The organism is Aliishimia ponticola (genome assembly GCF_004803475.1).
GTDB lineage: Bacteria > Pseudomonadota > Alphaproteobacteria > Rhodobacterales > Rhodobacteraceae > Aliishimia > Aliishimia ponticola.
In genome coordinates this window covers 1-228,012 of record NZ_SRKY01000004.1, presented here as the reverse complement: position 1 = coordinate 228,012, position 228,012 = coordinate 1, and the positions used below count along the sequence as shown (strand labels likewise).

General features: G+C 61.5%; 213 protein-coding genes and 2 tRNA genes (1 of these 215 only partly in view). 117 read left to right on the top strand and 98 right to left on the bottom strand.

Annotation, left to right across the window (positions count from 1 at the left end; genetic code table 11):
* From E4Z66_RS15455 to E4Z66_RS15445, 3 genes are all read right to left on the bottom strand, one after another.
* Positions 1-633 carry the 5' portion of an inositol monophosphatase family protein gene (locus tag E4Z66_RS15455; RefSeq protein ID WP_136463954.1) on the bottom strand. Its footprint begins 240 nt before the window's first position, so 633 of the gene's 873 nt are visible here — the first part of the coding sequence; the start codon lies at positions 631-633; its stop codon lies off the left edge, out of view.
* A 62-nt stretch (positions 634-695) separates the two neighbouring features.
* Positions 696-3,212, bottom strand: a complete 2,517-nt coding sequence (locus E4Z66_RS15450) for an ABC transporter permease (RefSeq protein ID WP_136463953.1) — start codon at positions 3,210-3,212, stop codon at positions 696-698.
* On the bottom strand, positions 3,209-3,898 hold the full coding sequence (locus E4Z66_RS15445; protein ID WP_136464177.1) for an ABC transporter ATP-binding protein: 690 nt from the start codon (positions 3,896-3,898) through the stop codon (positions 3,209-3,211). The genes E4Z66_RS15450 and E4Z66_RS15445 overlap by 4 nt, the downstream gene beginning before the upstream one ends.
* A gap of 45 nt (positions 3,899-3,943) precedes the next feature.
* On the opposite strand from E4Z66_RS15445, the gene E4Z66_RS15440 reads away from it, so the two are divergent.
* The 3 genes from E4Z66_RS15440 (at position 3,944) to preA (ending at position 7,385) form a co-directional block, all read left to right on the top strand.
* A complete protein-coding gene (locus E4Z66_RS15440; protein ID WP_136463952.1) occupies positions 3,944-4,576 on the top strand; it encodes an arylesterase in 633 nt (210 codons plus the stop codon).
* Positions 4,577-4,720: 144 nt separating this feature from the next.
* Positions 4,721-6,052 carry an NAD(P)-dependent oxidoreductase gene (locus tag E4Z66_RS15435; protein ID WP_136463951.1) on the top strand — a complete coding sequence of 444 codons (1,332 nt, stop codon included), beginning with the start codon at positions 4,721-4,723 and terminating at the stop codon, positions 6,050-6,052.
* A gap of 28 nt (positions 6,053-6,080) precedes the next feature.
* On the top strand, positions 6,081-7,385 hold the full coding sequence (preA, locus tag E4Z66_RS15430; RefSeq protein ID WP_136463950.1) for an NAD-dependent dihydropyrimidine dehydrogenase subunit PreA: 1,305 nt from the start codon (positions 6,081-6,083) through the stop codon (positions 7,383-7,385).
* A 7-nt stretch (positions 7,386-7,392) separates the two neighbouring features.
* Here preA and E4Z66_RS15425 read toward each other — a convergent pair whose 3' ends face one another.
* Positions 7,393-7,809 (bottom strand): hypothetical protein, encoded by a 417-nt coding sequence (locus tag E4Z66_RS15425; protein WP_136463949.1) that lies wholly within the window; start codon positions 7,807-7,809, stop codon positions 7,393-7,395.
* Positions 7,810-7,917: 108 nt separating this feature from the next.
* Positions 7,918-8,529, bottom strand: a complete 612-nt coding sequence (locus E4Z66_RS15420; protein ID WP_136463948.1) for a TetR family transcriptional regulator C-terminal domain-containing protein — start codon at positions 8,527-8,529, stop codon at positions 7,918-7,920.
* 155 nt (positions 8,530-8,684) lie between these two features.
* On the opposite strand from E4Z66_RS15420, the gene E4Z66_RS15415 reads away from it, so the two are divergent.
* The 7 genes from E4Z66_RS15415 (at position 8,685) to E4Z66_RS15385 (ending at position 15,759) form a co-directional block, all read left to right on the top strand.
* On the top strand, positions 8,685-9,935 hold the full coding sequence (locus tag E4Z66_RS15415) for a Zn-dependent hydrolase (protein WP_136463947.1): 1,251 nt from the start codon (positions 8,685-8,687) through the stop codon (positions 9,933-9,935).
* 71 nt (positions 9,936-10,006) lie between these two features.
* Positions 10,007-10,327, top strand: a complete 321-nt coding sequence (locus E4Z66_RS15410) for a hypothetical protein (RefSeq protein WP_136463946.1) — start codon at positions 10,007-10,009, stop codon at positions 10,325-10,327.
* A 36-nt stretch (positions 10,328-10,363) separates the two neighbouring features.
* Positions 10,364-11,818 (top strand): dihydropyrimidinase, encoded by a 1,455-nt coding sequence (gene hydA / locus E4Z66_RS15405; RefSeq protein ID WP_136463945.1) that lies wholly within the window; start codon positions 10,364-10,366, stop codon positions 11,816-11,818.
* 140 nt (positions 11,819-11,958) lie between these two features.
* Complete coding sequence (locus tag E4Z66_RS15400) at positions 11,959-12,735, top strand: ABC transporter ATP-binding protein (protein WP_136463944.1); 777 nt, start codon at positions 11,959-11,961, stop codon at positions 12,733-12,735.
* A gap of 237 nt (positions 12,736-12,972) precedes the next feature.
* Positions 12,973-13,905, top strand: a complete 933-nt coding sequence (locus E4Z66_RS15395) for an ABC transporter permease (protein WP_136463943.1) — start codon at positions 12,973-12,975, stop codon at positions 13,903-13,905.
* Positions 13,902-14,747 carry an ABC transporter permease gene (locus E4Z66_RS15390; RefSeq protein ID WP_136463942.1) on the top strand — a complete coding sequence of 282 codons (846 nt, stop codon included), beginning with the start codon at positions 13,902-13,904 and terminating at the stop codon, positions 14,745-14,747. The genes E4Z66_RS15395 and E4Z66_RS15390 overlap by 4 nt, the downstream gene beginning before the upstream one ends.
* A 25-nt stretch (positions 14,748-14,772) precedes the next feature.
* The gene (locus E4Z66_RS15385; protein ID WP_136463941.1) at positions 14,773-15,759 is read left to right on the top strand and encodes an ABC transporter substrate-binding protein; all 987 of its coding nucleotides are present in this window, start codon (positions 14,773-14,775) and stop codon (positions 15,757-15,759) included.
* A 77-nt stretch (positions 15,760-15,836) separates the two neighbouring features.
* Here the strand turns inward: E4Z66_RS15385 and E4Z66_RS15380 are convergent, their stop codons facing one another.
* From E4Z66_RS15380 to ettA, 4 genes are all read right to left on the bottom strand, one after another.
* A complete protein-coding gene (locus E4Z66_RS15380) occupies positions 15,837-16,133 on the bottom strand; it encodes a hypothetical protein (RefSeq protein ID WP_136463940.1) in 297 nt (98 codons plus the stop codon).
* A gap of 107 nt (positions 16,134-16,240) precedes the next feature.
* Positions 16,241-16,447: a cold-shock protein gene (locus tag E4Z66_RS15375; RefSeq protein ID WP_136463939.1), complete on the bottom strand. Its 207-nt coding sequence runs from the start codon at positions 16,445-16,447 to the stop codon at positions 16,241-16,243.
* A 224-nt stretch (positions 16,448-16,671) separates the two neighbouring features.
* Positions 16,672-16,878, bottom strand: a complete 207-nt coding sequence (locus E4Z66_RS15370; RefSeq protein WP_136463938.1) for a cold-shock protein — start codon at positions 16,876-16,878, stop codon at positions 16,672-16,674.
* Between the two features lie 283 nt (positions 16,879-17,161).
* Positions 17,162-18,811, bottom strand: a complete 1,650-nt coding sequence (gene ettA / locus E4Z66_RS15365; RefSeq protein WP_136463937.1) for an energy-dependent translational throttle protein EttA — start codon at positions 18,809-18,811, stop codon at positions 17,162-17,164.
* Positions 18,812-19,223: 412 nt separating this feature from the next.
* Here ettA and E4Z66_RS15360 point away from each other — a divergent pair, with 412 nt between their 5' ends.
* Together E4Z66_RS15360 and dacB are read left to right on the top strand one after the other, a co-directional pair.
* Positions 19,224-19,826, top strand: a complete 603-nt coding sequence (locus E4Z66_RS15360) for a nicotinate-nucleotide adenylyltransferase (protein ID WP_136463936.1) — start codon at positions 19,224-19,226, stop codon at positions 19,824-19,826.
* Between the two features lie 147 nt (positions 19,827-19,973).
* Positions 19,974-21,449: a D-alanyl-D-alanine carboxypeptidase/D-alanyl-D-alanine endopeptidase gene (gene dacB / locus E4Z66_RS15355; protein ID WP_342773457.1), complete on the top strand. Its 1,476-nt coding sequence runs from the start codon at positions 19,974-19,976 to the stop codon at positions 21,447-21,449.
* Positions 21,450-21,493: 44 nt separating this feature from the next.
* Here dacB and E4Z66_RS15350 read toward each other — a convergent pair whose 3' ends face one another.
* Positions 21,494-21,916, bottom strand: coding sequence for a tellurite resistance TerB family protein (locus tag E4Z66_RS15350; RefSeq protein ID WP_136463934.1), 423 nt, complete (start codon positions 21,914-21,916; stop codon positions 21,494-21,496).
* A 115-nt stretch (positions 21,917-22,031) separates the two neighbouring features.
* Between E4Z66_RS15350 and E4Z66_RS15345 the strand changes: the two genes are divergently transcribed.
* Both E4Z66_RS15345 and E4Z66_RS15340 read left to right on the top strand, forming a co-directional pair.
* The gene (locus tag E4Z66_RS15345; RefSeq protein ID WP_136463933.1) at positions 22,032-23,609 is read left to right on the top strand and encodes a lysine--tRNA ligase; all 1,578 of its coding nucleotides are present in this window, start codon (positions 22,032-22,034) and stop codon (positions 23,607-23,609) included.
* A gap of 127 nt (positions 23,610-23,736) precedes the next feature.
* Positions 23,737-24,147 (top strand): DUF4864 domain-containing protein, encoded by a 411-nt coding sequence (locus tag E4Z66_RS15340; RefSeq protein ID WP_136463932.1) that lies wholly within the window; start codon positions 23,737-23,739, stop codon positions 24,145-24,147.
* 8 nt (positions 24,148-24,155) lie between these two features.
* On the opposite strand, the gene E4Z66_RS15335 is transcribed toward E4Z66_RS15340, so the two are convergent.
* On the bottom strand, positions 24,156-24,422 hold the full coding sequence (locus tag E4Z66_RS15335; protein ID WP_136463931.1) for a DUF5665 domain-containing protein: 267 nt from the start codon (positions 24,420-24,422) through the stop codon (positions 24,156-24,158).
* A gap of 30 nt (positions 24,423-24,452) precedes the next feature.
* On the bottom strand, positions 24,453-24,896 hold the full coding sequence (locus E4Z66_RS15330) for a MarR family winged helix-turn-helix transcriptional regulator (RefSeq protein WP_136463930.1): 444 nt from the start codon (positions 24,894-24,896) through the stop codon (positions 24,453-24,455).
* A gap of 73 nt (positions 24,897-24,969) precedes the next feature.
* Here E4Z66_RS15330 and hmgA point away from each other — a divergent pair, with 73 nt between their 5' ends.
* The 5 genes from hmgA to E4Z66_RS15305 all read left to right on the top strand — a co-directional run bounded on the left by hmgA (position 24,970) and on the right by E4Z66_RS15305 (position 30,498).
* Positions 24,970-26,325 (top strand): homogentisate 1,2-dioxygenase, encoded by a 1,356-nt coding sequence (gene hmgA / locus E4Z66_RS15325; RefSeq protein ID WP_136463929.1) that lies wholly within the window; start codon positions 24,970-24,972, stop codon positions 26,323-26,325.
* A gap of 81 nt (positions 26,326-26,406) precedes the next feature.
* A complete protein-coding gene (fahA, locus tag E4Z66_RS15320; protein WP_136463928.1) occupies positions 26,407-27,660 on the top strand; it encodes a fumarylacetoacetase in 1,254 nt (417 codons plus the stop codon).
* Between the two features lie 50 nt (positions 27,661-27,710).
* A complete protein-coding gene (locus E4Z66_RS15315) occupies positions 27,711-28,661 on the top strand; it encodes an MBL fold metallo-hydrolase (protein ID WP_136463927.1) in 951 nt (316 codons plus the stop codon).
* A 30-nt stretch (positions 28,662-28,691) separates the two neighbouring features.
* Positions 28,692-30,308, top strand: a complete 1,617-nt coding sequence (locus E4Z66_RS15310) for an FAD-dependent oxidoreductase (protein ID WP_136463926.1) — start codon at positions 28,692-28,694, stop codon at positions 30,306-30,308.
* Between the two features lies 1 nt (position 30,309).
* Entirely contained in the window at positions 30,310-30,498 is a 189-nt protein-coding gene (locus E4Z66_RS15305) for a DUF2783 domain-containing protein (protein WP_136463925.1), read from the top strand.
* Between the two features lie 73 nt (positions 30,499-30,571).
* Here the strand turns inward: E4Z66_RS15305 and E4Z66_RS15300 are convergent, their stop codons facing one another.
* The 5 genes from E4Z66_RS15300 to rbfA all read right to left on the bottom strand — a co-directional run bounded on the left by E4Z66_RS15300 (position 30,572) and on the right by rbfA (position 34,128).
* A complete protein-coding gene (locus E4Z66_RS15300) occupies positions 30,572-31,255 on the bottom strand; it encodes a PEP-CTERM sorting domain-containing protein (RefSeq protein WP_136463924.1) in 684 nt (227 codons plus the stop codon).
* A gap of 194 nt (positions 31,256-31,449) precedes the next feature.
* The gene (locus tag E4Z66_RS15295; protein WP_136463923.1) at positions 31,450-31,989 is read right to left on the bottom strand and encodes a DUF1643 domain-containing protein; all 540 of its coding nucleotides are present in this window, start codon (positions 31,987-31,989) and stop codon (positions 31,450-31,452) included.
* Positions 31,986-32,894, bottom strand: coding sequence for a tRNA pseudouridine(55) synthase TruB (truB, locus tag E4Z66_RS15290; RefSeq protein ID WP_136463922.1), 909 nt, complete (start codon positions 32,892-32,894; stop codon positions 31,986-31,988). The genes E4Z66_RS15295 and truB overlap by 4 nt, the downstream gene beginning before the upstream one ends.
* A 95-nt stretch (positions 32,895-32,989) precedes the next feature.
* Entirely contained in the window at positions 32,990-33,736 is a 747-nt protein-coding gene (locus E4Z66_RS15285) for a phosphodiester glycosidase family protein (RefSeq protein WP_136463921.1), read from the bottom strand.
* A complete protein-coding gene (gene rbfA / locus E4Z66_RS15280; RefSeq protein WP_136463920.1) occupies positions 33,733-34,128 on the bottom strand; it encodes a 30S ribosome-binding factor RbfA in 396 nt (131 codons plus the stop codon). Before rbfA ends, E4Z66_RS15285 begins: the two co-directional genes overlap by 4 nt.
* A gap of 76 nt (positions 34,129-34,204) precedes the next feature.
* Between rbfA and dapB the strand changes: the two genes are divergently transcribed.
* On the top strand, positions 34,205-35,023 hold the full coding sequence (dapB, locus tag E4Z66_RS15275; protein ID WP_136463919.1) for a 4-hydroxy-tetrahydrodipicolinate reductase: 819 nt from the start codon (positions 34,205-34,207) through the stop codon (positions 35,021-35,023).
* A 376-nt stretch (positions 35,024-35,399) separates the two neighbouring features.
* Here the strand turns inward: dapB and E4Z66_RS19765 are convergent, their stop codons facing one another.
* Both E4Z66_RS19765 and E4Z66_RS15265 read right to left on the bottom strand, forming a co-directional pair.
* Complete coding sequence (locus E4Z66_RS19765; RefSeq protein ID WP_136463918.1) at positions 35,400-35,999, bottom strand: hypothetical protein; 600 nt, start codon at positions 35,997-35,999, stop codon at positions 35,400-35,402.
* Between the two features lie 153 nt (positions 36,000-36,152).
* Entirely contained in the window at positions 36,153-36,392 is a 240-nt protein-coding gene (locus E4Z66_RS15265) for a hypothetical protein (protein ID WP_136463917.1), read from the bottom strand.
* A gap of 269 nt (positions 36,393-36,661) precedes the next feature.
* Here E4Z66_RS15265 and lepA point away from each other — a divergent pair, with 269 nt between their 5' ends.
* The 3 genes from lepA (at position 36,662) to E4Z66_RS15250 (ending at position 39,360) form a co-directional block, all read left to right on the top strand.
* On the top strand, positions 36,662-38,461 hold the full coding sequence (lepA, locus tag E4Z66_RS15260) for a translation elongation factor 4 (RefSeq protein ID WP_136463916.1): 1,800 nt from the start codon (positions 36,662-36,664) through the stop codon (positions 38,459-38,461).
* A 329-nt stretch (positions 38,462-38,790) separates the two neighbouring features.
* Positions 38,791-38,982, top strand: a complete 192-nt coding sequence (locus tag E4Z66_RS15255; protein ID WP_136463915.1) for a CTP synthetase — start codon at positions 38,791-38,793, stop codon at positions 38,980-38,982.
* A gap of 63 nt (positions 38,983-39,045) precedes the next feature.
* Complete coding sequence (locus E4Z66_RS15250) at positions 39,046-39,360, top strand: TraR/DksA family transcriptional regulator (protein WP_136463914.1); 315 nt, start codon at positions 39,046-39,048, stop codon at positions 39,358-39,360.
* Here E4Z66_RS15250 and E4Z66_RS15245 read toward each other — a convergent pair.
* From E4Z66_RS15245 to E4Z66_RS15230, 4 genes are all read right to left on the bottom strand, one after another.
* The gene (locus tag E4Z66_RS15245; RefSeq protein ID WP_136463913.1) at positions 39,357-40,160 is read right to left on the bottom strand and encodes an ABC transporter permease; all 804 of its coding nucleotides are present in this window, start codon (positions 40,158-40,160) and stop codon (positions 39,357-39,359) included. The genes E4Z66_RS15250 and E4Z66_RS15245 overlap by 4 nt on opposite strands.
* Entirely contained in the window at positions 40,153-40,920 is a 768-nt protein-coding gene (locus tag E4Z66_RS15240; protein WP_136463912.1) for an ABC transporter ATP-binding protein, read from the bottom strand. Before E4Z66_RS15240 ends, E4Z66_RS15245 begins: the two co-directional genes overlap by 8 nt.
* Positions 40,921-40,973: 53 nt before the next feature.
* Positions 40,974-41,993 (bottom strand): ABC transporter substrate-binding protein, encoded by a 1,020-nt coding sequence (locus E4Z66_RS15235; RefSeq protein ID WP_136463911.1) that lies wholly within the window; start codon positions 41,991-41,993, stop codon positions 40,974-40,976.
* Between the two features lie 95 nt (positions 41,994-42,088).
* Positions 42,089-43,036 carry a GlxA family transcriptional regulator gene (locus tag E4Z66_RS15230; protein ID WP_136463910.1) on the bottom strand — a complete coding sequence of 316 codons (948 nt, stop codon included), beginning with the start codon at positions 43,034-43,036 and terminating at the stop codon, positions 42,089-42,091.
* Positions 43,037-43,197: 161 nt separating this feature from the next.
* Between E4Z66_RS15230 and E4Z66_RS15225 the strand changes: the two genes are divergently transcribed.
* Genes E4Z66_RS15225 through E4Z66_RS15210 form a run of 4 tightly spaced genes read left to right on the top strand, consistent with a single transcriptional unit; the run spans position 43,198 to position 47,675 of the window.
* Positions 43,198-43,914 (top strand): GntR family transcriptional regulator, encoded by a 717-nt coding sequence (locus E4Z66_RS15225; RefSeq protein WP_136463909.1) that lies wholly within the window; start codon positions 43,198-43,200, stop codon positions 43,912-43,914.
* A gap of 7 nt (positions 43,915-43,921) precedes the next feature.
* On the top strand, positions 43,922-44,845 hold the full coding sequence (locus E4Z66_RS15220) for a dihydrodipicolinate synthase family protein (protein WP_136463908.1): 924 nt from the start codon (positions 43,922-43,924) through the stop codon (positions 44,843-44,845).
* Positions 44,842-46,338 carry an aldehyde dehydrogenase gene (locus E4Z66_RS15215; RefSeq protein ID WP_136463907.1) on the top strand — a complete coding sequence of 499 codons (1,497 nt, stop codon included), beginning with the start codon at positions 44,842-44,844 and terminating at the stop codon, positions 46,336-46,338. The genes E4Z66_RS15220 and E4Z66_RS15215 overlap by 4 nt, the downstream gene beginning before the upstream one ends.
* Positions 46,335-47,675 carry an NAD(P)/FAD-dependent oxidoreductase gene (locus E4Z66_RS15210; RefSeq protein WP_136463906.1) on the top strand — a complete coding sequence of 447 codons (1,341 nt, stop codon included), beginning with the start codon at positions 46,335-46,337 and terminating at the stop codon, positions 47,673-47,675. Before E4Z66_RS15215 ends, E4Z66_RS15210 begins: the two co-directional genes overlap by 4 nt.
* 3 nt (positions 47,676-47,678) lie before the next feature.
* Here the strand turns inward: E4Z66_RS15210 and E4Z66_RS15205 are convergent, their stop codons facing one another.
* The 3 genes from E4Z66_RS15205 to E4Z66_RS15195 form a co-directional block, all read right to left on the bottom strand.
* Positions 47,679-49,235, bottom strand: coding sequence for a trimethylamine methyltransferase family protein (locus E4Z66_RS15205; protein WP_136463905.1), 1,557 nt, complete (start codon positions 49,233-49,235; stop codon positions 47,679-47,681).
* 335 nt (positions 49,236-49,570) lie between these two features.
* Complete coding sequence (locus tag E4Z66_RS15200) at positions 49,571-54,151, bottom strand: Calx-beta domain-containing protein (protein ID WP_168797817.1); 4,581 nt, start codon at positions 54,149-54,151, stop codon at positions 49,571-49,573.
* Between the two features lie 170 nt (positions 54,152-54,321).
* Positions 54,322-55,782, bottom strand: coding sequence for a M81 family metallopeptidase (locus E4Z66_RS15195; protein WP_136463903.1), 1,461 nt, complete (start codon positions 55,780-55,782; stop codon positions 54,322-54,324).
* A 303-nt stretch (positions 55,783-56,085) separates the two neighbouring features.
* Here E4Z66_RS15195 and E4Z66_RS15190 point away from each other — a divergent pair, with 303 nt between their 5' ends.
* Complete coding sequence (locus tag E4Z66_RS15190; RefSeq protein WP_211097168.1) at positions 56,086-68,238, top strand: DUF7507 domain-containing protein; 12,153 nt, start codon at positions 56,086-56,088, stop codon at positions 68,236-68,238.
* An 11-nt stretch (positions 68,239-68,249) separates the two neighbouring features.
* Positions 68,250-71,642, top strand: coding sequence for an LPS-assembly protein LptD (locus E4Z66_RS15185; protein ID WP_136463901.1), 3,393 nt, complete (start codon positions 68,250-68,252; stop codon positions 71,640-71,642).
* Positions 71,643-71,648: 6 nt separating this feature from the next.
* Here E4Z66_RS15185 and E4Z66_RS15180 read toward each other — a convergent pair whose 3' ends face one another.
* The 3 genes from E4Z66_RS15180 to E4Z66_RS15170 form a co-directional block, all read right to left on the bottom strand.
* A complete protein-coding gene (locus tag E4Z66_RS15180; RefSeq protein ID WP_136463900.1) occupies positions 71,649-77,369 on the bottom strand; it encodes a calcium-binding protein in 5,721 nt (1,906 codons plus the stop codon).
* A gap of 178 nt (positions 77,370-77,547) precedes the next feature.
* Positions 77,548-78,969, bottom strand: coding sequence for a UdgX family uracil-DNA binding protein (locus E4Z66_RS15175; RefSeq protein ID WP_136463899.1), 1,422 nt, complete (start codon positions 78,967-78,969; stop codon positions 77,548-77,550).
* Complete coding sequence (locus tag E4Z66_RS15170; protein ID WP_136463898.1) at positions 78,969-80,198, bottom strand: putative DNA modification/repair radical SAM protein; 1,230 nt, start codon at positions 80,196-80,198, stop codon at positions 78,969-78,971. Before E4Z66_RS15170 ends, E4Z66_RS15175 begins: the two co-directional genes overlap by 1 nt.
* A 161-nt stretch (positions 80,199-80,359) precedes the next feature.
* Here E4Z66_RS15170 and E4Z66_RS15165 point away from each other — a divergent pair, with 161 nt between their 5' ends.
* The 5 genes from E4Z66_RS15165 (at position 80,360) to E4Z66_RS15145 (ending at position 88,242) form a co-directional block, all read left to right on the top strand.
* Entirely contained in the window at positions 80,360-81,739 is a 1,380-nt protein-coding gene (locus E4Z66_RS15165) for an NAD-dependent succinate-semialdehyde dehydrogenase (RefSeq protein ID WP_136463897.1), read from the top strand.
* Between the two features lie 192 nt (positions 81,740-81,931).
* Positions 81,932-83,116 (top strand): FIST signal transduction protein, encoded by a 1,185-nt coding sequence (locus E4Z66_RS15160; protein ID WP_168797815.1) that lies wholly within the window; start codon positions 81,932-81,934, stop codon positions 83,114-83,116.
* A 3-nt stretch (positions 83,117-83,119) separates the two neighbouring features.
* Positions 83,120-83,671: a heme NO-binding domain-containing protein gene (locus E4Z66_RS15155; RefSeq protein WP_136463895.1), complete on the top strand. Its 552-nt coding sequence runs from the start codon at positions 83,120-83,122 to the stop codon at positions 83,669-83,671.
* Positions 83,668-87,624 (top strand): PAS domain S-box protein, encoded by a 3,957-nt coding sequence (locus E4Z66_RS15150; protein WP_136463894.1) that lies wholly within the window; start codon positions 83,668-83,670, stop codon positions 87,622-87,624. Before E4Z66_RS15155 ends, E4Z66_RS15150 begins: the two co-directional genes overlap by 4 nt.
* 3 nt (positions 87,625-87,627) lie before the next feature.
* Entirely contained in the window at positions 87,628-88,242 is a 615-nt protein-coding gene (locus E4Z66_RS15145) for a response regulator transcription factor (RefSeq protein ID WP_136463893.1), read from the top strand.
* Positions 88,243-88,266: 24 nt separating this feature from the next.
* On the opposite strand, the gene E4Z66_RS15140 is transcribed toward E4Z66_RS15145, so the two are convergent.
* Both E4Z66_RS15140 and E4Z66_RS15135 read right to left on the bottom strand, forming a co-directional pair.
* Complete coding sequence (locus E4Z66_RS15140) at positions 88,267-88,938, bottom strand: hypothetical protein (RefSeq protein ID WP_136463892.1); 672 nt, start codon at positions 88,936-88,938, stop codon at positions 88,267-88,269.
* A 295-nt stretch (positions 88,939-89,233) separates the two neighbouring features.
* Complete coding sequence (locus E4Z66_RS15135) at positions 89,234-90,151, bottom strand: VPLPA-CTERM sorting domain-containing protein (protein WP_136463891.1); 918 nt, start codon at positions 90,149-90,151, stop codon at positions 89,234-89,236.
* Positions 90,152-90,401: 250 nt separating this feature from the next.
* Here E4Z66_RS15135 and E4Z66_RS15130 point away from each other — a divergent pair, with 250 nt between their 5' ends.
* The 3 genes from E4Z66_RS15130 to E4Z66_RS15120 all read left to right on the top strand — a co-directional run bounded on the left by E4Z66_RS15130 (position 90,402) and on the right by E4Z66_RS15120 (position 95,597).
* A complete protein-coding gene (locus E4Z66_RS15130) occupies positions 90,402-90,956 on the top strand; it encodes a hypothetical protein (RefSeq protein WP_136463890.1) in 555 nt (184 codons plus the stop codon).
* Positions 90,957-91,144: 188 nt separating this feature from the next.
* Positions 91,145-92,485: an efflux RND transporter periplasmic adaptor subunit gene (locus E4Z66_RS15125; RefSeq protein ID WP_168797814.1), complete on the top strand. Its 1,341-nt coding sequence runs from the start codon at positions 91,145-91,147 to the stop codon at positions 92,483-92,485.
* Position 92,486: 1 nt separating this feature from the next.
* Positions 92,487-95,597, top strand: coding sequence for an efflux RND transporter permease subunit (locus E4Z66_RS15120; RefSeq protein WP_136463888.1), 3,111 nt, complete (start codon positions 92,487-92,489; stop codon positions 95,595-95,597).
* A 21-nt stretch (positions 95,598-95,618) separates the two neighbouring features.
* Here the strand turns inward: E4Z66_RS15120 and E4Z66_RS15115 are convergent, their stop codons facing one another.
* From E4Z66_RS15115 to E4Z66_RS15075, 9 genes are all read right to left on the bottom strand, one after another.
* Positions 95,619-96,800, bottom strand: coding sequence for a GAK system CofD-like protein (locus tag E4Z66_RS15115; protein ID WP_136463887.1), 1,182 nt, complete (start codon positions 96,798-96,800; stop codon positions 95,619-95,621).
* Between the two features lie 106 nt (positions 96,801-96,906).
* A complete protein-coding gene (gene tolA / locus E4Z66_RS15110) occupies positions 96,907-97,866 on the bottom strand; it encodes a cell envelope integrity protein TolA (protein ID WP_136463886.1) in 960 nt (319 codons plus the stop codon).
* On the bottom strand, positions 97,863-98,252 hold the full coding sequence (locus E4Z66_RS15105) for an ExbD/TolR family protein (RefSeq protein WP_136463885.1): 390 nt from the start codon (positions 98,250-98,252) through the stop codon (positions 97,863-97,865). Before E4Z66_RS15105 ends, tolA begins: the two co-directional genes overlap by 4 nt.
* 4 nt (positions 98,253-98,256) lie before the next feature.
* Positions 98,257-98,598 carry a biopolymer transporter ExbD gene (locus E4Z66_RS15100; protein ID WP_136463884.1) on the bottom strand — a complete coding sequence of 114 codons (342 nt, stop codon included), beginning with the start codon at positions 98,596-98,598 and terminating at the stop codon, positions 98,257-98,259.
* Between the two features lie 28 nt (positions 98,599-98,626).
* Positions 98,627-99,286, bottom strand: a complete 660-nt coding sequence (locus E4Z66_RS15095; protein ID WP_136463883.1) for a MotA/TolQ/ExbB proton channel family protein — start codon at positions 99,284-99,286, stop codon at positions 98,627-98,629.
* Positions 99,283-99,711 (bottom strand): hypothetical protein, encoded by a 429-nt coding sequence (locus E4Z66_RS15090; protein WP_136463882.1) that lies wholly within the window; start codon positions 99,709-99,711, stop codon positions 99,283-99,285. The genes E4Z66_RS15095 and E4Z66_RS15090 overlap by 4 nt, the downstream gene beginning before the upstream one ends.
* A 134-nt stretch (positions 99,712-99,845) precedes the next feature.
* The gene (locus E4Z66_RS15085) at positions 99,846-100,550 is read right to left on the bottom strand and encodes a L,D-transpeptidase (protein ID WP_136463881.1); all 705 of its coding nucleotides are present in this window, start codon (positions 100,548-100,550) and stop codon (positions 99,846-99,848) included.
* A 51-nt stretch (positions 100,551-100,601) separates the two neighbouring features.
* Positions 100,602-100,967 (bottom strand): hypothetical protein, encoded by a 366-nt coding sequence (locus E4Z66_RS15080; RefSeq protein ID WP_136463880.1) that lies wholly within the window; start codon positions 100,965-100,967, stop codon positions 100,602-100,604.
* Positions 100,968-101,045: 78 nt separating this feature from the next.
* Positions 101,046-101,732 (bottom strand): TetR/AcrR family transcriptional regulator, encoded by a 687-nt coding sequence (locus E4Z66_RS15075; RefSeq protein ID WP_136463879.1) that lies wholly within the window; start codon positions 101,730-101,732, stop codon positions 101,046-101,048.
* 61 nt (positions 101,733-101,793) lie between these two features.
* Here E4Z66_RS15075 and E4Z66_RS15070 point away from each other — a divergent pair, with 61 nt between their 5' ends.
* Genes E4Z66_RS15070 through E4Z66_RS15055 form a run of 4 tightly spaced genes read left to right on the top strand, consistent with a single transcriptional unit; the run spans position 101,794 to position 105,714 of the window.
* On the top strand, positions 101,794-103,113 hold the full coding sequence (locus tag E4Z66_RS15070) for a flavin-containing monooxygenase (RefSeq protein WP_136463878.1): 1,320 nt from the start codon (positions 101,794-101,796) through the stop codon (positions 103,111-103,113).
* A complete protein-coding gene (locus E4Z66_RS15065; protein ID WP_136463877.1) occupies positions 103,110-104,012 on the top strand; it encodes a bile acid:sodium symporter family protein in 903 nt (300 codons plus the stop codon). The genes E4Z66_RS15070 and E4Z66_RS15065 overlap by 4 nt, the downstream gene beginning before the upstream one ends.
* Positions 104,009-104,947 carry an SDR family oxidoreductase gene (locus E4Z66_RS15060; protein WP_136463876.1) on the top strand — a complete coding sequence of 313 codons (939 nt, stop codon included), beginning with the start codon at positions 104,009-104,011 and terminating at the stop codon, positions 104,945-104,947. The genes E4Z66_RS15065 and E4Z66_RS15060 overlap by 4 nt, the downstream gene beginning before the upstream one ends.
* Positions 104,944-105,714 (top strand): SDR family NAD(P)-dependent oxidoreductase, encoded by a 771-nt coding sequence (locus E4Z66_RS15055; RefSeq protein WP_136463875.1) that lies wholly within the window; start codon positions 104,944-104,946, stop codon positions 105,712-105,714. The genes E4Z66_RS15060 and E4Z66_RS15055 overlap by 4 nt, the downstream gene beginning before the upstream one ends.
* Before the next feature lie 88 nt (positions 105,715-105,802).
* Here E4Z66_RS15055 and E4Z66_RS15050 read toward each other — a convergent pair whose 3' ends face one another.
* Positions 105,803-106,600 (bottom strand): N-acyl homoserine lactonase family protein, encoded by a 798-nt coding sequence (locus E4Z66_RS15050; RefSeq protein WP_136463874.1) that lies wholly within the window; start codon positions 106,598-106,600, stop codon positions 105,803-105,805.
* A complete protein-coding gene (locus tag E4Z66_RS15045; RefSeq protein ID WP_136463873.1) occupies positions 106,600-106,887 on the bottom strand; it encodes a putative quinol monooxygenase in 288 nt (95 codons plus the stop codon). Before E4Z66_RS15045 ends, E4Z66_RS15050 begins: the two co-directional genes overlap by 1 nt.
* Before the next feature lie 179 nt (positions 106,888-107,066).
* Between E4Z66_RS15045 and E4Z66_RS15040 the strand changes: the two genes are divergently transcribed.
* The 14 genes from E4Z66_RS15040 to E4Z66_RS14975 all read left to right on the top strand — a co-directional run bounded on the left by E4Z66_RS15040 (position 107,067) and on the right by E4Z66_RS14975 (position 122,577).
* On the top strand, positions 107,067-108,158 hold the full coding sequence (locus tag E4Z66_RS15040) for an isocitrate/isopropylmalate dehydrogenase family protein (RefSeq protein WP_136463872.1): 1,092 nt from the start codon (positions 107,067-107,069) through the stop codon (positions 108,156-108,158).
* Positions 108,155-109,171 (top strand): Gfo/Idh/MocA family protein, encoded by a 1,017-nt coding sequence (locus tag E4Z66_RS15035; RefSeq protein ID WP_136463871.1) that lies wholly within the window; start codon positions 108,155-108,157, stop codon positions 109,169-109,171. Before E4Z66_RS15040 ends, E4Z66_RS15035 begins: the two co-directional genes overlap by 4 nt.
* 8 nt (positions 109,172-109,179) lie before the next feature.
* Entirely contained in the window at positions 109,180-109,848 is a 669-nt protein-coding gene (locus tag E4Z66_RS15030) for a GntR family transcriptional regulator (RefSeq protein WP_136463870.1), read from the top strand.
* A 262-nt stretch (positions 109,849-110,110) separates the two neighbouring features.
* Positions 110,111-111,415 carry an amidohydrolase family protein gene (locus tag E4Z66_RS15025; RefSeq protein WP_136463869.1) on the top strand — a complete coding sequence of 435 codons (1,305 nt, stop codon included), beginning with the start codon at positions 110,111-110,113 and terminating at the stop codon, positions 111,413-111,415.
* Between the two features lie 36 nt (positions 111,416-111,451).
* Positions 111,452-112,435 (top strand): BMP family protein, encoded by a 984-nt coding sequence (locus E4Z66_RS15020; protein WP_136463868.1) that lies wholly within the window; start codon positions 111,452-111,454, stop codon positions 112,433-112,435.
* A gap of 19 nt (positions 112,436-112,454) precedes the next feature.
* Positions 112,455-113,810 (top strand): amidase, encoded by a 1,356-nt coding sequence (locus tag E4Z66_RS15015; protein WP_246036055.1) that lies wholly within the window; start codon positions 112,455-112,457, stop codon positions 113,808-113,810.
* Positions 113,807-115,327: an ABC transporter ATP-binding protein gene (locus E4Z66_RS15010; RefSeq protein WP_136463866.1), complete on the top strand. Its 1,521-nt coding sequence runs from the start codon at positions 113,807-113,809 to the stop codon at positions 115,325-115,327. Before E4Z66_RS15015 ends, E4Z66_RS15010 begins: the two co-directional genes overlap by 4 nt.
* A complete protein-coding gene (locus tag E4Z66_RS15005; protein ID WP_136463865.1) occupies positions 115,317-116,360 on the top strand; it encodes an ABC transporter permease in 1,044 nt (347 codons plus the stop codon). Before E4Z66_RS15010 ends, E4Z66_RS15005 begins: the two co-directional genes overlap by 11 nt.
* Positions 116,357-117,298: an ABC transporter permease gene (locus E4Z66_RS15000; RefSeq protein ID WP_136463864.1), complete on the top strand. Its 942-nt coding sequence runs from the start codon at positions 116,357-116,359 to the stop codon at positions 117,296-117,298. Before E4Z66_RS15005 ends, E4Z66_RS15000 begins: the two co-directional genes overlap by 4 nt.
* Before the next feature lie 135 nt (positions 117,299-117,433).
* Positions 117,434-118,351, top strand: coding sequence for a LysR family transcriptional regulator (locus E4Z66_RS14995; protein WP_168797812.1), 918 nt, complete (start codon positions 117,434-117,436; stop codon positions 118,349-118,351).
* A gap of 198 nt (positions 118,352-118,549) precedes the next feature.
* Positions 118,550-119,395: an NAD(P)-dependent oxidoreductase gene (locus E4Z66_RS14990; RefSeq protein WP_136463862.1), complete on the top strand. Its 846-nt coding sequence runs from the start codon at positions 118,550-118,552 to the stop codon at positions 119,393-119,395.
* A gap of 1 nt (position 119,396) precedes the next feature.
* Positions 119,397-120,905, top strand: a complete 1,509-nt coding sequence (locus E4Z66_RS14985) for an aldehyde dehydrogenase family protein (protein ID WP_136463861.1) — start codon at positions 119,397-119,399, stop codon at positions 120,903-120,905.
* Between the two features lie 63 nt (positions 120,906-120,968).
* Entirely contained in the window at positions 120,969-121,691 is a 723-nt protein-coding gene (epsC, locus tag E4Z66_RS14980; protein ID WP_136463860.1) for a serine O-acetyltransferase EpsC, read from the top strand.
* Positions 121,692-121,695: 4 nt separating this feature from the next.
* Positions 121,696-122,577, top strand: coding sequence for a VOC family protein (locus E4Z66_RS14975; protein WP_136463859.1), 882 nt, complete (start codon positions 121,696-121,698; stop codon positions 122,575-122,577).
* A 213-nt stretch (positions 122,578-122,790) separates the two neighbouring features.
* Here E4Z66_RS14975 and E4Z66_RS14970 read toward each other — a convergent pair whose 3' ends face one another.
* The 6 genes from E4Z66_RS14970 to ychF all read right to left on the bottom strand — a co-directional run bounded on the left by E4Z66_RS14970 (position 122,791) and on the right by ychF (position 127,514).
* Positions 122,791-123,153, bottom strand: a complete 363-nt coding sequence (locus tag E4Z66_RS14970) for a dihydrodipicolinate reductase (protein WP_136463858.1) — start codon at positions 123,151-123,153, stop codon at positions 122,791-122,793.
* A 185-nt stretch (positions 123,154-123,338) separates the two neighbouring features.
* Positions 123,339-124,574 carry an MFS transporter gene (locus E4Z66_RS14965; protein WP_136463857.1) on the bottom strand — a complete coding sequence of 412 codons (1,236 nt, stop codon included), beginning with the start codon at positions 124,572-124,574 and terminating at the stop codon, positions 123,339-123,341.
* 142 nt (positions 124,575-124,716) lie between these two features.
* The gene (locus tag E4Z66_RS14960; RefSeq protein WP_136463856.1) at positions 124,717-125,292 is read right to left on the bottom strand and encodes a transposase; all 576 of its coding nucleotides are present in this window, start codon (positions 125,290-125,292) and stop codon (positions 124,717-124,719) included.
* A gap of 119 nt (positions 125,293-125,411) precedes the next feature.
* Positions 125,412-125,501, bottom strand: a tRNA-Ser gene (locus E4Z66_RS14955).
* Between the two features lie 76 nt (positions 125,502-125,577).
* The gene (locus tag E4Z66_RS14950; protein WP_136463855.1) at positions 125,578-126,276 is read right to left on the bottom strand and encodes a cyclic nucleotide-binding domain-containing protein; all 699 of its coding nucleotides are present in this window, start codon (positions 126,274-126,276) and stop codon (positions 125,578-125,580) included.
* A 140-nt stretch (positions 126,277-126,416) separates the two neighbouring features.
* Positions 126,417-127,514: a redox-regulated ATPase YchF gene (ychF, locus tag E4Z66_RS14945; protein ID WP_136463854.1), complete on the bottom strand. Its 1,098-nt coding sequence runs from the start codon at positions 127,512-127,514 to the stop codon at positions 126,417-126,419.
* 162 nt (positions 127,515-127,676) lie between these two features.
* Here ychF and trpA point away from each other — a divergent pair, with 162 nt between their 5' ends.
* A complete protein-coding gene (gene trpA / locus E4Z66_RS14940; RefSeq protein WP_136463853.1) occupies positions 127,677-128,468 on the top strand; it encodes a tryptophan synthase subunit alpha in 792 nt (263 codons plus the stop codon).
* Here the strand turns inward: trpA and E4Z66_RS14935 are convergent.
* Entirely contained in the window at positions 128,465-128,902 is a 438-nt protein-coding gene (locus tag E4Z66_RS14935) for a MaoC family dehydratase (protein ID WP_136463852.1), read from the bottom strand. The two genes, trpA and E4Z66_RS14935, sit on opposite strands and share 4 nt — an antisense overlap.
* 191 nt (positions 128,903-129,093) lie before the next feature.
* On the opposite strand from E4Z66_RS14935, the gene E4Z66_RS14930 reads away from it, so the two are divergent.
* From E4Z66_RS14930 to E4Z66_RS14920, 3 genes are all read left to right on the top strand, one after another.
* Positions 129,094-130,260, top strand: coding sequence for an alpha-hydroxy acid oxidase (locus E4Z66_RS14930; RefSeq protein ID WP_136463851.1), 1,167 nt, complete (start codon positions 129,094-129,096; stop codon positions 130,258-130,260).
* A gap of 49 nt (positions 130,261-130,309) precedes the next feature.
* Positions 130,310-130,978, top strand: a complete 669-nt coding sequence (locus E4Z66_RS14925) for a hypothetical protein (protein ID WP_211097167.1) — start codon at positions 130,310-130,312, stop codon at positions 130,976-130,978.
* A gap of 99 nt (positions 130,979-131,077) precedes the next feature.
* Entirely contained in the window at positions 131,078-131,713 is a 636-nt protein-coding gene (locus E4Z66_RS14920; protein WP_136463850.1) for a 50S ribosomal protein L25/general stress protein Ctc, read from the top strand.
* A 67-nt stretch (positions 131,714-131,780) separates the two neighbouring features.
* Here E4Z66_RS14920 and E4Z66_RS14915 read toward each other — a convergent pair whose 3' ends face one another.
* From E4Z66_RS14915 to E4Z66_RS14885, 7 genes are read right to left on the bottom strand one after another with little or no spacing between them, the layout of a single operon-like run.
* Complete coding sequence (locus E4Z66_RS14915) at positions 131,781-132,164, bottom strand: DUF2237 family protein (RefSeq protein WP_136463849.1); 384 nt, start codon at positions 132,162-132,164, stop codon at positions 131,781-131,783.
* A 58-nt stretch (positions 132,165-132,222) separates the two neighbouring features.
* A complete protein-coding gene (locus E4Z66_RS14910; protein ID WP_136463848.1) occupies positions 132,223-132,981 on the bottom strand; it encodes a polysaccharide deacetylase family protein in 759 nt (252 codons plus the stop codon).
* On the bottom strand, positions 132,978-134,108 hold the full coding sequence (locus tag E4Z66_RS14905) for a glycosyltransferase family protein (RefSeq protein ID WP_136463847.1): 1,131 nt from the start codon (positions 134,106-134,108) through the stop codon (positions 132,978-132,980). The genes E4Z66_RS14910 and E4Z66_RS14905 overlap by 4 nt, the downstream gene beginning before the upstream one ends.
* The gene (locus tag E4Z66_RS14900) at positions 134,105-134,692 is read right to left on the bottom strand and encodes a histidine phosphatase family protein (protein ID WP_136463846.1); all 588 of its coding nucleotides are present in this window, start codon (positions 134,690-134,692) and stop codon (positions 134,105-134,107) included. Before E4Z66_RS14900 ends, E4Z66_RS14905 begins: the two co-directional genes overlap by 4 nt.
* Positions 134,689-135,738: a glycosyltransferase family 4 protein gene (locus E4Z66_RS14895; RefSeq protein ID WP_136463845.1), complete on the bottom strand. Its 1,050-nt coding sequence runs from the start codon at positions 135,736-135,738 to the stop codon at positions 134,689-134,691. Before E4Z66_RS14895 ends, E4Z66_RS14900 begins: the two co-directional genes overlap by 4 nt.
* Entirely contained in the window at positions 135,735-136,967 is a 1,233-nt protein-coding gene (locus tag E4Z66_RS14890) for a glycosyltransferase family 4 protein (protein ID WP_136463844.1), read from the bottom strand. The genes E4Z66_RS14895 and E4Z66_RS14890 overlap by 4 nt, the downstream gene beginning before the upstream one ends.
* Positions 136,964-138,184 (bottom strand): glycosyltransferase family protein, encoded by a 1,221-nt coding sequence (locus E4Z66_RS14885; RefSeq protein ID WP_136463843.1) that lies wholly within the window; start codon positions 138,182-138,184, stop codon positions 136,964-136,966. The genes E4Z66_RS14890 and E4Z66_RS14885 overlap by 4 nt, the downstream gene beginning before the upstream one ends.
* A 297-nt stretch (positions 138,185-138,481) precedes the next feature.
* Here E4Z66_RS14885 and E4Z66_RS14880 point away from each other — a divergent pair, with 297 nt between their 5' ends.
* Positions 138,482-140,845: a mechanosensitive ion channel family protein gene (locus E4Z66_RS14880; RefSeq protein ID WP_136463842.1), complete on the top strand. Its 2,364-nt coding sequence runs from the start codon at positions 138,482-138,484 to the stop codon at positions 140,843-140,845.
* Positions 140,846-140,851: 6 nt separating this feature from the next.
* Here the strand turns inward: E4Z66_RS14880 and E4Z66_RS14875 are convergent, their stop codons facing one another.
* The 3 genes from E4Z66_RS14875 to hemC form a co-directional block, all read right to left on the bottom strand.
* Positions 140,852-142,213 carry a calcium-binding protein gene (locus tag E4Z66_RS14875; protein WP_168797811.1) on the bottom strand — a complete coding sequence of 454 codons (1,362 nt, stop codon included), beginning with the start codon at positions 142,211-142,213 and terminating at the stop codon, positions 140,852-140,854.
* A 145-nt stretch (positions 142,214-142,358) separates the two neighbouring features.
* The gene (locus E4Z66_RS14870) at positions 142,359-143,297 is read right to left on the bottom strand and encodes a fatty acid desaturase family protein (protein WP_136463840.1); all 939 of its coding nucleotides are present in this window, start codon (positions 143,295-143,297) and stop codon (positions 142,359-142,361) included.
* Positions 143,298-143,357: 60 nt separating this feature from the next.
* Entirely contained in the window at positions 143,358-144,329 is a 972-nt protein-coding gene (hemC, locus tag E4Z66_RS14865; RefSeq protein WP_136463839.1) for a hydroxymethylbilane synthase, read from the bottom strand.
* Between the two features lie 102 nt (positions 144,330-144,431).
* Here hemC and hemE point away from each other — a divergent pair, with 102 nt between their 5' ends.
* Entirely contained in the window at positions 144,432-145,466 is a 1,035-nt protein-coding gene (hemE, locus tag E4Z66_RS14860) for a uroporphyrinogen decarboxylase (protein WP_136463838.1), read from the top strand.
* An 89-nt stretch (positions 145,467-145,555) separates the two neighbouring features.
* Here the strand turns inward: hemE and E4Z66_RS14855 are convergent.
* Positions 145,556-145,632: transfer RNA gene (locus tag E4Z66_RS14855), tRNA-Met, on the bottom strand.
* 192 nt (positions 145,633-145,824) lie between these two features.
* On the opposite strand from E4Z66_RS14855, the gene E4Z66_RS14850 reads away from it, so the two are divergent.
* From E4Z66_RS14850 to E4Z66_RS14820, 7 genes are all read left to right on the top strand, one after another.
* On the top strand, positions 145,825-147,969 hold the full coding sequence (locus E4Z66_RS14850; protein WP_136463837.1) for a YjbH domain-containing protein: 2,145 nt from the start codon (positions 145,825-145,827) through the stop codon (positions 147,967-147,969).
* Positions 147,966-148,589: a YjbF family lipoprotein gene (locus E4Z66_RS14845; RefSeq protein ID WP_136463836.1), complete on the top strand. Its 624-nt coding sequence runs from the start codon at positions 147,966-147,968 to the stop codon at positions 148,587-148,589. Before E4Z66_RS14850 ends, E4Z66_RS14845 begins: the two co-directional genes overlap by 4 nt.
* A 234-nt stretch (positions 148,590-148,823) precedes the next feature.
* On the top strand, positions 148,824-149,867 hold the full coding sequence (locus E4Z66_RS14840; protein ID WP_136463835.1) for a TRAP transporter substrate-binding protein: 1,044 nt from the start codon (positions 148,824-148,826) through the stop codon (positions 149,865-149,867).
* 65 nt (positions 149,868-149,932) lie between these two features.
* Positions 149,933-150,436: a TRAP transporter small permease gene (locus E4Z66_RS14835; protein WP_136463834.1), complete on the top strand. Its 504-nt coding sequence runs from the start codon at positions 149,933-149,935 to the stop codon at positions 150,434-150,436.
* Between the two features lie 108 nt (positions 150,437-150,544).
* Positions 150,545-151,906: a TRAP transporter large permease gene (locus E4Z66_RS14830; protein ID WP_136464176.1), complete on the top strand. Its 1,362-nt coding sequence runs from the start codon at positions 150,545-150,547 to the stop codon at positions 151,904-151,906.
* A gap of 3 nt (positions 151,907-151,909) precedes the next feature.
* A complete protein-coding gene (locus tag E4Z66_RS14825; RefSeq protein WP_136463833.1) occupies positions 151,910-152,386 on the top strand; it encodes a MarR family winged helix-turn-helix transcriptional regulator in 477 nt (158 codons plus the stop codon).
* A 188-nt stretch (positions 152,387-152,574) separates the two neighbouring features.
* On the top strand, positions 152,575-153,981 hold the full coding sequence (locus tag E4Z66_RS14820) for an amidase (protein WP_136463832.1): 1,407 nt from the start codon (positions 152,575-152,577) through the stop codon (positions 153,979-153,981).
* Positions 153,982-154,081: 100 nt separating this feature from the next.
* Here the strand turns inward: E4Z66_RS14820 and E4Z66_RS14815 are convergent, their stop codons facing one another.
* Positions 154,082-155,752: an ABC transporter substrate-binding protein gene (locus tag E4Z66_RS14815; protein WP_136463831.1), complete on the bottom strand. Its 1,671-nt coding sequence runs from the start codon at positions 155,750-155,752 to the stop codon at positions 154,082-154,084.
* 478 nt (positions 155,753-156,230) lie between these two features.
* Between E4Z66_RS14815 and E4Z66_RS14810 the strand changes: the two genes are divergently transcribed.
* The gene (locus E4Z66_RS14810; protein WP_136463830.1) at positions 156,231-156,620 is read left to right on the top strand and encodes a RidA family protein; all 390 of its coding nucleotides are present in this window, start codon (positions 156,231-156,233) and stop codon (positions 156,618-156,620) included.
* A gap of 39 nt (positions 156,621-156,659) precedes the next feature.
* On the opposite strand, the gene E4Z66_RS14805 is transcribed toward E4Z66_RS14810, so the two are convergent.
* Complete coding sequence (locus E4Z66_RS14805) at positions 156,660-157,469, bottom strand: division plane positioning ATPase MipZ (RefSeq protein WP_136463829.1); 810 nt, start codon at positions 157,467-157,469, stop codon at positions 156,660-156,662.
* A 121-nt stretch (positions 157,470-157,590) separates the two neighbouring features.
* A complete protein-coding gene (locus E4Z66_RS14800; protein ID WP_136463828.1) occupies positions 157,591-159,384 on the bottom strand; it encodes a tetratricopeptide repeat-containing sulfotransferase family protein in 1,794 nt (597 codons plus the stop codon).
* A 242-nt stretch (positions 159,385-159,626) separates the two neighbouring features.
* Here E4Z66_RS14800 and E4Z66_RS14795 point away from each other — a divergent pair, with 242 nt between their 5' ends.
* Together E4Z66_RS14795 and E4Z66_RS14790 are read left to right on the top strand one after the other, a co-directional pair.
* A complete protein-coding gene (locus tag E4Z66_RS14795) occupies positions 159,627-161,081 on the top strand; it encodes a calcium-binding protein (RefSeq protein ID WP_136463827.1) in 1,455 nt (484 codons plus the stop codon).
* Between the two features lie 166 nt (positions 161,082-161,247).
* Positions 161,248-162,690: a calcium-binding protein gene (locus E4Z66_RS14790; RefSeq protein ID WP_136463826.1), complete on the top strand. Its 1,443-nt coding sequence runs from the start codon at positions 161,248-161,250 to the stop codon at positions 162,688-162,690.
* Positions 162,691-162,798: 108 nt separating this feature from the next.
* Here the strand turns inward: E4Z66_RS14790 and rpmE are convergent, their stop codons facing one another.
* The 11 genes from rpmE to ffh all read right to left on the bottom strand — a co-directional run bounded on the left by rpmE (position 162,799) and on the right by ffh (position 169,392).
* Positions 162,799-163,020, bottom strand: coding sequence for a 50S ribosomal protein L31 (rpmE, locus tag E4Z66_RS14785; protein ID WP_136463825.1), 222 nt, complete (start codon positions 163,018-163,020; stop codon positions 162,799-162,801).
* 5 nt (positions 163,021-163,025) lie between these two features.
* Entirely contained in the window at positions 163,026-163,412 is a 387-nt protein-coding gene (gene rplS / locus E4Z66_RS14780; RefSeq protein ID WP_136463824.1) for a 50S ribosomal protein L19, read from the bottom strand.
* Positions 163,413-163,670: 258 nt separating this feature from the next.
* Complete coding sequence (trmD, locus tag E4Z66_RS14775) at positions 163,671-164,459, bottom strand: tRNA (guanosine(37)-N1)-methyltransferase TrmD (RefSeq protein ID WP_246036045.1); 789 nt, start codon at positions 164,457-164,459, stop codon at positions 163,671-163,673.
* Positions 164,456-164,959: a ribosome maturation factor RimM gene (rimM, locus tag E4Z66_RS14770; RefSeq protein ID WP_136464174.1), complete on the bottom strand. Its 504-nt coding sequence runs from the start codon at positions 164,957-164,959 to the stop codon at positions 164,456-164,458. Before rimM ends, trmD begins: the two co-directional genes overlap by 4 nt.
* Positions 164,959-165,099, bottom strand: a complete 141-nt coding sequence (locus tag E4Z66_RS19680; RefSeq protein WP_168797810.1) for a hypothetical protein — start codon at positions 165,097-165,099, stop codon at positions 164,959-164,961. The genes rimM and E4Z66_RS19680 overlap by 1 nt, the downstream gene beginning before the upstream one ends.
* A gap of 109 nt (positions 165,100-165,208) precedes the next feature.
* Complete coding sequence (bluB, locus tag E4Z66_RS14765; protein ID WP_425456149.1) at positions 165,209-165,862, bottom strand: 5,6-dimethylbenzimidazole synthase; 654 nt, start codon at positions 165,860-165,862, stop codon at positions 165,209-165,211.
* A gap of 4 nt (positions 165,863-165,866) precedes the next feature.
* A complete protein-coding gene (gene rpsP / locus E4Z66_RS14760; protein ID WP_136463823.1) occupies positions 165,867-166,277 on the bottom strand; it encodes a 30S ribosomal protein S16 in 411 nt (136 codons plus the stop codon).
* A 49-nt stretch (positions 166,278-166,326) separates the two neighbouring features.
* A complete protein-coding gene (locus tag E4Z66_RS14755) occupies positions 166,327-166,647 on the bottom strand; it encodes a chorismate mutase (RefSeq protein WP_246036044.1) in 321 nt (106 codons plus the stop codon).
* Positions 166,640-167,245, bottom strand: a complete 606-nt coding sequence (locus tag E4Z66_RS14750) for a GNAT family N-acetyltransferase (RefSeq protein WP_136463821.1) — start codon at positions 167,243-167,245, stop codon at positions 166,640-166,642. Before E4Z66_RS14750 ends, E4Z66_RS14755 begins: the two co-directional genes overlap by 8 nt.
* Complete coding sequence (locus E4Z66_RS14745) at positions 167,245-167,799, bottom strand: GNAT family N-acetyltransferase (RefSeq protein WP_136463820.1); 555 nt, start codon at positions 167,797-167,799, stop codon at positions 167,245-167,247. The genes E4Z66_RS14750 and E4Z66_RS14745 overlap by 1 nt, the downstream gene beginning before the upstream one ends.
* A gap of 96 nt (positions 167,800-167,895) precedes the next feature.
* Positions 167,896-169,392 (bottom strand): signal recognition particle protein, encoded by a 1,497-nt coding sequence (gene ffh, locus E4Z66_RS14740; RefSeq protein WP_136463819.1) that lies wholly within the window; start codon positions 169,390-169,392, stop codon positions 167,896-167,898.
* Between the two features lie 348 nt (positions 169,393-169,740).
* Between ffh and E4Z66_RS14735 the strand changes: the two genes are divergently transcribed.
* Positions 169,741-169,962 carry a hypothetical protein gene (locus E4Z66_RS14735; RefSeq protein ID WP_136463818.1) on the top strand — a complete coding sequence of 74 codons (222 nt, stop codon included), beginning with the start codon at positions 169,741-169,743 and terminating at the stop codon, positions 169,960-169,962.
* A gap of 73 nt (positions 169,963-170,035) precedes the next feature.
* Here E4Z66_RS14735 and E4Z66_RS14730 read toward each other — a convergent pair whose 3' ends face one another.
* Positions 170,036-170,608 (bottom strand): FMN-dependent NADH-azoreductase, encoded by a 573-nt coding sequence (locus E4Z66_RS14730; protein ID WP_136463817.1) that lies wholly within the window; start codon positions 170,606-170,608, stop codon positions 170,036-170,038.
* A 101-nt stretch (positions 170,609-170,709) separates the two neighbouring features.
* On the opposite strand from E4Z66_RS14730, the gene E4Z66_RS14725 reads away from it, so the two are divergent.
* Positions 170,710-171,588, top strand: coding sequence for a LysR family transcriptional regulator (locus E4Z66_RS14725; RefSeq protein ID WP_136463816.1), 879 nt, complete (start codon positions 170,710-170,712; stop codon positions 171,586-171,588).
* A 26-nt stretch (positions 171,589-171,614) separates the two neighbouring features.
* Positions 171,615-172,463, top strand: a complete 849-nt coding sequence (locus tag E4Z66_RS14720; RefSeq protein ID WP_136463815.1) for a DMT family transporter — start codon at positions 171,615-171,617, stop codon at positions 172,461-172,463.
* 148 nt (positions 172,464-172,611) lie between these two features.
* Here E4Z66_RS14720 and E4Z66_RS14715 read toward each other — a convergent pair whose 3' ends face one another.
* Entirely contained in the window at positions 172,612-172,953 is a 342-nt protein-coding gene (locus E4Z66_RS14715; protein WP_136463814.1) for an ArsR/SmtB family transcription factor, read from the bottom strand.
* 250 nt (positions 172,954-173,203) lie between these two features.
* On the opposite strand from E4Z66_RS14715, the gene E4Z66_RS14710 reads away from it, so the two are divergent.
* The 5 genes from E4Z66_RS14710 (at position 173,204) to E4Z66_RS14690 (ending at position 175,784) form a co-directional block, all read left to right on the top strand.
* Positions 173,204-173,524, top strand: coding sequence for an AtpZ/AtpI family protein (locus E4Z66_RS14710; protein WP_211097176.1), 321 nt, complete (start codon positions 173,204-173,206; stop codon positions 173,522-173,524).
* Entirely contained in the window at positions 173,514-174,284 is a 771-nt protein-coding gene (locus tag E4Z66_RS14705) for a F0F1 ATP synthase subunit A (RefSeq protein ID WP_136463812.1), read from the top strand. Before E4Z66_RS14710 ends, E4Z66_RS14705 begins: the two co-directional genes overlap by 11 nt.
* A 61-nt stretch (positions 174,285-174,345) precedes the next feature.
* Positions 174,346-174,582 carry a F0F1 ATP synthase subunit C gene (locus E4Z66_RS14700; RefSeq protein ID WP_136463811.1) on the top strand — a complete coding sequence of 79 codons (237 nt, stop codon included), beginning with the start codon at positions 174,346-174,348 and terminating at the stop codon, positions 174,580-174,582.
* Between the two features lie 108 nt (positions 174,583-174,690).
* On the top strand, positions 174,691-175,215 hold the full coding sequence (locus E4Z66_RS14695) for a F0F1 ATP synthase subunit B' (protein WP_136464172.1): 525 nt from the start codon (positions 174,691-174,693) through the stop codon (positions 175,213-175,215).
* A gap of 8 nt (positions 175,216-175,223) precedes the next feature.
* Positions 175,224-175,784 carry a F0F1 ATP synthase subunit B gene (locus E4Z66_RS14690; RefSeq protein WP_136464171.1) on the top strand — a complete coding sequence of 187 codons (561 nt, stop codon included), beginning with the start codon at positions 175,224-175,226 and terminating at the stop codon, positions 175,782-175,784.
* Between the two features lie 205 nt (positions 175,785-175,989).
* Here E4Z66_RS14690 and E4Z66_RS14685 read toward each other — a convergent pair whose 3' ends face one another.
* On the bottom strand, positions 175,990-176,751 hold the full coding sequence (locus E4Z66_RS14685; RefSeq protein WP_136463810.1) for a FadR/GntR family transcriptional regulator: 762 nt from the start codon (positions 176,749-176,751) through the stop codon (positions 175,990-175,992).
* 227 nt (positions 176,752-176,978) lie between these two features.
* On the opposite strand from E4Z66_RS14685, the gene smc reads away from it, so the two are divergent.
* Complete coding sequence (smc, locus tag E4Z66_RS14680; RefSeq protein ID WP_136463809.1) at positions 176,979-180,434, top strand: chromosome segregation protein SMC; 3,456 nt, start codon at positions 176,979-176,981, stop codon at positions 180,432-180,434.
* A gap of 15 nt (positions 180,435-180,449) precedes the next feature.
* On the opposite strand, the gene E4Z66_RS14675 is transcribed toward smc, so the two are convergent.
* Positions 180,450-181,610, bottom strand: coding sequence for a lytic murein transglycosylase (locus E4Z66_RS14675; RefSeq protein ID WP_136463808.1), 1,161 nt, complete (start codon positions 181,608-181,610; stop codon positions 180,450-180,452).
* Positions 181,611-181,948: 338 nt separating this feature from the next.
* Between E4Z66_RS14675 and E4Z66_RS14670 the strand changes: the two genes are divergently transcribed.
* Positions 181,949-182,311, top strand: a complete 363-nt coding sequence (locus E4Z66_RS14670; RefSeq protein WP_136463807.1) for a response regulator — start codon at positions 181,949-181,951, stop codon at positions 182,309-182,311.
* Here the strand turns inward: E4Z66_RS14670 and E4Z66_RS14665 are convergent.
* Entirely contained in the window at positions 182,293-183,282 is a 990-nt protein-coding gene (locus E4Z66_RS14665) for a glutathione S-transferase family protein (protein WP_136463806.1), read from the bottom strand. The genes E4Z66_RS14670 and E4Z66_RS14665 overlap by 19 nt on opposite strands.
* 214 nt (positions 183,283-183,496) lie before the next feature.
* Here E4Z66_RS14665 and E4Z66_RS14660 point away from each other — a divergent pair, with 214 nt between their 5' ends.
* Complete coding sequence (locus tag E4Z66_RS14660; RefSeq protein ID WP_136463805.1) at positions 183,497-183,859, top strand: hypothetical protein; 363 nt, start codon at positions 183,497-183,499, stop codon at positions 183,857-183,859.
* Between the two features lie 3 nt (positions 183,860-183,862).
* Positions 183,863-184,516, top strand: a complete 654-nt coding sequence (locus E4Z66_RS14655; RefSeq protein ID WP_136463804.1) for a DUF1045 domain-containing protein — start codon at positions 183,863-183,865, stop codon at positions 184,514-184,516.
* Between the two features lie 3 nt (positions 184,517-184,519).
* Here E4Z66_RS14655 and E4Z66_RS14650 read toward each other — a convergent pair whose 3' ends face one another.
* On the bottom strand, positions 184,520-185,701 hold the full coding sequence (locus tag E4Z66_RS14650) for a MalY/PatB family protein (protein WP_136463803.1): 1,182 nt from the start codon (positions 185,699-185,701) through the stop codon (positions 184,520-184,522).
* Between the two features lie 96 nt (positions 185,702-185,797).
* Between E4Z66_RS14650 and def (E4Z66_RS14645) the strand changes: the two genes are divergently transcribed.
* The 6 genes from def (E4Z66_RS14645) to E4Z66_RS14620 are packed head-to-tail and all read left to right on the top strand — an operon-like array spanning position 185,798 to position 188,703.
* Positions 185,798-186,316 carry a peptide deformylase gene (gene def, locus E4Z66_RS14645; RefSeq protein WP_136463802.1) on the top strand — a complete coding sequence of 173 codons (519 nt, stop codon included), beginning with the start codon at positions 185,798-185,800 and terminating at the stop codon, positions 186,314-186,316.
* Entirely contained in the window at positions 186,313-186,813 is a 501-nt protein-coding gene (gene def, locus E4Z66_RS14640; RefSeq protein WP_136463801.1) for a peptide deformylase, read from the top strand. The genes def (E4Z66_RS14645) and def (E4Z66_RS14640) overlap by 4 nt, the downstream gene beginning before the upstream one ends.
* Complete coding sequence (gene def / locus E4Z66_RS14635; RefSeq protein ID WP_136463800.1) at positions 186,810-187,307, top strand: peptide deformylase; 498 nt, start codon at positions 186,810-186,812, stop codon at positions 187,305-187,307. Before def (E4Z66_RS14640) ends, def (E4Z66_RS14635) begins: the two co-directional genes overlap by 4 nt.
* Positions 187,308-187,321: 14 nt before the next feature.
* Positions 187,322-188,227, top strand: a complete 906-nt coding sequence (gene fmt, locus E4Z66_RS14630; RefSeq protein WP_136463799.1) for a methionyl-tRNA formyltransferase — start codon at positions 187,322-187,324, stop codon at positions 188,225-188,227.
* A 1-nt stretch (position 188,228) separates the two neighbouring features.
* Positions 188,229-188,465, top strand: a complete 237-nt coding sequence (locus E4Z66_RS14625) for a hypothetical protein (RefSeq protein ID WP_136463798.1) — start codon at positions 188,229-188,231, stop codon at positions 188,463-188,465.
* A gap of 1 nt (position 188,466) precedes the next feature.
* Positions 188,467-188,703 carry a GlsB/YeaQ/YmgE family stress response membrane protein gene (locus E4Z66_RS14620; protein ID WP_136463797.1) on the top strand — a complete coding sequence of 79 codons (237 nt, stop codon included), beginning with the start codon at positions 188,467-188,469 and terminating at the stop codon, positions 188,701-188,703.
* Positions 188,704-188,706: 3 nt separating this feature from the next.
* Here the strand turns inward: E4Z66_RS14620 and rnhA are convergent, their stop codons facing one another.
* The 5 genes from rnhA to E4Z66_RS14595 all read right to left on the bottom strand — a co-directional run bounded on the left by rnhA (position 188,707) and on the right by E4Z66_RS14595 (position 192,052).
* Positions 188,707-189,162, bottom strand: coding sequence for a ribonuclease HI (gene rnhA, locus E4Z66_RS14615; protein ID WP_136463796.1), 456 nt, complete (start codon positions 189,160-189,162; stop codon positions 188,707-188,709).
* Positions 189,155-189,751: a class I SAM-dependent DNA methyltransferase gene (locus E4Z66_RS14610; RefSeq protein ID WP_136463795.1), complete on the bottom strand. Its 597-nt coding sequence runs from the start codon at positions 189,749-189,751 to the stop codon at positions 189,155-189,157. Before E4Z66_RS14610 ends, rnhA begins: the two co-directional genes overlap by 8 nt.
* The gene (locus E4Z66_RS14605) at positions 189,748-190,200 is read right to left on the bottom strand and encodes a DUF3429 domain-containing protein (RefSeq protein ID WP_136463794.1); all 453 of its coding nucleotides are present in this window, start codon (positions 190,198-190,200) and stop codon (positions 189,748-189,750) included. Before E4Z66_RS14605 ends, E4Z66_RS14610 begins: the two co-directional genes overlap by 4 nt.
* A gap of 137 nt (positions 190,201-190,337) precedes the next feature.
* Positions 190,338-191,288, bottom strand: coding sequence for a 4-hydroxy-3-methylbut-2-enyl diphosphate reductase (gene ispH / locus E4Z66_RS14600; RefSeq protein WP_136463793.1), 951 nt, complete (start codon positions 191,286-191,288; stop codon positions 190,338-190,340).
* Positions 191,289-191,476: 188 nt separating this feature from the next.
* Positions 191,477-192,052, bottom strand: coding sequence for a LabA-like NYN domain-containing protein (locus E4Z66_RS14595; protein ID WP_136463792.1), 576 nt, complete (start codon positions 192,050-192,052; stop codon positions 191,477-191,479).
* Positions 192,053-192,149: 97 nt separating this feature from the next.
* Here E4Z66_RS14595 and folK point away from each other — a divergent pair, with 97 nt between their 5' ends.
* The 13 genes from folK (at position 192,150) to recO (ending at position 202,241) form a co-directional block, all read left to right on the top strand.
* The gene (folK, locus tag E4Z66_RS14590; RefSeq protein ID WP_136463791.1) at positions 192,150-192,779 is read left to right on the top strand and encodes a 2-amino-4-hydroxy-6-hydroxymethyldihydropteridine diphosphokinase; all 630 of its coding nucleotides are present in this window, start codon (positions 192,150-192,152) and stop codon (positions 192,777-192,779) included.
* Positions 192,780-192,821: 42 nt separating this feature from the next.
* Positions 192,822-193,175, top strand: a complete 354-nt coding sequence (gene rpoZ / locus E4Z66_RS14585) for a DNA-directed RNA polymerase subunit omega (RefSeq protein WP_136463790.1) — start codon at positions 192,822-192,824, stop codon at positions 193,173-193,175.
* A 37-nt stretch (positions 193,176-193,212) separates the two neighbouring features.
* Positions 193,213-195,357 carry a RelA/SpoT family protein gene (locus tag E4Z66_RS14580; RefSeq protein ID WP_136463789.1) on the top strand — a complete coding sequence of 715 codons (2,145 nt, stop codon included), beginning with the start codon at positions 193,213-193,215 and terminating at the stop codon, positions 195,355-195,357.
* 12 nt (positions 195,358-195,369) lie between these two features.
* Positions 195,370-196,029: a DUF2062 domain-containing protein gene (locus E4Z66_RS14575; RefSeq protein WP_136463788.1), complete on the top strand. Its 660-nt coding sequence runs from the start codon at positions 195,370-195,372 to the stop codon at positions 196,027-196,029.
* 1 nt (position 196,030) lies between these two features.
* Complete coding sequence (locus tag E4Z66_RS14570) at positions 196,031-196,771, top strand: pyridoxine 5'-phosphate synthase (protein WP_136463787.1); 741 nt, start codon at positions 196,031-196,033, stop codon at positions 196,769-196,771.
* Between the two features lie 97 nt (positions 196,772-196,868).
* A complete protein-coding gene (locus tag E4Z66_RS14565) occupies positions 196,869-197,288 on the top strand; it encodes an ABZJ_00895 family protein (RefSeq protein ID WP_136463786.1) in 420 nt (139 codons plus the stop codon).
* Positions 197,289-197,294: 6 nt separating this feature from the next.
* Positions 197,295-197,699: a holo-ACP synthase gene (gene acpS / locus E4Z66_RS14560; protein WP_136463785.1), complete on the top strand. Its 405-nt coding sequence runs from the start codon at positions 197,295-197,297 to the stop codon at positions 197,697-197,699.
* A gap of 54 nt (positions 197,700-197,753) precedes the next feature.
* Complete coding sequence (gene lepB, locus E4Z66_RS14555; protein WP_136463784.1) at positions 197,754-198,587, top strand: signal peptidase I; 834 nt, start codon at positions 197,754-197,756, stop codon at positions 198,585-198,587.
* Positions 198,587-199,264: a ribonuclease III gene (gene rnc, locus E4Z66_RS14550; RefSeq protein ID WP_136463783.1), complete on the top strand. Its 678-nt coding sequence runs from the start codon at positions 198,587-198,589 to the stop codon at positions 199,262-199,264. Before lepB ends, rnc begins: the two co-directional genes overlap by 1 nt.
* Positions 199,265-199,279: 15 nt before the next feature.
* Positions 199,280-200,167 (top strand): DMT family transporter, encoded by an 888-nt coding sequence (locus E4Z66_RS14545; RefSeq protein WP_136463782.1) that lies wholly within the window; start codon positions 199,280-199,282, stop codon positions 200,165-200,167.
* A 31-nt stretch (positions 200,168-200,198) separates the two neighbouring features.
* Positions 200,199-201,107 carry a GTPase Era gene (gene era, locus E4Z66_RS14540; protein WP_136463781.1) on the top strand — a complete coding sequence of 303 codons (909 nt, stop codon included), beginning with the start codon at positions 200,199-200,201 and terminating at the stop codon, positions 201,105-201,107.
* On the top strand, positions 201,104-201,433 hold the full coding sequence (locus tag E4Z66_RS14535) for a DUF1491 family protein (protein WP_136463780.1): 330 nt from the start codon (positions 201,104-201,106) through the stop codon (positions 201,431-201,433). Before era ends, E4Z66_RS14535 begins: the two co-directional genes overlap by 4 nt.
* Positions 201,434-201,515: 82 nt before the next feature.
* A complete protein-coding gene (gene recO / locus E4Z66_RS14530) occupies positions 201,516-202,241 on the top strand; it encodes a DNA repair protein RecO (protein WP_136463779.1) in 726 nt (241 codons plus the stop codon).
* Between the two features lie 7 nt (positions 202,242-202,248).
* On the opposite strand, the gene E4Z66_RS14525 is transcribed toward recO, so the two are convergent.
* The 3 genes from E4Z66_RS14525 to E4Z66_RS14515 form a co-directional block, all read right to left on the bottom strand.
* Complete coding sequence (locus E4Z66_RS14525; RefSeq protein WP_136463778.1) at positions 202,249-202,749, bottom strand: TetR/AcrR family transcriptional regulator; 501 nt, start codon at positions 202,747-202,749, stop codon at positions 202,249-202,251.
* A gap of 105 nt (positions 202,750-202,854) precedes the next feature.
* Positions 202,855-203,442 carry a LysE family translocator gene (locus E4Z66_RS14520; RefSeq protein WP_136463777.1) on the bottom strand — a complete coding sequence of 196 codons (588 nt, stop codon included), beginning with the start codon at positions 203,440-203,442 and terminating at the stop codon, positions 202,855-202,857.
* Between the two features lie 90 nt (positions 203,443-203,532).
* Complete coding sequence (locus tag E4Z66_RS14515; RefSeq protein WP_136463776.1) at positions 203,533-205,221, bottom strand: acyl-CoA dehydrogenase family protein; 1,689 nt, start codon at positions 205,219-205,221, stop codon at positions 203,533-203,535.
* 146 nt (positions 205,222-205,367) lie between these two features.
* On the opposite strand from E4Z66_RS14515, the gene E4Z66_RS14510 reads away from it, so the two are divergent.
* Entirely contained in the window at positions 205,368-206,135 is a 768-nt protein-coding gene (locus E4Z66_RS14510; RefSeq protein ID WP_136463775.1) for a sulfite exporter TauE/SafE family protein, read from the top strand.
* 3 nt (positions 206,136-206,138) lie between these two features.
* On the opposite strand, the gene E4Z66_RS14505 is transcribed toward E4Z66_RS14510, so the two are convergent.
* The gene (locus E4Z66_RS14505) at positions 206,139-206,501 is read right to left on the bottom strand and encodes a helix-turn-helix domain-containing protein (protein WP_136463774.1); all 363 of its coding nucleotides are present in this window, start codon (positions 206,499-206,501) and stop codon (positions 206,139-206,141) included.
* 145 nt (positions 206,502-206,646) lie between these two features.
* Between E4Z66_RS14505 and E4Z66_RS14500 the strand changes: the two genes are divergently transcribed.
* Both E4Z66_RS14500 and E4Z66_RS14495 read left to right on the top strand, forming a co-directional pair.
* Complete coding sequence (locus E4Z66_RS14500) at positions 206,647-207,570, top strand: LysR family transcriptional regulator (protein WP_136463773.1); 924 nt, start codon at positions 206,647-206,649, stop codon at positions 207,568-207,570.
* A gap of 89 nt (positions 207,571-207,659) precedes the next feature.
* A complete protein-coding gene (locus tag E4Z66_RS14495) occupies positions 207,660-208,376 on the top strand; it encodes a hypothetical protein (protein WP_136463772.1) in 717 nt (238 codons plus the stop codon).
* 77 nt (positions 208,377-208,453) lie between these two features.
* Here the strand turns inward: E4Z66_RS14495 and E4Z66_RS14490 are convergent, their stop codons facing one another.
* Complete coding sequence (locus E4Z66_RS14490) at positions 208,454-210,052, bottom strand: phosphoenolpyruvate carboxykinase (protein WP_136463771.1); 1,599 nt, start codon at positions 210,050-210,052, stop codon at positions 208,454-208,456.
* A gap of 331 nt (positions 210,053-210,383) precedes the next feature.
* On the opposite strand from E4Z66_RS14490, the gene E4Z66_RS14485 reads away from it, so the two are divergent.
* The 7 genes from E4Z66_RS14485 (at position 210,384) to E4Z66_RS14455 (ending at position 215,802) form a co-directional block, all read left to right on the top strand.
* Complete coding sequence (locus tag E4Z66_RS14485; RefSeq protein WP_136463770.1) at positions 210,384-211,085, top strand: response regulator transcription factor; 702 nt, start codon at positions 210,384-210,386, stop codon at positions 211,083-211,085.
* A gap of 56 nt (positions 211,086-211,141) precedes the next feature.
* Complete coding sequence (locus E4Z66_RS14480; RefSeq protein WP_136464170.1) at positions 211,142-212,818, top strand: sensor histidine kinase; 1,677 nt, start codon at positions 211,142-211,144, stop codon at positions 212,816-212,818.
* Between the two features lie 15 nt (positions 212,819-212,833).
* On the top strand, positions 212,834-213,286 hold the full coding sequence (locus tag E4Z66_RS14475; RefSeq protein WP_136463769.1) for an HPr kinase/phosphorylase: 453 nt from the start codon (positions 212,834-212,836) through the stop codon (positions 213,284-213,286).
* 4 nt (positions 213,287-213,290) lie between these two features.
* Entirely contained in the window at positions 213,291-214,175 is an 885-nt protein-coding gene (gene rapZ, locus E4Z66_RS14470) for an RNase adapter RapZ (RefSeq protein ID WP_136463768.1), read from the top strand.
* Positions 214,172-214,567, top strand: coding sequence for a PTS sugar transporter subunit IIA (locus tag E4Z66_RS14465; RefSeq protein WP_136463767.1), 396 nt, complete (start codon positions 214,172-214,174; stop codon positions 214,565-214,567). The genes rapZ and E4Z66_RS14465 overlap by 4 nt, the downstream gene beginning before the upstream one ends.
* 25 nt (positions 214,568-214,592) lie before the next feature.
* The gene (locus E4Z66_RS14460; protein WP_136463766.1) at positions 214,593-214,862 is read left to right on the top strand and encodes an HPr family phosphocarrier protein; all 270 of its coding nucleotides are present in this window, start codon (positions 214,593-214,595) and stop codon (positions 214,860-214,862) included.
* A gap of 109 nt (positions 214,863-214,971) precedes the next feature.
* Positions 214,972-215,802, top strand: a complete 831-nt coding sequence (locus E4Z66_RS14455) for a lysophospholipid acyltransferase family protein (RefSeq protein ID WP_246036054.1) — start codon at positions 214,972-214,974, stop codon at positions 215,800-215,802.
* 6 nt (positions 215,803-215,808) lie between these two features.
* Here the strand turns inward: E4Z66_RS14455 and E4Z66_RS14450 are convergent, their stop codons facing one another.
* Positions 215,809-216,684: a 3-hydroxybutyryl-CoA dehydrogenase gene (locus tag E4Z66_RS14450; RefSeq protein ID WP_136463764.1), complete on the bottom strand. Its 876-nt coding sequence runs from the start codon at positions 216,682-216,684 to the stop codon at positions 215,809-215,811.
* A gap of 124 nt (positions 216,685-216,808) precedes the next feature.
* On the opposite strand from E4Z66_RS14450, the gene E4Z66_RS14445 reads away from it, so the two are divergent.
* A complete protein-coding gene (locus E4Z66_RS14445; protein ID WP_342773455.1) occupies positions 216,809-217,642 on the top strand; it encodes a DUF6473 family protein in 834 nt (277 codons plus the stop codon).
* A 50-nt stretch (positions 217,643-217,692) separates the two neighbouring features.
* Here the strand turns inward: E4Z66_RS14445 and E4Z66_RS14440 are convergent, their stop codons facing one another.
* The 6 genes from E4Z66_RS14440 to E4Z66_RS14415 all read right to left on the bottom strand — a co-directional run bounded on the left by E4Z66_RS14440 (position 217,693) and on the right by E4Z66_RS14415 (position 221,858).
* Positions 217,693-218,619 carry an electron transfer flavoprotein subunit alpha/FixB family protein gene (locus tag E4Z66_RS14440; RefSeq protein WP_136463762.1) on the bottom strand — a complete coding sequence of 309 codons (927 nt, stop codon included), beginning with the start codon at positions 218,617-218,619 and terminating at the stop codon, positions 217,693-217,695.
* A complete protein-coding gene (locus E4Z66_RS14435) occupies positions 218,619-219,377 on the bottom strand; it encodes an electron transfer flavoprotein subunit beta/FixA family protein (RefSeq protein WP_136463761.1) in 759 nt (252 codons plus the stop codon). Before E4Z66_RS14435 ends, E4Z66_RS14440 begins: the two co-directional genes overlap by 1 nt.
* Before the next feature lie 167 nt (positions 219,378-219,544).
* Positions 219,545-220,117: a cob(I)yrinic acid a,c-diamide adenosyltransferase gene (locus E4Z66_RS14430; protein WP_136463760.1), complete on the bottom strand. Its 573-nt coding sequence runs from the start codon at positions 220,115-220,117 to the stop codon at positions 219,545-219,547.
* A complete protein-coding gene (locus E4Z66_RS14425) occupies positions 220,117-220,323 on the bottom strand; it encodes a twin transmembrane helix small protein (protein WP_136463759.1) in 207 nt (68 codons plus the stop codon). Before E4Z66_RS14425 ends, E4Z66_RS14430 begins: the two co-directional genes overlap by 1 nt.
* 81 nt (positions 220,324-220,404) lie before the next feature.
* On the bottom strand, positions 220,405-221,235 hold the full coding sequence (locus E4Z66_RS14420; protein WP_136463758.1) for an SDR family NAD(P)-dependent oxidoreductase: 831 nt from the start codon (positions 221,233-221,235) through the stop codon (positions 220,405-220,407).
* Between the two features lie 50 nt (positions 221,236-221,285).
* On the bottom strand, positions 221,286-221,858 hold the full coding sequence (locus E4Z66_RS14415; RefSeq protein WP_136463757.1) for an SH3 domain-containing protein: 573 nt from the start codon (positions 221,856-221,858) through the stop codon (positions 221,286-221,288).
* A 190-nt stretch (positions 221,859-222,048) separates the two neighbouring features.
* On the opposite strand from E4Z66_RS14415, the gene E4Z66_RS14410 reads away from it, so the two are divergent.
* Both E4Z66_RS14410 and E4Z66_RS14405 read left to right on the top strand, forming a co-directional pair.
* Positions 222,049-224,352 carry a DNA topoisomerase IV subunit A gene (locus E4Z66_RS14410; RefSeq protein ID WP_136463756.1) on the top strand — a complete coding sequence of 768 codons (2,304 nt, stop codon included), beginning with the start codon at positions 222,049-222,051 and terminating at the stop codon, positions 224,350-224,352.
* A 96-nt stretch (positions 224,353-224,448) separates the two neighbouring features.
* Positions 224,449-225,489: an aromatic ring-hydroxylating dioxygenase subunit alpha gene (locus E4Z66_RS14405; RefSeq protein WP_136463755.1), complete on the top strand. Its 1,041-nt coding sequence runs from the start codon at positions 224,449-224,451 to the stop codon at positions 225,487-225,489.
* Between the two features lie 71 nt (positions 225,490-225,560).
* On the opposite strand, the gene E4Z66_RS14400 is transcribed toward E4Z66_RS14405, so the two are convergent.
* Complete coding sequence (locus tag E4Z66_RS14400; RefSeq protein WP_136463754.1) at positions 225,561-226,916, bottom strand: cytochrome P450; 1,356 nt, start codon at positions 226,914-226,916, stop codon at positions 225,561-225,563.
* A gap of 115 nt (positions 226,917-227,031) precedes the next feature.
* Here E4Z66_RS14400 and E4Z66_RS14395 point away from each other — a divergent pair, with 115 nt between their 5' ends.
* Together E4Z66_RS14395 and E4Z66_RS14390 are read left to right on the top strand one after the other, a co-directional pair.
* Positions 227,032-227,610 (top strand): hypothetical protein, encoded by a 579-nt coding sequence (locus tag E4Z66_RS14395; RefSeq protein ID WP_136463753.1) that lies wholly within the window; start codon positions 227,032-227,034, stop codon positions 227,608-227,610.
* A 104-nt stretch (positions 227,611-227,714) separates the two neighbouring features.
* On the top strand, positions 227,715-228,012 hold a 298-nt coding region (locus E4Z66_RS14390), incomplete at its 3' end, for a GTP-binding protein (RefSeq protein ID WP_211097166.1).

The following is a 228,012-nucleotide window of genomic DNA, read 5'->3' as shown; positions in this document are numbered from 1 at the left end:
CGCTGAACAGCGCAGCGTCCACGCATGGGCGAGATCGAAACATGCCTCCATCGCTGCGCGGCGATGCGGCAGCGGCATGAAGTTCGGCTCGATGATGCCGGTCATCTGCGCAAGATTTGCGCGCGCACGGGTCGTGACGCGGCGGCTGCGCCCGGACACACCCGTCCATGTGCTGGGCGTATCGATATCCGCCCAGATCGCGTCATTGCCGATGGGATCGAAGATCAAACCAAATACCGGCCGGCCAAAGCGGCACACGGCAATCATCGTGCCAAACAGCGGCAGACCATGGGCGAAGTTCCACGTGCCATCGATTGGGTCGATCAAAAAGCCAAGCTCTGCCTGCTCCAGTTTTTCGCGGTAGTCGGTGTGGGTCTCCGACATCTCTTCGCCCACGATCACCGCGCTGGGGAACGCAATCTGCAACCCGCGTGCGATCAATGCCTCGGCAGAGGTGTCGGCCTCTGTCACAAGGTCGGTCACGCTGGATTTCTGGCTGATCTGGCCTGCGTCAAGCGCGCGAAACCTCGGCATGATTTCCGTGCGGGCGGCGCGGCGCACAAGGTTCAGAACGGTCGCGCGTTGTGCTTTCGTGAAGGGGGCGGTGACGGGCAGGGGCAGTTGGTCGGTCATCAAGATCCTCGGAATCGCGGGGTTGCCGGGGGTTTAACGCGGCGGCGCGGCGGTTCAAAGTCTCATTCGCGTGCGCGCAGCACCCGCGCCGGGCGTGCGGCCAGTGGACGCCACGCGAAAAGCAACCCCGCCAGCAGTGTCGCCAGCACGCCGCCTGCGATGATCGCAAGGGCGTTGCCCCAGATCACCGTGAAACCCGTGTCGAGAACATAGTGACTGACGGCCCAGCCACCAGCAAGACCGGCCCCCAGTGCGACCAGCCCGGCGCAGGCCCCAAGCAGCGCAGAGCGGAGCGCGAAGCTGGCGAGAATACGCGCACGTGTCGCCCCGAGGGTCTTGAGAATGGCGGCCTCATAGGTTCGCGCGCCCGTGCTTGCCGCCGCCGCGCCGATCAGAACAAGGAAGCCGGTCAGCAACGTCGCCGCCGCACCGTAGGACGTCGCCGCCGCCAGTCCGGACAGAACTTCTGCCACACGGTCAATGGCGTCTCTTACGCGGATCGCGGTGATATTCGGAAACGCGCCTGCCAAATCGCGCAGGATCTGCGCCTCTGCCTCCGGCTTTGCATAAACGGTGGAGATATAGCTATGCGGCGCACCTGCGAGGGCACTCGGGTTCATCGTCAGGATGAAGCCGATTCCGGCGGTCGAAAAATCGACCTCGCGGAAGCTGGCGATGGTGCCTGTGATATCGCGGCCCAACACGTTGATGGTCAGCGTGTCGCCCAAAGACAGGCCCATTTCCACCGCTTCTTCAGCCGCGAAAGAAATCAGCGGCGGCCCGGAGTAATCTTCGGGCCACCATGTCCCAGCGACAAGGCGGGTATCGTCCGGCGTTTTGGCCGCATAGGTCACACCGCGGTCGCCTTCCAGCACCCAATGCCCGGGGGCGAATTCTTGCGCCGGGATGTCGTTGATCCGTGTGATGATGCCACGCAGCATGGGCGCGCTGTCGGTCCGGCTCACCGCTGGATCATCCTGAAGCCGCGCAAGATAGCCGGGCATCTGGTCTTTCTGTATATCTACGAAGAAATACGACGGCGCGACGTCGGGCAGATTGCCGGAGATCGCCTGCCGCAAGTTGCCGTCGATCTGGCCGACTGCCGCCAGAACCGACAGGCCCAGCCCCAGCGACAAAACGACGGAGGCGGCCCCTTCGCGCGGCCCGGCAATGGCGGAGAGCGCCCATCGCCAGATCGGGCGTCCGCGCATGCGGGGCGCGATTCTCCGCGACAGCGCGCGGATACCAAGCGCCGCCAGCACCAGCAGGATCAATGCCCCGGCGATCCCGCCAGCCGTCCAGAGGGTCAGTCGCCAGGTGCCGGAAAACCACGCCGCCAGCCCGATCAGCAGGGCGAGCGCCACCCCTGATGCCGCGACATAGCGCGGCGCGGGGAACCAGCGTGTCCGGCTCAGCGCATCGCGGAACAGGGTCGCGGCGCGCACGTCTTCGGTGCGGGCCAACGGCCATAGCGTGAACAGAAAGGCGGTGAGAATCCCGTATATCGCGGCCTCCAACAAAGGCGCCGGATAGATGGAAAAGGCCGCCGGGATCGGCAAACGGTCTTCGATCAGCGGGGCCAGCGCCAGCGGTGCGATTGCCCCCAAGGTCAGACCAATGCTGATGCCAACAATCGATAATGCGCCGATCTGAAGGAAATACGTCTGAAACACCGTGCGCCGTTCCGCGCCCAATGTGCGCAGCGTCGCGATGACCGACGTCTTGCTGGTGATGTAGGCACGCACCGCAGCCGAAACGCCAACACCGCCCACCGCCAGCCCGGACAGCCCGACAAGGATCAGAAACGCGCCCAGCCGGTCGACGAATTCCGCCACCCCCGGCGCGCCGTTGCGGGCATCGGTCCATCGCATCCCACTATCGGAGAATCGGTTCTTCGCATCATCGGCCACACTGGCCAATTCGGTGTCCCGCCCCAGATCCAGACGGTACTTGGTGTTGAACATCGTGCCCGTGCCGATCAGGCCCGATCTATCCAGCGCGTCGATCCGGACGATGATCCGGGGTCCCAGCCCGAAACCGCCCGCCGCACCATCGGGTTCATCGGTCAGAACCGCGCGCAGGGTGAAGTCGTTGTCACCAAGGCGAAAACTGTCCCCGATGGCGAGGCCCAGACGATCCATCAACACCCGCTCCATCACCGCGCCGTTGCCGGCAATGGCCTCGTCCAATGCAATAGCGGGATCTAGCCCGACAGTGCCGATCAGCGGATAGGCGTCATCCACCGCCTTTACCTGGGTCAGACCCCGTTCGGCACCGTTATCCTGCGGCACCACTGCCATGGACCGGAAGTCGATGATCTGCGACACGCGGTCTGCATTCGCTTCCATCCAGTCCCGTTCCAGCGCGTCGGCAAAGCGATAGGTAAACTCCATCTCGGCATCGCCGCCCAGCAGGGCCGCGCCCTCTCGGGCCAACCCGGCCTCGATCGAGGCCCGCACGGACCCGACCGCCGCGATGGCGGCCACCCCAAGGGCAAGACAGGCAAGAAAGATGCGGAAGCCGCGCAAACCACCGCGCAATTCGCGGGCGGCAAGCCGTGCAGACAGGGCGAGGCTCATTCCGCAGCCTCGGCCAAGCTATCGATACGCCCGTCGCGCAGGCGAATGACCCGGTCACATCGGCTGGCCAGTTCGGACGCATGGGTTACCAGAACCAGCGTCGCACCATGCCTGTCGCGCAGACCGAACAGCATATCCATGATTGCCTGACCATTCGCCCCGTCCAAATTCCCCGTAGGTTCATCTGCAAGCAAAATCTTCGGGCGCGGCGCGGCGGCGCGGGCAAGGGCGACCCGCTGTTGTTCGCCGCCCGACATCTGCGAGGGGTAATGCCCGCTGCGATGGGCCAGACCGACGGCGGCCAATTCCGCCTCTGCCCGATCGAACGCATCCTGCACGCCCGCCAATTCCAGCGGTGTCGCCACGTTTTCAAGCGCGGTCATCGTGGGGATCAGGTGGAAGGACTGGAACACGATGCCCATGTTCTCCCGCCGGAACCGCGCCAATTGATCCTCGCTCATGGTGGTCAGGTCTTGGCCCAAGGCGTGAACGCTGCCGCCCGTGGCCCGTTCCAAGCCGCCCATCAGCATCAGCAGCGAAGACTTCCCCGACCCAGAGGGGCCGATCAGCGCCAGACTTTCGCGCGCAGCCACATCCAGCCGAATGTCGTGCAAAATATCGACGCGCCCGGCATTGCCATCCAGCGAAAGCTGCACATCTTCTAAACGGATCACGGGGTCGGACATCATGGCGGCCTTTTCGGTTATACGCTCCGATATGGAGGCGGGATTATGATGAACAAGTTAATTTGCGCGATGTCACTGGTGATTGCTGGCGCAGCAGGGGCAGAGCAGGTCACGATTGCGGCACTTGGTGACAGCCTGACCCAAGGCTATGGCCTCCCGCAAGAGCAGGGTTTCGTGCCGCAGCTGCAACGCTGGCTCGATGCGCAAGGCGCGGATGTGACGCTGATCAATGCCGGGGTTTCGGGTGATACGACAGCGGGCGGTTTGTCGCGCGTGGCCTGGACCCTCACACCAGAGGTCGACGGCATGATCGTCGCGCTGGGCGGAAACGATCTGCTGCGCGGGATCGCACCGGAAGTTGCGCGGCAGAACATTGACGGCATCCTGTCTGCTGCTGCGCAGGCGGATGTGGACGTTCTTTTGGTTGGGATGCAGGCACCAGGCAATTACGGGCCGGACTACAAGCAGGCGTTCGACACGCTCTATCCCGAACTGGCCGACAGCTATGGGACACTCTACCTCGACAGCTTTTTCGCAGGCTTGCCCAGCCGCGATCCTGCGGCGCTTGCAGACTATGTCCAGCCAGATGGGCTCCACCCCAATGCACAAGGCGTTGCGGCCATTGTCGAGGGATTCGGCCCGCTGGTGTTGGAGCTTGCAGAGCGGGTGCGCGACTAACCACGCCGCCACCCAAAAGCGGAAATGCCTAGAAAACAGGCACATGATCTGCCCGGATCAGTGGCCCGGTTTTTTACCAGTTGATAAAAAAATCGACCTGTGAGACGGTTTTTGAAAGAAAACAAGACCAACAGGGATACCGAAATGGGACACTCGCCTTTCACGCCGGGCGTGGTTGCTGGCCGTCAAACGGCCGAAGCACTCAGCGACGGATTTGCCGATCTGCATCCGCCACTGGACGATCACGAGGCACTGGTAGCCGCCGACCGCTGCTATTTCTGCCATGACGCCCCGTGCATGACGGCGTGCCCCACGGATATCGATATTCCACTGTTCATTCGCCAGATTTCCACAGGCACACCGGAAGCCGCAGCGCGGACCATTCTTGGTCAGAACATTCTGGGCGGCATGTGCGCCCGGGTCTGCCCCACGGAAACACTGTGCGAAGAGGTTTGCGTGCGCGAAGTCGCCGAAGGCAAGCCGGTCGAGATCGGGCAATTGCAACGCTATGCGACAGACACGCTGCAACGGCAGGGTGTCCACCCGTTCGAACGGGCCGCCAGCACAGGAAAAACCGTCGCCGTGGTGGGCGCCGGGCCTGCCGGGCTTGCCTGCGCGCATCGCCTCGCCATGCACGGACATGACGTGGTTGTCTTTGACGCGCGCAGCAAACCCGGCGGCCTGAATGAATATGGCATCGCAGCGTATAAAAGCGTCGATGGGTTCGCGCAGGCAGAGGTCGAATGGCTTCTCAAGATCGGCGGCATCGAGATGCAGTACGGCAAGCGCTTTGGCGCAGACCTGTCGCTGGAGGCATTGAAGTCGGAATTCGACGCGGTCTTTCTTGGCATCGGTCTGGGCGGTGTGAACGCACTTGGGATCGACGGGGATGACAAAAGCGGCGTGCGCGACGCGGTCGATTTCATCGCGGATCTGCGCCAGGCAGGCGATCTGACCGAACTGCCGGTCGGGCGCGATGTTGTGGTGATCGGTGGCGGCATGACGGCGGTGGACGCTGCCGTTCAGGCCAAGCTGCTGGGCGCGCTCAACGTCACAATCGCTTATCGGCGCGGCAAGGACCGGATGCCCGCCTCTGAATTCGAACAAGATTTGGCAGCATCGAAAGGCGTGCGGATCGTCTTCAACGCAGTTCCCAAAGCCGTGCATGGCAACGGTGCTGTGCGCGAGATCGAGTTCGACTATGTCTCCGCCGACATGACGCCCACGGGCGAAACGCTCCGCCTGCCGGCCGATCAGGTTTTCCGCGCGATTGGGCAGACACTGGATGCCGACGGCCTGCCAGAGCTTGACGGGCGCAAGATCAAGGTGACGGACGCCGGACGGACCTCTGTCGACGGGGTTTGGGCCGGGGGCGATTGTGCCAGCGGCGGCGATGACCTGACCGTGACAGCGGTGGCCGAAGGGCGCGACGCCGCAGAAGACATTCACCAGACTTTGACAGGGGCGGTGCGCTAAGGCGCACTCTTTCAAGAGGACCGGCACCATGGCTGACCTGACATCCGATTTCGTGGGCATCAAAAGCCCGAACCCCTTCTGGCTGGCCTCTGCGCCGCCGACTGACAAGGAATACAACGTTCGCCGCGCCTTTGAAGCGGGGTGGGGTGGCGTCGTCTGGAAGACGCTGGGCGCCGAAGGGCCGCCTGTGGTCAATGTGAACGGGCCGCGCTATGGCGCGATCTGGGGCGCAGACCGGCGGCTGCTGGGCCTGAACAATATCGAACTGATCACCGACCGTCCGCTGGAAACCAATCTGGAGGAAATGGCGCGGGTCAAGGCCGACTACCCTGACCGCGCTTTGATCGCGTCGATCATGGTGCCGTGCGAAGAGGCCGCCTGGAAGGCGATCCTGCCGCGCGTGGCGGAGACCGGTGCAGACGGGATCGAACTGAACTTCGGCTGTCCCCACGGCATGAGCGAGCGCGGCATGGGCGCTGCGGTGGGTCAGGTGCCCGAATATATCGAAATGGTCACGCGCTGGTGTAAGCAGTATTACGACAAGCCCGTGATCGTGAAGCTGACGCCGAACATCACCGACATTCGCAAACCCGCCGAAGCCGCGCGCAATGGCGGCGCGGATGCGGTCAGCCTGATTAACACGATCAATTCGATTACCTCGGTCAATCTGGACACGATGTCACCGGAGCCGTCCATCGACGGCAAAGGCTCGCATGGCGGCTATTGCGGCCCGGCGGTGAAGCCGATCGCCATGTCCATGGTGTCGGAAATCGCACGTAACCCTGCGACGCACGGTCTGCCGATCTCGGGCATTGGCGGCATCACCACATGGCGCGACGCGGCGGAGTTCATCACCCTGGGGTGCGGCAACGTGCAGGTCTGCACAGCTGCGATGACCTATGGTTTCAAGATCGTGGAAGAGATGATCTCGGGCCTGAGCCAGTGGATGGATGAAAAGGGTCACGAAAGCATCGCAGATTTCTGCGGCGCCGCAGTTCCGAATGTGACTGACTGGCAGTATCTGAACCTCAATTACATCGCCAAGGCCGAAATCAATCAAGACGACTGCATCAAGTGCGGTCGCTGTTATGCGGCTTGCGAGGACACGTCCCACCAAGCGATCTCCATGTCCGAAGACCGCACGTTCGAGGTGATCGACGAGGAATGCGTCGCCTGTAACCTGTGCGTCAATGTCTGCCCGGTCGAAGGCTGCATCACGATGGTGCCGATGGAACCGGGCACGACCGATCCCCGGACGAACCGGCCAGTTGAACCGAATTACGCCAACTGGACGTCGCATCCGAACAATCCCGCAGCCAAGGCTGCGGAATAAAAGCTCCTTATGCTGCCGGGTTCATCGGCAGCATCCGATCTTCCGGATCGCGGATCACGCTAAGCAGGTCATTCAGGCCGTGACGGGCCTGAAATGCCGCTGTGATCTGCTTATCCGTATCGGACGCTTCTTGCGCTTCGATGATGCTGCGTGCTTCGGCGTTATGCTCCGGCACGGCAGTGGGTTCCATCGCGGGTTTCTGGGCCTCTTGCGTGGGCTCGGTATCCGCCTTTTCCTTCGCTTTCGCTGTACGAGCTTGCGCGGAACTGTCGGAAAATTCTCGTGCAGAGGCATCGCCGCTTTCGGCACCCGCCCGGCCAGAAATAACGCGTTGCAGCGCGACGACGGACGCGATCACTTGCGCCTGTGACGTGTTCTGCGCCGACGCTGGCCCGTTGGACGCGACTTCATTTATTGCAAACATGGGCTCGTCTCCAAGGTCATGCCAAAGGTCGAATGCCCGCCACCCGTTGTGGAAATTAATCTACCGGCAACAGGGATTTACACCAGATGAATCTGAGTTACTGGTGAATCAATCCTTAGCGGGCGGAGACAGCAAGCTGCGGAACATCGTTTCCAGATAGGCCGCGGCCCCATCGAAATCGTCCTGCGTGCGCAAGACGCGAATCTGCGCCTCGAAATCGGCATAGTGCTGCGTGGTCGCCCAGATCGAGAAAATCAGGTGCTGCGGATCGACCTGCGCCAGCAGGCCGGCCTCCATCCACGCACGAATTTGCGCGCATTTCTCGTCAAACAGCGGTTTTAGATCTGCTTCCAGATGCGGTCCCATACGCGGCGCACCCTGCACGATTTCATTCGCAAAGAGCCGACTTTCGCGCGGATATTCCCGCGCCATATCGACCTTGCGACGGACATAAGCCAGCAGTTCTTCCAGCGGATCGCCTTGCGGATCCAGCGCCCGCAGCGGGTCCAGCCAGGTTTCCATCAACTGGCTGAGAAGCGTGACGTGGATATCCTCTTTCCCATTGAAATAATACAGAATATTCGGCTTCGACAATCCCGCCGCATCGGCGATCATGTCCAAGGTCGCACCGCGATACCCATGGGCAGAGAACACGTCCAAACCCGCGTCGAGAATCTTTTTCCGGTTCCGCTGCTGGATGCGGCTCGGCTTTTTCGGCATGTCTTCCAAGGGGCGCAAACCTTTGCTTAAATTCGGTGCAATTGCCTTTTTTATCACAGGCGCCGGTCAAAGCTTTTCTTGACACAATCCCGACGGCCCATAGGGTTGCTTTACCAAATGGTAAAAAACAAGCCGATTCAAGTGGCGGGGGACAAATGGCGGCACCGGGAGAAAACCTGCGTATCAATGGCGACAGGCTGTGGGACAGTCTGATGGAGATGGCCAAGATTGGGCCGGGGATCGCGGGCGGTAACAACCGCCAGACCCTGACGGACGAAGATGCCGAAGGCCGCGCGCTGTTCCAGAAATGGTGCGAGGATGCAGGCTGCACCATGGGCGTGGACGAGATGGGCAACATGTTTGCCCGGCGCGAAGGCACCGATCCGGACGCGCTGCCGGTCTATGTCGGCAGTCACCTCGACACGCAGCCGACAGGCGGCAAATATGATGGCGTCCTGGGCGTTCTGGGCGGGCTGGAAGTGCTCCGCTCTCTCAACGATCTGGGCATTCAGACCAAGCATCCCGTTGTCGTGGTCAACTGGACCAACGAAGAGGGTACGCGTTTTGCACCGGCGATGCTGGCCTCTGGCGTCTTTGCCGGGCGGCACGATCTGCAATGGGCCTATGACCGCGAAGACGCGCAGGGCAAGAAATTCGGCGATGAGTTGGACCGCATCGGCTGGAAAGGCGATGAGAAAGTCGGCGACCGCAAGATGCACGCCTTCTTCGAGCTCCATATCGAACAGGGGCCGATCCTCGAAGCGGAAGGCAAGGATATCGGCGTCGTGACACACGGCCAGGGCCTGCGCTGGATCGAATGCACGGTGACGGGCAAGGAAAGCCACACAGGCTCTACCCCCATGCATATGCGCAAGAACGCGGGCCGGGGCCTTGCCCTGATCACAGAGCTGGTGCACGAGATCGCCATGTCCCGCCAACCCAACGCGGTCGGCGCGATCGGTCATGTCGACGTCTATCCCAATTCGCGCAACATCATTCCGGGCAAGGTCGTCTTTACGATCGACTTCCGGACGCCGAATCTCGACAAGCTCAATGGTATGGTGGACGAACTGTACCAACGCGCGCCGCAGCTTTGCGAAGAGATCGGGGTCACGTTCGAGGCGAAGCTGGTCGGCCAATTTGACCCGCCCGCCTTCGACGAGAAATGCGTCGGTGCGATCCGTGACGCGGCAGAGCGCCTTGGCTACAGCCATATGGATATCGTCAGCGGCGCAGGTCACGATGCCTGCTGGATCAACGATGTGGCGCCGACGGCGATGGTCATGTGCCCCTGTGTTGACGGGCTCAGCCATAACGAGGCCGAAGAGATCAGCAAGGACTGGGCCACCGCCGGCGCGGATGTGCTGTTCCACGCGGTTGTCGAAACAGCGGAAATCGTATCGTGAAACGCCCCGTGTTGCCAAAACCGGTCCAGCCGGATCTGGCACATGGGCGCAGCCGGAGAGGACTCCTGCGCATGTTCGATCCGAATCTGTCGATCGAAGACCGGATCAAGGATATCATCCGGCGCGAGATCGACGAATATGAGACGGATACCGAACAAACGCTGGCGACGCTGGACGCATTCCGCGCCGCGTTCCAGCAACCGCAGCGGGTGACCGTCCATTTCGCCGGCGGGACCACGCGGGACTGCTGGTCGGTCACCCGGTCAGACGGCACCTACCGCGTCGTCTACCTGCCGGTGGCCGGGTATTTCGCGCTGTGCGTGGAAAGCAATTTCGGCCCGAAGGACATCGGCGTGCATGGAAGCGCCATCGGGTGCTTCAGTTCAGTTTGAACGAAACGACATCATTATTAAGATACGGGGCAAGGAATGACCAAAGTCATCAAGAACGGAACCATCGTCACTGCGGATCTGACCTATGAGGCGGATGTTCTGATCGATGGCGGTCAGATCATTGAAATCGGCAAGGGCCTGAAGGGCGACGAGGAACTCGACGCGACCGGCTGCTATGTCATGCCCGGCGGCATCGACCCGCATGTGCACTTGGAAATGCCGTTCATGGGCACCTATTCCAGCGACGATTTCGAATCCGGCACCCGCGCCGGACTGGCGGGCGGCACCACGATGGTGGTCGATTTCTGCCTGCCCAATCAGGGCGAAAGCCTGATGGACGCGGCCAAGCGGTGGGATAACAAATCCACCCGCGCCAATTGCGATTACTCCTTCCACATGGCCGTGACATGGTGGGGGGAGCAGGTCTTTAACGACATGCAGACCATCGTGCAGGAAAAGGGCATCAACACGTTCAAGCACTTCCTCGCCTATAAGGGCGCGCTGATGGTGAATGACGACGAACTCTTTGCCTCGTTCAATCGCTTGTCTGAGCTCGGCGCGATTGCCATGGTCCACGCGGAAAACGGTGATGTGGTGGCAGAGCTGACCGCGAAACTGCTCGCCGAAGGCAATAGCGGGCCCGAAGGCCATGCCTATTCCCGCCCCTCCCAAGTGGAGGGCGAGGCCACCAACCGCGCCATCATGATCGCGGATATGGCAGGTGTGCCTCTGTATGTGGTGCATACCTCTTGCGAGGAAGCCCACGAAGCGATCCGTCGCGCCAAGATGCAAGGCAAGCGCGTCTGGGGCGAGCCGCTGATCCAGCACCTGACGCTGGACGAAAGCGAGTATTTCAACGCGGATTGGGACCACGCCGCACGCCGAGTGATGTCGCCGCCGTTCCGCAACAAGAAACATCAAGATTCGCTTTGGGCCGGGCTGCAATCGGGCACGCTCAGCGTTGTGGCCACCGACCACTGCGCCTTTACAACCGAACAGAAACGCTATGGCGTTGGTGATTTCTCAAAGATCCCCAACGGTACGGGCGGGCTCGAAGACCGTTTGCCGATGCTTTGGACCCACGGTGTGGAAACCGGGCGCCTGACCCCGAACGAATTCGTCGCTGTGACCTCCACCAATATCGCGAAAATCCTCAACTGCTACCCGAAGAAGGGCGCAATCCTCGTCGGCGCGGATGCGGATATCGTGGTGTGGGATCCGAAGAAGGAAAAGACGATCACGGCCGCGTCGCAGCAATCGTCAATTGATTACAACGTCTTTGAGGGCAAGCACGTCAAAGGCCTGCCGCGCTTCACCCTGACCCGTGGTCACGTGGCGGTGCATGACGGTGAAATCCGGACGCAAGAGGGCCACGGCAAGTTTGTCGCCCGCGAACCCAACGGCACAGTGAACAAGGCGCTTTCCACGTGGAAAGACCTGACCGCCCCGCGCCCGGTGGAACGGACCGGCATCCCGGCCACCGGTGTGTGACGAGAGCCTGATGCACGGAAAACAGACAACAGCCGCGGCCTCGACAACGCCTTTCCCGGGGCCGCGACTCGCATGACCGACTGGTGGATCAAGCCGCAGTTTCCAGACATGCGGCACCCTGCAAGATCAAGAAATACAAAATGAATACGATCATATCTGCCAACAATCTCGACCTGACATTCCAGACGAATGACGGTCCGGTCCATGCACTGAAAGGTGTGAACCTCGACATCGATCAAGGCGATTTTGTTTCCTTCATCGGCCCGTCCGGCTGCGGCAAGACCACCTTCCTCCGGGTCATGGCGGACCTTGAGCAGCCCACCGGTGGCACAATCACCGTCAACGGAGTCTCGCCCCGCGAAGCACGGCTGAACCGCGCCTATGGTTACGTCTTCCAGGCGGCGGGGCTGTACCCGTGGCGGACCATCGGCGGCAATATTCGTCTGCCATTGGAAATCATGGGTTACGATAAGGCCGCACAGGCGGAGCGTGTCGAAAAGACACTGGAACTGGTGGACCTCGCCGGGTTTGAAAAGAAATTCCCTTGGCAACTCTCCGGCGGCATGCAGCAACGCGCCTCCATCGCCCGCGCGCTCGCCTTCGACGCCGATATCCTGCTTATGGACGAACCTTTCGGTGCGCTGGATGAAATCGTCCGCGATCACCTGAACGAACAACTCCTGAACCTGTGGGATCGGACCGGCAAAACCATTGGCTTTGTGACGCACTCCATCCCCGAAGCGGTCTACCTTTCTACCAAGATCGTCGTCATGTCGCCGCGGCCTGGCCGGATCACTGACGTGATCGAAAGCCCGCTCCCGAAGGAACGTCCACTGGATATCCGCGACACCCCTGAATTTCTTGAAGTCGCGCACCGGGTGCGCGAAGGCCTGCGCGCGGGGCATTCCTATGACTGACCGCCATTCACCGGCGCAGAGGACGCTCTTCGCTCGCCCCCTGCCACCGAACCGCATTGCGTTTAAGGGCGCGGCGACCCCCTTCATCGTTCACGGTCATCGGCTCTCCAGCCTGTACCGCAGGACGAACAGACCGCATAATCCTTTCATTGTTCCTAAAATACTCAAGAAACTTCGCCAGCGATTGGCGCAGCGGAATGAGTATTTGCAGAACAATGAAGGGGGATGGGCCGCGTCATGAGGTCTGTGGCGCCGGTCCTGACTGTTCTCGCAGTTATTGTTGGCCTTTGGTATCTGGCCGTCGCGCCCATGAACATTCGTGTGGCGTTGAATCAAGCGGAGCGTGCGGGGGCCGAGATTGTTCCGGAAGGAGCAGTGCAGCGTCGCCAGACATCCGTGTGGCGCCTTATGGCACAGAACACTGCGTTTGTTTCCGAAGGTTACGCGCTTGAACGGCCGCGATTGCCGACGCCGGTGCAAGTTGGGGAGGAACTTTGGAAGACCACCGGCAAGATGGTGATGCGCGGGCGCGCTTGGTCCAAGCGGTCCTTGATCTATCACGGGTGGATCACGTTACAATCGACGCTGTGGGGGTTCTTTCTGGGGACGGCCGTTGGGATCATCGGAGCCGTTGCGATTGTTTATAGCCGCGTTGCGGATATGAGTTTGATGCCTTGGGCCATTATCAGTCAAACGGTGCCCATCGTTGCCCTTGCGCCGATGATCATCGTGCTCACGTCGCAGATCGGGGTTGAGGGGCGCGGTTTGCCGAAGGCGATTATCTCCGCCTATTTGTGCTTTTTCCCTGTGCTTGTTGGCATGGTGAAGGGCTTGAGGTCGCCGGGCCCGTCGCAATTGGATTTGCTCAAGACCTATAACGCGACAGGGCTGCAGACTTTCCTCAAGCTACGGCTTCCCGCCTCGGTTCCTTACCTGTTCACTTCGCTGAAGGTGGGCATCGCGGCGGCGTTGGTTGGCACCATCGTCGGTGAATTGCCGACGGGTGCGATCTCTGGGCTGGGGGCACGTATTCTGATCGGGGATCAGTTCGGCGCACCGCTGGCGATCTGGTCGGCGCTGTTTGCCGCTGCAATCCTGGCTGGCGTGCTTGTTACCTTGCTGGATGTGGCCCAACGGGTAACCCTTCGACGTATGGGGATGGCGACATGATGTGGCTGGCCGGCGCGCTTGTTTTCTGGGCCTGTGCCTGGGCCGGCAATGTCGCCTTGGCCAATTCGCCTTGGTCAGAACGGCTTGGAGTCCGGCTGGCGGTTCCGCTGCTGTTCGGGGTCACCCTTCTGGTTCTGTGGGAGGGGCTGGTGCGCGCCTTTGGTGTGTCGCCGGTGATCCTGCCGCCGCCCTCTGCTGTCGCGCAAACATTCGCCAATTCGACGGATATCCTATGGCAAGATTTTCAGCAGACCGTCTTGAAGGGCGCTTTGCGCGGATACGTTATCGGGGCGTTGGCGGCCTTCTGTACGGCGATTCTGATTGACCGGTCCGTGTTCCTGACCCGTGGGTTGCTGCCCATCGGCAACTTCGTCGCGGCGTTGCCCATTGTCGGGATCGCGCCGATCTTGGTGAACTGGTTCGGCTTTGACTGGCAGTCCAAAGCCGCGGTGGTCGTGGTCATGGTCTTCTTCCCGATCCTCGTGAACACGGTGCAGGGCCTTGGCCAGTCCGATGCGATGAGCCGGGATCTGATGCGCACTTATGCGGCGAGCTACCCTCAGACACTGCTCAAGCTGCGATTGCCCGCGGCCCTGCCGTTCATCTTCAACGGATTGAAAATCGCGACAACGCTCGCCCTGATCGGCGCGATCGTTGCTGAATATTTTGGCTCACCGACGCGGGGGATGGGGTTCCGCATCTCGACCGGCGTCGGAAGCTTGTCAATCGACTTGGTCTGGGCCGAAATTGCCGTCGCCGCGATTGTGGGTACGGCATTTTATGGGGTGGTGTCCTGGCTGGAGGCCCGGTTCACCTTCTGGCACCCCTCACAACGACAATGACAAAAACGTCAACATGGAGAGTAACATGACACTGAAGACAACCTACCTAGCGGGCGCGATGTCCCTGTTGGCCGGCGCTGCGCTTGCAGCCGACGACGTGACACTGCAACTCAAATGGGTCACGCAGGCGCAATTCGCGGGATATTACGTGGCGCTCGACCAAGGCTTCTACGAAGCAGAAGACCTGAACGTCACCATCAAGCCGGGCGGCCCTGATATTGCGCCGACACAGGTTCTGGCCGGGGGCGGCGCGGATGTGACTGTCGAATGGATGCCCGCTGCGCTTGCCGCGCGCGAGAAAGGCCTGCCGATGGTGAATATCGCGCAGCCGTTCAAATCGTCGGGCATGATGCTGACCTGCCGGAAAGACGCGGGCGTGTCCTCTGTCGAAGATTTCAAGGGCAAGACGCTGGGTGTCTGGTTCTTTGGCAACGAATTCCCCTTCCTGTCCTGGATGAGCCAGCTGGAAATCCCGACGGACGGCTCCGCCGAGGGTGTCGAAGTGCTCAAGCAGGGCTTCAACGTCGATCCGCTGGTGAACGGGCAGGCGGCCTGTATCTCCACCATGACCTACAACGAGTATTGGCAGGTGATCGACGCGGGTCTGACGCCGGAAGAGCTTGTGACCTTCAAGTATGAAGATCAGGGCGTGGCGACGCTGGAAGACGGGCTGTACGTGCTGGAAGAGAACCTTGCCGACCCGGCTTTCGAAGACAAGATGGTGCGCTTCGTGCGCGCGTCGATGAAGGGCTGGAAATGGGCCGAAGAGAACCCCGAAGACGCGGCAATGATCGTTCTCGACTATGACGAGACCGGCGCCCAGACCGAAGGCCATCAGACCCGCATGATGGGCGAGATTGCCAAGCTGACCTCCGGCTCCAACGGCGCGCTGGACACGGGCGACTATGAGCGCACGGTCTCTTCGCTGCTGGCGGGCGGTTCCGACCCGGTGATCACGAAAGAGCCGGAAGGTGCGTGGACACATGCAATCACGGACAAAGCGCTGAACTAAGCGCTGTTTGAGCAGGCGACAGGGGAAGGGGGCGTGCTATGCGCCCCTTTCTCGTTTTTGCGGGATGCCAGGGCGTCTTAGGCGGTTTTGCGGACGGGGGCGGGTGCCTCTTGCAAATTGCCGCGCTCCGCGCGGGCTTCTTCTTCCATCTGCCAGTCGTGCCATTGTTCCAGATCCGCGGCGGGATCGGCGCTGGGACGGCGCATGATGAACGCCTCGCTGACGACGGCAGAGAGGATCACGAATGTCGGAAGGATGGTGGAAAACCCGGCATAGATCATAAGGCCCTGCCACCACGTCCCGCCAAAGGCCACATGGGTGCCCCCTGCCACCGCCCCAAGGGCGCATGCTAAAACGATGGTGATCAACGCCATGACTATTCTCCTGAAATACGTGGAGTAGTCTGACGGAAAAGTCTTAATGGTGTGTAAAGCTGGCCCCGGGCCGTCTTAACAAAGGCCCGAAGCCAAAAAACTGGGAATCAGACGATTTCGAGCTGATCGGCGCTTTCGCGTCCGTCGCGGCCCGCCTGAAGCTCGTACTTGACCTTCTGGTTGTCTTGAAGGCCGGTCAGCCCCGCGCGTTCAACGGCGGAAATGTGCACGAACACGTCCTTGCCGCCTTCGTCGGGTGCAATAAAGCCGTAGCCTTTGGTGGTGTTAAACCATTTCACTGTGCCAGTCGGCATGTGATGATCTCCTTGAGTTTTCCGCCCGCACTATGCGACGGACCGGCGTCGTTTGGTCTGAATTCGAAGACTGAACGCCGTGGAGGAGACAGGTCGAAGTAGCAAAACGTAGCGCGTAAATGATGGCAGACTGACCGAGTCGGCGCAAGGAATTCCCGCGTTAGTTAAGAAGCCTGAGAGACTTGAGTGGCGGGCGCACAAAGCTTGCGCACCCGCCGGATCACTTACGCGAGTGCGAGGTTCGTCGCGCTTTCGCGGCCGTCACGGCCTGCTTCAACGTCGAACGTCACTTTTTGGTTGTCCGAAAGACCGGTCAGACCTGCGCGCTCAACCGCGCTGATGTGAACGAAAACGTCTTTGCCGCCCGTTTCCGGTGCGATGAAGCCGAAGCCTTTAGTGGTGTTGAACCATTTCACGGTGCCATTGGCCATATCCGTGGTCTCCTGTTTTGAACGATGCCCGCGTCGTTGCGGCATCCCGGCGTGGTCGGTCTGGATCGATAGACTGAAGCCGGTTTGAAGGGAGACAGTGGGTCGAAAAAGAATAACGTAGCAAGGCGGATATGGGGGCGGACGCAGCGGAAAGCAAGGACAATCGGCGAAAGAGCCAGTTTGGGCGGTGATTGGCTGAGCGTCAGGATGTATCGACCGGATAGGATAATGCCCGGCGTATAGGCCGCGCACGCGATGTGTCTCGCGTGCGCGGAAGGCTGTGTTACCGGGTGAACTTCTTGTGCTTCATCCGGGTCGGTTCCACGTCGCCAAGGCGGCGTTTCTTGTCTTCTTCGTAATCCTCGAAGTTGCCTTCGAACCATTCCACGTGGGCTTCGCCCTCGAACGCCAGAATATGGGTACAGATCCGGTCAAGGAAGAAACGGTCGTGCGAAATGACCACCGCGCAGCCTGCGAAATCTACCAGCGCGTCTTCCAAGGCCCGCAGGGTTTCCACATCCAGATCGTTGGTCGGTTCGTCCAGCAACAGCACGTTGCCGCCGTCCTTCAACAGGCGCGCCATGTGAACGCGGTTGCGTTCACCGCCGGACAGCAGGTTGACCGGCTTTTGCTGGTCGCCGCCTTTGAAGTTGAAGGCAGAGCAATACGCGCGGGAGTTCATCTGCGCGTCGCCCAGCTGGATCACTTCAGCGCCGCCGGTGATGGCTTGCCATACGGTATCGCCATCGTTCAGATCGTCGCGCGACTGGTCCACATAGGACAGCTTGACCGTGTCGCCATATTCGATCGTGCCCGCGTCGGGTTGTTCCTGCCCGGTGAGCATCTTGAACAGGGTCGATTTACCCGCGCCGTTGGGACCGATCACGCCAACGATGCCGCCGGGGGGCAGGGCGAAAGTCAGGTCTTCGATCAATAGCTTGTCGCCCATGGCTTTGCGCAGGCCGTTCACCTCAATCACCTTGCCGCCAAGACGCGGGCCGTTGGGAATGACGATTTGCGCACGGGCCAGCTTTTCCCGTTCGGATTGCTGGGCCAGATCGTTATAGGCGTTGATCCGCGCCTTGGATTTGGCCTGACGCGCCTTGGCCCCTTGCCGCATCCATTCCAGTTCGCGTTCCAGCGTCTTCTGGCGGGATTTGTCCTCGCGCGCTTCCTGCTCCAGTCGCTTGGCCTTCTGTTCCAGCCAGGCGGAGTAATTGCCCTCGTAGGGAATACCGCGCCCCCGGTCGAGTTCGAGAATCCAGCCGGTGATGTCATCCAGGAAATAGCGGTCGTGGGTAACGATCAGGATCGTACCTTTGTAGTCGATCAGGTGTTGTTGCAGCCACGCGATGGTTTCCGCATCAAGGTGGTTGGTCGGCTCGTCCAGCAGCAGCATGTCCGGCGCTTCGAGCAGCAGTTTGCACAGCGCAACCCGGCGGCGTTCCCCTCCCGACAGGTTTTCTGGCATCGCGTCATCAGGCGGGCACCGCAGCGCTTCCATGGCCACGTCGATCTGGCTATCGAGATCCCAAAGGTTCTGGCTGTCGATTTCGTCCTGAAGCGCGGCCATCTCATCGGCGGTTTCGTCGGAATAGTTCATCGCCAGTTCGTTGAACCGATCCAGCTTGGCCTTCTTTTCAGCCACGCCAAGCATCACGTTGTCGCGCACGTTCAGCGACTCGTCGAGCTTCGGCTCCTGCGGGAGATAGCCGACCTTCGCACCTTCGGCGGCCCAGGCTTCGCCTGTGAAATCCTTGTCGAGTCCGGCCATGATCTTCATCAGGGTCGATTTGCCCGCGCCGTTGACGCCGACAACGCCGATCTTCACGCCGGGCAGGAAGGACAGGCGGATGTCCTCGAAGGTCTTTTTGCCGCCGGGATAGGTCTTGGAGACACCGTCCATGTGATAGACGTATTGATAGGCTGCCATATGAGGGCTCCGATACTGGAATGTCGAAATTGTTGCCGCTTGATAACGGGCAGCGCGGGAACGGGCAATGTCAGAACGGACACCGCGTCAGACAGGCAGATTTGCGGGGCTTGGGGGCAGCCGGGTTCGCACGGCGGCAAAGCGGTTGCCGGGGCGGGGCGCCAATAGTCCAGCACTGTCATGAACGCGGCGCGATGGCCTGCCGAACGACGACAGCGCTGGACGAAATGGAAAAAGTGGTTCGTTGAAATGAATCCGTACTCACGCGGACCGTGGATCGAGAGTGATTGCACGCAACAGGTGAGGCAATGGCGGAATTCCGTACCTTCGCGCAAGGCGGGAAATGCAGCGGGCCGGGGCCGCGCCGCGCGATGTTTGACAAGTGCCTGAAATTGCGCCTTCTCTTGCGCGCATGAGGTATCAGCTTCCATTCGCCCGCCCGGGCCAGATTATTGGCCTTTTGGGCGGATCGTTCGACCCGGCCCATGCTGGGCATGCACATATCACGCGGGAGGCGATGAAGCGCTTCGGACTGGATCGCGTCTGGTGGCTGGTCAGCCCCGGCAATCCGCTGAAAGAAGAAGGCCCCGCGCCGATGGATCGCAGGCTTGCCCATGCGCGCGAGGTGATGAAGCACCCGGATGTGGAGGTCACCGATATCGAGGCGCAGCTTGGCACGCGCTATACGGCTGAAACGCTGGCGGGGCTGAAGGCGGCCTATCCCGGTGTGCGATTCGTCTGGCTGATGGGGGCAGACAACCTTGCGCAGCTGCATCTTTGGCAGGATTGGCACTGGATCATGGAAAACGTTCCCGTCGGGGTGCTGGCACGCCCGGGCTTGCGCTTGGGGGCACGGCGAAGCCGCGCGGCGCAGCTGTACCGGCCCTACCGGATTACCGGGCGGGCCTCGCAGCTGTTGGGGCAGGCGACAGCTCCCGCGTGGTGCTTTGTCAATGTGCCGATGGTCGATCTGAGTTCGACCGAGATTCGCGAAAAGGGCAACTGGACACGCTAGGCCGCCTTTCCCGCGCTTCTGGCAGGTTCAGTTTGCGCACGCCTTGGGGTACGCCCCCAAACCCCTGCAACACTTCAACAACTTGCGACAATTGAACAGTTGTTCGCGCGCAAGAGCCGTGCATATTCTCGGCCCATGACGAAGGGGATGTCTCGGCGGTTGTTTCTGGCCGCTGCCAGTTCTGGACTTGCCAGCGGGGCGCTTGCGAAAGCGCCCGCCGTATCGCTGCGCCCATTTCCGCGCCCCAGCGGGTTCCACAAGCGTGCCACCCCGGCGGCAGAGGCGATCATCGCCAAGGCGCGCCTGGGGGGGACGGTCAGCTTTGCGGTCGTCGATCTGGACAGCGGGGCCGGGCTGGAAAGCCTCAATCCGCAGAAGGGCACGCCGCCTGCCAGTGTGACCAAAGCAGTCACGGCGCTCTATGCGCTGGACATTTTGGGGGCGGATCACCGGTTTTCCACGAAGGTCATCGCGACGGGTCCGGTGACGGATGGCATTCTGGATGGCGATCTGGTCTTGGCCGGTGGCGGGGATCCGACGCTGGACAGTACCGATCTGGCTAATCTGGCGGCAGAGGTCAAAGCCATGGGCATCCACGAGCTTCGCGGCAAGTTCCTTGTCTGGGACGCCGCCCTGCCGCGGGTAGAGCGGATCGACCCGGATCAACCCGATCACGTCGGCTATAACCCTGCGGTGTCCGGGATTGCGTTGAATTTCAACCGCGTCCACTTCGAATGGCGGCGCGGGCAGAACGGGTATTCGGTGACAATGGATGCCCGGACCGCCGAATACCGCCCGGATGTGGCGACGGCGCGGATGCAGATCGTGTCGCGATCCTTGCCGATCTATACCTATGCCAGCACGCCCGAACGCGACGAATGGACCGTGGCGCGCAAGGCGCTGGGCAAAGGTGGTGCGCGGTGGTTGCCCGTTCGGTTGCCGGGGCTCTATGCGGGGGACGTGTTTCGCACGATGGCCCGCAGCCACGGGATCAAGCTGCCCGCCGCACGCATCATCGATACGCTGCCTGCCGGTCGTCTGATCGCCGCCAAGCGCAGCGCGCCCTTGCAGGACATCCTGCGCGACATGCTGAAATACTCCAACAACCTGACGGCAGAGATGGTCGGCCTTGCCGCAACGATCCGCCGGTCAGGGCACCCCGCAGACCTGCAGGCGTCTGCGCAGGTGATGAACCGCTGGGCGGCAGAGCAGTTGGGCATGTCGGATGTCCGGCTGGTGGATCATTCGGGGCTGGGCGACGAGTCCGCCATGACGGCACAGGACATGTGCGCCGCGCTGGTGCGGATGCGCGGGAACGGCTTTCGTGCGTTGTTGAAACAGATCCCGATGCGCGACGGTAATGGACGGCCTCAAGCGACTCATCCGGTCCGGGTCGATGCCAAGACCGGAACGCTCAACTTCGTTTCGACGCTGGCGGGCTATATGACTGCGCCGGATGGCCGCGAACTGGCCTTTGCCATTTTCACCGCCGACGAGCAGGCGCGCGCCCGTATTCCCCGCGCCAACCGCGAAGCGCCGGAAGGCGCGCGGTCCTGGAACGCGCGGTCGAAAGCCTTGCAACAGGCACTGATTGAGCGTTGGGCGGTACTTTACGGGTCCTGAAGCCGAGCGGCGGCAGCCTCTCCGGTGACAGGCCCCGCTGAGTATTACAGGGTCGTGTGACGGGCCCGTGCGCCGCGTTCGATGGCCGCCGCATGCAGCCGGTCGATATTCAGCTCGTAGCGGATTTCTTCCAGAAGGCGCAGTTCGGCCTCTTGCAGCTGCCCATCGGCGGCGGCGACATCGCAGGCCAGCGCATAGGCGGTTTCATTCAGCCGCTCGGGCAAATGTTCGCGGATCAGGCCGAACAGCGCATCAAGGCCGTCTTCCTGCTCGAACAGATCGAACACGATCTGCATGACCACTTTCAGCCGATCCTCGTCATAGCCACCGAAGATCGGCAGCAGGTTCACGGCGGACTCGATCTTGACCAATTCCGCAGTGCGAATATCCGCGTCGGAGGCAGAGACAGCAATCATCAGGGCCAGAAGGCAGTCCTGCGGGCTGAGGGCGTGAACTTCGTTTTGCATGATCGCTCCTTGTCCTTGCGGTCGTGCCCCTAGTTATTGACCCGGCGCAGGTGGCACAATAGGGAGTGTCGGCGTTTTGGGCGCGAAGCCGGGCCCGAGTCTTTAGGAGAATGAGATGAGCACGATGCGCGATGCGGCAATGACAAGCAAGGCGTGGCCTTTCGAAGCGGCGCGTGCGGTTCTCAAACGGTACGAGAAAGCGCCGCCCGAAAAGGGCTATGTTCTGTTCGAAACCGGCTATGGCCCCTCCGGCCTGCCCCATATCGGCACCTTCGGCGAGGTGGCGCGAACCAGCATGGTGCGCAAGGCGTTCGAGACGATCTCGGACATCCCGACCAAGCTGATCTGTTTTTCGGACGATCTGGACGGGATGCGCAAGGTGCCGGGCAATGTTCCGAACCCGGAGATGCTGCAAGAGCACCTGCAAAAGCCGCTGACATCGGTGCCCGACCCGTTCGAGCAGTTCGAAAGCTTTGGCCACCACAACAACGCGATGCTGCGCCGGTTCCTTGATACCTTCGGGTTCGAGTACGAATTCTATTCGGCGACGGAGTTCTACCAATCGGGCCAATTCGATGAGGTGCTGCTGCGCGCGGCGGAAAAATACGACGACATCATGAAAGTGATGCTGAAATCGCTCCGTGAGGAACGTCAGCAGACCTATTCGATCTTCCTGCCGATCCACCCGGACACCGGGCGCGTGCTGTATGTGCCGATGAAAGAGGTGAATGCCAAAGAGGGCACGATCACCTTTGATGACGAAACCGGACAGGAAATGACCCTGCCGATCACCGGCGGCAACGTAAAACTGCAATGGAAGCCGGATTTCGGCGCGCGCTGGGCAGCGCTGGGCGTCGACTTTGAGATGTATGGCAAGGACCATTCGACCAACACGCCGATCTACGACCGCATCTGTGAAATCCTCGGCTGGAAAAAGCCGGAGCATTTCACCTATGAGTTGTTCCTCGACGAGAACGGGCAGAAAATCTCCAAGTCGTCGGGCAATGGCGTCAGCATCGATGAATGGCTGACCTATGCCTCGTCGGAAAGCCTGTCCTATTTCATGTACCAGAAGCCGAAGACCGCCAAACGCATGTTCTTCGACGTGATCCCGAAGGCGGTGGATGAATATCACCAGCAATTGCGGGCCTTCCCGGGACAGGACGACACACAAAAGCTGAACAACCCGGTCTGGCATATCCATGGCGGGGACGTTCCGGAAAGCACGCTGCTGGTGCCGTTCGGTATGCTCTTGAACCTCGCCAGCGTGTCGGGGGCAGAGGACAAGGAAACGCTGTGGGGCTTCATCCGCCGCTACGCGCCCGATGCCACTGCGCAATCGCATCCCGATCTGGATCAGGCCGCCGGGTTTGCCGTGCGGTATTACAATGACTTCGTGAAACCCGCGAAAACCTACCGCCTGCCAAGCGATGCCGAGCGCGAGGCGCTGACCGCGCTGCGCGATGCGCTGGCCGCACATGACGGCGCGACGGATGACGAAACGCTGCAATCCATCGTCTATGCGGTGGGCCGCGATCGGTTCGACCCGCTGCGGGATTGGTTCAAGGCGCTGTATCAGGTGCTGCTGGGAGCCGATCAGGGCCCGCGCTTTGGGGGCTTCATCGCGCTGTATGGCGTAGAGGAATCCATCGCACTGATCGACAAGGGGCTGGCGGGCGAATTGGCCGGCTGACGGCGCTCTTGCCCTTTGGGGCAATTCGCCCCGCCCACCGTCCCGCAGCCAGCCAAAATCCACCCGGATTTGCCGGCATCGCAACTTGCGCTACCTCCTGAACACCAACGTTCCGGAGGTAGGCCTAATGCGTATCCTGATCCTGTCAGCCCTGATGGTCCTGTCCGTCCTTTTGGCGCCCTCACAATCAGGCGCGCAGGACGCGGAGATTCAGGGTACGATTTCGGCCCAGATCGACGCCTTTCGGGCAGATGATTTCGGGACCGCGTTCGGGTTCGCCCACACCAACATTCAACGCATCTTCCGCACGCCGGAGAACTTTGGCCGCATGGTCACGCAAGGCTATCCGATGGTCTGGCGTCCGGCCGATATTACCTATCTCGACCTGCGCGAAGAGAACGGCCAGACCTTTCAGGATGTACAGATCGTCGATCGGAATGGCCGGGTGTTCGTGCTGGAATATCTGATGCAGCCCACGCCGGACGGGTGGCGTATCGCCGGGGTGCAAATCCTGCGCGCGGATGCGTTCAGCGCCTGACGCTGCGATCAACGGCCCGTGTTCATTTCCTGTACGATCTGGTTCAGCCAATCGCCCAGCACCGGCACGAAAGAGAACTGGCTGGCCCACCATGCCAGCAGCGACACCAGAACCGTTGCGCCCATGACCGTGCCCAGACCGATTGCCAGTCCGCGCAGGAAGGAATAGCCGATCAGCCGCCAGATCGAGTTATGGATGCGGATGAATGTATGCTCATTCAGGCGCTGCACCTCACGGGTCAACGCCTCCATCGCTTCGCGGTCGCGGTCTTGCATTTGGGTCCCCTTGCCGTCGCGCCTGTAAAATCAGTCTTGCGCTAGCCCCGCAAGCCGCATCAGTCCACGTTCCAGCAATTGGGCCTCGCCATCCGGCAAGCTGGCGCGGATCTGCGCATCAAAGGCCTGCGCATCGCGGCACAGGTCTTCGAATGCGGCGCGCCCGGATTTCGTCAGGGCCAAGGCTGAATGCCGCCGATCCCCGGCCATCTCAGAGCGGATCAGAAAGCGCTTCTTTTCCAGCGCGGTGACAGCGCGGCTGACCTTGGTCTTGTGCAGCCCGGCGCGGTCGCAAATCTGCTTCGCCGTCATCTCTCCATAGCGGCCAAGATGGAACAGCACGCGCCACTCGGTGCGCAGCATCCCATACTTCACCTTGTAGGTCTGCTGGAACTCAAGGCTCAGCCTCTCAGCCGCTTGATTCAGCAGGTAAGGCAGGAAGGTCGTCAGGTCGAAATCAGCGTCGCCAGTCATGGAAAACTTGTCGAAAAGGGTTGTTAGTTACATTTTCAACTAATACGCCAGTGACGACAGAGGAGACAAGCCCATGAAAGACCTGACGCATACTCCGCCGTTGACCATGGCAGAGACGCCGGTTGGCACGGTGCCCGGCTACATGCCCGGCTGGGCCAATGATTTCGAGACAGAGGCGCTGCCCGGTGCGCTGCCGCAGGGAATGAACTCCCCTCAGCGCTGCGAATACGGGCTTTACGCCGAACAACTCTCCGGGTCGGCCTTCACGCAACCAAAGCCGGAACGCACCTGGTGCTATCGCATCCGGCCTTCGGTCAAGCACACGCATCGCTTTGAAAAGATCGACATGCCGTACTGGAAAAGCGCGCCGCATGTGATCGAGGACGTCATCAGTCTTGGCCAATACCGCTGGGATCCGGTGCCACATTCCGACGAGGGGCTGAATTGGCTGACCGGGATGCGCACCATGACCACGGCGGGCGATGTGAACACGCAGGTCGGCATGGCGACCCATGTCTATCTGGTCACGCAATCCATGGTGGACGAGTATTTCTATAGCGCCGATAGCGAGCTGCTTGTCGTGCCGCAGGATGGTCGGATGCGGTTCGTGACCGAACTCGGCATTATCGAACTCGAACCGCAGGAAATCGCGATCCTGCCACGCGGGCTGGTCTACCGGGTCGAAGTGATCGACGGGCCATGCCGTGGCTTCGTCTGCGAGAATTACGGCCAGAAATTCCAATTGCCGGACCGAGGCCCGATCGGAGCGAACTGCCTTGCCAACCCGCGCGACTTCAAGACACCCGTCGCCGCGTTTGAAGACCGCGACGCGCGGTCCAAGGTCACGGTCAAATGGTGCGGCCAGTTCCACGAAACATGGATCGGGCACTCCCCGCTCGACATCGTGGCATGGCATGGCAATTACGCGCCGTGCAAATACGATCTGAAGGCCTATTGCCCCGTGGGCGCAATCCTGTTCGACCACCCCGACCCGTCGATCTTTACGGTGCTGACAGCGCCCTCGGGCGCACCGGGAACCGCGAATATCGACTTTGTGCTGTTCCGTGACCGCTGGCTGGTGGCCGAAGATTCCTTCCGCCCGCCATGGTATCACAAGAACATAATGTCCGAGCTGATGGGCAACATCTATGGCCAGTATGACGCCAAACCGCAGGGCTTCGTGCCCGGCGGCGTCAGCCTGCACAACATGATGATCCCCCACGGACCGGACCGCGAAGCCTTCGAAAAGGCGTCCTATTCCAATCTGGGGCCGCAGAAGCTGGAGAACACCATGTCCTTCATGTTCGAAACCCGTTTCCCGCAGCACCTGACGGAATTCGCCGCGAAGGAAGCGCCCCTTCAGGACAACTATGTCGACTGCTGGGCGGATCTGGAGAAGAAATTCGACGGCACGCCGGGACGGAAATAACGACGGGGGTAGGCTGAAGCCTACCCTACGCTCAACGCGCGGGGGCGGTGGTGGATCGCCAGCCCCAGACAGGGAGACATCATGCCACTAGAGAAAAGCTGGGTCGCATCGGCCAACAGCAGCGCAACGCCATTCCCTCTCAATAACCTGCCCTACGGGGTGTTTTCCGTCGGCGAGGCAGAGCCGCGCTGCGGGGTGGCGATCGGGGACATGATCCTCGACGTGACAGAGGCGGAAGAGCAGGGCCTGATCACGCTGGATGACGAGCCGCTGTTCGACGTGCCCTACTGGAACGATCTGATGCAAATGGGCCCGCCAGTCTGGGCGGCCCTGCGCGCCCGGCTCAAGGCACTGCTGTCCGATGGCGCGCCCGAGCAGGACAGCGTCGCGCCTCTGCTGGTGCCGCAAGCGCAAGCGGTGATGCATATGCCATTCGTGGTCAGCGAATACACCGATTTCTATGCCGGCAAACACCACGCCACCAATGTCGGCATCATGTTTCGCGGCCCGGAAAACGCCTTGCCTCCGAACTGGCTGCACATCCCCATCGGCTATAACGGCCGTGCGTCCTCGGTCGTTGTCTCCGGCACCGATATCCGCCGCCCATGGGGCCAACTCAAAGGGCCAAACGACACCGTTCCGCGCTGGGGCCCGTCCGAACGCTTCGACATCGAACTGGAAATGGGCGCAATCGTCGGCGTCGACTCCGATGGCCCGATCACCGTCGATCAGGCCGACGCAAACATCTTCGGCTATGTCTTGCTGAACGACTGGTCCGCGCGTGACATCCAGGCGTGGGAATACCAACCGCTCGGCCCGTTCCAGGCCAAGGCCACGGCCACCTCCATCTCCCCCTGGATCGTCACCAAAGCCGCGCTGGACCCGTTCCGCTGCCCCACGCCCGAACGTGAAGTAGAGCTGCTGCCCCACCTACGCGATACAGGGCCGATGCTCTACGACATCGATCTCAGCGTCTCGCTCGCCCCCGAAGGGGCAGACCCGGTCACAATCGCCACGACGAACTACAAGGAAATGTACTACTCCTCGGCGCAGCAACTTGCCCACCACAGCACCTCGGGATGCCCGATGCGCGTGGGCGACCTGCTAGGCTCCGGCACCATCTCGGGCCCGAACCGCGAAAACCGCGGCGCGCTGCTGGAACTCAGCTGGGGCGGCAAGGAACCCTTCGACGTTGCAGGCCAAAGCCGCAGCTTCATCGAAGACGGCGACACGCTCAGCCTGCATGGCCACGCCACCGGCGATGGCTACCGTATCGGTTTCGGCGACTGTACCGGTAAACTCCTGCCCGCAGGCCCGGACCCCTACGCAACCTGACCCTTCATTGTTCCCCAAATACTCAAATTCCAACGACAGGACCCGGACCCATGGCTAAAGCTTTCGCTTCTCAGGGCGACATGACCGAAAAGAACATCACCTTCGAAGAAGTCGGCCCCGGCCTCTGGGCCTTCACCGCCGAAGGCGACCCCAATTCCGGCGTCATCATTGGCGACGACAGCGTGATGATCGTCGAGGCGCAGGCCACCCCGCGTCTGGCGGGCAAGGTCATCGAAAAGGTGCGCGAAGTCACCGACAAGCCGATCACCCATGTGGTGCTGACCCACTACCACGCTGTCCGCGTGCTGGGCGCATCCGCGTTCGGTGCACCGCAAGTCATCATGTCGGAAAAAGCCCGGGCGATGGTCGCCGAACGCGGGCAAGAGGACTGGGACAGCGAATTCCAGCGCTTCCCCCGCCTGTTCGAAGGACATGAAAGCATCCCCGGCCTCACATGGCCCACCACCACCTTCAATGGCCGCATGTCAGTCTACCTCGGCAAGCGGCGTGTCGATATCATGCAGCTGGGCCGTGCCCATACGGCGGGGGACGCGGTGATCTATGTGCCCGACGCCAATGTGATGTTCACCGGCGATATCGTCGAATACCACTCTGCCTGCTATTGCGGCGACGGTCATTTCCACGATTGGCCCGGCACGCTGGAAAACATCCGTAAATTCGATCTTGATGCCATCGCCCCCGGGCGCGGCGATGCGCTGATCGGTTCCAAGATGGTGAACGCCGCCATCGATTCCACTGCCGATTTCGTGCGCTCCACCTACCGGCCCGCGGCCCGCGTCGCGCTACGTGGTGGCTCGCTGAAAGAGGCATGGGACGCGGTGCGCGCGGAATGCGATCCGAAATTCTCGGACTACGCCATCTACGAACACTGCCTGCCCTTCAATGTCGCCCGCGCCTATGACGAAGCGCTCGACATCGACACGCCGCGCATCTGGACCGCAGAGCGGGACATGAAGATGTGGGAGGCCCTGCAAGGCTGATCGACTGACAGGGAAGGGAGGCCCGCACACATGAATGCACCGATCCGCGACCGCTATCCGCTCGCATATACGCTCTATCCGTACCGCAAATCCGCCGATCAGGACGGCGCGGCCATCGCAAGGCACCCGGTTGTTATCGCCGGGGGTGGGGCGATCGGGTTGGCGACGGCGCTGGACCTTGGGCTGCGGGGTCATCCGGTTGTGGTGCTGGACGATCACGAAGGTGTCGGCACTGGCTCCCGCGCGATCTGCTTTTCCAAGCGGACGCTGGAAATTTGCCATAGGCTTGGGGCCGGCCAGGCGATGCTCGACAAGGGGGTGGTCTGGCAAAAGGGACGCGTGTTCCATGACCGCGACGAAATCTTCGAGTTCGACCTGCTGCCCGAGGACGGTCACCGCTATCCGGCCTTTATCAACCTCAGCCAGATCCATTTCGAGAAATTCCTGCACGAAGCGATCGAGCGCGCCAATGCGGAGGGCGCGCAGATCGAGGTGCGGGGCAAGAACCGCGTGGATGCAGTCACGGCGCATGACGACCATGTCACGCTGGAGGTGATGACCCCCGATGGCCCCTACACGATCGAAGCCGACTGGCTGATCGCCTGTGACGGGGCGCGCTCGCCCATTCGGGACATGATGGGGCTGGGCTTTGAGGGGCGCGTGTTCGAGGATAACTTCCTGATCGCTGACGTCAAAATGACCGCCGATTTCCCGACCGAACGCTGGTTCTGGTTTGAACCGTGGTTCAAATCCGGCGCGTCTGCGCTGCTGCACAAACAGCCCGACGATATCTGGCGCATCGACTTCCAGCTTGGCTGGGACATCGACCGCGACAAGGAATTGAAAGAAGAAAGCATCCGCGCGCGCGTCGATGCGATGCTAGGGCCGGATGTGGGCTACGAGCTGGATTGGTGTTCGATCTACACGTTCCAGTGCCGACGCATGGAAAAGTTCACCCATGGCCGGGTCCTTTTTGCCGGAGACAGCGCGCATCAGGTCTCCCCTTTCGGGGCGCGCGGCGCCAATTCCGGTATTCAGGACGCAGAGAACCTTGCCTGGCGGCTTGATCTGGTGCTGCGCGGGCGCGCGGCCGATACGATCATGGACGGCTATGACCACGAACGGGTGATGGCGGCAGATGAGAACATCCTCAACTCCACCCGGTCCACCGATTTCCTGACGCCGAAATCGGCGATCAGCCATACGTTCCGCAATGCCGTGCTTGATCTGGCCAGCAGGTTTCCGTTCGCGCGTCCGATGGTGAATTCCGGGCGGTTGAGCGTGCCTTGCATCTATGACGACCTGCCTGGGTTTGGCCCCGATGTGCTGGGCGGGCCGGCCCGGTCGCGCGCCGGTGCGCCCTGTCCGGATGCGCCGCTGGGCGATGGCTTCCTGCTCGACGATCTGGGGCGTGGATTTACGTTGCTGGGTCTGAACACTGCCGTGCCTGCGCAGATCGATTGCGAAGGACTGACAGTCGAAGGTCGCGAAATCGCGGCCAAGGGCATCCTGGCAGAGCGGTATCTGGGCGACGCGCCCACCGCAGTATACCTTATCCGGCCCGATCATCACGTGGTGGCGCGTTGGCCCGCCTATGACGCGCAGGCCGTCGCCGCTGCGCTGCGCATGGCTTTGGGAGAAAGCTGAGATGCTGAACGTGACACCGAATCTAAGTAATCCCGATGCGTTCTATGAGGCACTGATCCGCAGTCATGAGGGCCTCAGCGATGCGCAAAGCGCCGCTTTCAATGCGCGGCTGATCCTGATCCTTGCCAACCAGATCGGCGATCTGCCGACGCTGCTGGAGGCGCTGGAGGCCGCGCGGACCTCTGGCTGATGGGCGGGCCAAGCCACAAAAAAGCCCCGGACAACATAGGCTGTCCGAGGCATGAAGGCTGAAGTCGCCTAACTCAGGATGCTTGACGCTTGCGGCGTGCCACGAAGCCGAAGGCACCGAAGCCGACCAGCGCCAGCGGCAGTGCTGCGGGCACCGGAACCGCTGCGGGCGCATCAAACGAGATCGAGTCGATCGCACCGGAGGACCGGCCAAAGTCGAACACGATGGAGCTGACGCCTTCCCAATCCAGCCCTGTGAAGGACGCGAACTGGTTGTCATAGTCCAGATTGATCGGGCCGGTTGTCGCACCGGTATCTGCGGTCACGACGAAGTTCGTGACATCGTCCAGCACGTCAAAGCCGGTGAACGTCACAAGGCTGTCGAAGCTGAACGTGATGGTGCCACCGCGGCCGTTATCATCCGGGTCGGACTGATCGCCATCCTCGGAAATGATAAGGATGTTGCCGGGGTTCAACGTCTCGGTCCCCGCGACAGGCGTCCCGTTGGCCGGGCGCGTGCCCGTCAGCTCTGCGTAGAACGGCGCAGCCAGGTCCCGGTCACCACCAGTGAAATTATTGGAGTCGAAGATCATCGCATCGCCGGACCCGCCTGTGGCGGAAATCGTACCGGTGATGGAGTCCACGTCGAAGCCTGTCAGGATCGTGCCTGCGTCATAGCCTTCGAAATCCAGCGTCGCAGCATGCGCGCCAGAAGCAAGCGCAGCGACAATCGCTGTCTGTGCCATCAATTTTAACATCGTCGTATTACCCTTCACTAAGTTCATCATCAGCCTCCGTGGAACTGATATGGGCAGAGGCCTAACAAGCTTTCAGGTGCATTATGAGCCGGTTTTCCCCCTTCTCACGCACACGTCACGGCCTGTGAGCGCGGGTTACAGGGTTAATGGGACGTGAACATGGCAGGAACCCACGCGGATTCCCGTCCTGCGTGTCAATCGAAGGGAATAAGCGCCGCATCCTTGCGAAGATAAAGCGGATGCTTGGCCGCGCCGGACTGATTCTTGCCAAGGCACATCAGCGGTTTTCCCGTCTGCCGCAGGGCTTCCAGCGTTTCTGCTTCGATGGTGGCGTAGCGTTTATGGACATTGCCGGATGCCAGCACCAGCGTTTCCGCCTCTGCGGCCATCTCGCGCAGGACATCCATGTTCCATGCGCTGCGTGCCAATGCCGGGTCGGGCGGAATATCACGGGGGGAGGTCGCGCGCCAATCCAGCAGATTGCCCTTGAGATAGCGGGTAAAGCCCCAGTCACGGGCAAAGGTCAACTCTCGGTGGCAGGTCGGGTCCGAGGCGTCGGCATCCGCCACGGACGGGTTCAGACCCACGAACAGGATCGCGCGCGGGGCTTGCCCGGCCGGTGTCCAGTCCCGGCTGAGGGCGTGGCGATAGCGCATGCAATCCGAAAACCGCGCCGCGCCGGTCACATCCTCGGGCAGACGCAACCGTGTCTTGCCGCCCGGATCGTGGCTCATGTCAGATTGAACACGCGCGTGGGGTGAAGCTCTCCGGCCTTGTAGACGCCGACCGCAACCGGCACCCCATCCAGCGAGGCCCACGCGGTGTCGCCGTATTCCACATCCGATGCCATCACCATGCCGGGATTGCCGTTGCGCAGGCGGGCAGCCCCTTCGGGCGTCGCGCGCAGTTCGGGCAGATCGTCCAGCCCGGCATCCAGTGGCAGCAGATGCGCGTCCAGCTCCGGCGACTTGGCCATGGCGTCGATTTGTTCGACGCTCAGCCCATCCTTCGCTTCGAACGGTCCGGACCAGATCCGCCGCAACTCTCGCACATGCCCGTAACATCCCAGCGCCGCACCCAGATCGCGTGCGATGGATCGCACATAGCCGCCTTTGCCGCATGTCATCTCAAGCACCGCATGATCCGCATCCGGGCGATCGACCAGAACGAGTTCCTCGACCCAAAGCGGGCGCGCGGCCAAATCCATTTCTTCGCCGTCTCGGGCCTTCTTGTAAGCGCGCTCCCCGTCGATCTTCACGGCGGAAAACTGCGGCGGCACCTGCATGATGTCGCCAACGAAGGCCCCAAGCGCCTCTTTGATCTGGTCGTCCGTCGGGCGCGCATCGGAAGAGGCGATCACCTCGCCCTCCGCGTCGTCGGTATTGGTGGCCTGTCCGAAGCGCACCGTGAAGGTATAGGCCTTCAGCGCGTCAGTGATGTAGGGCACGGTCTTGGTCGCTTCTCCCAGCGCCACGGCCAACACGCCGGTCGCCTCCGGGTCCAGCGTTCCGGCATGGCCCGCCTTCTTGGCGTCGAAAGCCCAGCGGACCTTGCCCACGACAGAGGTAGAGGTCATGCCCGCCGGTTTATCGACGATCACCCATCCCGAAATATCGCGGCCCTTGCGCTTGCGTCCCATGGTCTTGCCTCATCTGCGGATCAGGCGCGCGCCTTAACGGAGCGCGGGTGTGATTTCAACCTGCCAGCCGGTTCGGGGCGGTAATTCCGCCGCTCTTACTGCGATGTGACAGCGCCGATGATGGGGCCCATCGGAAATCCGGCGTCCGACCGGTTTAGTTCCGGCGCATGCAGGCGCGAGATATTCCCATCGAAATACAGCGCATTGGGAACGCCAAGCGCGTCGCGGAAGAGACGGCCAAATTGGTGAAACGTGACCGGGGTGTTGGAAATCGCGAAGATGGCCTCGCGCCCATCGGCGCTGGTGCCGACCCCGTTGCGCACATAACGCGAGGTGCTGTCCGGCAGGAACCGCGGATGCAGGTCGCCATCGATGACCAGCATCGGCCCCGATTGCGTGGCAAAGCGGCACGTCGGCGCTTCGCGTTCGAACCGCAGGGATTCGATGACATCGGCGCGCCCATCGCCCAAACACAGCACGCCATTGGGCAGCAGGCCGAAATTTCCCGGCCCGGGGGATGTGATCAACCGTTGCTCTACCGTGTCGCCATCCAGATAGAGGCCCACAGGGGATCGATCCCGGTGATACATTCCGGCATTCATTGCAAAGCTCAGCTTCTCGCCCTGCTGCGCAAGCATCTCGTCCACATTGAAGAACGTGCCGAAGGGCAACCCGTTGTCGCGGTAAAGGAAAAGCCGCAGCGGGGTGTCTTGCGGATTGATCCGGCACACCGTGAAGCTGCTTCCGTCGAATTCCAGATCGCTGCAGCCCGGCGCGGCAACGGCCCCTGCCGCAAGCATCGACAGCCACGCCACCAGCCACGCGGCGGAGGCGCGGATCATGAATCGAGGTCCCGCCGCACGTCCTCCTGCGAGAAGATCGCGCGGGTTTCGTCCATCCGGTCGAAAGTTTCATCAAGGCGGAAACGCAGATCCGGCGTGTATTTCAGCCCGACCTTCTTGCCAATGATACGGCGCAGTTCGGACTTGTTGCGCGCCAGAAGGTCAATCGCTTCGCCCTTCTTGTCGCCGCCCAGCGGCATCACGAATACGGTGGCGATCTTGAGATCCGGCGATGTGCGCACCTCGCCGACCGTCACCGACATCCGGTTCAGTTCCGGGTCGTGGATGTCCCCTTGTGCGAGAACCTGTGCCAATGTCCGGCGTATCAACTCGCCGACACGCAATTGTCGCTGGGACGGGCCGGGGCCGTCGTGATGTCTGTTTTTGCCCATGTCCCCCACTTAAGCTTGCAGAGAGGCTTTGCCAAGCGGTATGGGCGAGGGACCGTGATGCAAAGAGGACAGGACCATGGCAGAGCTTCCGGGAATCGTGGTGACAGGTGCGTCGGGCCGGATGGGCCAGATGCTGATCGAGACGATCCGCGCCTCGGAAAAGGCGCGTCTGGTCGGTGTTGTGGAACGTGCGGGCCATGACTGGATCGGGCAGGATATCGGTGCCGCAATGGGCGGGGCAGAGCTTGGCGTGCGCGTAACGGACGACCCGCTGGAAGCCTTCGCAAACGCGCAGGCCGTCATCGACTTCACCGCCCCCGAAGCCACGTTGGAATTCGCAGCCCTCGCAGCGCAGGCGCGGGCGGTGCATGTGATCGGCACCACCGGCATGACCGATGCGCAGATTGCGGATCTTGGTCCCGCCGCCCGCCATTGTCCGCAAATCCGCGCTGGGAACATGTCACTGGGCGTCAACCTTCTGGTGCAGTTGACGCGGCAGGTCGCGGCCGCACTGGATGCCGATTTCGATATCGAAGTGATCGAAGTGCACCACAACAAGAAGGTCGATGCACCGTCCGGGACGGCGCTGATGCTGGGCGAAGCTGCCGCCGAGGGGCGCGGACAGAACCTGGCGGATATCTCGGACCGGGGGCGCGACGGAATTACCGGAGCCCGCAAAAGGGGGGATATCGGCTTCACTGCAATTCGCGGGGGCGATATCGTGGGTGAACATGATGTGCTATTTGCGGGCGAGGGCGAACGTATCGTACTGCGCCACATGGCGACGGACAGGGCGATCTTTGCGCGCGGCGCGCTGAAAGCCGCAATTTGGGGGCAGGATCAAGGGCCGGGCCAATACGACATGGTCGATGTGCTGGGGCTGTCAGCGCGCTAAAGCAACCGCCTTAATTGGCGCGACATCAAGATACCGAAGGCCAACAATAACTGCGAGAACAGTCAGGACCGGCGCCACAGACCTCATGACGCGGCCCACCCCCCTTCATTGTTCTGCAAATACTCATTCCGCTGCGCCAATCGCAGGCGAAGTTTCTTGAGTATTTTAGGAACAATGAAAGGATTATGCTGTCTGTTCGTCCTGCGGTACAGGCTGGAGAGCCGATGACCGTGAACGATGAAGGGGGTCGCCGCGCCCTTAAACGCAATGCGGTTCGGTGGCAGAGGGCGAGCGAAGAGCGTCCTCTGCGCCGGTGAACGGCGGTCAGGCTAGGAATGCCCCGCGCGCAGGCCTTAAGCCGCCACGGGCCTTGGGGTCAGCGGCACTGACGCCCGGCTTCGGTGCCGAAGTCTTTCCACGCGCTCCAAAACGCCTCGTCCGAGGCGCGGTTCGATTGCCGGACTTCCTGAAGCTTGTGGTTGTCCTTGAAATACTTCGCGCCGCGCGTCTGCTGCGCCTTGGTAAGCTTCTGGTCCGCGACCCATTGCACACAGCCGCACAGTTCCGGCCCGGCGGATTGCCGACCGGAGGTTTGGCAGGCATCGTAAAGCGGACCCTTGGCGAACTTCTTCACGGGCGCTGCGGGCAGCGGGGCCACTGGGGCGGCGGCCGTTGTCACCGGTGCAGGCGCTGGCGCAACAGCGGCCGGTAGCGGCGTCGCGGCGACCTGCGCCGGAATGCCGGGGGCTTCGACCACGGGGGGCTGAGCGGCCAATGGATCAACCGGAACGGCGCCGGGTGTCACCGCGATCGGACCGGTCAAGACCGCAGGGGCGGGTGCCATCGTAACGGCGCCCGCGCTGGCATCCGTTACGGGAACCGCGCCGGGCGTGACGGGCACATAGCTCGTCGGAGCCTGCCCCGCGCGCGAGCTGGAATACTGCGTCCCCAGCCCATCGCCGCAAGCGCTTAACATACCAAAGGAAAGAACGACCAAATGTGCCCGGATCATCCGCTATCGCCTCCAAATCAGCCGCGGGTTTATCCCACGTGCCTATCTGCCTTGGTACGAATATGCCGGAATGCCGGACAAAGGGCAATTGCCGCGTCGCGGGGAAAAATCGCGCAATCAGATCGGCAAACGCGCCTTACGGTGGCGGCATTCTGCGATCACATGCTTCATCACTTGCGCATATGGCTGTTCGGACGGGGCTTCGGACATCTCGCGCTCTAGCTGACGCTGGGCGCTCAGGGTCATTTCCAAACCCGCGTTCCAGTCCGATTTCACCGGAACCACCGTTTCGCTGAGGCGCAGAAGATGCCGCGCCAGTCGTGCACCGATCAGGGGGCTGTCGTCTTGGTCATTCATGGTGAGTCTCCGAAGCTGGCTAGAGAGCGTTGCCCCAATTCCTAATCCGATTTAACCACTTGGCGTTAGTCTGGAATACCCGCCTTTTCTGGGGAGTTGACGGATCGGCGACCGGATGGCAGAAAGAATCGTACGTTAACAGATGGTTAACGCGTTTCCTGCGCGTTGAGGCCCGCGATGCTGCCCGCTGACAGGGTACAACTGCCCTTGTGCCGACGGGGCAAAGATCCTCTCGACAAAACCCGAAAAGCGCACCATATCCCTGCACCATGACGCAGCTTTCGCATATACGTAATTTTTCCATCGTGGCCCATATCGACCACGGGAAATCCACGCTCGCCGACCGCCTGATCCAGGAGACGCAGACCGTCGCCGATCGGGACATGAAGGCGCAGCTTCTCGACGCGATGGATATCGAGCGGGAACGCGGTATCACGATCAAGGCCAACACCGTGCGGCTCGATTACACTGCCGATAACGGGGAGAAATACGTTCTCAACCTGATCGACACGCCCGGCCACGTCGATTTCGCCTATGAGGTCTCGCGCTCCATGCGTGCGGTCGAAGGCTCGCTTCTGGTGGTGGACAGCACCCAAGGGGTCGAGGCGCAGACTCTCGCCAATGTCTATCAGGCCATTGACGCCGACCACGAGATCGTCCCTGTATTCAACAAGATCGACCTACCTGCTTCCGATGTGGACCGCGTTGCCGAGCAAGTAGAAGACGTGATCGGTATCGACGCCTCTGGCGCCATCGCGGTGTCGGCCAAGACCGGGCAGGGCATCCATGAGGTGCTTGAAGCGATCGTCAACGTGCTGCCCGCGCCGGAAGGCGACCCAGACGGGCCGTTCAAGGCCATGTTGGTCGATAGCTGGTACGATGCCTATCTTGGCGTTGTCGTCCTGATCCGCGTGATCGACGGCCACCTGAAAAAGGGCGAGCGGATCAAGTTCATGTCCAACGGCGCTGTCTATCCGGTGGACCGCGTCGGGGTGTTCCGCCCGGCAATGCAAAATGCCGATATCCTCGGCCCCGGCGAAATCGGCTTTCTGACCGCGTCCATCAAGCAGGTGCGCGACACCCGCGTCGGCGACACGATCACCCACGAGAAGAAGGGCGCGACCGTCCCGCTGCCGGGCTTCAACCCGTCAGTCCCCGTGGTGTTCTGTGGTCTGTTCCCGGTCGATAGCGCCGAATTCGAAGACCTGCGCGACGCGATTGAAAAGCTGGCGCTGAACGACGCGTCCTTCTCGTATGAGATGGAAACATCCGCCGCGCTGGGCTTTGGCTTCCGCTGCGGCTTCCTTGGGTTGCTGCACCTGGAGGTGATCCGCGACCGGATCGAACGCGAGTACAATATCGAACTCATCACGACCGCGCCCTCCGTGGTCTATCACGTCTTTATGAAAGACGGGTCGATGACCGAATTGCACAACCCCGCCGACATGCCTGATCCGTCCACCATCGACCATATCGAAGAGCCGCGCATCAAGGCGACGATTCTTGTGCCCGATGACTTCCTTGGTGATGTGCTGAAGCTGTGTCAGGACCGTCGCGGCATCCAACTTGATCTGTCCTATGCAGGTAGCCGCGCGATGGTGGTCTATGATCTGCCGCTGAACGAGGTCGTGTTCGACTTTTACGACCGGCTGAAATCGGTGACCAAGGGCTATGCCTCCTTCGACTACCAGTTGGAAGGCTACCGCGAAGACAACCTGGTCAAGATGTCCGTGCTGGTGAATGACGAACCGGTGGATGCGCTTTCCATGATGGTGCACCGCGACCGCGCCGAAATGCGGGGCCGTGCCATGTGTGAAAAGCTCAAGGATCTGATCCCGCGCCACATGTTCAAAATCCCGATCCAAGCGGCCATCGGCGGCAAGGTCATCGCGCGCGAGACCCTGTCAGCCCTGCGCAAGGACGTGACCGCGAAATGCTATGGCGGCGATGCGACACGTAAGCGCAAACTGCTGGACAAGCAGAAAGCCGGCAAGAAGAAGATGCGCCAGTTCGGCAAGGTGGATATCCCGCAAGAGGCGTTCATCTCTGCGCTGAAGATGGACAACTAAGCGCGGCGTCTTCCCGGCCCTTTTGGGCAAATCCGTCGCGCATGGCCTCACCCTTGGCCCTGCCGATGGCCCCATCGTACAAAACCGGTCACGCCCGGCACGGATCGCCGATGTCAGGGCCGAAGACCTGCCCCTTGTCGCTGCTCCGAATCCGCGCCGGACGCTCCCAGTTTTGTACGGGGCCAACTTCTACGCGCGGCGGGTTCAACAAATCCTGACCCCACCGTACGCTGCCCCGCCCCGGCGCGTCCGTCGCTGTTTGATGCACGTCAAATCCAATGCCGCGCAGGTCAGATATCAGGATGGCGATTTCGATTCAGGAGGCACAAATGCCGCGTCTGTCCTTGATGCTTGTTCTGCATATTTTCATTGGTTCTACCCTCGCCGGAAGCGGGGTCATCATCGCGCTTGTCAGCGGCTATGCCACGCTGATGCCGATCCTCGTTGCGGCGGTTCTGGGGTTCATTCTGGCCTTTCCCGCAAGCTGGTTCGTGGCGAAACAAATCGACAACCTGCGTTGACATACATCAAGTCGCGCAGGTTCGATCGTCGTGTAGACTGGGTTCCAAGCAAAGGAGCCTATTATGACCACACCGCGTGATACGTTGCTGAAACTGCGTCAGGAAATCCTCGCTGAACTGGATCATATCGAACAGGATCTGGACGCACCGAAACCCAAGGATTGGGACGATGCCGCGTCCGAACGTCAAGGCGACGAGGTTCTGCAAGCGCTGGGCGAACATGATCTGGAAGAGCTGCGCGGGATCGATGCGGCGCTCAAACGTGTCGACGAGGGCGAGTATGGGTTCTGCGTGAAATGCGGCAGCGAAATCTCACCCGAGCGGTTGGAGCTGCTGCCCGCCACCCCGTTCTGCAAAACCTGCGCGGCGCAGATCTAGTCGCGCCAGCGCAGCAGGCGCTTTTCCACCAGCCCGATCACGCCAGAGGTCAGCAGACCCATAAGCGACAGGATCACGACGCCGGCAAACAGCCGTTCAAGGTCATAAAGCGACCCGGCCTCTAGAATATACGCGCCAATCCCGTATTGCGCGCCCAGCATCTCTGCCGCGACCAGCAGGATGATCGCAATGGCAAGGCTGATACGCAGGCCGGACAGGATACCCGGCATGGCGCCGGGCAGAACGATCTTGCGCACGATAGACAGCCAGGACAGACCAAAGCTTTGGCCCATGCGGATCAGCGTCCGGTCCACATTGTCGACCGCGCCATAAGTGGCGACGACCGTGGGGGTGAATGTGCCGAAGGCGATCAGCGCGTATTTCGACCCCTCGTCGATACCGAACCAGATCACGAAAAGCGGCAAAAGCGCGATCTTGGGGATCGGGAAAATCGCGGCGACCAGCGGCACCAGCCCGGCCCGGATATAGGAAAACAGGCCGATCAGGATACCGACCCCGATCCCGACACTGGCCCCAAGGGCCGCGCCGACGATCAGCCGCGTCAGCGAGGGGACCATGTGTTTGACCAGCAGGCCGGAGGACCAAAGCTCGCCAAACGTTGCGAGCACGTCTGACGGTTTGGGCAGCGTCAGCGCGGATATCCAACCGCTGCGCGTGCCCCATTCCACCAGCAGTACAAGGGTGACAAACACCGCCAGTCCGACGCCGCGCCGTGTGGTTGGGGCAAAGCCACCGCCGCGAAACCGGACGGTGCGAGCTGTGGTGGGGGCGTCAGACATGGATCAACTCCGCATCGGCGGCGCGGGCTTCGTCGCGCATCAAGTCCCAAAGGTGTTTTTGCACCGCTTCAAGGTCCGGATCGGCATAGCCGCGCGCTTCCAGCGGTTTGTCGATCTCGACCACCTCGCGGATCTGGCCGGGACGGCGTGACAGCACCACGATCTGGTGGCCCAGCCGCACGGCCTCGGCAAGGTTGTGGGTGACATAGACGGCGGTAAAGGGCTGGCGGGTCCAAAGCGCGACAAGGTCATCCATCAAAAGCTCGCGCGTCTGGCTATCCAGCGCCGAGAGCGGCTCATCCATCAGCATGACCGCAGGGTTCACGGCCAGGGCGCGCGCAATTGCCACCCGTTGCTTCATGCCGCCCGACAACTGTTTGGGCAGCGCATCGGCGAAATCGCTCAGACGGGTGCGGGCCAGCACGTCCGCGATGATCGTCTCTGCCCGTGCGCCGCGAATCCCGTGATCCTCCAGCACGAGAGAGATATTCCCCCGCACCGACCGCCAGGGCAGCAATGCGAAATGCTGGAATACATAGGTCAGCGGGTTCAGGCAGTCTGCGGGCGGGTTGCCGACTTGCAGCACCTGGCCCGCTGAAGGGCGCTCCAACCCGCCGATAAAGCGCAGCAGGGTGGACTTGCCGCAGCCCGATGGGCCAACCATGCAGGCAATGCGCCCAGACGGCACCGACAGGTTGATGTCACGCAAAACCTCTGTATCGCCATAGCTATGGCTGATCCCGTCCAGACGAATGTCCATGAATTGGCCTCTTGTCTGCGCGGCAAGGACCGGCCCTGCCGCGCGTAGTTGGCTTATGTGCCGATGGTGTCCACGTAAGAGGTGTCAAGGAACGTGTCGAGCGTGATTTCGGAATCGACCAGACCTTCGGCCTGCATCCACGCCATCTGATCGCGCACCGAATCCACATTGATCGCCGCACCTTCGTTGATCCGCATCGACCCGTTGATGATCGACGGCGCGGCCTTTTCACGGGGCCGGTCGGTGTAGACATATTTGTGGATCAGATCTACCATCTGCTGCTTGGCATCCTCGCCCGCCGTGGCATCCACCATCGCCGCGTTGTAATCGGCCGCGCCCATGGAAAAGCCCTTGAGGAAACTTTCGGTCAATGCGCGGTCGCCATCGGCATTCTTGGCCGAGGTAAAGACCGTGGTCACCTGGTAATTCGGCAGGTAATCGGCCACGTTGCCAATGATATGGACTGCGCCCGATCCGGCAAGCGGCTTGGCGATATGCGGCACGATGGACCACGCATCGATCTGGCCCGATTTCAGTGCGCCGATGATCGCGCCGACCTTTTGCAGCGGAATGAATTCTGGCGCTGCATTTTCGGCCGCGGCGATCTTGGACCCCATGTAATGGAAGGACGATCCCGCCGTTGTCATCCCAAACCGTTTGCCGCCCAGCCCGGCGGCAGAAGTCAGCCCCGCCTGATAGGCGGTGTCCGAGGCGAGGATCTTCTGCCCGTCGATGGCCGGGTCTTCGGACAGCGCGCCGCCGATAACCTTGACCGCGCCCTTTTGCGCAAGGCTCAGCAGCCCGCCCGAAATCGCGGTCACACCGAAATCCACATCGCCCGAAGCAATCGCCACGGCCATGGGTTGCGCGGCCTGAAAGAACTTCAATTCCACATCAAGGCCAGCCTCGGCGAAATAGCCGCGTTCCAGCGCGACGAAACTGCCCGAATGGCTGGTGAAAGGCAGCGCGCCCACGACGGCTTTCTTGCCCGAAGCAATGGCAGGTGCGGCCAACCCGCTAAGCGTTGCAGCGCCCATCAGGGCAAGGCTTTGGCGTCTGTTCAAAGTGGTCATGGATTCCCTCCCAAGAATATCTTCGGCGCAAGTCGCCGATATGTCCGCCTAAATCATGGCGGTGAACCGGTCAGGCTGCAAGCGCGGAAGGCGGTTTAGACCATGCGCCCGCGCTGCGCGCTGGGGCTGGTATCAAAGGCCTTGCGGTAAAGCCGCGAGAAATGCCCGACGCTTTGAAAGCCGCTGGCGATGGCCACCTCCGAGATCGACATCTCGGTTTGCAGCAGCAAATGCCGGGCGCGATCCAGCCGCAATTCCGTGTAATAGCGTTTGGGCGAGGTGTTGAAATACCGGCCAAACAGCCGTTCCAGCTGGCGCACCGATATCCCGATCTGGTCCGCGATCTGCGTTGGGGTGATCGGGTCTTCCAGCGCGTCCTGCATGATACGGATCGCCTTCGCCATATGCGGATTGCGCATCCCGCTGCGCGCCTGAAGCGAAATGCGCTGCGCCGCGCTGCCTTCACGCGCGCCGACATAGACCATCATGTCCGATACCGCGATGGACAGATCATAGCCGTGATCCTGTTCGATCAGATGCAGCATCAAATCCGCCGTCGCCGTCCCGCCAGAGGCTGTCATGTGCTTTTCATCGGCCACGAACACGCTTGGCACCAATTCCACATCGGGGAACCGTTCCAGGAATGCGTCATGATATTCCCAATGAATCGCGGCGCGCATCCCGCTGAGAAACCCGGCCTCCGCCAAAATCCATGCGCCCGAACACAGCGCCGCCACGCGCACGCCGTCCCGCTTGGCCCGGCGCAGGCAGGCCAGCAAGCCCGGCGTGATGTGCTTGTCCATATCGAGGCCGGGGATCACGAATAGCCGGTCACAGCGCGGCACGGTGTCGAACCCATGCTGCACGAGGCTGATCGTGTCGTTCGAGGCGCGGGCCGTCTCGCCGTTCTGCGAGGCATAGGACCACGAATACAATGTCTCGCCGCTGATCATGTTGGCGATCCGCAGCGGTTCGGTGGCGCAGGACAGCGTCAGATGCGTGTGGTTCTCGATCAGCGTAAAAACGAAGTGCTGTTTGGTCATATCGGTCGACCCGTCCCAGTGAAAAGGCCCGCGATGCCCGGTTTCGACCCATCCTGCGATCCCGCAAGTGATCGGGTGTCGTTTTTCTGGGCATGCGTGTCGTACAAGTTTATACACAGCGTATACAATTCTTGCAAAGCTCCTTCACGAAGGCCGGAGAGATGAATTTGCCGAAAGATCAAAAAAACACCAAGACGCGGTTGCTGGAGTTCCTGAGAATGGAAATCCTGTCGACGCGGCTGGCGCCCGGCGCGGATCTGGATGAGGCGCAGCTTTCGGCCGCGTTCAGCCTGTCCCGCACGCCGCTGCGCGAGGTGCTGCGGCAACTGGCGGGCGAAGGCTACGTCATCCTGCGCGAGAACCGGTCAGCCCGCGTGGCGGATATGTCCTTTGCCACGATGCGCGATTTCTTTGTCGCGGCCCCGATGATCTATGGCGCGGTTTTGCGCCTGGCGGCCCGAAATCGGGGGGATGGACAGTTGGCGGCGTTGCAGACGGCGCAGGACAGGTTCCGCGCGACATTGCGAAACGGATCCTCTGTGGACCGGGCGCTGGCCAATAACCGGTTTCACGAGATCACCGGCGAGATGGCGGGCAACACCTATCTGATGCCCTCATTCCACCGGCTTCTGATCGATCATGCGCGTATGGGCGCGACCTTCTTCCGCCCGCAATCGAATGAAATGGCCGAGAACCTCGACCTTGCCAGCCGTCAACATGACGAGATCATCGAGGCGATTGCCGCGCAGGACGAACCGCGCGCCGGGCAATTGGCCGAAGACCATTGGAACCTATCGCGCGGACAGATCGAACTGTTCGTCATGCCGGGCGGGCTTGATGTGCCGCTGGGTGACGCGGCGCGCAGCACAACCGGATGAGGTGCAGATGACCCCACGTTTTCGCTTTGACGGCATTTATACGCCCGTCGTTACACCGTTCCTGGCCGATCTTTCGGTGGATTGGGACAGGCTTGCTGCGGTCATCGAATGGTTGATCGGTGCGGGGGTGCATGGGCTGATCTCCGGTGGGTCGACCGGGGAAAACTATGCGCAGACCGTGGCAGAGCGGATCGAGATCGCGCAATTCACCGTGGACAAGGCCCAAGGCCGGGTGCCGGTCGTGGTCGGAACGGGGGCCATGCTGACGACGGATTCCGTGGCATTGGCCCGCGCCGCGCGGGACATGGGGGCCGAGGCCATCCTGCTGGCCAGCCCGCCCTATGCGGTGCCGACCGACCGGGAAAATGCGCTGAACGCTCTGGCGATCGACAAGGCGGCGGACCTGCCGATCATGCTGTATAACTATCCGGGCCGTACCGGCACGATGATGGGCGAAGAGTTTCTGGACCGCGTCGGGCGCAGCCGCAATTTCTGCGGCATCAAGGAAAGCTCTGGTGATATCAACCGCGTACACCTGCTGGCGCGCGATTACCCGCATATCCAGCTTGGCTGCGGCATGGACGATCAGGCGCTGGAATTCTTTGCATGGGGCGCGCCGTTCTGGGTCTGCGGCGGCTCCAACTTTCTGCCGCATGAGCATGTCGCGCTGTATGACGCCTGCGTCATCGAAGGCGATTTCGCCAAGGGGCGGCGGATCATGTCCGCGATGATGCCGCTGATGCGGGTGCTGGAACAGGGCGGCAAGTTCATCCAGACGATCAAGCATGGCGTGACCATGACCGGCATCGATTGCGCCGTGGTGCGCCCGCCGCTCAAGGCGCTGAACAAGGACGACAAGCGCGCGCTCGATCAGGTGGTGCGGGTGCTGAAACGAACGATTGCCGACATCAAGGCGGAGGGCGAGGTATGAGCTTGCTGACCAAGGACGAATATATGGCGCTGGCCGCCGATCTGGACATGCCGTCGGGCGCGTTCATCGATGGCAGCTTCCGCGCGGCCCAGTCGGGTGCAACCTTTGCAACGGCGAACCCGGCAACCGGCGGGGAACTGGCGCAGGTGGCTGCATGCGGGGCGGCGGATGTGGATTTCGCCGTGCAAAAGGCCCGCGATGCGTTCGATGATGGGCGCTGGTCCCGCCTGCATCCGTCAGAGCGCAAGGACATTCTGATCCGTCTGACCAAACTGCTGACGCGCAATGCGCGCGAACTGGCCGTGATGGAAAGCCTCGACAGCGGCAAGACGATCTATGATTGCGAAACCGTCGACCTGCCCGAGACGATCCACTGCATCAAGTGGCACGCGGAACTGATCGACAAGATCTACGATCAGGTGGCGCCGGCTTCGGACGATCATATCGCGATGGTGGTGCGCGAACCGATCGGCGTGGTCGGCCTTGTGCTGCCTTGGAACTTCCCGCTGCTGATGCTGGCGTGGAAAGTCGCGCCCGCGCTGGCCGCTGGCTGCTGCGTTGTCGTCAAACCGGCAGAGGAAACGTCGCTCACCGCGCTGCGCTTCGCCGAATTGGCGATGGAGGCGGGCGTGCCGCGCGGCGTTCTCAACGTGGTGACAGGCAGCGGCCCCGATGTGGGTGAACCGATCGGGCGGCATATGGATATCGACATGGTGTCCTTCACCGGCTCTACCGTGACGGGCAAACGCTTTCTTGGCTATGCCGGGGAAAGCAACGCCAAGGAGGTGGTGTTGGAGATGGGCGGCAAGAACCCGGCCATCGTCATGGAGGACGCCGAGAACCTCGACCGGGTGGCGCAGCACGTGGTCAATGGCGCGTTCTGGAACATGGGCGAGAACTGCTCTGCCACCTCGCGGCTGATCGTCCACGCCGCGATCAAGGATGAGCTGATGGAGCGGATAGCCCAGCACACGCGCACATGGGGTGTTGGCGATCCGCTTGATCCCGAAACGCGGGTGGGCGCGCTGGTCAGCCCGGCGCATTTCGACAAGGTCTGCGGTTATCTGGACAAGGCTGGAACTACGCTTCTGGGTGGCACGGCCAAGGACGGTTTCGTGGAACCCACGGTGATCGCATTGGCCAGCAATGATGACCCCCTCGCCCGTGACGAGATTTTCGGGCCGGTTCTGAGCGTGATCGAAGTATCCAGCTTCGACGAGGCTATCGCGGTGGCCAATGACACGGATTACGGGCTGTGCGCGTCGCTCTTTACGGCCAATGCCAAACGCGCCATTCGTGGGGCGCGGATGCTGCGTGCAGGTACGGTCACGGTGAACAGCTTTGGCGAAGGGGACATTGCCACCCCGTTCGGCGGCTTCAAGCAATCGGGCTTCGGCGGGCGGGACAATTCCATTCACGCCCATGACCAGTACACGCAGCTCAAAACGATCTGGATCGACCTGTCCGACGATGAAGACGAGGCCGTCGATTGACGCGCCATGTCGTCCGCCGCTTGCCTGTCCAGACCGGCCCGGCGGCGTGGAACGCGATCCTGGGGCCAGTGGCACAGCGCGGCACCCTGACCGGCGCTCAAACCGCTGATGTGGTGATCGTCGGGGCCGGGTTCGCAGGGCTGTCCGCCGCGCGCCGCTTGCGTCAGTTGCAGCCGACGGCCCGGATCGTTGTGCTGGAGGCAGGCCGCATCGCCGAAGGCAGCGCAGGGCGCAATTCGGGGTTCATGATCGATCTGCCGCATGACCTGACCTCGGACGATTATGCCGGGGCAGGGGATGACCGCGGGATGATCGCGCTGAACCGGACGGCGATCTCCTTTGCGTCGGACGCGGTCGAAGACTACCAGATCTCGCGCGATTATTTCGACCGCGCGGGCAAGGTAAACGGGGCCGTGGGCGAGGCGGCGCAGGCCCATAACCGCAGCTATGCGCGCCATCTGGAAACGCTGGGCGAGCCGTGCGAGGTGCTGGATGCCCAAGCCATGCACGCGCTGACTGGTTCGCACTACTACCGGTCCGGTCTGTACTCCCCGGGCACGGTGATGCTGCAACCGGCGGGCTATATCCGTGGGCTGGCGCGCGGGCTGGAACGGGACGGGATCACGATCTGCGAAGGCTCTGCCGTGACCACGCTGGAAAGGGCCGGGCCGGATTGGCGGGTCGCCACGGATCAAGGACAGGTCACAGCTGCGCATGTGATCCTGACGGTGAATGGCCATCTTGAAAGCTTCGGTTTCGCACGCGGGCGGCTGATGCAGCTTTTCCTTTATGCGGTGATGACCCCCGAACTCGGTCCAGATGCCTTGGCGCAGCTGGGCGGCGCCGCGCGTTGGGGCGTCACCCCCTCAGACCCAATGGGCACAACCATGCGCCGGATCGACAGCGGGCAGGGGGGCAACCGCATCGTCACCCGCACCTGCGCCACGCTGCTTCCGGGGATGCGCGCCACAAGCGGTCACGTTGTCCGGGCCAGCCGGATCATGCAGCGCAAATTCGACGCGCGCTTCCCAAGCCTTGCGGGGATGCGCATGGAATACGCGTGGGCCGGGCATCTATGTCTGAGCCTGAATGGCGTGTCGGTCACGGGCAAGCTGGACGACGGCCTGTATTCGGCCTGTGTTCAGAACGGGCTAGGCACCGCGCGCGGCACCCTGACCGGCATGGCCGCGGCGGAGCTTGTCTCTGGCGCGTCCAGCCCGATAACGCGCTTTGTACAGAATGAGCCCGCGCCGAAACGCCTGCCGCCTCGTCCGTTCCGGGAAATCGGCGCGAACACCGTGCTGCGCTGGCGTGAATGGCGCGCGCGGCAGGAATAACGCTCAATAGCTTTGATTCAACTCGTCGGCGGCGGGGATTTCCCGCTCGCGCCGGGCGATATAGTCCAGCAAGGCTTCGTTACGCCCCTCGTCCAGCTTCGGCTCTTCGTAATCGGCCAGCAGGGCGCGGGCATGGGTCAGCGCGCGCTCGGTGATCTCCTTGCTGCCTTCCGCCACCCATTGTTCAATGGAATTGTTGTCGAACATCTCCGGCATGAAGAAAGCCTGCTGGAAGTTCTCCTGCGTGTGCGGATGGCCCAGATAATGCCCGCCCGGACCGACATCCGGCACCGCCGCCAGCGCTGTATCGAAATCATCCCAACGCAAGCCCTGCGCCATCCGGTAGGCCATCGCGCATTGTTCGGCATCCACGATGAACTTCGCAACAGAGCAGTGCATCCCCGCCTCGTTCCAGCCTGCCGAGTGCCAGATATAATTGGCCCCGGCATGCATCACCGCGGACAGCGTCGTGGCGCTTTCATAGCCGGCCTGAGCGTCAAAGGTCTTGGCCCCGCCCAGCGTGCTCGATGTGCGCCACGGGACGCCGTAATACCGGGCCATCTGGCCGATCATGAAGTTCATTTGGCTGATTTCGGGTGTGCCGGCCATCGGGGCCCCGGATTTCATCGACACCGTGGACAGGTAATGCCCATAGATCGCGGGCGCGCCCTTGCGGATGACCTGTGTATAGGCCAGCGCCGACAGCGCCTCGGCATTGAGCTGCGCGACTGTCGCAGGGACCGAGGCAGGCGTATTTGCGCCGCCCAACACAAAGGGAGAGCATAGAACCGGCTGGTTTCGGCGGCAGAAGGCGCGCATTGCGCCCAGCATTGTCTCATCCCAGACCAGTGGCGAGTTGCCGTTGCAATTGCCCGTGGTCACGGGATGCGTTTCCATGAAATCTTCGCCGAACAGGATTGCGCACATCTCCATCACGTCTTCGGCGTTTTTCGGGCTGGTGGTCATGCCCATGAACGTCTTGTCCGAGTATTTCATCGAAGAATAGGTGATGTGCAGGTGGCGCTGGCTGATCGGGTGGTCATAGGGTTCAACGATGTGATGCGCCGAGGAATGCAGCGCGGGCATCATGTGGCTGAGCTTGTGGAACATCGCCAGATCGTCCAGCACCGGATTGCGCCGCACATCGTCCAGATCGCGCAGGAACGGCGCCCCGGTCATCGGCACGAAGATGGCATTGCGTCCACCAAGACGCACATTGTTGGCCGGATTGCGCGCATGGTACGTGAAGTCGGACGGGATCGTGGAGATCAACGCGCGCACAAGGCCGCGATCCAGATAGACCCGCTCCCCCTCGACCTTGGCCCCGGCTTTGCGCCAGTCTTCCAGCGCGATGTCGTCCCGGAAATGCACGCCGACATTCTCAAGGATATCCATCGACGCCGCATCGATCCGTTCGACCTGCGCGCCGTCCATCAACTCGCAATGTGGCAGCGTGTTGGTCAGCCCCGGGAGCATGGTGAAATCGCGTGCAGTGCGCATTTGGCGGCGGGCCGCGCGGCCTCCAGCGCGGGTACGAGGCTTGGCAATCGTTTTGGTCATGGCGGTATCCTTCCTTGTCGCAGACTAGGCGGGGCAAGGGGCGCCGTTTTGTGGGATTGCGAAGAATACGTGCAGGAAACGACATCAGCCGTGCCGCATCGTGCGCGGCAAAAAGGCGACGGCCCAGCTTACGCAATGGCCGCCGCCTGCGTCATACAATGACTGGCAACAAAATAGTTCGTTAACTCTGACGAATGTGGCAGGGCCGGGTGGCGTGAAGGGGGCGGGCTTTGGCCTGAAACAAGACAAACGCGCCCGAAATGGAAACACTGCGTTTCAAGGCCCGCATGAAATCCGCGCCGCCCGCATTCTGGCTGGCGGCGCGGTGGACCGGCTTACAGGATCACATCGCTTGCGTTGAAGTCTGCGACCTGGAAGTTGTCGATATAGATCACATCGCCGCCACCGAAGTTGATCCGCATGGCTGTACCGGCATTGGAGGCCAGCGACAGCACATCGGCAGCGAAGTTGTCGAAGTCGAATGCCGACAGATCAAGCCGGTCAATTCCATCCTCCCAGTCACGGATACGGTCGAAACCGCCCGCGCCATCGGCGGAAGAGGCGAAGATGAACGTGTCGCGCTGGCCGTCGAAGACACCGCCGCCGAAGCCGCCGAACAAGGTGTCGTCGCCCGCACCGCCCGAGATGTAGTCGCCGCCGCCTTCGCCAAGGATGTAATCATCCCCGTAGCCGCCATTCAGCACATCGCCATTGCCGCCGCCACGGATATCGTCATCGCCGCCGCCGCCGTCAATCGTGTCGCCGCCACGGTTGCCGCGCAGGAAGTCGTCATTCGCGCCGCCATCCAGATAGTCGGAGTCAAACCCGCCATACAGGTAGTCCGTCCCATTGCCGCCATAGAGGAAGTCATCCCCTTCGAGCCCCAGCAGGGTATCGTTGTCGCGGTGGCCATACATGATGTCGACCCCTTCGGCCCCGCGCAGCGTGTCATCGCCCGCATTGCCATAAAAGGTATCGTCGCCGCCTTTGCCCTTCACAACATCGTCACCGGTTCCGGCGGTAAAGATGTTGTCGCCACTATCGCCAATCAAACGGTCATTGAACGCAGAGCCGATCAGGTTTTCGATACTGGTGAAGGTGTCGCGCCCCTGTCCGCCCCCGACATTCTTGCCGGAGAATTGAAGATAGACGTTCACACCGCCCAGCGCGTCACTGTAGTCAATCGTGTCACTGCCAAAGCCGCCGTCGATATTGTCGTCACCCGCGCCGGGGGCGATCACATCGTCACCTGCCAGCGCGTCGAACGTATCGTCGCCGCCCAGCAAGCTGACCACATCGTCGCCGGGCGTGCCTTGCAGAATGTCCGGCGTGTTGCCCAGAACAACCGGGGCCGGACCATCGCCAATGGTGATCGTGGTGTTGAGGATCGTCCCGTTGAAGGCCTGACCGGGTGCCGGGGTCAGGACCAGTTCGACCGTCTCCGCGCCTTCTGTTTCATTGTTGTCGCCAAAGACCTGAACGGCCACAGCGGCCTTGGTGGCCCCGGGGACAAAGATGACCTCGTTGTCGATCAGCGCGATATCCGTGTCCGCGGTCCCGGTTCCAGACAGCAGCTCAGCCTCGAAGGTCAGCGTTTCGCTGCTTGGACGGGACAGGCTGACATCCACGAAGAACACCGTGCTGGCCGCGCCGGTCTCATGCACTTGCGTCGGCGTCCCGGCGACGGCTTGGTTCGTTCCCAGCCCGTCATCGTCAAGCACGAAGCCCGTGGCGAGGATTTCGCCCTCATCCTGCGGAAAGACCGCGTTGACGGGGTTGGTCAGGCGCAAATGAATGCTTTCATCCCGCTCGTCGAGCGTATCTGCTTCGGCTTCGACAAAGACCGATTTGGTCGTCTCACCGGGCGCAAAGCTCAGCGTGCCCGATTGCAGCCCGTTATCAAGGTCCGTCGCATCGGCAGAGCCGGGCACCACGTCATAATCGATCGTAACCGTCTCGGTGCTGGGTTCGGACAGGGTCACGACGAAGCGCAGGTAGTTGTTGTAGAACTCATACACCACGTCGCCTTCAATGCTGACTTCCGGCAGCAGCGTCGTGTCCGTGTCGAGGATCAATGCCACACCGACGGCCCCATCGGTTCCGATAGAGGGGCTGGGAGGCGGCGTCACGACCAGCGCGAATTGCTCTGCCGGCTCGCCCGCATTGTCGTTAAGGATATCGACCGCCACGCTCGCGGTGTCTTGCCCTGGCGCGAAGGTGATCGTGCCGATCTGGGCGATGTAGTCGCTGCCTGCTTCGGTGGTGATATCCTGCGTTTCATAGTCGAAGGTGATCTCGGTCTGCGCAGGCTCGGACAAGGTGATTTCAAACACCGCCTGAGAGATACCATCCCCGCCTTCAACCACCACGGGATCAGAAACGAACACAGCCATGTTGGGCCCGGCCCCATCATTGTCATGGATCACCCCGGTGCTGCGCAGGACAGGAACACCGCCCGCAAAGACGGCGTTTTCAGACGGCTCGAAGAGTTCCAGGGTGATATTCTCGTCCCGCTCGTCAATCGTGTCGTTTTCCGCCTCGATGAAGACCGACAGGGAGGTTTGCCCCGGCGCGAATGTGACCGTTCCGTTGTTCACCGTGCTGGAGAAAGCGGAGTCGAGATCGTAGTCGATCGCGGTGTCGCGCAGAGTGCGGTAGGACACGGTCACCGGTTCCGCGGCCGGTTCCGACAAGGTCAGAACGAACCGCATGTAGTTGTTATAGAACTCGGTCGTGAAGTCGCCGGTGACGCTGATCTCTGTCAGGGGGCTGGTATCCGTATCAAGGATCATCGCCTCGCCCACGGCCCCGTCGGTGTTGATCGACGGGCTGGCCGGTGGCGTCACGACCAGCGCAAAGCTTTCCACCGCCTCTGCATCCAGATCGCCCAGCACCGGGACGGACACCGATGCCAGGGTCTGGCCCGGCTGAAAGCTGACCTGGCCTGACATGGGGATGTAATCCTCGCCCGCGATGGCCGACAGATCCTTCGTCGCATAGGTCATCGTGAAGGCGCTGCTGGCCGGTTGCGACAGGCGGATTTCAAACACCGCTTCGGTCTGGCCTTCGTCGCCTTCGGTCAGGACCGGATCGGACACGAATACCGCCAGATTGGAGCCGACGCCGTCGTCATCCCAAATGATCCCGGTGCTGCGCAGCACGGGTGTGCCCCCGGCAAAAACCGCATTGGCCGATGGATCGAAAAGCTCGACCACGATGTTCTCATCGGCTTCGTCGATGCTATCGCTTTCGGCTTCGATCAGGATAGACAGCGTCGTCTGCCCCGGTGCGAATGTCAGTGTGCCATTGTTGGTCGTGTAACTGAACGCAGCGTCCAGATCATAATCCGTCGCGGTGTCGCGCAGCGTGCGGTAGGACACAGTCACCACGTCCAGCGCAGGTTCGGACAGGGTCACGGTGAACCGCATGTAGTTGTTGTAGGCTTCCAGCGTGCTGTCACCCTCGATGCTGATCTCGGGGAAGGGGCTGGTATCGGTATCCAGCAGGGTCGCCTCGCCAACCGCACCATCGGTATTGACCGCGACACCGCCCGGCGGGGTCACGACAAGCGCGAATTTCTCGGCCGCTTCGGCATCGAGATCGCCCAGAACCGGCACCCGCACCGCGGCCACATCCTGACCGGGCACGAAGCTGACGCTGCCGGAGGTCAGTTGATAGTCTTCGCCCGCCGTCGCGGTGATGTCTGCGGTCGTGTATGTGAACGTCATGGCAGACGTGGCGGGTTGTGACAGGCGGATTTCGAACACCGCGTCGGTCTGGCCACTATCGGCTTCGACGATCACCGGGTTGGACACGAAAACCGCAAGGTTCGATCCCGCGCCGTCATCGTCGTGAATGATCCCGGTGCTGCGCAAAACCGGGGTGCCGCCCGCGAAGACGACATTCGCAGTCGGATTGAACAATTCCAGCGTGAAATGTTCATCGGCCTCGTCGATACTGTCGCTTTCCGCTTCGATCAGGATCGACAGGCTGGTTTGCCCCGGTGCGAATGTCAGGGTTCCGTTATTCGCGGTGCTGGTGAATGCGCTGTCGAGGTCGTAATCCACCGCCGTGCCGCGCAAAGTCCGGTAATCAACGGAAACGGAATCCAGCGACGGTTCCGACAGGGTCACGATAAAGCGGACGTAGTTATTGTAGAACTCGGTCGCGAAATCGCCTTCGATGCTGATTTCGGGGAGCACGCTCGTATCAGTGTCGAGGATCGTCGCAGTCCCGACCGCGCCCGCCGTCCCGATAACGGGGTTGGCTGGCGGCGTGACGGCCAGACCAAAGAGCTCCGCCGCCTCGCCATCAATGTCGCCCAGAACCGGGACGGAAACATAGGCAACCTCTTGTCCAGACGCAAAGCTGAGCGTCCCCGAGGCCGGGGTATAGTCGCTGCCCGCTTCGGCGGTGATATCGAATGTCGTATAGGTGAAGGAAAAGCCGCTGCTGGCGGGCTGCGACAGGCGCACCTCGAAGACCGCGTTCTTGGTGCCGCTATCGCCTTCGACGATTATCGGATCGGATACGAACACGGCAAGGTTCGATCCGGTGCCGTCATCGTCCAGAATGACGCCGGCGCTGCGCAACACCGGCGCGCCATCCTCGAACGCGGCATTGAGCGAGGGGTTGTACAGCTCCAGCACGACATTTTCGTCAAACTCGTCGATCGAATCCGACTCCGCTTCGATCAGAACAGTCTTGGAGGTTTCACCCGGCGCGAATGTCAGTGTTCCGTTATTGGCGGAGTTGTTGAACGTGTTATCCAGATCGTAGTCGGTCGCCGTATCCCGCAACGTGCGGTAGGACACCGTGACAACATCCGTGGACTCTTCGGAAAGCGAAACCGTGTACTCGATGTAGTTGTTGTAGAACTCAATGACGTTGCCGCCAGATACAGAAATATCGACCATTGGGTATTCCCCTGAAAATTTGGAATTAGCTGCAAAATTGTGTTCAATTGTGAGCATGAGCCTGTATTGTTTACAAGCTGCATCTGCGCGAAATTAACGAAATATTAAGTAATACAATTGGGACTGCCTGCGCATTGGCGCCGGTGGCTTTCTATTGGCTCAAGCCGCCGTCATTGCCGGGCGTGAAACGGCTCTTCGACCATCGGCCAGACCTGCGCGTGAAAGCGTCGGAACGGCACTTGTGCCACGTCTGCGGGCATGGTGCCGGGCGTTGCCATATGGATGATTTCCTGCGCGACCGGCGCGAATCCCGCGTAAAAATGGTTGGAGCTTTTCACGACCACCGCCTTCATATCCGCCAGCGGCACGCCCAGATCGGTGAAAGCGTTCGGGCTGAAGGTTTGCGTGCGTTTGGTTGACAGGACGATGTGAACGCCATCGGCCTCAAGCCAGACGCCGGTGCCCATCTCCATCTCGGTCTTGCCAAGGAACTGGGTCATGCCGTGCCGGATGCCGCGCACGGTGACGTCCAGATCGACCGGCGTGCCGGACGCTTCGCAGATCTTGCCGCCGATCCGCACGCGCAGATTGGCACCAACCCCGGCCTCTTCGCAGGTGCGCACAAGTTGGGGATCCCAGTACAGACCAAGCGCCACATCCGTCATGCCGCGCGCCAGAACCTCTTGCAGCACGAAGGTTGAATCCGATGGCGCACCGCCGCCCGCGTTATCGGCGTAATCGGCCAGAACGAAACCGCCGGTATTGGCCGCCTGCACTTTGGTCAGCGTGTCCTCCATGCTGGCAAAACGGATCAGCAGCCCTTCGCGCACGTCCCAAAGTTTGCGCCCGAACTCTTCGGCCACTGCCGCCGCCTTGTCCGCATCGCCATCGCAGATCGCCAGCATCCGCATCCCGGCGCGCGGGTGGTCACCATAGGGGAAGGAATGGGTCAGCGACAGCGACAACACCCCGTCCTGGCCTTCGCGTTCCTTCATCGCCGTGACGAAATCCTTGGCCGGGCCGTCATTCAGCGTCGGCATCATCAGCATCATGCCGCACTCATATTCGCGCATCACCGGAGAAATCTTCCCCTCTGCCGTGTCGGCGGCAAGGGTGAACAATTCGCGCGCACGGTCCGGGCTGTCGATATGGGAATATTCCTTGTACATCACGATAAGGTCCGCCGCCGCCAGCATCGCTTCGGTGAGATGGTTATGCGGGTCGATCTCCAGCCCGATCACCGCATCCGGCCCCAGAATGTCGCGGGCGCGCGTCAGGGTATCGCCCTCGCAATCGTCATAGCCGTCGGCGATCATGGCGCCATGCATGGAAAGCAGCAGAATATCGGGCTTTTCGCGTCGAATATCCTCAAGGATTTCATCGCGGTACTCTTCGTACACACTGCGAATGGTGATCCCCGCGGGCTGGGCAAAAGCGCACAGGCTTTCATAGACGTTCCAGCTACGGTCCTCGGCCATGCGGCGCCATTCGATAAGCGGGGCGGAAAACAGGTTGGGGGGCTGCTGCGTGGCGTCGCGTGTCGCCATCGCCTCCTCGAAAGAGGTCCGCCCGGTCGGTATGGGGGAGAACGTGTTCGTCTCTGTGGCGAGCCCGCCGATAAGAACCTTCATGTCGCATTCTCCCAACGCATTGGGACACCTGCGGCCCCTCGTGCGACCATGGCAGCATAGAAGCCCCGGCAATGCACGGATTTTCCGCCCGCGGCGGCTTTGGCCTTTGCAAAAAGACAACAATAAGGCGCGATCCTGTGACCAATGGGAAAAACCGGGCCAACTGCTCATTGAAAAACAACTTTTAAAATGGAACAAATACTTCAACACGCACAAGTTGCAGAGACTTGGCGCAGGAACTTTCGTGAGTAACTCCGCCCGCATAAGAACAACATGGGCGCCTTGGACAGTGGATTACAGGGAATGAAGCGACGTGCCGTCTTGAGGTCCGTCGGAGCAGGGGTTGCTGCGGCAGCTTTCTCTCTGGCAAGCAGCGCAGAAGCAACTTCATTTACGACAACAGTGCCCGGTGCCGGGATTTCGCTGCCCTCCGCCTATCCCGAGGCAGGCGGCGTTGTCATCGTCATGGTCGGTGTCAACGGGCAGGTCTACTACCAGTTCAGCGACCCCGATGGGGCGTTCCGTGGATTCAACTCAAACGGGCAGCCGGCCAGTTTTCGGGGCAATCCGTTCACGATCAACGATCCGATTCCGCTCGATTGCGGTATCCGTACCTGCACCGACTATTTCGGCGGCGAGATCGCACAGGTCTATATCCGGTTTTCGGCCTATGATGGCGATACGCAACCCGGCGGGTTTGACGAAAACGACATCAGCCTGATCATGAATGGTGTCAATGTCGGGTCGTGGTCCGGCCTGACGACGGAAAAGACCGATAACAGCGGCACGGTCAGCCAGGGATTTCAGACGGGCTTCGGCAATAACAGCTTCAACACCGGGTGGTTCAGTTCCTCCGATCCGGCGCTGACAAACAGTCTGCTGTCGACCGGCGTCACGACCACGCAGGTGCTCGACGACGATCCGAACGACAACTACTGGGATTTCCGCCGCGGCAACAACCTGTCGGACGAGGCGCTGCGGACCATTGCGCCCGGCTATGAGTTCGAAAAGACGACGACCGCCACCGATTACACCACGGTCGGTGAAGAGATTACCTATACCTACACGATCACCAATATCGGGTCGGTCAACATCAACAACCTATCGGTGTCCGATGACAAGGTCGATGCCCAGGGCGGCACCGTCACCTGTGACAAGACGACGATCAACGAAACCACTGGAGGTGGCCAGCCCGAGGTCGCGACATGTACCGCGATTTATACGGTCACACAGGAAGATATCGATAACGGTACGCTGACCAACGTGGCCAGCGCTATCGGCAATCCTGAATTCGGTGTGCTGGGGGCGGTGACGGATGAGGTGACGCTGAACGGCCCCACATTCAACCCGGACATGACCATCACCAAAGTGGCACGTCAGCAGACATTCTCTGCGGTGGGCGATGCCATCATCTATGATTACGAGGTCGAAAACACCGGCAACACGACACTGACAGATGTGTCGGTGATGGATAACCTGATCCCGTCGCTGTCGTGTTCCGTGGCCAGCCTGTTGCCGGGCGATACGTTGACCTGCCAGGCGACCTATGAGGTCACGCAGGAAGATGTGGATTCCTTTGCCCTGAACGGGACATTGCTGACGAATACCGCCACCGCCGAGGCCGAAGATCGCGGCCAGACAGGGCTGACCCGCAGCGTGGATGAAACCGTCAGCGGCGCTGCTGCCGCGCCTGCGATCGTGGTGGATAAATCCGCGCTTCAGCCGAACTTCTCGGATGTCGGGGATGTGCTGCAATTCCGGATTGAAGTCACGAATACCGGAAATGTCACATGGCCCGCAGCGCCGACCATCACCGATGCGCTGATCACCGGGGCAAGCGGCACCGTCGATTGCCCTGTGGGTCCGATTGCGCCCAATGGTGCGGTCATCTGTACGGCGGAATACGAGATCACTCAGGCGGATCTGGACGCGGGCGAAGTCGTGAACACGGCGCAGGCCGATATCACCGTGGGCGGCGTCGCGGTGTCCGATACCGGCGAGGTGACAGTGCCCGCGCTGCTGGAAACGGGCCTGACCATCGTCAAGGCGCTGAACGCGGCCAGCCCGACCAGCTTTGATGCGACCGGGGTGGCGCTGACCTATGACTACACGTTGACCAATACGGGCAATGTCACCCTCACCGCGCCGGAAGTCACCGATGATCTGATCACCGTGACCTGCCCTGCCGGGCCGATCGCGCCTGGGGCAAGCATTACCTGTACCTCCGACGATTACATGACCACGCAGGAAGACCTCGATGCAGGGGAAGTCACCAACACCGCAAGCGCGGCAGGCCGTGACCCCGATGGCGACGAGGTGACATCTGACCCGGTGGAACTGACGGTTCAAGCCGATCAGATGCCGGATCTGACGCTGGACAAGCAAGCGCCGGTGGTGGACCCGGTCGACTTCTTCGCGACGCAAACGGTGACCTATACCTATGAGGTCACCAATAGCGGCAACACGACGATCACCGAACCGATCACCGTGACCGATGACCGTTTCCCCGATCCGATTGAGTGCGGCACCGCCGCGCTGGACCCCGGCCAGTCGCGCACATGTCAGGCCACCTATGAGATCACCGTGGCCGATGAAAATGCCGGGTTCGTCACGAATACGGCGACAGCCACCGATGGCACCACGACGTCCAACGCCGATACCGCCACGGTCCCGCAGGCGGGCACCGATGCGATCACGCTGGACAAGGTGGCCGACCTTGCCAGTGTCTCCAGCACCAGCGACGTCATCACCTATACGTTCACCGTGACCAATGTGGGCGATCTGTCCATCGACACGGCGCAAACCATCTCGATCAACGACCCCAAGCTAAGCAGCGTCACCTGCGATCAGACCCAACGGATTTTCCCGGTCGGCGACGGGACGCCGAATTCGGTGATCTGTACCGGCACCTATTCCCCGACGCAGGCCGAAATCGACGCGGGCGAGGTCGAGAACAGCGCGACCGCCGAATTCACCCGGCCGAATAACGGGTCGCCCTTCACCGTCACATCGCCCTCTGCGACGGCGACGGTTCCCGTTGCGATCACGCCGTCCTTTACGCTGGACAAAACCGGCCCCAGCGATTTCAGCGCCGTGGGTGAAACCATCACCTACACGTTCCGTGTGACCAACCAGACAGAGCAGACCATCGCCTCTGCCACGGTGACCGATCCGCTCATTCCGGGTCTGTCTTGCGATTTGACCAACATCGGACCGCTCGATTTCGCGGAATGCACCGGCGACTATGTCGTGACGCAGGACGACATGGATGCCGGCCAGATCGACAACACGGCCTCTGCCACCGGTAGTTCCAGCACGGGCGCGCTGATCGATCCGGTCACGGCATCCGAGACGACCCCGATCAATCCGGCCGCCGCGATCAAATCGCTGGACCTGTCGAAAACGGCTGACACGGCGGCATTCGAGAATGTCGGTGACCAGATCCGCTATACTTTCGCGGTGGCCAATACCGGCACACAGACGCTGACCGATATCACTGTGACCGACCCGCTTCTGGGTCTGACCTGTACGATCCCGTCGCTTGCGGTGTCGACGGTCGATGATTTCTCCTGTCAGGCGATCTATACCGTCACGCAGGCCGATCTGGACGCGGGCGAGATCGTGAACAGCGCCTCGGCCACCGCGCCGGGTGCGACGGGGGACAACAGCACACTGACCACGCCTGCCGCCAATCAGACCGCTGCATTCACCATCGAAAAAACAGCGGACGATTCCACCAATGTCGTGGCGGGCCAGCTCATCACCTATAGCTACGAGGTCGAGAATACCGGCAATGTAAGCCTGTCCGACGTGGCGCTGACCGATACGCATACCAGCGCTTCCGGGGCGCAGACGCTGACGATTTCCGGGGGCGGGCAGACGGGTCCGCTTGCGCCGGGCGACAGTGTGACCCTGACCGCGACCTATACGGTGACGCAGGACGATATCGACGCGGGTACGGCGCTGACGAACACGGTAACTGGCACGGGCACGCCGCCCGCCGGTGTCACGGCCCCGACCGCAAGCGACGATGAAACGGTGACGGTCGATGCCGCCGATCCTGATCTGCGCGTGGTCAAGACGGAAGTCGACGGCGACAGCACGTTCGGTGCAGTGGACAGCAGCGAAGACTACAGCTTCGAGGTGTTCAACGACGGCAATGTGACCTTGTCTTCGCTGGTGCTGACCGATGATCTGACGGGTTTCTCCTGTACCCTGCCGGACCTCGCGCCGGGCGGCTCGACAACGGTCTGTGCCGATAGCACGCCGCTTTCGACAAGCTATACGGTCCTGCAATCGGATGTGGACGCCAAGGTTCTGGGCAATACCGTCGATGTGGCCGGGCAAGCCCCGGATGGCAGCGCGGTCACGGCCAGCGATACGGTGTCCTTGGCCGGCCCGACGCAGGCCCCGTCCATCTCCATGACCAAGACCGCCACAAGCGGTGCCGGGTTCACCGCCGTCGGTGACGAGATCACCTATGACTACGTGGTGCTGAACGATGGCAACGTCACGTTGACTGCGCCGATCTCGGTGGCGGACGACAAGACAAGTGTGACTTGCCCGCCGCTGCCGGGGGGTGGTCTGACACCGGGCGCCACCCTGACCTGCACCGCGACCTATGCGGTCACGCAGGCCGATCTGAATACGGGCGAAGTCACCAATGTCGCCACTGCGACGGTCAACCAGCCGGTTGTTCCGGACACAGTAGGCGGCCCGAACACGATTACCGCCACCTCTGCTCCGCAGAGCGAAACGGTCGCCGCCGCGCAGGCCGCGGAATTGAGCATTGCCAAGGCGATCGCAGCCGGGTCGGAATCTTCGTTCGATGCGCCGGGCGATACGATCACTTTCGCATACACCGTCACCAATACCGGCAACGTGACGATCCCCGGCCCGATTCAGGTCACGGATGACAAGATCGCGGGCGGCGCGGCGCAAGCCTGTTCAACAGCAGCACTGGCGCCGGGCGATGACGTGACCTGCGAATTGATCTGGACCGCCACGCAAGAGGATATCGATGCGGGGTCCGTGACCAACACCGCCTCTCCGGTCGCGAGCTTCGGCAGCAATCCCGTGCCGACCGATAGCGACAGCGTGACCGTCCCGGCGGTACAAACCCCGGAGATGACCATTCTCAAGGAAGTGGTCAGCATCGAGGATGACACCTTTGCCCAAGGCAAGGATGTCACCTATCGCTATACGGTGACCAATACCGGCAACACGACCTTCGGGACCGAGCCTGTCATCAACGACAACCTGATCGACCCGGCGGATATCACGATCGACGCGACCTTCCCTGCCGCGGGCCTCGCGCCGGGTGGCAGCATCACCTACACCGGCGTTTATGAGCTGACCCTGACCGATATTCAGATCGGCAGCGTCACGAACAATGCGACGGCGACGGCCGATGGCACGACATCGCTTCCGGCGGCAGCGACGGTTCCGACCAATGCGAACCCCGCATTGACGGTCGAGAAGAGCGCGCAGGAGACGGAATTCACGCAGGTCGGCGATACGATCAACTATAGCTATATTGTGACGAATACCTCGCCCGGCACGCCGTCCCCGGCCTTCGCCAATGCGATTACCGTGACCGATGACAAGGTGGCGGTCACCTGCCCGACACCGGCGGGGGGGCAGCTTCTGGTCGGCGAAAGCATCACATGTACCGCGCAATATACCGTAACGCAGGAAGATCTTGATGCGGTCTCTGCGGGCCAGTCCGGCGGTTTCGTGACCAATGTGGCGACCGCCAACACCGTCTTTGGCGGCATGGATGTGCAATCGCCTGCCGACACGGTAACTGTGCCAGCGGTTAACGATCCTGCACTGACGGTTGCCAAATCCGTGGCGGGCGGCCCTGATCCGGCCAGCGCGGAGGACGTCCTAACCTTCGGCATCCTGACCACCAACTCCGGCGATACAACGCTGAACGGGGTCGAAGTCTCTGACCCGCTGATCCCGGCACTCGACTGCTATCTTGGCACATCGAACGCAGGCACCCCGGTCAGCGGAACCGCGACGCTGGCGCCGGGCGACACGCTCTATTGCGAGGGTGATTACACCGTCACGCAGGCCGATATCGACGCGCAAGAGCTTGAGAACACCGCAACCGCGTCGGGCACGACCCCGGCGGGCGACGCCGTTACCGGCAGCGGCAGCACCGAAGCGAACCTTGACCCGGCCGACCCGGAGGTTGAGGTCACCAAGGCGCTCAGCTCCAGCGAGCCGGACGCCGATTACTCCATCGTCGGGCAGGAACTGGAATTCGAAGTCACCGTGACCAACACGGGCAACGTGACGCTCACCTCGGTTGAGGTCACGGATGCGCTGGTGCCGGGTGAAACCTGCACCGTGACGGAACTTGCTCCGGGCGACATCGACACAAGCTGTACCTTCTTCTACATCGTCACGCAGGACGATATCGATCAGGGCAGCCTGACCAATACCGTCAATGCAACGGCGATCCCGGCCAGCGATCCGACCTCACCGGTTGAGGATGAGGGCGAGATCACCATCGATGGCCCCCCGGCGGAACCTGCCTTCAGCCTCGCGAAAAGCGCTGATCTGGCGCAGTTCAGCACGCCGGGCGAGATCATCACCTATAGTTATGTGGTGGCGAACACGGGCAACGTGACCCTGCAAAGCCAGCCCACCGTGACCGATGACAAGATCGATACCGTGTCCTGCCCGGCCTTCCCGGCAGGTGGCCTGACGCCGCTGGACTTCATCACCTGCACCGCGACCTATGCCGTGACGCAGGACGATATCGATGCGGGCGAGGTGACGAATATCGCAACGGTGGAAAGCGCCGAAGTACCCTTCGATCCGACCGACCCGGAACGCGCGGAAGCGACGGAAACCGTTCCGGCACAGCGCGGCCCTGCCTTCACCATCGCAAAGCAGGCCGAAGATGCCACGGACGTAATCGCAGGTCAGACCATCCTTTACACCTACACGGTGACCAATATCGGGAACGTGACGCTTGACGACGTGACGCTCAGCGACATGCACACAAGCGCCGCCGGAACCGTGCCGTTCACGATTTCCAATGGTGGCGTTATTTCTACCCTGCCGCCGGGCGAGGATGCGACACTGACCGCCAGCTATACGGTGACGCAGGCGGATATCGACGCCGGGGCGGATATCACTAATGCCGTGACCGGAACTGCGACGCCGCCCACCGGCCTGACGCCGCCCACGGCAAGCGACGATGAGACCGTCACGGTCGCCGCGCCGGACCCGGAACTGGACGTGATCAAGACCGTCGCCTTCAACACTGGCACCGCGCCGGGCGATATCGTTACCTTCTTCATCAATGTGGAAAACACCGGCAACGTGACCTTGGACAACATCGCGCTGACCGATGTGCTGCGCGATGGCAATGGCGATCTGATCCTGCCCGCGCCGACACCGGTTCTGTCCTTTGGCGATGGTGTCTCCCTCGATGTGGGGGAGGTCTGGGTTTACGAGGTGAACCACGTCCTCACACAAGACGATATCGACAGCGGCGGGCTGAGCAACTCCGTCCAGGTCACCGCGCTGGATCCGTCCGGCACGCAGGTCAGCGATGTGTCGGACACTGGCGCGCCCGGCTCGACCGGGTCCACGCCGACCGGGTTTGAACTTCCGGCCGATCCCGAACTCACCAGCACCAAGCAGATCACCTCTTCGGGCACCGAAGTGGGCGATACCGTCACCTTCCTGATCGAGGTCGAGAATACCGGCAACGTCACCATGACGGGCGTTGCGATTGTGTCCGACACGCTGGAAACGCTGGAAGGCGACCCGCTGCTTCTGGCCACCGGGCCAAGCTTTGGGGGCAGCGATGCCGGCTCGCCCGATGGCACGCTGACCGTGGGCGAGACCGCGCGCTACATCGCGACCTATGTGCTGACGCAGGCGGATATCGACGCGGGCGGTATTCAGAACTCCGCCGTTGTGTCGGGCAATCCGCCGACCGGCCCCCCGGTCACCGACACCAGCGATAATGGCGACCCGGCCGATGGCGATGACAACCCGACCCAGCTTGTGATCGCGGCGGAACCGGAAATCTCCTTTGCCAAGGAGTATGTGGGCACAGACGCCACCTTCGATGCCGTTGGCGATGTGCTCGATTACCTGTTCACTTTGGAAAATATCGGCAACGTCACCCTGACGGACCCGATTGTCGTGGATGATCCGCTGATCCCCGGAGGCGTCACCTGCGATGTGGTCTCGCCAACGCTGCCTTGGGCTCCGGGCGAAATCCGCGAATGTACCGCAAGCTACACCATCACGCAGGAAGACCTGGATCGCGGCGAGTTCGAGAACACCGCGACAGCGACCGTTGGAACCGCCGCTCCGGTGACGGACACGGCCACTGTCCCGGCCAACCAGGCCCCGGAGCTGGAGATCGAAAAGGTCGCGGATTCCGTTGATCCTGCGACCGAGTTCTTCGTGGGGGCCGTGGTCGGGTATACCTATACGGTGACCAACACCGGCAACGTCACGATCACCGATGAAATCACCGTCAATGACAACCTGATCCCGGCCAGCGACATAACCTGTCCGCCATTCCCGGCCGCAGGGGTCGCGCCGGGCGGCACCTATATCTGCACGGGCGTTTACACCGTGACATCGGGTGATGTGGACCTGACCTCTGTCACCAACAGCGCGACGGCCACCGACGGGAATGTCACCAGCCCGCTGGTGACGGAAACCATCCCGAACGATGCCGAGCCTGCGCTTGAAGTGCTCAAGGAGCTGGTCAGTGTCACCGATGCCAGTGGCAACCCGCGCGCGGGCGGCTTCGAAGAAGTGGGCGACCGGATCAACTATCGCTTCACCGTGGAAAATACCGGTGCGCTCGCCTTCGTGAATGACGTGGTGATCAACGACACCAAACTGCCCGATCCGCTGGTCTGCTACACCGCAACGGCGGCGGACCCTGATTTCCGACCCGGCGAAACCGCAGTTTGCGAAACCGATGCGACCACCGCCTATACGGTCACGCAAGAGGATCTGGACGCGGGCGAAGTCTTTAACGAGGCGCTTGCCGAAACCAGCCTTGCGGGCCTGCCCGCGCCGGTAATCTCGGCCCCGTCGACCGTGACGACCGAAGCCGCGACTGAACCTGCCTTCGAGCTGGTGAAATCGACCACAGCGACCGAATTCACCGATCTGGGCGAGATCATCACCTTTGACTTCACGCTGACCAATACCGGCAACCAGACCCTGACGTCGGTTGCGGTCAGTGATCCGCAGATCCCCTCGCTGGTCTGCGAAGTGGACAGCCTTGCCCCCGGCGATGAGCTGATCTGTAGCGGCGATTATGAGGTGACGCAGGCCGATATCGATGCGGGCACCTTCACCAACTCTGCCACCGCCGAGGGCATCACGCCGAAGGGCGTGGCAGTGCCGGACGTATCCGATAGCGTGACGGTTCCCGGCCCGGCGGCGGAACCGCTTAGCCTTGCGCTGACCAAGACCGCGACGCCGACGCCGTTCGGCGCGGTGGGCAGCCTGATCACCTATGGGTTCGAGGTGGAGAACACCTCCAAGTTCACCGTAGTCGATGTGACCGTCACCGATCCGCTGATTCCGGGCTTTAGCTGCACCATCGCAACGCTTGATCCTTTCACATCTGACGCGACGACCTGCACGGCGACCTATACCGTCACGCAGGAAGACGTGGATGCCGGAGAGATCGAGAATACGGCCAGCGTCAGTGCCGATGACCTCAATGGCACCCGTTCTGTCACGGTGGAAGATACGCTCACCACCGCCGGTCCGGTGCAGACCCCCGGACTGGAAGCGACCAAGACCGCCAGCTTTACCGCGCTGGTGCCGGGCGAAAGCATCACCTACATGCTGACGGTCGCCAATACCGGGAACGTGTCGCTGGATGTGACGAACATCGCCGACACGATGAACCGGATTTCGACCAACGCGCCGACCTTCCTGACCACGCCTTTTGCGCTGAGCAGCGGGGATGATGATCTGGACGGCCTTCTCGATGTTGATGAGGTCTGGACCTACACCGCACAGTACCAGATCACCCAATCCGATCTGAACTCAGGCGGGGTGCGCAACACTGTTACCGTGACGGCGGATGGCCCGAACGGGTCCGGAACCGTCAGCGACGTGTCCGACGACGGCAATGATGGCGACGGCAATTCTGTCGATGATCCGACCATCGTGGAGATCACACGCGACCCGCGCCTTGACGTGATCAAGACCGTTGTGGCCACCGGCGCAGTGGCAGGCGACACGGTTGTGTTCGAGATCGTCGCAAGCAATGTCGGCAATGTCGATGTGACCGGTCTGACCGTGTCCGATACGCTCAGCCGTGCAGATGGCACCGTGATCGGCGCGCAAACCGCATCGCCGGTCGGGACCATTCCCGCAACCTTGGCGCCGGGCGAAAGCGCTACATGGCAGGTGAGCTATGAACTTTCGGTCGAGGATATCGACGCGGGTGGGCTGTCCAACGTCGCCACGGTCAGCGGCATCGGGCCGGGCAATGTGCCGGTTTCGGACGTGGCCGATGACAATGACGATAGCGATGGCAACACCGAAGGCGATCCCACGCTTTTGACCATCGCGCCTGCACCGCTGCTGGAGGTGACGAAAACCTCGGACAACCAGACGGTTCAGCCAGAAGAGCCGGGCGATGTCGTCACCTTCGACATTACCGTGGCAAATACCGGCAATGTTACCCTGACCGATGTGACGTTCACAGACACGCTTGAGCGTCTGGATGGCACGGCCCTGACACCTGACAGCATCACGCCCGCCAGCCTTGCGACGCTGGGCGCGGATGAAATCGCCGATGTCACCGTGACCTATACTCTGACGCAGGATGATTTCGACGCGGGCGGCATTCAGAACACGTTCGAAGCTGCAGGCAGCAGCCCTCTGGGCCTGCGCGTGTCGGATGTGTCGGACGATGGCGACGATACCGATGGCAACACGCTGAACGATCCGACTGAAATTCTGATCGAAGCGGACACGACCGTCGCGGTTGAAAAGACCGCATCTGTGCCAACGCGCGTCGCCCCGTCCGTGTTCGAGGTCATCTTTACACTCTCGGTCGAGAACCAGGGCAACGTGACCCACGAGGATATCGTTCTGAACGACGATCTGTCGGCCTTCGTCGCGCCGGCGGTGCTGGATACGGTCGGCACGCCTGTCGCCACGGGCTTTGCCACGGGCGGCGCGAATACCGGCTATGACGGGGTCAGCGATATCAATACCGTCAGTGCCGGAACATCGCTGCTGCCGGGGGAAACCGGCGTCGTGACCCTTGCTGTGCGCTATGACGTGACGAACGGCTCGCCCGCCGGGCTGAACACGGTCGAATTCTCGTCGAACCGGCTGTCGGTTCCGGTGACGGCGTCGGTCGGCGTGGCCGCAGTGGAGGAAGATCCCGACATCGTGGCCAGCAAACGTGTGATCAGCGGCCTGCTGGTGCAGCGCGGCTCGACCGTGACCTATGAACTGACCTTCGAGAATCGGAACACAACGGCGGAGGCTGGCCTGACCTTTGTCGACCGCCTGCCTGCCGGGATGCTTTATGTGCCGGACTCGGCGCTTTTCAACGGCGCGGACACGCCCGCACCGACGGTGGCTGGCAGAACCCTGACTTGGACGGGCCAGACGCTTGATCCGGGCGAGACAGTGACAATCCAGATCAGCGCGCGTCTGCTCGACGGGCCGGGGGAGTATACCAACACCGCCTATGTGCTGGGGCCGAGCGGCGCGCGCGTGTCGAACACCGCGACAGCGACTGTGCGGGTGACGCCAGAGGCCGTGTTCGATTGCTCTGACGTGATCGGCAAGGTCTTTGACGACCGCGATGGCGATGGCTATCAGGACCCGCCAGAACAACTGCGCGGCATCACCAATCAGGATTTGTTCAAGCAAAAGCTCGGCAAGCTGTCCACGGCCCAGATCGAAGAGGATGGCGGTGAGCCCGGCCTTCCCGGGGTCAAGCTGGTCACGGCGCGCGGCGACATCATCACCACCGATGAATATGGCCGCTTCAACGTGCCTTGCGCGGAACTGCCGGAACGGATCGGCAGCAACTTCCTGCTGAAGCTGGACGAACGCAGCTTGCCAACCGGCTACCTGATGACGACGGAAAACCCGCGCGTGATGCGCCTGACCGCCGGTAAAATGGTGGAAATGAACTTCGGCGCACGGCTTGGCAACGTGGTCGAAATCGACCTGACCGGTGCTGCGTTCGCGGGCGATGAGCCAAGCGCAGGCCTGCGCCAGGGGCTGTCAGGTCTGGTCGATCACATTCGCCGCACCCCGGCTGTGGTGCACCTGCGCTACAACCGGTCGGACGAAGGCGTGGCCACTGCGCGGGCGCGACTTGCGGCCACGGAAAAGGCCCTGCGCGCGGCATGGCGTGGGCGCGGAACGTACAGCTTGGATGTCCAGCGTTCGGTGAGGCGGTTGCAATGAGGGTTGGTACGATGAACAGATACGCAGCGATCACGGCCGTCCTCCTGTCCACAACGGCACTTCCCGTTCTGGCGCAATCGGGCAGCGGGTTCTCCATCTCGCTCAATGGCGATCAGGTCTCCGGCGATCCGGTCCTGCGCCGCAAGGTCGAAAAAGCGGATGAGCAGCTGCAAAAGGCGGATGTGCGCGTTCAATATGACGGGCTGGTCACAACGCCGCGCCTGGATTTGCAGATCACAGGCAGCGATGCGGGATACGCGCCGGGTCAGACCGTGACGCTGCAATCGGAAATGAACTATCCGGGATTCGTGACGCGGGGCGAAGTCCTGCTGATCGAACGCCGGGTGCGTGGCGGTCCGCGCGTGCTGAGCCGCCACGACGTTCCGCCAAATGGCGCGGTTTCGATCACCGTCCCCGAAGGCGAAAACATCGTTGCCGTGCACCGCGTCTATGACGCGCGCGGCCGCTATGACGAGACCGCCCCCCTGACCATCTCCACCGGCGATGAACGCGGCCTTGAGGACGGGGTCGAGGATGGCAGCAGCGCACTGGTGCGGCGGGGAATCCCTGTCTTTGGCGGGGCCGTTACCGTGTCCGGCAGCTCTGTCGCGCCGGGCGCGTCGGTTCAGACACTGGGCGAAACGGTGCGGCCTGACCCGTCGGGACGCTTTGTGATTCAGCGTATCCTGCCTCCGGGGGACCATGCGGTATCGGTGCGTACTGTTGGCGCGGGGCCGACTGTGGACATTGTGCGCGACATCGAAGTGCCGCGATCGGAACTGTTCTATACGGCGCATATCGATCTGACCCATGGCTATCGCGACAGCGATCTTGACGGCAGCGGCACCTATACGCGCGGGCGCATCGCCGGGTATTTCAAAGGGCGCTATGCCAATGGCGTTGAAGTCACCGGCCAGATCGATACCGGCGAAGGGGATCTCGACGAGATTTTCGAAGGCTTGGATGAGCGCGATCCGCGGACGACTTTCCTGCGCATCGACCCCGATGACCTTTATCCCACCTATGGCGATGACAGTACGCTGTTCGATGACACGCCGACGTCGGGCAAGTTCTATCTGCGGGTTCAGAAGGACAACAACTACGTGGTCTGGGGCGATTGGCGCGCCGATCTGCAAGGCACCAACCTGCTGCGCAATGACCGCACGCTTTATGGCGGGCGGCTGCATCTGGAATCCAAGGACACGACGGCGCATGGCGACCCCAACTGGCGGGTCGAGGCCTATGGCGCGCAGCCCGATGCCTTGCCGCAGCGCGACGTGTTCCGCGGCACTGGCGGGTCTGTCTATTTCCTCAGCCGTCAGGACATCAGCATCGGCACCGAAACCATGTTGGTGCAAGTGCGCGACGGCACCACGGGCCGTGTGATCGAGACCCGGACGCTGGTCGAGGGCCGAGACTACACCATCAACTATATTCAGGGCATCGTGACCTTGCGCGCGCCGCTGCAATCCAGCACCGGATCCAATGGCATCGTCATCACCGATCCCGGCGGCGCGGCCGATGTGAACCTTGTCGCGCAGTACGAATACACGCCCGATAGCGGTGATGTGGACGCCTTTGCCTATGGTGGGCGCGGTGAGGTCTGGGCAACGGAGCAGTTGCGCTTTGGCGCGACGATCCAAAGCGAGGAAACCGGGTCGGGGCGGCAGGACGCTTATGGCGCCGACCTGCTTTACCGTATGAACGAAGAGACCTTCGTTCATCTGGAATATGCCCGCTCTGACGGGCCGGGATTTGGCTATCAGGTCTCTACCGATGGCGGTCTGGTCTTTGACCCGATCGCGGCGGCAGGGGGCGATGGTGAGGCGGTTCGCATAGAAGGTCGCGCCGCGCTCACCGATCTTGGTCTTGGGGTCGATGGGACGATCAGCGGCTATTGGGAAACCCGCGATGCGGGCTTCTCGTCGCTGGATTACACCACGACGGCAGATGAAACGCTGTGGGGGCTGGCGCTGGATGCGCAGGTAACGCAGCGGCTGACCTTGGGCGCATATTACGACAGCTACGAGCAGGATGGCGGGCGCCTTGACCGCGAAGGCGGGGTCGAAGCGGATTATATCGTGAATGACCGCGTGTCGCTGGCCTTCGGGATCGAAAACCTCGAACGGCGGGGCATTTCCGGGTCGGGCGATGGCACGCGGACGGATGCGGCGGTGCGCCTGACCTATTCCCCGCGCGAGAACCTGTCTTGGCACGTCTTTGCGCAGAACACGCTGGAACGGTCCGGCACGCTGGAAAGCAACGACCGGTACGGCGCCGGTGTCAGCGTCGCGTGGGATAACGGCTGGAGCGTCGAGGGCGAACTGTCCGATGGCGATCTGGGCGAGGGAGGGCGCATCCTCGTGCGCAATGACAAGGGCGAGGATGGCAATTCCTATATCGGCTATGACCTTGATCCGACCCATGAAGTCATCGGCATGACCATGTCGGAAACCGGCCGGTCGCGCGGGCGCTATATCTTTGGCGGGGAACGTCCTGTCAGCGATACGGTCACGGTATTCGGCGAAAACAGCTATGACCGGTTCGGACGGTATCAGACGCTGACCTCGGCCTACGGCGTTACCTATGAGCCGACAGATCGCCTGTCCTATCTGACCGCCTTCGAGGTCGGGCAAATCCGCGACCGGGTGAATGGCGATTTCGACCGTTACGCGCTGTCGCTTGGGGTGCAGTACCATTCCGAAGGCTGGAACGGCAAAGCCCGGCTGGAATACCGGGACGAAGACGGGTCGCGCTCTGGCTCGACACGGGACAGCCAGACATGGCTGTTGGCCGGATCGGGCAGCTACAAGATCGACGAAAATCAACGTCTGGTCTTTAGCGCGCAAGTCTCACGGACCGAAGGCAATAGCGGGATCGCGCCGGACAGCGATTATACCGATATTTCCATCGGGTACGCTTATCGGCCCGTGAATAACGAACGTTTGAACCTGCTGTTCCGCTACCGCTATCTGGACGACCAATATGGCCAGCAGCTTGACAATTCGGACACGCTTGGCCCGGTGCAGCGCAGCCATGTGTTCAGCGTCGATGCCGAATATGACCTGAATGAACAATGGTCGCTGGGGGCCAAAGTGGGCGCCCGTCTGGCGGAAAGCGCCGTGGACAGCGATTCCGACTATACCCGCAACGATGCGGTTCTGGGGGTGCTCAACGCGCGGTGGCACGTGGTCAAGAACTGGGACGCGCTGTTCGAGGTCCGCGCGCTGGAGCTTTACGACGCAGGCACCACAGAGATCGGCGGGCTGGCCGCGATCTATCGGCATGTGGGCGACCACCTGAAAATCGGTGTGGGCTATAACTTGACCAATTTCAGCGATGATCTGACCGACCTGACCTATGATGATCGCGGGGCCTTCATCAACATCGTTGCGAAGTTCTAAGCTGCCTTAGCTCAGCAGCACATCCCCGGCGTCGAAATCGGCCGTTTTCAGAATGTCGATGTAAACCACGTCGCCGGGGCCCAGATCGATCCGCATACCGGTCGTGGTATCCACGGCCAAGGGCGCGACGTCGGCGGCGAAACTCGCGAAGCCATAGGCGCTCAGGTCGATCACGTCGCGGCCATCTTCGAAGTCGCGGATCACGTCCAGCCCATCGCCGGGCGCGAAGACAAACGTATCGGCGCTGCCATCGCCCGCACTGCCGGAGCTGCCGCCGCGCATCACGTCATTGCCGGCGCCGCCGATGATGGTATCCGCGCCATTGTCGCCCGACAGGTAATCGTCACCGCTGCCGCCATCGAGCCAGTCATTATTGCCGCCGCCGCGCAGGTCGTCATTGTTGTTGCCGCCCAGCATCTCGTCATCGCCGCGATTGCCACGCAGCACGTCATTGCCGGTCCCGCCTAGCATCAGGTCCGCATCGCGCCCGCCATACAGGCTGTCCGATCCTGCTTGCCCTTGCAGCGTGTCATTGCCGGCCAGCGCAAAAAGAACATCGTTCCCGTTGCCGCCCTTTAGCAATTCGTCACCATCGCCGCCGATCAGCCGGTCATCGCCATCGCCGCCCAGCAGCGTATCGTCGCCGCCGAAGCTTTTGAGCAGGTCGTCGCCATCACCGCCATCAAGCGTATTGGTCGCCGTATCCCCGCTGAGCCGGTCGTCAAACGCCGTGCCAAGCAGGTTCTCGATGCTGATAAACGCGTCGCGGCCCTGTCCGCCGCCAACATCGCGGCCTGACCAGCGCAGATCGGCAAAAACGCCCGCCGCGGCCTCGGCATAAGACGCGGTGTCGAAGCCAAGATTTCCGTCCAGCGTATCGTCGCCGCTGCCGCCTTCCAGCATGTCATCGCCGCGATTACCGGTCATGTAGTCATTGCCCGCTTCGCCATAAAGCGCGTCATTGCCCTGACCGCCGCGAACGGAATCGTTGCCATTGCCGCCAAAGAGCGCGTCATCGCCTTCCTGCCCCCACAGCACGTCGCGCATATCGCCGCCCCAAAGGGTATTGGCGGCATGGTCGCCGTTCAGCGTGTCCTCGAACGCGGAACCTTCGAGGTTCTCGATAGAGATGAACAGGTCCATACCCTCGCCGCCGCCCACATCCGTCTGTGTGGTCTTGCGCAGATCCGCCGACACGCCCGCGCTGGCATAGCGGTAAGAGGCCGTATCCACCCCATCGCCGCCATCGATCACATCGTCGCCCGTACCGCCATGCAGAGCATCGTCGCCATCATCGCCATACAGCGCATCGTTGCCCGCATCTCCATAGACGCGGTCGCCGCCCTCGCCGCCCCGAACCGTATCATCGTCAAAGCCGCCAGAGAGGAAGTCATCCCCCGCGTCACCCGTCATGTCATCGGCCCCGCCAGAGCCGCGCAGCACGTCATCGCCCGCACCGCCCGCCAGCAGGTTCGCGGCATTGTCGCCCGTGATCTGGTCGCCCATCACGCCGCCATAGATGCCTTCGATGCCGGTAATCGCATCGCCCGACAGCAGCGCCACGTTATTGACGCCCGTCTGGAAGTTATAGGAAATCGCCGCGGCGCTGGCGGACAGGTCGATAATGTCGCGCAGCGAATTGCGCCCATCGAACCGGTCGACACCTGCAGTCAGCTTCAGCACAGCGCCGGAACTGCCTCCGACGATGTTTTCGAACCCGGAAAAAGTGCCCGCCGCGCCAACTTCAACATCCGCAAAGCGGAGGGAAAACAGCGGGAATTCCGGATCATCTTCATCCGGCAGCGCGCGCGTGGCATCATCGGCGGAATTGGCGTGGAAGGGATTGGCCTCCAGCACGTCCTCCGGGGTCATGAACACCCCACCGAACAAGCGCGCTTCGCTGCCATCGCTATCCGCGATCCCGTCACCATCGGTATCAAGCAGCAACCAGACGGGAACCTGATCGATAAAGGTGGCGTCATAGGTCTGCGTGGTGAAATCGATATTGACCGTGCCGGAGACTGTGCCGAAATCCAGAGTATCCGTGCCGGACCCGCCGCTTAAGGTCTTGGTGCCCAGCCCCACGACCACCGTGTCATTGCCCGCCCCGCCAGAGGCCAGATCGACCCCGTCTCCGGTTATCAGGATGTCATCGCCACCATTGCCGAACAGCTGATCGTTGCCGTCCTCTCCCGACAGGGTGTTGTCGCCGCCATCGCCGTTAAGCGTGTCGTCGCCGCCCGAACCGAAGATGTTCTCGATAGAGATCAGCGTGTCAGATCCGAATGTCCCGCTCGCCGATCCGGGGGTTGTTCCGTTCAGCGATACCGTGACGCCGCCGAAACCGCTGGCCAGCAACGTGCCATCAAGCGCGCCGGGCCGCGCCCAGGCATAAGAGGCTGTGTCATTGCCCGCGCCGCCGTTCAACGTGTCGTTGCCCGCCCCGCCATGAAGAAGATCGTCGTCATCGCCGCCATTCAAGCTGTCATTGCCGTCGCCGCCATAGATCTTGTCGCGGCCCCCGGCACTGTTCACGGTATCATTGCCGCCACGGGCGACGAACTGTTCGTCCGCGCCGGTGCCGTCCAGACTGTCGTTGAAATCCGTGGCGATCACGTTTTCAAAGCCGGACAGGGTCATGTCCAAGCGGTCCGTTGCAAAGGATGGCGCGCCTGCGCCAAGGAAGGACCGCGCCGTGCCTGCTTCTAGGTCGACCACGATCCGCGAGTCATAGCCGATATCGAAGGCGATGGTGTCAAAGCCGTCACCGCCGGTCGCCATCCCGTTAAAACGGTCCAGCAGCAGATAGTCCTGCCCCGCCCCCATATAGGCCGCATTTTCTGCGGAGGTGTCGTTGAAGCGCGCCCAGTCATTGCCGCCTTCGCCGTGGAACACGCCGCCGCCGCCCTGATAGAAATTGCCGGTATCGTCGCCATCGCCTGCGAAGACTTCGGCATGGCCATTCTCTCCATCGAAACGGTCATCGCCGTCCTTGAGGTAGAAAAACGCAGTGGAGCTGCCGCCGGGCGCATAGATCGCGTGGTCGTCGAAATTCCCAAGCGAGATTTGCTCGAACTCATAGGGCTTGATGGAAAAGAACGCATTGCCGGTGTTGCGCAGATCGACGCCTTCGACCGTGGTCTCGAAGGCCCGCAGGGTCAGCGCGATGGCGCTTTCGACCTTGTAGTACCAGCGCGCATCGCCCACCTGATCAAGGTTCAGCACGTCAAAGCCACTGCCCCCGTAAAGTTGCAGGGCCGACGATCCGCCTTCGACGAATTGTGCGTTGATCGTGTCGTCGCCATTCCCGCCATTCGAATACTCGGTGCCGCCGGTAAAGATCGTGTCGTCGCCATCCGCGCCATGCAGCCATTCGGCCACCGCGCCGCCATAGATCACATCGGCCTTGTCAGAGCCCATGAACGCCTCGACCCCGGTGGTGTAGTCTGTCGCGATATGGGTGCCCCCGGAATCGAGCCGCCGGATTTCCCCGGTATCGCCGCGGATTTCGACGGCCTCGCTGTCGGGAAGATCTGCCATGAACCCCGTCTTAAACTCGGCATTCGATGTCGGGTCGTCGAAATCGTTGAAATCGAACAGGATGGTGTTGGCGGTGCTGGTATAGGTTACCAGATCGAAACCGTCCCCGCCGGAATAGGTATCGCTGACGCCGGCAATGGCGACGCTGCCCGACACCATCGTGTCACGCCCGTCACCGGCCAGAACCGTATCGGCACCCTGACCGGCAATCAGGAAGTCATCCTCGCCCCCTGCGTCGATCAGATCGTCGCCGCCAAGCGCGCTTACCATGTCGATCTCGTCACCGGTAAAGATCGCGTTGTAGTTGTTGTTTCCGGTCACCTGATGTTCGCGGTCAATGGAAAGAACGATATTCTCGATCGAGGTGAGCGTGTCTTGCCCCTGACCGAAGGCGAGCCCATCCAGCAAGTTGATGCGGAATTCGCGATTGACCCCTTCTAGGGCAAGAAACGTGTCATACCCGCCGCCGCCGTTGAATATGTCGTTCCCGTCACCAGAGATCAGCGTGTCATTGCCGCTGCCGCCATTCAGCGTGTCGTCGCCCGGATCGGAATACAGCGTATCGTCGCCCGTCCCCCCATAAAGCAGGTCATCGCCAAGGCCGCCGACCAATGTGTCATTGCCGCTGCCGCCATCCAGCCGGTCATTCTGGGTCGATCCGAAAATCTGGTCGTCTCCGCCCAGCCCATTGGCAATGTGATAGCCGCCAACCGGGGTGCCGGTGGAATCGAGGAACATCAGGTTGTCCTCGCCATCTCCATTCAGCGTCGATCCTCCCGTCAGCGCGGTGTTCAACTGCTCTCCGCTGAAGGAGAAATCGGTGAACACGACGTAATCGGCGCTGTCCAGCGGTGCCAGAACATCCACGCCGGTATTGGTGTCAGGGTCCGAGGGCAGGATATGGCTGATCGTGAACCGTCCGGTATCGTCATCGCGGCTCAGCTCATATTCAAAGAAGCTGGCATCGAAATAGAACAGGTCGTCGCCCGCGCCCCCATCGATATAGTCGGAGCCACCGCCAGCGATGATCACGTCATTCCCGGCACCCGCAAGGATCACATCCCGTCCGCCCAGCCCGTCCAGAATATCGTCACCGGCATCGCCTTCCAGCAGGTTGGGCACATCGTTGCCCCAGCCGGTCGGCCCCATATCCGCTTCGCCCACCACCCCGCCAAACAAGGCGCCTTCGACCTGATCCATGAACGGGATCGCGCCAAGCGCATTGACGGTATATTCGAAGATGAGGTCCTGAAGTTCCTGCGCCTTCGTCACCAGCTTGTCGAGGAAATCAACCGCCGGCAGCAGGGCGGTGATCTGATCGGACACCTTGTCCATAAGCGCGTCGATGCCCAAAGTCTCGGTCACGAAGTCAATGATCGGGTCGATGATCAGGCTGACAAAGAAATCCACCGCATTCAGCAGGGGCTGGATCGGTTCGATCAGCGCCGCCGCGATATCCAACGGCTTTTCAAGAAATGCCATGATCTTGTCGATGGCGGTCATGTCGACGATGCCATCATAGATCTTGTCGAAGTCGATCGCGGTCATGACGGCGTTCAAATCCTTCATGTCCGCTTCGATGCCGGCGTAGAAGGACTGCAACCCGGCAGACAGCGCATTGCGGGTGGCAAGCTGCGCGTCGATCTCGTTGCTCAGATTGTCGTAATTCCCGCTCCATCCCTCGCCGCTTCGCAGGGCGACGGCAAGCGCGGTCTGATAGTTGCCCGACGCCTCAGAGGCGATCTCAAGCTGGCGAACCCGCAGATTCAGCGTATCGCGCAACCCGCCCAGAACAAGCTGCGCGTTGCCGATATTGGTTTCCAGCTTTTCCAGAAAGGCGTTGTCGTCGTCTTGGCCGGGGGTGGAGGTATCGTCCTTGCTGGAGAGTTCGTCAAACTTCTCGTCGATCTTCTCGACCGGCTTCTCCACATCCTTGAACACCTTTTTCAGCACGTTCACCGGCGTCTTCAGCGGCGACACGAAGCCCAGAACCGTCAGCACCGCCTGCGTCGTGTTGATCCCCTCATCGACCTTGTCCGCCGTCTCATCCGCGTCTTTGAGCTTGCCAACCACCAGCTTTGCGACGGTCAGAAAGCGGTCCAGCGATTTGGTGGCGGTTTGCAGGGTTTCGAGATTCCCAAGGGTGTCATCCACGTGGGTTTTGTACGGAGAAAGTTGCGTAGACATAATAAATCCATGACCTGACGAGCCGGAAAAAAAGGCAAAGACCCGGAAGAAAAAAGAAACGGAAAAAAGCGAAATACCAAACGTATTGCGGTCAAGCCTACGCGGCGAAAGCCCAATGGCGCAAGCCCGTCGTCCAAACTGGGGGGTATGGAGCGAACGCTTTTGCCGCCCGGGCCGCTTAGGTTTGCGCCTGCATCGCACGCAGCTTGGTGAGGTCTTCCACCAGTTCTGCCCGCGCCTGCACCGCAGCTTGTCCCGATTGGCGCAGGGTGAAGCTGGGATGCCACGTCACCAGAACCGGTCCGCCATCCCGCGCGGTTTCGACCATGCCGCGCCGGGCCCGCAGAGGGGACGCATCCCCCGTCAGCGCGTAAGCTGCCGTCGCCCCAAGAGCGAGCGTCAGGCGCGGCTTGATGAACCGGCGTTCCAGATCAAGCCACCAGCGGCAATGGTCGATCTCGCCGCGATTTGGCGCTTGGTGAATGCGGCGTTTGCCAGTGGTGCGAAACTTGAAATGCTTGACCGCGTTGGTCAGCCACACCGGACCAAGTTCGGCCTGCGCCATCGCCTCTTTCAGCACTTGGCCCGCCGGACCGACAAAGGGGCGCCCGGCCAGGTCTTCTTGATCGCCGGGCTGTTCGCCGACGATCATGATCCCCGCGTCCGGGTCGCCATCGCCCCAGACGGTTTGTGTCGCGGCCTCGCACAATCCGCAGCGCCGGCAGTGCGCCGCAGCCACCTGCGCCTCGCCGAGCGAGGCTGGCAAATCGGCAACCGGGCCGGGTTGCAACCGTTCCAGAATGCGTTCGGCCCGCGCCGGGGCCGTTGTTGGCAGCGCCGCGCGCATGGCGGCAACGCGCGCTTCGGCGTTCTCCAGCATCTCTGGGATCAACCGCGTTTCCGGCAGGTTCTTCCAGTATTTCAGTGGCATTTCTGACCGCATCGCTTGCAAGTGAATGCGTGCCGGGTTGAAGATATTGGCGAAATACGTGCTCCACAGGGCCTCTGACGCATCTTCGGGCAGGTCCGGGCGCGGGGCTGGCGGATGAAACGTCAGCGCGCCGTCCTCAAACCGGGCCACAGCTTGCGGCGTTGCGATGGTCCAATCCATGTCGCCAAAGCGCTTTGCGAAAAACGGCGTCGCCTTTTCCAGTATCAGGTGATCGGGTTCAAACCACGCCCCGAAGGCACGGCGATTGCCAGATGACGGCACTTCGCGGAAACGGACGAAGGCGTGCATTTTATGCACGTCGCGCGACACCGCCTTTTGCAGCCGCGCCAACTTGCGGGTCAGCGGGTCGGCAGGATTGCCAAGCGCGCCGGGGTCGTCCTGATGCCGATAAAGCGCGTGATAAAGCAGACCCGGCGCTTCCGACGCCGAATGACACAGCACGGATTTGGCGAGCGACAGGAAGTCCTTGGTGGCGGTGACCTGCGCCGCGCCTGGCCCGGATGGCGGCGGGGCCGCGTCGAACAGATCGGCACTTTCACCGCGCTGCCACAGGACATCCTCGGGCCGGACGCCATGGCTGGCGAGCGTGCGCGCGCTGTCCCGCCATACGTCGAAGGCCCCCAGATCGGGCAGGGTCACGCGGTACATCAGAACAGGCTGAGTTGCTGCGGGGCAGGGGTGAACCGCGCGCGCAGATCATCCGTGTCCGTCAATGCGCCGGGCGACCAATCGGGCAGGGTGACAAAGGGTTTGGCCGTGTTCATCCGCGCCCCGATCCGGATCAAATCGCCATAGCGCAGCGCGCCGGACCGCCGCGCGGTGAGAATACGCTTGACCGTTCGCGTCCCGAAACCCGGCACCCGCAACAGCATGTCCCGGCCTGCGCGGTTCACATCCACCGGGAAATGCGCGCGGTTGGCAAGGGCCCATGCCAGCTTCGGGTCGATCTCAAGATCCAGATCGCCGGTTGGACGGGGGCTGGTGATCTCGTCCACGTCAAAGCCGTAGAAGCGCAGCAGCCAGTCCGCCTGATAAAGCCGATGCTCGCGGATCAGGGGCGGCTTGATCAGCGGCAGCGCCGCAGAGGAATCCGGGATCGGCGAGAAGGCCGAATAATAGACCCGCTTGAGCTTGTAACCGGAATAAAGCCGCGACGCCGTCGACAGGATGTCACGGTCATTGGCCGCATCCGCCCCCACGATCATCTGGGTCGATTGTCCCGCCGGGGCAAACCGCGCGGGGCGCTTGCCGGTATGGCTCCGCTCCCGGCTTTCCTGACGCTTCAAACGGACAGAGGCCATCGCCGCGCGGATGGTTTCCGGCTTTTTCTGCGGGGCAAGCTGACGGGTGCTGTCGTCGCGCGGCAATTCGATATTCACCGACAGCCTGTCTGCATATAGCCCGGCCTCGCCGATCAGCTCTTGGCTCGCCTCGGGAATGGTCTTGAGGTGAATATAGCCTTTGAAGCCGTGATCCTGCCGCAGCATCCGCGCGATCCGCACCATATCGGCCATTGTGTCGTCCGGGCTGCGGATGATGCCGGAACTCAGGAACAACCCTTCGATGTAATTGCGCCGATAGAATTCGAGGGTCAGCGACACAACCTCTTCGGGTGAAAACCGTGCGCGCTCCACGCCGCTGCTGACGCGGTTGATGCAATAGGCGCAGTCGAAAATGCAGAAATTCGTCATCAGGATTTTCAACAGGCTGATGCAGCGCCCATCGGGGGTATAGGCATGGCAAATGCCGCTGCCGCCTGCGCTTCCGATCCCGTCCTTGGTCGAATCCCGTCGGCTTGTCCCGGAGGAGGCGCAGGAAGCATCATACTTGGCCGCATCGGCGAGAATCGCGAGTTTTTCCGTCAGTGTTTTTGGCATGGAACAAAAATAGAACAAATTGTATGAAACGCAACCTGTGAGGCGTCTGCGTGTTCCGGGCAATGCCCCAGGCACACGGTTTCGTGACCGCCTTTCCAGCATCGGGGCGGAACCAGCTTCCTTTCGCGGCGTTGTGTGGGAAAGGATGAGAGGAACCCCCAATGTCCAAGATCGAAACGTTCAACCCCGCGACGTCCGAAAAGCTGGCATCGTATGAGAAGATGAGCGAAGCCGAAGCATTCGAGAAAATCGAAGCCAGCCATGCAGCCTTCCTTGATTGGCGCGAAAAGACCCATGACGAACGCGCGCCTTACCTGAAAGCGATTGCCAAGACTCTGCGCGACAACGCCGATGATTTGGCGGCGCTGATGACCCGCGAGATGGGCAAGCTGCTGTCTGCCGCGAAGGATGAGGTCGAAATCTGTGCCGCGATCTTCGAGTATTCGGCGCAGACCGGGCCAACGATCCTCGCCGATGAAGACCGCGATCTGGGCGACGGCAACTCGGGCATCGTGACCTACCAGCCAATTGGCGTGATCTATTCGATCCAGCCGTGGAATTTTCCTTTTTACCAACCCGTGCGCGTTCTGGCCGCGGCCCTGATGGCGGGCAATGGCTGCGTTCTGAAGCACGCGTCGATCTGCACCGGCAGCGCCCTGCGTCTGCGCGAAATCTGCATCGAGGCAGGCCTGCCCGAAGATCTCTTTCAGGTTCTTGTCGTCGGCCATGACGTGTCCGACAAGATCATCGACCACGACCTTGTGCGCGGCGTGACCATGACCGGGTCCGATGCGGCGGGGCGTCATATCGGCGCGAAGGCAAGCGAGGCGCTGAAGAAGACCGTTCTCGAACTGGGGTCCAACGATGCGTATCTTGTACTGGAAGATGCGGATATCGAAACCGCTGTGAAATACTCCGTCCAGGGGAGGCTTTATAACAATGGTCAGACCTGCGTGAACGCCAAACGCTTTATTGTGACGGAAAAGAACTACGATGCGTTCGTGTCTGCCTATGTCGACGCGATGAAGGCGATCAAGATGGGTGACCCGACGGACGAAGCGACGCAGCTTGGCCCCCTGAGCAGTCAGGACCAGTTGGAAACCGTCGACGGCCAGGTGAAGGAAAGCGTCAAGAAGGGTGCTGAAATCCTGTGTGGCGGCGAGCCGCTGGACCGCGAGGGCGCTTACTATCCCGCAACCGTTCTGGGCAACGTGACACCGGGGATGCCCGCCTATGACGATGAAATCTTCGGGCCCGTCGCAGCGGTGATCCGCGCCAAGGATGATGAGGACGCAATGCGCATCGCCAATGACAGTCGGTACGGGCTGGGTGGCGGCATCTTCTCGCAGGATGTGGAAAAAGCGACCGAGCTTGCGCGCAAGCATTTTGACACCGGCATGGTGCGCATCAACAGCTTCGGTGCGGCCCATCCCAACATGCCGTTCGGTGGGGTGAAAAACTCCGGTTACGGGCGCGAACATGGTGGCTTCGGCATGCATGAATTCGTCAATGCCAAGGCGATCTTCCTGCCGGGTGCATAACGGTTAACCACCGGAGTTCCGGTGGAAATTTGGCCGCGCTGGCCCCGATCTTCGGGTTTGGCGCGGCCTTTTCGCGTCATGCGTGTAGATGGGCGTCACGGACCTATCCTTTCGGGTAGGTGCCCCCTCCGCCTGCGCGCTGGTTATCGACCGGTCATGCGTTACGCTGGTCGCGGGGTCTCGGAGTGGAATATGAAGATTGATACAGCGCAGTCGCGCGCAACAAATTGCGCGGCGGCGAGCCGTGAGCTTGCCGCCAGCCTGTCCATTCCCGAACTGGGTGCGCCGGATTTCGTCGTCGTGGTGTACGGAACCAGCTTTGGGGCAGAGGATTTGCGCCGCGCAGTAACAACGGATTTCGGGCCTGCGCAGGTCCATGGCGGGACGTCCTGCCTGGGTCTTATGACGAATGCCGGCGTCGATATCGCGGACGGGACCGGCATGGGTGCGATGGCGATCTGGGACGCTGAGGGCGACTATGGTTCCGCATCGGCAGAGATCGTGGATGACGCCACCGAAGCCGCGCGCGAAGCCGCCCGTGCAGCCTTGGCCGTGGCCGGTCGCCCCGGTGAAATCCCTGAACTTGTCTGGTTGACCGTCGCTCCGGGGCAGGAAGAAAAGGTTCTGGCAGGCGTGCGCGACATCGTCGGGGCGCATACCCCGATCGTCGGTGGCAGCTCTGCCGATAACGATAGCAGTGGTCAGTGGTCTCAATTCGGCCCGGCGCAAAGCCACGCGAATGGTGTCGTGGTCTCCGTGCTGTTCCCCTCCAGCCCGGTCGCCTCGGTCTATCAAAGCGGCTACACGCCCACGGCGCAAAGTGGCGTCGTCACCCGTGTGGAAGGTCGCCGCGTTTACGAGATTGATGGCCAGCCCGCTGCCGAAACCTACCGCCGCTGGTGCGGTCGGCGTGTGCCCTTGGCGGATGACGAGGCGATTTCGATCCTGTCCGCTTCGACGCTGTGGCCTTTGGGCCGCGAAACACGCAAGGTCGCGGGGGTGCCGTTTCACCTGCTGGCCCATCCTTCGACCGTCAATCCAGATGGGTCGATGGACATGTTCGCGGATGTGCATCTGGGCGACACGCTTTGGCAGATGCAGGGCACCGGCTCCAGTCTGGTCGCCCGCGCGGGCCGGATCGCTGCGCAGGCCCGTCAGGATGTCGGCGGCGCGGCTTCCGGCGCTCTGGTGATTTACTGCGGGGGGTGTATGCTGGCGGTGCGCGACCGGATGGATGAGGTCTGCGCCGGAGTGAGCGAAGCCCTTCAGGGCGCTCCGTGGATCGGAGCCTTCACCTTCGGCGAACAGGGTGTCCCGCCCGGTGGCGAGTCGGAACATGGGAACCTGATGATTTCCTGTACAGTGTTTGCGGAGTGAGTAATGAAGGGCGTCATTTTTACCGAGTTAATGGCAATGGCCGAGGAAAATTTCGGCGAGGAAGCTGTCGATGCTGTGATCGAAGCGGCGGACTTGCCGTCGGGCGGCGCCTATACTTCCGTCGGCAATTATCCATGCGAGGAACTGTTGACGCTGGTTGGCGGCTTCTCTGCGCATAGCGGGCTGCCAGCCGAAGAATTGCAGCGCCTGTTCGGGCATTGGATCATGGACGGCTTCGAGCGTCACTATCCGCAGTTCTTTGTCACGCGCAATACCAGCATCGACATGCTTGAGGCGATCGAAGACGACATCCATGTCGAAGTGCGCAAACTGTATCCCGATGCCGAACTTCCCAGCTTCGAAACCGAACGCGAGGGGCCATCGACGCTGAACATGACCTATCGTTCGCCCCGTCCGTTGGCGGCCTTTTGTCAGGGGCTGATCGAAGCCTGCGCCGTGAAGTTCAACGAAACCGCGCAGATCGAACGCAAGGATTCGGTCACGCCCGAGGACACAGTGGCGCGCTTCAGGATATCGACCGAGCCTGCCGAATGACCCAAAGCGCGCCGCCTGATCGTGTTTCTCGCGCCAGGTACGAACGCGAACGGCGCGCCCGGAACGAGGCCGAGAGTATCCTCGAAGACAAGGCGCGCGAACTCTACGACATCAACCAAAAGCTGCTGCGCGAAAGCGAGGCGTTGCGCGTGGCGCTGGCCGAGACCGAGGCCGCCCGTTCCCGCGAGGCCGGGGCGCTGCGCGAGCAATCCATTCTGTCTCAGGCGCTGACTGCGCTATCGGGCAAGTCCGGAGCCGCCGAAGCTGTGCAGGATCTTCTGTTGACCCTGCGCGCGGCGTTTTCCGGCTATGACGCCTGCTTTTTGCAAACGGACGATGGTGTGGTCAGTGTCGCCACATCGGTGGTCGAAGGACATTCCGGCCTCCAATTGCCGGTCGCGCCCGATATACTGTCCCGCCCACGCCGTTTGGGAAATCTGCGCGCCGTGGCCAATGACGATCTGCCCGGCCATTTCGGGCAATACGCGTCCATCATCCTGGTTCCCTTGCAAACCACAGAGGCCGGGCAAGACGGGCTTCTGCTGGCCAGTCGCAAGGCCGGGCACTTTTCTGCGGCCGATCTGCGGGTGCTGGACCGGGTCGCGCGCGTGGCGGCGCAATCGCTGAAAGCCCTGCGTGAAGCGCGGCGCAACGCCTTGCTCGTGTCCCTGATCGAAGGGCGCGCGGTGGACGAAAAGACCAGCGGGCTAGATGCGCCGCTGGAGGCTGTGCATCGCGCTTTCGCCCGGCTGACCGACATGCAGGGGGCCGTGGTCAGCATCCTTGACGGGCTGTTGAGCGCGCCGCTGCAAACCCTTGATGTCGCGATCATGAAGGCGCTGGCGCTGATGGGGGAACTCACCAGCACGGACCGTGTGTGCGTCTCGCGGCTCAGCTTTGATGGCACGACGCTGGGGATGAGCCATGAATGGTGCGCACCCGGCGTCGAAAGCGTGGCGGATGCGACGCGCAAGATCCCCGTCGATGCAGTGCCGCAATGGCGGGAACAGCTCAGCGCGGGGCAGGATGTCATCGTGACCGATATCGATGACCTGCCGAATGACGCGCCCGAACGGGACATTCTTGGCGTGTTGGGAACGGTGTCGTTGCTGGCGGTGCCGATGCTGCGCGATGGTGATTTCAGCGGGCTGATCACCTATGAAAACCTGTCCGCGCAGCGCAGTTTTCTGCCGGGCGAAGTGCATCTTCTGCGCTCTGTCGCGAAGGTCATTGCCTCGCTTCTGGCGCGTCGCGATGCGGAAACCCGGCTGTTGGCGGCACATGCGGAAACCGCTTCTGAACGGCAGCGTCTGGAATCCGTTCTGGCCGCAATGCCCGACCTTGTTGTCGAACTGGATCACGAGGGCCGGTTCGTGATGTGGCATTCCGGCGCGATTGTCGTGCCCGAAGAAATCAGCGGCGCGTTCGAGGGACAACTTCTTGAATCCGTTCTGCCGCCGGATCTTGCCGCCGAGGCGCGCGAGGTGCTGAACGAGATCGACGCAGGAGAAGTGCCCAAGCCGCGCAACTTCCCTTTTGCGCTGGTCGGGGATTGGGAACGGGTCTGGCAGCTGTCAGCCTCGGCCTTGGGCGAGCGTGGCTATCTGTTCGTGCTGCGTGACATCACTGAAATCCGCGAGCAGACCGCGCTGATCGAACGGCTGTCCGATATCGCGCGCCGTACCTCGAACCTTGTGGTGATGACCGATGCCGATTGCCGGATCACATGGGTGAACGAGGCATTTACCAAGACCTCCGGCTGGCCACTGGACGAAGTTCTGGGCCGCAATCCCGGCCACTTCCTGCAATGCGATGAAACCGACCCGGCCACTGTCGCCCTGCTGCGCGAAGGGATTGCGCAGGGCAAGCCGGTCCAGGCCGACATCCTGAACCAGTCCCGCGACGGTGAGAAATACTGGGTCGCGCTCGACATTCAGCCGGTCCGCGACGAGGACGGCGTGATCAGCGGTTTCATGGCGGTCGAGGTCGATGTGACCGAACAGCGCGAGCAAGCCGACGCTCTGCGCGTGGCCGCCGATGACGCGGCGCGCACCCGTGCCACGCTGGTTGCCGCGGTGGAGGCGCTTCAGGATGGCTTTGTGCTGTACGATTCAGAGGACCGTCTGGTTCTGTGCAACCAGCGCTACCGAGAGCTGTACAAACAGTCGGCCGAGGTCATCCGTCCCGGTGAGCGGTTCGAGGACATCCTGCGCTACGGCCTTGAACGGGGGCAGTATCAGGACGCGCTGGGCCGCGAAGAAGAGTGGCTTGCCGAGAGGCTGAAACGGCACCGCGAATCCGATAGCGAGATCGAACAGGAACTGGCGGATGGCCGCTGGCTGCGCATCTTCGAAAAGGCCACGCCCAATGGCGGGCGCGTGGGGCTGCGGGTGGATATTACCGCGCTCAAGATGGCGGAAAAACGGGCCGAGGCGGATCGCGCCGCCGCGATGGAGGCCAGTCAGGACGGCATTGCGATCACCGATGATGAGGGCCGGTTCCTGTATATGAACAAGGCGCATCTGGAACTCTTCGGATATGAGTCCGAGGCGCAGGTCATCGGCAAACCCTGGACGATGCTTTACGCGCCGGAAGAAGCGGCCTGGATGCAAAGCAATGCACTGCCAAAGCTGCAACGCGACGGGAACTGGACGGGCGAAATCGCCGGTCTGGCGCGTGATGGCAGCCCGGTGGACCAGGATGTGTCGCTGACCGTCAAGGACGATGGTGGATTGCTGTGCATCGCCCGCGATATGCGCGATCGTCGGCGCGAAACCGAAGAACGCGAACGCCTGCGCGAAGAATTGCAACTGGCGCAACGGCGCGAAGTCGTGGGCCAGATGGCCGCCGGGCTTGCGCATGATTTCAACAACCTTCTGGCGACGATTTCCGGGGGCGCTTTGCTGATCAAGGATGCCGCCGACCCGCGCAGCCTGACCGCGACCGGGGCGCAGCGTATTCAGGCGGCGACCGATCAAGCCGCGGGCCTTGTCAAACGTCTGCTCTCCCTTGGTCGGCACGAGGCCAGTCCGGTGGCGCTGGATTTGCGCACCCCGCTGCGAGAGGCATGCGATCTTGTGCGCGCGGGCCTGCGCGCGCCCACGCGGCTGACGCTGAACTTGCCCGATACGCCGGTGAATATTACCGCCGACCCCACGGATATCCTGCAACTGGTGCTGAATCTTGCGATCAACGCCCGCGACGCACTGGCAGGCGCGCCGGGCCAAATCGCGGTCTCGCTGGATGCGGTCACAGATGCCACGCCAGAAGGGCCGTTTTCCATCGGCACGCCAGAACCGGGGCAGCGCTTTGCCCGGATCGTCGTGGCCGATACCGGGCCTGGCATGTCGCCGGAACTGGCGGCGCGCGCGTTCAAACCCTACGAGACGACGAAAGGCGCGGGCGGCTCCGGTCTTGGTCTGGCAATCGTCTCGTCGGTCGTGTCGGCCGCAGGTGGCGCCTTGCGGCTCGATACCGCGCCGGGCAAGGGCACGACCTTCACGATCTATTGGCCAGAGCACCCCAAAGGGGCGGAGGAACCCGCGCGCGTAGAGGGCGTGACCGGGCGGCTTGACGGGCGCTCCATCCTGCTGCTGGACGATCACGAAGACCTGCTGCAGATCATCACCGCTTTCCTTGAGGCCGCCGGGGCAGAGGTCGCGCCAACCTCGGAACCCTCCGACGTGCTTGAAGCGCTGGAGGACAATCCGCAGGGCTGGGATTTGCTGATCACCGATTTCGACATGCCGAAAATGACCGGAACCGAACTGGCGCAAAAGGCGCGTGCCATCGCGCCCGAACTGCCCGTGATCCTTGTCACCGCACTTGCTGGAATCGCGGGTCGCCGCGATGCGGGGATATTCGATGCCGTGTTGGGCAAGCCGGTGGACAAGGACAGGCTTGTTTACAAGGCGGAAGAGGCCATACTACGGGCGCAGACAAAGGAAGACTAGCCGATGCGCGTTTTGATTGCGGATGATCACGAGTTGCTACGCGACACGCTTGATTTGTGGTTCCAACAGGAAAACATCGAGGTGACGCCAGCCAATGACCTTCCAAGCGCGATGGACCTTGTCGCCCAATCCGATCCGTTCGACCTGATCCTGCTGGATTACGGGATGCCCGGTATGGACGGGCTGGAGGGCGTGAAGCGTGCTTTGGCGGATGGCAAGGGCGCGCGGGTGGCGGTGATGTCCGGCATCGCGCCGCGTACCGTCGCACAAGAGGTTCTGGATATGGGGGCCGCCGGGTTTCTGCCGAAGACACTTCCGGCGAAATCGCTGGTCAATGCGGTGCGCTTCATGGCGATGGGTGAACAATTCGCCCCGGTCGATTTCATGACCGCCGCAGCCGAAGAAGAAACGACGCACCCCTTGGCCGAAAAGCTAACGCGGCGGGAATTGCAGGTGCTCGAAAAACTGTGTGAGGGCATGTCCAACAAGGAAATCGCCCGTGCTTTGGATATTCAGGAACCGACGGTCAAGCTGCATATGAAAACGCTCTACCGCAAGATCGATGCCAGCAACCGCACGCAGGCCGCGTTGATCGCAAAAGAGGCAGGCCTGTTCTGACCACGTCCCCAAGGGCAGCCGGCCCTACGTCACCAACAGCGAGACGAGCGAGGACACGCCAGCCGGTGACACTGGCGGCGTTACGAATGCGGCGTTGAGGTCGTCATTCTGGAGCGCCACGAAAAGTTCCAGCATGACCCGCGGCATCAACACGATCACGGGGATCGAGCTGCCGCCATCTGCGCCGGAAAGTTCGGAGATCGTGGTCAGCAGCCGGGGGGCTTCGTGATCGAGGCTGCTTACATCCACGAACACGATGCTTGCCCCGTTTTCCCGAATGAAGAACATCGCCTCTGCGCTATTGTCGAAACACACGATGGGCATGTTCAGCCCCTCAAGCGCGTCCGTGATGGTGGTCATCTTTTCAGGGTCGGCAGTGACTATGACGGCAGCTTTGCGGGAAGGCTGACCTTTGCCCGCGAAATCAGCCCTTTCAGGTGTATTTTCCGCAAAGCCGGAAGACGTGTCGTCATGTGCGAACCGCGACAGGATCTTCTTTTTCCCAAAGCGATTTGAACGCAATCTGGAAACATGCGCGGCGACCAAAGGGTCGGCTTCGTTGATACCACGTGGTCGATCATGGATGCAGTCGATTGTGGCCACGTCATCCTGGGGGTCTGCGCGCCCTACGACCAGCGCGGTTTCCGCCGTTTCAAGTAAGTTCAAGATGAGCTGGTCCTTGATTGGTTCAAACATACTGACATTCCCTGATTAACTCACGGGTTACCAATTAGACTTTTTCGAGGCGCAATCTTAGCGCGCAGAGGTATCATCCCAGCCGATAATGCGTAGGAACATATCCAAACTGGGTGGATGACTTATCCGTTCGGATAGGATCGTTGAAAGCGGGCGGATTGGCGTATTTCGCGGTTCACACCGGCGAAATAGAAAGAGGCAGGGAAATCGCCCAGATTTCCCTGCCAGTCTTACGCTGCTTGTTTTCTTATCTTTTCCCGACCCGGCATATTGGCCGCGAGGTCGGTTCGCAGCGTTATCCCCGTCGACGGCGCGGTAACGTCCTCAGTGAGAAAAGCGCTCCGAGAGCAGAGGCTAGAGTCCAAGCCGCAGCCGGGAGGGGAACCGGCGTAACGTCGATAGGGGCGCCGAAATCATCGGCGTCGAACAGGCTGACATCGCCATCGATTGCAGAGAAAACAGCGTTCTGATCCGGCCCGCTGTTCTGCACCGATCCGAAATCGAGTGTGAAGGAATCCGTGTTCTCGAATGTCAGCAGCGCCGCGCCTGTCGCATCGAGTTCGGAATAATTTGTGCCCGGTCCGGTGAACAGGACGTCATCGCCCAGATCGGACGCCACCAGGGCCTGTGGCGATGTGCCGACCGCGTAGGACGACAGGCCGTCCGATTTGCTCGCCGAGAAGAATTCCGATTGATAGCCTTCGCCATCCACGTCGTAGATCGCGATCTCGGCGCTGGACAGGGTAAAGGCCTCTGTGAACGAGCCCGACATGGTGCCTGTGCCGTCAAAGAACTCGAACAGGATGGAGATGCCGTCCACGTCGCTGTCGATCCCGTTTCCGTAATACAGAAATCCAAGATCGGCTTCCGGCCCGCCAACGGCGTTGTGGTAATCGGCGAGGAAACCTGCGTCACCAAAACCGTTTGCGCTGGAAGAATTGAAGGTCGATCCGAATTCCGTGTCGCCCTTGATGCTGGTTGTCACCCGCGCGTCGATCGTGCGGCCGTTTTCAGTCGCGACATCTGTAAAGAGAAGCGTATCGGCGACAGCGACCGGGCCCAGAACGCTCGACCCGTTGGCAGTGCCGACCATTGTATCGAAGGTCAACGGGGCGGCGAGTGTGGTCGAGGCCGTGGCAAGAAGCGCGACGATCGACAAGGGGGCTACTCCGGCGCATTCGGCGAGAGTGTTTCGTGTAACTCGTAAAAACATGGCGTTATTCCTTAGCAACAGTGATGCAGTTTGATTAACCAAGGATTTTCCGTCCTGCACGGGAGCAACTCGGTAGGATCAGGACGCTTTCGCGCTGTTTGCGCGCAATGGACCTACCCACCCTATCCAGAGGGGTAGGTGCGCGCTCCAACGCGTGCGGATTCTATTCTTCGTGAAGCGTGATTGGCCGGACGATCCCGGCTATCCCGATGTCGTCAATTCAGTGCAAACGGTTACGAAGGTTTTAGTTATGAGCAACCAAAGACACACAACGGTCTTCACGATCATGGGCTCTTTCTTTGGGGTCACCTGTTATGTCGCATCGCTTGTCTTGGCGGTGTTCAGCTTTACGGTTCTGAGCGATCGGACCTCGACGCCGCCGGCCAGTATCGTCGCAGAGCAGACCAACCGCCTGGATCAGATGGAACGCCAATACCTGTCCCGGCTGAAGCGCTACGCCACAGAGCTTGAGATGCAGGAACGCCGCGTATCGGATCTGCGCACGCAGGTCGAAACCGGCTGGGTCGCCAGCAAGACCGTTGAAGTCACGTCCACGACTAAGGGCTTTTGGCTGGTCGAGCCGAACCTGATGCTGGCGGTCCACCAACTGACAGGCGGGTCAATCCGCGTGCATTTCGCAGACCGGGATGAGAAGTTCCTTCTGGCCGAGCGCAAGACCTTCCTTGTCGATGGTCGCCCCTGCTATCTCATCCTGACGGAAAGCGTGCGCGGTAAGGCGGTTTTCCAGTTCGGGTGCGAAAAAGATGACAATTCGGTTGAGGTGGCATTGGGCCGCCAATCGTAAGGCGCGCCCGCCCCAATGCGCCGCTGCCGATGACATTTTTCCGGTGCGGCACCCCTTGAAGGGTAAGATAGCACGGCGCGGTCACGCGCTTGTGTCGTGGGATTTCAGGGGGCGATAGACTTTGTGCGACGGAACATGCGATGCCGTCCGTACAAGATTGCCATTGCCCGCCGCGACAAGGAAGCCCCATGAATTTGAAACCTCTGTTGATCGTCCCCCCGCTGGTGCTTGGGATCGGAGGCTTTATCCTGATGAACCGGGCCGATCCGCCCGAATTGGCAAGCCGGGAAGACAGCGCGCTTGCAGTGCGGGTGATGACGGTGACGGCGGGGCCGCTGGATGTGACCGCGACCGGGTATGGCCGTGTCGAGGCGGTGCGAAACTGGACCTCTGTGGCGCAGGTTTCCGGGCGAATTACAGACAGTATCGATGATTTGTCCGAAGGCACCTTAGTCGAAGCCGGAACCGAAATCATGACCATCGACGCCACCGATTACGAATTGGCGATCCAGAAATCCCAGGCGAATATCGCCGCCGCCGAAGCGGACTTGGCCGAACTGCGCGGCAAGGAAGACAACTCCCGGCGGTTGCTGGAGCTGGAACAAAGCATCCTGACCGTCGCAAAGGCGGAATATGAACGGGTTCAGGGGCTGGTGGAGCGCGGCAGCAGCTCTGCGTCCTCTCTCGATGCGGCGCAAAAGACCCTGCTGGCGCAGGAAAATGCGCTGACAACGGTATCGAACTCGCTCGCGCTTTATCCCGCGCAACTGGCCTCTGCCCAAGCGACGTTGGAAGTGCGGCAGGCGGAACTGGCCGAGGCGCAACGCGGGCTGGAAAACACTCGGATCGTGGCACCGTTCCGGGGGCGCATATCGAACGCGCCGGTCGAGGTCGGTCAATATGTGTCGGTCGGGGAAACCCTTGTCGCCGTCAACGGGGTCGACACGGCAGAGATCGTCGCCAGCTTTCAGCCGTCCGACTTCGGATCGGTCGCTCAGGTCGCGGTGGGGCAGACCTTGCGCGATATGACCACCGTCGATTCCACGGGGATTGTCGGCTATTTGTCCGATGCCGGGGTGACCGCGACCGTCAATCTTGAACTTGCCGATTTCGACGCAGTCTGGGATGCCGAACTGGTCCGCTTTCGTGGCACCATCGATACGGAAACAGGAACCGTCGGCCTGGCCGTGCGCGTGAGCGATCCCTTGTCTGCGAACAACAAGGAACGTCGCCCGCCGCTGAATATCGGCTCTTTCGTCAGCGTGAGCCTGCATGTCCAAGCGCCCGGCGACACCATCGCCATCCCGCGATCTGCCTTGCACTACGGCGATGACGGGCAGGTGTTCGTCTTTACCGCCGATGCAGAAGACAAGCTGGCCATCGTGCCGATCAAGACCGGGCCGGTCACGGGGGCGAATGTGCTGGTGCGCGAAGGTCTGAGCGATGGCGACCGTCTTGTTCTGTCCGACCCACGCCCGCCGGTGCCCGGAATGCCCCTGACCCTCGTGACAGAAAACGAGGAACGCTGAGATGATCAGCTATTTCGTCCGGCACCCGGTGGCCGCGAACCTGATGATGGCCGTGATCTGTATTCTGGGCATCGCGGTCATCTCGAATATCGAACGTGAGACGTTCCCGCCTTTCACAGCCGATAGTGTCGGCATCTCGGTCTCCTATCCCGGGGCGTCCGCACTGGATGTGGACGAAGAGATTTGCGCGCCGATCGAAGACGCGCTGACCGGGACCACATCGCTTGACGATCTGGAATGTATTTCCATCGACGGGCGTGCGGCCGCGACGGCGGAAATGGCAGAGGGCGGCGACCTCATCCAGTTTTTCAACGACATCTTCTCGGCCGTGTCCGGTGTCGATTTCCCCGATGACGCGGAAACGCCCACGGTCGAAGTCAATTCTCGCGCCGATCTGGTGGCGATGGTGGCGATTTCCGGCATTGCGGGCAAAGAGGGGCTGATCACCTATGCCGACGAGTTGGCGGACAAGCTGGGCGCGGTGCCCGGTGTATCCGATGCGACCGTGTCCGGCATCACCGAACGTGAGTTGCAAGTGCGCTTCGACCAGCAGGCCTTAAGGCGTTACGGCCTGTCGAGCCGCGATGTGATCGACGCGATCGAAGCCCGGTCGTTGCGTCAGCCCTTGGGCAGCGCCGATCTGACCGAAGGCAGCACCGTCCTGCGCTATGTCGGTGCCAGCCGCACCGTGGCCGATCTCGAAGACCTCGTGATCATCGAAAACGAGAACGGGGCGCAAGTGATGCTGTCCGATCTGGCGCGCATCACGCTGGAGGACGCCGACGATACCGAACAAAGCTATATCGACGGGGTGCAGACGGCGATCATTTCGATCTCCAAGGCGGCGGATGAGGACAGTATCCGCGTGTTCGAAAGCGTCAGTGAGGTGCTGGAGGCCGAAGACGCCATCTATCCCGCGCCGTTCAAGCTGACGATCATCAACAACATGACGGAACTGATCGAAGAGCGCCTGAACCTGATCCTGCAGAATATCGCAATGGGTCTGGCGTTGGTCTTCGTCACCATGTGGCTGTTCTTTTCGCTGCGCGAGGCGCTTTGGATTTCGGCGGCGCTGCCGGTTTCCTTCCTTGGTGGGCTGTTCCTGATGAGCCTTCTTGGCATCACCATCAATATGATCACGCTGATCGCCCTGTTGATGGCCGTGGGGCTGATCATGGATGACAGCATCGTCATCGCCGAGAATATCGACAAATGGCGGCGCAAGGCCCCGCCTTTGGAAGCTGCGGCGCGCGGCACGATGGAAGTGCTGCCGGGGGTGATTTCATCCTTTTTGACCACGGCCTGCGTCTTTGGCCCGCTGATGTTCATCTCTGGCCAGATGGGACAGGTGCTGAAATTCATTCCGATGGTGCTGCTGATCACGCTGTCCCTGTCACTTGTGGAAGGGTTCCTGATCCTGCCCAACCACCTGAGCCAGGGCGGCGGCACCCCCGCCGATCCGCAAAAGCCCCGGCCTGCCGAACGTGCGCTGGGCTGGGTGCGGGACCGCTGGCTGCTGCCGGTGGCGTCCGTTCTTGTGCGGTTCCGCTACCTGACATTCGGCGCCGTGCTTGCCGCATTCTTGCTGTCGATCGGGCTGATCACGTCGGGACAGGTCAAGGTCATCGGCTTCCCGCAAACCGAAAGCGATACGATCATGGCCCGCGTCGCGCTGACCTCTGGGATTTCCCGGGATCGGACCGTCGCGACCGTGGATCAATTGCTGGACGGGCTGGCGCAGGTCGATGCAGAGCTGACCCCAAGCACCAAAGGCGGTGTGCCACTGGTTGAACGTGTCCTTGTCCAATACTCGGTGAATACCAACGTGACGGATAACGGCTCGCATACTGCGACGATCACCGTCGATCTGCTGGAAAGCAGCGCGCGTAACGTCAAGGCCGATACCGTGCTGAACAAGTGGCGCGTCGCTGCCGGCCCGCTGCCCGATGTGGTGCAGATCAGCCTCGCTCAGGCAGAGGCGGGTCCGGGCGGCATGGATCTTGATGTGGAATTGCAAAGCCGCGATCTGGCGGAACTGGAAGCCGCGGCAAGCGATCTTCTGGCGGCGCTGGCCGTACGCGGCGACGTGACCGAGGTTTATCAGGATTTCTATGGCGGGCGGAACGAGCTTCAGATCCGCCTGAATGCCAATGGCTATGCGATGGGACTGACGCCGCAGGTGCTGGCCACCCAGCTTCGCGACGCCTTCGAAGGGTCCGAGACGGATAGCTTCAGCCTTGGCGCAAGTGAGCGTGCCGTGCGCGTGCAGCTGGCCGACACGGTCGCCAACATGACGGAGCTGGAGCAGTTCCCGATCTTCCTGACCAATGGTGGGCAGACCAGCCTTGATGCGGTGGCCGATCTGGTTCCGGCGGCAAGCTATCCCAATGTGACGCGCAAGAACGGCATGGCGATTGCCCGTGTGCAGGGCCGGATCGACCGGACTGCGACCACGTCGACCGCGATCTCTGCCTTGGTGCTTGAGGAACTCGCGCCGCCGCTGCAAGACGCCTATCCCGGTGTCGAAATCGGTATCGGCGGCGCCACCGAAGAGCAGAACGAATCCCAGGCCTCTATGATGACGGCGCTGGGCCTTGGCCTTGTCGGCGTTTACGTGGTTCTGGCGTTCCAGTTCCGGTCCTACAGCCTGCCGGTCGTGGTCATGATGTCGATCCCATTCGCTTTGATCGGGACGATCCTCGGGCATTGGGCGCTGGGGCTGAGTATGTCGATGCCCAGCCTGATCGGGTTCGCCTCGCTTGCCGGGATCGTGGTGAACAACGCGATTCTGTTCCTGACGTTCTTCCAGTCGCATCTGGAGGGCGACGATTACGAATCTGCCTCGCTCAACGCCGTGAAGGACCGGTTCCGACCGATTTTCCTGTCATCTTCCACGACGTTCATCGGGCTGGTGCCGATCATCTCTGCCACCAGTCCGCAGGTGCAAACCCTTGTGCCGCTGGTCGTGTCCGTCGCCTTTGGTCTGCTGGCCGCGATGGTGCTTGTGGTGCTGGTGCTGCCGGCAATTATGACCATCTATTTCGACGTGGTGAGCGTGCGCAAATGGATCGCCCGGTTTGAGCAGAGCGATACCGCGGATGCCTCTGCCTGAGGGGTGCCCCTTTCGGCAGGATTACCCGAGGGAGACGAGCAGTTCCGCAATGATCGCCGGGTCGTATTTCGGCCTGTCGGGCAAAGCCAACGGCAGGCGAAGACATGGCACGCCGTGGCGTTCGGTCACGGCGGCGCATTCGGCCTCGCTGCGCGAGGTATCGCACAGCACATGGGTCAGGAAGTCACGGGCAGGCCGGGTCTTGCCCGCATCCGCGCGCATCGGTGTCAGCAGCGCCTCGACCTGATCGGCCAGGCTGTGCCCCAGGGCCTCGGGGTCAGTTCCAAGACCGGGCAGATAGACCTTCGGTACACAACGCCCTGCAACCGCCTTGCCGACCCCGGCAGGCAGCAGGTTCACCGCGACACTGCTGTACAGGCTGCCCGGCGGATAGCAGATCACATCCGCCGACTGGATCAATTTGCGGTTCCGTTTGAGCAGGGGGTAATCCGCAGCCGAAAGCTCCTGTCGCCCATCGGACAGGAACAGGCGCGTGATCGGGCTGTCGATCGGCGGCGCTTCCTTGCCGCTTAACAGGCGCTGGGTATGGATCTGGCGACCGTCCTGCAATTGCGCGCCCAGTTGCAGGTTTTCATCCACGATCGTGCGCACTGTGCCGCGCACATCCACCATCTTGGACATCAGAAACAGCACCGGTTCCAAGGCGCGCCCCTGGGACAGATAGCCGCCCGCAAGGATCAGGTTGCCGATACTGGCATTGCGATAGTCGAAATCCGCCGGGACATGGTCAAGCGCGTGGTTCAGATGGTTCTGGATCAACGCACGCATGGGCCGGGCCACGGCAGAAAGAAGCGGGTGCTTGCCATCGCGCAATTGCGCGACCTCGGCCCGCAGCGCGCCGGGTTTGGCGTCGCGCGGCAGGCGGTGTGTGAAGAGGGCATAGACCTCTGGCTGGCCCAGAACGGTTTCATCCGCCAGTGCCATCAGGCGGCTGCGCAGATCGCCAACGGCGGGCATATCGAACGCCACCCGCAGCGTTTGTGAACTTCCGCCACTGTCAAACGGCGTGATCAGATGGATCGAATTGAAGGTGTACTGCTTGAGCTGGCGCGAAATGGCGTTGAGCGCGCTGCCGCCGGAAAAGAACAGGATGCGCGGCCCCAGATGCGGAACGCTACGCGCGCGGGCCACGCGCAAGGGGTCGGGCAGCGACAGTTCTCTTTCGAAGTGCAGCCGGACCATCGGCAGCCGTCCCTTGTGGTTCCAGATTGGCGCGCTCGGTGACCGCCCGGCCATAGCCATAGGGCCAGCGCCGCGCCCTGTCACGCCCCAACGGGGGGCAGTCTGCCTAACGGCCTTTGATCGTGACGGAAAAGGATCGCTGCGCGCCAGCGGGGGGCTGCGGGAACGGCGCGGCTTTGCGCACGACGCTCAGGGCGGCCGTGTCCAGCGCCGCCGACCCGGAGCTGCGCGCGACAGAGGCCGCGGCAAGCCCGCCATTGGCGGCGATGCGGAACGAAACCACGGCAGACCCCTTGGCCCGGACGCTTGGCCGGCGCACGCGCTGGATTTTGCGCATGACCTTGCCCGGATAGTTGCTTTTGGCCGCATTGCCGCTGTCGCGCGCCGCCGTTTTGCGCGGCCCTGCTGTCGTGGCCTTGGCTTCGGCACGTGTCCCGCTGACAGAGCCTTTGGCATTGTCTTTCGCTGCATTCCCGCGTTTGGGCGCAGGGGGGGGCGCAGGCGTTTTTCGCACCTTGGCCAGTTTCGGGCGCGCCGCCACGACGGCCGCCGCCTTGTCCGCATCGCGTTTCTGCGGCCGCAGAGAGCTTCGCGGGGCGGTTTCGTCAGGCGTGCTGTCGGCAATGACGTCTGCAGGGGTAATTTGCTGCGCTGTTTCCGCCGCGCGGGGTGGAAGGGCCGCCGCAACCGATGGCGCGGGCAGCGCAGCCGCGGGGTGAACCGGCGCAGGCGTCGCTGCCTGAGGTGCCTGCGCCGCTGGGGCAGCAGGCTGGGGGGAGAGCGGCTCTGCCACCGGGCGCGGGGCGGGCTCTGCCTGTTGCACCGGCATCGTAGGGGCGGTTTGCGCGGCGGGCGTTGCGGGTGTCAGGACGTCTTGCGGCGCTTCGGGCGTCAGAATGCCTGCCGCCATATCCTCGAACGCGGTGCCGCTGCGCAATTCGGCGGGACTGCCGCCGCCTGCCAGCTCGGTCGCTTCAGGGGCCCACGCCAAATGCGTCGCCCCGACGATCAAACTGGCAGCAAGGCCAAGCGAGAGCGTTTTCCCAGTGGCAGAGCTTTTGATCATTGCATCGCTCTTTCTGACACCAGCAGAACCTTCTGCGCGCCGGCCTCGCGCAATGCGCGGGTCAGGGACACCAGATCACGGGCGGGCAGGTCGCGATCCGGCAGCAACCGCACGACCTCGCGGTCCTCCTCCGGCAGCGCCGCGATGAAGCTGGCAGCATCCAGCTGGATATCACCGCGATAGACCAGTCGCCCATCGGGGTGAACGATCAGCGCATCCGGTGGGGCCGCGCCGTCCAACTCGCGTGTTTCGACCAGCTTTAAAGAGCGATCAAGCGGCGGCGCGAGCGTTCCGGCGACCATGAAGAAGACCAGCATCAAAAAGACGATGTTGATCAGCGCAATGGTCGGTTCGCGGTCACGTTTACGTTTCGCCAAAGGTCGCATCGGATCAGCCCCCCAGAACCGTGACGCGCAAGGCGGGCATCGCGCGCAGGGCAACCAGCAGATCGGTCAGTCGCTGCGAGGTGACCTCGGTGCCAAGGCTGACCAGCAGAACCGTGCCATCCTCCACTTCGGCGAGCGGTGTACCCGCCAGCGCGTCCAACGCGACCGCCTCGCCATTCAGGCGCAAATCCTCTGCACCCAGCTGCAAAAATAGCGGCGGCGCGTCAGAGGGCTGCGCAGCGCCCGAACCGGCGGCGGCAAGCTCCACCTCTGCGAAGTTGGAAAAGGTCGAGGTCAGCATGAAGAAAAGCAGCAGCAGGAAGATGACATCGATCAGCGACGTCATCGACAACCTGCGCCGCCGGGTGCGCGCCTTAGCCATGGATCGCCTGCATCTGAGCGGGGTTGCCCTGTTGCTGGCCGGACGGATGCAGGATCGTCATGATCGCTTGCTCTGCGATTACCCGCTCTGCCTCCATCCGCCCTTCAAGCCAGCTCAGCACAAGGGCGGTGGGCATTGCCACGACAAGCCCGACAGCGGTGGTCAGCAGCGCCACCCAGATGCCGCCTGCCAGCACGGACGGATCAACCTGCGCCCCGGCATCCTGTAGCGCCTGAAAGGCTTCGATCATCCCAAGAACGGTGCCGAACAGACCCAAAAGCGGGGCAAGTTGCGCCACGGAATCCAGCAGCCGGAAGCCGCGCTCCAGCTTGGCAAAGCGCGTTTCAGCCTCTGCCTGAAGGCGGTCGCTGGCGCCTGTGCGCGCGCCCGCGTCAAAGGCCATGCCGATGACCGGCGCAAGATAACTTTCCGAACGCCCAAGCGCCATCTGCGCGCTGCTTTCGTCCCCGCGATCCCATGCGCGCACCGCATCGCCAAGCGCGCGGTGGCGACCGACACCGGCTGCCCAGAATTGCCAGACCTTATAGATGGCAACCGCAAGGGTCAGCACAGCCACAGCCATCAGGATCGCAACCACGGGGCCGCCGGTTTCGGCGATCTGCCGCAGCGGAGAGAGCCATTCACCGATCATCCCAGCACCTCGATATCTGTGCGCGTCGACAGCACCAGCCCACGGTCACAAGCGCCTTCGGCCACGCCCGCACCGTCGCAGATATGCGCGCCGTTCAGCAGAACGCGGCCCAGCCCTTCGCAAGTGGTGCCGGGCAGCGCAAATTGCCGGACGCGCGGCCGCGCCGGGGGCAATGTGCCGAAGTCGAACAGCGTCAGTCGTGCCACCTGACCGGAGGTGTCGAACAGCACGGCCTCATAAACGGCCTTGTCCAAGGGTGCTTCCAGCCCGTTGGTGATCAGAAAGGTCAGCGTGCAAGAGGTCTCGACCGTCTGCACCGCGTTGAGTTCGATGGAAATCCGGCCCGCAAGATCTGTCTCTTGCGCCTGTGCCAAACCCGAAAACATGAAGCTGAACGCGATAGCGCCAGTCACAAGCCGTTTCATAGCTGCGTCCCTGATAGATGAATGGATCTCACCTGGCGGGGCAGCGCTGCGGGCAGGCTGTCTGGCGGGGTTGTCTGAAGCCGGGTTTGCCGCAAATCGCGCCCGGCTTCAAGTCTGTTGCGCTTTGGGCGCCGTTAATACATGGCCTCCAGCCCGGCGGGCTTCAGCGATGGCAGCACGGTCACATCCGCGCCATGGACGGCCCGGTCGTGCAAGTGGATCACGTCCTGGTTCAACATGCGGATGCAGCCAGAGGACACCGACCGCCCCAATTCGCGCGGGGCGGCGTCCCCATGCACACGGTAGAGCGTATCGACGCCGTCCTGAAACAGGTAAAGCGCGCGCGCGCCCATCGGATTGCCGGGGCCGGGCGGCATACCGCCATGGGCCACGGAATACGGGGCCAGTTCCGGTTTGCGTTCGATCATCGCGTCCGGCACCTTCCAGCGCGGCCAGGAACGGCGGAATTGCAACCGCGCAGTCCCCTGCCATTCATAGCCCGCAGCACCGACGCTGACCCCATAACGGGTCGCGGTCGTGGGGCTTTCGATGAAGTACAGCATCGCGGCATCGGGATCGACGATGATGGTGCCGCGCGGCCTGTCCGGCCACATGTTCGTGACCTCCTGCCGCCACAGCTCGGGCGCGATCTGCCCCGGCTCGATGGCGGGGATCGGAAAGGGTTCATTCGTGATCGCATCATAAAAGGATGGCACGGGCGGATAGTCAGGCAGGGCAGCCTCGGTGGCCGCGCGCGTGACGGGTTCCGGGGCGGGGCGGGCACAGGCGGAAACCGCGGCAACTGCGCCAGCCGCCACGAAATTGCGACGGGTAAGCATGGAATGTCTCCGTTTGATCAAAAGGACTGGCGCCGAGCGCCGGAAAGTCGATCAAACGCGGCGCGGCGGCCCGGTATCGGGAGAGGTCGGCACATCGCGGACCCAGATTCCCTGTTCGGGACGCAGCGCGGAGGCATCGCCAAAGGGCGGTTCGGTCTGCGGGTCTTGCGACAGATCGGCAAAGATCGCGCAGGCCGCGCCGGGCAGTATCCCGGTCCGGCACCGCTTGCGATCGCCCGCATTGCTTATACGGGTGCGCGGCGCTGAAAACGCAACCGCGTCGCCCTGATCCTGCGTGATCGCCTGCGTAGGAAGCTCAGCCGCACGCATCACCGCCCCCTGCGCCTTGAGATACGCCCCCCATGGCAACATGAGGGTGATCATCAACGCAACGAAGATGGGGCGAAGCAGGGTCATTCCGGACATATTGCCCGTTTGCGCAGGCCTGTCCATCACGATCGGAGAGCGCGGCTTCACATCCGATTGATCTGCACTTCAGGCAGTGGTTGGCGCATTGGCCTCTGCCTGCGCGATCACCGCCGACATGCCCGCCGCCGCAAATGCCGCCAAAGCCTCAACCGACGCGGCCGCATCCGTATCCGATGACAGCGCGGCGATCCGCCAACTCGATGTCAGAAACGCCAACAACGCAGCGACAGAGTACAAGAACCCCTCGGCCACGACGGCGCGGGAGGCGTTCGGGTGTAGCGCGCAGATTTCATCCAGAAAAAGCTGCGCCGTCGGATCGAAAAGATCGGCGGACACGTCCCGCCAGGAAGGGTCTGCGGACACTATCGCGACCAGCCGCGCATAGGCCAGCCATTGCGGATCGCTGCCAGCGGCTTTCTCAAGGTAGGGCCGGAAAAAGCAGTCCAGAACCTGCGGCAGTTCAAGCGGGCCATGGGCCTTTGCCTGCGCCAATGCCTGTCGTCGCAATCGCGCCAATTCATCCGCTCGTCGGGCCACCACTTCGCGGAACAGCGCCTCTTTCGAGCCGGTGTGATGGTTGACCAGCCCCAAAGGAACTCCCGCCGTCGCCGCGATCTCGCGCACCTTGGCGGCCTCGAATCCCGCCCGTGCGAAAACCAGCTCTGCCGCGTCAAGAATGCGCGCACGGTTGGCAAGCGCCCGCTTGGATGGTGCCCTAAGCCTTTGCTTTGTGGGCGTGTTGCCTGCTGTCATCAAAGAACTTGCTTATATTGAACATTTGTTCAATCTAAGGTGACTAGGGAGGAATTGCAACGTGACGAATGCAAGGGAGAAGTTCGCGCTGATCGGCGCGGGCCCGATGGGGCTCGCAGCAGCCAAGGTGCTGGGTGAGCAGGGCATCGCGTATCAGGGGTTCGAATTGCACAGCGACGTCGGCGGGCTGTGGGATATCGATGGCGCACGTTCGACCATGTACGAGACCGCGCATCTGATCTCGTCCAAGACGATGACGGAATTCACCGATTTCCCCATGCGACCCGAGGTGGCCGAATATCCCAGCCACCGCGAAATGGCGCGTTATTTCCGCGAGTTCGCAGATCATTTCGATATTCGCCGTCATTATAAATTCGGGGCCGAGGTGACGCAGGTCGTTCCTTTGGGCGAAGACGGGGCTGGCTGGCGGGTGGTCTGGCGCGATGCCTCGGGCACCCATGAGGACGTATTCGCCGGGGTCCTGATCGCAAATGGCACGCTGAGCGAGCCGAACATGCCCAGTTTCAACGGGCAGTTCGATGGCGAGTTGATCCACGCCTCTGCCTACCGCGATCCCGCGCAATTCACCGGCAAGCGTGTGCTGGTCGTCGGTGCGGGCAATTCCGGCTGCGATATCGCGGTGGATGCGATCCATCACGGCAAAAGCTGCGATCTCTCGATGCGCCGGGGATACTACTTCGTGCCGAAATATGTGTTCGGCAAGCCTGCGGATACGATGGGCGGCGCGATCAAGCTGCCGATGTGGCTCAAACGTCGGGTGGACGGGCTTATCCTGCGCTGGTTCGTGGGCGACCCGCAGAAATACGGGTTCCCCAAGCCGGATTACGCGCTTTACGAAAGCCACCCGATCGTGAACTCGCTTGTGCTGTTTCACGCGGGCCATGGCGATTTGAAGGTCCGCGCGGATATCGACCGGCTGGAGGGACACAGGGTCCACTTCAAGGACGGCACGCAGGGCGATTACGACATGATCCTCGCGGCGACGGGGTACAAGCTGCACTACCCGTTCATCGACCGCGACCTGCTGAACTGGCAAGGCGATGCGCCGCATCTTTACCTGAACGCGATGCATCCGGATCGGGACGACCTGTTCGTTCTGGGCATGTTGGAGGCCAGCGGACTTGGCTGGCAGGGCCGCCACGAACAGGCGGAGATGGTCGCGCGGTATATTCGCGGGTTGCGTGACCGCGCGGATGGGACGATCCGGCTGAAAGCACAGAAATCCGGTGGGTTCGCACGTGCAACGGGCGGCATGGCCTATCTCAACCTGCCGCGCATGGCCTATTACGTGGACAAGACCACCTACCGCAAAGAGGTCATGGGCTGGATCAGGGCGCTGGGCGGAAGGGGCGCGGCATGACCGGTATCGACGCAGCCCAGCTGAATTTCAGCCCCGCCTCTTTGCATGTGCTCAATGCGATCCTTGGCATTGTCATGTTCTCGGTCGCGATTGACCTCAGGCTCAGCGATTTTCGCGCGCTCCTGCGCCGTCCCAAACCGATTTTCGTCGGCGCGGCAGCACAGTTTCTGGTTCTGCCCGCACTGACGTTCCTGCTTGTGATGGCGCTACGGCCCAGCCCGTCCATCGCGCTGGGGCTGATCCTTGTGGCGTCCTGTCCGGGCGGCAATGTGTCGAACTTCTTCACCCACCGGGCCGGGGGAAACACGGCACTTTCCGTGTCGCTGACCGCTTTGGCCACGGTCGCGGCGCTTTTGATGACGCCGATCAACATCGCGCTTTGGGGGAGCCTGTACGCGCCGACCCGCGCGCTGTTGACCCAGACGCGCATCGATCCGGTCAGCGTGGCGATTACCGTCGGGGTCATGCTGCTGGTGCCGCTGGCCGCCGGGATTGCTCTTAACCACTATAGGCCCGCCGTGACCGCGTGTTTGCGCAGGCCGCTGAAATGGCTGTCCATGGGGATTTTCGCTGCGTTTATCCTGATGTCGTTGCGCGCGAACTGGGCCTATTTCCTTGAATTCGTCGGCGTGATCGCTGGCCTCGTTGTGCTGCACAATGCGCTCGCCTTCGCGGGGGGCTTTGCGACCGCGACGCTGGCCCGGTTGCCGGCGTTCGACCGGCGCGCCGTCACCATCGAAACCGGTATCCAGAATTCCGGGCTGGGGCTTGTGCTGATCTTCGCCTTCTTCGGCGGGATGGGCGGCATGGCCATCGTTGCGGCCTTTTGGGGCATTTGGCACATCATTGCCGGGTTCGCGATTTCAACCGTCTTCAGCCGACGAGAGGCCGCGCGATGACCCGCATTCTGATCACTGGGGCCAGCGGCATGGTGGGCCGCGAATTGATCGGCCAGTTGGCGCAGGCGGAGCATGAGATCATCGCCACCGATCTGGCACCGCCGCCAAGCGTGCCGGACGGCGTGCGTTTCGTCGCAGTGGATGTCACCACCGATGCGCCGGGGCAGGTCATCGCGCAGGAACAGCCCGAGGTCATCGTGCATCTGGCCTCTGTCGTGACGCCGGGGCCGGGCATGGGGCGGGAACTGGCCTATCAGGTCGATGTCGAAGGGACGCGCAAAGTGCTGGACGCCGCCCTGCAAGCGGGTGTCCGGCGGCTTGTCGTCACGTCCTCCGGTGCGGCCTATGGGTATCACGCGGACAACCCCGTGCCGTTGCGGGAAACCGATCCGGTCCGCGGCAATCCGGAATTCGCCTATTCCGACCACAAGCGGCAGGTCGAAGAGCTTTTGGCAAACGCGCGCATGGACAATCCGGAATTGGAGCAAACCGTGCTGCGCGTCGGCACAGTGTTGGGCAAGGGCACCGACAATCAAATCACGGCGCTGTTCCGCAAGCCGCGTCTTTTGGCGATCCGGGGATGCGAAAGCCCCTTCGTCTTTATCTGGACCCGTGATCTGGCGCGTATCCTCGAACGCGCGGCCACAGACGGCCCGCCCGGAATTTTCAACGTCGCGGGCGATGGGGCGATGGGGGTCAGCGATCTTGCGCGGCGCCTTGGCAAACCGGTGCAGCGCGTTCCGGCGCTGGGCATCAAGGCGGTGTTGGCCGTCGCGCATCCGCTGGGATTGAGCCGATATGGCCCGGAACAGGTGCGTTTTCTGCAATACCGCCCGGTGCTGGCCAATGACGCGCTGAAGAACCGTTTCGGCTATACGCCAGAGCTGACCAGCGCCGAGGTCTTCGACCTGTGGGCGCGCGAGGCCGGGCTATGACCGGGCGTGTCGCGGTGATCTCTGGCGGGGCCGGGGGCTTGGGCCGGGCGCTGTCTTTGGCCCTGCGGGCAGACGGCTGGCGGACCGTTCTACTGGACCAGGACATTGCGGCGCTGACCCCGGCGGAAGGGGAGGACGCTTTGGCCTGCGATCTGACCGATCCGGCGCAGCTTGAGGCCGCGTGCGGCGACATCCTCGCCCGGTATCCGCGGATTGATCTGGTGGTTTACAATGCTGGCGTGACACAGATTGGTCCCTTTGCCGACCTGACGGAAACGCTGCATCGCCGTGTGTTCGATATCAATTATTTCGCAGCCACAGCTATGGCGCATCACTTCTTGCACCCTCTCAGACACAGCCGAGGGACGCATCTGGCGATTTCATCCGTCGCGGGGTTTTCGCCGCTTTATCATCGTACGGCCTATGCAGCATCGAAACACGCGCTGGAAGGCTTCTTCAAATCCCTGCGCTCCGAAGAGGCGCCGCATGGGGTGCGCGTGCAAATCGCCGCGCCGTCTTTCGTGGCGACCAATCTGGGGCGCGGCGCGGCGCTGACCGATGGCACTCGTCGTCCCGGTGCTGCGGCGGACGGGGTGGATTACATGACGCCAGAGGCGGCAGCGCAGGTCATTTTGAAGGGGCTGCGATCGGGGCAAGCCATGATCCCCGTGGGCCGGGTCGCGCGGCTGGCATGGTGGATCAACCGCGCCGCGCCCCGGCTGTATCAAAGGTTGATGGAGCGGAACATCGCACAAGGCAAAGGCTGAACCGGGCCTGACAATCGGCGTGGAACTGGCGCATCAAGGCAGGGATATGCGCGCCCGCGCCGCTGACATCATCCGCAAAACGCCGATCTTACGCGCGCACATCCTTGGTCGGGCCGCCATCCAGACGAAAGATGTGGTCGGCCAGAACCTGTGGGAAATACTCCCGCACCAAGGGATCGTGGCCGGGAATGATCAGCCCCGGCGCGCTTGCCAGCCGTTCCAGCGTGTCAAAGCCCGCCAGCATGTTTTCCATATCGACGACGATGGGGAAGGGCTTGCGCGCAAATACGTTCTCATAGAAATGCGCCGCGTCGGACGCCAGCACCATCCACCCCGATGACGTGCGCACGCGAACAGATTGCAGCCCGCGACTATGGCCGCCGATGCAATGCACCGTGACTCCGTCGGCGACCTGCGCGTCGCCATCATAGAAAACGAGTTTCCCGGAATAGAGCCGCGTGATCGCCTCGCAGACATGGATCGCGGTGAACGGCAGGCGTAGCGCGTCGTGGCACATGCACGGACCGGTGGCAAAGGCCATTTCGGCCGCTTGCAGATGCAGGGTGGCATTCGGAAACAGGTGTAGCCCCCCGGCGTGATCGTAATGCAGGTGGGTGACGATGACCTGTGTCACGTCTTCGGGCTTCAGCCCAAGCGGGGCGAGCGCCTCTGCCGGATCAAGGCGGATGGGCCGTCCGCGCGCTGTGGCCTCCTGCAGATCGTAACCGGTATCGACTAGGATCACCTCCTGCCCGCGCCGCAACAACCACATGTAATAGTCCATCGGGTGCGGCGTGTCGTGGTTGTCGTCAAGGATGAAACTATCCGCGCGGGTGCGTGCATTCCGGTCCGCATATTTGATGGCGTAGACCTCCCAATCGGCCATCAGCTTACCTCGTCATAGGTGCGCACATCCTTATCCGCGATCAATGCGGCGGTCTCGCGGTCGAAACTATTGAAATGCGGCGTGCCGAGGTGCAGGTCAAAGGCCGCGCGGTCGGTGTAAAGCTCATATAGCAGCACCTCATTCGGGCGCGCGGGATCTGTGCACACATCGAACCTGTGACAGCACGGCTCGTCTTTCAGCGAAAGCTGCGCGTTTTCCTTCATGGCGGGCAGAAACTGATCCATCACGCCCTCCTTCAATTGGAATTTCACAACGACAGCGAACATTCCGCAAGCCTCCCTTGCCGATTTCGGAACAAGCGGCAAAGCGCCGCCCAAGACCGGCCTAGAGCGTCCGGGCATCCTTATTGCATTTATTAATGCATGCATTAAGGTGGGCCTGTCAACTTTTGCATCGGGCCGCGGGCACCGCCCCACCCATGCATATGCAAGGCGGAGGGCATGGAGTGACACAGACATTCGACATCGCGGTGTTCCACGGCGACGGCATCGGGCCGGAAATCATGGCACCCACTCTGGATATCCTCGGTCGTATGGCAGAGGCATCGGACGGGTACGGTTTGCGGTTCCACGATGCGCCCGCAGGGGCCGCGCATTACGCGGCCACCGGCGACTCGCTGCCGGAGACATCCATGCAGATCGCCCGCAACGCCGACGCGATCCTTCTGTCGGCGATGGGCTTGCCCGATATCCGTTATGAGGATGGGACAGAGATTTCGCCGCAGATCGACCTGCGCAAGGCGCTGACGCTCTTCGCCGGGGTGCGTCCTGTGCGGGTCCGGCAGGGGCAACCCACACCGCTGAACCTGCCAAAGGGCAAGGAGATCGACTTCGTTCTGATCCGCGAAAGCACCGAGGGGCTATTTTACACCCAAGGCTGCGGGGATGTGCGCCCGGACGAAGCGCGCGAGACTTTGCGCATCACGCGCGACATATCCGAAAAGCTGTTCCGCTTTGCCTTCGACATGGCGCAGACACGCCGGGCGGCGGGGCGCGGGCAGGGTCGTGTGACCTGTGTCGACAAGGCCAACGTGTTCCGCGCCTTCGCCTTTTTCCGCGAGATTTTCGATGCAGAGGCCGCGCGCCACCCCGATCTGACTGCGGATCACGCCTATGTCGATGCGATGGCGCTGTGGATGGTGCAGAAACCGTGGGACTTCGACGTGCTCGTGACCGAGAACATGTTCGGCGATATCCTGTCGGATCTTGGGGCGGGGCTGATGGGCGGTCTGGGGCTGGCGCCCTCTGCTGATATCGGGCTGGACCATGCTGTGTTTCAACCTTGCCACGGCTCTGCCCCGGACATCGCTGGGCAAGGTCTGGCCAATCCGTTGGCGATGATCCTATCAGCGGCGATGATGCTCGACTGGTTGGGGATCAAGCACGACAACCCGGCGCTGGCGCAGGATGGCCGACGGCTGCGCGAGGCGGTCGAGGACGTGATCGCACGCGGCGCAGCACTGACGCGCGACATTGGCGGGACCGCAGGCACCGCAGCGGCAGCGCAAGCCGTCACCGACGCCCTGTTCGTCGCATGACCCTGAGGATCGCGTGCGTCGGCGCGGGGTATTTCAGCCAGTTCCACTATGGAAGCTGGGCGCGGATGGAGCGTGCCACACTGGTTGGCGCATGTGATCAAGATATTGAAAAGGCCAAGGCCACCGGCCTGCCCGCCTATGACGATCTTCAGCAGATGCTAAAGGCGCAAACGCCTGACATGCTCGATGTCATTCTGCCGCCACCCGCGCAGGCACAGGCGATCCGCCTTGCTCTGGCGGCGGGGCTGAAATGGATCATCTGCCAAAAGCCCTTCTGCCGCGATCTTGGCGAGGCAGAGCGCATCACCGCCGAGGCCGAAGCCGCCGGAGCCACCATTATCGTGCACGAGAATTTCCGTTTTCAGCCGTGGTATCGCGCGATCAAGGCCGCGCTGGATCGCGGCGATGTGGGGCGGCTTCAGCAGGTGACATTCCGGCTGCGTCCGGGCGATGGGCAGGGGCCAGAGGCCTATCTGTCGCGCCAACCCTATTTCCAGACCATGCCACGCTTTTTGGTCCATGAAACCGCCGTTCATTGGATCGACACCTTCCGCTATCTTCTTGGCGATCCGCTGGGCGTGTACGCCGATTTGCGCCGCATCAACACGGCGATCGCGGGGGAGGATGCGGGCTATATCCTGTTTGACCATCCGAACGGGGTACGGGCGCTGTTCGACGGCAACCGGCATCTGGACCACGATGCCGAAAATCTGCGTTGCACGATGGGCGAGGCCCTGTTCGAGGGAACAGAAGGCACGCTCGACCTGCGCGGCGACGGATCGGTGCATCTGCGCGCCTTCGGAAAAGGCGAACGAACCTGCGTGCTGCCGCCGGACACATGGACCGGCTTCGGCGGCGATTGTGTTCATGCGCTGCAACGCCATGTGGTCGCCGGGATCATCGACGGCACCCCTTTTGAGAACTGTGCGCAGGACTATCTGGCAGTGGAACGGATCGAGGCCGCGATTTACGATTCCAATCGACAAGGGCGTAAGCAGTTCTTTCAGGAGTAGACATTTCCATGCCCGACAAATCCCCATCCAATTCGCAACGCGCCATTCACGAGCTGCGCGCGCGGATATTCTCTGGCGAGTTGGCAGCAGGTTCGGATCATCTGGAATCGGAGCTTGCCGATATGCTTCAGATGTCGCGCACGCCGGTCCGCGAGGCTGTGCTGACGTTGGAAGGGCAGGGGCTGCTGGAATTGCGACCGCGCAAGGGGGTGCGTATCCTGCCGCTGTCGCCAGAAGACATGTCCGAAATCTATGACGTGCTGACAGAGCTGGAAAGTCACGCCGCCGAACGCGCGGCTACCGCGCGCTATGCCGAAAGTGATCTCCAGGCGCTGGCCCAAGCGATCGCGGACATGGAGGCGGCGCTTGATGCGTCCGATTTGGAAGCATGGGCCGATGCCGATACCCGGTTTCATACCGAATTGGTCCGGCTGGGCGGCAACACACGTATCCAAAGCATCGTCGGAATGATGAGCGATCAGGTCCGGCGCGCGCGGATGACGACGCTGTTCATGCGGCCCGTTCCAACCAAGTCGAACGAGGACCACCGCCGGGTCTATCAGGCGATCCGCGATGGCGACGCGGTCACCGCGCGCGAATGTCACCGCAAGCACCGGCAGGATGCGAAGAAAATCCTCGTCGATCTTCTGGCCAAACTGCGGCTGCGCTACCTTTAGCCTTGGACAGCCGGCCCTGCCTTGATGCCGCGGGCGATCGGCCGTCCCATTTCTCACATTTGACGACCCGAAAAGCACGAGATTCAACCTCCTCGTGCATTGGCCTGGGCCGATCCGTTGCGGTGCTGATTTTCTAGGCAAGCGCACGCCGAAAATCCGGGTTTCGCGAATTAGTTAAGGACTGACCCCCGCCGATCCGCCAAAAAAAGTAGCAATCGCCCGGATTGCTTTTTACCATCCGATCAAATTCTGGGGGCGGCGAATGTTCGACATCATCATCAAGAAGGCCTGCCTGCCCGATGGCAGTGGGCCGCTGGATATTGCAATTCGCGGCGACCGCATCGCGCAGATCGCGCCGGAGATCACGGCAGAAGCGCAAGAGGAAATCGACGCGGCAGGGGGCTTGGCCTCGCCCCCCTTCACCGACCCGCATTTCCATATGGATGCAACGCTCAGCCTTGGTCATCCGCGCATGAATGTTTCGGGCACGCTGCTTGAGGGGATTGCCCTTTGGGGTGAGCTTAAACCCCTGTTGACGCCTGAACAGGTGATCGAACGCGCCCTGCGCTATTGCGATCTCGCTGTGTCGCAGGGCCTGTTGGCGATCCGGTCGCATGTCGATGTTTCCACCGCGCCGCTTGTCGGCGTCGAGGCGCTGCTGGACGTGCGCAAACAGGTCGCGCCCTATATCGACCTGCAACTGGTGGCCTTCCCGCAGGACGGTCTGTACCGGGCCGAAAACGCGGAAAAGAACCTGCTACGGGCGCTCGATATGGGGGTCGACGTGGTGGGCGGCATTCCGCATTTCGAACGTACCATGTCGGATGGTGCGCGCTCTGTCACGCGGCTGGCCGAAATCGCGGCAGAGCGTGGTCTGATGCTGGACCTGCATTGCGACGAAAGCGACGATCCCATGTCGCGGCATGTGGAAACGCTGGCCTATGAAACCACGCGCCTTGGCCTTGGCGGGCGCGTGACCGCCAGCCATGTCACGGCGATGCATTCCTACGACAATTACTATGCGTCCAAGCTGATTCCGCTTATCGCTGAAAGCGGTATGAACGTGGTGCCCAATCCGCTGATCAATATCACGCTGCAGGGGCGTTCGGACACATATCCGCGCCGCCGCGGCCTGACCCGCGTGCCCGAACTGCGCGCTGCCGGGGTCAATGTGTCCTTCGGTCAGGATTGTACGATGGACCCGTGGTACTCGCTTGGCTCTGCCGACATGCTGGAAGTGGCCCATATGGGCGTGCATGCGGTGCCGATGACCTCGCGCGAGGCGATGGAGTGGGCCTTTTCGTCCGTGACGCTGAACGGAGCCAAGACGATGGGCCTGCCGGACCCCACCCTGCGTGAGGGCGGACCGGCCAGCATGGTCGTGCTGCAAGCGCGTGATCCGATTGAAGCGGTGCGCATGAAAGCCACCCGCCTTGCTGTCATCAAGCATGGCAAGGTGCTGTCGCGAACAGCGCCGCGCATTGCGCAGCTTGACCTGCCGGGGCGGCCAGCAACGCTTGACCCGTCCGACTACGCGCCCAAGGCCGCAAGCCCGGTCACCGAATAACAATAGAACCTGCCACCAACAGAAGAGGACTCACCGATGAAACTCAACACAACCCGTCGTCAGCTTATGGTCGGCGCCGCCGCGACGCTGGCCCTGCCTGCCTATATCCGCCGCGCAGGCGCTCAATCCACGATCCGCATTGCGGGCGTGCATATGTCCCCGGTCGAGAACGCCTGGAACAGCCGGATTCACGTCGCGATGCAAGAAGCCGCGGCGTCTGGCCTGATCGAATACGACTTCTCCGAAGGGGTCGCGCCGACCGATTACCCCCGCGCGATGCGTGAATATGCCGAAGGCGGCGCGCAGATCATCTGGGGCGAATCCTATGCCGTCGAACGCGAAGCGCGCGAAGTCGCCGGGGATTACCCTGAAACAGCTTTCCTCATGGGCTCCTCCGGTGGGCCGCAGGGCGACAATTTCGGCGTCTTCGGAACGCGCAACCACGAGGCCGCCTATCTGGCCGGTATGCTGGCCGGGACGATGTCTGAAACCAACGTCTTTGGGTCGGTCGGCGGGTATCCGATCCCCGAGGTGAACCTACTGATCAATGCCTTCCGCATGGGCGTGAGAGAAGTGAACCCCGATGCCAGCTTCCTGAACGGCTTCATCGGTGCATGGTTCGATCCGGCCCGCGCGCAAGAGGCCGCGATTGCCCAGATCGATGCGGGCGCGGATATCCTCTTTGGCGAGCGGATCGGCACAGCGGATGCTGCTCAGGCACGCGGTATCAAGGCGATCGGGTCGCTCATCGACTACACGCCGCGCTATCCGGGCACTGTGTTCGCCAATGCGATCTGGAACTACGGCCCGACAATCGAAGCAATCGTTGCGGATGTTCAGGCGGGCAAATCCACCGGCCGGAACTACACCGAATATTCGTTCATGGCGCATGGCGGCAACGAACTGATCTATGTCGCCGATGAAGTCCCAGCCGATGCCATCGCCGCGATGGAGGCCAAACAGGCCGCGATCCAGTCTGGCGAATGGGACGTGCCGATCGACGAAAGCGAACCGGCCTGATCGCGGGCGATTTCGCGTGATGGATGCCACGGCTCTGGCCGCTGCAATCGCAACCGGGCAGACCACTGCCTGCGCTGTGATGGATGCAAGCCTTGCTGCCTGCCGCGCGCAGGCGGGGCTTGGGGCCGTGGTGCATCTGGATGAAGACATGGCCCGCGCCGGGGCAGAGGCAGCAGATGCTGCACCTGCCGAACGACGTGGGCCATTTCATGGGCTGCCTTTTCTGGTGAAGGATCTGGGCGGCGTGGCGCAGGGGTTGCCCGCTGCCGCAGGCTCTGCCGCGTTGCGGGCCCGGCGGCACGTTCCTGCAGAGGACAGTCACCTGCTCCGCGATTTGCGGGGCCTTGGGCTGATCCCCTTCGGCCTGACGGCGACGCCTGCCTTCGGTCTTTCCCTGACATGCGAACCCGATGGGCTGCCACCCGCCCGTAACCCGTGGAACCCTGCGCTGACGCCCGGAGGGTCCTCTGGCGGGGCGGCGACGGCGGTTGCTGCCGGGATGGTTGCGATTGCTCATGCGACGGATGCCGCCGGGTCCATTCGTGTGCCGGCGGCCTGTTGCGGCTTGACCGGGTTGAAGCCCTCGCGCGGGGGCGTGCCGGGCGGGCCTGACTTTACCAACCATCTGATGGGCATCGCCTCTGAACTGGTGTTGGCGCGGTCGGTCCGTGATGTGGATACCGCGTACCAAGCCGTGGCGCAGCCGGGACCGGTGGTGCATCTGCCCGGCCTGCCGCGCGTGGCGCTGGCCTTGCCGGACCGATGCGCCCCAGACATCTGCAAGGCGGCGCAAGACGCGGCCGATGCGCTGCGCGATGCGGGCTGCGCCGTCCATGAGATCGCCGCGCCCGATCAGATCGGGGCCGAAGCGCAAGACATTTCACGAACGATCCTTTCAGTCTCACTGGCGGAATGGATGGCGGCCTTGGATGTGCCGGACAACGAAATACCGCCGCTTGCCGCTGCAATGGTCCGCGAAGGCCGCGCGGTCGATGGCGCCACCCTGTTCGCAGCCTCGCGGCAACTGGCCTCGCTGTCGGACCGCGCGCGCACCTTGTTCCAAAGCGCCGACGCGATCCTGATGCCCGTGCTGGCCGCCCCGCCTTTGCCTGTCGGCACGCTCGACCTGATGGGCACAGATCCCGGCGCGCATTTCGCGGCGTTGGAAGGTTTTGCCCCCAATGCCGCGCTTGCCAATGTCGCGGGCTTGCCTGCGTTGGCGCTGCCCTACGGCATGTCTGCGGGGATGCCGGTCGGCCTGCAACTGATCGGCCCACCCGGCGCGGACAGCGCCCTGCTGCGGCTGGGCGCGATGATCGAACAGCGCGCACCGACGCTGACCTTTCCGTTCCCGATCGCAGGGTTGCCCGCATGACCAATGTATTGGAGCTTCGGGGCATCACGAAACGCTTTGGGGCGCTGACCGCCAATGATGATGTGACCCTGACACTGGGCGAAGGCGAAATCCTTGCGCTGCTTGGCGAAAACGGCGCGGGCAAGACCACGCTGATGAACATCCTCTTTGGTCACTACGCCGCCGATGCCGGGACTGTGCGGGTGTTTGGCCAAGACCTGCCGCCGGGCCTGCCGCGCGCTGCAATCGCGTTGGGCGTGGGCATGGTGCACCAGCATTTCACACTCGCCGGGAACCTGACCGTTCTGGACAACGTCATGCTGGGGTCCGAACCGTTGACGCGCGCCCGCTCTGCCCGTGGGGCCGCCCGCGCCAAGCTGATGCAGATCGCGGACCGCTTTGGGTTGCCGGTGAACCCGGAGGCCAAGATCAGCGCCCTGTCCGTGGGGGAAAGGCAGCGTGTCGAAATCCTCAAGGCGCTGTATCGCGACGCGCGTGTTCTGATCCTGGATGAGCCGACAGCCGTTCTGGCCCGTCCCGAGGCGATGCGCCTGTTCGAAACCCTGCGCGATATGACCAAGGAGGGGCTGTCTCTCATCTTCATCAGCCACAAGCTGCACGAGGTCATGGCCGCCTCGGACCGGGTGGCGGTGCTGCGCGGTGGCAAGATGGTCGCAGAACGCGAAACGGCGCAGACCAATCCGGCGGAACTTGCCGAACTCATGGTGGGCCGCAAGGTCGAACGCCCCGCGCGCCATGACCACAAGATCGGTGCGCCGGTGCTGGTGGCCGACAAGGTGCGGGTCGAAGAGGCAGGCGCGCGGCGTCTGGATGACGTGTCCTTCACCGTCCATGCAGGCGAAATTTTGGGAATTGTCGGTGTCTCCGGCAATGGTCAGGCCGCTTTGGGCGGGCTGCTTTCCGGTCTGGCCCATCCCAGCGCCGGTCATCTGATGCTGGAGGGGGCAGATATCGGCCATCTGGGGCCACGCGGCATGATCCGCGCCGGGGCGGGCCGCGTGCCGGAAGATCGCCATGCCGAAGGCGTGGTGGGCGAATTGAGCCTGTGGGAAAACGCCGTGTTGGAGCGTTTGCGCACGCCAGAATTCTCGCGGCGCGGTTTCGTCCGCAGGCGGGCGGCGCGCGATTACACCGCGACGCTGATCGACCGCTTCGACATACGCGGGGCCGCGCCCGATACGCGCACGCGGCTGCTTTCTGGTGGCAATATGCAAAAGCTGATCCTTGGGCGGGTGCTGACGAACGGCCCGCGTTTCGTGCTGACGAACCAGCCCACGCGCGGTTTGGACGAAGGGGCCATCGCCGCCGTCCATGCCGAGCTGTTGGCCGCCCGCGCTGAAGGGGCGGCCATCCTGTTGATCTCGGAAGAACTGGAAGAGGCCGTGGCCCTGTCGGACCGGATACAGGCGATCGTCAAAGGCCGCTTGTCGCAACCGATTTCAGCGAACGAGGCAGACCCGCAACGCCTGGGCCTGATGATGGCAGGCGTCTGGAAGGAGGACGGTGATGCGGCTTGAACGACGCAGCCATGTTCCGCTGTATCTGGTGATCCTTGCGCCCCTTGCCGCAGTTGTCAGCGCGCTGATCCTTGCGGCGGGTCTGATCGCGGCGGCGGGGGTCAACCCGCTGATGGCCTATGGCGAAATGCTGGCGGGCGCGCTGGGCTCGAAGCTCGCCGTGGCAGAGATGCTGACCCGCGCCACCCCGCTGATCTTTACGGGTCTTGCCGCGGCTGTCGCTTTTCAGGCGCGGCTTTGGAATATCGGCGGCGAGGGGCAGTTCTTTGTCGGGGCGTTGATGACCGCGTGGATCGGCCATTCGCTCGGGCTTCCCGGATGGATTGGCATCCCGGTGCTGATGCTGGCCGGAATGGCAGCGGGCGCGGCGCTGTTGGCCGGACCCGCCTATTTGCGGCTGCGCTTCGGGGTGGATGAGGTCGTGACCACGCTGCTGCTCAATTTCATCGTGATCCTTTTCGTCGGTCTGATGGTCGAAGGGCCGATGCGTGATCCCTTGGCATTTGGCTGGCCCTCTTCCGTGCCGGTCGATGGCGATTTTCGCCTCCCTGACCTGATCCCGCGGACGCGGCTGCATATCGGGTTGATCTTTGCTGTCGTGGCGGCAGGGGCCGTGTGGCTGGTGCTTGCCCGCACCGTGTTCGGCGCTGAAACCCGTGCGGCGGGGCTGAATGCCAGTGCGGCGGCCTTCGCCGGGATTTCGCTGCCGCGCACCATCATGGGGGTGGCGCTGTTGTCGGGGGCCTTGGCCGGGCTGGCCGGGTCGGTCGAGGTCATGGGGGTCACGGCGGGCGTCACCACTACGATGAGCCCCGGTTTCGGCTATGCCGGTATCGTTGTCGCCATGCTGGCCGCGCTTCATCCTGCGGGGGTTGTCGCGGCGGCGGTCTTTGTCGCGACCGTTTTCGTGGGCGCCGACGCCATGAGCCGCGCCACCGGTGTGCCCAGCTTCATCGCCGATGTGATCGTCGCGCTATGCCTGCTGACCATGATCGTGGCGCTTATGTTCACAACCTACCGGGTACGCCGATGACCGAAGCGATTGACCTGCTGCTGAATACCAGTCTTTGGGCCTCTGTTCTGCGGATCGCGACGCCGCTGATTTTCGGCGTGCTGGGCGCGCTTCTGTGTGAGCGGTCCGGTGTGCTGAACCTTGGGATCGAGGGGATCATGACCATGGGGGCCATGACCGGGTGGCTGGCCGTCTATATGGGCGCGCCGTTGCTGGTCGGCCTGCTGATCGCGGCGTGTTGCGGGGCGCTGATGGGGCTGCTGCACGCGGCGCTGACCGTGCCCCTTGGGCTTTCGCAGCATGTGTCAGGGCTTGGGATCACGCTTTTTGCCTCGGCGCTGGCCTATTACCTGTACCGGCTGCTGGTAGAGGTCGGCGACCTGCCGCCCACGATCGAGCCGTTCCAGCCGCTGAACATTCCGGGGCTGTCGGATATCCCGATCCTTGGCCCGATCCTGTTCTCGCAGGCGGTGCCCACCTATCTGGCGCTCGCTGCCGTGGCGGTGATGGCCTATATCCTCAGCCGGACGCCGTTGGGCCTTGCAATCCGCATGACCGGCGAAAACCCCCACGCCGTCGAAGCGCAGGGCCTGAACCCGATCCGAATTCGCATCGGCGCCGTGGTCGCAGGTTCTGCCCTGATGGCCGTGGGAGGGGCGTTTCTGACCACAACGGCGTTCAACAGCTTCTTTCCGGGCATGGTGCAGGGCCGGGGCTGGATTTGCATCGCGCTGGTGGTCTTTGCCAGTTGGCGGCCCGGCAAGGCATTGATCGGCGCGCTTTTGTTCGCGTTCTTCGATGCCTATCAACTGCGTCTGCAAACGGCGATCGACGGGGTGCCGTATCAGCTTTTCCTGATGGCGCCCTATGTGCTGTCCATCGTCGCGCTTGTTCTCGTGGCCCGCCGGGCAGAGGTGCCGGCCGCACTGATGACGCCATACCGGCGGGGTGAACGGTAGCGTCGGGCGTGCGCTTGCCGGGGCGACGCGCGGCCTGCCAGTCTGTTCTCGCCACCCATGGTCCGAGCTTATATGTAGGCTGGAAACCACGCTGCTTTGGTGGGTGGAGCCATTGGCTGCGACGAGGGGCCGTCAGTGTTCAAGATCGATACTGCGCAATCCGCTTCATTCCTCGTTGCATGCGAAGAGGGGTCCATCCGCTCTGCGTCGGAACGATTGGGCGTCGAGCCATCGACAATCAGTCGCCAGATCAAGGCATTGGAAAAGTCGCTTGGCACGGCGCTGATTGAACGGGGGCGCAAGGGCGTGCGCCCGACCGAGGCGGGTACGCTGCTGCGGACCTATCTGCAACACCAGCGAAGCGAACAGGAAGCCCTGTTGTCGGAGTTCGATGCGCTCAAGGGGATGCGGCGGGGCGAATTGGTGATTGCGGTCGGCGACGGCTTTATCAGCGATTTCGTCGGCAACGCGTTGCAGTCGTACAAGGCGGCATTCCCCGGCTTCACCTATGATCTGCTCAGTGGATCGACCGAACAGATCCTGCACGCCCTTAGAACCGACCATGCCCATATCGGGCTGGCCTATAATGCCGGGACAGAACGGGCAATCCGAAGCGTTGCGCGGGTCAGACAGCCGCTTGAGCTGCTGGTCAGCCCGACGTCGCAATGGGCGGACCTGCCAGAGCCGGTGACGATGCCGCAACTTGAAACCTTGCCGGCGGCGCTGCTCAAAACCGGGTCCGGCGTGGGCGATATGATTGCGCTGGCAGAAGCAAATAACGCGGTCCGGCTTCAGGCTGTGGTGCGGTCCAATTCCTTGGCCGTGTTGCGCAATTTCGTGCGTGAGGGGCTGGGGGTCACGGTGCTGCCTGCCTTTGTGGTAAGCGGCGAGGTTGCGGATGGGACCATCATCACCAAGCGGCTGGATATCCCCGAGTTCAGTAAGGGCATGGCGTCGGTCTTGACCCGTCAAGGGCGTCGCTTGCCCGAAGGCGCGACACGGCTGGTCAATCACATCACCCGGTCGATGGTGGCCTTTCAAGCCAATGATTAGCGTTGCATTCGCCGCAACGATAATTCTCAATCCGTGCAATTCCCGCAGGTGGGCTTTGGGCATAGGCTGTCGAGAATCCCGAACGCCCGGCAACTGGGAGGTACGTCGAAATACCGTATCGCCATTTTGGCCGGTGACCTGGCAGGGCAATCGGTGGGCCGCGGGACAAAAGGGCTGGATCAACACAAGGAGCGGAGCATGATCGGTGTAGTAGGATGTGGCGCGATGGGCGGCGCGATGATTGCGCGGCTTGCCGAAAAGCGCCACGAGGTGCGCTGCTACGACGCGATGCCAGAGGCGCGTGCGCGGGCGGCGGCCAATGGCGGCACGGCTTGCGACAGCTTGGCCGCGTTGGCGCAGACCTGCGACCAGATCATCCTGTCCCTGCCCACGGCCCAGATCGTGACCAGCGTGATGGCCGACCTCGCGCCGCATTTGCAGGGCGGGACCATCATCTTGGACACATCCACATCGGAGCCGGAAACAACCAGACGGCTGGCCGCTGCGGCAGAGGGCTATACCTTCCTTGATGGTCCGGTCAGCGGCGGGCCGGGCGGTGCGCGGGCAGGGACGATGACGATGATCCTAGGCGGTCCGGTTGCGGCAATCGACGCTCTGCGCCCGGTGCTGGATGATCTGACGGCCAAGACCGTGCATGTCGGCCCGGCAGGCGCTGGTCACGCGGCCAAGATCGCCAACAACTTGCTGTGTGCGGCAAATCTAGTGCTGGTCAGCGAAATGGCCCGTCTGGCGCAAAGCTGCGACATCCCGCTGGACAGCCTGCTGCAAGGCGTCAATGCCGGATCAGGACGCAGCGGGGTCAGCGAAGTGAACTTCCCCAAGTGGATTCTGAACGGCGCCTTCGATTCCGGCTTTACCATGGGGCTGATGCGCAAAGACGTGGGGCTGGCCACCAAGCTGGCGGCGCAGGGCGGGCTTGACCTGCCTGCAACCAAAGCCATTGCGGCGATCTGGGAACGCAGCCGCGACACGCTGGCCGACAGTGCCGACTTCAATGAGATTTTCAAATATGGAGCGACCTAAAATGTCTGACCGCAAAGACCTTCTGCGCAGGCTGATGCGTGATCTTGGCCTTGGCGAGACGGTACAAAGCCTTGTTGCTGGCCAGTTGCGCGACGGTGCAGGCGGTGCCGTTCTGCTTGAAGACCCCTATGCGCAGATCGAACTGGCCCGCTATGCCGATTGCGGTGCGGCGCTTAGTGCTGAGGCCTGCGAAGCCGCCGCTGCTGCGCAAAAGGAGTGGGTCGCGGGGCATTCCGCCGCGAAACGCGGTGACGTCATGCAGGACATTGCCCGCGCGGTTCTGGACCATCACGAAACGTTGGCGCGGCTTGAGGCGCTGGTGGCAGGCAAACCCATCCGCGACTGCCGGGTGGAGGTCGCAAAAGTGGCCGAGATGTTCCGCTATTACGCCGGGTGGGCGGACAAGCTGCATGGCGAGGTGATCCCGGTGCCCAGCGGGCATCTCAACTACACGCTGCGCGAACCCTTGGGGGTGGTGTTTCAGATCACACCATGGAACGCGCCGATTTTTACCGCCGGCTGGCAAATCGCACCTGCCATCGCGACCGGCAACGGGGTGGTGATCAAACCCAGCGAACTCACACCGCTGACAACCGTTGCGCTGGTGAGGATCGCCGAAGGCGCGGGTCTTCCCAAAGGGTTGGTGAACGTGCTTTGCGGGTTGGGGCCAACGACCGGGCAAGCTGCGATAGATCACGACGCGGTGCGCAAGGTGATCTTCGTCGGCTCGCCCGAAACCGGGCGGCGCGTCGCGGTCGCGGCGGCACAGGCGTTGAAACCGGCGGTGCTGGAACTGGGCGGAAAATCGGCCAACATCGTTTTTGACGATGCCAATCTCAAACATGCCGCCCTTGGCGCGCAGGCGGCGATTTTCTCGGGCGCGGGGCAAAGCTGTGTCGCCGGTTCGCGGCTGCTGGTGCATCAATCGGTCCATGCCGAGCTGACCGATATGATCGCAGCGGGGATGAACGGCATCACCTTGGGCGATCCGCTGGATGAGGCGACGGAGGTTGGGCCGATCAGCAATGGCCGCCAATTCTCCCATGTCAGTGCCATGATCGACGGTGCGCGTAATGAGGGTGCCAAGGTGCGCAGCCGCGACACCACCCCGGACACCGGGTACTTCGTGCCGCCCACCCTGCTTTCGGGGCTGGAAAGCCGGGCCACCGCTGCGCAGACCGAAATTTTCGGCCCTGTCGTCACCGCGATTCCGTTCGCGGATGAAGAGGAAGCTATCGCCATTGCCAATGACACGTCCTTCGGGCTAGCGGGTGCGGTCTGGACCGCAGATGTGGGCCGGGCGCATCGTGTTGCCTCGGCCGTGCGCGCCGGAACATTCTGGGTCAACAGCTATAAGGCGATCCACGTGTCCTCGCCCTTTGGCGGATCGCTCAATTCCGGTTTTGGCCGGTCCAGTGGCAGCGACGCCTTGATGGAGTATACAAGCCCGAAATCGATCTGGCTCGACAGTGGGAAAACGCCCATGATTGGGTTTGGATACGTGTCCTGACGCGGGCGTCCAAACGATGAATGAAAACAACAAGCGGTTGATGCTGTGCGACAAAGGTGCACCATGACACTTGTCACCGACACCGAAGAGTTGCTGTTCGGCGATCCCGAGGTCGCCGCACTGCTTGGCATTCAGCCGCGCCGGTTCGCCGATTTCGCCGATCTTGCTGGCGTGCTTCTGGGCGCCATCTCCGGGGTGCAGGCAGATGTGGTCCGCCGGACATACGCGGCCAATCCCTGTCTGGTCGACATCACCAGCCACGACATCGCCGAAACGGCGCGGCGCAATTTTGAACCGGGCGGCGCGGTGGCATCGCTGCTTTTTGCGCGCGGCGTTCATGCGGTGATGGCGCACCGCGTGGCCCATCAGCTGTGGCGGGATGGCGATCATATGCGCGCTCTGGCCGTCAGTTCGAGCTTCGGCCGCGCCTTTTCCACCGAAATCCACCCCGGCGCGCAGATCGGGCCGGGCTTCTGGCTGGATCACGGTGTTGGTTTTGTCGCCGGAGAGACCTGCATGATCGGGCAAGATGTTTCGATCTGGCACAACGTCACGTTGGGCAGCACCCTGAGTGACAGCGGCCCCAAACGACATCCGACAATCGGCGACGGCGCCGTAATCGGGGCGGGGGCCACCATTCTTGGCAACATCACCGTGGGGGCAGGGGCAAATGTGGCCGCTGGCACCATTGTCGTCGCCGATGTCGCGCCGGGCACTGTGGTCGTCGGTGCCAAGGCGCGGGTCGTCGGGCCTGCGCAGATCTCTTTTCGGCAATCCAAGGAGTAGCGCGATGAATGCCGCATTCGGATTGGATCACCCGCTGATTGCGGTGCACGACATCAATGCCTTGCGTGGCCGCCTGATCTCCATCGGGTTCAATATGACGCCTATCGGCAAACACCCGTGGGGCACCAGCACCAGTCTGGCGATGTTTCAGGGCTGTTTGCTGGAAATCATGGGCATCTACGACGAGACATTGATCGATGAGGTGCCCGCCGGGAATTTCCACTTCGGTCGCCATGTCTATGAGCATCTGCAAAATCGCGAAGGCGTGGCGCTGACCGCGTTGCATAGTACCGATTCAGTTGCAGACGCCGCGTTTGCCGAAAAGGCGGGGTTGGCTGTGAGCGGCCATCTGGAGTTTGGCCGCGATGTGACCCTGCCCGATGGCACGGCCGGGCGCACGAAAACAACGCTCGCCCTGCTGCCAGACGAAATGCACACACGCCTGTCGTTTTTCCTGTGCCAGCAGCACCGCCCTGAATTCATCTACGTGCCAACCTGGTTGGAGCATCGCAATTCGGTTTGCGGCTATGCCGGGGCGTCTGTCCTGACGCGGGAGGAGGACATGGATGCGCTCATCGCCAAGTTTACCGGCCTTTACGGCGCACCCCGCGCCTGCGATGGCGGCACCGTGTTCAATACTGCGAATGGCGAATTACGGCTGCTTTCCCGCACCGCGATCGAGGCGCGCAATGGCCCCCTGCCGCGGGCTGTCCTGATCGGGGACGCGCCGGGCATCGTGACTTTGGACCTTGCCTATTCCGACGAGGAAAAACTGGAGGCATGTTTGCGCAGCTCTGGCCTTGGCTACAGGAGGCACGGCACCGAGTTCCGCCTGTCCGACCCGTCGGCCTTCGGTAACACGTTCCTGAATTTCGTTCCGCGCTAAAATGCCTTGCGCAGGCTACGCTGCTTGCCAAGCCGCCGCAGGCGGAACCGCACTGAGGGCCATTCGCTGCGGATGCAAGATCAGGCCGCTGGCGAATTGTTCGTCTGCGGGACAAAGTGAGCTTTTGCTGCGACTAGGCCAAGAACTGCTTTGCCCGCCTTACGATAGCGGCGAAAGGTACAACCCTCCGCAACATTGTGGCCGATTGGCACACTATTGCAGCCTGAATGAAGCAGAGTCACCGGCGCCCTGATCTACCGTAAAACGCAAAATATTCCCGCTTTTCACTTCGACCAATTGGCAGTTGTAGGGGATCGGCTCACCACCCCAGTCCATTTCGCGGCAGAAGTATCCTTCCTGCCAACTCCAGCTGCCGCTGATATCCCATCCAAGCGCGGCACCTTGGAGGCGGCCGTTCCCCAGAACGTTCAGCCGCACGCCGTAAATACGATTGCGCAGCTCCTTACCGTCCACCAAGGACAGGAACGTTCCCTTATCCGAGACCGGAACAAAGCTGTCGGCGAGGGCCGATGTCGCTCCAAGAACCAGTGTCAAACATACAGTAAGATTTTTCATCGGGTACCTCGTCGAGTGATACTTATTACTACGCAAGCCACAACGATTTGGTTCACTCGACGTTTTGACCGACAGGTTACTTTGGTCCTCACCTCATCAAACGAGCTAAGACTGTGGTTTGTCATATTCGCGGCTACACACCCTTTAAAAGGCCGGATCACAGGTGATCTGCTTTCGACATTGCCTCACTGAAGCTTAACAGACGGCTCTGCCGCTGCCCTCGGGAGACGGGCAACAAACGCCAACGCCAGGAGTTTCAGCGCGCAGGGCAGAACAGCATATAGAAAATTCAAACTCTGCAACGCTTCGGCTGTGTTTGTGCCACCTGGCGTGAACCCCGTATATTGCAATGCCGGCAATACAATCGCGGCTGCTAGCGCCAATGACATCTTCGCGGCAAAAGCCCAGACACCGAACCCGATGCCTGTAGCGACACCTTGCGTCATGAGCACATTGGCAAACAACGCAGGCAGAATGACCATATCCGCGCCCAAAGCCGCACCAGAAGCCGCGCAAATCAGACCAAACCGCCATGCCGCCCCGGCAGGGAGCAAAAAAGCTCCAACAAATGAAATGACGGCGAGGCACATTGCGAACAGTAAAACCTGACGGGCACCAAATCGTGCAGACGCCCGTGACCAAACCAGTGCAGACATGCCCGCAGTCAGAAAGAACAGCAACAGAAAGAGCCCCGCAAGATCGGGCAGTTCGAGGCGGTCTTCGACAAAAAACAAGAAAAGCGTCGACGTGACGGCAACAGGCAGCGCGTTTAGCAGCGCGATCAAGAGCAAATGAATTATTTTGGGCTGTAGCAACCGTCGAAGCGACTGGCCTTGATGCGTTTCAGCGCCCACGGGTCTCCAGAATGGTCGGCTCAGCAGCCAAATGGCCAGCGATGCTATCGCCAGCCCCAGACCAAAAAGCGAATAGCCTTCAAGTACCCCGTAGTAACCCCCGAGTAGCCCGGGCAAGATTGCCGCCACAACGATGCCGCCCAGGGCTCCGGTCTCGCGCAACCCAGCAAACCGCAAATGTTCGCTTTCGGCGCGGTCGCCGACAACTGCGGCGCCCTGTCCGTAAAAAAGAATTGTTCCCAGACTGTAAGACGTGAAGACAAAAACCAATCCGGCAACGAGCCCAAACATGTTTGGCTGCATTACGAAAACGATCCAGAAACCTATCCCCATTCCTAGAAACGCGCCCGCCGCAAAACGCGACCTGAAGGCGGGAAAACGATCGATTACGCGCCCTAGTATGGGATCTTGAACAAAGTCCAAAGCACGTAAGCCGAACAGAAGGTAGCCGATGGTCCCCAAGCCAAGTCCCAACTCGGCCGCAAAACTTGGAAGGTGGATATACAAAGGGATGCCAGCAGATGCCAGAAAGGCCGCGACCAACGGAACTGTCACTTTGTCAGTCATTTTGCCTCCCCAACACTCATTGATTACGTCCAGAACGTTGGTTTGGATCAATGCGGTGGCCGGGCATCCTGACGATTACTGTTCACAGGGCTTTGTTGCACAAATCGAATGAAGGGTGTTCTTTCCCGTTCCCCTGACGGACTCATCCCACGGGTTCTGTGACAGGAATTCCAAGAGCGGTGTAGCGGTTCAACACCGTGATGCGGACCTGGATCCCCGCGACCCGCCGACCGAAGTCCCGCGCCAGGAGGCTCTCGCCCAGTCGTTTCACACAATGCATCTTGGTCTCGACGCGGCTTCGCCGGTGATAGCCGCTCCATCGTCGCCACAGGGTGCGGCCCAGGTATCTTGACGCCTCCACGGCTTGATTCCGGGCGATGGCCCAGTTGCTCGTGGGCTTCCATGGCTTGGCGTTCTTGCGAGGCGGAATGACGGCGTGGGTATCAGGAGCAGCGATCGCGTCGTGGCATTTGCGCGTGTCGTAGGCTCCGTCTGCAGTGACGTTGCCGATGTTCTGATCGGGTTGGATCTGCGCAAACAATTCCGGCAGCATCGCGGCCTCACTGAATTGTTGCCGCCGACCGCGTCTGCCCGTCGGCGGCGATATCCAGACCATCTGCGGATCAAACCAGAGTGATAGCGACCCACGTCGCTTCACGCTGTCACTGTAAGTCGACCAGTTCGTGGTCTTGTACTTCATATGGGCCCAGCTGCGCATGGGCTCGAAATACCACGCTGGATTCGCGAGATGAATCCTTCAACTCATTTTGCAACAAAGCCATGGCAGATTGCCCCTTGCGGGCAGCAGTATAACACACTGATATTGATTATTTAAAGTGGCGGAGACGAAGGGATTCGAACCCTCGAGACGGTTTCCCGCCTACTCCCTTAGCAGGGGAGCGCCTTCGACCACTCGGCCACGTCTCCGCTGACCCGTCTAACGGCACGGGGGGGCGAGGGCAAGGCCAGAGTCGCTGGAATACGGGGCAAAACAGCGTCTGTGTCAGACTTGTCCGACATTGAGCATCGGCGCCGGTGTATCGGCCTGTGGACGCAGCGGGACGGAGTTGCGCACCTTGTCCGCCAGATCGTGGCCGAACCGCGCCATCAGCGCATTTTCCAGCGGGCGGGATCGGTGCATCGTGCGGCGTAGATCGGCAGTGCACCATTCCGCGTAAACAGCGCCTTTTGGAACGATTACCGTGGCGCTGGCAACGCCGCCTTGCAGCAGCATGATCTCTCCGGCGAAGGCGGGCCCCTGCGCGGCGTAGTTGAGGCCGCGTTTCTTGACCGTGAAGCTTTTGGTTTCGAGAAAGAACAGCTTGTCCGTGCGCTGGCCTTCATGAAGCAGCACCGTGTCCTCGCCGGCCACGGTCCAGCGGGCGCGGCGAATGATGCGGCGAAACTGGCCCGGTGACAGCGTCTTGAAATACTCGAACGCGATCCGCTCTTTTTCGGTCATGAACCAGGTGGAGCGTTCCATGACGATCACCCCGATGATGGTCAGATTGACCGAAACCAGCACCGAATTGGCCATGACCGATCCCAGGATGGCCGGGCTTTGCAGCGCATAAAAGGCGATATCGAACCCGGTTCCAACGGCCAGCATGCAACGCAGAAGCAACTCGTCCCGGACCATGTAGCCAAAGCATTTTAGCACGAGGCCAATGAAAATGAGGAAAACGAAAGGCTGATCAAACATCGGGGGTCCAGTCGCAATATGACAGGTATATGTCATAGCAGCGGACCGCCTGATTTTCACGGCAATAATGCCTTTGGTAAGGAATTCCGTACCTTTGACAAAGGGTTAATCAACCCGCCCGGGAAGGGCGGATCACCGGGTCAGGTGTTGAAAAGGAAGTGCATGACGTCGCCATCCTTGACCATATAGGCCTTCCCCTCGGCGCGCATCTTGCCGGCTTCCTTGGCAGGCTGTTCGCCGCCGCAGGTGATGTAATCGTCATAGGCGATCGTTTCAGCGCGGATGAAACCCTTTTCGAAATCACCATGGATCACACCGGCTGCTTGCGGTGCCAACGTGCCTTGCGGGATCGTCCATGCGCGGGCCTCTTTGGGGCCGACGGTGAAATAGGTTTCAAGGTTCAGCAGCCCGTAGCCCGCCTTGATCAACCGGTCGAGCCCGGCCTCCTCCAGCCCCATCTCTGACAGGAACATCTCGGCCTCGTCCACTTCGAGCTGGCTGAGTTCTTCTTCGATCCGGGCCGAGATGATGACGTGCGAGTTGCCCTGCGCCGCGGCCATTTCGGCGACCTTGGCGGACAGCGCATTGCCTTGCGCCGCGTCTTCCTCGGCCACGTTACAGACGTAAAGAACCGGCTTGGTGCTTAGCAGTTGCAGCATGTTCCATGCCTTCAGGTCTTCAGCATCGACTTCGACCACGCGGGCGGGCTTGCCGTCTTCCAGCGCGGCCTTTGCCGCTTCCATCAGACGTTGCTGCTGCACGGCTTCCTTGTCACCGCCGCGCACTTTACGGACGATGTTCTGCAACCGCTTTTCGATGCTTTCCAGATCGGCGAGCATCAGTTCCATTTCGATGGTTTCCGCATCGGCCACGGGGTCCACGCGGCCTTCCACATGGGTGATGTCATCATCTTCAAAGCAGCGCAGCACATGCGCGATGGCGTCAACTTCGCGGATATTGGCGAGGAACTGGTTGCCCAAACCTTCGCCCTTGGACGCGCCCTTCACCAGACCGGCAATATCCACAAAGGTCATGCGGGCCGGGATGATCTGCGCGGACCCCGCGATCTCTGCCAGTTTGGCCAGCCGGGCATCCGGCACGCCGACATCGCCGACATTCGGCTCGATCGTGCAGAACGGAAAGTTCGCCGCCTGCGCCGCCGCGGTTTTCGTCAGCGCGTTGAACAATGTGGATTTGCCGACATTCGGCAAGCCAACGATACCCATGCGAAAGCCCATGGCGGTCTCCTGAAAGCTAAGTCGCGTCTCCTTATCCGCCTGCCAAAAGCGGCGCAAGCTATGCTCTGCCTGCGATTAACGCCAGAATGCACACGGGCGAGCCATTGCACTTGGCCGGAGTTTTCGGCATGACCGCTGACGAGATCAGGAAAAGGGCACAGCATGTCTCGGATTGACGCCAAATTTGCCGAACTTCAGGCCGCCGGAAAAAAGGCCTTTGTCGCCTATGTGATGGCCGGAGACCCCGACTACGACACCGCGCTGGAAATCGTTCAGGGTATGCCGGGGGCGGGTGTCGATATCATTGAGCTGGGCCTGCCCTTCACCGATCCCATGGCGGATGGCCCGACGATCCAGTTGGCCGGGCAGCGCGCGCTTGAGACGGGCATGACCTTGGAGCGCACGCTGGACGTGGCGCGCGCCTTTCGCAAGACCGACGACACCACGCCAATCGTGCTTATGGGGTATTACAATCCGATCTACTCGCGCGGTGTGGACAAGTTCCTCGAAGACGCGAAAGAGGCCGGGATCGACGGTCTGATCATCGTGGACCTGCCGCCCGAAGAAGATGAAGAGCTTTGCATCCCCGCACAGGCGGCTGGGCTGAACTTTATCCGTCTGGCCACGCCGACCACGGATGACAAGCGCCTGCCGACCGTGCTGCAAAACACCTCTGGTTTCGTGTATTACGTATCGATCACCGGGATCACCGGCGCGGCAGAGGCACAAGCGGTCGACGTGGCGCCAGAAGTCGCGCGGATCAAAGCCAAGACGGATCTGCCAGTGATCGTGGGCTTCGGCATCAAGACGCCGGACCATGCCAAGAATATCGCCAGCGTTGCCGATGGGGCCGTTGTCGGCTCTGCCATCGTGGAACGGATCGGCAAGGGCGATAGCGCGGCGGATGTGCTGGCCTTCGTCAAGTCACTGGCCGATGGCGCGCACAGCGCCTAACCCCGCCGTTTGAGCATATGCGTCGCCTTGTAAGAGGCGACGACAGCGCCGCTTTGATTGATGATCTCGTTGAAGACATCGACAAAGCCCCGGTCCGGTTTGGACCGTGACGCCGTCGCCTTGAGGACCGTGGCCCGCACTTTCAGCGTGTCGCCGGGGTAAACGGGCGCCTTCCAGCGAATCTCGTCCATGCCGGGCGATCCCATTGACGAGTCCGACCAATCGCTGGCAGCCAGCGTCAGGTTGAACGCGGTCAGCAGGGTGTGAAATCCGCTCGCGATGATCCGCCCATAAGGGGATGCCTTGGCGGCCTCTTCGTCCAGATGGAACGGTTGCGCGTCCCACTGTTTGGCAAAGGTGATGATCTCCTCCTGCGTCAGGCTTTTCTCGCCCGTTTCGTAGGTAAAGCCTTCGGTCATGTCCTCGAAATACATGCTGTCCTCCCGTGGGCCCGGCGCGTCTTTGCCCGGCCCTTCGCATCTGCGCTCCGATGGTTGAGCGCGACCCTTACGCGGTGCAATCCTTCCGCTACGTCACGCGGGCGCATCCGCCGAGTATATTAACCATTGCCGCGCGCAGCGTTGATTGGTAACTTTTTTTGACCAAAGCTTGGAGGAGCCGCGAAATGCCCGTCATCACCTGCATTGATGATCTCAAAAGGATTTATGAGCGCCGGGTTCCCCGCATGTTCTACGACTACGCAGAAAGCGGCAGTTGGACGGAGCAGACCTTTCGCGAAAATACCTCTGACTTCGACAAGTTGCGCCTTCGTCAGCGTGTGGCCGTGGATATGACCGGACGCAGCACGCGAGGCCAGATGATCGGGCAGGACGTGACGATGCCGGTGGCGCTGGCCCCGGTGGGCCTGACGGGGATGCAGAATGCCGATGGCGAGATGAAAGCCGCGCGTGCCGCAGAGGCATTCGGCGTGCCGTTCACGCTGTCCACCATGTCGATCAACTCCATCGAGGACGTCGCAGAAGCGACGACCAAGCCCTTCTGGTTCCAGCTTTACACGATGAAGGACACCGATTTCACCGGGCGTCTGATCGAACGCGCCAAGGCCGCGAACTGTTCGGCGCTGGTCATCACGCTGGATCTGCAAATCCTTGGTCAGCGGCATAAGGACCTTAAGAACGGCCTGTCTGCCCCGCCGAAGATGACACCGAAAACCATCGCGAATCTCGCAACCAAATGGGCGTGGGGCATCGAAATGCTATCCGCCAAGCGGCGCGAGTTCGGCAACATCGTCGGCCATGTGGACGGGATCACCGATACCTCGCAACTGGGGGCGTGGACGGCAGAGCAATTCGACCCGTCGCTTGACTGGGGCAAGATCGAAAAGCTGATGGAACAATGGGGCGGCAAGGTGATCCTGAAGGGCATTCTGGATGCAGAGGACGCGAAAATGGCCGCCAAGCTGGGCGCGGATGCCATCGTCGTATCGAACCATGGGGGCCGTCAGTTGGATGGCGCGCTGTCGTCGATCCGGATGCTGCGTCCGATCCTCGATGCGGTGGGCGACGATGTGGAAGTGCATCTCGACAGCGGTATCCGGTCCGGTCAGGACGTGCTCAAGGCGCTCGCGATGGGGGCCAAGGGGACCTATATCGGACGCGCGTTCATCTATGGGTTGGGCGCGATGGGCCAGAAAGGCGTGCAGACCGCGCTGGAGGTGATCCAGAAAGAACTGGATACGACCATGGCGCTGTGCGGTGAAACCAATGTCAGCGATCTTGGCCTGCAAAACCTGCTGATTCCAGAGGATTTCGAAGGCCGCTGGCAGTCCTGACCGGGCCTGCGGGAACGGAATATTCAGCACTGCGCGCTAAGCTGGCGGCATGCTTGTATTCGCCGACGCCAAACTTGTGTTCCTTGCCACGCCCAAAACCGGCACAACCGCAGTGGAAACCGCGTTGCGGCGTCACGCGGATCTGGTCTTTGCGCTTGGCCAGAAACATGTCACGGCGCGCAGGTATCGCCGCAGGATCAGGCCGTTTCTCGAAAAGGAAATCGGACCGGGGCTTGAAACGGTCGCGATGATGCGCGCGCCGCTGGATCAGTTGCGAAGCTGGTACAAATACCGGGCGCGTTCGGGGCTGGTGGCGCCGCAAAAATCGACCGCCGGCATGACGTTCGAACAGTTCGTTGCCGATGTTCTGGAACCCGTGCCCCCGGCCCACGCGCATATCGGATCGCAGTTCCAGTTCCTGACCAATGCGCGCGGGCGGCGGGTGGTCGATCACCTTTTCGCCTATGAGGCGCAAGAACAGTTTCAGGACTTTCTGTCCGGACGCCTCGGCTTTGAGGTCGATTTCGACAAGCGCAATGTCTCACCCAAACGGCACGCCTCTCTTTCCCCCCAGCTGGAAGCCGCCCTGCGCCAGGCCCGCGCGGAGGAATTTGCGCTTTATGCCCGGCTATGGCAGGCGGGGGGATACCTTGGGCCGAACGGGCGCAAGCGCCGCAAGGCCCCCTTGGTCGATACGCAGCAGGCCCCTGCAAAATAAGGCTTTGCAATTCGCCGCTTTCCGTCTATACGCGCGTCCTCATGCGGGACCCGACAGCCTTGGAGGCGGCCCGCAGATGACAATTTAGGAGATACGACTATGGCTGGTGAGATTCCTGATCTCGAAGCCCAGGTCCGGACGGGGACAGGCAAGGGCGCCGCTCGTCAGTCCCGTCGCGACGGGATGGTACCTGGGATCGTTTACGGTGGCGGTGAAGATCCGCAACCGATCAACATTCCGTTCAACAAACTCTTTCACAAACTCAAGGCCGGGCGCTTCATGTCCACCTTGTGGAACCTGAAAGTTGACGGTCAGGACGACGTCCGCGTGATCTGCCGCAACGTGCAGCGCGACGTGGTCAAAGACCTTCCGACGCATATCGACCTGATGCGCCTGCGCCGCACCAGCCGTGTGAACCTTTTCATCCACGTGGAATTCACGGGTGAAGATGCGTGCCCCGGCCTGAAAAAAGGCGGTGTGCTGACGGTTGTCCGCCCCGAGGTGGAGTTGAACGTTGTTGCGGGCGAAATCCCGGAAAGCATCGTTGCAGACATCTCCGGTCTGGATATTGGCGACACCATCACGATCTCGTCCATCTCGCTGCCGGCTGGCGCGAAACCGACGATCGACCGTGACTTCGTGATCGGCAACATCTCTGCTCCGTCCGGTCTGCGTTCTTCCGAGAACGAAGAGGGTGACGCAGAAGAGGCCGTCGAAGAGACCGCCGAAGAATAATCATCAGCCACTGATTGGCGATGTGCAGAAGGGGGCCGCGTGGCCCCCTTTTTTGTTGCTGCGTGCCTTAGCCCAGCGACAGCCCGGTTCCGTATTGTTGGAGAATGTCGATCGCGACGATCTCAAGCGCGCGCTGATGCGTCGCCTTCAGATTGACCTGCGGCGCGCACCCTTCGTCATGGGCTTGCAGGAAGCGAGAGGCGCAAAGGCACCAGCTATCACCCGGCTTCAATCCCGCGAAACGGAACTCTGGTCGCGGGGTCGACAGATCATTGCCCACATATTTCGAGTAGGCGAGGAATTCTGCGGTCATCACGGCGCATACCGTGTGGCTGCCCTGATCTTGCGCGCATGTATTGCAATGCCCGTCACGAAAGAAGCCTGTCACGGGATCTAGGCTGCACCCTTCCAACGGGCCGCCCAACACGTTGATGCTGTCATCTGGTTCCATGGGTCGCCTCTGCTGCGCGCGGTGGTCCTTGAGTATCTGTACCACATCCCTGCCGCGTTCAGGGAAGCGGAATCTCGCGGTGATCCGCAATGTCGAACAGATCGACCGGCCCGGCCAAAAGCTCTTGCACAAGCGCGTCGCAAAAACCCCAGATCGCTTCGTCCTGCATCAGGTGATGTGTCAGCAGGCCCAGCGGTTCGGCCGGGTCGGTGCGCCCGTCGCGGCGGGCTGTCAGCGTGTCGACCAGCCGTGAAAGCGTCAATTCCGGGTCCACGACGCTGCGGGTGCCGCGCCAATCCACCGGGTCGATATGGGTGTTGATCTGTACAAGCCTGGGCACCGCTTCCCGCGCCTTGCGCGCGCCATAGGTCGACACGGCATGATAGCCGATGTGGGCAAGCTCCGGCAGGAGGGCTGCATCAATACGGTTCCATGGCGGCACGAACATCGGATGTGCGCGCGCGCCGAAAAGCGTGGTCATCCGTTCAAAGCTGCGCGCGGCGTCGGCAGCAGCGTCACCGCGCGGATGCCCGAATTCCGCTGATTTATGCCCGTCCGGCGCGTGATTCTCATGCGACCAGCCATGGATAACGGCGCGAAACCCGTCCGGGCCAAGGAACGGGGCCAGCGTCGGTTCCGCCCGTGCGGGAATAATCGCCAGATGCACGTGCACCCCGTGGCGGCTGGACATCTGGGCCAGACGGTCCAGCGCCGCCGTCGGGTGAACTGCGTCATCGTCACGCCACCAGAAAGGCAGACGCCGCCCGGCTTGCTCCCAGCGCGCAAGCTCGCATCGCAGATCGCGCCAACCGCTCATTCCAAGGCCTCCGTGCAGATCCTGACGGCTTCGCGGGCGCCGTCCAGACGAAATGCTGCCCTGCGGCGCAGTGGGGCCGCCATCGCCCGGTCGAGCGCATGTAGCAGCGCGGAGCCGTTCAAAGCGTCGGAAGGGACAAGTTCGATCCCGTCCAGCCGCGCCAGCGCCCGCGCCCGCAGCGACTGTTCCACCTCACCGCCATCGTCGAATGGGGTAATGACGGCGGGAATGCCCGTTTGCAGCAGGTCCATCGCCGTGTTGTAGCCGCACATGCTGACAGAGGCAGAGGCGCGCTGCATCATTTCCCGAAAGTCCGGGCGCGCGGCCTCCACGATCACGTTATGGGGGGCATGTGCGGCCAGCCGCGCGATCCGGTCCTGCGATTGCTGCCCGCCGACCAGTATCCGCCACGTCCGTTCGTCGCCTTGCGCAGCCGTGAGCGCGGCGCTGAACAAGGCCCCGCCAACCGCGCCGCCACCCGCGCTGACAAGGATTTCGCCTTGCCCGGCTTGCCCGGTCAACAGCGGCAAAGGCGGCACGACAAACCCCGTGTACCGCAGCACGGCTGCAAGTTCGGGCGTGACGGGCCAGCTTTCGTCCAGCGGGACAAGCGCCCGGTCCGAATGGACGAGCACGCCATCATAGAAGCGGCGGACGATGTCCTCGGCAAAGGCGGCCTTGGTCGGTTTCGATGGCGGTGCAAGCACATCGCGGATCGAAGCAAAGACACGCGGCGACGAGGCGCTGTTCTTGGCAGCGTCCAGCAGTTCGATAAACTCGGCGCGCAGGTTGCGCCGCCCGAATGGGAAAAGCTCGGTGATCAGAATATCTGGGGCGAGCGTGCGCCAAAGGTCCAGCAGCGCGTGGCGGCGCTGTGCCAGGTAATCGTCGTCCGCCAGCACATCCGCCTCGCCCAGAAGGCGCGTGAAATCCGTTCCGTCAGAGCGGAGCGGGGGCAATTGGTGCAGATGCACATATTGCGCGTTCAAATGCGGGGCAGGAAACCCGCCCGAAATAACATGCGCCTCATGGCCCGCAGCCGAGAAGGCGCGGCCCAAGGCCAATGCGCGCGCCAGATGGCCAGTGCCAAGCAGGTGGGTGACGACGATGAGGACACGGGCGGTCATGGACGGCGCTCCATCAGTCGGACAGGCTCCGGTTGCGGCTGCCACCCGGCGTGGGTTCGTTCCATCACGAAAAGCCTGTTGCGCTTGACCCGGAAGGGGCAGGGACCGGCGAAGTTCCAACCCCACGCGATGGCCAACAAAACGCGCATGACGCCGATATGGCAAATCGCGACGTGATCGCCGCGCAGCGCTTCCAGCCATGGCTCCAACCTGGTGCGTAACTCTGCCGGGCTTTCGCCGCCCGGCGGGTGATATTCCCACCCCCAGTCTTCGATATCGCGGAATCCGCTTTCAGGATCGGCCTTGAGCGTCACGCCGTGCTGGCCTTCCCAATCGCCCCAATCCATCTCCAGTAGCGCATCATCGATCACGGGTGCGCGCCCGGCGACGATCTGCGCGGTCTCTTGCGCGCGCGACAGTGGGCTGGCCCAAAGCGTTGCGCGGTCCCAAGGCGCTGGCAGGCACAGGTGGGAAAGATCGGTGCGCGCGCTGTCCTCCAGCGGGATGTCGGTGCGCCCTTGAATGCGGTGATCGGCGTTCCACGCGGTGCGCCCGTGACGCATCAAGGCCAGGCGTGCGGTCATACCAATGGCTCCAACGCGCGGCGCAAACAGGCGGCCGCAGCGGGCCGTAAATGATAGCTTCGGATGTAGTCGCGAAGCGCGGCCGCAGTGGGGGCAGGTGCGGCAAGCCCGCGTGCCAAGCCCAGCGCCCCTTCTTCGGGGTGGGGCAACACATGGCCGGGGGCGATCACGTCGCGCAGCCCCGGACGGTCCTGCGCCAGAACCGGCACACCTGCTGCCTGTGCTTCCAGATAGACCATGCCAATCGCCTCATTCACACCGGGCCATATAAACCGTGATGCGCTGGAATACACCTTTTCCAGGGCATCAGGCTGCATCTTGCCCAGAAACCGGACTTGCGCCGCAAAGGGCTGCATCAACGCCTCGACCACGTCGCGCTTCTTGCCGTCGCCGACAATATCCAGCCGGGTCGTGCCGGGCGCGTGGCCCAGCATCCCGGCAATCAGCCGGTAGCTTTCGACCTTGTCGCCGGGCCGCATCATCCCGACAGCCAGCGCCGGCCCGTTCCGGGAGCTGGCGGGGGGCAGGTCGTCACGATCAAGGAACGGGCGCAGATGTTCCAGCGTCTGACTTGGCGGGGCGAAGGAGTGAAGCGCTTCGCTGTCCCGGCGGGTGAAGTAGAAGATGACCTTGGCCGCATCTGCGGCGCGTTCAGCGGCATCGGCGAAGCTTGCCCAAGGTCCGGTCAGCCGCTTTTTCGCGCGGGTCGATTCGATCTGCACATAGGGAATACTCAGCGCCTCGGCCACGCGCGGGCCCAACAGGTCGGGCGCTTTGTAATAGTTGTGATAACTGACCCAAAGCCGCCAACCCGCCTGTCGCCCACGTGCGATAAGGTCGGGCAGGGCATCTGCCGCGCGCGCCATCAGATCCTGTTGCACCGCAGGATCGCCCTTGATGTCGAGCAGACGCAGGTCGCTTGCCAGATCGGCACGCAAGCCCGCGTGACCCAGGGCCTTGATCAACGCGCGGGCGATCTGCCTGTCACCCGACGGGTTCGGATGCGACGGCGGTTTCAGGGGCGCATAGAAGGCGACCGGTATCATGCGATCATGGCTCGAAGCCGGGTCTCCAACTGGGCAATGCCGGGGGCCATCAGGAACTCTTCCCGCAGGCGGTCATAGGCGGCATTTGCCCAGAGTTCGGCCTCTTCCGGGTGGCGCGCGATCCGTTCAATCGCGGCGGCAAGCGCCTCTGGCGTGTCTTCGGACAAAAGTCCGTGTGTACCGGTTTCGATGAACTCCGGGATCGACGAAACCGGGGTCGACAGGATCGGCAAACGCTGCGAGGCCGCTTCCATCAGGACATTGGGCAGCCCGTCACGATCACCGTCGCTGGCCACGCGAGAGGGCAGAACGAACAGGTCCGCGGCGCGCATCGCTTCGATCACTTCGGGCTGGTCACACGCCCCGCGCCACGTGATCCGACGAGACAGGCCTGCAGCCTCGGCGCGGGCCTTCAGGCTCTCCGACAGGGTGCCGCCACCGATATGGGTCCAGTGCCAGTCCAGATCGCGGGGCAATAGCGCAAAGGCATCGATCAGCCGGTCGAACCCCTTCTTTTCCACCAAACGCCCAACCGACACCATGTGCAGCGGCGCGTCTGGCGCGCGCAGTGGGCGCTCCGGCGGGTCCGGGAAGCGCGACAGGTCAAGCCCGTGATAGACCAGATCGACAGCGCCGGGATTCCCGGCGATCTGCCGCAAGTGGCGCGCGCCTAGGGCGGTGCAGGTCGCGCCCCATGCCGCCGCGCCCGGTCCGGCGCGCAGCTTCTCGGACAGGTCCCAATCGACGGAGGTCCAGATGTCCTTGGCATGGGCCGAGTAGGCCCAGGGCAGGCCGCGCATCACGGCGGCATAGCGCGTGACCGAGGCGGGCGTGTGCAGGAAATGCGCGTAAAGCCCGGCAGTCCCATCAGGCAAATCCGCGGCCATGACGCAGGCTTGCCCGAAGCGCCGAACGCGGTTGCGCGAGAAGTCGCGATAGAGATCCCGCAGAAACATCGCGCGCGCAGCGGCGTATCCGGGCAAACGGCGCGCCTTGCGCCACGCGGTCCAGACCCGCCCCGGTTCATCATGCAGATATTCAGGCAGATAATGCACCGCGCCCGTCACCTTGTCGTGCAACGGGTGCCGCTTCTTGTCGGTCGGGTGGCGCAGCGACCAGATGTCGAATGCCAGCCCGGCGGCTTCAAGCGCGACCAGTTCCTGTGCGATGAAGGTTTCGGACAGGCGCGGCCAGCCCTTCACCACGATTGCGAGTTTCGGTCCCGTCATTCGGCGGCAGAGGCGGAGGCGTCGCGCCCGGACATCAGGGCACGCACCCGTTCCACCACATAGGTCAGCCCCCCCATCAACTGATCGGCGCCCGCTTCGATCGGGGTCTTCTGTGTTGGCAGTCGGCGGATGGCGGCGGCCATGGCTTCGGGTGTAAGCTCGTGGCGTTCCTCGCTCAACATCGAGACAAGGCCAATGTCTTCGGCGCGTTCGGCACGAATGAACTGTTCTTTGCGGGGCTTGGTGCGCGGCACGATGACCGCGCGCTTGTCGAAGGACAGAACCTCGCAGAAGGTGTTGTACCCGCCCATGCACACGACGCCCTGCGCGCTGGTATAAAGCTGTTCGATCTGGCTTTCGAAGCTGACAGCGGTGACACGTCCGTTCAGCGCGGCGACCCTGCGGTCGAAATCCGCGCGGGTGTCGCCCGTCAGGAACGGGCCGTAGACAAGGATCGCACGCGGCGACAGCGTTGGATCACGCTCATAGGCCGCAAGCACAAGGTTCACCATATTGGCACCGTCGCCGCCACCGCCGGGCGTGACCAGAATGAAGGGGCTGTCCGTGTCGAGCGTGGCGGGCTTATCGGGAAGTGCCTGACGGCGCAGGAACCCGGTCCAATGCATATGGGCGCGGGTTTCTTCGGTGATCGGCAGACCTTGGGTCGGATCATAGAACACGCGTGGGCCATAGACCCAGATTTCGTCATAATACCGCTCTGCCGCTTGGGTCGCGCCCTTGCGCTCCCACTCCGCCGCCAGCGCGTCCTTTTCATCCAGCACGTCGCGCAGCCCCAGAACGCAGCGCGCATGGCCAGCATGGGAAAGATATTCCAGCGTCGGAAGAAGCTCGCCCCGGAAACCCGTGGGCTCTTTGTCGACGATCAGCAGATCGGGATCATAGGCTTCGACCGCCGATTGGATGAGGTTGCCGCGCAGCGTGGTGATTTCGTCGATATCCAGACCCAGCGATTGTGCCACATAGGAGCCATCCGACAGTTTCGTCACACCGGGCAGGCGAACATGGTCCACCCGTTCGGGAAACGCAAAGCGCCCTGCCACGGGGCTGCCTGTCAGGATCAGCGCCGAGGCTTTCGGGTCCGCCGCTGTCAGCGCCGAGGCAATCGCCCGCGACCGCCGCAAATGGCCCAAGCCGAACGTGTCATGGCTGTAAAGAATGATGCGCGCGCCGCGATGGGCGCCATGTCGCAGTGTCACGGCTGCATCCCCCCCATTCCACAGGGGCGTTCCAAGCCAATCCGGCTATGTTCCGCCATGATGCTCTTCCACTACCCAAGCGCCATATGCTGGCCCATCTTCCGCCTATGACACGAAAGCGCGGCGCATGTAAAACCCGCACGGGTGAAATTTCTGTCAGAAGCGGCGGCCCCGCCCTGTTTCTCATCGCTGCGACAACCGTGGGTGAAGGCGCCGGGGAACCGCGATTTTCGATTCAAACACAGCCCAAACTGCTTTAGCGTCCCAAGCTAACAACGATCCGAAAGGGCTTGGCGGATGATCTTCAGGTATCTGCGCGCGGCAGTTTTGTGTGTATTCGCCGTGGCGATGGCCCTCAGTGTCGTGCCAGCAAGCGGGCAAAGCCTTGTGCCCACGACCGAGGACGCGACCGAAACGACATCCGGGTCGCTGGCCCAGGTGATCGAAGAAGCAGCCAAGAACGGGGCGCAGGTGATCGTTGTCGACAGTTCCGGCAACCTGCTGCCCTCTACCGCTGAGCTTGCCGGGCAAGAGGCAACCGAAGACGCAGCACAAAGCGAATCTGTCCGTGATGAGATCAATTCGGACCTGCGGCGCGCTCAGATGAAGGTGAACGACTTCCGCGCGACCTTGGTTGAAAGGGTGGCCTCCCTGCCGACGGCCCTGAACGAAGTGCGGTTCATTCTGATGGCCAGCTCGCCCGACGGTACGATTGCCGCGTTCGGCAAGGTGCTGTTCTTCAGCCTTTTGCTGTTTGCGGTGGGGATGGTGGCAGAGCGTTTCATCTATGGCCCCTATATCGCGCGCCCTTTCATCGTGCCGCTGATCAAGGAAAACCCACGGGGCTATTCCGAGAAGATCCCCTTTCTCGTCATGCGGTTCATCGGCGGTGTGATCGGGGTGCTGTTTTCGATGGTGGTGGCCTATGTGCTGGGCTACGTGTTCATCGGCCCGATCGACGATTCCGCAGTCGAATATACCGTGACGCTGATCAATATCGGCTATTTCTCAGCGCGGGTCATCGCGGGGCTGTGGCGCATGATCCTGTCGCCGTTTCTTAGCCAGTATCGCATCCCGCGCCTGACCGACCGCGAGGCGCTGCGCCTGCATCTGTGGCTGAGTGCCGTTTTCATCATGGGCGTCATCATCGCGCTGTTCGGCCAATGGATCATGGAACTGGGTCTCAATCAGGACGTTCATGTGTTCATCGCCGCAGTGCTGAGCCTTGTGATCCTGCTGGTGAATTTCGCGATGATCCCGGTCAACAAGGGGGCCATCACCCGCGCTATTCTCAATCGCCGCGATCCCAAGGATGTCAGTTGGCCCGCGCGGCTGGTTGCGTCCAGTTGGGCCCCTGCGGCGGTGCTGTTCCTTGTCTATGCCACGGCGCGCCGGATTTACGACCTTGTGGTGGGCAACCCCGAAGGTATGCCCCTCGCGCCTGCGGCCTATCTGGTGCTGACCGTCATCATCGTCGTTTACGGCGTCATCAATTACGGGATCGAACGTGGCTTTGCCCGTGCCCGCGCCATGCGCGAGATGAACGCGGTGGGGCAGGACGGAACGCTTAGCGAGGCCGACGCTATCGGGGGCGAGCGGCCGCATCGTCAGATGGAGACGTTCGAGGATCTCGCGCGCCGGGTGGCGGCCATTCTGGCCTTTGTCGCGGGATTCATTGCCTTTCTGAACCTGTGGCAGGCGGGCAGTGAGATGATGGGTGAAAGCCTGCCGGAACGGACGGTCGATGTGATCGTCATCATGTTCTTCGGATACGTGATTTTCCACGCCTTCCGCATCTGGATAGACGGCAAGATCCGCGAAGAGATCGGCGAAGAAGTGCCTGCGGAACTTGGCGATGAGGGGGGCGGCTCCAGCGCGTCGCGCCTTGCGACATTGCTGCCGCTGTTCCGAAACCTGATCCTGATCGTGATCGTCGTGACGATTCTGCTGATCGTGCTCATGGAAATGGGGGTGAATGTCGGCCCGCTCTTCGCCGGTGCCGGCATCGTCGGTGTCGCGGTGGGTTTCGGCAGCCAGACCTTGGTGCGCGACATCTTTTCGGGGGCGTTTTTCCTGTTCGATGATGCCTTCCGCAAGGGCGAGTATATCGAGATCGGAGACGTGCGCGGCACGGTCGAGAAAATCTCTGTCCGCTCGTTCCAGCTGCGCCACCACTTGGGCAAGCTGCACACGATCCCATTTGGTGAAATTCAGGTGCTGACAAACTATTCGCGCGATTGGGTAATGATGAAACTGCCGCTGCGCGTGACCTATGACACGGATGTGGAAAAGGTCCGCAAGCTGGTCAAGAAACTGGGGCAACAGTTGCTGGAAGACCCGGAAATCGGCGAGGATTTCATCCAGCCGCTGAAGTCGCAGGGCGTCATTGAAATGCAGGACAGCGCGATGATCATCCGCGTCAAGTTCATGACCAAACCCGGCGATCAATGGGTGATCCGCAAGCGCGTGTTTCAGGAAATCCGTGACCTGTTCGAACGCGAGGGCATCAAGTTCGCCCACCGCGAGGTCACTGTCCGCCTTGCCGATGAGGGCGCGCAGAATCTGTCGGAAAAACAGAAGGAGGCCGTGTCGGCCGCCGCCCAAGCCGCGATCGAGGCCGAAGATATCGACGACCTGCCGGACACGGGCGACGACCGCTAGGGTCGATCAGAAAACGAAATCGCTCGCGCTCAGATCGCTGACAGTGGTGTCGAGCAGATACAGCGCACCGTCCCCGTCGCTGATCTTGGTGCCCCAGGATTTCTGTTCGGCGCCCGCCATGAGCGTGTCGAAATCCTGCGCGGCGATCAGCGCGTCTGCAAGGTTGATGATGTCTTCTCCGACAGTGAAGTCCTTGACCCGAATGCCGGAATCGAGCGCGTCGTCGTTGACGAAGATCGTGTCTTCGCCCGTGCCGCCCCAGATCGTGGCCGCACCGCCAAAGATGAAGAAGGAATCGTCACCTGCTCCGCCCACAAGGTAATTGCGGCTGACATCGACGTGGAAGAAGTCGTTGCCGTCGCCGCCAAACAGCTTGTTCACATCCGTGTCGGCATCGGCATAGGCCCCGGCGTTCAGATAGTCATGCCCGTCACCGCCGCGCAGCGTATTGCTGCCCATATTGGCGTAGATTTCGTCGTTTCCGGCGCCGCCATGCATCCAGTCATCGCCTTCGCCGCCGTAAATCGCATCATCGCCGCCATTGCCGACGATAACGTCATTATCCGTGTATTCGATCCCCTCATAGGTCGTCAGACCGCCGATCAGGATGTCGTTATACTCGCCACCAAAGATACGGTCATCGCCCGCATCCCCGATGATCGTGCCTGCGCCATCATCGATGAACTTGATCGTGTCGTTGCCGAAGCCGCCTTCGATCGTTTGCACTTCGTAGATCTCAAACAGGGAATCGCCGACCTGCGCGCCGTGATTGCCCGAGGCGCTGATCCAGTCGTCCCCATCGCCGGAAAAGACATAATCCGCGCCATCGCCCAGCTTGAGGATATTCGCTTCCGACCCGCCCAGAACAAGGCGGGAGGAATGCGCAGGCGTATCGGAATAGTAATCTGCCGCCGCTTCGATCACTGGCAGGTCGTCGGCTTCGAAGACGGTGCCGATTTCGATCGCTGCAGCCGATCCCATCGCGGAGATCAGCGCGCTCAGCCCTTCGGAGCCGTCGCCAAGCGCAGAGAAATCGCCGCCGATAATCAGAATCTCGCCGCTTTCACCATCTCCGCGCACATATTCCAGTACCTCCAGCATATCGCCGCCGGGCAGGGTGACTTCATAGGCATAGATGCGTTCATCCGTGGAAGAGGCGATGAGGAAGGCAGCTTCCGTTCCGCCATCAATTCCGGTCAGTGCGATCTGTGGCAGGCCAAAAGCGTTCTGCGTGCCGCCTGTAGACGCAGATATCTCGAACCCGGAGAACAGCGGGTCATCCCCGCCGCGCAGAATGTCACCCAAATATTCGTAGGATCCATCTGCAGTCACAGTAAAGCTGTAGCCGGACAACGATTTGATGGACATTATCAACTCCTGAATACTCGCAACGGGCGTTCTGCCCAGGGCCATCAGGGTTCAACTATTGGTTACACCTTTGTCAGAAATACGGCGAAAAATTGTAACGATTTCGACTTTCGGTTGAGGTGGGCGGCGGGACGTGGCGCCAGCCTTACTTCCAGCCCGCCTCTGCCAGTGCCGCGCGATACCCGCTTGAGACCCGCATCCGCCCGCCCAATCCGGCCTGCTGCAATGCCATGTGCAGACGGGGCAGCCGCCAGCAGGGCACATGCATCACCATATGGTGTTCCAAGTGGAAATTCACCCAATATGGGGCGATGAAGAGCCGCTCTAGCGGGTTGGCGAAGGTCGTTCTGACGTTTTGCAACGGGTTCTGCGATTTCTCTGTCGCGCCATGTTCGGCAATATTGCGGATGCGCAGGACCAGTTGGAACCACGTCAGATGCGGCAGAAACCAGAAGGCGAGGCCGTACCACCATTCTCCCAGCAGCCCCATCAGGACGATAATTCCCAGGAAAACCGGGGCCGATTTCCACAATTGTGGCGCTTTGAACGCCTGTGCCGCGTCCTGACGGGCCGAATCGATGGCGTCATGATCGCCCGCCAACCGGATGGAGAGTGCGATCTGCCCCACCAGTTGCTTGAAGCCGGTCCGCCCGGTCAGGTCGCGCAGGAATTTGCGTTTCAGGCTGGCTTTCGTCGTCGGGAATTTCTCGCTTAGCACCAGATCGGGGTCTTTATCCGTCTGCGTGTGTCGGTGATGGGTCAGGTGGTAATGGCGATAGGCGGGCAGCTCTGCCAGGATTGGCCGGCCACACAGCCATTCGCCGCAAAATTCGTTCAACCACCGCGTCTTGAACAGCGCGTTATGCGCGGCCTCGTGCATCAGGATGGCCAGCCCAAGTTGCCGCGAGCCGATCACCATCACCGCCAGAGCGAAGGTGAGAATGTTGGACCACAGCGCGAATCCAAGCACAGCCAGTGCGATCACGCCCCAGCAATGGATCACGAGCCACGCCCCCATCAGGTCGGAACGCGCGGCCAGCACCCGTATCTGATCGCTATCCAGGTAGGCTTTTCCCGGTGTCATGCTGCATCCTCCTCGGGTGCAGAGTATCCGGGCTTGCCTGCCCCTACGTCAATAATGACGCTACGAAGCGGGGTCTGCGTGCCAGTCGAAGAAATTGGGACCGGCTCGTTCCAGCAGGGTGCGGGCCAGCTCGGTTCCCATCATCAAGCCGTCCTCGGCGGGGCCGGAAATCGCATCGGCAATGGCTTCGGACCCATCGGGGCGCAGAACCTCTCCACGCAGGTGCAGGGTGGTGCCTTCCAGCGTGGCCAGCCCGGCAATCGGAGTCTCGCACGAGCCGTCCAGCGTAAAGAGAAAGGCCCGTTCCGCCGCAAGACGCTGCCCGGTGGCATGGTCATGAATCGCATCGAGCAACGCGGCGGTGTTGTTGTCATCCAGCCGCCGTTCGATCCCGATGGCACCCTGTGCGATGGCGGGCAGCATATCTTCGGGCGCAATCGGCGTGGCCGGAACTTGGGTCATCTTCAACCGGTTAAGACCCGCGCAGGCAAGGAATGTCGCTTCTGCCAGACCGTCCCCCAGCTTGCGCAGCCGCGTTTGCACATTGCCACGAAACTCCACGATGTTCAGATCGGGGCGGCGGTTCAAAAGCTGCGCGCGCCGCCGCAGGGAAGACGTGCCAACGGTCGCGCCCGTTTCCAGTTCCGCGATCCCGCCCAGCCGCGGCGATACGAAAGCATCACGCACATCTTCGCGCGGCAGATAGGTCGCCAGCAACAGCCCCTCTGGCTGCGTGGTGGGCATGTCCTTCATCGAATGCACCGCAATGTCGATCTTGCCTGACAGCAGATCCTCTTCGATCTCGCGGGTGAACAGCCCCTTGTTGCCGATCTCTTTGAGCGGTTTGTCGGCCTCGACCATGCTGCGGTCATCGCCGGACACCTTGATGACGACGATCTCGAAGCAGTCTTCCTCCAACCCGAAGGCCGTGGCCAGCCGGTCCCGCGTCTCATAGGCCTGCGCAAGGGCCAGCGGCGAGCCGCGCGTCCCGATCTTCAATGTTTCGCCAGCGGTGGGAAGGCGCAGGTCCATGAAATTCCCTTCTGTGTGGGGCAGCGACGGATGGCCGCTGGATAGATGATCGTTCCCGGTTTAAACAACACGGCGGGCGAAATGAAATACGGAAATCTCACGATGAGCCAGACCAAGACAATCCTACGAGCCCTCGCGGGAGAGACGTTGCCAGTACCGCCCATCTGGATGATGCGGCAAGCGGGGCGCTATTTGCCCGAATATCGCGCCACGCGGGCGCAGGCCGGGGACTTCCTGTCGCTTTGCTATAACCCTGAATTGGCGGCGGAAGTCACGCTGCAACCGATCCGGCGCTATGGTTTCGATGCGGCGATTCTGTTCGCCGATATTCTGCTGCTGCCTCAGGCCCTTGGCGCGGATCTGTGGTTCGTGACAGGGGAGGGGCCGCGTTTGTCGACCATTACCGATATGGCCGGGGTCGAGGCGCTCAAACCCGTCGAGGACATTCACGAGACGCTGAATCCGATTTACGAAACCGTGCGTATCCTGTCGCAGGAACTGCCCTCCGACACCACCCTGATCGGGTTTGCCGGTGCGCCATGGACCGTTGCGACCTATATGATCGCCGGGCGCGGCACCAAGGATCAGGGCCCGGCACATTTCTTCAAGGATGGCGACCGCGCGGCGTTCAAGCTGCTGATCGACCGGATTACCGAAGGCACCATTGCCTATCTGGGCAAGCAGATCGACGCGGGCGCAGAGGTGGTGAAGATATTCGACAGCTGGGCCGGATCGCTCAAAGGGCAGGATTTCGAAGATTTCGCCGTCGAACCGTGCCGCCAGATCACACAGGCGCTGAAGGCGAAATACCCGCATATCCCGGTGATCGGCTTCCCGCGCGAAGCGGGCGACGGCTATATCGGCTTCGCCAAGAAAACCGGGGTCGATTGCGTTGCGCTGGATAACTCGGTCTCGGCCGACTGGGCGGCAGAGCATGTGCAAGTCGATGGCTGCGTGCAGGGCAATCTTGCCTCGTCACATATGGTGACCGGCGGCCAAGCCCTTGTGGACGAGGCCCGCGCTATCGTGAAATCCTTTTCCAAAGGGCCGCATATCTTCAATCTTGGCCACGGGATTACACCAGACGCCGATCCAGACAACGTGCAACTGATGATCGACGCGGTGCGGGGCGGCTGACGGGCGACGGGGGCGGACTGCGCCCTACGACCGTTTCGGCCGCACAATTTCAGCGCGCTTCGTAACGAGTCTAAAAAGGAGGGGAGAAGTGGTAGCGTGAGGCGGACTTGAACCGCCGACCCCAGCATTATGAGTGCTGTGCTCTAACCAACTGAGCTATCACGCCACGTCTCTGGTACGGCGTGAGGCAATAGCCTTGCCGAGCGGGCCTGTCAAACGCTTTTGCGGTGAAAAAACGCGGCGCGCCAAAACAATTTTTAACCTGCGCCCGTGGCCGCGAATTGGCAACACCTTGCTGTTTCTTCGCGCAAGAGTCGCAAGAATGCTACACAATCGGATGTTAACTCCCTAAAAGCATGTGAAGGCGTACGCGAACGAGGGGCAGAACGACGTGACGCAGAAAGTGGCCGTAGCAGGCCTGGCAATGGCAAGCATCATGACGGTGCCGCTTTGGGCGGAAGTCGGGTCACTTCCCGTTTCGAAGCCGAAAGGGGCGAACGCGTCCTATTCGACATACGGTACGCCAGGTTTGATCGATATGCCCACAGCGCTGTCCTTCCCCGATGCGGAGCTGGGCACGACGGTTTTCAACTTCGGCAACACGACGCGCACCACGATTGCGTTTCAGTTGACACCGCGCCTGACGACTTCCTTCCGCTATTCGGCGCTCAAGGGGCTGGGCGATCCGAGTGTGCGCGAAACGCTTTATGACCGTTCGTTCGATCTGCATTACCGGCTGGTGGATGAAACTGACTTCCGCCCGGCCATCGCCATCGGGCTGCGCGACTTCATCGGCACGGGCGTCTATTCGTCGGAATATGTCGTCGCGTCCAAGTCGCTCGGCGCCGGCATCACGGTGACAGGCGGCGTCGGTTGGGGGCGGCTTGGCGGGCTTTCGGGCTATAACAGCCGGGTCGACACGTTCGACCGCCTTGGCGGGCAGCTGGAGGCAGGGAACTGGTTCCGCGGCAATGCCGAGCTGTTCGGTGGTATCGCATGGCAGGCGACCGACAAGTTGCAGTTCAAGCTGGAATATTCGCCGGACGAGTATGCCAAGGAAGTCGGCCGCGACATCCATGACATCGATAGCCCGGTCAACTTCGGCCTCGACTACCGGTTCAATGAAGCGGTGTCGGTGCAAGCGTTCTACATGTACGGCACGACCTTTGGTGCGTCGCTCAACCTGATCAACAACCCCAAACGCTCTGTGGCCCCAAGTAATCTTCAGGGCGCGCCGTTCCCCGTGCGTGTCCGTGCGCCGGGGGCAGGCCGTGATCTTGGCTGGACCGTAGACAATCAGCAGGTCGCGGTTCGCCGTGATGCGCTGGGCAAGCTGATGGAGAATGAGGGGCTGGCGGTCGAGCGGCTTGATCTGCAACCTCGCTCGGTCGAAATCCATATCCGCAATGACCGCTATTCCTATGGCGCCGAAGCGGTTGGTCGGACCGCCCGTGTACTGTCGCAGGTGATGCCGGATTCGGTTGAGACCTTCACCATCGTTCCGGTCGTGCGCGGCGTGCCCGCATCTGCCGTGACGCTGCAACGCCGCGATGTCGAGCGGTTCGAACATGCGGCTGACGGGTCCGAACGCATGTTGGAACGGGCGCAGATCACAGACGCTTCGACGCGCAAGCCTGCTCGGTTCGACGACACGCTCTATCCGAAATTCACCTGGGGGCTCGGCCCCTTTGCGCAGGCCAGCTATTTCGACCCGGATGATCCGATCCGCATCGGCGTGGGGCTGGAGCTGAGTGCGAACTACGATCTCGCGCCGGGCCTGTCGCTATCAGGCTCGCTGCGCCAGCGCCTTGCCGGGGATATCGGAGATTCCGACCGCCCGTCGGATTCGGTTATCCAGAAGGTGCGCTCTGAATCGAATATCTATGACCGCGAGGGCGAAACGGCGCTGCGGACGCTGACGCTCGACTACTACTTCAAGCCGGGCAGCGATTTGTATGGCCGCGTTTCCGCAGGCTATCTGGAATCGCAATATGGCGGCCTTTCGGCAGAAGTCCTGTGGAAGCCGGTGCAAAGCGATTTCGCCATCGGGGCAGAGATCAACTACGTCAAGCAGCGCGACTACGATCAGGGCTTTGGCTTCCGTGATTACGAGGTCGCGACTGGCCATGTCTCTGGTTACTGGGACGTGGGCGGGGGTTATCACGCGCAGGTCGATGCAGGGCGCTACCTTGCAGGCGACTGGGGCGCGACCGTGGCGTTGGACCGCGAATTCCGCAACGGCTGGCGGGTCGGCGCATATGCGACGCTGACCGATGTGTCCTTCGACGATTTCGGCGAAGGGTCTTTTGACAAGGGGCTGCGCATCACCGTGCCGCTGTCGCCGCTGATCGGCAAAGAAACCCGCAAGAAATTCACGACCGAGATTCAGCCGCTGACCCGCGATGGCGGCGCGCGGCTTGAAGTAGACGGGCGTCTTTATGAAACCGTCCGCGAATACCACGGTAGCGATCTTGAAGGCGGCTGGGGGAGGTTCTGGCGATGAACAGAATACTGTCTTTTGCGGCCATGGCCGGTCTGCTGGTTCTGTCGGCTTGCGGAACTGCATCCGATAGCGCGTTCCTGCGCATTGCGAATACGCTCAAGCAATCGACCATGCCGGGGCAACAACCCAGCCTTGAGGCCCAGCGCGCCGCCGTGATCCAAACGGTGCGCAATGCTGGCCAAAGCGATCCGGTCCTGATGATCGAACTGCCGGCAAACAACGCGGTCGCGTCGACGATCATCGGCGGTCGCAACGGGGGCGCGGTAACGTGGCTTGATGCGACTGGCGTGTCGGTAACGACCCGGAATGGCGTCGTGATCGCCACACGTGGCCTTGGGTATGACCTGATGGCTTCTGACATGCGGGGCACGATATCGGCGCTGTCCGGGCGCACGGCGTCCTACGGGCGGCTGCATCGCTATCTGGATGCAGAGGGCGTCTTGAACAGCGTGACCTTTTCCTGCCAGCCCAGCCGCAACGGCGCCACATTGACAGAGCGCTGCACCTCTGGCCGCGACAGCTTCGTCAATACCTACCAGCTGAACGGCAGCACGGTTGTACGCTCGCGCCAGTGGATCGGGCCGGTCGTCGGCTATGCCGATCTGGTGCGCCTGCAATAACCCGCTGAAATGCCTGCGGCATTCTGGCGTGACAGGGTTAGTTATCCCCTATAACAATACAGTGGGAGGAGCGAGTCACACGGGCGTTCTCTCCGCCGCGCGCGCCGCATTAGGGATGTGGACACTTGCGGTCGGAGCCAGCCAACTGCCCCGGAACGGCAGGGTGTGATACGTGCCTGAAGCAGTGGGATCGCGACCGGTCCTGCTGCCGGTCAGATATATGGGGAGGAACCAATGACCAACCGGAGAACACTTCTGGGCCTTGTCGGCGCTGCCGCAATGTCGCTGAGCTTGCCAATCGCAGCCGCGGCGCAAGAGGTCACGCTGACGCTGCACCAATTCCTGCCAGCCCAAGCCAATGTGCCGAAACTGATTTTGGATGTCTGGGCCGACAATGTCGAAAAAGCGTCCGAGGGCCGGATCAAGATCGACCGTTATCCGTCCATGCAGCTTGGGGGCAAGCCGCCAGAACTAATGGACCAGGCGATTGACGGGATTGCGGATGTGGTCTGGACCGTGGTCGGCTACACGCCGGGCCGGTATCCTACGACAGAGGTGTTCGAACTGCCCTTCATGATGACCAATGCCCGCGCGGTGTCTCATGCCTATTGGGAAATGTTCGAAAAGCACATGAAGGATGACGAGTTCAAGGACGTCCACATCCTTGGCACATGGGTCCACGGGCCGGGCATGATCCATGTGAACAAGGAAGTGAAGATGCCCGGCGATATGGCAGGGCTGAAAGTGCGGGGCGGCTCGCGCTCTGTGAATACGCTGCTTGAAAAGCTGGGCGCGACGCCGGTGGGTATGCCGGTTCCGGCTGTGACCGAAGGCCTGTCCAAGGGTGTCATCGACGGCACGACCATTCCGTGGGAAGTGACACCATCGCTGAAGGTGCCGGAACTGGTGTCGAACCATACCGAATTCGACGGTGTGTCGCTGTATACGCTGACATTCGTGCTGGCGATGAACAAGGACCGCTATGAAAGCCTGCCCGATGATCTCAAGAAGGTGATCGACGACAATTCCGGTTTGGAATTTTCGGTCTTCGCCGGTGGCACGCAGGCCGATTCCGACGGTCCGGCGCGCCAGATCGCGGTCGACCGGGGCAACAATATCGTCACTGTGAGCGGCGAGGAAATCGAAGCGTGGAAAGCCGTGGCGGAACCGATCTATGAGGAATGGATCGCGGATATGGACGCGCGCGGCAAGGACGGTCAGGCGCTGGTGGACGAGGCGCGTATGCTGATCGAAAAATACACACCGCAATATCAGTAAACGCGGACCAACATGCCGGGCTGCCAATGTGCGGCCCGGCACCTTTTTCGGAACCTGGGGGGCTCATGCAACGTCTGGTGACAGGGCTGGCCCGGACCATTGCCTTGATGGGCGGTCTGGTGCTTTCGGCGATCATTCTTCTGACCTGCCTGTCCATCGCGGGCCGCACGCTTGGCCTGGGTGAGATCAAGGGCAGCTATGAAATCCTTGAGGCCGGTGTCGCGTTCTCGATCTTCAGCTTCTTTCCGATCTGTCAGTTGCACGGCGGGCACGCGACGGTGGATGTGTTCACCTCCGGGCTTGGCGCACGTGCGCTGGCGTGGCTGCGCGCCTTCTGGGAGGTGGTTCTTGCGGCGGTGATCGTCTTTATCACCTGGCGGCTCTTCGGCGGCGTCGAACGCTATTATGGCAATGGGGAAACAACGCTTTTCCTGCAATTTCCGGTCTGGTGGGGCTATGCCGCCAGCTTTGTCGCGGCGGTCATCGCCAGCATTGTCGCCTTGTACTGCGCCGGGGCGCGCGTCGCCGCTGCCCTGACCGGTCGCCACTTCCTTCCCGCAGAGGTCTAAGCCACATGCAACGGCCCGCCCCATCTGCGGCACTTGTGCGGCACAGCAGCCCATGACAGCGAGTTCCCTGATATGACAGCCATTCTTGATGCCCTCCCGTTCGCGGATATGTCGCGGATGGAGCTTGGCTACTGGTCCTTCGCGGTGCTGCTTGGGCTGATCTTCCTGCGCGCGCCGATCGGTCTGGCGATGATCCTTGTCGGTTTTGGCGGCTGGTACTACGCGCTGAATGGCAACCCGGTGCCGCTGCTGAACAAGCTGAAATCGGAAACCTATACGACGTTCTCCAGCTACTCGTTGTCGATCATTCCCATGTTCCTGCTGATGGGGCAGTTCGCGACGCTGTCGGGCATGTCCACTGCGCTGTTCCGCGCGGCAGAGAGCTTTCTGGGTCATCGCAAGGGCGGCGTGGCCATGGCCGCCGTCGGGGCCTGCGCCGGGTTCGGCGCGATCTGCGGATCTTCTTTGGCGACCGCGGCCACGATGGGGCGGACGGCGCTGCCCGAACTCAAGCGCTACGGCTATTCCGGCGGGTTTTCCACCGCGACACTGGCGGCGGGCGGCACGCTTGGCATCCTGATCCCGCCCTCGGTGATCCTGGTGCTTTATGCCCTGATCACCGAACAGAACATCGCCAAACTGTTCCTCGCCGCGTTCATACCCGGCATCATTGCGGCTATCGGCTATATGCTGACGATCCGTCTTTACGTCTACCTTTACCCGGAACGCGCAGGCGTGCGCGCACGGCAACCATGGTCGGAACGTTGGCGCGCCTTGGGCGAGACATGGCCGGTACTGGTGATCTTTGGTCTGGTCGTCGGCGGTATTTATGCCGGGTTTTTCACGCCGACCGAAGGCGCGGCGGTCGGGGCCTTTGGCACTGGCATCGCTGCGCTGCTGGGCGGACAGCTTAACTGGCAAGTTCTGAAAGACAGCCTGTTCGGCACCGCGAAAACCACCGCCATGATCTTCTTCATCGTGCTGGGGGCGGGGTTCTACAACTCCTTCCTCGCGCTGTCGGGCGTGCCGCAGGCGATGGCGGAATATGTCGTCACTCAGGGATTCTCCCCTTGGTTCGTTCTGGCCGTGATCCTGTTCTTCTACCTGGTCTTCGGCTGCGTGATGGACAGCTTGAGCATGGTCCTGCTGACCGTGCCGATCTTCTTCCCGATGATGATAGAGGTCAATGGCGGCGAATATATCACGCCGGAGCTGGCCGCCTTCGGCATGTCCCCCGAACATCTGGCGATCTGGTTCGGTATCCTCGTGCTGATCGTGGTGGAAGTCGGTCTGATCACCCCGCCTGTCGGGCTGAACCTGTTCATCATCAACGCGATGGACCGGTCGACCCCGATGGTGGAAACCTACAAAGCGGTGATCTTCTTTGTGGCCTCCGACATCACACGGGTCATTCTGCTGGTGCTGTTCCCGATCATCACCCTGTTCCCGCTGCTATTGCTGCCGGGGTGATCGATGACGGTTGGCCGCTACGAAATGCAATCTCCGGGAACCGTGTCCGATGAACGGTTGCGGGGTTTGACCGGCTATAACCTGAAGCGCGCCTTTCACACCGTGCAATCCGACCTCACCGAAACTCTGGCGCCCTTCAAGCTGCGGATGCTCACCTTTGCGGCGCTGGTGCTGGTCGAGGACAACGCGGGTCTTCGCCCCTCACATCTGGCTGACGCGCTTGCCGTGGAACGCGCAAACCTTGTGGCAATCATCGACGAACTGGCAAAAAACGGGTGGATCGAACGGCGTCCAAACCCAAAGGATCGCCGCGCGCATGCCCTGTTCGTGACAGAGGTCGGATCGGCTCAATGCGCCCGCGCCTTCGACGCTGTGCGGCAGCATGATGCGCGCGTTCACGCCGGGTTGAGCCGGGCAGAGCAGACCACTCTTGTCTCACTGCTCTGTCGGATCGAACGCGCCGGGAAATCCGGGCGCTAAGAATGGGCGATAATCCGGCAACTTAACCGGCAACGGGCCTGCGATCTTCGGCGCCCCCAAGACAGGCTTGACGGCCAATTTGCTTCCTGTTGAGGATGGCCGCATGGGGTCCGAACTTCGGATGCTCCCTGAACCACGCGCTGCTCTGGCCGCGCGCCTCTAGCACCATGGGAACCGGGCGGTGATGCATGTCTGACATCTGGAAATGGACAGCCACGGAAACCGCGGCCCGCGTCGCGTCCGGGGATGTCACGGCATTGGAAGTGGCAGAGGCGACACTGGCGCGCATCGCCGAGGTCGAACCCGCGCTCAACGCCTTGTCAGAGGTGACAGAGGCCATCGCGCTGGAAGCGGCGGATGCGGTCGATACCGCCTATGCAAATGGCGAAGCGCTGGGGCCATTGGCCGGTGTGCCAATCACGACCAAGAACAACGTGGACCAATCCGGCACGCTGAACACGGGCGGCATGGCCGCTGCCAAGGACAATCGCTGCGCGCAAGACAGCCCGATGGTCGCCAACCTCAAACGGGCCGGGGCGGTGGTGGTCGGGCGGACGAACGTGCCCGCCTTTTCCTTCCGCTGGTTCACCGATACGGACCTGCACGGGCGCACCTATAATCCACATGGGCGCACGCTTTCGCCCGGGGGGTCGTCAGGCGGGGCAGGGGTCGCGGTGGCGACCGGTATGGGGCCGATTGCGCATGGCAATGACATCGGTGGTTCCATCCGCTTTCCCGCCTACGCCAATGGCGTCGTCGGCCTGCGCGCCACGGTTGGCCGCGTGCCCACGGGCAACCCGTCGGGCGACGGGCGGCGCGCCATATCTTCGCAGTTGATCACGGCGGATGGTCCCCTGGCGCGCAGCGTCGCGGACCTCCGGCTGGGGCTGAACGCCATGTCCGGCCCGGACCCGCGCGATCCGCAACATGTGCCGATGCCAGCGGTCGGGCACGGCGCTGTGCCCGCGCATATCGGCCTGGTCCGTGGATCGGGCTTGGGCACGCCTGCTGCCGAAACCGTGGACGCGCTGGAACGTGCGGCCCATGCGCTGGAGGCCGCCGGAAGCAGCGTCGAAGAGATTACCATGCCGCGTTTCGAAGATGCTTTCGACATTTGGCTGAAGCTCGTCTTGCACGCCACATATCACCATTACGGGGAGGCCATCCGCACCTGCGGGGATCGCGCGTTGATTCACAAGATCGAGATGGCGCGCCAGATCTTGCCGGAGATTTCGGGCGGTGAGGCACTGGACCTTTGGACCGAACGCTTGCAGATCATGCGCGACTGGTCGCTGGTCTTCGACCGGTTCCCCGTCGTCCTGATGCCGGTCAGCTACCGGCACGGGCTGGAGATCGACGCCGATCAGGGGGATGCGGCATCGCTGGAACAATTGTTTCACGATCAGTCACCACTGCTGGCGACGGCGCTTCTGGGGCATCCGGGCCTGTCGGTTCCGACCGGCCTGGCCGCCGATGGTAAGCCGACCGGTGTGCAGCTTGCTGCGCGGTGGTGGGATGAGGCAACGCTGCTTGCCGCAGGACAGGTCATCGAGGACGCGATGCCGGCGGTTCATCCGATCGATCCGCGTCAATAGTCCCCTCGTTTCGCGATGCATCGCGGCGCGGCACCAAGGGCGCAAAGAAAAAGGGCCACGCTTGGCGTGGCCCTTTCGTTGTCAAAGCCTTGTGCCGTGATCAGGTCCAGGCAAGACGCTCCGGGAAGATCACGAAGGAGATGTGGTGGTCGCCGCCAACAAGGTTTTCCTTGGTGTGGTTGTAAAGCGAACGCCAGTAAGGCTGGATCGTCACGCCTTCGTCCTGGATCAGCTTTTCACCTTTCGCCATCAGCTCGCGGCGCTTTTCGACATCCGCCGTCGCCAGCGCTTCGGTCAGGATGCCGTCGAACTCTTCGTTGGACCAGCCGAACTCGTTCCACGCCTCGCCGGACTTATAGGCCAGCGCCCAGATTTGAACGCCAAGCGGGCGGTGGTTCCAGTTGGTCGAAGAGAACGGGTACTTCGTCCAGTCGTTCCAGAATGTCGAACCGGGCAGAACCGTCCGCTTCACCTTGAAGCCCGCATCGCGCAACTGTGCCGCCACCGCGTCGGTGGTGTCTTTGCGCCATGCATCGTCGATGGAGATGATCTCGTGCTCGAAATCCATCATGCCGGCTTCTTCCATCAGCGCCTTGGCGCCAGCCGGATCGACCTTCTGCGGGGGCAGTTCGGCATATTCGGGATGGAATGGCGCAACGTGGTGGTTTTCGGCCTTGATGCCGCGACCGCCATAGCCCAGCTCAAGCAGAACGTCATTGTCCACGGCCATTGTGATGGCGCGGCGCACACGCGCATCTGCATAGGGCTTCATGCCGTTGACTTCCGCCTCTTGGTTCGGGCGGATGACGATGGTGGACGCGGTTGCGCGTTCATGGACGGCCCAGCCATCAAGCGATGCCAGAATGTCGATGAAATCGCCATCCACGTCATAGGTCATATCGAATTCATCGGCTTCGGCGCCAGCGATCCATGCCGCAGGGTCGGTGCCGTAATCGACAAATTCCACACGGTCCATATAGGCGCCGTTGCCTTCGTCCCACCATGTGTGCTCGGTGTTGCGGACGAGAACGCCGCGCACGCCAACTTCGAGCGTTTCGGGCAGGTAGGGGCCGGTGCCGATCGGGTTGGAGATCATCGATTCCGAGTCGGACGGATCATGCGAGCTGTGCACAATCGCCGCCGGATAGTCCGCCATGCCCGCAATCAGCGACACGTCGGAGCTCGGCAGGTTCAGCTTGACGGTATGCGCATCGACGACTTCGACCACGCCCTCTTTCAGCTTCTCTGTCTCGCCGTCGATCAGCGTTGCAAAACGCCCGGCCATGGAGTTGCCTTCAACGCCCTTGTCGCACCACATCTCGATGTTGCGCGCCACGTCTTCAGCGGTGAAGTCGTCGCCATTGTTCCACTTGACGCCCTTACGCACGTTCAGCGTATAGACCGTCGCGTCATCGTTGATTTCCCAGCTTTCCAGCAGGGTCGGTGTGAAAGTACCGTCGTTCTCGTAGGTCACGAGATATTCCAGCCAGCCGCGATAGAAGTTGGAAATCTCGTTCCAGTCCGCGGTGCGCGGGTCTTTCATGCCGCGAACCGATTGCTGAACGCGCACTTCGCCGCCCATCTTATGTGCCGCCGCGTTCGCCGCTGGCGCGGTTGCGCCCAGCATCGCGTAGGCCGTGGCCGCCGTGGCGCCAAAGCTCGACGCCGTGGCAAGGAATTCGCGGCGCGAAATCGGATCATTTCCGATCTTCTTCGCGGACTCCACGATCACCTTCGGCATCGGATTGCCGGTACGGGTAAAAAACTCCATGATTATCCTCTCTGTTGGTTCCCGGTCTGAACTGCCGCCGGGAAATCAGGTGTGCAGTTGGTTCTGCGTTTTATCCCACCGTCCGTTTCGGACAGTCATCGAATGTTCCGACGAACGGGTGCGGGGCGTCAACCCCATCAAGGGGCCGTTGCCTTTTAATAAATACAGCCGATTTCCCGCAGTTTTGGGCAGTTCTACGTCGTGGCGGGGCGCAAAACCGACCTTTCCGGTGCTCCGGGTGCGTCTTGCGGGGCCAAGGCGGACCTAGCGTAAGCTTTGCCGCAAGTGCTGCTCAAACATGCGCATCCTCCCGTAATCCGGGAAATCGTTGAAGCCTCGATGCTGGTTTTCGCATCATGGCACGGACAAACGGGCGCGTTTTTACCCGGCCCAAACGCGGCATCAGCCCACCGCCCTTGTTCCGGGCAGCGCGCGGATGCAGGAATGCGGAACGTAAGCCAATGGGAGACTTTGTGCCATGAAATCGCTGTTGCCCGCAGATATCGCCCCGCCGTTCGCGCGGTATTCCCACGGGGTGGAAATCGGGCCGGGCGCGCGCTGGGTGCGCACCTCCGGGCAGCTTGCACTCAGCGCCGATGGCACCGTACCCGATGGGGCCGAGGCGCAAGCGACCCTGTGCTTTGCGAACATTGCGGCGATTTTGGCAGAGGCGGACATGGGGCCGGCGAATGTCGTTCACGTGCAGGCTTATGTGACCGACCGGACGCATATGGCGGGCTATATGGCCGCGCGGGATGCGTGGTTGGCGCAGGTGCATGTCCTGCCCAGTTCGACATTGATGATCGTAAGCGGCTTTACCCGCCCCGAATTCGTTGTCGAAATCGAAGTCTGGGCCGCGGCGGAGTAGCGCCGCGCCGTTCATCAAGCCAGACGCTGGGACCAGTCCTTAGAAATCGACAGTCACACCGGGCAGATCCAGCGCCTTGACCATTTCCCGAAGTTCCTGGCGCGCGGCCACGTTGGAAATGTTCAACTGCTTCACGCCGACATCCTTCAGGTCAAGCAGCGTCAGACCCCGCGGGAAGAGTTCGCGGAACACAACGCGTTCGGAAAAGCCGGGGGCGATGCGGAAGCCGATCCGCTTCGACAGCATCTTGAGCACATGCTCCATCTTTTCCTTGTTGACCATGCGCTGGGTGCCGACGCGGTTGCGCAGCACGATCCAATCGATCGGTTTCAGCCCTGCCTGCGCCCGAAGCTGCCGCGCACTCCACACCATTTCTGAATAGACCGAGGGGCCATGAATTTCCGTTCCGGTCTGATCCACATGCGCAAGCAGGTCGAAATCGACGAAACTGTCATTGAGCGGCGTAATCAGCGTGTCGGCCAGCGAATGCGCAACTTGACTCAACCGAGTATGCGAGCCGGGGCAATCAATCACGATGAAATCGCTGTCCGGCTCAAGCGAGGCAACAGCCGCGGACAGCCGGTGATCATAGATGTTCTCGCCCGGTTGCAACGCGTCCTTGGGAACCTCGGGCAATTCGTGCATCTCGGGCGTGGCGAGGGTCACGCCCTCTTCCTGAACCAGCCGGCGCCGGTTTTCGAAGTAGCGAGAGAAGCTTTTCTGGCGCAGATCGAGATCAAGACAACTGACCTTGTGACCCATGCGTGCCAGAGCGGTCGAGACGTGCATAGACACCGTAGACTTGCCCGCGCCTCCCTTTTCGTTACCCACAACAATGATATGTGCCATACGCGGTCCTTTGCCTGGAAAGGTCTTGTGCCTTTTGTCTCGGACTATACTGGTGGTAGCGGGGCAAGAAAAGCTGATGCGGACCTGCGGATGATCGACACAAGAAGCCGTGGCATACGTGTCACGACACGGGGGTCTGGGCGCGCAGCGCTTGCTGCAACGGGAAGAGATACGGGGCGTAGTTTTGCCATAGCGTATCGCCCGATGGCGTGATGGCCTGACGTACCTGTTGGTTCGATGCGGTCAGGACCATACCTTGCCGCGACTGAGGCGACAGGCAGGCTTCGCTCCACTCTAGGTTGCAGAAACTTATGAGTTTTTTGATCACGGGTTCGGGAGATGCCGTGAGCGTTTCGAGAGGCAGCCGATATGTTCGGTCCGGGAAACGTGCTAGCACCCGCGCCCGTCGTTCACGTTCCCGCGCGATCATCGCCGCGATATCCTCTGCGCCATAGGCGAAGCCATTGCCGCTGCCGGCAAAATAATGCCGATATAGCGACAGCGCGTTCATTTCCGGCCCGCGTTCCATCCAGATGACCCGCGCCTCGGGCAGGGTGGCCAGCAGGATTTCAGCCCAGCGGAAGTTCAATGGCATCTTGTCGATGACGACAGGCTCAGACTTGGCCGCCGCTTTCAAACCCGCGCGCATATAGGCGGCGAATGTGTGCAATGCTTCTTCGTCCGGCGCGCCAACAGGTGTTTCGCGCAGCAGCGCCGCGGCGGCTTGGCCGGCAAAAGGCAACTCCCCCGCTGCGGTCACACCCGGCGCGCCCGCGATGATCTGTTCCGTCAATGTGGTGCCAGAGCGGGGCAGGCCGACGATGAATATCGGGCGCGGTGTGGTATCATCGCCATCGTCCAGTTCATCCGATGCCAAGGTTTCAAGCCGTGCGAACAAAGCCTCATCGCGGGACGGATCGTATCGGAGCGAAGATCGGCGCAACGCATTGCCCGATATGAGTTTCGCCGCCGCTGCCGGGAAGTCCCCGATGTCTTCATAGGCCTTGGAGAGCGCGAAATGCAGTTCCGCCGCTGCGACCGGGGTGGGACTGGCCTCAAGCAGCGCGCTCATCTGCGCCAGATGCGGGTCATCCGCCGTATAGGCGCGAACACCTGACAGCGCCCGGTGGAACCCCGCGTGATCGGGCGCGAGCTTCAGCGCCGCTTCGAAATGCCCTGCGGCAATGGTGTGATCCCCGGCGGCGGCGGCTGCGATGCCCAGATCGTGCAGAAGTTCCGGGTCTCGCGGGGTGATTTCATGCGCGGCGCGATAAGCCGCGATTGCCCCCTCATGCTGGCCCTGATTAAGCAGGGCGCTGCCAAGGAAACGATAACCCCGCGCTTTGTGCTGTGGGGTCGCATCCGCCCGCGCCAGCACTTGGCCCGTCAGGGTTTCAACTTCGGGGTAATAGCCCTGTTCCAACCGACATTGCGCCAATGTCAGAAGATGGTCGGGTTCTGGCGACAGATCGCATGCTTTTACAAGGTATCGGTGCGCCGCGCCAAGCTGGTGCGCCTCTAGCCGGGCGGCGCCACCATTATACCAAAGCTTGGGATTTTTCGGCTCGCGCGCCAAAGCGGCGTCGTAAAGCTCCAATGCCTCGATCGGTCGTCCGAGCTTGCGCAAGGCTGCCGCGCGCACGTCCCGCACGGTTGGATGTTGGGCGGACAGGTCTTCGGCCATGGCAAGGGCGGTCTCAACCTCGCCCCGTTGCCATGCGGCCAGCAGTTCCGGCACCGCGTCCTGCGCGCGGGACGCCAGCAGCCCAGCCAGACCCGACCGCGCCCGCTGGTTCGCCGGATAACGCGCAAGCACCTCCCGAAAGAGCGCTTCCGCACCGTTGATATCGCCCGCCTTCGCGGCTTTCTGCGCGCGCGAAATCAAGACGGGAGCTTTGACATTCTGTGCACCCATATCCGGAGCGATAGAGGCTAATCCTTTAGAAACGGTAAGTGAATTTCCCGGCTTGCTAGAAAAGGGACTCGGCGCGGGGTAAACCAACCCTCAAATTGTTGCCCGAGGCGGCCAAGAACCCAAGCCAAAGAGGGACTGTTTCCAGATAACCTCTGTAATCGAAATGTTATTTTGAATCTGTCGAAAATGTGGGTAGGACTGCGCTCCACGGGATTAATGATTTCTTACATGGGGTAACGAATATGAGCACGGGTACGGGTGGCACGGTCACGTATGATAACACGGTCGTTTTGACCGGCTCTCTGTCAGGCCAGACAGTGGACGGGGGCAGCGGCTATGACTTGCTGACGGCGGATGCTCTTGCGACCAGCCTGATCGTCGACATGAACACCGGCGAATTGTCCGAGCGTTACGGCACCGGCACGGCCACTTTCACGAATTTCGAATCGATTCTGACCGGCAGCGGCGATGACATCTTCCGCTGGGGCATCGATGACACGGCACTGGTCGAAGCGTACCGTTTCGATGCCGGGGCCGGGACAGCCGACCTGATGCGCGTCACGGGATCTTCGCTGCTTGCCGGGCAAGAGGTCACAACCTTCGACCTGGACGCGGGCTGCATCGCTGGACTTGATAACGGGACGGCTGTCGACTTTGCCTATATCGCCAATTTCGAATGGCTGACGGTCGAGATCGACGGAGACATGACCGTGTTCGGATCCGCCGGGGATAACGTGCTGACCATGCGCGGCACCGGCGACGATGTCATCGAAGCGCTGGGCGGCAACGACCAGATCACCGGTGGCGCGGGCGACGATACCCTTGATGGCGGCGATGGCACCGACGCGGCGCTTTACGTTGACGCAACCGCCGGCGTGTCCGTCTATCTTCAATATAGCGGCTCCGATGTGGGCGCTGGGCTGGGCCGTGATACGTTCATCAGCATCGAAAACGTCTACGGCTCCAACTATGATGACCGCCTGATCGGCGACGGCGGCGATAACGAGCTGTACGGCCTGCAAGGCAATGACATCATCAAGGGCAAGGGCGGCAACGATCTGCTGGCCGGTTTCGAAGGCGATGACACGCTGCGCGCCGAAGATGGCGATGACACGCTGTTCGGCGGTGACGGCAACGATATCTTGCTTGGTCTTGGCGGTGTTGACGGGCTCGATGCGGGCGCGGGCGACGATTACGCCTATGGCGGTCAAGGCAATGACGTCATCTATGGTCGCGATGGCGACGACGTGCTGCGCGGCAACCGCGGCAACGACACGATCTTTGGCGAAGCGGATGCAGACGATCTGCGTGGCGGCGGCGGCAATGACAGCCTCGACGGTGGCACGGGCGACGATTTCATCTTTGGTGAGAACGGCAGCGACGTGCTGTTCGGCGGCGCGGGCGACGATGTGTTGACCGGCGGCGTTGGCGGCGGCGTGATGGACGGTGTGACGGATAACTTCGTCTACTCCACCGCGGGCGGCTCGGGCGGCTTTGACCGGATCAAGGATTTCGAAGACGGGATCGACCTGATCAACCTGTCGACCTTCGGCTTCACCGATTTCGACACCGAGGTTCTGACGCTGGCAAGCGACCGGACCTCCGGTATGCGCCTCGATTTCGGGAGCGGCGACGTGCTGTTCATCGAAGGTTTCACCGTCGCGCAGTTCGACGCAAGCGACGTGATCTTCGCGTAACTTCGAAAGCCCCGGTCCAGCGACCGGGGCTTTTCCTTCCCTCGGGCACCTCTGTTTTTCCAGCACAGCCGGCACCCGACAATTCCGCCAGAGAAATGTGCGGACTTGGCAGGCGCCGTTCCAGATGGGATGGTCCGAAAGACATATTTGAACAGAGGGGCAATTGATGAACGGCGGACCGGGTGACGACACGATAACCTTGGATTTTCCGTTGCAGGACGGGGCGGTGAACGGCAGTGGCGGGTTCGATACGCTCGATCTTGGCGCTGCGACGGTCGGTCTTTTCCTGGACATCGACGCGGGTTATGTCCGCGAAACTCTGGCGTTGGAGATCGTGACCTTCGAAGGCTTCGAAGCCTACACCACGGGCGCCGGTGACGACTTCTGGCGCATCGCACTCGATACGCAAGCCCCGTACCTTCCGATCTATGATGCGGGTGCCGGCGATCTGGATGTTCTGCGGATCATGGAGATGACCGTCGGCGCGACGGATACGGTCCAATCGGTGAGCTTCGGCGCGGCGGGAAGCATCACCGGGACGAAAAACGGGACAGCCGCCACCTTTGCAGAGACGCGCGGGTTCGAAGTGCTGACCATCGAGGTGGATACCGACCTCGACTTTATTGGCAGCGACGCGGGCGAGATCGTGAATATGCGCGCTGGCGGTGACAACCACTTGCAGGGCTTCGGCGGCGACGACCACATGATGGGCGGACGTGGCAACGACATCATCGATGGTGGCGCGGGCAGCGACACGGCGCTGTATAACTGGTCCAACGCCGGAGTGACGGTGTATCTTGAGCATACGGACCGGGACGTGGGTGGCGACCAAGGCCGGGATATCCTGATCGATATCGAGAATTTGACCGGCTCCGGCTATGGCGATCGCCTTGTCGGGGATGCGGGCAGTAACGTGCTAAGCGGTCTTGGCGGCGATGACCTGATCATTGGCAAGGGCGGTGACGATTTCCTCTTTGGCCATGATGGCAATGACGAGCTGCGCGGCGGCGACGGCGCGGACCAGCTGACCGGCGGCGAGGGCGAGGATGTTCTGTTTGGCCTTGCTGGCGATGACATGGTCTTCGGAGATGACGGCGACGATTACGCTTATGGCGGTCGGGGCAATGACCTTGTCTTTGGCGGACAGGGCGCTGACAGGCTGCGCGGCAATCGCGATTCCGACGATCTATATGGCGAGCGCGGCGCAGACGATCTGCGCGGCGGCGGCGGCGCTGACGGTCTTTATGGTGGGGAAGACAACGACTTTCTGCTGGGCGGAAATGGCGCGGACGTCCTTGTGGGCGGCTCCGGTTCCGACGTGTTGATCGGCGGCGCTGGCGGCGGCACTGGCGACGGTGCGATGGATACCTTCGTTTTTGGCTTCAGCGACCAAAGCGGGGACGACTACAACCGCATCAAGGATTTCGAGGACGGACTCGACATGATCGCGTTGGATGGGTTCGGCTTTACCGATTTTGCGACTGACATACTGCCCCTCGCGCGGGATACCGGCTTTGGTCTGCGGCTTGACCTTGACGCCGGTTACGTCGTTCTGATCGAAGGCGTGTCGCTGGCGCAGTTCGATGCAGGCGATGTGGTTTTCAGCTAGGCGCTGCCCGGCCAAGCTGCGCTGATGCGCACCCAACACGATACCCCGGAAACGAAAACGCCGCCCCAAAGGGACGGCGTTTCGGAACACAGTATGTGCCAAGGCTGATTAGAAGCCCAGACCTTCGTATTTCTTTTTGAACTTCGACACGCGGCCGCCGGTATCCAAGATACGTGCGCCGCCACCGGTCCATGCCGGGTGCACTGTCGGGTCAATGTCCAGCGCCAGCGTATCGCCTTCTTTGCCCCACGTGGATTTCATCTGAATCACGGTGCCGTCGGTCATTTTCACATCGATGATGTGGTAATCGGGATGGGTATCTTTTTTCATCTCTCTCAGGCCTCTGCACCAGTGGATTTCGGCTTGTAGTTCGCGTTCTCGGCAATACGGGCCGATTTACCGCGACGCGAGCGCAAGTAGTACAGCTTCGCACGGCGGACACGGCCGCGGCGTACCACTTCGATGCTCTCGATATTGGTGGAGTAGAGCGGGAACACACGTTCGACGCCTTCACCGAAGGAAATCTTGCGAACGGTGAAAGAGCCCGCGATGCCGGAACCGTTGCGGCGGCTGATGCAGACGCCTTCGTAGTTCTGCACACGAGTCCGCGTGCCTTCCGTCACCTTGTAGCCCACGCGGATGGTGTCACCCGCTTTGAAGTCGGGGATCGTCTTCCCCAGGTCGGCGATTTGTTCCGCCTCGATCTGTGCGATCAGGTCCATGTGACCGATCTCCTATGCTTGCCCGCGGTTTTGTCCACGGAGATTTGTCGCGCCTCAGAACTCCGTGTCTTCATCGGGTCCGCATGTCGCGCCCGCCGGAGGATCAGGTCGTCATTCCTTGTGTCGATTTGCCCAAGCAAGGACGCCGAAGAAAGCGCCAATAGGGCAAAGGTCCGAATCCCGAAAACGGGACCGAACGCGCGGTGTATAGGGGCAAACCGAAGACCGATCAACCCGTTTCAACGGGTCTTGCGCAGCCTATTTCTTGTACGCGTCCCACAGGTCCGGGCGTCGGTCCTGCGTCAGCTTTTCGGACATCTCGCGCCGCCATGCGTCGACCTTACCATGATCGCCAGAGGTCAACACATCCGGGATCGCGCGGCCCATCCATTCGGCGGGGCGTGTGTATTGCGGATGCTCAAGCAGACCGGCGGAATGGCTTTCCTCTTCGGTGCTGGCAGCGTTGCCAAGCACGCCGGGCAAAAGCCGCACGGTGGCGTCGATCATTGCCTGCGCCGCGATCTCTCCGCCGGTGAGGACGAAATCACCAAGAGAGACTTCCTGCACGCCGTAATGTTCCAAAACCCGTTCATCCACGCCTTCGAACCGGCCACACAGCATGGTTACGCCATCACTGCGCGCCCAGTCGCGGGCCATTGCCTGCGTGAACGGCGCACCGCGCGGCGACAAGTAGACCAAGGGCCAGCGCCCGCGCGCGGCGCGCATCGCGTCTTCGATGGCGGGCCCGACCACATCGGCGCGCAGAACCATACCCGCACCGCCGCCAGCCGGGGTGTCATCGACATTGCGGTGCTTGCCGATCCCGAAGCCGCGCAAATCATGCGTGTGCAACTGCCACTTGCCCTCGTGCAGCGCCTTGCCGGTGAGGCTCAGACCCAGTGTGCCGGGAAAGGCATCGGGAAACAGCGTGATGATCCGCGCCTGCCAGACACCGACCAGATCGGGGGCTTCATCCATCAGCGATTGCGGTTTGAGCGTGGGCCGGATCGCCTTGCGGCCATGCGACTTGGACGGAAGCTGCGTCACAGCAGCCCCTCGGGGGGATCGATCACGATGCGGCGCGCCTCAAGATCCACAGTCGGAACGACAGCCCGCGTGAAAGGCACCAACACGGTGGCAGAACTTCCGGGGCGCAACAATTCCAGCAGGTCATCCGCACCGTGATTGTGAACTGCCTTCACCGATCCCAAAGCCTCCCCGCCGGTATCGACGGCCTCAAGCCCGATCAGATCCGTGTGGTAGAATTCATCGTCGGGCAGGGCGGGAAGCTGCGTGCGCAGCGCGAAAAGCTCCACCCCTTTCAATGCGTCGGCGTCTTCTTTCGTGGCGATCTGCGCGATGCGGGCGGAAAACCCATTCTTGATCGGGCGCAAAATGGCCAGATCATAGGACCGCCCTTCGCTGTCAGTCAGGGGCGAGTAGGTTTCGATATCCTCGGGATTGGCGCAAAAGCTCTTGATCCGCACTTCGCCCCGGACCCCGTAAGCCCCGGAAATCGCCCCTACGACGATCCGATCATCCTGCATCATTCTGCCCCCCGACATAGGCCGTCACGGACCTCTCCGCCCGCATCCGTGCACGCGCTGGCAACCTGACTGCGTTCAGTCAGCAATCCCGCCGCAAAGGCGATGATAACAAAGATGATGGTGCGGATCAGTCGAAACATATGCGCGTTCTGCCCTTGAGGTTGGTCCTTTGTCCAGACGGGGGCGCAAAATTGCTGCGCGGCGGTCTGGCTGTGTCGATTGCCGTGACTGGCTTTGCCGTGTCTGGGGTTACCGTGTCTCGATCGTCAGACTGTCAAAGCGGTCTTCCCAGCCTGCGCGCTCCAACTCGGGGGTGAGCGATTCTTCTTCCGGCCAGCCGATGCAGAAATACCCGATCAATGCCCAGTCGGCGGGCGCTTGCAAATCTCGGCACATCTGCGCCGGGTCCAACACCGACACCCAGCCCATGCCCAGCCCTTCGGCCCGCAATGCGAGCCACAGGATCGTGACAGCTGACACGACAGAGTAGCGTCGCATCTCGGGCATGGTGGTGGCGCCAAGCCCGTGGCCCTTGGGGGTGGCATCATCGCAGAACAAGGCAAGCTGCACCGGCGCTTCGCGCATCCCGGACAGTTTCAACCCCGCATAGATCGCGGCGCGATCGCCGTCATACCCGGCCAAAGCCGCCTGGTTGGCAGCTTCGAAATTGCGCAACGCCGCAGCGCGGGCCTCAATGCTTTCGGCGCGGATGATGCGCCACGGCTCGCTCAGCCCGACCGAAGGGGAAAGCGAAATGCAAGAGAGGCAGCGCTGGAGCACTGCCTCATCTACTGGATCAGAGCGAAAGCGCCGAACATCCCGGCGCAATCGCATCAAAAGCTCAAGCTGGTCGCGAAAACCTTCGGAAAACGATGTCTCCATCATGCCCTCACGCGACCCCATGGGCTTATTCTGCCGCCGCTTCCTCTGCGGGCTCGGCTGCGGGCTCTTCTGCCGGTGCAGCAGCAGCTTCTGCCGCTTCAGCTGCCTTTGCGGCTTTCTCTTCTGCGCGCTCTTGCGCTTTCTTGCCCGGTGTACCCTTGTTCGGGTTGTTGCGCTCTTTCTTGGCCAGAACGCCAGCCGCTTCGAGCATGCGGGAAATCCGGTCGGTCGGCTGCGCGCCTTGGTCCAGCCAGTACTGAACGCGTTCCATGTTCATTTTCACGCGCTCTTCGCTGTCTTTCGGCAGCAGCGGGTTGTAGGTGCCCAGTTTCTCGATGAAACGGCCATCGCGGGGCATACGGCTGTCGGCCGCTACGATGCGGTAGAAAGGACGTTTCTTGGAGCCGCCGCGGGCCAGTCGGATCTTCATTGCCATTGTTTTAGTCTCCTAGGATTTTCATGTGGCGGGTGCGCTGAAGCACACCCTACTTCTGGTGGCTTTTGTGGTGCTGAATGACTTCAGCGATGATGAAGTTCAGGAACTTCTTGGCGAATTCGGGATCGAGATCCGCGCGTTTCGCCAAATCTTCGAGCCGTGCGATCTGAGCCGCTTCGCGGTCGGGATCGGACGGGGGAAGGTCGTGCTGGGCCTTGAGTTTGCCCACGGCTTGCGTGTGTTTGAACCGCTCGCCCAACGTATAGACAAGGATCGCATCCAGCCGGTCGATGCTGGAACGGTGGTCGGCCAGAATCTGGGCCGCCTTTGCAACCGCATCGGTCTGAGGATCGGGGGATGTGTCAGTCAAGGGCCCATCCTTTCGGTTTGAAGAGCGGGTCGGCGTAATGCGCGATTTCCATGTCGATACCATGGGCGATCTGGCTATCGCGCAGCTGACCCGGCGCCGGGTGGCGGTAGACCGCGTCAGAGCCGTCAATCGTCGCCGCGTCCCGGTCCTTGATACAGCCCAGACGTTCGGCGAGCCGGATCGAATCGAGGTTCTTGGGGTCGATATAGCTGACCGCGTTGTCCCACCCCAGATCGTCATAAAAGTAGTGGCGAACCCGGTCCGTGGCCTCCAGCGCGTAGCCTTTGCCGCCTTTATCGGGCCAGATGATCCATGCGATTTCGCGTTCCGGCCACCCGGCGGGCTGCCAGCCGCCGGCCATGCCGTAGGTTTCGCCCGACGTCTTGTCGTGGATCATCCACATGCCGAACCCGCGGATTTCCCAATGGCCGATCTCGGCCGCGTAGAGCATCCAGGTTTCATAAGGGTTCAGCGGACCGCCCATGAAACGCGACCGGAACGACGTGAAGGTCGCCTTGAAATTCGGGTAGTCCTCGGGCTGCGGCGCTTTGAGGCGCAGCCGTTTGGTCTCCAGTTCCGGGATATTGCCAAAGCCCATCACGCCGCCTCCGGCTTGGGGTGGCGATAGACCAGAACGGTCTCATCGGTGTCTTTTTTCTGCGCCGGTTTCGGGTGGTCCGCCGTGGGGTCCAGCCGCGCGCCCAAACGCTCAGCCAAGGCGATGGAACGGGTGTTTTCGGCCACGATGTAGCTTACGGCCGTCTGCCACCCCAGCGTGCCAAAGGCGAAATCGCGCGCCGCTTGGGCCGCTTCGAAGGCGATGCCCGTGCCCTCGACCTCGGCGGACCAGATGGACCAGCCGATTTCCGGTTCCGGCCACCCTTGCGGGAACCATGGGCCAGTCATGCCAAGAGCGGTGTTATCGCCCTTGCGCGTAATGACGAAATTGCCCCAGCCGCGCAGAACCCAATGACCGATGATGTGGCCCATCGCGCGCCACGCCAGTCCGTCTGTCATGTCAGCGGCGCGAATGAAGCGTGACCGTTCGGACCGTGTCATGGCCCGCCATTGCGGCCAGTCATCGGCCTGCGGCGCGCGCAGGATCAGGCGTTCGGTTTCCAGAGCCGGCGTGTTGGACAGGGCGATCGTCATGCGGCGCGTCCCATCCGACACTTTGCGCGCGCGGTGGTCTGGTCTGCCTCCGGCGGGAGTATTTGCGGAACAATGAAGGTCAGCGCGCGCATAGGTTTATTTCTTCTTGCCGAAGCCGGAGAGACCGGAGGGCAGGCCCATGCCGCCGCCGAGACCGGGCATGCCGCCGGGCAGTTTGCCGCCCATTTGTTTCGCTGCCGCTTCCAGTTGCTTGGGGTCCATGCCGGCCATGTCCGGCATACCGCCCTTGCCCATCATTGCCTGCATGGCTTTTTTCATCATGCCGCCTTTGCCCTTGCCGAGCTTTTTCATCATGTCGGCCATCTGGCGGTGCATCTTGAGCAGTTTATTGAGGTCGGAAACGTCCATCCCGGAGCCTGCGGCGATCCGTTTCTTGCGCGAGGCTTGCAGAATCTGCGGGTTGGCGCGTTCTTTCTTGGTCATCGACTGGATCATGGCGATCTGGCGTTTCAGAACCTTGTCGTCGAAGCCGGACTCTTCGATCTGTTTGGCCATTTTGCCCATGCCGGGCATCATGCCCATCATGCCTTCCATGCCGCCCATCTTGAGCATCTGTTCCAGCTGCATCTTCAGGTCGTTCATATTGAACTGACCCTTCGCCATGCGCTTCATCATCCGCTCGGCCTGTTCGGCTTCGAGCGTTTCCTGCGCTTTTTCCACGAGGCTGACGATATCGCCCATGCCCAGGATGCGGCCGGCGATGCGTTCAGGCTCGAAGGTTTCGAGCGCGTCCATCTTTTCGCCGAGGCCGACGAATTTGATTGGCTTGCCAGTGACCGCGCGCATGGAGAGTGCTGCGCCGCCGCGCCCATCGCCATCCATCCGGGTCAGCACGACGCCGGTGATGCCGATCCGTTCGTCGAAGTTTTCCGCCGTGTGCACAGCGTCCTGGCCGGTCAGGCCGTCGACCACCAGCAGGGTTTCGCGCGGATTGGCAACGTCGCGGATCGCTTCGACCTGTGCCATCAGCTCTTCGTCGATGGACAGGCGGCCCGCCGTATCGAGCATGTAGACGTCATACCCGCCAAGGCTGGCTTGTGTCTTGGCGCGTTTGGCGATGGCAACCGGGTCTTCGCCCTTGACGATCGGCAGGGTATCGACGCCGATCTGCATGCCGAGGATGGCGAGCTGTTCCATCGCCGCAGGGCGGTTCACATCGAGCGAGGCCATCAGGATCTTTTTGCCGTCGCGGTCCTTGAGCCGTTTCGCAAGCTTGGCAGTCGTTGTCGTCTTGCCGCCGCCTTGCAGGCCGACCATCAGGATCGGCGCGGGCGGCGCATCGACCTTGAGAGCGCCGGGCTCCCCTTCGCCGCGCAGCACGTCGATCAGCGCGTCATGCACGATCTTGACCACCTGCTGGCCGGGCGTCACCGATTTGGTGACAGCCTGACCCGTGGCCTGATCTTGCACGCGCTTGATGAAATCGCGGGCGACGGGCAGCGATACATCAGCTTCCAGCAGGGCCACGCGGACCTCGCGCAGCGCGGTTTTGACGTCATCCTCGCTCAGAGCGCCTTGCTTGGTCAGACGGTCGAAGACGCCAGACAGGCGTTCGGACAGATTTTCAAACATGTGCCGCGGCCTCCTGCGCCGGTTGACATTGATGCCCCGCACTTAAGCACGAAGCGGCGTGATCCCAAACGTCAAGCGCCCCCACGGGCGATACTCGCTGGTGGGGGGCGATCCCTGCGCAAGGCAAGGGACCGGAGAATATGGGAGTCTCCGGAACGGGGGCGAAATACGGCGCAAGGGGCGTCGAGTCAAGTCCGGGCTGATCAGGGGCATGTTGGCGTCACCGGCGGATCGCTGCGAAAAAGTCACGCTGTACCGGCGAAGTTACGAGCAAAACCACTCGTTCCGATTGACATATCCTAAAGGTATACGCATTACTCAGGACATGTCCTGCTATAGGAGAGAGACATGAAATACGCTCTTGCGACCGTTGCTGCGCTGGCACTTGCCGCTCCGGCATTTGCTGAAGAAGCAAAAACACCGGCTTCCAAGCCTGTCGTTTCGACTCAGGGTTCCGGCCTTCTGGCTGGCGGTCTGGGTGTTGGTGCCAGTGTTGGCCTCGTGGCTGCGCTCGCGCTGGTCACAGTCGCTGCTGCATCTTCGGACAGCTCCAGCGCAAGCGGCACCTGATCTTCAGGGCTTGCGCCGACAATTCAAAGCCGTCCGGGTGCAAATCCGGGCGGCTTTTTCGTTTTCGGGGGCGTCAAGCCGCCAGCGCGGCGATCTGGGCTTCCGCCTGTGCCAGTGACTTTTGCGGGGCCATTGCCATCTGATCGGCCTGTATCACGGTCACGTCGGTAATCCCCAGGAACCCGAGCACGTGGCGCATGTACCCGGTCGCGAAGTCAACGTTCGACCCGACCGGAGTTCCGCCTGTCGCAATGACAAGGATCGCGCGTTTGCCGGTCAAAAGCCCTTCTGGCCCCGCCTCGGAATAGCGAAACGTCACCCCGGCGCGCGCGACCAGATCAATCCACGCCTTGAGGCTGGCGGGAATGCCGAAATTATACATTGGGACACCAATCACGACAGTATCGGCGGCCTGTAACTCTGCGATCAGAGTATCGGACAGGGCAAGGACATCCGCCTGAAGTGCATCCCGTTCGTCGGCGCGGGTCAGGTTCGCGCCCACCCAAGCCTCGGTCAGTTGCGGCAAGGCGTCTGCGAGATCCCTGCGCAGGGCGGCGCCCCCAAGGCGGGTAACGACTTGTGCTGTCAGGCGGCGGGTTGTCGAATCGGCGCGGCGCGCTGAGCTGTCGATGTGAAGAAGGGTCATATCTGTCTCCGCTGGTGTGATACGGGCCAGATGGCCCCTTGCAAAATCGAACGCAATTCGGTCAGATCAACAATAAGTGTTGGAATTTGCACAGGGCTGGGATGGACAACTGGGACGAAATTCGCACCGCTTTTCAAGTGGCGCGTCTGGGCACGGTAAGCGGCGCCGCCGAGGTGCTGGGGGTCCACCATGCAACGGTGATCCGTCATATCGACGCGCTTGAGGGGCGGCTTGGCGTCAAGCTGTTCCAGCGTCATGCCCGTGGCTACACCGCGACCGAGGCCGGGCAGGATTTGCTGCGGGTCGCGCAAACCACGGATGAGCAGTTCTCGCAATTGGTGGGGCGGATCAAAGGCCAGGGGGAGGGTGTGTCCGGCGAATTGGTCGTGACCTCCCTTGTGTCCCTTGCGCCGATGGTCGCCCCGATCCTGCAAAGCTTCCAGGCCCTATATCCCGATGTGGTGATCCGCTATCTGACGGGGGAGCGTGTGTTCCGGCTGGAATATGGCGAAGCGCATGTGGCGATCCGCGCGGGCAATGCGCCCGAGCAGCCCGACAATGTGGTGCAGCCGTTTTTCCGTCAGCGGGTGGGGATGTTTGCCGCGCGAAAGTACATCGACACATATGGAATGCCGAAGGGCGAAGACGATCTGCCGAACCACCGCTTCGTCGCGCATGATCGCAAGGATAGTCGCGCGCCCTATAACACGTGGCTACGTTCCAAAGTGCCTGAAGAGGCGATCAAGTTCCGATCGGGCGATCCCTGGGCAATGGAACTGGCGGTGCGCGCGGGATCCGGTATTGGCTTCTTGCCCATCGTCTTGGGCCGCGAGAATCCCGACTTGGTCGAGATCATTCCCAGCCGTGAGGATTGGTCCGGCCCGCTCTGGCTTGTCACTCATGTCGATCTGCACCGGACCACCAAGGTGCAGGCGTTCCTGACACATCTGAAGACCGAGGCAAAAAGCTGGGACATCTAAGCCCGTCCGCGCAGGGCCATGTGGCGATGCTGCTTTTCTCGGCGCTTGTTGCCGGATCATTTTCCCTTGGCACCATGGCCGCCAATGAAATCGCCCCGGCCGCGATAAATGCGGCGCGGTTCTGGATCGCGACCGGGGTGATCGGCGTGGCGGTCTGGATGACCGGCGGGATGACGCGCGCCGCCTTGCAGGCACCTTGGCGTTATGTCGTGCTTGGCGCGCTGTTCGCGAGCTATTTCGTCCTGATGTTCGAAGGGCTCAAGACAGCGCCCGCGATCAGCGCTGCCGCCGTTTTTACCCTGACGCCGATCATGTCGGGCGTTTTTGGCTGGTTGCTGCTTCGGCAGATCACAACACCGCGTATGGCGCTGGCCCTTGCTGTCGGCGCGGCGGGGGCGCTTTGGGTGATCTTCCGCGCTGACCTTACGGCGCTGATGGCGCTTGAGGTTGGGCGGGGCGAGGTCATCTATTTCGTCGGGTGCGTCGCGCATGCGATCTATACGCCGATGGTGCGCAAGCTGAACCGGGGCGAGACCGCAGTTGTCTTTACCTTCGGGATGCTGTTCGCGGGCGGGGTCGTGCTGACGATATATGGCTGGAACGATATTCGCGCGACGCAATGGTCAAACCTGCCTGCCATCGTCTGGATCACCCTGATCTATATCGCCGTCTTCGCAAGTTCGGCGACGTTCGTGCTGTTGCAGTTCGCCACGCTGCGCCTGCCCGCGGCAAAGGTCATGGCCTATACCTACCTGACGCCAAGCTGGGTCATCGGATGGGAATTCGCGCTGGGCCGTGGCGCACCACCGGCGCTCGTATTCGCCGGGATCGGCTTGACGATCCTCGCGCTGATCCTGCTGCTGCGCGACGAGTAACAACCTCTGATTTAGTTAGAATGCGGGGGAAAATTCACCCGGCTTTCCCAGAGTTTTGTTCATCATTTGATGTCATAACAGCAACAGGACGTGGGTCAGGTAGTAAGTTACGAGTTGATGGGTTCCCATGTCCGCCTTTGGAAGGTGGTTACGTTTCTGAGTACGGCGCTTCGGACAATTCCTGCTGAAGGAATCGTTCGAATGCGTCGAGGTTTACCGGCTCGAATTGGCCGAACCCCTGCATCCAGACCGATGCGTTCTTCAAAGCGTCCGGTTGCAGCTTGCACCACTTCACGCGCCCGCGCCGTTCCTGGCTGATCAGGCCCGCGCGTGTCAGTACCGTCAAATGCTTGGAAATCGCGGCGAGGGACATCTCGAACGGCTCCGCCACGTCGGTGACCGCCATGTCGTCTTCCAACAACATGGTCAGGATCGTCCGGCGTGTGGGATCGGCCAGCGCGGCGAAAACTGTATCAAGATCGGCATCCATGACTATCTGTGTGCCGCAACGGTGCAGCAATCGTCAACCAATCGGTTGAATATGCGAAATGCACGGTTTCGGTCCCATTCCTGCGCCGCACGCCGTTTCGCGCAAGGCGAGCGTGAATATTTTCCACATAAATTGCAAATACTTGAACGGTTTTCGCGTCGACATCTCAACGCATTGACTCCGATGCCCGCGCGCCTTAGCACACGGCTAACTTCACGCGTGGGGAAATTCTGTGTCCGACAAAGACCGGATGGCTGAACTTCACTCTCGGATTGAGGCACTCAAAGCCGCAACATCCGATGAGAAACCGCATGTGGAAGAGCACTATTCGTCGGCGCAATTGGGCTGGCGCATGGTGACAGAGATGGTGGCCGGTCTTGGGATCGGTTTCGGCATGGGGTACGGGCTGGATCGCCTGTTCGGAACGCTTCCGATTTTCCTCGTGCTCTTTACATTGCTGGGTCTTGCGGCGGGGGTGAAAGTCATGCTGTCCACCGCGCAGGAATTCCAGAAGACGAACGTAGGCGGGGGAGACCCCGGCAAGGCAGAGGGGCCGGAGAATGGCGGATAACGGATACGAGGGTGCGCACGGCGCAGAAGGTGGCGGGCTGGAATTCCACCCGATGGACCAATTCATCGTCAAGCCGCTGTTTGGTGGTGACGCGATCCATTGGTACACGCCGACCAACGTGACCTTGTGGCTCTTTGTGGCGATCCTCGCCGTGACGGCGCTGATGGTGCTGGCGACCTCCAAACGCGCCGTTGTTCCGGGCCGTGGCCAGTCGATTGCCGAAATGGCCTATGGCTTTGTCTACAAGATGGTCGAAGACGTGACCGGCAAAGACGGTATCGTTTACTTCCCGTACATCATGACGCTGTTCATGTTCATTCTGGCCGCCAACTTCCTTGGCCTGCTGCCAATGGCCTTCACCACGACGTCGCATATCGCTGTGACGGCAGTTATGGGCTTTGGCGTGTTCTTCGCGGTCACGATCCTTGGCTTCGTCAAGAACGGCGCCTCGTTCCTGAGCCTTTTCTGGGTCGAAGCCGCGCCGCTGCCGCTGCGCCCGATCCTGGCGCTGATCGAACTGATTTCCTATTTCGTGCGTCCGGTCAGCCACTCCATCCGTCTTGCTGGCAACATGATGGCCGGTCACGCGGTTCTGAAAGTTTTCGCGGGCTTCGCACAAGTTGCCGCAATCGCACCGATCGCAATCCTTGGGGTTGTGGCGATCTATGGTCTGGAACTGCTGGTGGCCTTCATTCAGGCCTACGTGTTCACGATCCTGACCTGCGTCTATCTCAAGGACGCATTGCACCCGCATCACTGACGAAGGTGCGCTGAAGCGCACCCTACGACATCAACCCAATTCCATCGTAAGGAGAAAAGACATGGAAGGTGATATCGCACAACTCGGCCAATTCGTTGGCGCAGGCCTGGCAGCAATCGGTTCCGGCGCAGCCGCAATCGGTGTGGGCCACGTTGCAGGTAACTTCCTGGCGGGCGCTCTGCGCAACCCGTCGGCGGCCGCTGGCCAAACCGCGACGCTGTTCATCGGCATCGCGTTCGCAGAAGCTCTGGGCATCTTCGCATTCCTGGTTGCGCTTCTGCTGATGTTCGCGGTCTAAGACCCTAGCGGACTTTCCTTACGGCCGGGCGGCATTGCGCTGCCCGGCGTCGGGGCCTAGGTGGCCTCGATCACGTTAACGGACCTGATCCGAGAAAGAGGTTCCGACATGGCAACAGATACCCATGGGGCCGCAGAGAGCGCAGCGGGCATGCCGCAGCTCGAATTCGGTACCTTCCCGAACCAGATCTTCTGGCTGGTTCTCGCACTGATCGCGATTTACTTCATCCTGTCGCGCATCGCCCTGCCGCGCATTGCGGCCATTTTGGCGGAGCGTCAGGGAACGATCACCAACGCCATCGCGAATGCCGAAGACCTGAAGGCCAAGGCAGCCGAGGCCGAGGAATCATATAACAAGGCTCTGGCCGATGCCCGTGCGGAGGCTCAGGCCATCGCGGCGGAAGCACGCGCCCAGATCCAGGCCGATCTCGACGTTGCAATCGCGAAAGCGGATGCAGAGATCGCAGCCAAATCAGCGGAATCCGAAAAAGCGATTTCGGCGATCCGCGCCAGCGCCGTTGAAAGCGTCCGCGAAGTGTCGGTGGAAACCGCGCAGGATATCGTCGGCGCGTTCGGTGGCAAAACCGACGCGAAAGCGATTGCCAGTGCAGTCGCCGACCGGATGAAAGGGTGATTCAGATGATGCAACGCATGACATTCGCCCTGCTCGCAGCCCTGATGGCGCAACCCGCCGCTGCGGCATCCGGCCCGTTCTTTTCGCTGGCGAACACGGACTTCATCGTCCTGATCTCGTTCATCCTGTTCCTGGCTGTTCTGTTCTATTTCGGCGTGCCGAAAATGATCGGCGGTATGCTGGACAAGCGGGCGGAAGGTATCTCGGCAGAGATCGAAGAGGCGAAAGCCCTTCAGGAAGAAGCCAAGACGCTGCTGGCCGAGTATGAGCGCAAGCAACAAGACGTCAAAGTGCAGGCGGAGCGCATCGTCGCCCACGCCAAGGAAGAAGCGCAACTGGCCGCCGATCAGGCGAAAGCCGATCTTGAGAAATCCATCGCGCGCCGTCTGGCCGCTGCGGAAGACCAGATCGCGTCAGCTGAGGCTTCTGCCGTCAAGGAAGTGCGCGACCAAGCGATTTCTGTTGCGATTGCTGCCGCGCGCGACGTGATCGCCAAGCAAATGACCGCCACCGATGGCAACAAGCTGATCGATGCGGCTATTGCAGAAGTCGACACCAAGCTGCACTAACGGTTCGTCCAATTTGGACGTCATGAGCCCCGGCCTTTCCCAAGGTCGGGGTTTTTCTTTTTGTTGGGCAAGCGCAGAACGCAGCGGGGCAGATGGCGGGTGATCAAGTAAGACTGCCCAACCCCAGCCGACGCAGCGCATGGACATCGCGTCTGTCGTGATCGGCACCGGTGGCGTTCGCGCCCGAAAGCAAGCAAAGCCTGGTTCAGCGTTCGTGATCCAGCCTCAGCCGCGCGATGTCTTCGTTCCGGGCGGCGCGGCGCTGATCCTCAAGACATTGCCGAACGTAGTCCAGATGCGCTTCGACCGCCGCCCGCGCCGCCGCGGGGTCACGGGCTTGCAGCGCCGCGTTGATGGCTTTGTGCTGCGCGAACAATTCATCCCGCGTGACCGCGCGATCAAACATCGCCTGACGGTTGTAGAATACGCCCTCGCGCAGCAATTCATACATGGACCGCATCATGTGAAGCATGACGACGTTATGGCTGGCTTCGATGATGGCCATGTGGAAATGCGCGTCCAGCCGGGCATCGTCCGCCGCATCGGCTTGGCCCTGCTTGTCTTCCATCTTGTCGAGTATCCGCTGCACCACGGCCAGATCGGTATCCGACGCAAGCCGCGCCGCTCGTTCCGCCGCCAGCCCCTCCATATCGCGGCGAAAAGCGAGGTAGTCGAAGACCGCCGCATCATGCCGGGACATCAGATCGCGCAAAGCAGGCGAAAAGGCCGATCCCAGAACATCCGCGACATAGACCCCCGCACCGGGCCGCGCCGATAGCAGGCCGGCGGTCTGCAACTCTGCGATGGCGTCGCGCAAGGACGGGCGCGAGACGCCAAGGCGGTCCGCCAACTCACGCTCGGCTGGCAAACGCTCTCCTGGGCGGAGGATTCCACGCAGAATCAACTCTTCGATCTGGCGCACGACGGCGGTGGATAGCTTTTCGGATTGAACGGGTTTGAACGGCATGGTCCTCTCCGGGGCGGAATTGGTAAAATCATATGACCAGCGGCGACGGCACGCAATGGACTGCGCATAAGGCCATAGGTTTTCCCAGAAGCGTTACAGGCGATTTTCCGCAGGAAACCGCAATATCTTGTGGATAAGCGGAGCTGAGCCGCAGTTTGTGGGGGTATCGGCTTGACGAAAGCGCCCTGCGATTGCCACCATGACCGGATAGGAAAGGAATCGTACCCTTGCGCTTTACCAAGTTACGTCTGACCGGTTTCAAAAGCTTCGTCGATCCGACGGACCTGATCATCCATGATGGTCTGACGGGCGTGGTGGGACCAAACGGGTGCGGTAAATCCAACCTGCTTGAAGCGCTGCGCTGGGTCATGGGTGAGAACCGCCCAAAGGCCATGCGTGGCGGCGGGATGGAGGACGTGATCTTTGCCGGTGCGTCCTCGCGCCCGGCGCGCAACTTCGCCGAAGTTTGCCTGCATATCGACAATACCGACCGTCTGGCCCCTGCAGGGTTCAACGATAACGACCAGATCGAAATCGTGCGGCGGATCACGCGCGACGTCGGATCGGCTTACAAGACGAACGGCAAGGATGTCCGTGCGCGGGATGTGCAGATGTTGTTTGCGGACGCCTCGACTGGCGCGCATTCGCCCGCGCTGGTGCGGCAGGGCCAGATTTCAGAGCTGATCAACGCCAAACCCAAGGCCCGCCGCCGTGTTCTGGAAGATGCGGCCGGGATTGGCGGCCTGTATCAACGCCGCCACGAGGCGGAATTGAAGCTGAACGGGACCGAGACGAACCTGGCGCGGGTCGACGACGTGCTGGAACAACTCGCCTCGCAATTGCAGCAACTCGCCCGGCAAGCGCGGCAAGCGGCGCGGTATCGCGAGATCGGCGCCGAATTGCGCAAGTTCGAAGGCATGTTGCTCTATCGTCGCTGGCGCGAGGCTGATGATGCCCGCAGCAAGGCCGAAGAAGAGCTCCGCCACCGTGTGACAGAAGCGGCGCAGGCCGAGACGCAGGTGCGGCAGTCGGTCAAGGCACGCGAAGCGGCGGAACAGGCGCTGCCCCCTCTGCGGGACGAGCAGGCGATTGCTGCGGCACTGGTACAGCGCTTGTCGGTGGAGCGTGATACGCTGACAGAACGCGAAGCGCGGGCGGCTGAAACCATCGAAACGCTGGAAAAGCGTATCGCGCAGTTGGCTCATGATATCGAACGGGAAGCCGGGTTGAACCGCGACGCGGGCGAAACGATCGAGCGGTTGGAATGGGAAGCGACGGAGATCGCCAAAGCCTCCGAAGGGTTCGAAGATGAACTGACGCTGGCAACCCAGGCTGCCAAGGAAGCCGCGCAGGTCTTGCAGGCGCGCGAGTCGGACCTTGCCCAGCAGACCGAGGATGTGGCCCGGCTTGCCGCGCGGCACCAATCGGCGCAACGGCTGGTCGAGGACAGCCGCACGACCCAGAACAAGGCAGAGGCCGAAGCCACCAAGGCGCGCGATGCGATGGCGGGCGCGAAGGCCGCTTTGGAGAAATCGGCACAGGATTTCGAAGCGGCCAAGACCGCCGAGGCCGAAGCGATCGCGATGAGCACCCGGTCCGAGGAAGCGTTGCGCGCGGCAGAAGAAGCGCGGGCAGAGGCGCAGTCGCGCGAAGCCGATGCGCGGGCGGAACGCTCGGAAGCGGTGGGCGAACGCAATGCACTTCGCGCAGAGGCCGGGGCGCTGGCCAAGCTGGTGGCGCGTGACACGGCCGAAGGCGGCCAGATCATGGACGCGCTGACCGTGAAGCCCGGCTATGAAAAAGCGCTGGGTGCGGCGCTGGCCGATGATCTGCGCGCCCCGCAGGTGACGGCGGATGGCCCCTCTGGCTGGGCCGCATTGCCCGATTACAGTGTGATCCAACCCATGCCTGCCGGTGTGCAGCCACTGAGCCTGTTCGTCGATGTGCCCGACGCGCTGCGCCGCCGGATCGATCAGATCGGTGTCGTCGAGCCGGACGATGCGGCGAAGTTGCAGGCGGATTTGAAGCCGGGTCAGCGGCTGGTGTCGATCGAAGGAGATTTGTGGCGCTGGGACGGGTTCCGCGCCTGGGCAGAAGACGCGCCCTCTGCCGCAGCGTTGCGGCTGCAACAGTTGAACCGACTTGAAGAATTGAAGCAGTCGCTGGCCCGTGCCGAGGCGCGCGCCGATGGGGCAGAGCAGGCGCATGAGGCGCTGAAGCAGCGGCTTGATGATCTATCCCGTGCCGATTCCGAGGCGCGCGAAGCCCGGAAGCAGGCGGACCGGATGCTGGCTGATGCCTCTCGTGCGCTAAGCCGCGCAGAGGCCGATCGCAACCTTGCTCAGGGGAAGCTGGAAAGCCTTGGTCTTGCGGTGCGCCGCCACGAGGACGAGGCGATGTCCGCCCGCAAGCAGGTGGCCGAAGCCACCGCGTCGCTGGAGGCGCTGGACGATCTGGAAACCGCTCGTGCAGGCACGGAAGACCTGCGCATGACGGTTGAAGCGTCGCGGATCACGATGATGTCGCGCCGGTCCGCACAAGACGAACTGCGCCGCACGGGCGAGGCACGCACAAAGCGGGCGCAGGAAATCACGCGCGAAGTCAGCGGTTGGAAGCACCGGCTTGAGACCGCTGAAAAGCGCCGCGGCGAATTGCTGGAGCGTAAGGAAAGCTCCGAAGCGGAATTGGCCACGGCGCAGGCCGCGCCGGAGGAGATCGCGGCGCAGCGCGAAACACTGATGCAGGAACTTGCCAAGGCCGAAAGCCGCAAGGCAAAGGCTGCCGATGCGCTGTCCACCGGCGAAGGGGATCTGCGTAAGGCGCAAGAGGTAGAGCGTGACGCAGAGCGTGCCGCATCCGAAGCGCGCGAGGCCCGCGCCCGCGCCGAGGCGCGTGTCGAAGCCGCACGGGAAACCACGCAGGCTGCGGCAGAGCGCATCGCCGAGGATCAACAACTGACGCCGAACCAGCTCTTGACGCAGCTGGACATGAACCCCGACGAGATGCCGAGTGCGGAAGCGCTGGAAACCGATGTGAACCGGTTCAAGCGGCAACGCGATTCCCTGGGGTCGGTCAACCTGCGGGCCGAGGAAGATTCGCGCGAAGTACAGGCAGAGCATGACACGCTCCAGAACGAGAAAGCCGATCTGGAAGAGGCGATCCGCACCCTGCGCAGCGGCATTGCCAGCCTGAACAAGGAAGGGCGCGAGCGTCTTTTGACCGCGTTCGAGCAGGTGAACAGCAACTTCACCATGTTGTTCCGCCACCTCTTTGGCGGCGGCGAGGCGAACCTTGTGATGGTCGAAAGCGACGATCCGCTGGAAGCCGGGCTTGAGATCATGTGCCAGCCGCCGGGCAAGAAACTGTCGACCCTGTCGCTACTGTCGGGCGGGGAGCAAACACTGACGGCGCTGGCGCTGATTTTCGGCGTGTTCCTTGCCAACCCCGCGCCGATCTGCGTGCTCGACGAGGTCGACGCGCCGCTGGATGACGCGAATGTGGGCCGTTTCTGCGATATGCTGGACGAAATGTGCCGCCAGACCGACACACGCTTTTTGATCATCACGCACCACGCTGTGACGATGTCGCGGATGGACCGGCTCTTTGGTGTGACCATGGGTGAACAGGGCGTGAGCCAGCTTGTCAGCGTCGACCTGAAAAAGGCCGAGGCGATGGTCGCCTGATCCGGGGCTTGCCCGTTACAACCGACCCAGAAGCGCCGCTGTCGGCCACGCATCGGCAGGCAGGCCAAGGCGTTTCTGTTCTGCCTGCACGGCGTCACGGGTGCGCGCGCCCAAGATGCCATCAACCTTGCCGACATTGTATCCACGCGCCTGGAGCTTGCGCTGCAACTGCTTCATCTGCTGTGCGGACAGGCCCGCATCCGGCTTCCCAGCGTTGTAGACCGCTGCGCCCTCTAGCCGGGTGGCGAAGTAGGCGGCGGTCATCACATAGGTAAAGCTTTGGTTCCACTCGAAATAGACGCGGAAGTTCGGGTAGGCGAGGAAGGCAGGCCCCTTGTGCCCCTGCGGCAGGATCAAAGAGGCGGGCAGGTTCGCCAACCGTCCACTGCGCGGGGCAACACCCATTTTGGCCCATTGGCTGGCAGGCAGCGTGGTATTCAGCCCCGATAGCGACCAGTCCATGTTTTGCGGTACGGTGACTTCCTGTACCCAAGGCTCCCCCGCGCGCCAGCCAAGGTGGTTCAGCATCTTGGCGCCCGAAACCAATGCATCGGGGGCGGATGTCTTCAGCCGAACGCGCCCATCGCCATCCGCATCGACCCCGTTTTCAAGAATATCGCCGGGCAGCATCTGGACCATGCCGATCTCACCTGCCCAGGCGCCGGTGGTGCGCGCCGGGTCGAATTGCCCACGGGTGTAGAGTTCCAGCGCGGCGAAAATCTGTGGGCGAAACAGGTCGGGGCGGCGGCAGTCATGCGCCAGCGTCACCAACGCGTTGCGCGTGTTGAAGTCGCCCTGAAACGTGCCGTAATCGGTTTCAAAGGCCCAGAATGCCAGCAGGACACCCCGGCTGACGCCATAGGTGCGTTCGATCAGATCAAAGGTGGAATCATACTGCCGCGCCAGGTTGCGGCCTTTTTGTATCCGCTGGTTAGAGATCAGCCTGCGCGAAAATTCGATGAACGGCTTCTGGAAGACGCCCTGCGCCCGGTCTGCACGCAGAACCTTCGAATCCTGCACGACCCCGGCGAAGAACTGCGCAACCGTGTTCGCGTCATAGCCGCGCTGTCGCGATTCCGCCGCAAGGGATTTGACGAAGCCGGCAAACGATCCGCCGCATTGCGCAGCCACTACAGAGGGCGCGAGGAAAAGCAGAAAAGCGAGCGTGCGGAACATATTAAGAAACCCTTACTTCACATTCTGGAAGCTTTTCTTACGAAACCCCGAAGCGCAAGCGCAGTGGCATAGATCGCGCGGCTTTGCGGCAGTTTTACAATGCGCCCCGCATTGAAAGCTGGCGGGCGGGCCCAACCATGCAGGGCGTTCGCAAGGGCTTTGAGCGATTTCGCGGCGCTGAAACCTTCCGTTCGAACACGCGATTTCGTGAGTTAACCTAGCGTCAAATATCGTTAATCAGCGACCGTTCTTAATCATCTGTTAACCTCTCGGGAGGCATGATGCGGCCATTCGAGGGAAGTGATTAAAGTGTCGTGGTTGTCTCGATCGGAGGGAACATGAATGTATTGATCGTACATGGCAAAGCTGAACTAGGGCTCCTGTGGCAACGCCATCTACATCGCTGTGGAATGTCGGTGCAGGTCGCGGAAAGTCAGGATCAGGCGATCTCTGACATGAATATTACCGCGCCGGACATCATCATTCTGGACCTGATGTTGCAGAACGGGAGCGCATTGGCCGTTGCCGATTATGCCAACTACCGCTGCCCCGCTACTCAGGTCATCTTCGTGACCAACAACCGCTTCTTTTCGGACGGTTCGATCTTCTCTCATGTCACGAATGCTTGCGCGTTTATCCAATCGGCCACCCCGCCGGAGGATCTGGCCGCGATGGTGGATTATTACGCCGCAGCCAGATGATCGCGCCCGTGATGCTGCTGGTAGTCTAGCTGCGGGTTTATGGGGATGATCCGGTTCGGGTTTATCGTGTCGTGGCTGTAATGATAGTGGCGCACGATATGATCCATGTTCACGGTGCCAGCCACCCCGTCCCACTGATACAATTCGCGCGTATAGCCCCATAGGTTGGGGTAGTCGACGATCCGCTTGCGGTTGCACTTGAAGTGCTGGTGATAGACCGGATCGAACCGGATGAGGGTTGTGAACAGGCGCCAATCGGCCTCGGTGATCGTGCTGCCCATCAGGTATCGCTGACTGGCCAAACGGTCTTCGAGCCAGTCCAGCGTATCGAACAGCGGATATACCGCACTGTCATAGGCCGATTGCGTCGTTGCGAACCCGGCTTTGTAGACGCCGTTATTCACCGTGTCATAGATGCGGTCATTCACGTCCGCGATTTCGCCGCGCTGCGCTTCAGGCCAGAAATCCGGTGTGTCGCCAGTGATGCCATCGAAGGCAGAGTTCAGCATGCGGATGATCTCGGCGCTTTCATTGCTGACGATGGTTTCGCGTTGTTTGTCCCAAAGCACCGGCACCGTGACCCGGCCCGACATTTTCGGGTCCGCTTTCAGGTAGATGTCGCGCAGATAGTTGAGGCCATACAGCGTATCGCCGGTCGCCCCCGCGAAATCAGTGTCAAAGGTCCATCCGCCGGACAACATGTCGGGATGGACCGCACTGATCGTGATATGCGGTGTCAGCCCTTTCAGCGCGCGGAAGATCAGCGTGCGATGCGCCCACGGGCAGGCGTATGAGACATAGAGGTGATAGCGCCCGGATTCGGCGGCGAATCCCCCCTCGCCGGATGGGCCGGCAGACCCGTCCGGGGTGATCCAGTTGCGGAATTTCGCGGCTGAGCGTTCGAATTTTCCACCAGAAGATGAGGTGTCGTACCACTGGTCTTGCCAGACGCCATCAACGAGTAGGCCCATGATATTCTCCGATGCTGCTGATGCAGAACTAGAACCTGAAGGTCACGCGGCCTACACCCAAGGGCGCGCAGGCCCCCTGCATCGTTGCACAGGCCGCAACGCGCTGCGGCGCAGCGTTGAAAGTGACGTCGGGGCCTTGCCTTTGTCATGAAATTTTAACTTGAAACACGGCTGTCTGAGGCTTCTTCTAGACAAGGTTCTGGGGAGCGCTGCGATGACGACTTACATTCCGAATGATATCCAAAAAGACTTGGATGCCGCGCGGTTGAAGCGGCTGAAATCTTCTTCCAAGCTGCGCGTGGAAACGCCTGATGGCTATTTCCGGGTGCTGCGCATGTGGGAAAACGGCTTCAGCGTCGCGTCGGAGGATGCGCCGCACCTGCGCGGATTTGTCGATCTTTACGAAGGGCCGTCGCAGTTGTTCCAATGCCTGATTGTCGCCGCCGATGAAGAGGCCGGCGAGATGCGCTATGAATTCAAGCGCATGACCGCGGTGGCCACATCGGCCGCGCGGGACTTCGCAGCAGAGGGCGAGGTGCCCGCCGGGTTGATCGACCAGACCGAACTTCCGGCCTGATCCATGTTCAAGCGCTATGCGGTTTACTTCGTGCCGGACGGCGCGTGGGGGGATGCGGGTGCGCAATGGCTCGGCTGGGACAATCGCACCGGCACGGATAGAACGCCCACACATCCTGTGCTGACGGATCGCCCACGCAAATACGGGTTTCACGCCACCATGAAGCCGCCGTTTCGGCTGGCGGCGGGGGCGGATGCCCATGCGCTTGCAGATGCGCTGGATACCATGTGCCGCGACCTCACGCCTTTCGCGCTGACTTCGCTGGGGCTGGCGCAGATCAGCAGGTTCTTTGCCCTCACCGCGCCGGATGAGCAGCCCTTGCTGCGGAGCGTGGCTGATGCGGCGGTGGAACAGCTTGATCCGTTCCGCGCACCGCTTAACGATGCGGAACTGGCGCGGCGCCGCCAATCGCGCCTGTCAGAGAGGCAGGAAGCCTATCTCGACCGTTGGGGTTATCCCTATGTCATGGAAGAGTTCAAATTCCACCTCACGCTGACAGGCCCGGTCAAGCAAGACACCGAAGCCGTCTTTGAGCTGCTGCAAGAGCGGCTGCGCCCGGTGCTGCGCCAGGAGATGGTCCTCGATAGCCTGTCCCTGCTGGGAGAGGCCGAAGACGGGCGATTTCATCAGATCGCCCGCTTCGCTTTCGGGGGCTGACCGTTACTGAAGGTCTTTGAACGCGTCGGCCATGCGCGCCACGGCTTCTTCGATACGTGCGCGGGGCGTTGCGATGTTGAACCGCAGGAAATCTTCGCCGCCCGTGCCGAAGGTCGGCCCGTGGTTCACGGCGATCCTTGCGGTTTTCTCTACCCGGCCCGTGAACTCGGCTTTGTCCATGCCCGTGCCGGAGAAATCGACCCAGGACAGGTAGGTGGCTTCCAGAGGCATGGATTTCAGGCCCGGGATCGCGTTGATGCCCGCATCGAAAATCTGGCGATTGCCGTCAAGGTACTGGCACAGCCCATCGACCCAATCGGCCCCTTCCGGCGAATAGGCCGCCGTTGCCATGAACAGACCAAAGGAATTGGGCGACAGGCCCATGGCTGCCATGCGCCCTGCAAAGGTCGCGCGCAGCTTCGGATCGTGGATGATCACGTTGCCAGAATGGCTGCCCGCGATGTTGAATGTCTTCGTGGTGGCGGTCATCATCACCAACCGGTCTTCGATCCCGTCGATCAGGGCCATCGGGATATGCTTGGCACCGGGCATCAGCAGGTCGTGGTGAATTTCGTCCGAGACGAGGATCAGATCGTGCTTGCGGGCGAACTCGGCAACGCCCTCCAGTTCTGCGCGGGTCCAGACGCGGCCGCCCGGATTGTGCGGCGAACACAGGATGACCATCTTTTCGCGCCCGGTCATCTGGGCGTCATAGGCGGCGAAATCCATCTGATAGCGCCCGTTATCGTTTTCCATTCGGCATTCGACGACCTCGCGCCCGGCAGCCGTGATGACGCGGGCAAAGGCGTGATAGACCGGGGTGAACAACACGACGCCATCGCCGGGCTGGGTAAAGGCATCGACGCACATCGCTGTGCCATTGACGAGGCCGTGGGTAGTGAACACCGCTGCGGGGTCCACGTCCCAGCCGTGCCGTTCGCGCATCCACCACTGGATTGCGGACAGATAGGCGCTGTCATCCCCGAAATAGCCGAACACCCCGTGATCCAACTGTGCCTGAAGCGCGTCGATAACGCATTGCGGCGGGCGGAAGTCCATATCCGCGACCCACATGGCTAGGCCATCATCGGGCGATACGCCGTAGACGGGCTCCATCTTGTCCCACTTCGCGCAATGGGTGCCGCGGCGGTCGATGATGGGATCAAAACGGGGGTCGATGCTCATGGGGAACTCCTTCGTAAAGCGAGGCGGAGCCTAACGCCGCGCGCGCGCTGTGCAAGCGGATTGCAGCCGCGCGCCCAAGCCATTACATCGCTTGCCATGAAACTGAACATCCTCATCCATCCGGATCCACGGCTGACCAAGGTGGCGGCAGAGATCGCAGACAGTTCCGACGCGCTGCGCGTCTTGGGCAAAGACATGCTGGAAACGATGTATGCCGCGCCGGGGATCGGTCTGGCCGGGCCGCAAGTTTCCGTGGGCCAGCGGATCATCACGCTGGACTGTGCTCGCACAGATGAAGAAGAGCCGCGCCCCCTTGTCATGCTGAACCCGCGCGTGATCGCCGCGTCAGATGCGCTCAACACCTATGAGGAAGGCTGCCTGTCGATCCCGGATCAGTATGCAGACGTGACCCGCCCGGCAGAGGTCGAGGTCGCGTGGATGGATCTGGACGGCAAAGAGCATCGCGAAGGGTTCGACGGTCTGTGGGCCACCTGCGTCCAGCACGAGATCGACCATCTCGATGGCAAGCTCTTCATCGATTACCTCAAGCCGCTCAAACGTCAGATGATCACCCGCAAGATGGTCAAGCTGAAGAAAGAGCGCGCCCGCGCATGAGTGTTCTGCCGATTCTGCGCTGGCCTGATCCGCGCCTCGGGGCGAAATGTGAGGTCGTCGGCGCGCTGGACGACGATCTGCGCGCCTTGGTCGAGGATATGTTCGAGACGATGTATGACGCCGAGGGGCGCGGGCTGGCGGCTCCGCAGGTCGGTGTGCTCAAGCGGATCTTCGTTATGGATGTGGCGTGGAAATCGGCCGAACCAGAACCGGCGGTGTTCGTGAACCCCGTGATCCGTGATGCCAGCGCCGAAACCTGCATCGGCCCCGAAGGGTGCCTGTCGATCCCCGGGATCACGACGGATATCTCTCGCCATGCCCGGATTTTCGCGGGCTGGATCGATCTGGACGGCAAGCGGCAGGAACGCTGGCTGGACGGAATGGATGCGATCTGTTTTCAGCATGAACTCGATCACCTTGACGGCAAAGTCACCTTCGACCGATTGACGCCAGAGATGCGCGCCTCGGCCTTGGCTGAATATGAGGCCACGCTTTGACGATCCGCCCGATCCTGCGCTGGCCGGACAAGCGCTTGCGCACGGCTGCGGACCCCGTGACCGAGATAAACGATGACATCCGGCAGATCTGGCAGGATATGGTCGAAACGATGGACGCGATGCCCGGTGTCGGGCTGGCCGCGCCTCAGATTGGTGTCATGCTGCGGCTTGCTGTGGTCGATGCCACCGACGACCGGTCGTGCCGCATCCTTCTTGCCAATCCCGAATGCGTGGCAGCATCGACGCAGATGCGCCCGCATGAAGAGGCCTCTCCCTGCCTGCCCGGTGTCTCCGCCCGTCTGGAACGGCCGGGCAAGGTGACGATCCGGTATCTGGATGCGGAAGGCGCGCTGGGCGAGCGCGATTTCGAAGGTTTGGAGGCTACATCGGTGCAGCATCAGATCGATCATTTGAACGGGCGCATGTATTTCGACAATCTGGGCAAGGTGAAACGCGATATGTTGCTGCGCAAGGCGCGCAAGCTGCGGGCGTAGGAAAGGCGAGTGGGATGAAGCTGGTTTTCATGGGGACGCCCGATTTTTCCGTGCCAGTGCTGGAGGCGTTGGTCGAGGCCGGGCACGACGTGCTGTGCGTGTATTCGCAGCCGCCACGTCCTGCGGGGCGGGGCAAGAAAGAACGCCTCTCGCCGGTTCAGGCCAAGGCCGAAGCGCTGGGGCTGCCCGTGCGTCATCCGGTGTCGCTCAAATCCAGTGAGGCGCAGGCCGAGTTCGCCGCGCTGGGCGCGGAGCTCGCGGTGGTCGTGGCCTATGGGCTGCTTCTGCCCAAACCCATTCTGGATGCGCCGGAACGCGGGTGCCTGAATATCCATGCCTCTCTGCTGCCGCGCTGGCGCGGTGCCGCGCCGATCCACCGTGCGATCATGGCGGGCGATACAAGGACCGGTGTCTGCATCATGCAGATGGAAGAGGGGCTGGATACGGGGCCGGTACTGCTGCGCAAAGAGATCGCCATCGCGCCGGAAGACACGACCGGCACATTGCACGACAAACTCAGCCAATTGGGGGCAGGGGCCATCGTCGAGGCACTCGCCGCTTTGGATGACCTGGTGCCGCAACCGCAGCCGGATGACGGCGTGACCTATGCCGCCAAGATCGACAAAGCCGAGGCCCGGATCGACTGGACCCGCCCCGCCGCCGAGGTGGACCGCCAGATCCGCGGCCTTTCGCCCTTTCCCGGTGCTTGGACAGAATGGCAGGGCGCGCGGCTGAAATTGCTCGCTTCGCGCGCCGAAGACGGGCAGGGTGCGCCGGGTGACGTGCTGGACGACGATCTGCTGATTGCCTGCGGGGCGGACGCAATACGGATCACGCGCCTGCAACGGGCAGGCAAGGGCGCGCAAGCGGCGGCGGAGTTCCAGCGCGGCGCAGCCATAACCAAGGGGGCGCGGCTCTGACATGTTTCCAACGCTGATCGGAACGGTCGTTATCGCGGGGCTTGTCGGTTACCTGTCGGAAAGATCCGGCTTCACCCATAACGGCATCGTGCAAAGCATCATCATCTGTATCGGCGGTGCCTTTCTGTTCTACTTCGTGCGGCTGATGTTCGGGATTGGGTTCGGCTCACCGGGATTGAATGCTATCGTTTCTTCCATCGGGGCGCTTGTGATCGTCCCGTTCCATTGGAGGAAGTAAGATGTTCGTCATCTGGTTGTTGATCATCGGCGCGGCGGCGGGATTCCTCGCCACCCGGATCATGCGGGTCCAACTTGACGTGATCACCACCGTCGTGATCGGCATGGTCGGCGCATTGATCGGTGGGCTGCTTCTGCGTCTTGCGGCAGGCGTGTTTGGACTGCTGGGCGGGTTGGTCGGCGCCGTGCTGGGCGCGATGCTCGTCCTGTGGCTGTGGCAGCAAATGCAGAAGAAGTGACGCCTAGCCAGACTTGAAGGGTTTCATCCCGGCGCGGGCCAGTTCATCGGCGCGCTCGTTCTCCGGATGGCCTGCATGGCCCTTGACCCATTCCCAGGTGATGTCATGGCGCGCTTGTGCCGCATCAAGGCGCTGCCAAAGCTCGGCGTTCTTCACGGGTTTCTTCGCAGCGGTTTTCCAGCCGTTTTTCTTCCAGCCAAAAATCCAGCCGGTCACGCCGTTCTTCACATAGGTGGAATCGGTCACAATGGTGATCTTCGTCGGTTGGGTCAGAGTCTCCAACGCCGTGATCGCCGCCATCATTTCCATCTGGTTGTTCGTGGTCTGCGCCGCGCCGCCGGAAAGTTCGCGTTCCTTCACGACCGTATCGCCATCCTTGGCCTGAAGAAGCACCCCCCAGCCGCCCGGACCCGGATTGCCGGAACATGCGCCGTCCGTATATGCGTAAAGTTCAGTCATGTTTGCGCGCCTGTATCACGATCCAAGGGGCCATTTCCCCGTCCAGACCGCGCGATGTGCCGGTCCATTCTTGCAGCGGGGTCATCCCGGCGGCGTCGAGCCAGCCCAAGAGTTCTTCCCGCGTGACATAGGTATAGCGCCGCCCGATCGTGTCGCGGCGGGTCTTTGCCCCGGTCTTCATGCCGATATGAAAGATGCCGTTCGGTTTCAGCGCATCGCGGATCGCCGCGAAATGGCGGGGCAGGTCGGCGCGCTCTGCATGCAGCAGCGAGAAATTCGCCCAGATCCCGTGATACAGCGCCGTGCCGGTGAGGTCGTGGAATGTCTCCATCCGGGCGGTGACGCCGGGATGCGCCTTGGCAAGGTCCACCATCTGCGCGCTGGCATCTGTCGCGGTCACGCGGTGCCCTTCGGCGGCAATCATCATGGCTGAGCGCCCCGGACCGCAGCCCAGATCAAGCACGTCGGAGGCGTCAGGCAACAGGTCAAGAAAGTGGCGCAGCTGCGTGTCAGGAACGCCGTCCGTCGTCAGATCGGCGTATTCGGTCGCGCGTGCGTCATACACGTCGAGAGTCTGGCGGTCGGTCACAGGAACACCCCGACGGCAAGGCAGGCCACGACCACGGCGGTCAGCAGCAGGCGCAGCGGCATCCACCAATCCGGCGCGAGCTTCCACGACGCGAAAGCGAAATCGAGAATGAGCAGCCCCAGAAAGCCGAAGATCAGATTGGTCGCGGCAGAAGTCGGGCCGCCACCGGTCATGAAGAAAGCCCAGAGGGCCGGGATCACCGACAAGACATAGCCTGTCGCGGCCTGCCCGCCGCTGGAACGGGCGGAAAAGCCCCACAGCACGCCGGACATGAAGCTAAGAATGACAGAGCCGTAGAAAAGCTGCACATAAGGGCCGATGAAACGGGGGCCAAGATGGGCCGCGCCCCAAGATTGCAGCGGGTCCGAGACCACGGTCGCAGCGCCCCAGAGGAAGGGGATCAGGCCCGCAAGGCCGAGCATCAGAGGAGCGGTTGGAATACGTCTCATGGGGCGGGACATAGCGGGCGGTCGCCGCACCTTCAAGCGGGCGCGTGACCTGCCGGAGCGCCCGCAAGGGGCGCATATGAAGATTTGCGTTCAGGCCACGCAGGCCTTGGGGCAAGCCCCAAACCCCGTCACCCGGTTCAGGCCGGTTCGCGCAGCACGCGCGGCACTTTGAATTCCACGCTTTCCTGCGCGGTTTCGACAAGCTCGGAGGTCACGTCGAACCGGTCGGAGAAAGCCGCGATGACTTCCTCGATCAGTTGTTCGGGGGCCGATGCCCCCGCTGTGATCCCGACGCTGCGCACGCCGTCCAAGGCGCGCCAGTCGATATCCGTGGCCCGCTGCACCAGTTGCGCATAGGCACAGCCCGCTTTGCGGCCCACTTCGACCAAGCGGCGGGAGTTGGAGGAGTTTGGCGCGCCCACGACCAGCATGGCATCGCATTTGGGCGCAATCGCCTTCACTGCTTCCTGGCGGTTGGTGGTGGCGTAGCAGATGTCTTCCTTATGGGGGCCGACGATCTGGGGGAAGCGTGCCTGCAACGCGGCGACGATATCCGCCGTGTCATCGACTGAAAGCGTGGTTTGCGTCACGAAGGCCAGCTTATCGGGGTCGCGTACCTCGACATGGGCGACATCGTCGACGGTTTCGACCAGCAGAACCTCGCCTTCGGGCAATTGACCCATGGTGCCGACGGTCTCTGGGTGGCCGGCATGGCCGATCATTACCATTTGCAGACCGGCCTCATGGTGCCGGGCGGCTTCGATATGAACTTTGGAGACCAAGGGGCAAGTCGCATCGACATAGATCATCTTGCGCGCTTCGGCAGAGGCAGGCACCGCTTTGGGAACGCCATGGGCCGAAAAGATGACGGGCCGGTCCGTTGGACATTCGTCCAGTTCTTCGACGAACACGGCCCCCTTGTCCCGCAGCCCATCGACAACGAACTTGTTGTGCACGATCTCGTGCCGGACATAGACAGGCGCGCCCCATTTCTCGATCGCGAGTTCGACGATTTTGATGGCGCGGTCCACGCCCGCACAAAAGCCGCGTGGCGCAGCCAGATAAAGTGTGAGAGGGGGTTTGGTCATCGCAAGGCTCCTTGCGGGACACTTAGGTATATTTGCGCTGGGCGTCCAGAACGGGTCTTGCACGGGCCCGGTGTTCTGGGCCGCGTGCAAGATCAATTTTCCGTCGGCCTGTCACAGAACCGTAAAAAACACCTGTTAGCGAACGCATAGCCGTGAAGTCCAAGCACGGTGCGCGTTGCGGTCAGGTATTACTCTGAAACGGCCTCGCGCTCTCTGGGGTGATCCGCCGTGGTTTCGCGCGGCGGGCGCCCAATGACCTCGCGCAATTCATCGAGTTCGATGAAATTGTCCGCCTGGCGTCTCAGTTCGTCCGATATCATCGGCGGCTGGCTGCGAATTGTCGAAACGACAGAAATCCGCACCCCTTGGCGTTGCAGGCTTTCCACCAATGGCTTGAAATCGCCATCGCCGGAAAACAGCACGATATGATCCACGCGCGGGGCCAGTTCCATGGCATCGACTGCGAGCTCGATGTCCATGTTTCCCTTGACCTTCCGGCGACCGGCAGAGTCGGTGTACTCTTTCGCCGGTTTCGTCACCATCGTGAAGCCGTTGTAGTTAAGCCAATCGACGAGGGGCCGTATGGGCGAATACTCGTCGTTCTCCAGCAGCGCTGTGTAGTAGAAGGCACGTAGCAGTTTGCCACGACGCATGAATTCCTGTCTGAGCAGCTTGTAGTCGATATCGAAGCCCAGGGATTTCGCGGCCGCATACAAATTCGAACCGTCAATGAACAGCGCAAGCCGTTCGTCCTTGTAAAACATCCAAAATGTCCTTTTCGAAAACGGTTCGCGGCTGGATTGTCCGTGAGTGAGTGTTAATGTGCGCAAACCGTCCGCATTAACCTAGGCGATTTGGTAAATGTCGCAAGACAGTTGTAAGTCACAAAACGGCACTGTTCTGCCTCAATTCCGGTCAAAAGCACTGATTGCAGTGGGTGCAAACATGCCGTCGGTTGAGGGTGACGCTAGGGAAACCGTTATTTGGGCTATTCGGGAGTTCGCCAATAACGGGTGGGTGATTCGGTCTGTAAGCCACCTTTTCGAGACCCCATGTTTCCCGCCGGGCGCCGGGCCCGACTACATCAACGCAGCCTTCGTTCTGGACACGGAATTGTCCGCGCCCGAAGTCCTGGCGCAGTTGCACGCGGTGGAGGCCGCCGCCGGGCGCGAGCGGCTTCAGCGCTGGGGGCAGCGCAGTCTTGATCTGGATTTGATCGCGCTGGGCGACCAGGTCTTGCCGGACGCGCAAACAGTCAGCGATTGGATGGCTTTGCCGCTGGATCAGCAGGTGCGCCGCACGCCCGATGAACTGCTGCTTCCGCATCCTCGATTGCAGGACCGGGCCTTCGTTCTGGGCCCCCTGGTAGAGGTCGCGCCCGACTGGGTGCATCCGCTGACCGGCAAAACGGTTCGCGAAATGTTTGATATGTTGCCGCAGGCGGAGCGGGACGCTGTAAAACGGCTTGTATATCCCGTGGATTGGACCTAAATAAGCCTCTTCTGGAACAAACTGAACAGTTGGAGTCCGCCAATGGCCCGCGTCACTGTTGAAGACTGCGTCGACAAAGTCCCAAATCGTTTTGACCTGGTGATGCTGGCTGCGCACCGCGCCCGCGAGATTTCCTCCGGCGCGCAAATCACGGTCGACCGGGACAATGACAAGAACCCTGTTGTTGCTCTGCGTGAGATTGCCGATGAAACGCAAAGCGCGGATGAACTGCGCGAGCGTCTGATCGAATCCAACCAGACCCAGATTGAGGTCGATGAACCGGAAGAAGACGCAATGGCGCTTCTGATGGGGGCCGAACAGGACAAGCCGGACGAAGATACCATGTCCGAAGAAGCGCTGCTGCGGCAGCTGATGGCAGCGCAGGGGCAGGGCTGAGGGCGCCCACCCACCGCGTAGAGGTGGCGGACCAGAGATGACAGCAGACGATCTGATCGAACTGGTCCGTGCCTACAATCCAAAGACCAATGCTGATCTGATCCGCGAAGCCTATGAATTCGGCGAGCAGATGCATGAAGGGCAATTCCGCCAATCGGGAGAGCCCTATTTCACCCACCCGGTCGAAGTCGCCGCGATTCTAACCGAACAGCGGCTTGACGACGCCACGATCATCACCGCGCTTCTGCACGATACGATCGAAGACACCAAAGCCAACTATGCCATCGTCGCCGAGAAATTCGGGGACGAGATCGCGCGGCTGGTGGATGGTGTGACCAAACTGACCAACCTGCAACTTTCCAGCGTCGAGACGAAGCAGGCCGAGAATTTCCGCAAGCTCTTCATCGCCATGTCCCGTGACCTTCGGGTCATCCTCGTCAAACTGGCGGACCGTCTGCACAATATGCGCACGATCAAGTCCATGCGCGTCGAAAAGCAGGGCCAGAAGGCGCGCGAGACGATGGATATCTATGCGCCGCTGGCCGGGCGTATGGGGATGCAGTGGATGCGCGAGGAACTCGAAGACCTCGCTTTCAAGGTTCTGAACCCCGAGGGCCGGGCCTCCATCATGCGGCGCTTCCTGACGCTTCAGAAGGAAAGCGGGGATGTGATCCAGCGGATCACCAAGGACATGGTGAAGGTGCTGGGCAAGGCCGGGATCGAGGCCGATGTGATCGGCCGCGCGAAGAAGCCCTATTCGATCTGGCGCAAGATGCAGGAAAAGGAGATGGGCTTTTCCCGTCTTTCCGACATCTACGGGTTCCGCGTCATCACGCAGAGTGAGGAAGACTGCTATCGGACGCTTGGCGCGATCCACCAGCGCTGGCGGGCGGTGCCGGGGCGCTTCAAGGACTATATCAGTCAGCCCAAAAGCAACGGCTATCGGTCCATCCACACGACCGTGCTGGGCCGCGACGGCAAGCGGGTCGAGGTGCAAATTCGCACCCAGTTGATGCATGAGGTCGCGGAAAGCGGCGTGGCGGCGCATTGGTCCTACCGGGACGGGCAGCGGGCGGAGAATGATTTCGCCGTCGATCCGGCCAAGTGGATCAGCCAACTGACGGAACAGTTCGACGGCGACGAGGATCACGAAGATTTCCTCGAAGCGGTCAAGCTGGAGATGTATTCCGACAAGGTTTTCTGTTTCACCCCAAAGGGCGAAGTCATCAAGCTGCCCCGTGGCGCGACGCCCATCGACTTTGCCTTCGCGATTCACACACGGATCGGCACAGCCTGTGTCGGGGCCAAGGTCGATCATATGCGTGTGCCGCTGTGGACGCGGCTCAAGAACGGCCAGTCGGTCGAGATCATCACCGCCGAAGGGCAATCGCCGCAGGCCACGTGGCTGGATATTGCAGTCACGGGCAAGGCGAAATCCGCGATCCGTCGGTCTTTGCGTCAGCAGGATCGCGACCAGTTCGTCAAACTGGGCCGCGAATTGGCGCGCTCTGCCTTCGGGCATGTGCGCAAGCGGGTCACGGAAAAGGTGCTGGATACCGCCGCGCGAACCTTGCGCCTGTCCTCCGGCGAAGAGGTTCTGGCGCGGCTGGGGTCCTCCGAACTGACCGGCCAGCAGGTGGTGCAGGCCGTTTACCCGGAACTGACCCCGCCCGAGGGCGAAAAGGTCGATACGCGCCGCGCCGTGATCGGTCTGAGCCCCGGCCAGCGGTTCGACCGGGCCCCTTGTTGCAAACCGCTGCCGGGGGAACGGATCGTGGGGATCACGTTCCGCGGCAAGGGCGTTGTGGTGCATTCCATCGATTGCGCGCGCATGACCGAATACGAGGACCAGCCGGAGCGTTGGGTCGATCTGCGCTGGCACGAAGGCAGCCACCCCGCCGTCTATGACAGCGTGCTGGACCTGACCATTTCGAACGACGCGGGCGTGTTGGGCCGGATGTGTACCCTGATCGGGGAGACCGGCGCGAATATTTCAGATCTGCTTTTCCTCGACCGGAAACCAGACTTTTACAGATTGTTGATCTACGTGGAATTGAGGGACCTGATGCACCTGCATACGCTGATGCGGGCGCTTGAGGCGGAAAGTGACGTGGCTTCCATTGACCGATTCCGGGATGAAACAGTGTCTGCGCCCTCGGCGGTGCTGACCGGGGTTAAGTAAGGCGGACTTAGATTGGTGTTCAAGCGCCGCGACAAACGGCCTTTCTGGCAGGCGGTCCGGCACTTCTTGTGGCCGCGCGGCGGCTGGGGGCGTGCGTTTCACTATGTGAAGCACCGGGTGCGCCGCTTGCCCGATAGCCCCGAACGCATCGCGCGTGGCATCTGGGCCGGGCTGTTCACCACCTTCACCCCATTCTATGGTCTGCACTTCGTGGTCGCGGGCCTGATGGCGCTGATCATGCGCGGTAACGTTTTGGCCTCCCTTATGGCGACCTTCTTCGGCAACCCGTTGACCTATGTCCCCATCGGCGTCGTGTCGTTGCAAACCGGGCATTGGCTGCTTGGCACCCGCATGCGCGAGCATGAGCACACCGGGTTCGGACAGGCCTTTGTCAATGCCGGCCGGGATTTGAGCCATAATTTCTTTGCCATGTTCGACGAACAGAAAGCCGATTGGTCCAACCTGCGCATCTTCTATGACGATGTTTTCTTTCCCTACATGATCGGCGGTATTCTTCCGGGAATCGTGACGGCGAGTGTCGGGTATTACATCGCCTTGCCGCTCATCCGGGCCTATCAGAAGCGTCGCAAGGGCGCGATCAAAGCCAAATTCGAGGCCTTGAAAGCCAAGGCCGCCGCCGCCAAGAAGAAGGCGGAGCAAATGGGGGACTGACATGGATCATCTGCGTCTTGGTGTGAACATCGATCACGTGGCAACCGTTCGCAACGCCCGTGGCGGCGCGATGCCGGATCCCGTGCGGGCCGCGAAGCTGGCAGAGGATGCGGGCGCGGACGGAATCACCGCGCATTTGCGCGAAGATCGCCGCCACATTGCGGATTCCGATATCGAACGCTTGATGGAGGCGCTGACCGTGCCGCTCAACTTCGAGATGGCCGCCACTGACGAGATGCAGCAAATCGCGCTGCGGCACAAACCGCACGCGGTCTGCATCGTACCCGAAAAGCGGGAGGAGCGGACGACCGAAGGCGGTCTGGATGTCGCCCGGGAAGAGAACAGGCTGGCCCATTTCATCGCGCCGCTGCGGGATGCCGGGTGCCGCGTGTCGATCTTCGTCGCAGCGGATCAGCGCCAGATCGAAGCCGCCAACCGCATCGGCGCTCAGGTGATCGAACTGCATTCCGGGGCCTATTGCGATGCGCACCATGATGGGCATTTCGATCAGCGCGACCGCGAGTTGGAGGCGCTGCGCGACATGGCTGCGTTCGGCCACGGGCTTGGTCTGGAAGTGCATGTCGGACACGGGTTGACCTATGAGACAGTCGCGCCCGTCGCGGCCTTCCCTGAGGTGAAAGAGCTGAACATCGGGCATTTCCTGATCGGCGAAAGTATCTTTCTGGGCCTGAAACCGGCGATTGCGGAAATGCGCCGCTTGATGGATGAAGCGCGGGGATAACGCCTGCGGCGGATACCGGAAAAAACGGCCATGCGCCGGAATGAGGACACAAGACCGCTTTGCCGTTACTCGGCGCGGCGAGACAGGGATAAAGACGATGCAGATTTCATACCTTCGCTACGCGGGCATTTATGTGTTGACCGTGATCGGTTTGGCCGCACTGGCATGGGCAATGGCGACCTTTCTTGGCTTTGACTTTCCCGCAGGCGCTGGTTCGGTCATCCCGACGATGATCGCCGCGCTGGCAGAGGGGCAGAACCAAGCGCGCGCCACAGGCAAAGCACCTGAACGCCGGGCGCTTTGGGGGGCCGCGTTCTCTGCCACGCTGATCGTTGCGGCGATCAACGGGGTGTTCATGGTCGTCTTGATGCAAATGCCGTCCATGGCCGAACTGTTCCGCGCCGTTCCGGCGAACTTTCTGGTGATGCTCGGTGTTTTCGTTCTGATCGTCACCTTGCTGACCAATTGGTGGTTCCTCGGCGTTGGCGCGAAGGCTGGCGCGAAAAGTGCCGGGTGAGCCGCGATGATTTTGGGAATTGGCACGGATTTGGCGAATATCGAACGTATTCAGGCGACACTGGATCGGTTCGGTGATCGTTTCCGCGACCGGGTCTTCACCGAAATCGAACAGGCCAAGGCCGAACGACGCGCCGATGTTGCCGGCACCTATGCCAAGCGCTGGGCCGCGAAAGAAGCCTGCTCCAAGGCGCTGGGCACCGGGCTGCGCATGGGCATCTCATGGAAGGACATGGCGGTGTCCAACCTGAAGACCGGGCAGCCCATCATGCATGTGACGGGCTGGGCCGCCGAACGGTTGGCCGATATGACCCCAGAGGGCCACGACGCGATAATTCATGTCACATTGACGGACGACCATCCTTGGGCGCAAGCCTTCGTCGTAATAGAGGCGCGGCCCAAGACTTCTTGACACCCAACCGCCCGGCTTTCATGAAGCGCGGGACACCCAGACAGAGCAGGTCCAATGACAGAGAAAACCAAAAGCGAAGGTGGCATCGTCGAGACGATCAAGACCATCGTTTACGCACTCCTGATCGCAGGCGTGTTCAGGACCATCTTCTTTCAGCCATTCTGGATTCCCTCCGGGTCGATGAAGGAAACGCTGCTGATCGGGGATTTCCTCTTCGTCAACAAGATGGCCTATGGCTATTCCTATGCCTCCTGCCCCTCTGTCATCATCCCGCGTCTTGGGGTGGATATCGATGCACAGGACATCTGCGGCGTCTTTGACGGCGACAACACGCGCCTGTTCGGAGGCGAGCCTGAACGCGGCGATGTGATCGTGTTCCGCCATCCCGTGTCCGGCCGCGACTACATCAAGCGCCTGATCGGCCTGCCCGGTGACAAGGTGCAGATGGTCAACGGCAAGGTCGTGCTGAACGGCGAAACCGTACCGCAGGAACCTGACGGGGCCTTCCGCGAGGTGATGGCGCTGCAAGGCGGTCAAAGCAATCGGCCACGCTGCGAAAACGGCCCGGTGGGCATGGGCGGCGTCTGCGAAAAGTCGCGCAACATCGAAACGCTGCCCAATGGGGTCAGCTATTCGGTGCTGAATATCGCGCAGCAGCAATCGGACAATACCGGTATCTATACCGTGCCCGAAGGCCATTACTTCTTCCTTGGCGACAACCGCGATAACTCTCTCGACAGCCGTTTTGCGCGCAATGCGGGCGGCGTGGGCTTCGTGCCGTTCGAGAACCTGATTGGACGCGCCGACCGCGTGATGTTCTCGTCCTCCGGCAAATCCATGCTGTTCTTCTGGACGTGGCGTTCCGATCGTTACTTCAAGGCGATCTAGTGAAGCTGTCGGCGGAACTCTCTGATTTCGCGCGGCGGCTGGGCCACGACTTTCGCCAGCCCGCCCTGCTGATCGAAGCGGTGACTCACGCCTCGCGCTCCACGCCGGGCAAGACCGACAACCAGCGGCTGGAATTTCTAGGCGACCGGGTTCTGGGCCTTGTCATGGCCGAAGCGCTGCTGACCCGCGACACGGACGCCCGCGAAGGCCAGCTTGCCCCGCGCTTCAACGCCTTGGTGCGCAAGGAAACCTGCGCCGATGTCGCGCAGGAGATCGAACTGGGCGCGGTATTGCGGCTGGGCCGGTCCGAGATGCTGTCTGGCGGACGTCGCAAGATGGCATTGCTGGGCGACGCGATGGAGGCGGTGATCGCGGCGGTCTATCTTGATGCCGGGTTCGAGGCCGCGCGGGCCGTCGTTCTCAGGCTTTGGTCCACACGTGTCGAGACCGTCAAGGAGGACGCGCGTGATCCCAAGACAACCTTGCAGGAATGGGCTCAGGCGCGCGGATTGCCCCCGCCACGCTATGAGGAAACGTCGCGCTCCGGCCCCGATCACGCCCCCTTGTTCGAGATCACGGTCTTCCTGAAATCGGGCGAGAGCTGCTCGGCCTCGGCCGGGTCGAAACGGCAGGCCGAACAAAGTGCCGCGCGTGCTTTGTTGGACCAACTCGCGTAATGCCCGGCGGTCCGGATGACCGATAACCAGCGTGGCAGCTTCTGGATGGTGCTTTCGATGCTCGGTTTCGGGATCGAGGATGCGTTTTTCAAAGCGGCGACCGCGACGGGAGGGGTCTCAGCGGGTATGGGCACCATCCAGTTCGGGCTGTTGGCGCTGATCCTCTATGCGGGCTATGCGCGGGCCAAGAATGTGCCTTTGTGGTCGCCCGAATACCTTAAGCGCAACCTGCTGATCCGCACCGGGTTCGAGGTGACAGGCCGTGTCTTCTTTGCGTTGGCGCTGGCCTATACGCCGCTCTCGACCACATCCGCGATCCTGCAGGCCGCGCCGCTGGTCGTGATGCTGGGCGCTGCCGTCGTCCTGGGGGAACGGATCGGACCGTTACGCTGGGCTGCGATGGCGGTTGGCCTTCTGGGGGTGCTTCTTATCATCCGTCCGACCCCGTCAGGGATGGAGGCGAACGCGATTTTTGCGCTGCTGGGTATGCTTGGCTTTGCCGGGCGCGATCTTGCCACGCGCACAGCGCCGCCGGGCACCCATGCCGCTCAATTGGGTATCCTTGGCTTTGCCGTCGTCACCTTTGCCGGTGTGCTGATCCTCGCGTTTGAGGCCGGGCCGCCGACCTTGCCCACGCCGCAAGCCGGGCTGCTGATCTGCGGCACCGCGATTGCCGGGGTTGCAGGCTATACCGCCCTGACCAAAGCGATGCGCACGGGCGATGTCGGCGTCGTCGCGCCGTTCCGGTATTTCCGCCTGATCGTTGCGCTGATCTTGGCCGTTACCCTGTTTGACGAGCGACCCGATACGATGACGCTGATCGGTGCGGGTTTGATCGTTGCCGCCGGTGTCTTTTCACTTTGGCGGGAGCAAGGGCTGGCGCGACGCCGCGTTCCGCGCTAAAGACCCGACCTTGATTTCGAGGATCGTTCCCATGACCACACGCGCCGGATTCGTCGCCCTGATCGGAGAGCCCAACGCGGGCAAGTCCACGCTGCTCAACCGGATGGTGGGCGCGAAGGTGTCGATCGTCACGCATAAGGTGCAGACCACACGCGCGCGTATCCGCGGCGTGGCGATGGAAGGCGACAGCCAGATCGTCTTCGTGGATACGCCCGGCGTTTTCACGCCGCGACGGCGGCTGGACCGGGCCATGGTGACGGCCGCTTGGGGCGGGGCCGCGGATGCCGATGTGATCGTCGTGATGGTGGAAGCGCATCGTGGCGTCACCGAAGGTGTGAAGCGCCTGCTGGACCAACTTCGGACGGTGTCCGAAGGCCGGACTGTGGCGCTGGGCATCAACAAGATCGACCGGGTCGAAGCGCCGGTTTTGCTGGGGCTGGCCGATGAGTTGAACAAGATGTTCGATTTCGCCGAGACCTTCATGATCTCTGCCGAAAAGGGGCATGGCGTCGACGACCTGCGGCGCTGGCTGGCCGAACAGCTTCCGGAAAGCCCGTGGCTGTACCCAGAAGATCAAATCGCCGATCTGCCCATGCGCATGATCGCGGCAGAGATGACTCGCGAGAAGCTGACCCTGCGGCTGCATCAGGAACTGCCCTACCAACTGACGGTCGAAACCGAAAACTGGGAAGAGCGTAAGGACGGTTCTGCGCGTATCGATCAGGTGGTCTATGTCTCGCGTCCGGGCCACAAGGGTATCCTGCTGGGCAAAAAGGGCGAAACCATCAAGGCGGTCGGCCAAGCCGCACGGATCGAGCTGGAAGAATTCCTGGGCCGCAAGGTTCACCTGTTCCTGCAAGTCAAAGTCCGCGAGAAGTGGCAGGAAGAAGCAGAGCGCTATTCCGAGATGGGTCTCGACTTCAAGGACGGCAATTCGTGACGCGGCTCACCGCCCGGTTTTGGGTGGATGCCTATCTGGCGCGGCTGCGATTTCACGATATTCCGGCCTTCGTTACCGCCCATGGCGATGACACCGGCGGCGCGGTTCTGGTCAAGCTCAATACGCTGGACGGGCAGGCACGGCTGTTCCAACGCGGCTTCGACCTGGAGACCGGCGCGCGCCACTGGCAGGTGCTGAACGAAGGTGCGGAAGCGGATGTGGATGCCAGCTTGGCCCGCCAGCGTGGTTTCGACCCGGATCTTTGGGTGATCGAAGTCGAAGACCGCGCCGGGCGGCACCTTCTGGATGATGACGGGCTTGGCTAACAAGCCATAATCAGTCGCGAATTATTAACCCCTGTGCACAGTTTAGTAGACTTGGCCGAATCTCTCCAAGATACTCATCCGCATGGAGTGGCGGGATGAAGGCATCCTACTGTCGGCGCGGGCACACGGCGAAGGCAGTGCAATCGTGGAAGTATTCACGGCTGAACACGGCCGCCACGCTGGCGTCGTGCGCGGTGGTGCGTCTCGAAAGCTGGCACCGATGCTCCAGCCCGGCGCGCAATTGGATGTGGTCTGGCGGGCCCGTCTGGAAGAACATATCGGCAGTTTCAAAACCGAAGTTCTGCGGTCGCGGGCGGGCAACGTGATTGACAATCGTTTGGCGCTGGCGGGACTGAATGCGGTGACTGCGTTGCTCAGTTTCGCTTTGCCCGAACGCGAAGAACATGGCGCGCTCTACCGGCAAACAGTCGGTGTCCTCGATCTGCTGGGCGAGCCAGATATCTGGCCGCTGGCCTACCTGCGCTGGGAGATGTCGCTTCTGGAAGAGCTTGGCTTTGGCCTTGACCTTGCGGGCTGTGCGGTGACCGGGTCGCAAGAGAACCTGATCTACGTCTCGCCGAAATCGGGCCGGGCGGTGTCTCGGCAAGGCGCTGGCGAATGGGCTGACCGCCTGCTTCCGCTGCCGCCCGTGATGTTGCGCAAGGGGGATGCCAGCGATGAGGAAATCGCGGAGGCGCTTGAAACCACAGGATTTTTCCTACGAGAACATATGGCGCCGATGATGGGAAACCGGCCCTTGCCGGAAGCGCGCGACCGCTTCATCACGGCCTTCATGCGTCAGATCTAGCGACCGCTTACTTCAGCACCAACAGAAGATCGATCAGTGTTTCCGCGTGGCTGCCCTTTTTCGGCGCGGCGATCAGGGCGGCATGGATCAGGCCCGGAAAATCGGGATGCGTTGCGTCAAGTTCCGTCAGCAAGTCGCTGATCTGGGACAGCATCGCCTTATCCACCCGTGTCACCGCACTCTGTGCCCGGCTGTCCTGCGCCGCCCACGCGCGCACGGCGCTATCCAGCGGCGTCTGCCGAAACTTCGCCAAGGCGCGCAGCTGCATGACAGGCGTATCGCCCGAGCCAAGCGCCTTTTCAAACCGGGCCTGAATCTGCGCGCTCCACGCTTTGAGAACCTCGTCGTGAAACGCAGGCACGTCCTTGAAGTGCCAATAGAACGATCCCTTGGTCGCACCAAGATCGCGGGCCAGCGTTTCGGCGCGCACGCCGTCCGGCCCCTTGGATTTGAGAGCTGCCAATCCGGCATCGATCCATGTCTGCGGTGTTTTACGTTTGCTCGCCATAGTTCTGCCCTACGCAGCCGTCTTGAGTCGCGCAATGGGCAAGACGGGTTTCGATCGGCGGCGAATTGCCACTTGTTGCACTGCAATCATAGGTAGAAACACGCCTCACGCCGACAGTGCGGCGATGGCCACGACAAGCAGCATCGATGCCGCCATCGCGTAATTGATCCGGCGATGTGTGCGCTCCGGCAGGTCCAACCGTTTCAACGTGTCGCCAAACCAGACCCAGCCCACATGGATCGGCACCCAGATCACGTTCACAATTACCAGCTTCCACAGGATTTCGGTGGCCAGCGCGTCTGGAAACAGGCTGAAGCCGGAAAACAGGGCCGTATTGACCGCATAGGCCTTGGGATTGATCGGTTGCAGCAGAATTCCGGTCATGATCCCCGGTTCCGACTGCGCTTCGACAAAGGCCACTTTCGATCCGGCGAAGGCAACTCGCAGCGCCAGATACAGCAAATAGCAGGTGGAGGCGACGAACAGCACCGTACGGATCGCCGGGGTCGCAAGGATCAATGCGGCAAGTCCGCTGACCACGGCAAGGATCACAAGGTTGTTGCCGATGAACAGGCCCAGCACATAGCGCAACCCGGACCGAAAGCCATAAGCCGCGCCGACACCCGCGGCCGACAGAACACCGGGACCGGGCGTGATGATCAGGAAAAAGACGGCGGCGGCGAAGGACAGCATAAGATCAGTCTGACGGCTGCCCCGAAATGGTCAAGGGCGCCGCCATGGTGGCCGCGCCCTCGGTTTTATCTGGGTCACGTACTGGCGCGGTTAGGCCAGAAGGCGCCGCGCGATGACTTGCGCCTGAATTTCAGCCGCGCCTTCAAAGATGTTCAGGATACGGGCATCGCACAGAACGCGCGAAATCTTGTATTCCAGCGCAAAACCGTTGCCGCCATGGATTTGCAGGCCATTATCGGCAGCCGCCCAAGCCACACGCGCGCCCAACAGTTTCGCCATGCCAGCCTCAAGGTCGCAGCGGCGGCCCTCATCCTTCTCCACAGCCGAGAAATAGGTCAGTTGACGTGCGACCATGATCTCCACCGCCATCATCGCCAGCTTGTTGGCGACGCGGGGGAAGTTGATCAGCGATTTGCCAAACTGCTTCCGGTCCTCGGCATATTGCATGGAGATGTCGAGCGCGGATTGAGCAACCCCAATCGCACGCGCCGCCGTTTGGATGCGCGCGGACTCAAAGGTCTCCATCAACTGTTTGAAGCCTTTGCCCTCTTCCCCGCCCAGCAGGTTTTCCTTTTTGACGTGGAAGTTGTCGAAGCCAAGTTCGTATTCCTTCATGCCGCGATAGCCGAGAACTTCGATCTCGCCGCCGGTCATGCCTTCGGTCGGGAAGGGGGCCTCATCCGTGCCGGGGGTCTTCTCGGCAAGGAACATGGATAGCCCCTTGTAATCGGACGTGTCCGGGTCGGTCCGCGCCAGCAGCGTCATGACATGGGTCCGGGCTGCGTGCGTGATCCACGTTTTGTTGCCGGTAATCTTGTAGTCGCCATTGTCATCTTTGACCGCGCGCGTGCGCAAAGAGCCAAGGTCGGACCCCGTGTTGGGTTCCGTGAAAACAGCGGTGGGCAGAATTTCGGCGCTGGCCAGCTTGGGCAGCCAGTTTGCCTTTTGTTCATCCGTGCCACCGGCGATGATCAGTTCTGCCGCGATCTCGGACCGTGTGCCAAGCGAGCCGACACCGATATAGCCGCGCGACAGTTCTTCGGACACGACACACATGGACGCTTTCGACAGGCCAAAGCCGCCGAACTCCTCGGGGATGGTCAACCCGAAGACGCCCATTTCGGCGAGTTCGTTGATGACCTCCAGCGGGATCAGTTCATCCTTGAGGTGCCAGTCATGGGCGAAGGGTTCGACCTTCTCGACGGCATAGCGGCGGAACTGTTCGCGGATCATCTCCAGCTCTTCGTCCAGACCGGTGGTGCCCACGGTGATATTGGCGGCTTGCTCCTGCATCAGTTCGACAAGGCGCAAACGTGCCGCCTGGGTGTTGCCGCCTTGGGTCAGTTGCGTCACGGCAGGATCCATCAAGCCGCTTTGTGCGTCCTGATCCAAACCCAGATCCTGAAGTCGAATGACCTCACCCTGATTCATCTGGATGCCGCCGTGGATCTGCAAAAGATACTCGCCGAAAGCGATCTGATGGATCAGCTGATCGATCTCGCCGAAATTGCCCTGCGCCTGAAGCGCCTCGGCCCATTTCTGCATCTGCGTCAGGCTTTCCGCATATGTGGCAAGCCATGCAAGGCCATGGGCTGCGGTCTGGTTCGCTTCGATCAACCCGGCAGAGACCTTCCCGTCCTTCGACACAAGGCCGCGCACCTGTTCGGTCGCCGCCAGCGTGATACGCCGAACTGGCTCCAGCGCGGCGGCCGTCTTTGCCAGCAGATCCGGCAAAATTACAGTGTTGTCCATCGTCAAATCCTGACCGTCATGCGCCATTGTGATACTCCACTCTCGTTCCCGAACGACTTATTCATTTTGCAGGTGCAGCGCAACATAAATGCGCAAACACATAGGGAAAGTGACCTAATGTTTCGTTCTGTTTTGCCGCTGTACTTGCTGATGCAGCATGCTATCGCACAGGAATGGAGACCGTTTTTCAGACTTTTCCACTGTGGCTTTGGGTCGCGGCACTTGGCATCGCCTTCTTTGCGGGGTTCGTCAAAGGCGTTGTGGGCTTTGCCATGCCACTGATTCTGGTTTCCGGGCTGGGATCGCTGATCGCGCCGGAACTGGCGCTGGCCGGGCTGATTCTGCCAACTGTCATCACGAATATGCATCAGGCGTTGCGGTCCGGCGTGGATGCCGCGGCTCAGGCCGTGGGTCGGTTCCGCTGGTTTCTGGCCGCGGGCGGTCTGTTTCTGATCTTGGGCGCGCAAGTCGTGCCGTTGGTGCCGAAAAGCGCTTATTTCCTGATGCTGGGCATCCCGATCATCATATTCGTGTTGAGCCAGCTTCTGGGCTGGCGGCCCGCTGGAACGGTTCAGACCAAGCGGCTTGATATTGGAATCGGTGCGTTCGCGGGGTTCTTCGGCGGGATCGCAGGGGTTTGGGGGCCACCCACGGTGTCGTACCTCACGGCGCTGAACACTGAAAAGAACCTGCAAATCCAGGTGCAGGGCGTGATATACCTATTGGGGGCGATCGTGCTTGTCTTCGCGCACGTGTTCTCCGGCGTGTTCACGCTGGAAACGGCGTTGTTTTCCTTGTGCCTCGTGCCACCAGCGATTCTTGGCATGATTGCCGGGCTGATGGTCCATGATCGGATCGATCAAGAGACGTTCCGCCGCGCCACTTTGGTGGTCCTGCTGTTGGCAGGGGTCAACCTTGTGCGGCGCGGCGTATTTGTTTGAGCGTCAGGACGCTTTACGCTCGACCGAAACTCCGGCGACGTCTTCGATGAATGTCACGATTCTGGACTTCACCTGATCATCTTCGATCGAAGACACAGCGTCCAAAATCTTAAGATTCAGGTCCTTGTTATCGTTCGCAGAGTCATCCTGCGGCAGACCTTCGAAGAAATACGAGGTCGGGACACCGAAAATTTTCGACAGTTCGTAGAGCCGGCTGGCCGCAACGCGGTTGGATCCGATCTCGTACTTTTGAATCTGCTGAAACGAGAGATTCAGCTTTTGGGCGACGTCAGTTTGGGACAGACGACGAAGCGCCCGCATTTGTTTGATTTTCTTACCGACGTGAACATCAACGGGATGCGACATAACTACAGTACCTCTGGTTGAACTGTCCTCAATTTCCGTAAAACTGAAATGTCTTTCAATTTGTTAAGTTTCACCATTTTTCAACCACAAATAGTCCATACATGGTTGACTGATAGTAGAGTTATGTATGATAAATGTACCACTGATGGGTGATAAATATACCATTGAAGATGGGAGTGCGCCGGTTTTGGACGGAAGTACGCCAAATATTGAAGTCAGTTCTCGGCAATATCCCTTATTGTTCGAGATATTGAGGTCATTCACGACGCTGGCTGAGACCCTGAATCTTAGTCACGCGGTGCGGGAACTCGGCAGTACGCGCCAAACATTGCGCCGTCACATCTCTCAGTTAGAGGAAATAAAGGGCGGAGCGCTCTTCAATGTTGCCGATCGGCAATATGAATTGACCGATCTGGGCCGCAAGGTTCTGCCCGAAGCAGAGGATTTGCTGACTCAGGCCGATGCCTGGGTCAACGGCAACTCGCAGATGATCAACGGGATGCAGCACCTGAAAATCGTCGGTGACGACGGTTGGTGTTACTATCAGCAGCAGCATCCGATTGGCGGGGTGTTCCGCTCCTCCAACGACATGCTGGGAACATGCTTGCAGGCTTGGGCGGACGCCGGGGGCGAGATCGAGCATGACGCGATGCAGGCCGTGCGTCCCAAATGCATGACGTTTCGCCGGTCCGATGGGAATTGGGTTTTCACCGAAGTCGGCGAGGAAAGTTCTTTCATGTCGTGGTTCGGATGGAAGATTGCGCGGTCTACAATCGGGCGTCCCCTGGGGCAATTGCCGGGGGGAAGTAGATTCGACCGACTCGTTAATGCGGCCTACCTGGAAGTAGAACAAACGCAGTCCTTGCGACTCGATCACTGCTTTACCGTGCTGCAAAACACGGAAATCGGCGGACCTGTGCCTATTTGTTACGAGCGACTTTTGCTCGGATCACGCTTTGCAGACGGTAGTTTTGCCGTCGTTTCAGCCCTGCGAAGGACATATGATGTGGAGATACGTGGTGTGACTGACGATATGTTGCGTCAAATGCCGGAGAAATTTTTGATGTGAGGCAAAGTTAGCCTCAAGCAAGCAAATATTGCGGCAAAAATAAGAACGTGCGTTAACATAGCCTTGAATGCAGAAAGCAGGAGGGGCCAATGGCGCTGTTGGAGTTCAAGGCCGAAGATCGGTTCGAGGCCGTAATCGTCGACCTTTTGGAAAAGCTGGGCGTCACGCTCACAGTCGGTACGGATTTTCACGAATTCAGGGAATATGTCGAAGCGGCGCGATCCGACCATCCGCTTGGCGATCCGTTCGATCCCGATGTGCATGATATGAACGCGTCCAATTCCCGCTGGATTGTCGGCCGCGATCGTAACGGGAAAATCATGCACCTCCATGCGCTGCGTTTGCTCCCGACCGAAGGCGCCACGGTTGCCGACTATTTCCGCCGGAACTTCCACGGTTTTTCCCCGCCAGAGCTGGACATCGATTTCGAACGCTCGCGCTATCGCGCCTGTCCTGCGGCCAAGCGGATGAGCGGGCGGATCGTTTATTCGGGCGAGGTCTGGATCGGCGGTGAGCCTGGCGAGTATCGCGGCACCGGTCTGATCGGCTTCCTGATGCGCTATGCCATGCTGACGGCGATGCGCGAACTGTCGGCGGACTATTTCCTTGGCTTCGTGACATTGCCGCAGGCGATCAAGGGACTGACCTTGCGCTTTGGCTACATGCATGTGGACCCAATGGCCCTGCGCTGGTTCCAGCGTGGTCAGGACAAGCCGTTGGAAGGCACGATGGTTTATGCGGCCGAAGAAGACATTCGTTACATCATGGACCTGCCAGCGTCCGAGTTGGAGGCGCTTGCCGCCTGACGCGCGGTCCCTCCCGCAACAAAAAAGCCCCGGTGCGCAAACGCCGGGGCTTTTTCTTTACACATATAAAGTGTCGATCAGCCGATCTTGGCGGCTTTCACATCGTCATCGATATAGGGCAGGTACTGTTCGAAGTTGCTGGAGAACATCTCCACCAGCTTTGCCGCTTGGCTGTCATAGCCTTCCGGGTCGCCCCACGTGCGGCGCGGATCCAGCAGGACTTCAGGAACACCGGGAACCGCAACCGGAACATCGAAACCGAAATTCGGGTCCTTGCGGAATTCGCCCTTCGCCAATGTGCCGTCCAGCGCAGCTGTCAGCAGCGCGCGGGTCGCTTTGATCGGCATCCGGCTGCCGGTTCCATAGGCGCCGCCGGTCCAGCCGGTGTTCACCAGCCAGCAAGTCGCGCCGTGCTGGGCGATCTTGTCACGTAGCAGGTTGCCGTAGACTTCCGGGCGACGCGGCATGAAAGGCGCGCCAAAGCAGGTGGAAAATGTCGGTTCTGGCTCGGTCACGCCGCGCTCTGTCCCTGCCACCTTGGAGGTGAAGCCCGACAGGAAATGGTACATCGCCTGGGCCGGGGTCAGCCGCGCAATCGGAGGCAGCACACCGAACGCATCGCAGGTCAGCATGATGACGTTCTTGGGATGGCCACCCAGCGCGGTCTTACTCGCGTTAGAGATATAGTGCAGCGGATAGGCGCAACGCATGTTCGCCGTCAGGCTGTCATCCTCGAAGTCCAGTTCCATGGTTTCGGGATCGAAGACCATGTTTTCGATCACGGTGCCGAATTTCGACGTCGTGGCATAGATCTCCGGTTCGGCCTCGGGGTTGAGGTTGATCGTCTTCGCATAGCAACCACCTTCGAAGTTGAAGGTGCCGCGGTCGGACCAGCCGTGTTCATCGTCGCCGATCAGCGTCCGCTCCGGGTCGGCGGACAGCGTCGTCTTGCCGGTGCCGCTGAGGCCAAAGAAGATCGCCGTATCCACCGGATTGCCCGTCGCATGGTTCGCCGAGCAGTGCATCGGCATGATGCCTTTTTCAGGCAGCAAGTAGTTCAGCAGCGTGAAGACGGATTTCTTGTTTTCGCCCGCATATTCCGTGCCGCCAATCAGGATCATCTTGCGATCGAAGTTCAGCGCGATCACGGTTTCCGAACGGCAGTCGTGCTTGGCCGGGTCCGCTTGGAAGCTGGGGCAGTTGATAACGGTGAAGTCTGCAACGAATTCGTCCAGTTCGGACCGCTCAGGCCGGCGCAGCATGTGGCGAATGAAAAGCCCGTGCCATGCCATTTCGGTTACCATGCGAACGTTGATCGCATGGGCACGGTCCGCACCGCCAACCAGATCCTGAACAAAGTAGTCGCGGCCCTGCATATGCGCGACCATGTCATCATAGAGCGCATCGAACCCTTCTTCGGACATCGCAGCGTTCGCTTCCCACCAGATCTTGTCTTCGACCGATGCGGATTTGACGACATACTTGTCCTTGGGGGAGCGGCCCGTGAATTTCCCGGTGCTGACGAGGAAAGCCCCGCCATTGCCAAGCTCACCTTCGCCACGCTTGAGAGCTTCCTCGATCAAAGCTGGTTCGATCAGGTTGTAATAGACGTCGCCCAGTCCGGTGATCCCTTGATCATCAAGCCGAAATTGCGGGTTGACCCGTCCAGTTGCCATTCACTCGTCTCCTGTAGACCCCGCTTGGCGGGTTTTGCTTTGGCGCGATGCGTTTCTCGCTGCGCGAAGTGGGGTCGATGTAACACGGCTGGTTTGCGAATGAATAGGTGCGCTTTGCGAGTTAGCGCCACCACTGGAAAGTTTAGCGCAATCACGCCGAAACGGTTAGGGTCAACTGAAGCGATTGTGCAACAATTCAGTGATTCTCAACGATTTCGCCCCGTAATACGCCTGAATGCACCCGCGATTCGCAGAAGGTTGTTGATTCGCAGACCGGAACGGCAGATTATGGCGAAAAAACAATAGCGTTGAGCAGTAAGGGAAACAGGCAATGTCTAGGATTGCTTTGGTCGATGACGACCGCAACATTTTGACGTCGGTCTCCATGACGCTGGAAGCTGAAGGGTTCGAGGTCGAAACATACAACGACGGTCAAGCAGCGCTTGAAGCGTTCAACAAGAAACTGCCGGACATGGCGGTGCTTGATATAAAGATGCCACGCATGGATGGGATGGATCTGCTGCAGCGGTTGCGCCAGAAAACCCAGATGCCGGTGATCTTCCTGACATCCAAGGATGATGAGATCGACGAGGTTCTCGGCCTTCGCATGGGGGCGGATGATTACGTCAAGAAGCCGTTCTCGCAACGCCTTCTAGTGGAACGTATCCGGGCGCTTCTGCGCCGTCAGGATGCGATTTCCGGTGAGGTCACCGTCGAAGGCGACGACACCAAGGTTATGGTGCGCGGCCAGTTGAGCATGGACCCCCTGCGTCACGCGGTGACATGGAAGGGCACGGATGTGTCGCTGACCGTGACGGAATTCCTGCTTTTGCAGGCATTGGCGCAGCGTCCGGGCTTCGTGAAAAGCCGCGACCAGTTGATGGATGTTGCCTATGACGATCAGGTTTATGTCGACGATCGGACGATCGACAGCCACATCAAGCGGCTCCGCAAGAAGATGCGGACGGCGGACGACACCTTTTCAGCGATTGAGACGCTTTACGGCATCGGCTATCGCTACAACGAAGAGTAAAGCGGCTTATTCTGGCCGAGGGTGAGAGGAACTCCGTGAAGGACGTCGATCCTCCTATGCGTGAGGGCGATGTGATTCTGGGTGACGATTGGGTCGCCCCGAAAAGCAGCGCGCCTACCGAAATGCACGACCAGCGACGCCGGCGCGGTATCCTCGCGCTGCGCTCTTCTCCGTTGGCGCGCAAAATTATCACCTTCAACCTGATTGCTTTGGCGGTTCTGGTTGCGGGTATTCTTTATTCCAATACCGCGCAGGACTCGCTCGCGGCGCAACGTGCGTCCGCCATCGTGACAGAGGTGGAGCTGATCGCCGGCGTCATCGAGGTGCAGCTGCCCGAGAGCGGGCCAGTGAACCTTGCCAGCGGCGCCCCGGTGAATGTTGCGGAAACGCTGTCGCGGCTCGAGTTGCGGTCCAGCGCGGAAGCCTTCGTTTTCGATACCAACGGCACGTTGATCGCCAAGGCCAAAGGCGCGCCGCGCCCGCAAAGCGAAGATGCGCGCGGGGATTTCGCGGACCGCACCTTTTTGACCGATGGCCTGTCGCGGGTGTGGGAGGTCATGGCCGCCCCTTTCACCAGCGCCCCGGCGCCGCAGGCCCCGATCGAAGAACGTATGCGCGCATTGGTCAAACGCTCCACTGAAACGGGGCGCGGGTTCAACATCCAGACACGGTCCGAAACCGGCACGCTGTTCTCTGCCGGGACGCTGATCGAACAGAACGGTGTTCCTGTCGGAATGGTCGCATTGACCAGCGCGGCGGGGGAAATCGACCGCCTCGCGCGGGCAGAGCGGGAGCGGGTTTTGCAGATGTTCGTCATCGCGACGCTTGTGTCGATCGGGCTCAGTCTTGTGCTTGCCTCCACCATCGCCAATCCGATCGCTGATCTGTCCGCCGCGGCGGAACTGGGCCGCGACCGCAATTCGCGGTCTGTCAATCCGGGGCGTGTGCGCATTCCGGACCTGACCGCCCGGCCCGATGAAATTGGCCGCCTTTCCGGCGCGCTGCGCAATATGGTCGCCGCGCTCTATTCCCGGATCGAGGGTAACGAACAATTCGCCGCCGACGTGTCGCATGAGATCAAGAACCCGCTTGCCTCGCTGCGGTCTGCCGTGGGCACGCTGCGGATGGTCAAGCGCGACGATCAGCGCGAGAAGCTGCTGGATGTGATCGACCACGACGTCCGGCGCCTCGACCGGTTGGTCAGCGACATCTCTAACGCCTCGCGTCTGGATTCGGAGTTGGTCAAAGAAGAACAGGAACCCTTCGATCTGCTCAAGATGATCGGCAATCTGGGCCAGTATCTTGGCGAGGACGCGCGCAGCAAAGGGGTGGAATTCATTCTGGATCTGCCCAGCGGGCCGATCGAAGTGCATGGGCTGGAAGCGCGTCTGGCGCAGGTCTTCGTCAACCTGATTACCAATGCGATTTCCTTCTGCGAAGATGGCGATGCGATCCGCGTTTGGGCGCGCAAGCGTCAAAACCGGGTGCTGGTCGTGGTCGAAGACACCGGTCCCGGCATTCCCGAACAAGCGCTTGGCAAGATTTTCAAACGCTTCTATTCCCAGCGCCCGGAAGAGCATTTCGGCAACAACTCCGGCCTCGGGCTGGCGATCTCCAAGCAGATTGTCGAAGCGCATGGCGGCGTGATCTGGGCCGAGAACATCCGCCCCACCGATGCCGACATCACATCAGAGCCGCTGGGCGCGCGTTTCGTCGTCGGCCTGCCAGTCTAAGGTCAGGTCGCGGCGATGACGGCGCACAGAAACTGGCCGCCGCAATCGCTTCCTGTCACGATCCACGCCAGCGCGGTTTCCGTCGGCGGGCAGGGCTTGTTGCTGCACGGGCCCGCCGGATCGGGGAAGTCGTCCTTCGCATTGCAGATGATGGCGTTCGGGGCCGCACTGATCAGCGACGATCTTGTGACACTGGATGCGCAGGGCGGGGGGATCATGCTGAAACGCCCCGAAACCGCCCCGGACGATTGTGGCATCGAAGCGCGCGGTCTTGGCATCTTGCGCGCCGATTGGACGGATGCCGCGCCGCTTTCGCTGATCGTCGATATGGGCACGGGAGAGACAGCGCGTCTGCCAGAGCCGCAGTATCTGCAACTGGCGTCGACGCGAATTCGTGTTCTCAACAAGGTGGACAATCCGGCATTTCCTGCCATGGTCCTGCAATATTTCAGACAGCCCGAAAGGTGACGGCTTGGCGGACACTCCGCGCAGACTGGTACTTGTGACTGGCCCGTCGGGCGCAGGATTGTCGACGGCGACAGCCGCTCTCGAAGATTTGGGATTCGAGGCGATCGACAACCTTCCGATTCGGTTGGTGCAACCGCTGCTGGATCATCCCGGCCCAGACCGCCCCGTTTCACTTGTTCTTGATATGCGAAACCGGGATTTTTCGCCGCAAGGCTTTCTGGAATTGGTGGACGAGGTCTCGCAGCGGCCAGATATGGACCTGCAAGTGCTGTATCTCGCCTGCCAGCCAGAGGAAATCCTGCGGCGTTACTCTTCTACCAAGCGGCGGCACCCGATCCTTGATGCACCGACGCTGGCGGACGGCATCGCGATGGAGACAGAGCTCCTGCGGCCCATCGCCAGCCGCGCGGATGTGCTGATCGACACGACGGAACTGAACCCGCACGAGTTGCGCGCGGAAATAAGCAATGTTTTCGGTGGTATCGCGGCCTCGCGGATCGCCGTGCAGGTGCAATCCTTCAGCTATCGGCGTGGCGTTCCGCGCAGCGCTGATATCGTCTTTGACTGCCGGTTTCTGCAAAACCCCCATTGGGTGCCCGCGCTGCGCCCCCTTGATGGGCGCAGTCCGCGTGTGCAGGACTATGTGGCGCAGGATGACCGCTTTGCAGCGTTCGAGGCCAAAGTCCTGGACCTTATTCTATTCCAGCTTCCGGCAGCACAGGAGGAAGGAAAAAGCTATCTGTCCATTGCATTCGGGTGCACGGGCGGTAAACATCGCTCCGTCACGCTGGCTGAAAAGGTTTCGACCGCTCTTGCAGAGGCCGGCTGGCAAGTGTCAACAAGGCACCGCGAACTGGACCGCCGGCCCGGCGAAGAGGCACCGAAGTGATTGGAATCGTGATTGTTGCCCATGGCCAACTGGCCAAAGAGTATCTGGCAGCGATTGAACACGTGGTTGGGTCTCAGGACGGAATCCGTGCGATCGGAATCGAACCGAACCATGACCGCCAAGCCAAGCAGGTGGAAATCTGCGACGCTGCGGATGCGGTTGATGTCGGTGATGGTGTCGTGGTCGTGACCGATCTGTTCGGTGGATCCCCTTCCAATCTGAGCTTGCTCGCCTGCCAACCTGCGGGGCGGCGCATCCTGTACGGTGCCAATCTGCCCATGCTCATCAAGCTGGCGAAATCGCGTGACAGCAGCGTCGCGGACGCGGTGCGGGCTGCGATGGAAGCAGGCAAGAAGTATATCGACGCGCAGAACATCAGCTCCGAGACATAATGATAAGCAACGCCGGCGAGGACGAATGACGACGATCACGCTCCAGATCATCAATGAAAAGGGACTGCATGCCCGCGCTTCCGCGAAACTCGTAGAGGTCGTCGAAGGCTTTGATGCCAGCGCCGAGATCAGTAAAGATGGCGTAAGTGCATCAGGAGACAGTATTATGGGCTTGTTGATGTTGGCAGCGTCCAAGGGAAGCAGTATTGACGTCGAAACATCCGGACCGGATGCTGACGCTTTGGCAACTGCGTTGGAACTGCTGGTTGCGGACAAATTCGGCGAAGACGCCTGAGGCCAGCGGCCTCTACGGAAAGAAAAAGGCGGCAAGCTTGGTGGATAGTACACAAAACCGACTAGGCGTTGGCGGTACGCGCAACAGCGGCGTCAATTCCGATGGCAATCTGGTATTCACGAAATATGACCGGCGCAGCCTGTCATATGCCTCTACGTTTGATGATCCGTGGAAATCCGCAGCGATCAGCGCGATTGAGGCGTTCACCGGAAAACTCACGATTCTGCGGCTGATCCGAAAGTTCGAGAAGCGCGGCGCACCGCAAGGCCAAGCGTTCTGGCGCGCCTGTCTCGATGTCATGGGGATCGATCTTGAGACTCCGCAAGCGCAGCTTGACCGCATTCCCAAAGAAGGTCCGGTGATCGTTGTTGCCAACCACCCGCATGGGATGGTCGACGGCATGATCTTTGCAGACCTGATCGGGCGTGTCCGCTCCGATTACCGCATTCTCACCCGGTCGTTGTTGACCGCGATCGACGATGTGGCTGGCAGCTACATGATCCCGGTGCCCTTTCCCCATGACAAGGACGCGCAGCGCAAGGGTGTCGAAATGCGCGCCAAGGCGATGAAACATCTGGGCGAGGGCGGTGTCGTCGCGCTGTTTCCGTCAGGCGTGGTTGCTTCGTCGGACACCTGGTTCGGCCCGGCGATTGAGCGCGAATGGAACGTGTTCACCGCAAAGATGATCCGCAAATCCGGTGCCACCGTCGTGCCGATGCGGTTCCCCGGTCAAAACAGCCGCGCCTATCAGATCGCGAACAAAGTGTCGCCGATCCTGCGCCAAGGCCTGTTGCTGCACGAGATCGTCTATTCGCTGAACAAGCCGCAAGCGCCGATTGTCGGGCATCCCATCCCGGATGAAACCGTTCAAAGCTTCAGCGACGATCCACGCGGCTTCATGGCATGGCTGCGCGATCACACATTGGCGCTGAAGGACTAAGACGCCTCAGCGCGTCGGGACCGGCGTGTCCCCGCGATAATCGTAAAATCCGCGCTGGCTCTTACGGCCCAGCCATCCGGCCTCGACATATTTCGTCAGCAGCGGGCAGGGGCGATACTTGGTGTCCGCCAACCCGTCATGCAGCACGTTCATGATCGCAAGGCAGGTGTCCAGACCGATGAAGTCGGCCAGTTCCAGCGGCCCCATCGGGTGATTGGCCCCCAGCTTCATGGAACTGTCGATGCTTTCCACATTCCCGACGCCTTCATAAAGCGTATAGACCGCTTCGTTGATCATCGGCATCAGGATGCGGTTCACGATAAAGGCGGGAAAATCCTCGGCGGTGGCGGCGGTTTTGCCCAGCTTGGCGACCACCTCTTTGCAGGAATCAAAGGTTTCCTGATCCGTTGCGATGCCCCGGATCAACTCGACCAGCTGCATCACCGGCACAGGATTCATGAAGTGAAAGCCCATGAACTTCTCTGGCCGGTCTGTCCGCGATGCGAGGCGGGTGATCGAGATCGACGAGGTGTTGGACGTCAAAATCGTATGCGGCTGCACATGCGGTAGCAGATCTTCAAAGATCGCCTGTTTGACGGTTTCGCGTTCGGTCGCAGATTCGATGACAAGATCGACCGCCCCCGCATCGGCGAGGCGCGTAGTGGTGCGAATTCGCTTTAATGTGTCGGCTTTCTGCTCTTCGGTAATCACCTCGCGCGAGGCTTGCCGGGCGAGGTTCTTGTCGATCTTTGCAATCGCAGCAGCCAACGCATCTTCGGATATGTCATTAAGAACAACATCATAACCCGCGAGCGCCATGACATGAGCAATCCCGTTGCCCATCTGGCCTGCCCCGATAACGCCAACGCTCTTGATAGCCATGCGGATCTCCTTCTGTTCCTGCGCACCATATGCGGCGCGAGAGGCGGTCTGCAAGCGAGGATGCGGCAGGTTCGAGATTAGCGAAATATCAACCTCCGCTTCCCATAAATCCCTGTGGGTAAAAATGGTGGGTGTTATGACCTTAGATGCAATGGGCGCTCAGGCGCTCGACTATTTGCCGTGCAGATACGGCAACTCAAAGTTACTCTTTCGGGGACCGCGGCGGGACTTGTCGGAACCCTATATTGCTTTCCTTGGCGCGAACGAGACATACGGCAAATTCATTGAAACTCCGTTCGTGGCGATGCTGGAAGAAGACCTTTCCATGACCTGCGCGAATTTCGGGTGTCTCAATGCCGGGGTCGATGTGTTCCTGCACGATCCCTTCGTGCCGGATGCCACCGCAAAGGCGCGTTTGACCGTGCTGCAGGTGCCATGCGCCCAGAACCTGTCCAACCGCTTCTACACCGTGCATCCACGCCGCAATGATCGGTTCGTATCGGCGACCAAGATGCTGCAGGCCATCTATCCGGATGTTGACTTTGCCAAGTTTCACTTCAACAAACATATGCTGGGCGCGCTGAAACAGATGTCGGAAGAACGCTTCTGGCTGGTCGAACAGGAACTGCGGCAGGCCTGGATTGCCCGTATGCGGACCTTGATGGAACGGATCTCCGGCAAGGTGGTTCTGACGTGGATTTCCGCGCGCGCGCCCAACGATCTGGACCGCATAGATGTAGAGCCCATGCATGTCACGGGCGAGATGCTGGAACTCGTGCGCCCCCATGCCACCGAATATGTCGAGGTGAAGCTATCGCCAGAGGCGCTGGAGAACCCTTTGAACGGCATGATCTATTCGCAGATGGATGCCCCCGCCGCGCAGGAAATGCTGGGGCTCAAAGCGCATCGCGAGATTTCCCAGACTCTTGGGCCCGTCCTGAAGCGGATGGTCCATTGAAAAGGCCCGCACGTGGCGGGCCTGATCAAATTCTTGACTGACGGTGCAGGTCAGAGCTTTTCGGTCAGCTCCGGGACGGCGTCGAACAGGTCCGCCACGAGGCCGTAATCAGCCACTTGGAAGATCGGCGCTTCTTCGTCCTTGTTGATCGCCACGATGATCTTGGAGTCTTTCATACCAGCAAGGTGTTGGATGGCCCCGGAAATCCCGACAGCAACATACAGGTCCGGTGCGACGACCTTACCGGTCTGGCCAACCTGCCAGTCGTTCGGCGCATAGCCGGAATCGACCGCAGCGCGCGACGCGCCCACGGCGGCGCCCAGCTTGTCTGCCAGTTTCTCGATCAGGGCGAAGTCCTCTTCGGAGCCAACACCGCGACCGCCGGAAACAACGATGCCTGCCGATGTCAGTTCGGGGCGATCGCTTTCTGCAACCTTGTCTTCCACCCATGTGGACAGGCCCGGATCGGCAGCCGCCGACACGGTTTCAACAGACGCAGAGCCGCCAGTGCCCGCCGCATCGAATGTCGATGTCCGGAAGGTGATGACTTTCTTCGCGTCGGCAGATTTGACCGTTTGCACAGCGTTGCCGGCATAGATCGGACGTTCGAACGTGTCGCCATCGACGACGCCGGACGCGTCAGAGATGACCATGACGTCCAGCAGGGCTGCAACACGGGGCATCACGTTCTTGGCGTCGGTGGTCGCCGGGGCAACGATGTGCTCGTAATCACCGGCGAGCGACACGATCAGCGCAGCGGTGGATTCCGCAAGGCGGTGGCCCAGCGTGGCGTCTTCTGCCACCAGAACCTTGGACACGCCATCGATCGTCGCGGCGGTTTCACCCGCAGCAGCGGCAGAGCCGCCCGCGCACAGAACGGTCACGTCGCCCAGTTTCTTGGCCGCGCTGACCGCCTTGGCGGTTGCGTCCATCGACAGCTCGCCGTCGTTTACTTCTGCAAGAAGAAGAACAGCCATTATACAGCCCCCGCTTCCTTGAGTTTCGCCACGAGTTCGTCAACCGAACCCACCTTGATGCCGGCAGCGCGGGCCGCGGGCTCTTCCGTTTTCACGACCGACAGGCGCGGGGAAACGTCGACGCCGTAATCGGCGGCGGTTTTCTCGTCCAGCGGCTTTTTCTTCGCCTTCATGATGTTCGGCAGCGACGCATAGCGCGGCTCGTTCAGGCGCAGGTCGACGGTGATGATCGTCGGCATGGTGACTTCGATGGTTTGCAGACCACCATCGACTTCGCGCGTGACCTTGGCTTTGTCGCCCGCAACTTCGACCTCAGAGGCGAAGGTTGCCTGGCTCCAGCCCAGCAGCGCCGACAGCATCTGGCCAGTGGCGTTCATGTCATTGTCGATCGCCTGTTTGCCGCACAGCACAAGGCCGGGCTGCTCTTCTTCGACGATCTTCGCCAGGATCTTGGCGACGGACAGCGGTTCGATATCGGTATGCACGTCATCGGCAGCCACGACGAGGATCGCACGATCCGCACCCATTGCCAGAGCCGTCCGCAGCGTTTCCTGCGCTTGTTTCACACCGATGGAGACGGCGACGACTTCTTCGGCCTGACCGGTTTCCTTCAGGCGAATGGCCTGTTCGACGGCGATTTCGTCGAACGGGTTCATCGACATTTTCACGTTGGCGAGATCAACACCGGAACCATCCGCTTTTACACGAACCTTCACGTTGTAGTCGATCACGCGCTTGACAGGTACCAACACCTTCATGAGCGATCCTCTCCTCGGTCAATTCGACTCACCCGTTTCGGGCGGCCAGTTTTGTTCCAGCGAGGTTTAGCGAAGACGATTGGCCTAAAACAGCGCAAAATCGTCGCGCTATCGTCAAAGGACGCCACGTTTGCGCTGAGTTCCCCCGCGTCAGGCCTCAAAATTGGTTATCGGTTGGCGCCCGGAACCCACAGGACGTCATCCTTGCCGCCGTTATTTGCGACCCGTGCGGCCACGAAAAACCAATCGCTAAGGCGGTTGAGGTATTTGACCGCTGCGGGGTTCACGGCCTCCATCGTGGCCAGTTCGACGGCCATGCGTTCGGCGCGGCGCGAGACTGTCCGGCACACATGCAGTTGCGCGGACAGAACCGAGCCACCGGGCAGGATGAAGCTGCGCAGCGGCTCCAGCGCGCTGTTCATGCGGTCGATTTCCGCTTCGAGCCGTTCCACCTGCGCGTCGATCATGCGCAGCGGCGGATACTCGGCCTCGGCATCCTGTTCCATGTCCGGGCGGCACAGATCCGCGCCAAGATCGAACAGGTCGTTTTGAATACGGTTGAGGGCCGCGTCGATCTCGCCATCGGCGTGCAGACGCGCGACCCCGACGAAGGAATTCAGTTCGTCCGACGTGCCATAGGCCGCAACCCGCATGGAGTGTTTGGCCACCCGCGCGCCATTGCCAAGCGCCGTTTCACCGGCATCCCCGGTCTTGGTATAGATCTTGTTGAGTACGATCATCAGTTCCCCGTCCCGCGCAGCGCCACCAGGATGACGATCAGCAGAACCGCCACGGCCTGCGCGATAATCCGGTAGCGCATCATCTTGTTGGAAAATTTGGCGCTGTCCTTGCCGCCTTTGGCAAAACTGCCAAGGCCGAGGGCGAGGATCACCACCACTCCAAAGCACACCGCAAGGATGACGTAGAAAAGGATGTCTTGGGTCATGGCGCGCTCCTTGCCGTTCGACGCCAAGACTTAGCGGGCGCGGCGGCAAAAGCGAACGCTAAATATCGCCGCAGGGCCGCATCAGCCGCGCGCGGAAATCCAATCCAGCGCGCGGGTCGGCAAAATTCGGCGCAGCGCGGCCATCAGGTAAGTCGGTGTCGTGACGTAGTAACGGGGGCGAGGGCGACGGGCTGTCAGCGCATGCAGCAGCTTGTCGGTAACGGCGGAAGGCGGCAGTTCAAAGCGGTCCTTCCCCCGGTTTTCATACAGCCGTTTCAGCAGGCTGCCCTCGTACTGGGCGCGGCGCGGCGAGTTCTGCCAATCGACCCAGCGTTCGAATTGAGGGATCGCGTTCTCGCGGAACTTCGTGGTGATCGGACCCGGTTCGATCAGAACAACGTGGATCGGCGTGTCCCGCATTTCGATGCGCAGCGTGTCGGTCAGGGCTTCCAACGCGAATTTCGTCGAGGAATAGGCCCCGCGCCAGGGCAGGCTGACGAAGCCAAGGACACTGGAACATTGCACGATGCGTCCATGGCCTTGCGCCCGCATCACCGGGATCACGGCGCGTGTCAGTTCATGCCATCCGAAGAAATTCGTCTCAAAGATCTCGCGCAGCGCATCGGTAGGCAGGTCTTCGACCGCGCCGGGGCTGGCGAAGGCGCCGTTGTTGAACAGCGCATCCAGCGTGCCGCCGGTTTCAGCCAGAACCTGGGCGAGGCCGCTATGGATGCTGTCCCGGTCCGCATAGTCGATGCGCGGGCTATCAAAGCCCTGAACGCGCAGACGGTCGCAATCTTCTTGCCGGCGGCAGGACGCAAAAACGCGCCAGCCCGCGCGGCGCAGGCTATGGGCAGCGTCCAATCCAATGCCAGAGGAACATCCGGTAATGAGAATCGTCGGCCGCGCCATGTAGGGGTCGCCTTTTCAGGTGGGATAGGGCTTGCGGACCGCGCGTCCGGTCAGCCTTCGCTCAGAAGAAAGTCCGCGACCCATCCGACAGACCCGGTGTCGATCGAACGCATGCGAATCCAGCCGGAGCCGTTGTCTTCCAGCACTTCGACCTCATCGCCGCGCACCATTTTGGTGACTACGCCGAAATCGGTGCCCGGACCGCCACGCACGTTCACGCGGTTGCCGGTGATGTTGCGAATATCGGCGGATTGAGCCGCTGCCGTGATCGTTGCCGCCGATGCAGCGCGGGTCTTTTCGACAAGGCTCGGGATCACGATGCGGGGAAGCTCGTCCTTCGCTTCGGCCGCCGCCGCGATGGCTTCGACCGGGGTCGGCTTGGCCTTGCGGGTTTTGCCGGACATCACGTCATCCACAGATGTCAGGTTCAGCGAAACGCGCGTTACCTCGACCGACTCTTGAAGCGGCACGGCCTGACCGTCGCCGCCGCGATGGGCCGCCATCAGGGCAACAGGCGCATCGGCACCCATGCGGGCGCTGCGCGGCTCAAACTCCGCCCCGCCAGACATTTCGTAGAAAGCCCATCCAAGAAAGGCAAAAGACAGCAAAATAAAACGTACCATTGACCGAAACCCCCAGTCCTCACACTCATTGTACCACATTTGGCAGCAGAAATCCTTCGCTGTCACATTAGTGTGATTCTTGGGAGTCCCTCAGTGGGAAATTCCATACCTTTTCCCCAGAGTGGCGATTTTGCCCCAGATGCACAGATGCTGGCTTGATGCGGATTCGCCCCGCGTTTACACAGCATTCATGTCCGACACTGTTGATGATCCCGACATTCGCCAACCCGATCTCAGCGAACCTTTGCGGCGCGCGCTGGGCGATCGTTATCTGACCTATGCGCTCAGCACGATTATGCACCGTGCCTTGCCCGATGCGCGCGACGGTCTGAAACCGGTACACCGGCGAATCCTTTACGCCATGCGCGAATTGCGCCTGACCTCGTCCGGCGGGTTCCGTAAGTCGGCCAAGATTTCCGGCGACGTGATGGGTAACTATCACCCCCATGGCGATGCCGCGATCTATGACGCGATGGCGCGCTTGGCGCAGGACTTCAACGTGCGCTACCCGCTTGTCGACGGGCAGGGCAATTTCGGTAATATCGACGGCGATAACCCTGCCGCCTCGCGCTATACCGAAGCGCGCCTAACCATCGTGGCAGAGGCATTGCTGGACGGGCTTGCCGAAAACGCCGTTGATTTCCGGGACAATTATGACGGCACGCTGACTGAACCGGTGGTGCTGCCAGCGCAGTTCCCCAACCTTCTTGCCAACGGATCCAGCGGGATCGCGGTGGGCATGGCGACGAACATCCCGCCGCATAACATCGCGGAACTGGTCGATGCCTGTCAGCACCTGATCCGCACCCCCGATGCGCGCGACGATACGCTGCTGCAATACGTGCCGGGCCCCGATTTCCCCACTGGCGGCGTCATTGTCGAGCCGCGCGAGAACATCGCGCAGGCCTATCGCACCGGCAAAGGCGGCTTCCGCCTGCGCTGCCGCTACGAGGTAGAGGATCTGGGCCGCGGCCAATGGCAGATCGTCGTCACCGAAATTCCCTATCAGGTTCAGAAATCCAAACTGATCGAAAAGCTGGCGGAGCTGATCCAGACCAAGAAAATCCCGATTCTTGCCGATGTGCGCGATGAGTCTGCTGACGATATTCGTCTGATTCTCGAACCGCGGTCCAAGAATGTGGACCCGGAGGTGCTGATGGGGATGCTCTACCGCAGTTCCGATCTGGAAGTGCGGTTCAGCCTCAACATGAACGTCCTGATCGATGGGGTGACACCCAAGGTCTGTTCGATGAAGGAAGTGCTGCGCGCGTTCCTCGACTTTCGGCGCGAGGTTCTCGTCCGGCGGTCCGAGCACCGGATGGAAAAGATCGACCACAGGCTGGAAGTGTTGGAAGGCTTTATCGTTGCCTTCCTCAATCTTGACCGCCTGATCGACATCATCCGTTACGATGACGATCCGCGCGCTGCCCTGATGCGCGAGGATTGGAGCCTCGACCATGTGCGCGCAGCGTCGGAGGCGGATTATGTCTCCCCCGCACCGGGCGAGGGCGAATTGTCCGAAGTGCAGGTCGATGCGATCCTGAACATGCGCCTGCGGTCCTTGCGGCGACTGGAAGAGATGGAGCTGATCCGCGAACGCGAAGCCCTGATGGCAGAGCGCGCGGGCCTGGAAGACCTGCTGGACAGCGAGGCCCTGCAATGGGGGCAAATCTCTGACGAACTCAAGGACGTGAAGAAGCGCTTTGGCAAGGAATACGAAGGCGGCGCACGGCGCACCACCTTTGCCGAAGCCGGGGAGGTCGAGGACGTTCCGATCGAAGCGATGATCGAACGCGAGCCGATCACCGTGGTGTGTTCCCAGATGGGCTGGGTGCGCGCGATGACCGGGCATATCGATCTGACGCGCGAATTGAAGTTCAAGGATGGCGACGGGCCGCGCTTTATCTTCCACGCAGAGACGACGGATCGCCTGCTGATCTTCGGCTCCAACGGGCGGTTCTATACGGTGAGCGCGTCCAATCTGCCCGGTGGTCGCGGCATGGGGGAGCCTTTGCGCCTGATGGTGGATTTGCCGAACGAGGTCGAGATCATCGACATTTTTGCGCATGTGCCCGGACGCAAGCTGCTTGTTGCCTCCAGCGCGGGGGACGGTTTCGTGGTGCCCGAGGATGAAGTGGTCGCGCAGACACGGTCCGGCCGGCAGGTTTTGAATGTGCGCGGCGACGTGCGCGCGCAGGTCTGCAAACCAATTACGGGCGATACCATCGCGGTGGTGGGCGAGAACCGCAAAGTGCTGGTCTTTGGCCTTGATGAGCTGCCCGAAATGGGACGCGGCAAGGGGGTGCGACTGCAGAAGTACAAGGATGGCGGCATGAGCGATGTCACCACCTTTGAGCTTGCGCAGGGGCTGACCTGGCTTGATCCGGCGGGTCGTACCCGGACCGAGACGCAGCTTGACGAATGGCGCGGTAAACGGGCCAGCGCTGGACGAATGGCGCCGCGCGGCTTCCCGCGTGACAATAAATTCACCTAAGACGCCAAGGTCGGCAACGAGCCCTTCTTACATCCGCTATGCGTTGCAACTATTGTCTTATGCGACACATAGATAACAAACCGGATTCCTCTGAACATGTTCTTGAAAAATGCTTGGTACGTCGCTGCATGGGATCACGAGATCACGCGCGAGTTGCAGCAAATCATGGTTTTGGGCGAGAAAATCTGCGTGTTCCGCTCGGAGGCTGGCGAATTGATCGCGTTAGAAGACGCATGTCCGCACCGCAAGCTTCCCCTGTCCAAAGGTCGGGTCAAAGGCGATACAGTGGAATGCGGCTACCACGGATTGACCTTCAATTGTGTTGGCCAATGCGTATGGGCACCAGGGTCTAGTGGTATTCCGTCCAACGCTAAGGTGCACGCCTATCCCCTACATGAAAAGTACGGACTCGTATGGATTTGGATGGGCAATCCGGCTCTTGCAGACGCGTCCGAAATCTTCGAGATCGAGAATTATGACAATCCTGAATGGGGCATTAACCGTGGTGCCGCAATGGAACTGGACTGCAACTACCTGCTGATGTGCGACAACTTATTGGACCCAACCCATGTCGCTTGGGTGCACCAAAGCAGCTTTGCTACCGATGCGACAAAGGACACGCCGCTGAGGATAACAAAGACCAACGATGGGGTGATTGTGCATCGTTGGATGATGGATCACGAACCCGCGCCATTTTACAAGAAGATCGTTGAGTTCGAAGGCAATTGCGACAGGCTTCAGCACTATGAAGTGCGCTATCCATCTCATGCTTTGATCAAGGCCGTTTTCACACCGGCGGGAACAGGCGGCAGTGATGGCCCTTTGCATGAGAACACGTTCATCATGGACAGCTACAACTTCATGACTCCGACGACCGAAAGTCAGACGCGCTACTATTGGTTCCAATTGCGCAATATTAGACCCGAAGATGAAGCTCTTAGTCAAATGATGAGCGATGACGTCCAGCATGCTTTTGAGGAAGACCGAGCTGTCTTGAATGAGGTGCAAAAGGGTATGAGCAGTAAAACCTCACCACATATCGATTTACCTATCGACGGGGGCCAACTCCGGTTCAGGCGGCAACTGCAAGCAATGATCAATGAAGAGCGGGAAGTTGATCAACAGATGGCCGAGTAGTCCGAAGTCGCAAAGCAGCCATTTGGAACAGAGGAATCGACGACTGCTTGGTCCGCGTTGCTGACCTTGGCTCAGGCCGCGTCGGCCTCCAGCCAGACGCCGCCCTTGGGGCGCAGGGTCAGGATCATGACGGGCTCCGGGTCGTGGCCTGGTACGGGCTTGAAGCGGAAGCGCGACAGGAGCGTAGCGAGGATGATCACAGCCTCTTGCAGCGCGAAGGATGCGCCGATGCAGATACGCGGTCCATCTCCGAATGGCAGATAGGCATAGCGGTCCGGTTTCTGATCGAACCGTTCAGGCCGGAAGGCGTCGGGATCGTCCCAAAGAACATGGCTGCGATGCAGGGCATAGATCGGGATGATGACCGTATCGCCGGGGTGAATGTCGCGGTCGCACAGCCTGTCGTGATGGGTCGCAGCGCGCGATACCATCCCGGCGGGGGGATAAAGCCGCAGCGCCTCATCAATGATCTTCCGGATATAGGGCAGGTGTTCGACATCCTCCGCAGTGGCGGCGCGGCCTTGCAAAACGGATGCTGCCTCGGCGCGGGCGCGGTCCTGCACCGATTGGTCGAACGCCACAAGATAGAGCGACCACGCCAGTGTCAGCGCGGTGGTCTCGTGGCCCGCCACGATGAAGGTCAGCAGGTTGTCGCGCAATTCGCCCGTGTTCATCTGCCGCCCGGATTTCGGGTCTTGCCCGGCCAACAGCAGATCAAGCAGATCCGGCACTCCCTCCGGGCCGCGATCGCGGCGGGCGTCAATGGCCCTGTCCGCGACGGCTTTCATTTCCTTCAGGGCGTTGCCGGCAATCATCCGGCCCGGACGCGGCACCCAGTCGGGCAGGCCCAGAATATCGAAGAGAGACACCTTGCCGGCCTCCGCGATGTAGTCGTCGATGGCCCGGTGTACGCCGTCACGGTCGAATGTATCGCCGCCCGAGAACGTCACATCCGCGATCACGTCGAATGTCGTGGTCACCATTTCGTCCAGCATGTTCACGGCACGAGGGCCTGCGGCTGCGATGCGCTCTGCCGCGCGTTCCGCGGCGCGCGTCATGATCGGGGCCAGATTCATCATGTTTCGATGGGTAAAGACGGGGGCCGCCGTGCGCCGCTGCCAACGCCAATGCGCCCCTTCCGCGATGAACAGGCTTTCGCCGATGGCAGGCTTCAACAGGTTCTTCGTCACCAGTGATTTCGGATATTGGTCCAGACGGTCCAGCAGCATCTCGCGGATCGCCTGGGGATCCATCACCATATGCCAGCGTTTGCCGGTCTTGCCCGACACCATCGGCTGACGCGTCGCGATATCGGGAATGATGCTCAGCACATTCTTGCGGGACTCGCGCAAGGATTTGAGGATGCCCCAGGGTTCCGTCACAAGCGGCACGCGCGCGGGTACTCGGCTGGACAGGGCATCTTTCATGGTAGGTCTCCCTTGCTACACTTGAATATAGACCTTGCGGCCCGGATCGCCAATTCGTTGCGCCGGGTGCTGCCCTGCGGTAGCTAGGCATCTGACGCATGATCAGGATGACCGTATGTTCCGTTTCGCCCTTGTTTCGATTTTCGCTCTGGCTCTGGCCGCGTGCAGCCCGTCCGGCCGCGATCTCGACGAACCCGCCGTGCCGCTGGGCGACTTCAAGCTGGGGCACAATGTGGTCGTGGCCCCCAAAGCCGTGCGCGGACCGCTCAGCCGCAAGGCCAGCGAGAAGGAGCTGACCAGCAGCCTGACCGAGGCGATCGCCGCCAGGTTCGACCGCTATGAGGGTGAAAAGCTTTATCATTTCGGGGTCAGCGTCGAAGGCTATGTGCTTGCAGCGCCCGGTGTGCCGCTGGTCTATTCGCCCAAGTCGATCATGATCATCAACGTGACGGTCTGGGACGACGCCGCGAACCGCAAGCTGAACGAAAAGCCCGAACAGATCACCGTGTTCGAAAGCCTGTCGGGCGAAACGATCATCAGCTCCGGCCTGACGCAGTCGCGCCAGCAACAGCTTGAGAATCTCTCGATCAACGCGGCAAAGCAGATCGAACTCTTTCTTCAGACGAAAATGAAAGAGGAAGGTTGGTTCGGCGCGGAAATCGAAGAGACTATCATCGAAGAAACAACGCGATAGTCGAACACACTCGACGCTTGATTTTCGCCGGCTTTCGCAATATGTGCCGCGCGGAGTAACTCCGGGTCACCGACGACCCCATAATCAAAGGGCGCCTGAACGACATGGCAAAGGAAAAGTTTGAACGCACGAAGCCGCACGTAAACATCGGCACGATTGGTCACGTTGACCACGGCAAGACGACGTTGACGGCGGCGATCACGAAGCAGTTTGGCGACTTCAAGGCGTATGACGAGATTGACGGCGCGCCGGAAGAGAAAGCGCGCGGGATCACGATTTCGACGGCGCACGTTGAGTACGAGACGGAGAACCGTCACTACGCGCACGTCGACTGCCCCGGTCACGCGGACTACGTGAAGAACATGATCACCGGTGCGGCGCAGATGGACGGCGCGATTCTGG

Coding starts and splice junctions, on each gene's coding strand:
- fmt (WP_136463799.1), top strand. CDS start 187,322: ATGAAGCTGGTTTTCATGGGGACGCCCGATTTTTCCGTGCCAGTGCTG.
- E4Z66_RS15090 (WP_136463882.1), bottom strand. CDS start 99,711: ATGAAACGGCTTGTGACTGGCGCTATCGCGTTCAGCTTCATGTTTTCG.
- E4Z66_RS14665 (WP_136463806.1), bottom strand. CDS start 183,282: ATGGGCCTACTCGTTGATGGCGTCTGGCAAGACCAGTGGTACGACACC.
- E4Z66_RS14920 (WP_136463850.1), top strand. CDS start 131,078: ATGGCTGGTGAGATTCCTGATCTCGAAGCCCAGGTCCGGACGGGGACA.
- E4Z66_RS15140 (WP_136463892.1), bottom strand. CDS start 88,938: ATGTTTGAACCAATCAAGGACCAGCTCATCTTGAACTTACTTGAAACG.
- E4Z66_RS14930 (WP_136463851.1), top strand. CDS start 129,094: ATGCCCGTCATCACCTGCATTGATGATCTCAAAAGGATTTATGAGCGC.
- rnhA (WP_136463796.1), bottom strand. CDS start 189,162: ATGACTGAACTTTACGCATATACGGACGGCGCATGTTCCGGCAATCCG.
- lepB (WP_136463784.1), top strand. CDS start 197,754: ATGACAGAGAAAACCAAAAGCGAAGGTGGCATCGTCGAGACGATCAAG.
- E4Z66_RS14735 (WP_136463818.1), top strand. CDS start 169,741: ATGAAATACGCTCTTGCGACCGTTGCTGCGCTGGCACTTGCCGCTCCG.
- E4Z66_RS14565 (WP_136463786.1), top strand. CDS start 196,869: ATGCAGATTTCATACCTTCGCTACGCGGGCATTTATGTGTTGACCGTG.
- E4Z66_RS15400 (WP_136463944.1), top strand. CDS start 11,959: ATGAATACGATCATATCTGCCAACAATCTCGACCTGACATTCCAGACG.
- E4Z66_RS14695 (WP_136464172.1), top strand. CDS start 174,691: ATGGCAACAGATACCCATGGGGCCGCAGAGAGCGCAGCGGGCATGCCG.
- rpmE (WP_136463825.1), bottom strand. CDS start 163,020: ATGAAAAAAGATACCCATCCCGATTACCACATCATCGATGTGAAAATG.
- E4Z66_RS15450 (WP_136463953.1), bottom strand. CDS start 3,212: ATGAGCCTCGCCCTGTCTGCACGGCTTGCCGCCCGCGAATTGCGCGGT.
- E4Z66_RS15000 (WP_136463864.1), top strand. CDS start 116,357: ATGACCGAAGCGATTGACCTGCTGCTGAATACCAGTCTTTGGGCCTCT.
- E4Z66_RS15045 (WP_136463873.1), bottom strand. CDS start 106,887: ATGTTCGCTGTCGTTGTGAAATTCCAATTGAAGGAGGGCGTGATGGAT.
- E4Z66_RS14400 (WP_136463754.1), bottom strand. CDS start 226,916: ATGAAAGATGCCCTGTCCAGCCGAGTACCCGCGCGCGTGCCGCTTGTG.
- E4Z66_RS14545 (WP_136463782.1), top strand. CDS start 199,280: ATGACCGATAACCAGCGTGGCAGCTTCTGGATGGTGCTTTCGATGCTC.
- E4Z66_RS14435 (WP_136463761.1), bottom strand. CDS start 219,377: ATGAAGGTGTTGGTACCTGTCAAGCGCGTGATCGACTACAACGTGAAG.
- E4Z66_RS15145 (WP_136463893.1), top strand. CDS start 87,628: ATGCGCGTTTTGATTGCGGATGATCACGAGTTGCTACGCGACACGCTT.
- E4Z66_RS14500 (WP_136463773.1), top strand. CDS start 206,647: ATGGGTGATAAATATACCATTGAAGATGGGAGTGCGCCGGTTTTGGAC.
- E4Z66_RS19680 (WP_168797810.1), bottom strand. CDS start 165,099: ATGTTTCGACTGATCCGCACCATCATCTTTGTTATCATCGCCTTTGCG.
- E4Z66_RS14840 (WP_136463835.1), top strand. CDS start 148,824: ATGACCAACCGGAGAACACTTCTGGGCCTTGTCGGCGCTGCCGCAATG.
- ychF (WP_136463854.1), bottom strand. CDS start 127,514: ATGGGCTTTCGCATGGGTATCGTTGGCTTGCCGAATGTCGGCAAATCC.
- E4Z66_RS14895 (WP_136463845.1), bottom strand. CDS start 135,738: ATGATACCGGTCGCCTTCTATGCGCCCCTGAAACCGCCGTCGCATCCG.
- ispH (WP_136463793.1), bottom strand. CDS start 191,288: ATGACCAAACCCCCTCTCACACTTTATCTGGCTGCGCCACGCGGCTTT.
- E4Z66_RS15385 (WP_136463941.1), top strand. CDS start 14,773: ATGACACTGAAGACAACCTACCTAGCGGGCGCGATGTCCCTGTTGGCC.
- E4Z66_RS15035 (WP_136463871.1), top strand. CDS start 108,155: ATGACCCTGAGGATCGCGTGCGTCGGCGCGGGGTATTTCAGCCAGTTC.
- E4Z66_RS14520 (WP_136463777.1), bottom strand. CDS start 203,442: ATGCTGTCCTTCGCCGCCGCCGTCTTTTTCCTGATCATCACGCCCGGT.
- E4Z66_RS15285 (WP_136463921.1), bottom strand. CDS start 33,736: ATGATCCGCGCCTCCGCCGCGTGGCTGGTGGCGTGGCTGTCGATGCTT.
- E4Z66_RS15230 (WP_136463910.1), bottom strand. CDS start 43,036: ATGACCAAACAGCACTTCGTTTTTACGCTGATCGAGAACCACACGCAT.
- E4Z66_RS15065 (WP_136463877.1), top strand. CDS start 103,110: ATGACCGGTATCGACGCAGCCCAGCTGAATTTCAGCCCCGCCTCTTTG.
- E4Z66_RS15440 (WP_136463952.1), top strand. CDS start 3,944: ATGATGAACAAGTTAATTTGCGCGATGTCACTGGTGATTGCTGGCGCA.
- E4Z66_RS14710 (WP_211097176.1), top strand. CDS start 173,204: ATGGCTGAACTTCACTCTCGGATTGAGGCACTCAAAGCCGCAACATCC.
- E4Z66_RS15100 (WP_136463884.1), bottom strand. CDS start 98,598: ATGACGTCGCTGATCGATGTCATCTTCCTGCTGCTGCTTTTCTTCATG.
- E4Z66_RS14440 (WP_136463762.1), bottom strand. CDS start 218,619: ATGGCTGTTCTTCTTCTTGCAGAAGTAAACGACGGCGAGCTGTCGATG.
- E4Z66_RS14505 (WP_136463774.1), bottom strand. CDS start 206,501: ATGTCGCATCCCGTTGATGTTCACGTCGGTAAGAAAATCAAACAAATG.
- E4Z66_RS15420 (WP_136463948.1), bottom strand. CDS start 8,529: ATGCCGAAAAAGCCGAGCCGCATCCAGCAGCGGAACCGGAAAAAGATT.
- E4Z66_RS15225 (WP_136463909.1), top strand. CDS start 43,198: ATGAATTTGCCGAAAGATCAAAAAAACACCAAGACGCGGTTGCTGGAG.
- hydA (WP_136463945.1), top strand. CDS start 10,364: ATGACCAAAGTCATCAAGAACGGAACCATCGTCACTGCGGATCTGACC.
- E4Z66_RS15180 (WP_136463900.1), bottom strand. CDS start 77,369: ATGTCTACGCAACTTTCTCCGTACAAAACCCACGTGGATGACACCCTT.
- E4Z66_RS14875 (WP_168797811.1), bottom strand. CDS start 142,213: ATGTCCATCAAATCGTTGTCCGGCTACAGCTTTACTGTGACTGCAGAT.
- E4Z66_RS15360 (WP_136463936.1), top strand. CDS start 19,224: ATGAGGTATCAGCTTCCATTCGCCCGCCCGGGCCAGATTATTGGCCTT.
- rpsP (WP_136463823.1), bottom strand. CDS start 166,277: ATGGCAATGAAGATCCGACTGGCCCGCGGCGGCTCCAAGAAACGTCCT.
- E4Z66_RS14410 (WP_136463756.1), top strand. CDS start 222,049: ATGTCCGACACTGTTGATGATCCCGACATTCGCCAACCCGATCTCAGC.
- folK (WP_136463791.1), top strand. CDS start 192,150: ATGTCGCAAGACAGTTGTAAGTCACAAAACGGCACTGTTCTGCCTCAA.
- E4Z66_RS15245 (WP_136463913.1), bottom strand. CDS start 40,160: ATGTCTGACGCCCCCACCACAGCTCGCACCGTCCGGTTTCGCGGCGGT.
- E4Z66_RS14835 (WP_136463834.1), top strand. CDS start 149,933: ATGCAACGTCTGGTGACAGGGCTGGCCCGGACCATTGCCTTGATGGGC.
- E4Z66_RS15165 (WP_136463897.1), top strand. CDS start 80,360: ATGTCCAAGATCGAAACGTTCAACCCCGCGACGTCCGAAAAGCTGGCA.
- E4Z66_RS14430 (WP_136463760.1), bottom strand. CDS start 220,117: ATGATCGTACTCAACAAGATCTATACCAAGACCGGGGATGCCGGTGAA.
- E4Z66_RS15050 (WP_136463874.1), bottom strand. CDS start 106,600: ATGGCCGATTGGGAGGTCTACGCCATCAAATATGCGGACCGGAATGCA.
- E4Z66_RS14525 (WP_136463778.1), bottom strand. CDS start 202,749: ATGGCGAGCAAACGTAAAACACCGCAGACATGGATCGATGCCGGATTG.
- def (WP_136463801.1), top strand. CDS start 186,313: ATGAGTGTTCTGCCGATTCTGCGCTGGCCTGATCCGCGCCTCGGGGCG.
- E4Z66_RS15255 (WP_136463915.1), top strand. CDS start 38,791: ATGCCGCGTCTGTCCTTGATGCTTGTTCTGCATATTTTCATTGGTTCT.
- E4Z66_RS14990 (WP_136463862.1), top strand. CDS start 118,550: ATGATCGGTGTAGTAGGATGTGGCGCGATGGGCGGCGCGATGATTGCG.
- E4Z66_RS15215 (WP_136463907.1), top strand. CDS start 44,842: ATGAGCTTGCTGACCAAGGACGAATATATGGCGCTGGCCGCCGATCTG.
- E4Z66_RS15350 (WP_136463934.1), bottom strand. CDS start 21,916: ATGCAAAACGAAGTTCACGCCCTCAGCCCGCAGGACTGCCTTCTGGCC.
- E4Z66_RS14605 (WP_136463794.1), bottom strand. CDS start 190,200: ATGAGACGTATTCCAACCGCTCCTCTGATGCTCGGCCTTGCGGGCCTG.
- E4Z66_RS15415 (WP_136463947.1), top strand. CDS start 8,685: ATGGCGGCACCGGGAGAAAACCTGCGTATCAATGGCGACAGGCTGTGG.
- E4Z66_RS14910 (WP_136463848.1), bottom strand. CDS start 132,981: ATGAGCGGTTGGCGCGATCTGCGATGCGAGCTTGCGCGCTGGGAGCAA.
- ettA (WP_136463937.1), bottom strand. CDS start 18,811: ATGGCAGCCTATCAATACGTCTATCACATGGACGGTGTCTCCAAGACC.
- E4Z66_RS14655 (WP_136463804.1), top strand. CDS start 183,863: ATGTTCAAGCGCTATGCGGTTTACTTCGTGCCGGACGGCGCGTGGGGG.
- truB (WP_136463922.1), bottom strand. CDS start 32,894: ATGGGACGCAAGCGCAAGGGCCGCGATATTTCGGGATGGGTGATCGTC.
- E4Z66_RS15015 (WP_246036055.1), top strand. CDS start 112,455: ATGGATGCCACGGCTCTGGCCGCTGCAATCGCAACCGGGCAGACCACT.
- E4Z66_RS14795 (WP_136463827.1), top strand. CDS start 159,627: ATGAGCACGGGTACGGGTGGCACGGTCACGTATGATAACACGGTCGTT.
- E4Z66_RS15155 (WP_136463895.1), top strand. CDS start 83,120: ATGAAGGGCGTCATTTTTACCGAGTTAATGGCAATGGCCGAGGAAAAT.
- E4Z66_RS15330 (WP_136463930.1), bottom strand. CDS start 24,896: ATGACTGGCGACGCTGATTTCGACCTGACGACCTTCCTGCCTTACCTG.
- E4Z66_RS14705 (WP_136463812.1), top strand. CDS start 173,514: ATGGCGGATAACGGATACGAGGGTGCGCACGGCGCAGAAGGTGGCGGG.
- E4Z66_RS15435 (WP_136463951.1), top strand. CDS start 4,721: ATGGGACACTCGCCTTTCACGCCGGGCGTGGTTGCTGGCCGTCAAACG.
- E4Z66_RS14495 (WP_136463772.1), top strand. CDS start 207,660: ATGGCGCTGTTGGAGTTCAAGGCCGAAGATCGGTTCGAGGCCGTAATC.
- E4Z66_RS14395 (WP_136463753.1), top strand. CDS start 227,032: ATGTTCCGTTTCGCCCTTGTTTCGATTTTCGCTCTGGCTCTGGCCGCG.
- E4Z66_RS14700 (WP_136463811.1), top strand. CDS start 174,346: ATGGAAGGTGATATCGCACAACTCGGCCAATTCGTTGGCGCAGGCCTG.
- E4Z66_RS14820 (WP_136463832.1), top strand. CDS start 152,575: ATGTCTGACATCTGGAAATGGACAGCCACGGAAACCGCGGCCCGCGTC.
- E4Z66_RS15175 (WP_136463899.1), bottom strand. CDS start 78,969: ATGTACCGCGTGACCCTGCCCGATCTGGGGGCCTTCGACGTATGGCGG.
- E4Z66_RS15170 (WP_136463898.1), bottom strand. CDS start 80,198: ATGCCAAAAACACTGACGGAAAAACTCGCGATTCTCGCCGATGCGGCC.
- E4Z66_RS15095 (WP_136463883.1), bottom strand. CDS start 99,286: ATGATCGGTGAATGGCTCTCTCCGCTGCGGCAGATCGCCGAAACCGGC.
- E4Z66_RS15025 (WP_136463869.1), top strand. CDS start 110,111: ATGTTCGACATCATCATCAAGAAGGCCTGCCTGCCCGATGGCAGTGGG.
- E4Z66_RS14720 (WP_136463815.1), top strand. CDS start 171,615: ATGCTGCTTTTCTCGGCGCTTGTTGCCGGATCATTTTCCCTTGGCACC.
- hemE (WP_136463838.1), top strand. CDS start 144,432: ATGAGCCAGACCAAGACAATCCTACGAGCCCTCGCGGGAGAGACGTTG.
- E4Z66_RS14890 (WP_136463844.1), bottom strand. CDS start 136,967: ATGACGGGACCGAAACTCGCAATCGTGGTGAAGGGCTGGCCGCGCCTG.
- rpoZ (WP_136463790.1), top strand. CDS start 192,822: ATGGCCCGCGTCACTGTTGAAGACTGCGTCGACAAAGTCCCAAATCGT.
- E4Z66_RS15375 (WP_136463939.1), bottom strand. CDS start 16,447: ATGCCGACTGGCACAGTGAAATGGTTTAACACCACCAAAGGCTACGGC.
- E4Z66_RS15195 (WP_136463903.1), bottom strand. CDS start 55,782: ATGAAGGTTCTTATCGGCGGGCTCGCCACAGAGACGAACACGTTCTCC.
- E4Z66_RS14925 (WP_211097167.1), top strand. CDS start 130,310: ATGCTTGTATTCGCCGACGCCAAACTTGTGTTCCTTGCCACGCCCAAA.
- acpS (WP_136463785.1), top strand. CDS start 197,295: ATGATTTTGGGAATTGGCACGGATTTGGCGAATATCGAACGTATTCAG.
- recO (WP_136463779.1), top strand. CDS start 201,516: ATGGAGTGGCGGGATGAAGGCATCCTACTGTCGGCGCGGGCACACGGC.
- E4Z66_RS15150 (WP_136463894.1), top strand. CDS start 83,668: ATGACCCAAAGCGCGCCGCCTGATCGTGTTTCTCGCGCCAGGTACGAA.
- E4Z66_RS15060 (WP_136463876.1), top strand. CDS start 104,009: ATGACCCGCATTCTGATCACTGGGGCCAGCGGCATGGTGGGCCGCGAA.
- E4Z66_RS14790 (WP_136463826.1), top strand. CDS start 161,248: ATGAACGGCGGACCGGGTGACGACACGATAACCTTGGATTTTCCGTTG.
- bluB (WP_425456149.1), bottom strand. CDS start 165,862: ATGGGGTCGCGTGAGGGCATGATGGAGACATCGTTTTCCGAAGGTTTT.
- E4Z66_RS15190 (WP_211097168.1), top strand. CDS start 56,086: ATGAAGCGACGTGCCGTCTTGAGGTCCGTCGGAGCAGGGGTTGCTGCG.
- E4Z66_RS15135 (WP_136463891.1), bottom strand. CDS start 90,151: ATGTTTTTACGAGTTACACGAAACACTCTCGCCGAATGCGCCGGAGTA.
- fahA (WP_136463928.1), top strand. CDS start 26,407: ATGCCACTAGAGAAAAGCTGGGTCGCATCGGCCAACAGCAGCGCAACG.
- E4Z66_RS15220 (WP_136463908.1), top strand. CDS start 43,922: ATGACCCCACGTTTTCGCTTTGACGGCATTTATACGCCCGTCGTTACA.
- E4Z66_RS14490 (WP_136463771.1), bottom strand. CDS start 210,052: ATGGCAACTGGACGGGTCAACCCGCAATTTCGGCTTGATGATCAAGGG.
- E4Z66_RS14725 (WP_136463816.1), top strand. CDS start 170,710: ATGGACAACTGGGACGAAATTCGCACCGCTTTTCAAGTGGCGCGTCTG.
- E4Z66_RS14825 (WP_136463833.1), top strand. CDS start 151,910: ATGACGGTTGGCCGCTACGAAATGCAATCTCCGGGAACCGTGTCCGAT.
- E4Z66_RS15395 (WP_136463943.1), top strand. CDS start 12,973: ATGAGGTCTGTGGCGCCGGTCCTGACTGTTCTCGCAGTTATTGTTGGC.
- E4Z66_RS14805 (WP_136463829.1), bottom strand. CDS start 157,469: ATGGCACATATCATTGTTGTGGGTAACGAAAAGGGAGGCGCGGGCAAG.
- E4Z66_RS14985 (WP_136463861.1), top strand. CDS start 119,397: ATGTCTGACCGCAAAGACCTTCTGCGCAGGCTGATGCGTGATCTTGGC.
- E4Z66_RS19765 (WP_136463918.1), bottom strand. CDS start 35,999: ATGTTAAGCGCTTGCGGCGATGGGCTGGGGACGCAGTATTCCAGCTCG.
- E4Z66_RS14475 (WP_136463769.1), top strand. CDS start 212,834: ATGACGGCGCACAGAAACTGGCCGCCGCAATCGCTTCCTGTCACGATC.
- E4Z66_RS15200 (WP_168797817.1), bottom strand. CDS start 54,151: ATGGTCGATATTTCTGTATCTGGCGGCAACGTCATTGAGTTCTACAAC.
- trpA (WP_136463853.1), top strand. CDS start 127,677: ATGTCTCGGATTGACGCCAAATTTGCCGAACTTCAGGCCGCCGGAAAA.
- E4Z66_RS15235 (WP_136463911.1), bottom strand. CDS start 41,993: ATGACCACTTTGAACAGACGCCAAAGCCTTGCCCTGATGGGCGCTGCA.
- E4Z66_RS14405 (WP_136463755.1), top strand. CDS start 224,449: ATGTTCTTGAAAAATGCTTGGTACGTCGCTGCATGGGATCACGAGATC.
- E4Z66_RS14570 (WP_136463787.1), top strand. CDS start 196,031: ATGGATCATCTGCGTCTTGGTGTGAACATCGATCACGTGGCAACCGTT.
- E4Z66_RS14620 (WP_136463797.1), top strand. CDS start 188,467: ATGTTCGTCATCTGGTTGTTGATCATCGGCGCGGCGGCGGGATTCCTC.
- E4Z66_RS14730 (WP_136463817.1), bottom strand. CDS start 170,608: ATGACCCTTCTTCACATCGACAGCTCAGCGCGCCGCGCCGATTCGACA.
- E4Z66_RS15005 (WP_136463865.1), top strand. CDS start 115,317: ATGCGGCTTGAACGACGCAGCCATGTTCCGCTGTATCTGGTGATCCTT.
- E4Z66_RS14960 (WP_136463856.1), bottom strand. CDS start 125,292: ATGCGCAGCTGGGCCCATATGAAGTACAAGACCACGAACTGGTCGACT.
- era (WP_136463781.1), top strand. CDS start 200,199: ATGACCACACGCGCCGGATTCGTCGCCCTGATCGGAGAGCCCAACGCG.
- E4Z66_RS14870 (WP_136463840.1), bottom strand. CDS start 143,297: ATGACACCGGGAAAAGCCTACCTGGATAGCGATCAGATACGGGTGCTG.
- E4Z66_RS15335 (WP_136463931.1), bottom strand. CDS start 24,422: ATGCAAGACCGCGACCGCGAAGCGATGGAGGCGTTGACCCGTGAGGTG.
- E4Z66_RS15205 (WP_136463905.1), bottom strand. CDS start 49,235: ATGACCAAAACGATTGCCAAGCCTCGTACCCGCGCTGGAGGCCGCGCG.
- E4Z66_RS14580 (WP_136463789.1), top strand. CDS start 193,213: ATGACAGCAGACGATCTGATCGAACTGGTCCGTGCCTACAATCCAAAG.
- rbfA (WP_136463920.1), bottom strand. CDS start 34,128: ATGGGCAAAAACAGACATCACGACGGCCCCGGCCCGTCCCAGCGACAA.
- E4Z66_RS15125 (WP_168797814.1), top strand. CDS start 91,145: ATGAATTTGAAACCTCTGTTGATCGTCCCCCCGCTGGTGCTTGGGATC.
- E4Z66_RS14415 (WP_136463757.1), bottom strand. CDS start 221,858: ATGGTACGTTTTATTTTGCTGTCTTTTGCCTTTCTTGGATGGGCTTTC.
- E4Z66_RS14510 (WP_136463775.1), top strand. CDS start 205,368: ATGGAGACCGTTTTTCAGACTTTTCCACTGTGGCTTTGGGTCGCGGCA.
- E4Z66_RS15410 (WP_136463946.1), top strand. CDS start 10,007: ATGTTCGATCCGAATCTGTCGATCGAAGACCGGATCAAGGATATCATC.
- E4Z66_RS14675 (WP_136463808.1), bottom strand. CDS start 181,610: ATGTTCCGCACGCTCGCTTTTCTGCTTTTCCTCGCGCCCTCTGTAGTG.
- E4Z66_RS14950 (WP_136463855.1), bottom strand. CDS start 126,276: ATGTTTGATCAGCCTTTCGTTTTCCTCATTTTCATTGGCCTCGTGCTA.
- dacB (WP_342773457.1), top strand. CDS start 19,974: ATGTCTCGGCGGTTGTTTCTGGCCGCTGCCAGTTCTGGACTTGCCAGC.
- E4Z66_RS14425 (WP_136463759.1), bottom strand. CDS start 220,323: ATGACCCAAGACATCCTTTTCTACGTCATCCTTGCGGTGTGCTTTGGA.
- E4Z66_RS14660 (WP_136463805.1), top strand. CDS start 183,497: ATGACGACTTACATTCCGAATGATATCCAAAAAGACTTGGATGCCGCG.
- preA (WP_136463950.1), top strand. CDS start 6,081: ATGGCTGACCTGACATCCGATTTCGTGGGCATCAAAAGCCCGAACCCC.
- E4Z66_RS15160 (WP_168797815.1), top strand. CDS start 81,932: ATGAAGATTGATACAGCGCAGTCGCGCGCAACAAATTGCGCGGCGGCG.
- E4Z66_RS14445 (WP_342773455.1), top strand. CDS start 216,809: ATGGTGGGTGTTATGACCTTAGATGCAATGGGCGCTCAGGCGCTCGAC.
- tolA (WP_136463886.1), bottom strand. CDS start 97,866: ATGATCAAAAGCTCTGCCACTGGGAAAACGCTCTCGCTTGGCCTTGCT.
- E4Z66_RS15130 (WP_136463890.1), top strand. CDS start 90,402: ATGAGCAACCAAAGACACACAACGGTCTTCACGATCATGGGCTCTTTC.
- def (WP_136463802.1), top strand. CDS start 185,798: ATGAAACTGAACATCCTCATCCATCCGGATCCACGGCTGACCAAGGTG.
- E4Z66_RS14975 (WP_136463859.1), top strand. CDS start 121,696: ATGAATGCCGCATTCGGATTGGATCACCCGCTGATTGCGGTGCACGAC.
- E4Z66_RS15340 (WP_136463932.1), top strand. CDS start 23,737: ATGCGTATCCTGATCCTGTCAGCCCTGATGGTCCTGTCCGTCCTTTTG.
- dapB (WP_136463919.1), top strand. CDS start 34,205: ATGGCAGAGCTTCCGGGAATCGTGGTGACAGGTGCGTCGGGCCGGATG.
- E4Z66_RS15055 (WP_136463875.1), top strand. CDS start 104,944: ATGACCGGGCGTGTCGCGGTGATCTCTGGCGGGGCCGGGGGCTTGGGC.
- E4Z66_RS14905 (WP_136463847.1), bottom strand. CDS start 134,108: ATGACCGCCCGTGTCCTCATCGTCGTCACCCACCTGCTTGGCACTGGC.
- E4Z66_RS15105 (WP_136463885.1), bottom strand. CDS start 98,252: ATGCGACCTTTGGCGAAACGTAAACGTGACCGCGAACCGACCATTGCG.
- E4Z66_RS15295 (WP_136463923.1), bottom strand. CDS start 31,989: ATGAGCCACGATCCGGGCGGCAAGACACGGTTGCGTCTGCCCGAGGAT.
- E4Z66_RS14800 (WP_136463828.1), bottom strand. CDS start 159,384: ATGGGTGCACAGAATGTCAAAGCTCCCGTCTTGATTTCGCGCGCGCAG.
- E4Z66_RS15310 (WP_136463926.1), top strand. CDS start 28,692: ATGAATGCACCGATCCGCGACCGCTATCCGCTCGCATATACGCTCTAT.
- E4Z66_RS15390 (WP_136463942.1), top strand. CDS start 13,902: ATGATGTGGCTGGCCGGCGCGCTTGTTTTCTGGGCCTGTGCCTGGGCC.
- E4Z66_RS15250 (WP_136463914.1), top strand. CDS start 39,046: ATGACCACACCGCGTGATACGTTGCTGAAACTGCGTCAGGAAATCCTC.
- E4Z66_RS15115 (WP_136463887.1), bottom strand. CDS start 96,800: ATGGTCCGGCTGCACTTCGAAAGAGAACTGTCGCTGCCCGACCCCTTG.
- E4Z66_RS14460 (WP_136463766.1), top strand. CDS start 214,593: ATGACGACGATCACGCTCCAGATCATCAATGAAAAGGGACTGCATGCC.
- E4Z66_RS14515 (WP_136463776.1), bottom strand. CDS start 205,221: ATGGCGCATGACGGTCAGGATTTGACGATGGACAACACTGTAATTTTG.
- E4Z66_RS14450 (WP_136463764.1), bottom strand. CDS start 216,684: ATGGCTATCAAGAGCGTTGGCGTTATCGGGGCAGGCCAGATGGGCAAC.
- E4Z66_RS14810 (WP_136463830.1), top strand. CDS start 156,231: ATGAAATCGCTGTTGCCCGCAGATATCGCCCCGCCGTTCGCGCGGTAT.
- E4Z66_RS15445 (WP_136464177.1), bottom strand. CDS start 3,898: ATGTCCGACCCCGTGATCCGTTTAGAAGATGTGCAGCTTTCGCTGGAT.
- rimM (WP_136464174.1), bottom strand. CDS start 164,959: ATGCAGGATGATCGGATCGTCGTAGGGGCGATTTCCGGGGCTTACGGG.
- E4Z66_RS15030 (WP_136463870.1), top strand. CDS start 109,180: ATGCCCGACAAATCCCCATCCAATTCGCAACGCGCCATTCACGAGCTG.
- E4Z66_RS15020 (WP_136463868.1), top strand. CDS start 111,452: ATGAAACTCAACACAACCCGTCGTCAGCTTATGGTCGGCGCCGCCGCG.
- E4Z66_RS14900 (WP_136463846.1), bottom strand. CDS start 134,692: ATGACCGCACGCCTGGCCTTGATGCGTCACGGGCGCACCGCGTGGAAC.
- E4Z66_RS14685 (WP_136463810.1), bottom strand. CDS start 176,751: ATGCCGTTCAAACCCGTTCAATCCGAAAAGCTATCCACCGCCGTCGTG.
- E4Z66_RS14970 (WP_136463858.1), bottom strand. CDS start 123,153: ATGAAAAATCTTACTGTATGTTTGACACTGGTTCTTGGAGCGACATCG.
- E4Z66_RS15345 (WP_136463933.1), top strand. CDS start 22,032: ATGAGCACGATGCGCGATGCGGCAATGACAAGCAAGGCGTGGCCTTTC.
- E4Z66_RS15240 (WP_136463912.1), bottom strand. CDS start 40,920: ATGGACATTCGTCTGGACGGGATCAGCCATAGCTATGGCGATACAGAG.
- E4Z66_RS15085 (WP_136463881.1), bottom strand. CDS start 100,550: ATGCTTACCCGTCGCAATTTCGTGGCGGCTGGCGCAGTTGCCGCGGTT.
- E4Z66_RS14745 (WP_136463820.1), bottom strand. CDS start 167,799: ATGACGATCGCCCTGTCCAACACGCCGGCTCTGGAAACCGAACGCCTG.
- E4Z66_RS14595 (WP_136463792.1), bottom strand. CDS start 192,052: ATGTTTTACAAGGACGAACGGCTTGCGCTGTTCATTGACGGTTCGAAT.
- E4Z66_RS15300 (WP_136463924.1), bottom strand. CDS start 31,255: ATGTTAAAATTGATGGCACAGACAGCGATTGTCGCTGCGCTTGCTTCT.
- E4Z66_RS15380 (WP_136463940.1), bottom strand. CDS start 16,133: ATGGCGTTGATCACCATCGTTTTAGCATGCGCCCTTGGGGCGGTGGCA.
- E4Z66_RS14420 (WP_136463758.1), bottom strand. CDS start 221,235: ATGGCGCGGCCGACGATTCTCATTACCGGATGTTCCTCTGGCATTGGA.
- E4Z66_RS15265 (WP_136463917.1), bottom strand. CDS start 36,392: ATGAATGACCAAGACGACAGCCCCCTGATCGGTGCACGACTGGCGCGG.
- E4Z66_RS14845 (WP_136463836.1), top strand. CDS start 147,966: ATGAACAGAATACTGTCTTTTGCGGCCATGGCCGGTCTGCTGGTTCTG.
- E4Z66_RS14750 (WP_136463821.1), bottom strand. CDS start 167,245: ATGGGCTTTGGCAATATCCCGGAACTGGAGACCAAACGGCTGCGCCTC.
- E4Z66_RS15185 (WP_136463901.1), top strand. CDS start 68,250: ATGAACAGATACGCAGCGATCACGGCCGTCCTCCTGTCCACAACGGCA.
- E4Z66_RS14480 (WP_136464170.1), top strand. CDS start 211,142: ATGCGTGAGGGCGATGTGATTCTGGGTGACGATTGGGTCGCCCCGAAA.
- E4Z66_RS14690 (WP_136464171.1), top strand. CDS start 175,224: ATGCAACGCATGACATTCGCCCTGCTCGCAGCCCTGATGGCGCAACCC.
- E4Z66_RS15075 (WP_136463879.1), bottom strand. CDS start 101,732: ATGACAGCAGGCAACACGCCCACAAAGCAAAGGCTTAGGGCACCATCC.
- E4Z66_RS14915 (WP_136463849.1), bottom strand. CDS start 132,164: ATGGAACCAGATGACAGCATCAACGTGTTGGGCGGCCCGTTGGAAGGG.
- E4Z66_RS14830 (WP_136464176.1), top strand. CDS start 150,545: ATGTCGCGGATGGAGCTTGGCTACTGGTCCTTCGCGGTGCTGCTTGGG.
- lepA (WP_136463916.1), top strand. CDS start 36,662: ATGACGCAGCTTTCGCATATACGTAATTTTTCCATCGTGGCCCATATC.
- epsC (WP_136463860.1), top strand. CDS start 120,969: ATGACACTTGTCACCGACACCGAAGAGTTGCTGTTCGGCGATCCCGAG.
- E4Z66_RS15010 (WP_136463866.1), top strand. CDS start 113,807: ATGACCAATGTATTGGAGCTTCGGGGCATCACGAAACGCTTTGGGGCG.
- E4Z66_RS14815 (WP_136463831.1), bottom strand. CDS start 155,752: ATGGAGTTTTTTACCCGTACCGGCAATCCGATGCCGAAGGTGATCGTG.
- E4Z66_RS14715 (WP_136463814.1), bottom strand. CDS start 172,953: ATGGATGCCGATCTTGATACAGTTTTCGCCGCGCTGGCCGATCCCACA.
- ffh (WP_136463819.1), bottom strand. CDS start 169,392: ATGTTTGAAAATCTGTCCGAACGCCTGTCTGGCGTCTTCGACCGTCTG.
- E4Z66_RS15305 (WP_136463925.1), top strand. CDS start 30,310: ATGCTGAACGTGACACCGAATCTAAGTAATCCCGATGCGTTCTATGAG.
- E4Z66_RS15120 (WP_136463888.1), top strand. CDS start 92,487: ATGATCAGCTATTTCGTCCGGCACCCGGTGGCCGCGAACCTGATGATG.
- E4Z66_RS15080 (WP_136463880.1), bottom strand. CDS start 100,967: ATGACCCTGCTTCGCCCCATCTTCGTTGCGTTGATGATCACCCTCATG.
- hemC (WP_136463839.1), bottom strand. CDS start 144,329: ATGGACCTGCGCCTTCCCACCGCTGGCGAAACATTGAAGATCGGGACG.
- E4Z66_RS14965 (WP_136463857.1), bottom strand. CDS start 124,574: ATGACTGACAAAGTGACAGTTCCGTTGGTCGCGGCCTTTCTGGCATCT.
- E4Z66_RS15315 (WP_136463927.1), top strand. CDS start 27,711: ATGGCTAAAGCTTTCGCTTCTCAGGGCGACATGACCGAAAAGAACATC.
- E4Z66_RS15425 (WP_136463949.1), bottom strand. CDS start 7,809: ATGTTTGCAATAAATGAAGTCGCGTCCAACGGGCCAGCGTCGGCGCAG.
- E4Z66_RS15370 (WP_136463938.1), bottom strand. CDS start 16,878: ATGGCCAATGGCACCGTGAAATGGTTCAACACCACTAAAGGCTTCGGC.
- E4Z66_RS14880 (WP_136463842.1), top strand. CDS start 138,482: ATGATCTTCAGGTATCTGCGCGCGGCAGTTTTGTGTGTATTCGCCGTG.
- rplS (WP_136463824.1), bottom strand. CDS start 163,412: ATGGACCTGATCGCACAGATCGAGGCGGAACAAATCGCCGACCTGGGG.
- E4Z66_RS14650 (WP_136463803.1), bottom strand. CDS start 185,701: ATGAGCATCGACCCCCGTTTTGATCCCATCATCGACCGCCGCGGCACC.
- E4Z66_RS14670 (WP_136463807.1), top strand. CDS start 181,949: ATGAATGTATTGATCGTACATGGCAAAGCTGAACTAGGGCTCCTGTGG.
- E4Z66_RS14625 (WP_136463798.1), top strand. CDS start 188,229: ATGTTTCCAACGCTGATCGGAACGGTCGTTATCGCGGGGCTTGTCGGT.
- hmgA (WP_136463929.1), top strand. CDS start 24,970: ATGAAAGACCTGACGCATACTCCGCCGTTGACCATGGCAGAGACGCCG.
- E4Z66_RS14935 (WP_136463852.1), bottom strand. CDS start 128,902: ATGTATTTCGAGGACATGACCGAAGGCTTTACCTACGAAACGGGCGAG.
- E4Z66_RS14485 (WP_136463770.1), top strand. CDS start 210,384: ATGTCTAGGATTGCTTTGGTCGATGACGACCGCAACATTTTGACGTCG.